Source organism: Brachybacterium sp. P6-10-X1, assembly GCF_001969445.1.
Taxonomy (GTDB): domain Bacteria; phylum Actinomycetota; class Actinomycetes; order Actinomycetales; family Dermabacteraceae; genus Brachybacterium.
Genome location: NZ_CP017297.1, coordinates 2749374 through 2974904, shown reverse-complemented (window position 1 = coordinate 2974904; position 225531 = coordinate 2749374). Strand labels below are relative to the sequence as shown.

The following is a 225531-nucleotide window of genomic DNA, read 5'->3' as shown; positions in this document are numbered from 1 at the left end:
CGGTGTTGCCCAGCTTGGTCTTGGTCTGGCCCTCGAACTGGGGCTCGCCGAGCTTGACGGACACCACGGCGGTCAGGCCCTCGCGGATGTCCTCCCCGGTGAGGTTGGCGTCCTTCTCCTTCAGCAGGCCCTGGGCGCGTCCGTAGCGGTTCACGATCGAGGTCAGCGAGGAGCGGAAGCCCTCCTCGTGGGTGCCGCCCTCGTGGGTGTTGATCGTGTTGGCGTAGGTGTGCACCGACTCCGAGTAGGCGCCGGTCCACTGCATGGCGACCTCGACGGAGATCTCCGCCTCGGTGTCCTCGGACTCGAAGGAGATGATGTCGGGGTGGATGACCTCGGCCCGCTTGGCCGTGTTGATGAACTCGACGAAGTCCTGCAGACCGCGCTCGTAGTGGTAGGAGAAGACGCTCGGACCGTCGTTCTTCTCCATGCCCTCGGCCTCGAGCTCGACGTCGACCAGATCCTCGTCCTCGGTCTCGTCGGACTCCACCCGACGCTCGTCGGTCAGCGTGATACGCAGGCCCTTGTTCAGGAACGCCATCTGCTGGAACCGCTTGCGCAGCGTCTCGACGTCGTAGACGGTCTCGTCGAAGATCTCGTCGTCGGCCCAGAAGGTGATCGTGGTGCCGGTCTCATCGGTCTCCTCGCCGCGGACCAGCTCGGTGGCGGGGACGCCGCGGGTGTAGGTCTGACGCCACACGTGGCCGTCGCGGCGGATCTCCACCTCCATCCGCACCGAGAGCGCGTTGACCACGGAGGACCCGACGCCGTGCAGGCCACCGGAGACCGCGTACCCGCCGCCGCCGAACTTGCCGCCGGCGTGCAGCACCGTGAGCACGAGCTCCACGGCGGGCTTGCCCTCGGTGGGGTGCATGGCGACCGGGATACCGCGGGCGTGGTCGACGCAGCGCACGCCGCCGTCAGCCAGCAGGGTCACCTCGATGGTGTCGCCGTGGCCGGCCATCGCCTCATCCACCGAGTTGTCCACGATCTCCTGCACCATGTGGTGCAGGCCGCGCTCACCGGTGGAGCCGATGTACATGCCGGGGCGCTTGCGGACCGCCTCGAGTCCCTCCAGGACGGTGATGTCCGAGGCGTCGTAGTGCGTCGGGGCGTGGGCCGCGCGCTCCCCGGCGGAGCCGACCTCGGGAGCGGGATCGGGCACCGGGTCCGGCGCGCCCTGGGGCGCGTCCTGGTCGGGCAGGGGTCGGTCGCTGTCGCTCACCTGATGTGGCTCCTCGCAGTCCTGGGGTCCCTCGGCCCGGTGAGCGCCGAGGGTGGTCCGGCCGGCCGCGGGGACGAGCCCTCCGGCTCAGCACGCACGCGGCCCACGGGGGCGCCTCGCGCGCGCACGCGCGATCAGCACCCGTAGGCCGCAGCGATCGAGCCGGCGGCTTCGAAGTCCGCGAGGACGTCGGAAGACGTCGGTCGAACTGCCCATATTCTAGCGGATGGAGCCCGCTGAACCTATTAACCTCCCCGGCTGTGTGGACAACGCGACGCGGATCGGGCACCAGACGGCACGGGACGGCCTCTTCGCGCCCCTGCCGGACCGCCTGCCGGGGGCCCATACGCTTCCCGGGCTGCCATCGCGCCACAGCGCCGTCTGGCGGCCGCGCCGGACCGGCTCGCCGAGCGGGTCAGGACACGGGGATCGAGGACAGCACCTCCACCGTGGTCAAGGCGGCGGCGGCCGCCTCGTACCCCTTGTCCTCCACGGAGCCGGGCAGTCCGGCACGATCCAGAGCCTGCTGCTCATCATCGCAGGTCAGCACTCCGAATCCCAGAGGTGTGCCGTGGTCCAGGGCGACCCTTCCCAGCCCCTCCGTGGCGGCTGCGCACACGTACTCGAAGTGCGGCGTGCCCCCGCGGATCACGACGCCGAGGGCGATCACCGCGTCGTGGGTGCGCGCCAGACGGTCCGCGATCACCGGCAGCTCGAAGGAGCCGGGGGCCCGCACCACCGTCGGGGCGTCGATGCCGGCCGCCGCGCACCCGCGCAGTGCGCCGTCGAGCAGGCCGTTCATGACCTGCTCGTGCCAGGAGGCGGCGACGATCGCGACGCGCGCGTGGGGCAGGTGGGGGATCTGGGAGGTGGGGCTTCCGTGTCCGCTCATGAGGACGCTCCGTTCGGGTCGGTGGTGGGATTCGTGGTGGGCTGCGGGTCGGTGCCCGCGGTCGGGCCGGTCGCGGGCAGGCCGACGAGGTGGTGGCCCAGTCGGTCGCGCTTGGTGGTGAGATAGGCGAGGTTCTCCGCGGTGGCGTGCGTGTCCAGCTGCACGGCGGAGCTCACCTCGACGCCTCCGGCGCGCAGGGCGCCGGTCTTGACGGGGTTGTGGGTCAGCAGCGAGATGGAGCCGACGCCGAGGTGATCGAGGATGCGCGGGACGATCGCGAAGGAGCGGGCGTCCACGGGCAGGCCCAGGTCGAGGTTGGCGTCGACCGTGTCGCGCCCGCTCTCCTGCAGGGCGTAGGCGCGCAGCTTCTCGACCAGTCCGATGCCGCGTCCCTCGTGGCCGCGCAGCAGGATCAGCACGCCGCGGCCGGCGGCATCGATCCGCGCCAGGGACTCCTGCAGCTGGGGGCCGCAGTCGCAGCGCCTCGAGCCGAAGACGTCCCCGGTCACGCATTCGGAATGGATCCGGGTCAGAACCGGCTCGGCGGTGGAGACGTCGCCGCGCACCAGCACCAGGTGCTCGGCGGAGCCGTCGCGGACGGCGAGCGCCCCGAAGGTGCCGTGGTCGGTGGGCAGGGTGACCGGTGCGGTGATGTCCAGCGGCTCGGGATCGTGATGCCGACGGTGCTCGACCAGCTCCTCGATGGAGATCATCGCCAGCGCGTGCTCGTCGGCGAAGGCGCGCAGGGCGTGCCCGCGCATCATGGTGCCGTCGTCGTGGACCAGCTCGACGATCATCCCCACCGCGGACAACCCCGCCAACCGGGTGAGGTCGACGGCGGCCTCGGTATGGCCGCGGCGTTCGAGCACCCCGCCGTCCCGGGCCCGCAGCGGCAGCACGTGCCCGGGGCGGATCAGATCGCTCGGCGTGGACTGCTCGCCGGCGAGGATGCGCAGGGTGCGGGCCCGGTCGGCAGCGCTGATCCCGGTGGTGACGCCCTCGGCGGCGTCCACGCTCACGGTGTAGGCGGTGCGCAGGGGGTCCGCGTTCTCGGCCACCATCAGCGGCAGGTCGAGGGCGTCGGCGCGAGCGGCGGTCATCGGAGCGCACAGCAAGCCGCTGGAGTACCGCACGGCGAAAGCGAGCAGCTCGGGGGTCGCGGCGGAGGCCGCCAGGATCAGGTCTCCCTCGTTCTCGCGGTCCTCGTCGTCGACGACCACCACCGGGCGGCCGGCGGCGATCGCGGAGATCGCCTCGGCGACGGGGTCCAGACGCAGCGCGGTCATCGCCGGACCTCCGCCCCGGGCAGGAGCGAGGCGCTGAGCTTCTCGACGTACTTGGCCAGCACGTCGACCTCGAGGTTCACGACATCGCCGACCTGCTTGGTCCCCAGCGTGGTGCGCTCGAGGGTCTCCGGGATCAGTCCGATGGTGACGACCCCCGCCTCGATCCCGGCGACGGTGAGGCTGATCCCGTCCACGGCGATCGATCCCTTGTCGACGACGTAGCGCTCGAGGCCTGCCGGCAGGTTCAGGCGAAGCAGCGTGGTGCCGTCGCCCTCCTCGCGGCCGGCGATCTCGGCGACCGCGTCGACGTGGCCCTGGACGATGTGGCCGTCCAGGCGTGCGTCGGCCCGCACGCAGCGTTCGAGGTTGACGCGGTCCCCGGCGCTCAGGGTGCCCAGGGTGGTCGCGTCGAGGGTGGTGGTGATGATGTCGGCCGACCAGGTCCGGCCATCCTGGGCGGTGACGGTGAGGCAGCAGCCGCTGACGGCGATCGAGTCACCGAGGGAGATGCCCTCCAGGACCCGCGGCGAGCGCAGGGTCACGCGGGCGGCGCCGCCGTGGTGCTCGAGGGTCTCGACGGTGCCGAGCTCCTCGATGATTCCGGTGAACATGGTGGTCCTTCCAGGTCAGGCGGCACGCGGCCGCAGGGTGAGGCGGAGGTCGGGGGGCAGCGGGGTGACCTCGACGAGATCGAGATCGAGGCGGTCGGCGATGGTGGTGATGCCCAGGTCGCCGAGGCCCGGCGATCCGGCGCCGAGCAGGGTGGGGGCGAGATGGACGATCAGCTCGTCGAGGCACCCGGCGCGCAGGAAGGCGGCGGTCAGGGTGGGACCGCCCTCGAGCAGCACGTGACGTCGGCCGCGGGCGTGAAGATCCTCCAGGGCGACCGACGGGTCGTGGGTGGCCAGGGTGATCGCCTCCCCGGAGCCCTCAGGGGTGGACAGCGCCGGGAAACGCCCGGTGCCCATGACGGCGCGGAGCGGCTGACGGGGATGCAGGCCACCGTCCTCGCGTCGAGCGGTGAGCGTGGGGCGGTCGGCCCGGGCGGTGCCGCTGCCGACCAGGACGACGTCGCTGGTGGCGCGCAGCTCGTGCACCTCGGCGCGGGCGATCTCCCCGGTGATCCACCGGCTGGTGCCGTCGGCCGCGGCGGCGCGGCCGTCGAGGGTGAGGGCGAGCTTCGCGGTGACCAGGGGTCGCTGATGCCGCACCCCGTGCTCCCAGCCGCGGTTCAGGCGCTGCGCCGCGGTGGCGAGCTCCTCCGGCACGTCGAGCTCGACGTCGACCCCGGCGCTTCGCAGGCGGTCGACGCCCCCGGCGGCCACGGGGTTCGGATCACGGCGGGCGATGACCACGCGGGAGACGCCGGCGTCGATCAGCGCCTCGGCGCAGGGTCCGGTGCGGCCGACGTGCGTGCAGGGCTCGAGGGTGACCACGGCGGTGGCGCCGGTGAGGGGAGCGGAGGCGCGGGCCAGGGCGTCGGCCTCGGCATGCGCGGTGCCGGCGCCGCGGTGATGGCCTTCGGCGAGCACCCCACCGCCCGGGGACAGGAGCACACAGCCCACGCGGGGGTTCGGTCCGAGCGGCACGGCGTCGTCGGCCGCGATCTCGAGGGCGCGGCGCAGCGCGCGGCGCTCGATGTCGGTCAGCATGATCTCTCCTCCGGTCCGCGGCTCGCGGTCCGGAGAGAGGAAAGGGTTGCGGTGGTCACGCGCGTGAGGCGCGACCGACGGTCGTCCACAGGACGACGTCCGCGTGCGCTTCCCATCCGGACTCTGACCGTCGGTCCAGGAGTTCCACCTGGTCAGCCGAGGGCCAGAGGCCATCGGGTCGCGGACTGTCACCGCCGGCTCGGAATTTCACCGACCCCAGTGCACGCGAGCTTGTCAGCTCGTCTGCTCTTACGGTAGCACCGGTGGCGGGGGGCGGCGGAGGATCGTGACGGGCGATGAACGGCGTCTCACAGCCGGTCGCCTCGGTGCCGCCGTGCGGTCAGTCGCGGCCCTCACGGGTCCATCGCGCCCTGACCATCGGGAACAGCTGATCGCGGGTGGCTCGGCGATGTTCGCGAAGGGTCGGGAGGCTCGGGTCCGTGGGCAGCCGGGCCGCATCGACGAAGAACCCGAGGATGCCCGCCAGCAGGTCGGTTGCGACCTCGGTCGGGGTACCGTGGCGCGCCATGACCGCGTCGATCCGGGCGGAGACCTCGAGAGTGCCGGAGCGGTCGTCCACCGAGGCGAGCAGCTGGAGCGCATCGGCGAAGCGGGCGCCGCGGGCGGCCCACGCCCAATCGACGATCCTGACCTGTCCGTCGACGGTGACCAGCAGATTATCGGCGCGCAGATCGCTGTGGCACAGGGTGTCACCGGCCAGCGAGACCACCCCGCGCTCCGCCGCCTCGCGCAGCGGACCGAGGCGTTCGCGGAGCCAGGGGTCGAGATCCGGCGGCTGATCCGCTGTCACCCGATCGAAGCCCCTGAGGTCCGGGCCCAGCAGCGTCTCCAGGTCAGGGACCTCGGGCAGCGGGGTCGGGGTCGCGACCTGCGCCAGGGTGTCCAGCGCCTCCAGCACGACGTCGAGTTCGAGGGGCCGCCAGGGCTGCTGCGGAAGCGCCCCCTCGGCGACCTCGATGAGGAGGACGAACCAGTCCTCCTCGCTGAAGGCGTCCAGCAGCCGAGGTGCGGGCACCTCGCGCGGCAGGGCGGCCAGCGTTGCGGCCTCGCGACGGTTCAGCTCCTCGGAGGCCCCGTTGATCCGGGACGTGACGGCTTTGACGAAGGCGCGGTGGCCACCCGCGGTGGTCACAATCTCGGCGGAGCTCGAGGAGAACCCGCCCGTGGCGGAGCGGGTCTCGAGGATCGGTGCGCCGAGCCGGGCCTCCACGCGGGAGCGCACCGGGAGGGGGAGATCCGCCCAGCGGAGGCGATGGGTCATGGCGAGCAGGTTAGCCGTAGGTATCGCGGGGGCCGCGCCAGGTGACGGTGCGCCGTCCCTTCTTCCAGGACCGTTCGGCGGCGGCGGGGCCGGTGACCTTCAGCTCCGAGACGACGTGGGAGCCGACGTGCTCCTCGATCGTGGTGACCAGCTGGCCGGTCAGCATGCGCAGCTGCGCGGCCCAGGCGGACGAGGACGCACTGACCACCAGCACCCCGTCCTCGAGGGAGACGGGACGGCAGTGGGAGCCGACCTTCTCCCCGACGATCTCGTCCCACTCCTCCAGCACGCGTCCGGCGTTCATCCCGGCGTTCCACCCGAGATTGCCCAGCACCTTCCTCAGCACCAGATCGATGCCCTGGGGGTCGCGGGGGGCGGGGCGGGACCCGGAGTACCCGGGCGCCTTCCCGGAGCGGTCCCGCACGTCCCGGGCCTGCGTCTTCGCGGAGATCGGGAACAGCCCGCGGTCGCGCGCGGCCGCCCGGGAGCGGTTCACGGTGCGTCGGGCCAGCTCGAAGGGGTCCGACGGGGAGGGCAGGTCCGGCGGGTCGAAGAACTCCTGCTCCGGTTCGGGGTCCTGATCGGGTCCGGGCTGTGGATCGGGCTCCCGGACCGCGGGTGGATGCGATGCGGCGCCACCTTCCCGCGGAGCTCCCTCGGGGGCAGCGTTCCAGGTCGAGAGGTCATAGGGGTTCGCGAGCCGCGGCCGACGGGGCGACGGGCTCATGACCGGCCGCCGCCCTCGCGCGGCACCGCGGCACCGAGGCTCACGTCGATCACCTGGATCTCACCGTCCAGGGAATCCGGGATGTCGGTGTCGTTGGCCGTGGTGATCAGCACTTGCGAAGCGCCCGTGACGATCCGGCCCAGACGCTCGCGCCGGCGGGTGTCCAGCTCGCTGAACACGTCGTCAAGGATCAGGATCGGTTCGCCGTCCCCGAGGTCGCCCTCTTCCAGGCGCAGCAGGTCGTAGGAGGCCAGTCGCAGGCCGAGGGCCAGGGACCAGGACTCGCCGTGGCTCGCGTAGCCCTTGGCCGGGAAGTCGTGCAGGCGGATCTCGAGGTCGTCGCGATGGGGTCCGGTCAGGGTGACGCCGCGGTCGATCTCCTCGTCGTGACGGCTCGCCAGCATCTCCAGCAGCACATCATGGAGCTCGCCCGTCGAGGGCAGCTGGCCGGGAGCGCTGGCGAGCTCGTCGAGCACGGCGGAGCGGTAGGCGACGTCGGCCGGGGAGGACAGGTTCCCGCGCTGGTCCGGGGGAAGATCCAGGGCCTGTTCGGCGCCCTCGTCGGTCGAGACCCGGAGATAGGAATACCCCAGGTGGGGGCGCAGGCGGTTGACCAGGTGCAGCCGGGCCCGCAGCAGCTCCGCCCCGAAACGGGCCAGCTGCTGGTCCCAGACCTCCAGGGTGGAGGCGGCGGAGTCGGCCGGGTCCAGGCCGCCGACGCTGCGACCGCTGCCCCCACGGCGCATCGATCGCATCTGCTTGAGCAGGTTGGAGCGCTGTTTGAGCACCCGGTCGTAGTCGGCCTTGACCGAGGCGTAGCGGGGGGCGATCTCGAACAGCAGCTCGTCCAGGAAGCGGCGCCGACCCTCGGGATCGGCCTTGACCAGCCCCAGGTCCTCCGGGGCGAAGAGCACGGCCCGCACCTCGCCGAGCAGGTCGCGCAGGCGGCCGACGTTCTGGCCCTGCAGCCGTGCCCGGTTCGACCGGCCCGGAGTGATCTCGAGGTCGACCTGCAGCGCCCGGCCCGCACGGACGAAGCCCGCACGGATGATCGCGGTCGACTCCCCTCGGCGGACCAGCGCCGCATCGTGGGGGACCCGATGACTGGACAGGGTCGCGAGGTACCAGAGCGCCTCGACGATGTTGGTCTTCCCCTGGCCGTTCTGGCCCACCATCACGGTGATGCCCGGGCGCACGGGCAGGGTCAGGCGCGGGTAGGAGCGGTAATCGGTGAGGTCGAGCGAGGTCAGCTGCACGGAGGGGAGCTCGCTCTCCCTCAGATCCGCATCGGCATGATCAGGTACTTGTACGAGGTGTCGGGGGTCCCCTCGAGGGACTCCTGGCCGCTCATGACCGAGGGCTTGATCGAGTCGGTGAAGGTCAGGCGCACGAATTCGGCGCCGAGGGCGCCGAGGCCGTCGAGCAGGAAGCCCGAGTTGAAACCGACCACCAGGTCCTCGCCCTCGAGCTGGGCTTCGAGGACCTCGCTGGCCTGTGCGTCGTCGCCGGCGCCGGCCTCGAGGGCGACCTGGCCCTCGGTGAAGGACAGCCGCACGGGGGTGTTGCGCTCGGCGACCAGGGAGACGCGCTTGACCGCGTCGATCAGCGGTCCGGTCGCGACGACGGCCGTGATCGCCGTGGTGTCGGGGAACAGACGGCGCACGGGCGGGTACTCGCCGTCGACCAGGGTGGAGGTGGTGCGGCGGCCGCCGGACTCGAAACCGATGAGGGTCGCGGAGTCGTCCTCGGACAGGGCGATGTCGACGCTGCCGCCGGTGGCGAGGGAGCGGGCCACCTCGTGCAGGGTGCGGCCGCGCACCAGAGCGGTCTGCTCGGCGCCGGGGCTCGAGGGGTTCCAGGTCAGTTCGCGCAGTGCCAGACGGTAGCGGTCGGTGGCCATGAGCGTCATGGTCTCGCCGGAGATCTCGACCTTCACGCCGGTCAGCAGCGGGAGGGTGTCGTCCTTGGAGGCGGCGACGGTGACCTGGCCGATGGCCTCGGCGAACACATCGGCCGGGACGGAGCCGGCCACCGGCGGCATCGTGGGCAGCTGTGGGTACTCCTCGACCGGGAGGGTGGCCAGGGCGAAACGGGCACTGCCGCAGCGGACCTGGAGCTTGGTGCCCTCCAGGGCGATCGAGACGTCCTTGTTGGGCAGCGCTCGGACGATGTCGGAGAGCATCCGGCCCTGGACCAGCACCTCACCGGGCTGCTCCACCTCGGCGTCGAGCCGGATCTGGGCGCTGACCTCGTAGTCGAATGTCGACAGCTGCAGCTCGCCGCTGGTGTCGGCGATGATCCGCACGCCCTGCAGGATCGGCATCGCCGGCCTGACGGGGAGGGTTCGGGTGGCCCAGGAGACGGCGTCGCCGAGGACGCCGCGGTCGAGGTGGAACTTCACCGTTGCCACTCCTTCGCAGTGGTCGATAGCCAGAACGGGAGACAGCGTATCGGTTCCCACGGCCTTCCGCCGACACACCGGCGGTGATCCTTGACAGCGACCCCTCCTCGTCCGTGCTTCCTCCCGTGCCCCGGCGCCCCCGCATCACACGATCCTCTCCGCCTCCCCCGCACCCCGTCCCGTCCACATCCCCGTCGAGCACAGAACTACAGTCCTCTTCATCACGGCTGTGGACTCCGTGGACAACCAAGATCAGTGCAGGTCAGCATGAATGACGGTGTCGTGGACGGATCGTTGACCGCGAGAGGCCGGACGTGGGTGGGGTGTGCACATCTCGGCGTCGACAGCAGATTCTCGTCATTCGACCGTGCACATCGCGTCCTGCGTGGATGCTCCGCGCTCCACACTATCCACAGAGTTGTCCACAATTGGGGAGAACGGCGCCCTGACCAGGAATGTCATTCCGTCACGGGCGGGAGGAGGCGGAGTTGGAGCTCTTGATGCGAGCGGTGAGCTCCGTGACCTGGTTGAAGATCGCCCGACGCTCCTTCATGAGCTCGCTGATCTTCTTGTTGGCGTGCATCACCGTCGTGTGGTCCCGGCCGCCGAACTCCTCACCGATGCGGATCAGCGGCATGTCCGTCAGCTCCCGGCAGAGGTACATCCCGATCTGGCGGGCCGAGACCAGTCGACGCGAGCGTCCCGTCCCCACGATCTCCTCGACGGAGATCCCGAAGTAGGTCGCGGTCTGGGCGATGATCGTCGAGGCGGTGATCTGGGCACCGTCGTCGTGGGAGAGCAGGTCCTTGAGCACCGACTCCGCGAGCGTGACGTCCATCGGCTGCCGGGAGAGGGAATGCAGCGCCTGCACCCGGATCAGGGCCCCCTCGAGCTCGCGGATGTTGGTGGCGATGTGGGAGGCGATGTACTCCAGCACCTCGTGCGGTACCTCGCCGGTGTTCTCCTGAGCGACCTTCTTGCGCAGGATCGCGATGCGGGTCTCGAGGTCCGGGGGCTGCACATCGGTCATCAGACCCATCTCGAAACGAGAACGCATGCGGTCCTCGAAGCCTCCGAGCTCCTTCGGAGGCAGATCCGAGGTGATCACGATCTGCTTGTCGGTGTTGTACAGCGTGTTGAACGTATGGAAGAACGCCTCCATCGTCTCCGGCGCGCGCTGCAGGAACTGGATGTCGTCGATCAGCAGGATGTCGATGTCCCGGTAGCGGCGCTGGAACTCCTGGGCCTGGCCGAACCGGCCCGACTGCACGGAGTTGATGAAGTCGTTGGTGAACTCCTCGGAGTTCACGTACCGCACCACGACCTCCGGGTACAGGCTCTGGGCGTAGTGGCCCACCGCGTGCAGCAGGTGGGTCTTGCCGAGTCCCGAGCCACCGTAGATGAACAGCGGGTTGTACGCCTTGGCGGGAGTCTCCGAGACGGCGGAGGCCGCGGCCTGGGCGAAGCGGTTCGAGGACCCGATCACGAAGGTGTCGAAGGTGTACTTGGCGTTCAGACGCGAGTCCTCGCCGAGGGTGCGGTCGGCCGCGGGGGCAGGGCGCTGCGGCGCCGGACCCGGGGACGGGGCGGACGTGCCGGTCACCGCCGAGAGCCCGGCGAAGGCACCGGGGTCCTCCGCCGCGGTACCGGTCGAGGGTGCCCCGGCAGACGCGACCGAGGAAGGATCGGGCAGTGCGGCGCGCCCCTGCTGCCCGGCGGGGGGCAGGATCGAGCCTTCGTCGCGGCGGAACGGCGCGGTGTGGACGTCCTGCGCGGGACTGTCCACATCTCTGTCCACAGAATGTGCACTGCCGGTCCCCGACGCGGAGGTCACGGCGTGGTCGTCGGTGTTCTCCTCCAGCAGGAGCGACTCGTCGACCGTCACGGCGAAGCGCATCTCATGGCCGACGGCTTCGCTGAGAGCGGCCTTCAGCGAGCCGGCGACCCGGTGCTCGAACAGCTCCTTCGCGGAGGTCGACGGCGCTGCGACCAGGGCGGTGTCAGCGACGACGGCCATCAGGCGGGACAGCGTCAGCAGGGCGATCACGCGCTGGGACACGGCGTCGTCACGGCGCAGGGTGGCCAGGGTGCGCTCCCAGATCGCGGCGACGTTCGCGTCAGGCATGTGGTCTCTCCGTACAGGGTGGTTCGGCGGTCCGGGTAGTTTTCCACAGTAGCCGCTGTATTGTGGATCGACGCTGTGGACAATCACCCATGAGAGGTTCCTCCACCGCATCAGGAGCGCGTGCCCACCGCTCTCCCGTGGCCCCTGGGCGGCGCGAAACGCCCCTCGGCGCGCCCGGTGATGAGAATCGGGCCACAACCGAGCTGCTGAGGGCTCCGGCCGTTGACCCCTCGCCACCGCGCTCCTAAGATCGTGCAGTCAGCGCTGCGCGCCGTCTTGACACGGTTCCCGGCAGCCGCCCCGCCCCGCGGGTGCGCCCGAACAGTCCGTTCGTGCAGCAGACCACAGACCACCGCGAGGGGTACGCCCGTGCCCATGATCGAGGAGAACCGATGAGCAAGCGCACGTTCCAGCCGAACAACCGTCGTCACGCGAAGAAGCACGGCTTCCGCGCCCGCATGCGCACCCGCGCCGGCCGGGCGATCGTCAACGCCCGTCGCGCCAAGGGCCGCGCCGAGATCACCTCCTGATCTGGTCCCTGACCAGGGGCAGCGCGCCAGACGTCCATGAACTGGTCCAGTCGTCGCCTGCACAGCGGTGACCAGTTCCGCGCCGTCACCCGAGGTGGCACTCGCAGCGCTCGATCCCACGTGGTCGTGCATCTGAACCTGCTGGGGCAGGATTCCGATGCGGCCCGCGTGGGATTCGTCGTGTCCAAGAAGGTCGGCAACGCCGTGGTCCGCAACCGGGTGACCCGTCGGCTCCGGGAGATCGTGCGCCCGCGCCTGGCGGAGCTGCCGCCGGGGTCCGCCGTCGTGGTGCGCTCCCTTCCCGGCATCGACCGGGTGCCCTTCGCGCAGCTCGAGGCCGAGGTCGCCTCCGCCCTGGGCTCGGCCGTGACCAAGCTCGAACGTCGCGCACAGGTCGCGCGATGACCAGAGCGGATCCGGCCGGCAGGAACAGCATTCTCCGCGCGGGCCTGCATCTGCCCCGCCGAGCGCTGTCCCTCCTCGTGCGGGGCTATCAGGTCGGGATCTCGCCCTACACCCCACCCGGCTGCCGGTACGACCCGGTGTGCTCGCAGTACGGCATGGACGCCCTGCGGGTGCACGGTGCGGTCAAAGGCACGATCCTGACCGTCGGACGGATCCTGCGCTGCAATCCGGTGAGTCGAGGAGGCCTCGACCCGGTGCCGGCACCGGGCATGTGGAGGAATCCACGCCGACTGCGGCACCCGGCCCCCTAGGGCCTACCCTTGTCCATGATTACCGACCAGAGCCGGCACCTCGTATGAACGTCATGCGCATCCGTGCGGCAGGAAGACCAGGCCGATGAACCCCCTGTATCCGATCGAATGGGCCGTCGCATGGCTCATGGTGAAGTTCCATGCGCTGCTGTCGACGTTCATGGAGCCGGACTCCGGCCTCACCTGGGTGCTGTCGATCGTGGGCCTCACCGTCGTGGTGCGAACCCTGATCATCCCGCTGTTCGTGCGGCAGATCCGCGCCTCGCGCGCGATGCAGATGGTCTCGCCCGAGCTGCAGGCCGTCCAGAAGAAGTACAAGGGCAAGACCGACCAGGCCTCCCGCCAGAAGATGGCGGAGGAGACCATGTCGATCTACAAGGAGGCCGGGGCCAGCCCGTTCTCCTCGTGTCTGCCGATGCTGCTGCAGATGCCGATCTTCTTCGGCCTGTTCCGGGTGCTGTACAACAAGCTGCCGGAGGCCGCCGACGGCACCCGCTTCGGCCCCCTGACCCCCGAACTCGCCCAGAGCGCCAGTCACTCCACGATCCTCGGCGACGTCACCATCGCCGACAGCTTCCTGAGCTCGGGCGACGGAGGCATCACCACCAAGATCGTCGCCGGCATCATCATCGCCTGCATGTGCGCGGTCACCTTCTTCACTCAGAAGTCGCTGACCATGAAGAACATGCCGAAGGCGGCCCTCGAGGGCCCCATGGCGAACACGCAGAAGATGATGCTGTACATGCTCCCGTTCATCTATGTGATCACGGGGCCGGGCATGCCGATCGGTGTGCTCATCTACTGGCTGACGACCAACGTGTGGACCTTCTGCCAGCAGTACATCGTCATCCGCGCCACCCCGACCCCGGGCTCGGACGCGGCCAAGGAGCGCCACGAGCGCATCAACGCCAAGCGGGAGAGGAAGGGCCTCGAGCCGCTCGACTTCACCCCGCCCAAGAAGGTCTCCGCGGAGCCGGAGCCCGAACCGGAGCAGAACCTCCGGATCCAGCCGTCCGCGAAGAACAAGGGCGGCAAGAAGCTGTCGGACCAGGAGAAGCTCGAGCGTGCCCGTGCCGCCCGGGAGAAGGCCGCCGAGGAGCGCCGCATGGCGCAGGAAGCGGCCGGGGAGTCTCCTGAACCGCCTCCCTCCTCGAGTTCCTCGCCGCTGAACAAGGGCGCGAAGAAGAAGCGCAAGAAGTGACCTCGCACCCCGGGAGCGCCGACGCTCCCGGGGCGCACCTCTCACATCCCGAGCATGTTCCCCGGAGGATTCGAATGAACGAGACCACGTCCGATCGCCCCACGACCGACGAGACCGACGAGCAGCCGACCTCTGCCGTCGCGGAGGGCGCGTCGGCGCCGCAGTCCCCGGACGCCGACGGGTCCGCGGGGACGACCGACGGTTCCGTCGAGACGGATGGAGCTCCGGAGACCGCCGAATCGGCGGAGGACCGCATGCGGCGCCTCGAGGAGGAGGGTGACATCGCCGCCGACTACCTCGAGGAGCTGCTGGACATCGCCGACCTCGACGGCGACATCGACATCGACGTGGACGGCGACCGGGCGTCTGTGGAGATCGCCGGCGCCGACCGTCTCGCACGGCTCAACCGTCCCAAGGGGGAGCTGCTGGATGCGCTGCAGGAGCTCGCACGCCTGGCCGTGCAGACCCGCACCGGCAACCGCTCCCGCCTGATGCTCGATATCGGCGGTTTCCGGGCCGAGCACAAGGAGAGCCTCGAGGATCTCGCCGAGAAGGCGGTGTCCGAGGCCAAGGACGGCAGCGAGCCGGTGCCGCTGCGGCCCATGAATCCCTTCGAGCGCAAGGTCGTCCACGATGTCGCCAAGCGCGAGGGGCTGCGCTCGGAGTCCGACGGGGACGGCAAGAACCGCCACGTCGTCATCTACCCGGCCTCCTGAGGCATCCCGTGCTGCCTCTGCCCGATGCCCTGCGGCCGCCGGCCGAGCGTCTGTTCGCGGATCGCCTCGAGCTGGCCGAGCGCTTCACCACCCTGCTCGCCGAGCAGGGCCCCGAACGCGGTCTGATCGGCCCTCGCGAGGTGGAGCGGCTGTGGGAGCGGCACGTCCTCAACTGCGCCCTGATGGTCGAGGCGATCGACCCGGCCGCGAGAACCCTCGCCGACGTCGGCTCCGGCGCCGGCCTGCCCGGGGTGGTCCTCGCGATCGCACGCCCGGACCTGGAGGTCACGCTCATCGAGACGATGCAGCGACGCGCCACCTGGCTGGAGGAGGTCGACGCCGAGCTCGGCCTGGGCCTCGAGGTGGTGCGCGCCCGCGCCGAGGAGCTGCACGGGCGGCGTACCTTCGATGCGGTGACCGCCCGGGCGGTGGCCGCGTTGGACAAGCTGGCCCGCTGGACCCTTCCACTGGTCGCCGAGGACGGACAGCTGCTGGCGCTGAAAGGCGGCTCCGCGGCGGACGAAGTGGACAAGGCGGGCACAGTGCTGACGAAGCTCGGCGGGAGTGATCCGCGCATCGAGCGGTACGGGGTCGGCGAGGTCGAGGTTCCCACTACAGTGGTCCTCGTGCGTCGCCGAGCACAGGCGACCAGGAAGGGAGTGACACGTGGCTGACCAGCGCGACGACTCCTCCCGGGGGCGCGGGGCGATGGAAGACACCCCGCTGATGCGTGAGCTCACCCGGGACCACGCGCGACGGGAGCAGCTCGAGACGGCGGATTTCCGCCCGCCCGAGGCGACCCGAGTGATCACGGTGGCGAACCAGAAGGGCGGCGTCGGCAAGACGTCCACCGCCGTGAACCTGGCGGCCGCCCTGTCCATGGGTGGTCTGCACGTGCTGGTGCTCGACGCGGATCCGCAGGGGAACACCTCGACCGCGCTGAACATCGAGCATCACGCCGAGGTCCCCAGCATGTACGAGGTCCTGGTCGAGTCGACTCCGCTCGCCGACGTGGTCCAGGACGTCCCGGACATGGACCGCATGTCCTGCGCTCCCGCCACGATCCACCTCTCCGGTGCCGAGATCGAGCTGGTGTCCCTGGTGGCCCGTGAGAACCGCCTGCGGGGTGCTCTCCGGGACTATTTCGAGTTCCGCGAGGAGCAGGGATTGCCGCGTCTGGACTACGTGCTGGTCGACTGCCCGCCCTCCCTCGGCCTGCTGACCGTGAACGCCCTGGTCGCGGCTCGCGAGGTGCTGATTCCCATCCAGGCCGAGTACTACGCGCTGGAGGGCCTGAGCCTGCTGCTGAACAACATCGAGCTGATCCGCCAGCACCTCAACCCGGAGCTGGTGGTCTCCTCGATCATGCTGACCATGTACGACGCCCGAACCAGGCTCGCCGCACAGGTCGCGCAGGACGTCCGGGACCATTTCCCGGATCAGACCCTCACCACGACGATCCCCCGCTCCGTGAGGATCTCCGAAGCACCGAGCTACGGTCAGACGGTCCTGACCTATGATTCCGGTTCCAGCGGCGCCCTGGCCTACCGGGCCGCCGCCCACGAGCTGACTACCCGCCCCGCCCCCTGACACCAGCCCGGAGCACCTCTGCGACGACGCCTCGCGTGCTCCTGGTTTCTCCCCTGGTGGAACACTTTCCGGAAGGACAACGGCCATGACGCAGAAGCGAGGACTCGGACGAGGACTCGGTGCCCTGATCCCGGGCGCGGGGTCGGGCCCCGCTCCCGAGCAGGAGCTGCGCACGCGTGTGCGTCCGGAATCGGCCGACGAGGAATCCACGCCGAGCGACCGCCCCGTCGACATGTTCTTCTCCGGAGAGAGCGCTTCCCGGGACGACGATCGTCCTCAGCGGGAACGCGCCCGACGACCGGACCTCGCCGGGGACATGGCACGCGCGGCCGCGCAGCGCCGAGGTCGGACGGCCTCCGCGCGCAGCGCCTCCTCCCCCTCCCCGGAGTCGGATGACGACCAGGTGGGAGCGACGTCCTCGTCGACCTCGGCACGAACCGCGGCGAAGCGATCGACCACCGGTTCCGCCACCGCGAAGAGATCCGGTGGTCCGAAGACTGATGCCCCCGCGTCCGACACGGCGACGTCCGGCGGTGGGAAGTCGTCCTGGACGTCCACGACGCCGACGAAGACGTCGGCTCCGAGCTCACGGTCGACGGCGGCTGCGGGGAAATCATCGGCGACGAAGAACTCGTCGACGACGAAAAACAGGTCCTCGTCCCCGAGATCCGCGAGGACGGATGCTGCGAGGAGCACCGGGAGCGGGGACGCGCCCCGCACCGGCTCGACGACGAAGCGCTCGGCGACCTCGAAGAGCACCGCGAAGAGTCCGTCCCGCCCCAGCAGCACATCGACGAGCGGGCGCACGGAGGCCCCGGAGGAGACTCCGGACCTCGCGTCACAGACCGTTGAACCCACGGCCGTGCAGGGACCGGCGACGTCGCCCGTCGTCGACGCGAGCACGACGACGTCCGATCGATCGGTGACCGAGAACCCGCCGCAGCGGGGTACGGAGCCGGATCGGGGGGAGGCCACGCAGTCCGACGCCGCACCGGAGGAGTCCGTGGGGTCCATGTCCGACCACGGTGACGACGGTGGACCCGGTGCTGACGGCGGCGTCGATGCCGGGGCGAGCCCGGATGCTGCTGCCGAGCCCGGGAGCGAGCCCGAGCGCAGCCGCAACGGCCTCCTCAGCGTCCCGGGCGCCGAGTTCGCGGAGATTCCGATCCACGAGGTCCGGGAGAACCCGCGCAATCCCCGCACCATGTTCGATGACGACGAACTCGACGAGCTCGCGTTCTCCCTCCGCGAGGTCGGCGTGCTGCAGCCGGTCGTCGTCCGCCCCATCCCCGTCACGGAGGAGGGCGAGTCCTTCGAGCTGGTGATGGGCGAGCGGCGCTGGCGTGCCGCCCGTCGTGCCGAACTCACATCGATCCCCGCGATCATCCGGGAGACCAGCGACGACGACCTCCTGCGGGACGCTCTGCTGGAGAACCTCCATCGCACCCAGCTCAACCCGCTGGAGGAGGCCAACGCCTACCAGCAGCTGCTGGACGATTTCGGGTGCACCCAGGACGAGCTGGGCGACCGGATCGGACGCTCCCGCCCCCAGATCACCAATACGCTCCGTCTGCTGCGCCTGCCCGCGCTCGTTCAGCGCCGGCTCGCCAGCGGCGCCCTGAGCGCCGGACATGCCCGTGCCCTGCTCTCCCTCGACGATCCGACGCTGATGGAGGAACTCGCCCAGCGCATCGTCTCCGAGGGGCTCTCGGTCCGCGCCGTGGAACGCCTCGTGGCCCGCGGCGGTCAGCAGGCGCCTGCCCGAACGGTCCGACGCAGCAGCTACGACCCCCACGTCGTCGACCTCACCAGCAGGCTCTCCAACCGCTTGGAGACCCCGGTCCGCATCGACGTCGGCAAGCGCAAAGGACGCATCACTCTCGAGTTCACGAATCTCGAAGATCTCGACCGCGTGATCGAGTCGATGGGGTTGGATGCTCCCGCCCCGGGTACCGCTCAGGAGTCCGAGGACTGATCCCACCGGGTGAATGATCAGGGGGCCGGCGTTCGCGCCGGCCCCCTTCTCTGTCCGGGGACACCCCCGTCCGGCCGACTCCGGGGAGCCTTACCCGTCCGGGGACGGAGAGTTCCGTGATGGCGACGTCGACGTACCTGTGGGGTCGCACCTGTGGAGGGCCGCACTGGTGGGGGGGGGGGGCCGCACTGGTGGGGGACGGACTGGTAGGGAGGAACTGGACCGTCGCCCACCGGATGTGATGTGGGACACACAGTCTTCCTGTGCGGGGTGCTGACACGAGAGCATACTGCGTCAGCTACGATCCTTGCGGCTGTTCTTCCTCGTGATGACCCCGCGCCATCGTCCATGTTCTCGCGCGCCCCGCGTCCTCGTTGGCCGGCACTGTCATCCACAGCCTGACGACGTCTCGTCGGTGCCGCTGGATGTGTCGATGCTGGTCAGCATCCTGAACGCGACGTTGTCCACCACTGTGTACACCATTGTGGATGATCCACGTGGAACCGCTTCGGTCGTCTCGGCGCGTCCGATGGGAACGGCGCTCCGAGACACAGCGCCGTGCCATCACCCCACGCACGGTGATCCTCGATCGGCATGCCTACGTGGGTATCGCCGCGTCGCTGCCGAGATGCCTCATCCTGGTCGTGAGCAGCGGTCACGGGTCGATCGTTCGACGTGAAACTCTGGTCCACCGAGGGCTGTCGGATCGCGCATGACCTGGGATCAGTGACTCCGTTGAGACTGGTCCTCCACGGCGGACCTCTCGGCGGATCGGTCGGTGATGGGGCGCGAGGCGAGTGCTGGCTGCCTTCCAACTCCTCGCATCCAGCAAGTACGCCCCGCAGGGACCTCCTTTCCTCGTGTGCGGGTACGTTTCTCGTGAAACGTGAGAACTCGGGGCGGAGATCAGTCGGTCACCACATGGCGTCCCTGCCACTCTCGGGCGATCACTGGATGTGATGACGGTTTAGACGACGATGTTCGCGAACGCGTGACTGGCCGCGTTTCTCGTGAAACTCTCGCAGGCGTGGTCGGCTCGTTGTGCTCACCGCGACGCGTTCAGATGCATGATCTCTTCGCTGCCGCTTGGCTGTCGCTCGGTGCGTTGCTCGTTCGGTGGGCTTTGCGCATCTGACGATTGACACCCCGTCTCGGCCGACGGTCGTCGCACCCTTCCGGCAAAGTTTCCCGTGGAACACGGTGCAGAACGGGTATGCGCTGTCGATGAAGCTGTCGATGAAGCTGCCCATTCCTCAGGCGCGGATTCGGCATACGGCCGGCTCGTGCCGTCATAGAGGAGCGGCACCGTGGGGGGTGGAGCACGCCCATGCGAACCTCACCGCGACCTCGGTCGAAGCTCTCGGTGAATGAACGGCACCGAGACTGGGGTGAACCTGATGGGGATCGTGCGCGGCCGGCCATGTTCCACGGGAAACCATGTGCGAGAAGACGTCGTCGATGACGGTGTCGGTGATTGCATGGTCGACCCCATGACTGGTGGGCGAAGTCGGTGGCTTGCGAACTGCCCTGCCCTGTGCTCGATCTGAGCATCGTCCGAACTGAGCCCGCGGTGGATGCGATCTCGGCGGCGGTCGTTCACGCGGCGTGCGGTGCGGTGACGTCATACGCGCAGAGTTTCACGGGAAACCGGGTGGGGGAATCTCCAGAGCTCCGGCCCGGTGTGCCTGATCCTCCTCCACTCGTGGGAGGCAGCAAGCCCGACGGGGAGTCGGTAGACGCGTCGCTCTCTGTTTCACGGGAAACGCCTCAGATGTGAGCCAGGGTGATTCCCTGGCTTCTCGGACACGCTCGAGCTGCCAGAGCTTGGTGGAACACCTTCTCCGGAGCGTTGGTGGTGGAGCTCGCCCGGTTTCACGGGAAACGGCGTGGATGGACCGCCGGGTTCGGATCAGGGCGTGGTGAGCCCCGCGGAGGCAATGGAGTGCGTGGAGAGATGCCCTGCTTCCAGTGCGCTTTCGCGCACGTGCGCTGTTTCCCGTGAAACGTGTTCGAGCGGCGTCACTGGTCGGCGTCAACTCTTCCACGAGACCTCATGCGGGCCGATCGCCCCGTGAGCTCAAGTGCAGAGTAGTCCGGGAGTAGGCGCGGCCCGAATCTTCCAGTGCGAGATCATCCTGGACCGCGGGGTTTCACGCGGAACAATCTCCTCGGATCGGAGGAGTGCCCGTGCTCCCCAGGTTCGTCTCGACCGATGGCACGAGCGGTGCTGATGCCCGCGATATGACGGGACGCCGTGCAGGTGTGGAGTCGCTGTACGTTTCACGGGGAACCGGGCCTGTCGTGAGGGGACACGTGCATGAACGGATCGCGAACAGACGGTGGCCAGCACAAGGTCCCCGACGTCCGAACACCGATATAGGGCACCCCCGTCCGGTTCCACGTGGAGCACGGGGAACCGGACGGGGGCACTGGCGGAGCGCGGTTCGGCGATGCAGCGGAGCGCGTCCACCGACGTCTTGTGCACAGTGTGGGTTACTCTGTGGAAAACGTGACCGGAGACGCGTGCTCGGCCGTCGTGTCAATGTGCTTCTGACAGGAAGCCTATGGGTCGGCGGCCGAACGCTGGAACACTGTTTGTGCAGGTCACGGGCGGATTCTCACGCCTGGAGGAGAGAATCTCGTCCTCCGGTTGTCCACATGAGGATGTGGATGACTCTGTGGATGAACCCCCACCTCGCAGTGGACAACACTGTGGATGACGTTGTGGACAACAGCGTCGGCCCTCGTGACGCGGCACCGTCCCGGACATGTTGACAGGATCACCTGGGCTCGACCCTGTCCTCGCGGTGGGACCCGGTCGATCCTCGGGAGCAAGTCCGGCGAGCCGCGGACGTCAGGGGGCGGAACCCGAGTCCGGACCGAACTGCTCGTCGACGGCGTGCTTCGGCAGAGCGCCGCTGCGGCAGTGGGTGATCGTCCATGCGCCGGTGAGGACGACGGGGTTCCCGTGGAGGTCGGTGGCTCGCAGATCGTGGAACGTCGTCTCGTGGAATGTCGTCACCGAGGAGTTCACCGCGCTCCCCCGGGCAGTGGCCCTCGAGAGACGGATCCAGGTCGGGATCGTCTGGACGCCGAGGAGGTCGAGCATCTCCTCGTCGGCGTCCTCGACGAGGAGGGCGTGAACTCTCGACCCCCAGCGGCGTGCGAGCTCCCGCAGCACGGTGGCCGCGGGCCGGGCCGGCGCCGACCAGGCAGCGGTGACCAGCAGGACGGCGACCTCGGGTCCCGGTGCAGGATCGAGGTCGCCGTCCGGAGCGGTCATCGGTGGGGCGCCAGGAGCGCGTCCGTGCGCGCTCAGCGGCCCGCGGGCGCAGCGGCGACGGCTGCGGCCTTCGCCTGCTCGTCGGCCAGGGCGGCCTGGTCGGTCAGCCACCGCTCGGCGTCCAGCGCGGCCTGGCAGCCTGTGCCTGCGGCGGTGACGGCCTGACGGTACGTGTGGTCCACGACGTCACCGGCGGCGAACACGCCGGGCACGGACGTGTGGGTGGAGCGGCCCTCCACGACGATGTATCCCTGCTCATCGAGCTCGAGCTTGCCCCGCAGCAGATCGGTGCGCGGCAGGTGGCCGATCGCCTCGAACACCGCGGTCGTCGGCATGACGCGCTCCTCGCCGGTGACGGTGTCGCGCAGGGTCACCGATTCGACCTTCTCCTCACCGTTGATGCTCACGATCTCGCTGTTCCACGAGAACTGCAGCTTCGGGTCGGCCTCGGCACGACGGGCCATGATCTTCGAGGCCCGAAGCTCGTCGCGACGATGCACCAGGGTCACGGACTTGCCGAAACGGGTCAGGAAGGTCGCCTCCTCGACGGCGCTGTCGCCACCACCGACGACGATGATGTCCTGGTCCTTGAAGAAGAAGCCGTCGCAGGTCGCGCACCAGCTGACGCCCTTGCCGGAGAGCTGCCTCTCCCCATCGATCCCCAGCTCTCGGTACGCCGAGCCGGTCGAGAGGATCAGCGTCTTCGCGCGGTACACGGTGCCGTCGTCGAGGGTGGCGGTCTTGATGTCCCCCTCGAGCTGGAGGTCGACGGCGTCCTCGAAGATGACCTCGGCGCCGAAGCGCTCGGCCTGCTCCTGCATCTGCGTCATCAGTTCAGGGCCCTGGATGCCCTCGGGGAAGCCCGGGAAGTTCTCGACGTCGGTCGTGGTCATCAGCGCTCCGCCGGCGTCCAGGGCCCCGGCGAGGACGATCGGCTTCATCTCGGCGCGCGCGGTGTAGATCGCCGCGGTGTACCCGGCCGGACCGGAGCCGACGATGACGACCTCGTGGACGGTGTCGTCGGCCGGGGTCGCGGCCGCCGGTGCGGTTGCCGCCGACGGGGTCGAGGGGGCGCCGAGGATGTTCAGGGCCTGGATGGGCTGTGACATGGGGTGATGTCCTTCCGGAGGGTTCGTGGTGGTCTCAGGGGGCCCACGGTGGGGCCCGGTCGGGCACAGGATGCAGGGCGGGTGGTCTCGGGAATCGGGGTGATCTCATAGGGAGCCGATCATGACCTCACCGGCCCACAGTCGGCTCTCGGCCGGGTCGGTGCCGTCCGCCGTGCCGGAGCCGCAGTCCTGGCGGACCACCGAGGCGGAGACCGTGCCACCGTTCGCGCGCAGGGTCTCGCGGTCCATGGGACCGTGCACGAGCAGCCAGGCACGGCTCTCGTCGGCACTCCATGCGACCTCCTCCATGATCAGAACCGAATCCTGGACTCCCAGCGCCCGCAGGCACGCGGTGGCGTCGAAGCTCGTCGGCGGCTGGATCATGCCGGAGTCGACGAGTCTCTGCACCTCGGTGCCCAAGCTCGCCTCCGTCACAACGGGCAGACCCGAGGAATTCTTCCCGGCGCCCGAGTCCTGCTCGACCGACGAGGAGACGCTGTAGGAGCGGTTCCCCGTCGACGCCTCCAGCGTCACCGAGAGCAGCAGACCGAGCAGGGCGGCGAGAACCAGAGCGGTCAGCAGGAGCGGGATCGGGATGCCGAGCACCGCGGATGCGTGCGGACGCGCGGTCGGCCGGCGCCGGGATCCTCCCCGATCGAGCCACCGCGCGGGCAGTCGGCGGAGGCGATGCAGGGCAGGGGTCGCCGTCGGCCGCTCGGGGTCGCGAGGCGCCTCGGGGGTCATTCGACGCTGATCTCCGCGATCCGGGCACGGAACCGCCCCGCCTCATCGCTGTCCGGGGGAAGTTCGGGGATGTACACCATGACCTGGCCGGTCTCGACGGGTTCGTCGGGCTCCAGTCGCACCTCGCTGTCCCCCGCGAACTCCCCGGAGGCGAGGACGTCGCCAGGAGATCCGTCCTCGTTCACGGTGCGCAGCTCCAGGGTGCCGCCGGTGTTGCGGGCGGTCGTGACCGTGACGGCGGACAGCTCCGACTTCTCCGCGAGATCGATCCGGATGCCGACGCCGTCCTTCAGGCCCCCGAAGTCCGGGCTCGCGTAGTGCTGGGTGGACCAGTAGGTGCTGGGATCTCCGTCGGTGAGCCGGTCCTGCTGGTCGGTGTGATCGGGATCCCCGCCGCCGTGGGAGGACAGCTCGACGCCGTCGAGCTCCGGGGACGGCAGCTCGGGCTCCTCCGTGTTCTCGGCGGTCGGCTCGACGGGGGCCTCGCCGGTCTCCGTCTCCGTCGGTGCAGGTGCCGCAGAGGTGTCCAACGGATCGGCCATCCGGTCGCGCAGCCCGGAGGTCGCGGTGGTCACGGCGAAGACGGCGGCGATGATGGTCAACAGCACGGCACCGGCGATGATCCACTGCGACTGGCGGGAGCGCTCCTCGGGCTGCTGCGGCCCCCAGGCATAGCTGTCGGGATCATCGTGGTCGACGGCCACGCTGACCACGTCCCGCAGCAGCGAGCTCCTGGACGCGGCGACCGTGCTCTCCGCGGGGTCGTCGTTCCAGGAGGAGCGTCCGCGTCCGTGGACCACGATCGGGCCGGCAGCGGCGACGGGGGCGACCGGTTCGCCGCGACCGGTCACGTCCGCAGGATCCGCCGCGGAGTCTCCCCGCGGAGTCTGCGACGGGGTCTGCGTCTCCGCCGGGGTGCGGGGACCGGCCGTGGCCGCGGAGGGGCTCGAGGCGGCGGTTCCGGGAGAGGACGGGGCGAGTGGCCACCGGGTTCCCGCGGTGCGGGCGGGGACGTCGGCGGAGTCCGACCCGGAGGAGACGGCGGCGGCTCCCGCCCCGACAGCGGCCGCGCCTCCTGCGGCAGCTGCACCGACGGCTGCTCCGGAGGCGCCGGCTCCGTCGGAGGTGCCCGTCGCCCCGGGAGCCGCCCGGGGCGGTTCATCGCCCGTCGTGCGCGGTGTCGGTTCCGGCGCACTGATGTCGAGGTGGCCGGGGAACGGGCTGGTCGCACGCTTCTCGTCGAGGTGGAGGTCGTGCACGATGGCCTGGGCCTCCGCGGAACGGCGAGCAGACTCCTCCTCCCCGGCCCGTTGCGCGGTGGCATGCTCTGCGTCGTCCTGCTCGGCGCGCTGCCCGGAGCCGTTCGCCGCCTCGGCGGCCCCGACGATCCCCAGGGCTCCGGCGGTACCGGCGGCCCCGACCGCGCCGACCGCAGCGGCGGTCGCCGCCGGTGGTCGCGCGATCGTGTCCTCCTCCGGCAGCTGCTCGGACGGCGCTGCGTCCGCCGACGGTGCCGAGCCCGCCGACGGCGCTGAGCCCGTTGATGGCGCAGGTTCCGCCGCGAGTGCTGCAGCGCCCGCCGTCGTCGCCGCGGAGGACGTTCCGGGAGCGGGGCGACCGGGCGGGATCGGTTGCGGGTAGGCCTCGAGGGTGACCGGGATGGACTGCCAGGGTTCCAGCGCAGCGATCAGCCCGCGGGTGGTCTCGGGGATGTCGTCGGCCGACTCATTGAGCACCAGGTCGCACAGCAGGTCGAGATCCTGCGGGATCTCCGTGTCCACGACGGTGCTCGGCCGCGGCACGACACCGGAGGCATCGTGCTGCGGGCTGCGACCGGTCAGGATCCGGTACAGCAGCGCGACCAGTGCGGCGGTGTCCTGGAACGACGCGGTCTCCCGTGACCGGTCCAGCCCGATGTGGGCAGCCGCCTCGACGCCGACTCCGAGCACCACGACGGCACCGGTGCGGGTGTCGACGAACAGTCGGTTGGAGTCCAGCAGCTGGTGGCGCACGCCGCGCCGACGGGCCACCTCGAGGCCGGTCGCGGCCTCGCCGATGATCGAGCGTGCCGTCTCCGGATGCAGGGGCGCCTTGCTCAGCAGCGCCGCCAGCGGCGGGGCGGGCGGCAGCGGGTATTCCACGATCGTCGTCGGACCGTCCTGGGCGGGCGTGCCCTCGTCGGTCTCGCGCGGGTCGTCGAGCACGACGATCTCGCGGACCGGCAGCAGGTGCGGGTCTTCGACCAGATAGGCGCGCCGGACGGCGTCGGCGGCCTCGAGGGCCGCCTCGCCCCGCACGATGAACAGGATGACGGCCTCCCCGGTGGCCACCGTCCGGGCGCGGTGCCACACGGCACCGTCGGCGATGCCGGACAGGGGGATCTTCCCCTCCAGGGTCCACCGAGAACGCAGTGCGTCCTGTTGCGGGATCGTGTTCACGGACCGTCCTTTACCTCGTCGTGCCCTCCTGCGCCCCTCACGAGCGTCACCATGCTACGAGGTCACTCTGCGACCGCGCCGGGACAGCCGGGTCACGACACGCTGGGCATAACCGAGCAGTTGACGGATCTCGCCCACGTTCAGCGCCGAGCCGATGGCGGCGAACACCGCCGCCATCACCACGGCCACGACCCCGCCCAGCAGCACGGCGGTGGCCCGGTGCCACCAGATCAGGTCCCCGGCCAGGGCCACCAGCCCGGTGCCGACGGCCCAGCTGGCGACGGTCGCCGCGAGCAGCTTGCCCGTCGTGATCGCGCCGGTGCGGATGCTCGGCGGCGTGGTGCCCAGGGTGGCCGCATGGCGACGCAGCTGCCACATGCCGACGATCCAGGCCACGAGATTGCCGAGGCTGGTCGAGCCGGCCGCGGCCATCGTCGCCCACATCGGATCGACGGAGGTCAGGATGACCGGGACCGCTGCGACGCTGATCAGGGCGATCGGGATCTGCGCGAGGAAGGGGGTGCGGGCGTCCTCGTAGGCGTAGAACACCCGTTTGATCAGGTACAGCGCGGCGAAGGGCACCAATCCCAGCACGTAGGCGACCAGCACGGTGCCGTTGGCGCGGGCCGCGATCGGGCCGGTGCCGCCGCCGATCACCCACATGATCGGGCCGGACAGGGCGATGAACACCGCGGTGCTCAACATCATCGGCACCGCGAGCATGCGGTTGGTCTCCGCGTACCGGGCCAGGGCGCCGGCGTGATCGCCGTCGACCGCCCGTCGCGAGATCGCGGGGAAGACCGCCGTGACGACAGCCACCCCGATGACCCCCTGCGGGATCATGAACGCCATGTACGCCCAGTCCATGGTCAGCAGCGCCGGGTATCGCGCGGCCTGCTCCGGCTGGTCGCTCAGCTGCTGGGTCATGCGCACGGCGCCGCCGGTCGCCCAGCGGGAGGCCCAGATGCCCAGCTGCCCCAGTCCCAGCATCCCCAGCGTCCACAGACCGATCCGGCTGAGCTTGCCCAGACCCAGGCCGCGGAAGCCCCACCGGGGCCGCAGCCGCAGGTCGAGCTTCTTGACGTACCAGGACAGGAACACGACCTGCGCGGCCGAGCCGCCGACGTTCATCGCCGCCATCGCGACGATCATCGGCAGCGTCCAGTCCGCCGGGGAACCGACCTTGCCCCAGGCGGCGACGAACATCCCGGCCCCGAGGATGCCCACGAGATTGTTGAGCACCGGGGCCCACTGGTACGGCCCGAAGGAGTCGTGGGCGTTCAGCAGCTGCCCGCACATCACGTACAGCGCGGAGAAGAACACCTGCGGCATCATCCAGTAGCCCAGCTGCACCGCGAGCCCGTAGGTCTCCGGGGGCAGCACACCGCTGGTCACGGTCAGCAGCAGCGGGACCGCGATCATGCACACGAGGGTGATGCCCAGCGAGACCACGGCCACCAGCGTCATCAGGCGCGAGATGTAGTCGCTGCCGCGATCCGGCCGTTTCACGGCCCGCACGATCGCGGGCACCAGGATGGCGTTCAGCGTGCCGCCGCCCACCAGGAGCCAGATCGTGTTGGGCAGGGTGTTGGCGGCGCTGAAGGCGCTGGCGGCCGAGGACGTGGAGCCCGCCAGGATGACGCCGAACATGAAGTTGCGGACGAAGCCCAGCAGGCGCGAGACCATCGAGCCGGCCGCCATCACCACGCTGGCCTGCATCAGCTTCGAGCGGCTGGCGGGGACGCCGTGGCGGCGGTGGCGGGGGACGTGCTGGACGCGTCCGGCGGTGCTCACGGGCGGTCCTCCTCGGGGCGGTCGGCGGTGGTGTCGGCGTGCGGGCTCTCGGGGTCCGGATCGTCGGTGGACGACGGGTCGGCGTCAGCGGGCGGTATCCGCTGCTCCTCCTCGCCGACCGCGTCGTCCGTGTCGCCGGTGGCCTCCGGTGCGGGCGTCGAGCGTCCGGTACGGGCCAGCTCCTCGGGGTCCTCGGGTCCGTGGACCGCCGGGGCGCGGGTGGAGGATCCGGTGCGACGGGCGCGGGCCACGCCCACGACCACGAGCACGCCCATGCCGATGACCAGCACCAGCGTGGTCCAGTTCTCCCAGGCCGGGTTCACCGTCAGCGGCACCTGGACCGGTTCGGTCAGCTCCGTGCCGTCCTCGGTGGTCAGCACCGTGGTCAGGGTGACGGTGCCGTTGGCGACCGCGTCGACCGGGACGGTCGCATCGACCTGGCCCCGGGCCGGGACCTCCACGGCCCCGTGCTCGCCGATCTGGACCAGGGGGCGGTCCGAGGTGACCTCCGTGTGCACCGTGATCGGCGTGTCCAATCCGTTGGAGATGGTGATCGGCACGCCCACGGAGTCGGAAATCAGGTTGTACCCGGAGGCGGGGACCACTTCGATCCTGCCCTCGAGGTCCTCGGCCCGGGCGGCGGCCGCCTCGGCGCGCTGGGCCGGGATCTCGGGATGGCCGCGCCACCGGATGGAGACGGCCCCGAGCATCTCCCGCCGCGCCGGCTCCAGGGAGGAGTCGTCCTCCATCACCGTGGCGAGAGTGCCGAGTCGTCCCCAGCTGTCCTCGAGCGAGGCGAGCACCTCGGGGTCGAGCAGCTCGGGGTCCGCGGCGGACTCGAGGTGCTCCCAGTCGCCGTCCTCCGTGCGGGCCGCAGGCATCACGTCCCGGCTGCCGAGCCGTCCCAGGGTGAAGAGCTCGTCGCCCTCGGCCCGGGGGTCCGTGGTCGTCTCCTGCCCGGCCGCGGCGTCCAGCAGGTCGCCCGTGCGGCCGCGGGAGATCCACGGGGCCTCCCCGAGGGCGTCGAGGGTGGCGCCGGCCGCGGCGGGATCCAGCGCGGCGTCGGGATCCGGGGAGATCAGCAGATGGCGCGGGGCGGTGGCGTACTCGGAGGCGATGGTCGCGGTCTCGGCGAGCAGGCGCTGACGGGTCTGCTCGGTGTCGGAGTCCGCGGTGAGGTGGGAGAACTCGTCCGAGAGCACGGGGTCCGGCGTCAGCAGCGGCAGCTCCTCCCCGGAGCCGTCGGAGGATTCGTACGTGCCCACCGAACTCGGGGTGACGCTCGCGCGCAGGTCCGGCCGCACGGCGGCCGACGGCAGGATCGCGGCGGCCGCCCCGGCATCGATCAGCCCGTCCAGGGTGTCGCCGGAGGCCGTCGGCCCCTCCACGTCCAGCGCCGTGGCCTGCGGGGCGATACCCGATTCCTCAAAGGTCGCCGTCCCCTTCTCGGCCGCCACGGCGGCGATCGTCTCGGCGCCCCCCTCCTGCAGGCTGACCATGTCGGCCCGGCCGTAGGGCATGGCCAGCACGGTGCGGTCCCCGACCCCCTCCGCGAGCGCGGTCGCGAGCTCCTCGGACTGCGGATCGGGCGCGTACTCGCGCGGCACCTGCGCGGACTCCTCGTCCTGAGCGTCCTCACCGCTGCCCTCGTCGGTGTCGACCGGCAGCAGCGGCGGATCCAGCAGGGACGGGTCCAGCCACCAGTCCACGTCGTCGCGCAGAGCGAGCTGCTGCTGATCGGCGAGCCGTCCGGAGGCGAGGGACTCCTGGAGCGCCTGGGGATCGGTGACCGCGGCGGCAGGCTCCGGGGCCGCCACGGGCAGCAGCACGGACTGGGTGATGCTCGCGGTCGCGTCCTCCGGGCGCCACACCACGAAGGAGCGCAGGGACGACAGCGGATCCTCGCCCGAGACGACGGTCAGGGAGATGCGACGGGTCCCCCAGAAGTAGGGAGCCTCGGAGTAGCCGAGCTCCTCGGCCTCCACCGCGATGGTGAAGGTCGCGGACTCCCCGGGAGCGAGCTCGTCGACCTCGTCGGACGCGGCGAGCGCCGCCCCGGAGGTGTCCGGGGAGGTGTCCTCCTGCCAGCTCTCGAGCTGCTCGCGGTCGGTGACGCGAGAGGTGCGGGTGCGCAGCTGGAGGTCCACCGCCGGCAGCGGCTCCGAGGAGGTGTTCGTCACCTCGACCTCGGCCGTCAGGGTGCCGCCCGGAGCCAGCGAGGTGGGGGTGAGGGAGACCAGATCCATACTCACCGGCGCGTCGGAGCCCGTCTCCGGCGGGGCGGCGGGGGATTCCATACCGGGGGTATCGGTGGCCGCAGCGCTCGGGGTCAGGGTCGCCGAGGCGCCCACCAGCACCGATGAGGCCATGAGCAGTGCCGTCAGCAGTGCCGCGAGCACCGGGCGCACGGGTAGCGGGGACGACGGCATGGTGACACTGTAAGCGGCCGCTACCGTAGAGGGCCCCCGGGTGCACGAGACCCTTACATCGCGTCCGTCTCACGCCTGACCGCCCTCGACCCACGACAGGACCCTCCGTGCCCGATCCCCTCGACATCGTCGACCCGTCCGACGAGACCTCCTCCGTCGCCGACCGGCTCGCGCGCGCCCGCCTCCGGGCCGCGTCCATGTTCCGGGCTCTGCCCGAGGAGATCCACGAGCTGGGTCGCCGGTTCGAGGCCGCCGGCTTCGAGCTCGCCCTGGTGGGAGGGCCCGTGCGCGACGCGGTGCTGGGCCGTTCCAGCGCGGACCTCGACTTCACCACCTCCGCGCGCCCGGAGGAGACCGAGGTGATCCTGCGGCAGTGGACGCACGACGGGGCGATCTGGGACATGGGCCGCGAGTTCGGCACCCTGGGCGGGATGCGCGACGGCGTGAAGGTCGAGATCACCACCTACCGCACCGAGTCCTACGACCCCACCAGCCGCAAGCCGCAGGTCCAGTACGGCGACACGCTCGAGGGAGACCTCTCCCGCCGCGATTTCACCGTCAACGCGATGGCCGTGCGGATCCCCTCGCTCGAGCTGGTCGATCCCTTCGACGGGCTCGGCGACCTCGCGCGCACGGTGCTTCGCACCCCCGTCGGCCCCGTTCAGTCCTTCACGGACGACCCGCTGCGCATGATGCGCGCGGTCCGTTTCGTCTCCCAGCTGGGATTCCGCATCGAGGACGCCACGGCCGACGCGATCGAGTCCCTCGCCGAGCGCATCACGATCGTCTCCGCCGAGCGGGTGCGCGAGGAGCTCGTACGGCTCATGCTCGGTGCCCACCCCCGCGGCGGCCTCGAGCTCCTGGTCGAGCTGGGTCTGGCCATCCACGTGCTGCCGGAGCTGCCGGCGCTGAGCCTCGAGATCGACGAGCATCATCACCACAAGGACGTCTACCAGCACACCCTGACCGTGCTGGACCAGGCCATCGATCTCGAGAGCCCGGTCGGCTCCGGAGGGCCCTGCGAGTCCCCGGACCTGGTGCTGCGATTGGCCGCGCTGTTCCACGACATCGGCAAACCCGCCACCCGACGCTTCGAGGCGGGCGGTGTGGTCACCTTCCGCTTCCACGAGACCGTCGGCGCGAAGATGACGAAGAAGCGGATGAAGGCGCTGACCTTCGACAAGGACACCACCAAGAAGGTCGCGCGTCTGGTCGAGCTGCACCTGCGCTTCCACGGGTACGTCGACTCGCCCTGGACCGATTCGGCGGTGCGGCGCTACGTCACGGACGCCGGAGACCTCCTCCAGCACCTGCACCGGCTCACCCGGGCCGATGTCACCACCCGCAATCGGCGCAAGTCCCGCACCCTGGCCCGCGCCTACGACGAGCTCGAGGCCCGGATCGACGAGCTCGCCGAGCAGGAGGAGATCGACCGGATCCGCCCTGACCTCGACGGGAACCGCATCATGGAGGTCCTGCAGATCCCCCCGGGCCGCGAGGTGGGCGAGGCGTACAAGCATCTCCTCGAGCTGCGCATGGAGCACGGCCCGCTCGGCGAGGAGCGAGCCATCGCCGAGCTGAACACCTGGTGGGAGGCTCGTCAGCGCGGCTGACGCGGCGATACCCCATGGCGCGCTCCACGTCCCTGGATGGAATCACAGCGCACGATGCTCTCGCCGAGCCGCCGCTCGTGCCTCCGCCGCCGGGGGTGAACCTCGTGTGACCGTCCGCCCGGACCGTGTGAGCAGGGCCGCACGAGACGTGCACACCCTGTGTGGTTCGACGCGGGACCGTTCCGTCTCAGGGGGAGGCGTGATCATACTGGGAGGCCGTGCGCCGCCCTCCGGCGCGCACTCGTCCGTCCCCTCGAAGGACCAGGAGCAGTCATGAGCGATTCTCGCCGCTCGTCCCGTGGCCCGTCGGGTCGATCCTCACGATCGAAGACCCCGGCGAGCGGTGGCGCACGCCGCGCCGCCGGAGTGCGCCGCGCATCCTCCGGCAAGCCGGCGGGGAAGGGCCCGGAGCCCAAGGGCACCAGCCGCACCGCCAAGAGCTCCGGGACCGGTGCCGCCGCGGCAGGGGGAGCCGCGAAGAGCTCCTCCGCCACGGGCTCGGCCGCGAAGGGATCTTCCGGGAAAGGGGGCGGCAGAACCAGCTCCCCGAAGTCCACCTCCCGGACGGCCGCGCAGGGTGGGGCGGGCGCCTCCGCGGCAGCATCGCCCTCCTCGGCGAATGCCGCCGGGCGCACCTCCGTCAACGCGCGTCACGCGCGTCCGGGGGCGAAGAGCGGCGCTGCGACGACGGCCGCCGCGGGCGGTTCGCGGAGCGCCGGGACCGATGGCGGGCGGACGGGCCGGGGCAAGAAGGCGGCGGCGACCAACTTCCTGAACTATCCCCGGGCCGGGGCCAAGAACCCGTGGCGTTGGATCCCCTCCCTCCGGCTGATCGTCGGCGCGATGGCGCTGCTGGTCCTGGCCGGTCTCGGCTTCGCCGTGTGGCTGTACAACGACACCGAGGTCCCCGAGCCGTCCGATTTCGCCCTGGCACAGACCAGCCGCGTCTACTTCTCCGACGGCGAGACGGAGATGGGCACGTTCAGCGAGATCAACCGCACCGAGCTGTCCTCCGACGAGATCCCGCAGAACATCAAGGACGCGGTCGTGGCCAGCGAGGACGACAGCTTCTACGAGAATCGCGGCGTCTCCCCGCGCGGTATCGCCCGCGCCCTGGTCAACAACCTCTCGGGGGGGTCCCGGCAGGGCGCCTCCACCATCACCCAGCAGTATGTCGAGCGCTACTACACCGGCACCACCACCTCCTACATCGGGAAGGCGAAGGAGGCGGTGATGGCGCTGAAGATCGACCAGGAGCTGAGCAAGGACGAGATCCTCTCGAGATACCTCAACACGATCTACTTCGGGCGCGGTGCCTACGGCGTGCAGGAGGCGTCTCAGGCGTACTTCGGCAAGGATGCCTCCGAGCTCACCGACGAGGAGGCCGCGCTGCTGGTGGCGGTCATCCCCGGACCCTCCGCCTACGATCCGGCGAACAACAAGGAGAAGTCCGTCCAGCTCTGGGACCGTGTCATCTCTCGGCAGGTCAATCTCGGGTACCTCACGGCCGAGGAGGCCGATGCGATGAAGTTCCCCGAGACCATCGAGCCCAGGAACGAGAACTCCCTGGGCGGCACCAACGGCTACTTGCTCATGAAGGTGCGCAGCGAGCTCCTCGAGCAGGGGTTCACCGAGGAGGAGATCAACACCGGTGGCTTCACGATCGTCTCCACGATCGATCCGGCCATCCAGGAGAACACCGTCCAGGCGATCGAGAACCTGCCCGAGGACCGGCCCGAGCAGAACAAGGTCGGCACCGTGACGATCGACCCGTCCACGGGAGCGATCAAGGCCATGTACGGCGGGGCGGACTACGTCACCCAGCCGCGCAACGACGCCACCCAGGCCCGCATGCAGGCCGGGTCGATCTTCAAGACCTTCACCCTGATCGCGGCCCTCGAGGACGGCTACCCGCTGGACTCCCGCTGGGACGGCAATTCGCCGAAGTCCTTCCCGGGGTGGACGGTCAAGAACTTCTCGGACATCGACTACGGCCGCGTGACTCTCCAGGAGGCGACCACACACTCGATCAACACGGCGTACTCCGAGGTCAATCTCGAGATCGGTCCGGGACGCACGAAGGAGACGGCCATCGCGCTGGGTCTGCCGGAGACCACCCCGGGCTTGGACGACGCGGCCTCCAACGTGCTCGGCACCGCATCGCCGACCGTGACCGAGATGGGAGAGGTGTACTCGACCATCGCCGCCGGCGGGGTGCACCACGGCTCGCATATCGTCAAGAACGTGACCCGCCCCGACGGGTCCACGCGCTACGAGTTCGAATCCGAGGAACGGCGGGTTCTGGACGAGGACGTCGCCACCAACGCGACCGTCGCCCTGCAGGGGCCGCCGACGGAGGGCTCCGCCCGAGAGCTCCAGGGCGTGATGAACGGGCGAGAGGTGGCCGGCAAGACCGGCACCTCCGAGAGCTTCCGCTCCGCCTGGTTCGTCGGCTTCACGCCGCAGCTGGTGACCGCGGTGGGGATGTTCCAGCCGTCCGAGGACGGCACCACTGCGGATCAGCTGACGCCCTTCGGCGGGGAGGAGAGCATCACCGGCGGCACGTACCCGACCGCCATCTGGGGCGACATCATGTCCACGTCCCTCGAGGGCCAGGAGATGCTGCAGTTCCCGGAGGAGGTCACCTTGGACAACGAGACCCAGGAGCGCAGCTACACGCCGCCTCCGCCTCCGCCGTCGGAGGAGCCGAGCGAGGAGCCGTCCGAGGAACCCAGTGAGTCGCCCTCGGAGGAACCGAGCGAGTCGCCGAGCGAGGAGCCGAGCGAGGAGCCGTCGGACGAGCCCAGCGAGTCCCCGAGCGAGTCGCCGAGCGAGTCGCCGTCGAACGGCGGCGACGACCAGGACGCGGGCCAGCCCACGGAAGGGACGGAGTCCGAGGGATCCGGCGGCGGGAACGGCCAGGACGACGGCGGTGGGGGCGGCGACCCCGATGCCCTGCCGCCCTCGGAACCGGCGACGGTCGGACGGGGGGACGGCGGCGCCTGAGCCCCGCCCGGCCCGTGCGGTGATCGGGATCACGGCGCGGGCAGGCACCGCGGATGTTCCCAGCGGAATTTGGTGAGGTTAGTCTTGCCTAAGTCGTCGGTCGTTCCGACGACCGTGCCGACCGACGTCCCCAGGAGAACCATGACCGCCACCACCCGCCTGACCCGCCGCGCCTGGCTCGGTGGCGCGCTCGCCGCCCCCCTCGCGCTCGCCGCCTGCAGCGGGGAAGCCGACGGAGGCGGCCCCGGCACCTCCGACGGCGGCGGCGCGGGGGACTTCGCACCGGTGACGATCGAGCACGCCCTGGGCAGCGCAGAGATCACGGCGAAGCCGCAGCGGATCGTGACCCTCGGCCAGGGATCGGCGGAGACCGCCATCGCGCTGGGGATCATCCCCGTCGGCATCGAGGAGTACCCCTGGGGCGCGGACGACACCGGCTACCTGCCGTGGATCCACGAGGCGGTCACCGACGCCGGCGGCGAGCTGCCCCAGCAGTTCACGGGCGGCACCGAGCTCGACGTCGAGGCGGTCCTCGCCCTCGAGCCCGACGTCATCCTCGCGCCCTGGTCCGGCGTGACCCAGGAGCAGTTCGACATCCTCAGCGACATCGCTCCCACCGTCGCCTACGCCGAGCAGCCCTGGGTGATCACCTGGCAGGAGCAGATCACCACGATCGGGAAGGCCCTGGGCGAGGACGAGCCCGCCGCCGACCTGATCGAGGGGATCCACGCGAGATTCGAGGAGTCCGCGCAGCCGCAGTACGCCGACTTCACCTTCTCCTTCATCTACAACTCCGGTCCCGGCACCCTCGGTGTCTTCTACGAGGACGAGCAGCGGGTGGCGATGGTCCGGGCGCTCGGCCTCACCGTCGACCCCGTGAACCAGGAGCTGGGCGAGTTCGACGTGCCCGGGACGGACTCGGCCATGATCGGCCTGGAGAACGCGGACCTGCTGGCCGACTCGGACCTCATCTTCACCTTCTACTCCGACGAGGCCAACCGCGCGGAGATCGAGGGTCAGGAGCTCTACGCCTCGATCCCCGCCATCGAGGCCGGCGCGATCGTGGCGCCCACGGATCAATCCTTCGTCACCGGTTCCTCGATCATCACCCCGCTCACCGTCCCGTGGGCCCTCGAGCGCTACGTCCCGATGATCGACGAGGCCATCGCGCAGGTCCCCACGGCCTGAGGTGAGCAGGACCGCCCTCGCCCCGCACGGCCCGGCCGACGATCTGTCGGACGGGACGTCGGCCGTCGCCTCCGCGGTGCCGTCGGGGCCCCGGCGTCTTCCGCCCTGGCTCGTGCTGGTGCTGGTCATCGTGCTGCTCGTGATCGCTGCGACGGCGAGCCTCGCTCTCGGGGCGCGCGCCGCGAGTCTGACCGAGGTGTGGGACGCCCTGCGCGGTGCCGGGCCCGAGCACCTGCGCCAGGTGGTCGACGCCCGCGAGCCCCGCACCGTGCTCGGCGCCGTCGTCGGCGCCGCGCTGGCCGCCTCCGGGCTCCTCATCCAGGGGGTCACCCGCAATCCGCTCGGCGAACCGGGCCTGCTCGGCGTGACCAGCGGCGCCTCCGCCGCCGTGGTCACCGCGACCGCCTTCTGGGGCTTCTCCGGCGGCGGAGCGACCGTCTGGGTCGCCCTGCCCGGGGCGCTGCTCGCCGTGGTGGTGGTCGTCCTGCTGGGACGCCCCGCCGGCTCCCACTCCGTGGTGCCGCTGATCCTCGCCGGCGCCGTGATCTCCGCCGTGCTGTACGCCTACATCCAGGCCATGATCCTCACCCGCCCGGACGTCTTCGACTCCTACCGCCACTGGGTGGTGGGATCGCTGGCCGGTTCCTCCTACGCCACCCTCGCCGCCATCGCCCCCGCGCTCGTGCTCGGCCTGGTGCTGGCGGCCTGGGTGGCGCCGGGCCTGAACCTGCTGGCCCTGGGCGATGACGTCGCCACCGCCCTCGGCACCCCGGTGGGCCTGCTGCGCGCCGGCGCGATCCTCGCCGCGACCCTGCTGGCCGCCGCCGCCACCGCCGCCGTCGGACCGATCGCCTTCGTCGGCCTCGCCGTCCCGCACCTGGTGCGCGGTCTCGTCGGCGGCGATCACCGCTGGCAGCTGCCGATCTGCCTGCTGCTGGGGGCCGCCCTGCTGCTGGGCTCCGACGTCCTCGCCCGGGTGATCGTCCGTCCCCAGGAGCTGATGGTCGGGGTGGTCACGGCCTTCGTCGGCGCCCCGTTCCTGCTGTGGTCCGTGCGACGCGGGAAGGTGACGACCTGATGGCTCGCGTCCTGAGCTCCCGCCCCCTGGGCATCGGGGCCGTGCTGGTCGCGGCGACCCTCGCCGGGGCCGTGGCCACCCTGGCCTGGGGCGAGCTCGGCGTCGGGCCCGGCGAGCTCGTCTCCGCAGCGCGGGGCGAGGCCGGCACGAAGGTCACCTTCGTGCTGGAACGCCTGCGCGGGCCCCGACTGCTGGTCGGCATCGGCGCGGGCATCGCCCTCGGCCTGGCCGGAGCGCTGTTCCAGACCGTCACCCGCAATCCCCTGGGCAGTCCCGACGTGATCGGGATCGGGGCCGGCGCCGGGGCCGGAGTGGCGCTGACGACCCTGCTGGCACCGGGCCTCGTGCCCGCCCCTGTCGGCGCCCTGCTGGGAGCCGCCGTCGCCATCGGCCTCGTCCACCTCTCCACCGGGCTCGGCTTCGCCTCCCCGGCCCGCGTGATCATCACGGGCATCGGCGTCTCCGCGATGGCGTTGGCCGTGACCCAGTACGTCGTGGCCGTCGCCCTGCGCGACCGCTCCTCCCAGCTCGCCGGCTACCTGGTGGGCACCCTGAACTCCCGCAGCCTCGACCAGGCCGCGCTGATCGGCGTCGCCCTGGTGGTGCTGATCCCCTTGATCGCGCTGGTCTCCCACGACCTGCGGATGATGGATCTGGGAGATGAGCTGGCCGATGCTCTCGGCGGCTCCGCCCTGCGCACCCGCACCGCGGCGATCGGACTGTCCGTGCTGCTGGCCGCGGCAGCGGTCGCGGTCGCCGGCCCCATCGCCTTCGTGGCCCTGGCCGCCCCGCACATCGCCCGCCGCTCGGTCGGCGCCCCCGGCCCGCAGCTGGTGCTGTCCGCCCTCGTGGGGGCGCTGATCATGGTGCTGGCCGACCTCGCCGTCCAGCACGTGACGGCGGTGGAGGACCTCCCCGTCGGGGTCATCACCGCCGGCGTGGGCGGCATCTACCTGGGTTACCTGCTGCTCGCCGAATGGAAGAGGTCCGACGCATGAGCGCACCCGAGACCGCCTCGTCCCTGCGCCTGGCCGGGGCGACCGTCGCCTACGGCGAGAGGCCCGTCCTGGAGGGGCTCGACTTCACGGTGCCGCGCGGCGCGTTCACCGCGGTGATCGGTCCCAACGGCTGCGGCAAGTCCACGATGCTGAAGACCCTCGCCCGCACCCTGCGCCCTCGGGCCGGTGCCGCCCTGCTCGATGAGCGTCCGCTGTCCCGCTGGCGGCCGAAGGCCGTCGCCCGACGCATCGCCCTGCTGCCGCAGGACCCCGTGGTCCCCGACGGCATCACGGTCCGGTCCCTGGTGGGACGGGGCCGCCATCCCTACCACTCGCCGCTGCGGCAGCGGCAGCCCGGGGACGACGACGCGGTCTCCGCCGCCCTCTCCGCCACCGGGGTCCAGCAGATCGCCGAGCGACCGGTGGCCGCGCTCTCCGGCGGGCAGCGCCAGCGGGTGTGGGTCGCGATGATCCTCGCCCAGGACACCGAGTACGTGCTGCTGGACGAGCCCACCTCCTCGCTCGACGTCGCCCACCAGATCGACGTGCTGCATCTGTGCCAGGACATGCGCGAGCAGGGGCGCACCGTCGTCACCGTCCTGCACGACCTCAACCAGGCCGCCCGCTACGCCGACCACCTGGTGGTGATGGACGCCGGGCGGATCGTCGCCTCCGGTGCGCCCGAGGAGGTGCTCCGCGAGCAGCTGGTGGCCGATGTGTTCGGTCTGCGCGCGCAGATCGCGGCCGATCCGCTCAGCGGCTCCCCGATGGTGGTGCCGATGCCTCGCGACAGCTGACCAGCTGATGCGTCCCCGGCGTCGCCGGTGCCCGTTGTGACCCCGGGCGCACGTCGCGTCCACCTCTGGTCCCCGGCGGAGGTGACAGGTAGGCTTGGCCGGTCCGTGGCGTGCGTCGCCGACGCCCGCGCGGACGGCATGAACCCTCCTGCCACGGAGAGACCGTGGCCGTAGAGACCACAGGAGGTGGGTACCAGAACATGCGTCAGTACGAAATGGTCGTGATCCTCGACCCGTCCGTCGACGAGCGGACCGTCACCGAGACCTTCGAGAAGCTCGTGCAGGTCATCCCGAACGAGGGTGGCACCATCGACAACGTCGACATCTGGGGCAAGCGGAAGTTCGCCTACGAGATCGACAAGAAGGTCGAGGGCATCTACATCGTCTTCACCTTCACCGCGAAGGCCGAGACCTCGCAGGAGCTGGACCGCCGGCTCGGGCTCAACGAGTCCGTCATGCGCACCAAGGTCATGCGTCTCGACGCCAAGTGATCCGCGTTCACTGACCCCCGCACCACACCTGAAGCCCCTGGAGCTAAGGAGCACCCATGGCGAATGACACCGTCATCACGGTGATCGGCAACCTCACCGCTGATCCCGAGCTGCGCTTCACGCAGTCCGGCATCGCGGTCGCGTCGTTCACCATCGCGTCCACCCCGCGCATGTTCGACCGTCAGGCGAACGAGTGGAAGGACGGCGAGGCTCTGTTCCTGCGCTGCTCCATCTGGCGCGACGCCGCGGAGAACGTGGCCGAGTCGCTGGAGAAGGGCGCCCGCGTCGTCGCACAGGGTCGCCTGAAGCAGCGCTCCTTCACCGACCGCGAGGGCAACAACCGCACCAGCATCGAGCTCGACGTCGACGAGATCGGCCCCTCGCTGCGCTACGCGACCGCGAAGGCCAACAAGGTCCAGCGCGGCGGCGGCCGCGGCGGTCAGGGCGGCTTCGGCGGCGGTGCGCCGCAGGGCGGCGGCCAGGGTGGCTACGGCGGTCAGGGCGGTTACAACAACGCGCCGCAGGGCGCCCCTGCCGCCGACCCGTGGGCCGGTGGCGGCAACCAGGGCGGGTACGACGACCCTCCCTTCTGATCGTGACCGGGGACGCCCGGCGAGCCTGAGCTCCTCGGGCCGTCCCTGTCGATCGCTGCAGTTCCAGATCCATTCCATCCCGGGTGCATGCCCGGGCTCCCCTCAGAAAGAAGGAGCACCACGATGGCAAAGCCAGTTCTTCGCAAGCCGAAGAAGAAGCTGAACCCGCTGAAGGCCGCCGGTCTCGAGACCGTCGACTACAAGGACGCCGCGCTGCTGCGCAAGTTCGTCTCCGACCGCGGCAAGATCCGTGCCCGTCGGGTCACCGGCGTCACCGTCCAGGAGCAGCGCAAGATCGCGAAGGCCGTCAAGAACGCCCGCGAGATCGCTCTCCTGCCGTACTCGACCTCCGGTCGCTGAGCGAGGAAGGGAAGCATATGACCAGCAAGCTCATCCTCACCCACGAGGTCACGGGGCTCGGCACCGCCGGGGACGTCGTCGACGTCCGCGACGGCTATGCGCGCAACTTCCTGCTGCCCCGCGGTCTCGCCACCCCGTGGACCAAGGGTGGTCAGCGTCAGCTCGACCAGATCCGCGCTGCCCGGGGCAAGCGCGCGATCGCCACCCTCGACGAGGCCCAGGCCCTCAAGGCGACCCTCGAGTCCAAGCCCGTCGTGCTCTCCGAGCGCGCCGGCGACAACGGTCGCCTCTTCGGCGCCGTGGCCTCCAAGGAGGTCGCCCAGGGCGTGAAGGCGATGTTCGACAAGGACATCGACCGTCGCACCGTCGAGTTCCCGGCACCGATCCGCTCGCTCGGCGAGCACAAGGCCACCGTGCGCCTGCACGAGGACGTCTTCGCGACCCTCGCCCTGCAGGTCGTCGCCGCCAAGGGCGCCGCCGCCAAGGCCTGATCGACGTACTGCGAGGTACGAGCGGTAGGAGATGAGGCAGTGCAGTAAGGCCTGATCGACGTACTGCGAGGTACGAGCGGTAGGAGATCAGGCGGTGCGGCAGGGCCTGATCGCCTGCCGTCGCCACCGAGTGCGACCTCGGGAACGCCTCCCCTGACGGGGAAGCGTCTCCGAGGTCGCACTCGCTCGTTCAGCGGGGGGCATCGTCCGCGGTGCTCCACGCGGGCTACCCTCGTGCGGTGACCTCTCGACGCAACGACACCTCCTCCCCGGGCTCCGTGCGCCCCGACGCCGCGACCGGACAGCACGACGGATCCCTGGCCCGCTCCCTCGGCCACGGCCAGATGGCGATGATCGCCATGGGCTCGGCGCTGGGGACCGGGCTCTTCCTCGGCTCCGGTGAAGCGATCGGCATCGCCGGCCCTGCGGTGATCATCTCCTTCGCGCTGGGATCCCTGATCGCCGCCTCCGTGGCCCTGGCGATGGGGGAGATGGCCTCCCGCCATCCCGTGCGCGGCGGCTTCGGCACCCTCGCAGCCCGCTACCTCTCCCCCTTCTGGGGCTACCTCTCGCGGTGGCTGTACTGGATCGTCACCGTCAGTGTGACCGGAGCCGAGCTCGTGGCCTGCGCCGCCTATCTCGCCTACTGGGTGCCCGCGATCCCGCTGTGGGCAGGGATCATCCTGTTCGCCGCGGTGATCCTCGCCATCAACCTCTCCAGCGTCGGATCTTTCGGCGCGGTGGAGTTCGTGCTGTCCTCGATCAAGGTCATCGCGGTGTTCGTCTTCATCCTGATCGGCGCCGTCCTGGTCATCTTCGGGCTGCCGAGCGCTCCGGCTCCCGGATTCGTCGAGCTGACCGCCGACGGGGGCTTCGCCCCGATGGGCTGGGCCCCGGTGTGGATCGCGCTGTCGGTCGTGATGTTCTCCTTCGGCGGCATCGAGCTGCTGTCCATCACCGCCGCCGAGGCGAAGGACCCCGCCCGGTCCATCCGCACCGCCGCGCGCACCACCATCGTGCGCCTGGCCTTCTTCTACGTCTTCTGCATCGGCATCGTGCTGTGCCTGGTGCCGTGGCGGCAGGCCGCCGGGGCCGGCGAGGACGTCGCCACCTCACCGTTCGTCATGGTCTTCGACCGGATCGGGATCCCCGGCGCCGCGGACATCACCAACCTGCTGGTGCTGATCGCGGCGCTCTCGGCTGCCAACGCGAACCTCTACGCCGGCAGCCGCATGATCCATTCCCTGGCCTCGGACGGGCTCGCCCCGCGCTTCGCGGCCACGACCACGGCCCGTCGTGTACCGGTGATCGGCATCGCCCTGAGCTCGATCGGTCTGGTGGGTGCGGCGCTGCTCGCCTTCAGCGGGGTGGGCGGCGTGTTCGGGTACATGATGAGCCTCGTGGTGTTCGCCGTGATCATGGTGTGGGCGCTGATCCTGGTCACCTACATACGGTTCCGCCGCAGCGGCATCACGGGCGCGACCTTCCGGATGCCCGGCGGGATCCTCGCCGCGGCAGCGGGCCTGGTGGGGCTGCTGGCGGTGTTCGCCACCGTCACCGTGCGGCCCAGCATGCAGATCGCCGCCATGGTGGGGATCCCGGCCGTGCTGATCGCGACGGTGCTGTACGTCGTCGTCGCCCGTCGGCGGATCGACCCGGCCGATATCGAGGACGCCTTCGCGGAAGCCGAGAGCATGCGCTGACCCGGGACGGGACCGTGCGCCGACCCGGGGCGGGGCCATGCGCCGACGCGCGCGATCTCCCGGAACGTGGCGTTGATTACGCTCGAGCGAGCCGGTTTTGGCTGAGGGTTCATCGGGGGTAACCTAAGGGAACCTTCGGCCTCGGCGCCTCTGTGACCCGGTGTCGAAGGAATGCGCGAGTGGCGGAATTGGTAGACGCGCACGGTTCAGGTCCGTGTGCTCGAGAGGGCGTGGGGGTTCAAGTCCCCCCTCGCGCACCGCAAGGAATTCCCCGGTTCACCCAGGTGAGCCGGGGATTTTCGCATCCAGGGGAGGGGGCCCGCGGTGCCCGGCGACAGGGCGTCCCGGGAGCGGCAGGGCGCCCCCGGGACTCGCCGGCGGCGCCCGTCCCCGTGGCCGGGCTCAGTCCGCGTGCTCGGCGGCGTACTCGTCCATCGTGCCCTCCTCCAGCGCGGTGCGCAGCTCCTCCATGCCCTCCTCGTCCGAGGCCACGACGCTCGCCCCGCCGGAGGTGGTGTACGGATCCCCGTGCGGCGCCTCCAGGAAGTGCAGGTCCGAGCTGCGCAGGTTCCGGTTCTCCACGCCCAGCTGCACGATCGTCCTGGAGTCCAGGCCTTCGTCCGTCGTGAGGTATGGGGAGAGGGCCGCGATCGTGTCGCGCATCGCCCCGGGGTTGGAGAGCGTGTCCCCGCTGAGCAGCTCTCCGGCGATCGCCTTGAGCAGCTGCTGCTGGTTCTCGTTGCGCGCGAAGTCGCCCTCGTCGAGCTGCTTGCGCTCCCGGGCGAAGACGAGCGCCTCCTCGCCGTCCAGATGCTGGGTGCCCTCGGTGAACTGCATGCCGTCCCGCTCGAAGGACTCGGGCACCTGCACGTCGACCCCGCCCAGGGTGTCGACCAGCCCCGTGATGCCCTCGAAGTCGATCAGCGCGACGTGGTCGATCGGCGTGTCCGTGTAGTCCTCGACCGTGCTCACCGCCAGGGGCAGGCCGCCGTAGGACAGCGCCGCGTTGATGCGGTCCTGTCCGTGCCCGGGGATCTCGACGTAGAGGTCGCGGGGGAAGGAGGTCACGTAGGCCCCCGAGCCGTCGGCGGGCAGGTGCACGAGCATCATCGTGTCGGACCGCTGCCCGCTGACCCCCTGCTCGGCGGCCTCTGCGGTGGTGCGCTGGTCCGAGCCCAGCAGCAGGATGTTCTGCCCGTCGTCCGTCGCCTCTGCGGGCCGCTGGCCGTCCGACGCGCCGCGGTCGAGGCTGACCGTGCTGCGCTTCTCGTAGGCCTCCTCGAGCGAGCCCAGGTAGCGGCTGGTGAGGAGCCCGCCGACGGCGAGGAGGCTGCCGATCACGACCAGCGCGATCAATGCCTTCCGACGGCGGGGCCGACGCGCTCGGCGCGGCTCGTCGTCCGGATCGGTGGTCGACGAAGTGGTGGCGTCCATAAGCCTCTCGCGGGAGTCGAGGACAGAAGATGCCGACCTTACGGGACGGCGGGATCAGTGTGCCTCGATGGCCGGGAAGGCATCATGGCTCTATGAGCACCCTCACCCGTTCCGACGACCTCACCCCCTCCGACCACGTCACCCTCGCCGGCCACGCCGGTGCCCTCGTCGGCCGCATCTGGACCCGTCAGGATCCGCGCTGGATCGCGGTGCTCGCCCATGGATACGGCGAACATGTCGGCCGGTACGCCTGGGTGGCCGACCGCCTGGCCGCTGCCGGCGCCGCGGTCCATGCCGTCGACCACGTCGGCCATGGGCGCAGTGACGGGGAGCGCGTGCTGATCGAGGACTTCGACCAGGTCGTGGCGGACCTCGACCTCGTGGTCCGCGACGCCCGCGACCGGCACCCGGAGCTGCCGATCGTGCTGATCGGCCACTCCTTGGGCGGCATGATCGCCGCGCGCTACACGCAGATCCACCCCGATCGACTGGTCGCGACGGTTCTCTCCGGGCCGGTGCTCGGCTCCTGGGCGATCGTGGACGAGTTGCTCGCGCTCGAGGAGATCCCCTCCACCCCGATCGACCCCGACGTCCTCTCCCGGGATCCCGCCGTCGGCGCCGCCTATGCCGAGGACGAGCTGGTCTGGCACGGCGACTTCAAGCGCCCCACCCTGGAGGCCATCGACCGCTGCCTGGCCATGATCACCGCGGCCGGCCCCGTCGGTGACCATCCGCTGCTGTACCTGCACGGCGAGGACGACCATCTGGTCCCGCTCGCGGCGAGCCGGATCGGCCTGCAGGCCATCGAAGGCAGCGCCACGCGCGTGACGACCTACCCGGGCGCCCGGCACGAGATCCTCAACGAGACCAACCGTGATGAGGTGCTCGAGGACGTGATCGGCTTCGTCGACGGGGTGCTGGCGCGCCGCGGCTGACGCCGCCCGCTCGACCGCCGTCGTTCATGCGACAGCGGTGCGGCGCAGGCGGACGTTGACGAACTCTCCCATGCCCCAGCGGCCGAGCTCACGACCGAAGCCGGAGCGCTTCACGCCGCCGAACGGCAGACCCGGCAGCGTCGTGCCGTGCTCGTTGACGTAGGCCATCCCGACGTCCAGACGGTCGGCCACCTCCTGGGCACGTTCCAGATCGGTGCCCCACACCGAGCCGCTGAGGCCGTAGGGGACGTCGTTGGCCTGCTCCACCGCATCGTCGACCGACTCGACGCCGTGGATCACCGCGACCGGCCCGAAGATCTCCTCGGAGTAGGCGTCCATGGCCGGGGTGACCCCGGTCAGCACGGCCGGCTGCAGGAAGGCGCCCGCGCGGTCGATCGCCGTGCCCCCGGTGTGGAGGGTCGCCCCCTGCCGGACAGCGCGCTCGACCTGTTCGAGGACCCCGTCCCGCGCTCCGACCGAGGAAAGCGGACCGACGTCGACGCTCCCGTCCAGCGGGTCACCGACCCTCGCGCCCTCGAAGACCTCGACGACGGTCGCGACGAACGCGTCCAGATCACCGTGGGGCACGAACATCCGCTTGGGGGAGTTGCACGCCTGCCCGGCATTGGAGAGCCGCGCCGTGGCGACGATCCGGGCGACGCGCTCGATGTCGGCATCCTCGAGCACGATGAGCGGGTCGGATCCGCCGAGCTCGAGCACCGACTTCTTCAGGTGCTCCCCGGCGTTGGCGGCGACAGCTGCCCCGGCCTTCTCGCTGCCCGTGAGCGAGACGCCCCGGATCCGGTCGTCGGCGATCATGTCGGCGAGCTGGCCATGGGAGGCGAAGATGTTGATGTAGGCGTCCCGGGGTACGCCTGCGGTGTGGAGGATCTGCGCCATGACCTCGGAGGAGGCGGCGCAGATCCCGGCGTGCTTGAGCAGGATGGTATTGCCGGCCATCAGGTTCGGAGCCACGAAGCGGGCCACCTGGTAGTAGGGGTAGTTCCACGGCATCACGCCGACGAGCGGACCGATCGGCTCGGTCTGCACCAGCGATTCCTGGGCACCTTGTGGATCCAGCTGCTCGTCGCGCAGCAGATCCGGGCCGTGCTCGGCGTACCAGCGATAGATGGAACCGGCCAGCTCGGCCTCCCCGATCGCCTGCTGCAGCGGTTTGCCCATCTCTGTCGCGATGAGCTCCCCGAGCTCCCGGCCGCGCTCGTCGTAGGCGTCGGCGACCCGCTCCAGGGTCTCCGCGCGCTCCTGCGCCGCGAGGCCGCGCCAGCGCGGGAAGGCCGCAGCGGTCCGGGAGAGCACGTCCTGGATCCCGCCGTCGTCGAGCCCGGTGAATTCCTCGTCGGTCCGCCCCGTGGTCGGGTTGGTCGTCGTGTATCCAGCCATACGGCCACCCTCGACCGTTCCGGAGGACCTGTACAGGTGACCGTCCGATCGGTCGTCCCGCCGGCGGGTGCGTCGGCCGACGGCGACCGGACGGTCCATCTCCGTTGCCGCGCCTCCGGAACAGTGTTAGGCAGGGAGCATGCGAGCCATCGGAGTGACACGGTACGGAGGCCCTGAGGCCCTGCAGGAGATCGACGTCCCGGTCGAGGAGCTCGGGCCCGGCACCCTGCGGATCCGGGTGAGCGCCGCTGCGGTGAGCCCGACGGACACCCTGGTGCGCAGCGGGGCCCGGTCGGAGGCGGAGCAGGCCGACGCGCCCGGGGACGTCCCCGGTATGGATGTCGCGGGGGTCGTCGCGGAGCTCGGACCGGACGGCGGCGACGGACTTGCTGTCGGGGACCGCGTGGTCGGCATCGTCACGCCGACCGGCCCGCACGGCGCCTACCGGGAGGACATCGTGCTGCCGGTGGGATCGGTGGTCCGCGCCCCGACGGGTGCCTCGGATGCGGAGGCCGCGACGCTTCCGATGAATGCGCTGACGGCCCGTCACGCCCTCGACCTGCTCGCGCTCGGGACCGGGCAGACCCTCGCCGTCACCGGCGCCGCGGGCACCCTCGGGGGCTACCTGGTCCAGCTGGCCGTCCACGACGGTCTGCACGTGATCGCCGACGCGGCCGAGAAGGACGAGGAGCTGGTCCGCTCCTTCGGGGCCGACGTCGTCCTGCGCCGCGGCGAGGACATCGCCGAGCGCATCCGGGAGATCGCCCCTGACGGCGTCGACGGCCTGGCCGATGCCTCTCTCCAGTCCGCGCAGGTGCTGCCCGCCGTCGCCGACGGCGGAGCGGTCGCCACCTTCCGCGGCTACCGGGGCGACGGTGCGCGCGGGCTGAGGGTCGAACCGGTCATGGTGCGCGATGTCGCCGAGGAGCGGGGGATGCTCGCCGGACTGCGGGACCTCGCCGAGCAGGGCGTGCTCGAGCTGCGGGTGGCCGATGTGCTGCCCGCGGTCGAGGCCGCCGAGGCGCACCGCCGTCTCGAGGCAGGAGGCGTCCGCGGACGGATCGTCCTGGACCTCTCCACCTGAGGCGCGAGGAGAGGCCCCGACCTCTCAGATGAAATCCAGCGGGTCGAACTCGTCGATGTCGATGATCCGCACCCGCGGCAGACGACTGGTGAACGCGGCGACGTCGTACTCGAGGTCGTGGAACTCGATCCCCGGGATCTCCTGCAGGTCTCCGGCCATGAACTCGCGGAAGCCGATCAGGGCGGTGCGGCGCTCGGGCGTCGCGGCCAGGTCCTGCATCTGCGGGACGAAGTCGCGGTCGTGGCTGACCAGCATGACGTCGGCCGGGCGGGAGGCCAGCGCCTCGGCGGTGCGCTGGATGGCGATGTCGACGACCTTGCCCTCGCCGCGCAGCGGGATGGTCTTGTACCCGAGGGCGATCAGCGCCTGCACGAAGCCGGAGGGGAGGCTGTCACCGACGGCGAGGAAGAACAGGCCCGTGACGGGCTGGTCCCACGTGACCTCGGCGTGGTGGAGCAGTTTGTTCCAACGGGGACGCTCCTCCGGCTGCGGGCGGCGGCCGAGGACGGAGATGCCGAGCGTGGCGTCGATGTTCTCGCCGTCGACCAGGAGGTACGTGGTGCGATCTGTCATGGCTCGACCCTACGCGCTCGCCGGCGCGATCCACGCCGACGAGCACGGGCCCGGCCGCGGCGAGGGTCAGGCGATCAGGACCTCCTGGCCGGACTCGGCGGAGGCATAGATCGCCTCGAGGATCCGCACGATCTCCACGCCGTGCCAGGCCGGCGCGACCGACTCCGCACGGCCCAGGCCGGCGTCGACGAAGTTCTGGATCTCGCGGGCGAATCCGGTGCCGAACTCGAAGGTGCGCGAGGCGATCTGCGGCTCGATGTTCACCACGGAGTCGTGCATCTCGGTGGCGATGTGCAGGGCCGGCTCGAGCTCCGCCCCGCCCTTCTCGCCGTACACCGCCACGTCGATCGAATCCTTCGTGGCATGCAGCGAGAAGGAGCAGTCCAGCAGCAGCGAGGCCCCGTTCTCGAAGCGGATGACCGCATTGGCCAGGTCCTCGACCGAGTTCCGGTCGGGGTCGTAGTCCGCGGCCTTGTAGCGCGGCATGGTGGTGACGTTCGCCCGATTGCCGATCTTGTCGTAGGTGTTCCCGCTGACGGAGACGACCTTCGGGGAGCCCATGAGATACCAGCACAGGTCCAGGACGTGGATGCCGATGTCCAGCAGCGGGCCGCCGCCGGAGATCTCCTTGTCCGCGAACCAGCCACCGGGGTTGCCCACCCGACGCAGGCAGCTGGCCTTGGCGTAGTAGATCTCGCCCAGCTCGTCCGCGTCGATGAAGGACTTCAGCACCTGGCAGTTGGGGGAGTGGCGGCGCACGAACCCGACCTGCACCACCCGGTCGCTGCGCTCGACGGCCTGCTGGATCTCGAGGGCCTCGGCCAGGGTGCGGGCGATCGGCTTCTCGACCAGCACGTGCTTGCCGGCCTCGATCGCGGCGATCGCCCAGGTGGCGTGGGAGTTGTTCCAGGTGCAGATCGACACCCCGTCGATCTCCTCGTCCGCCAGGAGCTCGTGGGGATCCGCGTAGGCGCGCTTCGCGCCGTAGGTCTCGGCCACGGACCGGGCGCGCTCGAGGTTCATGTCGGCGACGGCGATCAGATCGACGTCGGAGTTCTCGGCGTAGGCGGTCAGGTGGGACTGGGCGATGGTTCCGGCGCCGATGACGCCGACTCGGAATGTGCTCATGTGCGGTGCTTCCTTCTGGCCGGGAGGCCGATGGGGGTCGTGGCGACGGGGGTGGGGAGCGGGCTCAGTCGAGATCGAGCAGACGGCGGGCATTGGCCAGGCCGCGCTCGCAGCCCAGCAGGCAGTCCTCCCAGCCCTCGAACTCGATCGAGACGAAGCCGGTGTACCCGGCCTCGCGGATCGAGCGGGCCACCGAGCGCAGGTCGATGTCGCCGTTGCCGACGACGGCGCCGCGCAGGTGCTTGCCGCCGCGGCTGCGGAACCAGCCCGCGCCGGGATCGGCGTCGGCCGGGCGGATGTAGAAGTCCTTGAGGTGGACGACCATCGCGTACGGCAGGTTCTGTGGGACCGAGACGGTGGGGTCCTCGTCGACGCACACGAAGTTGCCCACGTCCAGCGTGGTGGCGAAGTTCGGCTCGTCGACGGCGTGGACGATCCGCCGCACGCGATCGGCGGCCTGCACGAAGAAGCCGTGGTTCTCGAGGCTGGTGGTGATGCCCTTGGTCGCGGCGTACTGCGCGATCTCCTTGCTCGCGGCGACGATCGAGGGCAGCGCCTGCTCGAACTGCGGGGTGTCGTCCCCTTCGTATCCGGCGTGGGCGACCACGTCGTGGCGCATCTGGCGGATCCCGAGCCGCTCGGCGAGGTCCACGTGGGCCTTCACGCGGTCGATCTGCGCGGCGAGCTCCTCGGGGTCGTCGGTGAGGAAGTTCGCCCCGATCGCCAGGGTGGACAGCGCCACTCCGGCATGCTCGGCGTGTGCTCGGATCCGTTCGACGTAGGCGGGGTCGGAGGCGATGTTGGGGATGGGGGCGCCGGGATCGTCGCCGAGGGAGGCGAGCTCGAGGTGCTCGCCGTCGCCGGCGGCGACCCAGTCGATCACCTCGGGCAGGGTCATCCCGCCGGTGGAGAGCTGGGAATGGAAGCTGTAGGAGCTGAAGCCGAGGCGGATGCCGGTGGTCATGAGGTTCCTTCGCGATCGGGGTGCCGTGGTTCTCGGGGGTGGTGGACAGGACTGCTCGAGCGTCAGGTGCGGGAGGACGAGGCCGTCGACGCCGCGGCGTCCGGGGCCGCGGCCGACGGTGCGGTGGCCGACGGAGTGGGTGTTGCGAGGAACCGTGGCCACGGTGCCGGGACGCCGGGCACCCCGGCGACGCGGGCGGAGCCGTGCTCGAAGGCCCGGCCGAGCGCGCCGATCAGCGAGCCGTCCGTGGTGAGTCGGGCGGCCACCACCTCGGGATGCTCCGGGGTCATCAGCAGGTGCTGCAGGCTGCGCCGCAGCGGATCGAGCAGGGTCTCGCCCGCCCGTGAGAGTCCGCCGCCGACGACCACCAGCTCGGGATCCACGGTCAGCGCCACGGTGGCCAGTCGCGGCGCGATCTCCGCGCAGAAATCCTCGACCTCGCGCCGGGCGATCTCCTCCCCGGCCGCCGCCCGCTCCAGCAGCGGCTTCGCCTCGTCCCCGGTGGACCAGGTCAGCCGTCCGCGCTGCGAGGTGCTGGTCCAGCGCATCCCGCGCTGACTGCCGAGCTCGCCGGCCAGGCGGTGGCTGCCCTGCAGGATCACCCCGTCCACGATGAGGGCCACCGAGAGGCGATGGCCGATCTGCAGGTAGGCGATGGAGTTCGCGGGCGGGCCCAGGTGGCGCTCCGCGAGGGCGGCGAGCTTGATGTCGTTCTCGACCACGACCGAGCAGTTCATCTGCTGGGTGACCTCCGCGGCGAGGTCGCGGCCGACGAGGTCGTCCAGGGCGAGGCTCCGGGTGACGCGGCCGTCGGCGGCGAGGATTCCCGGTACGGCGAGGCCGACGACGTCCGGCCGGGACCCGGTGCGTTCGATCGCCCGCCCGATCGCCGCGAGGTGGTCCCCGCTCTCGACCTCCACGGTGCTCCGGGCGAGGACTGTGCCGAGCGCATCGGTGAGCAGGCAGCTCACGGTGCGCTCACCGAGGTCGAGGGCCGCGACGGTCGCCGCGTCGGGGTCCAGGGTGAAGCGGCGTGCGGGGCGTCCGCGGCGGCCGGCGTCGGCGGTGGGGGCCGGGGAGATCGTACCCGCGGCGACGAGGTCCTGCAGCACGCTCTCGACGGTGGGCCGGGACAGGCCCGTGGCGGTGGAGAGCTCGCCGATGGTCAGCGCGCCGGAGGCGGTGCGCAGAGTGAGCACGCAGTCGCGGGCGTTGGCCCGACGCATGGCCGTTCCCGGGCCAGGATCCGGGCGCGCCGCGGGGGAGTCGTCGGCCGTCGTCATCGAGCTCCCTCGCTCTCGTGGTCGCGGCAACCGTCCTGCTGTTCTGAAACCCGGTTGCACAATGCATGCACAGTCTTCGCCCGTCGCCGTGCGGTGTCAAGAGCGGACCCGTCGCGTGCGGCGGTAGCGTGGGGCGCAGGAGGCGATGCCGATGAATGACCCGGTGCTGCAGCAGAGCTATGCGGCCGCGGTCCCGGAGCTGTCCGTCCCCTGGCAGGCGGACGTCCCGCCGGCACCCGAGCTGGTCTGGCTGAACGAGGACCTGGCCGCCGAGCTCGGCTACGACGCGGCGTGGCTGTGCGGCCCGGAGGGCATGGCTCTGCTGACCGGGCAGCTCGATGCCGCCGGGAAACCGCTGATCCCCGGCTCCGACGCGCCCGAGCGCCCCTTCACCACGGCGCAGGCGTACGCCGGCCACCAGTTCGGCAGCGCGAACCCTCAGCTCGGCGATGGCCGCGCCGTGCTGCTGGGCGACCTCGTCGACACTCTCGGGGACCGTCGCGACCTGCACCTCAAAGGGGCCGGTGCGACCCCCTTCGCCCGCGCCGGGGACGGCAAGGCCCCGCTGGGCCCGATGCTGCGCGAGGCGGTCGTCGGCGAATCCCTGCATGCCCTCGGCATCCCCACCACCCGCGCGCTCGCGGTGCTGACCACGGGCGAGCAGATCGCCCCGCGCCAGGGCGTGACCCCGGAACCGGGAGCGCTGCTGGTGCGCGCCGCCGCGAGCCATCTGCGCGTCGGAACCCTCGAGCACGCGGCGTGGCACCACGACCTCGGAGTGCGCCGGGCGCTGCTCGATCATGTGATCGAGCGCCATCATCCGACGGCCGAGGGGGCCGAGAGCCCGCCGCTGGCCCTGCTCGAGGCGGTGATGCGGTCCCAGGCAGAGCTGACGGCGCAGTGGATGCTGGTCGGCTTCGTCCACGGGGTCATGAACACGGACAACATGGCGCTGTCCGGTGAGGGCATCGACTACGGGCCCTGTGCCTTCCTCGACGTCCACCGCCATGGAGCCGTGTTCAGCTCGATCGACCGCGGTGGTCGCTACGCCTACGGCAATCAGCCGGGCATCGCCCTGTGGAACCTCTCGCGCTGCGCCGAGACGCTGCTCGAGCTCGTCGACGAGGAGGATCCGAACGTCGCCGTCGAGCAGGCCACCGCCGTGCTCGAGGGCTACGAGGGCCATGTCCTCGCCGCATACGCGCGGGGCCTGGCCGCCAAGCTCGGCATCCCGGTGGCGACAGGTCCGGCCCGGGGCGGAGGCTCACCGCCCGACGGCGAAGGTGCCGCGGCGACCGGGGCGGGGCCCGGACCTGATCCCCTCCCGAGCATCCGCGAGCTCGGCGCCGACCTCTTCGCCCTCCTCGAGGAGCAGCAGGTCGACCACACCGGCTTCTTCCGCGCACTGACGGACGGGGATCCGTCCGCCCTGTTCCGCGACCCCGCGCCCTTCGAGGTCTGGCACGGGCGGCTGCTCGCTCTGCGGGGGACGGGCCCGTCGGCCGACGCCTCGGAGGAGGCGATGGCGCGCACGAACCCGGTCCACATCCCGCGCAACATGCATCTCGACGCGGCTCTGCGCGCCGCGCACCGGGGCGATCTCGAGCCGGCGCGGACTCTTCTGGAGGCGGTCCGGCGGCCCTTCGAGCATCGGGCGGAGCATGCTCACCTCGAGGGGCCCGGCGACGGCGGCGACCTCTTCATGACCTTCTGCGGGACGTGAGCTCCCCCCCCTGTCCCGGGAGTGCCGGACGCCTTTCTCGCCGGTGCCGGACGACTCTCTCGCCAGCGCCGGACATCCGGCCCGGACCGGGGCGAGGAATTCACCAGGAATCGGACAGGCCGACCGCATCGCAGCACGAGTGTGACGTCCCTCACCTGCGCGTCTGGACCTGAAAAGCCGGATAGTCCATGCTCACTCTGAAGATCCCCTGAAGGATCTGCGGCCGATCTCTCGCCGGTGCTCCTCAGCCGGCCGGCGATCGGTGACCATCCCGACCCCCGAGACAACCGGAGGACATCGTGGGCGCTCTATCCACCATCGACTGGGCAGGACTCGGATTGAAGATCCTGGCCGCCATCGTCATCCTGATCATCACCGCCATCCTGGCCGCCGTGGTCAAGGCCGGGATCGCCAGACTGACGCAGAAGGTTCCGGCATTGCAGCGTCCCGGCGTGGACGGCGCAGGTCTCGGTGCCTCGCTCGGCACCATCGCCTCGATGGTGGTGTGGCTGCTGGGCCTGATCATCATCCTGGGCATCTTCCAGCTCTCCCAGGTGCTCTCGCCGGTGATCGCCATGCTCGAGCAGGGCCTGAGCTTCATCCCCAACATCATCGGCGCCGTGTTCGTGTTCATCATCGGCCTGACGATCGCGAAGATCGTCCGGGCCCTGATCGTGACCGCGCTGAACGCGGTGGACTTCGGCAAGCTGCTGGGCACCGCCCAGTCCGGCTTCGAGAAGGCCACCGGCGGTGTCACCGCCGCTCCGGCGCATGCCGGCCCCCAGGGCGCCCCGGCACAGGCCGGCCAGCCCGGTCAGCCCGGCCACAGCGGTCAGCCCGGCCAGCCGGGTCAGCCCGCGCAGCAGCGTTCGAAGGTGCCCGAGATCCTCGGCTCCGTCGTGTTCGCGCTGATCATGATCGTGGTCTCGATCGCCGCCCTGCAGATCCTCGGGATCGCGTCGATCTCGGATCCGGCCTCCGCGATGCTCTCCGGTGTGTTCACGGCCATCCCGAACATCATCGCCGCGGTGGCACTGGTGGGGATCGGCGTGCTCATCGCCCGTTTCGTCTCCGGCCTGTTCCGCCCGATCCTGGAGAGCTCCGGCATCGACGCGTGGCTGACCAAGCAGGAGATCCTCCCGCAGGGCTCCTCGGCCACGCCGACCGTGCTGCGCATCGTCGAGATCGCCGTGGTGCTGTTCTTCGCCGTGATGGGCGCCCAGGTGCTCGGCTTCGCGCAGATCACCGCGATCCTCAGCGAGATCCTCGCCCTCGGCGGCAACGTGCTGTTCGGCGGCGCGATCATCGCCGCCGGCTTCTTCATCGCCATGATCGTCGGCAAGGTCCTCTCGGGGACCGTCTCGACCGTGGTGCGCTGGGCGATCATCATCCTGTTCACCGCCATGGGCCTGCAGTCCATGGGCGTGGCCGACTCGATCATCGAGATGGCCTTCGGCGCCCTGGTGATCGGTGGTGCCGCGGCCGGCGTGCTGGCCTTCGGCCTCGGCGGTCGCGAGGCCGCCGCCCGTCAGCTCGCGAAGCTCGAGAAGTCCTCGGAATCCGCAGCGGCGAACCCTGCTGGGGGCTCCGGACCTGCCCCGTCGACCGGCACCGCGGTGCCCCCGCCGCCGGACGCCTGATCCCCGCGTCGGGCCGCGCGACCCGACACCGCAGGTGCGAGTGCGAGGCCGCTCTGGATCCGTCCAGGGCGGCCTCGGCCGCCCCGAGGGGCCCCGCTGCCGTGCACCGCTCGGTCGGGACGCGCCCCACCCGCCGGTGCTACGGTCGAAGCCCCGGCGGGACGGGGTCGACGTCACCGCACGCCAGGCCCCGCCGTCGACGCTTCCGACGGACGGAGACTCCATGCCAGGCCCTCTCGCAGATCGCACGATCCTCCTGCTCTCGAGCAACTTCGACACCGAGACCGACGAGATCCAGCGGCCCCTGGAGTCCCTGCGCGAGGCGGGGGCGACCGTCACCGTCGCCGCGAAGCAGCCGGGGACCGTCCAGACCCTCGATGCGCTGACCTGACCCGTCGCCCGGGACCATCCGGCGCATCGCGTGACCAGCCCACCCCGACGCCAGGAGGAACACCATGACCGACGCCTTCGACTCCGAGTCAGCCGCCTGGGAGGCGGATGCCGCTTCTGCGGACGCCGCCCAGGATCCAGCGATCGAGGAGGACACCGAGCTGCTGGCCGAGAGCAGCGAGGACGAGTACACCCGGCCGGGCGAGGAGGAGCCCGGCGAGGTGAGCATCGACGACGCGCTGGAGACCGACCGCGTCGTCGCCGAGGGTGCGGACTCGCGCAACGCCGACGGCTACGGCTTCGACGAGGACCGCGAACGCGGCACCGAGGACGCGGCCGCCGCCGAGCAGGGCAACCGCGATGAGGACCGGATGGAGAGCGACGTCGACGACGAGGAGCTCGACGACCTCGCCGGGTCCGACGGCGACGCCCGCGGCACCGAACGGGATCTCGCCGACCCCGAGGCCTGAGGCGCAGACCGGTCCTGCGCATCTCCGGCGCGGGCCCCGGAGGTGAGGTCAGCGCGCGGCGAGGGCGACGAGGATCTTCTCGTCGACCTCCTGCCGGGAGCGCAGGTGAGCGGTGACGTCATAGGAGAACGAGGAGTAGGTCAGAGTGCCGCCCTCGTCGATCAGCGACTTCGCACCGGGACGGTCGGTGAGCTCCGCGAGCCAGGTCAGCGCGCGATGGTCCGCCATGGCCTGTGCGAACACGCGGTGCCGGATCGACGGCCACGCGGTGCCGTCGGGCCCGGGGTAGACCGCGAAGGCGTCACCGCCGAAGAACGGGCCGCCCGCGCAGGTGTCCTGGAACGGATCGATCTCCTCCAGGGAGAACTGCGAGTACCAGAAGTTGTAGCCCCAGTGCAGGAAACCGGGCGCGTCGAACGCGAACAGCTGGCGGCCCAGGACCCGGTTGCGCACCGAGGGCAGGGCGATGTACCGGTTCGCGACGTCCCGGTTCTGGGAGACGCAGTAGTACACCCACGGCGCCCACCCGGCCTCGAGGAAGGGGCCGACGTGGTCGGTCGCGACGATCGGGGTCTCCACCACGCCGCGGGACGCGAAGTCCAGCGAGCTCAGCGCGTCGACCACGTGCGCGCCGTCGAGCAGGTCCGCGACCTGGCCTTTCGCCGCGCGGTACTCCTCGAGCTGATCCTGGTTCGGCTCATCGCTGATGTGCCAGAGCACCTGGCCGTCCCACTGCTGCGCGAGGTGCTCGTGCAGCGCCGGGACCAGCGCCTCGAGCAACCGGCGGTAGGCGGGGGAGGTCGCCGGCACGTGCCAGCCGAACCGGTTCTCGGGCCCCGCCGCGGTCTCCACGTCGATCGCGGGCGTGAAGCGGGCTCCCCACTGGGTGAACAGATGCGCGATCTCGATCCCGGTGAATCCCAGGTCACGGCAGATCCTCAGCCAGCGGTCCAGGCGGTGGAAGTCGAACTCGTACCGACCCTCGACCTCGTGGATCCCCACCAGCTGCACGACCGGGCGGGTATGTCCTTCGGCGGTGTCCAGCGGCGGCGTCCAGGTCGGGGTGAGCACGGAGTTCACGTCCATCTCGCGCGCCGAGGCGAGGAAGGCCTCGATCAGCTCCCAGTGCCGCTCGGAGAACACCTCGACGTCGTAATGGGTCGCCAGGCAGTCGGCATGCAGCCAGTGCGTGTTGGTCAGGGTCAGCGGCGGCAGACGGTGCGGGTGGACGTGCAGGCGGATCGTGTGCTCGGCCAGCAGATGCTCCCGGTCGGCGCTGGTGAGCGTGATGGCGAGGTCATGGGGGCCGCCATCGGTCGGGTCCTCGGCAGTGACGTCGATCCACAGGGCCTCCCAGACTCCCGGGGTGAGGCGCGCGGTGCGGTCGGTGACCGGCTCGAGCAGGTCCGGGTACTCCCCCGGCTCGGTGGCCAGGTAGTGCTCATCGGCCGCGTCGGGGGCGGGGGAGGAGACGGGGACCCGCCGCACCACGTGCACCTGTGCCCGCTCGGCGAGGCCCCCGGAGAGGTGGATGCGCACCACGGTGGAGGCGTCCTCGAGACCGCGGGGTGCGTGGGCGAACCGGTCCGCGGAGCCGGTGTTCGGCGCGTCGTGCTCCTCGAGCAGCAGCGCGACCTGCATGGACAGCACCTCGCCCAGGAATCCGGACGTGTGTGCACCCCCGATCAGCTCGGCGGGGCGCGGGGCGGTCCCCCCGAGCACCTTCTCCAGGGAATCGGTCAGGACGGACTGCACAGGTGCGCTCCTCAGCAGGGGTGACGTCGACGTCGGGCCGCTGTCCATCCAAGCACGGCGATCGATCCGGGACCAGGGGCTCGGCGGACCCGGAGCCGCCCCGAGCGCATCCGCGAATAATCCGTTGCGCCGCCGACGGGCCGGTCCTACGGTGGAGGGACACAGGAAGGGAGGTGGTCCAAAGAATGATTTCTTATCGGACATGTGAGGTGGCTCGCCGCTGAGGCGACCATCGACCTGACCCGCCGTCGGCGGGCCCCAGATCGACGGACGTGCAGCGAATACCACCGAGCTGCCGGGACCCGCAGGGGTCGGACACCGTCCATCCGACCAGCGCAGATGCGCAACCTGCGGGTCCTTCCCTGTCCGCTGACCCGTCGACCGGGCACCTCGGGCAGGCCGTCCACGTAGCCTCGGTCCATGATGACCACCACGACCTCGCCCCAGCCCCCGTCGGTCGAGCTGATCTCCCCGCGCATCGATGAATCCGCCGTGGTGCGGCTCGACCCGCCCGGCACCGAGGCCGACGGGCCGGAGGGCGGCGCGGCCGACAAGCCGCTGGTCATCCTCCTGCACGGCCTGGGCAGTCACGAGGAGGACCTCACCGGCCTGGTCCCGTTCCTGCCGACCGACTTCACCTACGCCTCCCTGCGCGGCATCTATCGTTACGTGCAGGGCTACGCCTGGATGGACTGGCCGCTGGACGCTGCACGCCCCGAGACCCTCGAGGCCTCGGCCACCGCCGTCGAGACCTGGATCGCCGAGCAGGCGGCACGGGGGACGTCCGCGGCCGGCGCCATCGGCTTCTCCCAAGGAGGATTCCTCGCCCTCCAGCTGCTGCGACGCGACCCCCGCGCCCTAGACTGGGTCGTCCAGCTCTCCGGCGCCCCCTTCCCGGCCCCGATGCCCGGCGACGCCGCGCTCGCCGAGGTCGCCCCGCCCGTGCTGTGGGGCCACGGCGGGCTCGACCCTCACGTCGATCCCGAGACGGAGGAGGCCACGCGCGAGTTCCTGGCCGCGCACACCCGTGTGGAGGAGGAGCGCCGGCCGCACCTCGGACACGCGGTCGACGAGATCGAGCTGCGTGCGGTCGCGAGCTTCCTGCGGCGCCGGGCCGCTGAGCGCCCCGCACGCTGAACCCGGACGTCGCGCCCACGGTCGTCCTGTGAGCAGACTCTTCCCGTCAACCGCCTCCCCGCTCGTACGGCGCCCGTGGATTCGCCGAGCCCGGACTTTCGTCCCAGCGCGGATGGCGCAGGCTGCCCCTGTGCGTCGGACCTCGCATCCACGACCCCTCCCACGCCCAGGGACCGCGCTGTAGCATTTCGTCATCCCGCACCGAGAGCCGGAGCGGATCATGAGGAGCACCAGGAGACCATGAGCGCCGCCAGCGACGCCCCCAGTGACAGTCCCAGGCCTTCGGGCCTGACACGACACGCACTGACCGGGGGGATCCCCCCATGGACCTGATCGGTCCCCTCATATCCCTGGGCATCGGACTTCTGCTCGTCCTCGCCTGCGGCGGCTTCGTCGCCGCCGAGTTCTCCCTGATCACCGCCAACCGCAACGACGTCGAAGCCGCCGTCGACAGGGGCGACAAGCGCGCCGGCGGCGTGTTGGAGGGGATGAAGACCCTCTCCACCCAGCTCTCCGGAGCACAGCTCGGCATCACCGTGACCAATCTGGGCATCGGCTTCCTCGCGGAGCCGGCGATCGCCGCTCTGGTGAGCCCGGCGCTGGTGGACATGGGCCTCGGCACCGTCGCGGCGCGCTCCGTCTCGGTGACGATCGCTCTCGTGCTCGCCACCGGCGCGACCATGATCTTCGGCGAGCTGGTCCCCAAGAACATGGCGATCGCCCAGCCCCTGCGCACCGCGAAGCTGGTGGTCGGCTTCCAGCGGCTCTTCACCACGATCTTCGGTCTGCCGATCCGTCTGTTCAACGGCAACGCGAACGCCGTGGTGCGAGCCCTCGGCGTCGAGCCGCAGGAGGAGCTCGGCTCCGCCCGCAGCGCCGAGGAGCTCTCGGCCCTGGTCAAGCGCTCGGCCGACGAGGGCGCTCTCGCGGAGGAGACCGCCTCGCTGGTCCAGCGGACCCTCGCCTTCGGCGACCGTCGGGCCCACGACGCGATGGTCCCGCGCGGGCGGATGGACTCCCTGGACGAGGACGACACCGTCGCGGACATGCTGGAGCTGGCCCGCACCACCGGTCACTCCCGCTTCCCCGTGCTGACCGACCAGAACCAGATCTCCGGGGTCGCGCACATCCGCCACGGCCTGGCCGTTTCCTTCGAGCAGCGGTCCACCACCCGGGTCGACGGGGTCATGGGCACCGCCACCTTCGTGCCCGACACGGTCCCGCTGGACGACCTCATGGACACCCTGCGCGGCGGCGGCCTGCAGATGGCCGTGGTGGTCGACGAGTTCGGCGACCACGCCGGCCTGATCACGCTCGAGGACCTGGTCGAGGAGATCGTCGGCGAGGTGCGCGACGAGCACGACGAGGAGAGGGACGACACCCCCGAGCCCGACGGCTCCTGGGATCTCGACGCCCGGATGCGCCCCGACGAGGCCACCGAGCGCCTCGGCGTCACCGTGCCCGAGCACGAGGACTACGACACCCTGGCCGGCCTGGTCACCCTCGAGCTCGGACGTCTCGCGGAGGTGGGCGACGAGATCGTCGTCGACACCGATCCGGTCCCCGGCGAGGAGCTCGCGCAGCTGCGCATCGAGGTCACCGAGGTCGACGGCATGCGCATCGAGACCGTCCACGTGAAGGTCGAACCGGCCGCGGACGAGGGCGACGATGCGGAGACGGACCGGACCACGGAGAAGCACCCGGACCGGAACACCGACGAGAAGAGGGTGACGGCCGAGCATGATGCGATGCCCGCGGCCGAGACGAGCGAGGTGAGCCGATGAGCACCGGACTCGGCCTCGGCCTGACCCTGCTGCTGCTGGCGCTGAACGCCTTCTTCGTCGGCGCGGAGTTCTCGCTGATCTCCGCCCGTCGCTCCGTGATCGAGCCCAAGGCCCTCGAGGGCAAGTGGGCGGCGCGGATCACGATCTCGGCGATGGAGCAGGTCTCGCTGATGATGGCGGGCGCGCAGATGGGCATCACCGTGTGCTCGCTGGCGCTCGGCGCGATCAGCGAACCCGCCATCGCCCATCTGCTGGAACCACCGTTCGAGGCGATCGGTGTGCCCGGTGCGCTGGTCCATCCGATCTCCTTCGTGATCGCCCTGACGCTGGTGACCTACCTCCACGTCGTCTTCGGCGAGATGGTGCCCAAGAACATCGCGCTGGCCGGCCCGGAGCGGATGGCACTGATCCTGGCACCTCTGCTGATGGGCATCGTGACGGTGCTGCGCCCGCTGCTGTGGCTGCTCAACTCCATCGGCAATCTGGTGCTGCGGATGCTCGGCGTCACGCCGAAGGACGAAGTGACCAGCGTGTTCACCCGGAACGAGGTGGCTGCGATGGTCAGCGAGTCCCGCGAGGGCGGGCTGCTGGAGGACAACGACGAGGCGCTCCTGCTGGGGGCGCTGCGTTTCGAGGCCCGCAGCGTGGCCAACCTCGTGATCCCGCTGGACCGGATCTCGTTCCTGCCCGAGGGAGTCACTGCCGCCGAGGCCGAGGCGGCCGCCGTCGAGGGCTTCTCCCGCTTCCCGGTGCGGGCGGCCGACGGGCGACTGACCGGCTACGTCCACATCAAGGATCTGCTGGATTCCGTGCAGGAGCACCGGGACGACCCGATCCCGGCCGAGCGATTGCGCGCCCTGCCCGAGATCGGCGCCGACGAGCCATTGCGTCAGGCGCTGACCACCATGCAGGGCACCGGCGCGCACCTCGGTGCCGCCACCGGCGAGGACGGCGCGGTGGTCGGCATCGTCACCCTGGAGGACATGCTCGAGGAGCTCGTGGGCCAGATCCGCGACGACTCCCGCATGGCCGCCTGAGCGGACGGAGCGCGCCGGGCCGGCGGGCGGCTGAGTGGACGGGGCGGGCCGGGCCGGCGGGCGGCTGAGCGGGTGGAGCGGGCCGACGGGCGGCTGAGCGGGCCGGGCCGGCGGGCGGCTGAGCTGGGCCGGGCCGGCGGACGGCTGAGTGGACGGGGCGGGCCGGCTGAGCTGGGTCGGCCACCGCCATGCCGATCCCCGCCCCCTCTGCCCTCTGCCCGCCCCCTGCCAGCCGCCTGCCCGCCTCTCCGCCCCCGAGTTCTGCGCAGTTGTTCCCATGGCAGGCTGTGGCAACGACTGCGCAGAACTCGGAGGCGAGAAGGGCCCCATCTCGTCGGAGGCCTTGTGGGCACCACGACCGTGGGCGGCCGCTGCCGAGACCCGTGCACGGCCGGGTGGGGCACGATGGGACCATGAGCATTCCCTTCGGCGACGCCCGGCCATCATCATCCGACGACCTTCTGGCCGCATCGGGTCAGGGTCAGGGGCCGGCTCAGGGTCAGGGTCAGGGGCAGGGTCCGGGGCGGGAGCCGGGCCCGTCGACCGCCTCGGGCCCCGGCCCGGCCGAGAATCTCTGGGTCGCCGCGGTGCGTCGCAACCCTGAGCACGCCCGGGGCTACGCCGAGCGCTGGCGACGGATCGAGGCCTCCGGCCAGGACATCTACGGCGAGGCCCGGCTGATCGACGCCATGGCCCCGCGCGGCGCCCGGATCCTCGATGCCGGCTGCGGAAACGGACGCCTCGGCGGGCACCTGGCCCGCGCCGGCCACCGCGTCGTCGGGGTCGACCTCGATGCGCACCTGATCGACGTCGCGCGCGAGGACCACCCTGCGGCTCGCTGGGAGGTCGGGAACCTTGCCGAGCTCGACGTGCGGGACGCGGAAGGCCGTCGCGAGCAGTTCGACCTGGCCCTCAGCGCCGGCAACGTCCTCACCTTCCTCGCGGGCAGCGAGCGGCGACCGGCGCTGGCCCGTCTCGGTGAGCACCTCGCGGACGACGGGCGCTTGGTGGTCGGCTTCGGGCTCGATCGGGGGTACGACCTGGACGACTTCGCGGCCGATGCCGAAGCGGCCCGGTTGCGCCTCGCCCAGCGCTTCTCCACCTGGGACCTGCGCCCGGCGAACGAGCAGTTCCTGGTCGGCATCCTCGAGCACGCCTGACTCGAGCCCCTGGCCCGGCCCCTGCCCGTGAGGCCTGGTGGGCCGCTCGCCGGATCTGTCCTTCGAGATCTGCGTTCGCGGTGCCACCGTCGCTCGTGGGACCGAGAACGTAGAGGTCGCCTGGGGTGAGTCGGTTGTGGGGCGGCTGCGCGGATTCCCGGCCCGCGCCCGTGCCCGGTCGTGACCGAACGCGCACCGATCCGCCAGGGTTCGTGCACGTCGCGGCCCCGGACAGGTGAACTGGGACACGGACACGCCGTCGGGCCTGGTCCCCGTGCAAACCGTCGGTACGGTGTGCCCATCCCGGCGACGATGCCAGAGACAGGAGGTGGCCGATGCCTGACCAGCCGTCGATGCCTGACCAGCCGTCGATGCCCGACGAGCCGTCGATGCCTGACAAGCCGTCGGTGCCCGTCTACTTCGTCTCCGACTCGACCGGCATCAGCGCCGAGTCCATGGGCAACGCCCTGCTGCTGCAGTTCCCGTCGATCCCCTTCGAGCGCCACCGGGTCCCGTTCCTGCGCACCCTGGAGGAAGCGGAGAAGGTGCTGGCCATGCTCGATGCCGCCGCCGACGGCCCGGCACCCCCGATCGTGTTCCTCACCGCCGTCGACGAAGCCGTCCGCGGGGTGCTGCTGCGCACCCGCGCCACCGTCGTCGACTTCGTCTCCGGGCCCCTGGCCCAGCTCGAGGCCCAGCTCGGGGTCAGCGGCGACCATGCCCCGGCCCGCCTGCACGGCGTGGGCGACATGGGCCGGTACAACCGCCGCATGCAGGCGGTCGAGTTCACCATCGAGCACGACGACGGCCAGTCCGTGCGGGCGCTGGAGAAGGCCGACGTCATCCTCATCGCCCCCTCCCGCTGCGGCAAGACCCCCACCTCGATGTATCTGGCGCTGCTGCACGGCCTGTTCGTCGCGAACTATCCGCTGGTCGACGAGGACTTCGAGAACGACCGCCTGCCCGGCGCGATCGCCGAGCTCGCCGACCGCTGCTTCGGTCTGGAGACCTCCGCCCGGCGGCTCTCGGAGGTCCGCGGTGAGCGCCGTGCGAACTCCCGCTACGCCTCGCTGGAGCAGACCCGCTGGGAGCTGGAGGGGGCCCGTCGCCTCTATCGCCGCTACGGCGTCCCCTCGATCGACTCCTCGGCGACCTCCGTCGAGGAGATGTCCACCCGCATCCTCCAATCCCTCACCGCTCGTCGGCCCCGCAGCTGACAGTCCTCGACCACCCCCGCCGCGGCAGCGCCGCCGTCTCAAGGAGCCCGACATGACCACCACGATCCGCTGGTACTCCGACCTCGGGATGACCGACCTCGAGCAGGTCGGCGGCAAGAACGCTTCGCTGGGGGAGATGGTCTCGAACCTCGCCCGGCTCGGCGTCCAGGTCCCCGACGGCTTCGCCACCACGGCCGACGCCTATCGCGAGTTCCTCGGCGCCACCGGGCTCGCCGAGAGGATCGAGAAGCAGCTGAGCGAACTCGACACCGAGGACACCGTGGCGCTGGCCGCCGCCGGCCGCGAGATCCGCGAGATGGTGGTCGCCCAGCCCTTCCCCGAACGGCTCGAGGCCGAGATCCGCACCGCCTACGAGCGCCTCGCGGCGGGCAGCGGCGCCGAGGCGTCGTTCGCCGTGCGCTCCTCGGCCACCGCGGAGGACCTGCCCGACGCCTCCTTCGCCGGTCAGCAGGAGACCTTCCTGAACGTGCGCGGCATCGATGCTGTGCTCGGGGCGATCCGTGAGGTCTTCGCCTCGCTGTACAACGACCGGGCGATCGCCTACCGCGTCCACCACAGCTTCGAGCACGCCGCGGTGGCGCTGAGCGCCGGGGTGCAGAAGATGGTCCGCTCGGACCTCGGCTCCAGCGGTGTGCTGTTCACCGTCGACACCGAATCCGGGTTCGACCAGGCCGTGTTCATCACCTCCGCCTTCGGGCTGGGGGAGGGCGTGGTCCAGGGCGCGGTCAACCCCGATGAGTTCTACGTGTACAAGCCTGGCCTGCGGGAGGATCGTCCCGCGATCCTCCAGCGCACCATCGGCGAGAAGGCCACCAAGATGGTCTACACCGACGACCCCGCCGTCGGCCGCACCACCGAGTTCATCGAGGTGGACCCCGCCGAGCGGACGCGGCTGTCCCTGACCGACGAGCAGGTCACGGCGCTCGCCCACCAGGCGCTGATCATCGAGGAGCACTACGGGCGGCCGATGGACGTCGAATGGGGCCTGGACGGAGCCGACGGCGAGCTGTACATCCTCCAGGCCCGCCCCGAGACCGTGCAGTCCCGCGCCGGCGGCACCCTGGAGAAGTACCAGCTCACCGGCCGCGGGGACGTCCGCGTCGAGGGCCGGGCGATCGGCGCGAAGATCGGGGCGGGCCCGGTGCGGGTGATGACGTCGATCGATCGCATGCACGAGTTCGTCCCCGGCGAGGTGCTGGTGGCGGACATGACCGATCCCGACTGGGAGCCGATCATGAAGCGCGCGAGCGCCATCGTCACCAACCGCGGCGGGCGCACCTGCCATGCCGCGATCATCGCCCGCGAGCTGGGGATCCCGGCCGTGGTCGGCACCGGCGGCGCGACCCGCGAGCTGGCCGACGGCGAGGAGGTCACCGTCTCCGCCGCCGAGGGCGACACCGGCTTCGTCTACGACGGGACGCTCGATTTCACCGTCGCCACCAGCGAGGTGGACGCCATGCCCGAGCTGGGCACGAAGATCATGATGAACGTCGGCACCCCGGCGCAGGCCTTCGCCTTCTCCCGCCTGCCGCACGCCGGCGTGGGCCTGGCGCGGCTGGAGTTCATCGTCAACCGCCAGATCGGCATCCATCCCCGCGCCCTGCTGGAGCTGGACCGTCTGCGCACCGAGGAGCCGGACCTCGCGGCCGACGTGAGCGCTCGGGTCGCGGCCTACGCCTCGCCGCGGGAGTTCTTCATCCGGCGCGTGGCGGAGGGGGTGGCCACGATCGCTGCCGCCTTCGCTCCGGAGCCGGTGATCGTGCGGATGAGCGACTTCAAGTCCAACGAGTACGCGAACCTGCTGGGCGGGAGCCTGTTCGAGCCGCACGAGGAGAATCCGATGATCGGGTACCGGGGGGCGAGCCGGTACCTCTCGGAGGACTTCGCGGAGTGCTTCGCGATGGAGTGCGAGGCGCTGCGGTACGTGCGCGAGGAGATGGGGCTGTCCAACGTGAAGCTCATGATCCCCTTCGTACGCACGCCCGCCGAAGGCAAAGGGGTCATCGACCTGCTGGCCGGCCACGGCCTGGTGCGCGGGCAGAACGATCTCGAGGTGATCATGATGTGCGAGATCCCCTCGAACGCCGCGATCCCCGAGCAGTTCCTCGAGCACTTCGACGGCTTCTCCATCGGCTCGAACGACATGACCCAGCTGACCCTGGGCCTGGACCGCGACTCCGGCCTGGTCGCCGACGCCTTCGACGAGCGTGATCCCGCCGTGCTGTTCATGCTCTCCCGCGCCATCGAGGCCTGCCGGACGGCCGGGAAGTACGTGGGCATCTGCGGGCAGGGCCCCTCCGACCACCCCGATCTCGCGCACTGGCTGATGGAGCAGGGCATCACCTCGATGTCCCTGAACCCCGACACGGTGGTGGACACCTGGCTGCGGCTGGCCGGTCAGGGCGACGGGACGGCCTGAGCGACGTTCTGCGAGGAACGAGCGGTAGGAGCTCAGGCGGGTGTGCGGGGCCCGACCGGATTCAGCGGTCGGTGCGGCCGCCGCCGGACTCGTGGTCCATCTCCGCGTGCGCGGTGGCCTGCTCGGTCTCGGTCATCTCCTCCTCGCGCACGGGGAGGAGCTCACCGGTGGTGCTCATGTGCCCGCCGTGGCTCTCCGACCCGGGCACGGAGGTGACCGTGGTCAGCAGGAACACGGAGTCGTCCAGCGCTTCGACGGCGTGACGGTGATGGGTCAGGGCCTCGACGACGCCGGTCTCCAGGACGGCCTCCTCCTCGCCCGTGACCCTCACGGCGCCGCGGATCACCTGGATCGACGCGGCGGGCGGGGAGTTGTGCTCGGCCAGTCGCACGCCTTGCTTCAGGGCGATGACGGTCTGCCGCAGCGGGCCGTCGTTGATCAGCAGTTCGGCGTGGCGTCCGTTCTCGGCTTTGCGGGCGCGGTCGATGGCCTGGGTGATCGTGTCGGACAGGGCAGCCATGGAAACCTCCAGGGAGCGGGGGCGGTCCCTGCCCAGTATCGATCACGGGCGCGGATCCGTCAGCTCCGTGGTGGATTCCTTCGCCAGATCGAGCATCGCGCGTTCGCTGATCCCCAGCACCCGGGCCGCCGCGGCGACGTCCCGGAACTCCGGCTCGCGCCGCACCACGGCACCATCGCGGTCGCGGGCGATCTTCACCGCGACCTTCTGTCCGCGCACCTCGATCTCGGTGAACTCGCGGGTGCGGATCACGCGCTCCACCCGGTGCATCCGCACCCCGAGCGTCCCGGTGCGGTCCATCAGCAGCGCCGCCGTGCTGCCCGCGGACTCTTCCCTGACCAGGGCGTGCACCGTGACGGCCGGACGTCCGTGCTTCATGGTGATCGGGGTCAGCCAGGCGTCCAGCGCCCCGTGGGCGAACAGCTCCTCGAGCACGCCGGGCCACAGGCGCGGGTCGAGATCGTCGACGTTCGCCTCCAGCTGCAGGGCCGACGTCGGGGTGTCATGAGCGTCGGCGGCGGTCCCGCTCGACGCGGCCGCTGCGGCCGGTCCGGTCGGCAGCTCGGACGCCGCCAGCGCCGAGGGGGCGGCCGACGTCGTCCCGACCGGATGCTCGGCCCGGTGCTCAGTGCGATGCTCCGTGGAGTCGCCCTGGTGGGAGCCGGCCAGGTCGGCCTCGCCGTATCCGGGGCGGCCGACGACCACCCGCACCACGTTCGGCCGGCCCGGGGTGTCCTTGGTGCCGGCGCCGATGCCGACCGCCTCGGTCGACAGCATCGGCTGTGGTCCTGCGAAGCCGACCAGGCCCCGCATCAGGGCGACCCCGGTGGGGGTGGCGAGCTCGCCGATGCCGGGGGCGACGCCGGGCGGGACCCGTCGGCCGCCGTGCTCGTGAGGACCGCCGGCGACGTGCTCGGGCACGGCCACGTCCGAGTCCGGGACGGCGAGGTCGCCCGATGCGGGGTCGGTGCCGTGGTGCGGGGCGTGCGTCGCGTCGGGGCCGTGGTCCTCGTGCGGCGGGCGGTCGCCCTCGCCGTGCGGATGGGCGTGGTGGTGAGCCGGGTCGTGACCGCGCGGCGGCAGCAGCTCGCCGGCCACCGTCGGCCATCCCTGCGCGAGCCGCGCCACGGCCGGGACGGGGACCGGGATGTCGCCGTGCGCGGCGCGGATGCGACCGCTGCCCACCGCGATCACGCTGCCCACGCCCGCGGTGATGCCGAGCCGCCGCCAGGCCTCACAGGCCCCGATCACGTCGGCCAGGGAGTCCAGCGCCCCCACCTCGTGGAAGTGGACCTGATCCGGCGGCACCCCGTGGGTGGCGCCCTCCGCCTCGGCCAGTCGGGAGAACACCGCCAGCGCCAGATCGATCGTGCGGGCGGGCACCTCCTCCGAAGCCCGCGCCCGCTCGAGCATCGCGCGGATCGAGGCCCAGGTGCGATGCGGCGGATCCTCGACCAGCACCTCGACGTCCACCTTGGTGGCGCGCTGACCGGCACGGTCCACCCCGCGGCGGACGAAGCGCACCGAGCCCGGGACCAGGGCATCGAGCACCCGCTGGACCCCGTCGAGGTCGGCGCCGGCATCGACCAGCGCCCCCAGCAGCATGTCCCCGGCGACGCCGGCGGTCGCGTCGACGTACGCGAGGCGGCCGAGGGCGTGACCGGGCGGTGCCGTTGCCTCGAGCGAGGTCATGTGCTCGGCGGGCGGGACGGGGATCGGGGTCGGCACCATGGATCGATCGTAGGCCTCGGGGCCCGGACGGTGCCGTCGCGGCCATGCCGTCCTTGCCGTCCTTACCGTCCTTGCCGCCCTTGCCGCCCGTCGGCCGTCGGAGGACGATGAGGTCCATGATCTTCACGGTGCTCGGCGCTCGCGGGACCATCGGCTCGCTCCTGGCCGAGCAGCTCGAGGGGCGGGGCCACGACGTGCGCCGGGCGAGCCGCCGCAGCGGTGTCGACGCCCGTACCGGCGTCGGGCTGCGCGCGGCGCTGCGCGGGGCCGACGTCGTCGTGGACTGTCTGAACATCGAAGCGCTGCGCGCCGCCACCGCCCGCGCCTTCTTCGAGGGCACCGCGCAGCACGTCGTCCGCGCCTCCCGGCAGGAGGGGATCGGACGGATCGCATGCGTCTCGATCGCCGGAGCCGCAGACCCCGCCGTGAACCGCCTGATGGGCTACTACCAGGGCAAGGCCGCGCAGGAGCAGGTGTACACGGACAGCGGCGAGACGGTCACGATCATCCGGTCCGCGCAGTGGTTCGAGCTGATGGACGAGATGGTGCGCCGCGCCTCGATCGGCCCCGTCTCGGTGCTGCCGACCATGACCATGGCGGCGCTGTCCGCCGAGAGGGCCGCCGCCCACATCGCCGACGAGCTCGAGGACTCCGCCGCCGATCCGCACTCGCGCACCCTGACGCTGCGCGGTCCGGAGGTCGCGACCACCCGCGAGGTCGCCCGCGCGATCCTCGGGGCCCGCGGCAGCATCGGCGGGCGCCGGCCCCGTCTCCTGGGGCAGCTGCCCTATCTGGGGCGGGGGATCGCGGGCGGCGGGCTCGTCCCCGCCGACGGCATCGTCGACGAGGTCACCCTCGCGCAGTGGCTCGCCGCCGACGCGGGCTGACCGCGCGGCGGGTGGTGGATCTGCGGGCCGGCGCCCTGGCAGCGCCGTGACGCATTAGCGTTGTTCCTCGTGGAGACGACGACGAATGCGGCCGATGCCGCCGACACCCTGGGGCTGGACGGCCGCTGGTTCGACCCCCTGTGGCGGCTCGAGGTGGAGCTCAGCCCCCTCGAGCGCAGGCTGCTGGACCATGCCCGCGTGCGCCGCCTGGCCCACATCGCCCATGCCGGGGCCGCGGCGCTGACGACCACGCAGACCTACTCGCGGCTCGAGCACTCCCTCGGGCTGCTCGCCCTGGTGGCGCACTTCGCCCCCGATGACCAGGCGTCCCGGGCCGCGGCCCTGCTGCACGACGTGGGCCACCTGCCCTATAGCCACACGCTCGAGGGGATCGAGGGCCTGGACCACCACGACCTCTCCCACCAGCGGATCCTGGAGATGGGCCCGCTGCTCGAGCCGAACGGCATCACGCCCGAGCAGATCATCGCGATCGACGAGGGGGAGTCCCCCTCGCCGCTGGGCAGCCGACCGGGCACCATGAAGCTCGACCACCTCGACTCCTTCCTGCGCAGCGGGCAGGCCCACGGGCGGACCCGCACCATGCCCTCGCAACTCCTGCCCCGTCTGCGCCTGGACGGCGGCACCGTGGACACCGACCTCGAGACCGCCGCCGAGCTCGCCCGCCTGGTCGCCGCCGAGGCCCGCGCCCAGCGCTCCCGCGCGGACGTTCTGCCCGTCGCGGTGCTGCGCGACCTGGTCTCCACCGCCTTGTCCGTGCCGGATCACGCACTGTCGCCCGAGCAGTTGGTCGAGATGACCGACGCCGAGCTGTGGGCGGCCCTCGTGGCATGCCCCGCCACCCGGGACGGAGCCCGACAGCTGCTCGAGGACCCCGGGAGCTGGCGGGTGCGGCGCGACGGCGAGGCCCCGAAGGGTGGCACGCACCTCACGCACCGCATCAGCCGCGGTTACCTCGACCTGCCTACCGTCGACGGCGAACCCCTGCGGAACCAGGAGATCGAGGACCTGACCGCCCAGCTGCCGCTGGAGTTCGTGATCCGACGCGTCGACGGGACAGAGGCATGACGTTCTCCGAGCGCGTCCCCGTCCCGGAGCCCGATCCGCCTCTCGCCCCTTTCGCCCCGGGGACGGGCATCGCGCTGCGCAGCATCCGGAACCGCCCCTCGGCGGCGCCGGCGCCCAGCTTCGCGGTCGCTGGAACGGTCCTGGTCGATTCCGCGTCGTACGCCGTGGTCACCACCCCGGTGGGATCGGGGATGGCCCGCCGCGCAGGGCGGGCGGAGGGGCCGCGAGATCGCTTGGTCGCGCCGCTGGCCTGGGACGGCACGCATGAGGAGAAGACCTGGAAGGGCGCCACGGTGATCCGGGTCCACCCCCACGGGGAGAACTGGTCGATCTGGCGATGGCACGACGGCCGCTCCTGGATCGGGGACTGGTACGGGAACCTCGAATGCCCCTGGCAGCGCTCCCCGATCGGGTTCGACACGCAGGACTGGGTGCTCGACGTCGTCGGCGTCGGGATGCCTGACACCGATTCGTGGGACGTCTCGTTCAAGGACGACGACGAGCTCGAGTATCTGCACCGGATCGGAGCAACCACGTCGGCCGAGGTGGAGCGGATCCGAGAGCAGGGATCCCGCCTGCGAGAGGTGTTCGTCGAGGGCACGTGGCCGTTCGACGCCGACTGGGAGCAGTGGGTGCCCGGGGCGGATGTGCGCCCCACGACGTTGCCGGAGGGCTGGCGCGACCTCGACCCGCGCTCGCTCCGGGGCGGGTGAGGGCAGCTCAGCGGTGAGCCGCTGCCAGTTCCTCGGCGCTCAGCTCCCGGTCGGCGTAGACCAGGCGCACCGCGTCCGGGTCGGGATTTCCGGCATCCGGGCCCCGGTCCACCAGGTGGAGGCCGACCTTGCGGGCCACGGCCGCCGATGCGATGTTGTGCTCGAGCAGGTAGGCGATGACGGCGCGCTCGGGCGACAGGTGCTGCGCGCGGTCGAGCGCATGGCGGCTGAGTTCGGTCGCATATCCGTGCCCTTGCACGTCGGGCGCGAAGCGGTAGCCCAGATTCCAGGCGACGCCGCCGAGGTCCGAGATCCCGCCGTATCCGACGACCTCCTCCGTGTCACGCTCGCGCACCACCCAGGTCCCGATGCCGTCCTTCCGCCACCCGGCGATCCAGGTCTCCACGGACTGCGCCGTCCGTTCCGGAGCCGTGTGGCGGCCGGAGGGCAGATGCGTCCACACTCGGGAGTCCGAGAGGATGGCGAACAGCTCCGGGACGTCTTCGAGGGTGGCCCTGCGCAAGTCCAGGCGCTCGGTCGTCTCGACGATATCCTCGGCGGCGGTCACGGGCTCTCCCTCGGGCGGTGTGGTGATGCGGCGGTGCCACGGGCGGTGTGGACGCCGACATCGTAGGATCTGGCCCCGACAGAGCTCACGCACCCCGCTCACGCCGGGAGAATCTCCGCGCTCTCCCTCACCACGCGAGCGACCATGACAGCGGCGCCGCCGGCCAGTCCCGCCGCGAGGAGGAAGGCAAGAAGAGCGCACCCGGACCCCGCGAGGGCTGCGAAGACACCGTTCAGCAGCGCCGCCGGCGCCAGTTGCACCAGGGCCGTGAGCGATTGGAAGCGGGCCATCTGGCCGGCGGGCGCCCGCCGCAGGAGGGCGGGGGCGACGTGCGTGGTGAACAGGGCGGTCCCGGCACCGAGCACTGCGGCGGTGCTCAGCGCCCACGGCACGTCCAGGGGGAGCGCGACAATGACCAGGGCGATCGCGATGACGAGCGGCCCGCCGACGAGAGCGCGCCGGGGCCGGGCCAGGGTGCCGGTGACGGAGATCAGCAGCGTCACCGAGAGCATCCCTCCGGCCCATGACGACTCCAGGAGACTCGCCTGAGCGGCGCTCCACCCCTGCGCGCGCGCCGAGGACGGCAGTACGACGGCCACCACCGGCATCACCGCGGAGCACACCAGTGCGACGGCCCCGAGCAGCGGACCGACGCGGAGCGCACGTGCCGAGCGGATCCCGTCGACCACGGCGTGCCAGACCCCGCCGTCGCGCCCCCGGGAATCCGCCGGGCTCGCATCCCCTCGCGGGCGCAGCGTCCGGAGCACCACGAGGAAGATGCCTGCGATCAGCAGATTCGCCGCAAGAACGACGTGCAGGGGAACGGCGGCGATGAGGGCGCCTCCCGCGGCGACGCCGAGGATGCGCGCGGCGCTGACGCTCCCCGAGATGCGGGCGAGAGCACGGGCGAGCTGGTCCTCGTAGGCGATCAGCAGCCGAGGGTAGACCAGCGCGGCGGGCTGCTGGAGAGCGGTGATCACCGAGCTGGTGGCCGCGATCGCCGCCAGGAGCAGGACACCGGTGTCACCCTGCGCGATGGCGAGCAGTGCGAGCAGGGTCAGACACTGCGCACTGCTCGTCATCGTGAGCAGGCGCCGCGGGCCGTGACGGTCCCCGAGCACCCCGCCGAGCAGGAGCAGGACGACGGGCGGCAGCACGGACAGGGTGCTGACCAGTGCCACGGCGCCGGCCCCGTGACCGGTCGCCAGCCAGATCACCGCGAAGGACAGCATCGCGCTCCCTGCGGACCCGAGGGTGGAGACGGCCCACCACAGGTGGAAACGAGCCGGTAGGGCAGAGGCGACGTGGAGGCTCACGCGGTGAGCGTGAAGGTTCGAGCGACGTGAAGGTCAAGGCCGCATCGGCATCACCAGTGCGGTGAACGTGTCCTGCACCGGTGAGCTCACTCGGAGGGGGGTGCTGCCGTCGACCACGGACAGCACGACGTCCGGGCCGGGGCAGGCGGCGACCGCCGCGGCGAGGAGGGCTGTCTGCAGCAGGACCTCGGAGCGCTCCGTGTCGTCCGGGCGCCGGGACGCCCACCCGCGGAGGGCCCAGCCCGCCTGCAGGGTCGCGACCTCCCCGTCGATCACCAGCCGCAGCGGGGTCACGCTCTCGCCACGGGCCACGTGGTCGGACAGTTCGGCACGTTCGAAACCCACGGCGAACCGAGCGGCGGGCTGCGAGGAGACCAGCAGACCGAGGTCGGGGACCGACCGCTCGAGAGTGCCGCACCCCGTGAGGTGCCGACCGTCATCGGTGGAGATCGTCAGCTCCCCCTCGGCCAGGTCGATCCGGACGTCGCCCTGGCGCGCACAGACGCGGGCGAGAGCGAGCGACTCCTCCGAGGTGGTGATCGCCCGGGCCTCTCTCCCGTCGGTCGGGGCCGTGATCCGTCGGTGGGCGAGCCAGTAGCGATCGGTCGCCACCAGCTCAAGACCCTGGCGGTCGAAGGTCCATACGAGGCCGGCCACATCGTGTGCGGCGTTCGACGTCGCGGTGACGACCTGCGTGATGGCGTCGGCGAGGGCGGTGCCGGCGACCGTCACCAGGGACGAGCCGGTCGTGGGGGCCGAGAGTCGTGTCCGCAGCGCACGCAGCTCCTCCTCCCGGCGCCGGGACGTGGTGCCGTGCTCCGCGAGCATCTCGGTGAGGAGGGTCGATGCCTCGCGCGACGTCCCGGTCAGCACGCCGCGCATCACGGGAAGCGGGACGTCGGCGGACCGCATCTGCCGCACCAGGATTCCGTCGTCGATCTGCGCGGGCGAGTAATACCGGTAGCCGGTGAAGCGGTTCACCTCAGCCGGCCTGAGGATGTGCTGTGCGGCGTAGTGGCGCAGTGCGCTGGCCGGGATCCCCACCGCCCGGGCGAAGGTGCTGATCGTCAGCAGTTGTTCATCGGCCACCCCTGCATCGTGGCACCCGAGGGAGAGGAACGCGCCGCGATCCTGGGACGGGGAGGTGCGATACGGTCCCGGCCATGAGCGCGACGACACCCCGGATCCGTGCGGCGAGGAGCGAGGACGAGTCGGAACTCTGGCCGCTGGCCTCGGCGCTCGCCACCTCCTACCGACCCACGCGAGATCGCTTCCGCGAGATCCTGCGGGGGATCCTCGCCGCCCCCCCCGCGACCGTCCTGGTCGCGGACGCCGACGGCACGGTGACCGGCTACGTCCACGTGCTCACCCACGAGGCGTTCCACGCCGATGGGGCCATCGGATGGGTGGAGGAGCTGATGGTGCGCCCAGACCGACGAGGCAGCGGCAGCGGCCGCGCCCTGATGTCCGCGGCGGAGCAGTGGGCGCGGGAGCACTCCGACGTCGCATACATGGCGGTCGCAACTCGTCGGGCCGATGGCTTCTACCGGTCGATCGGCTTCGAGGACTCGGCGACCTACTTCAAGAAGTCCTTCCGCTGACCCCGGAGCCTCCCGGACGGCTTCACGCTCCCACCCCGAACACTCGGGCCGCGAAGCGCTCACCGATGAGCCGATGGGTCGCGGTGTCCGGGTGCAGGGCGTCGGGCAGCGGGTGCTCGACGGCGTCGGCCTCGCCGTACAGCGCGAGACCGTCGACGAGGTGCAGGTTCTCGTCGTCCCGTCGGCCGACGACCTCCTCGAGCGCTTCCCGGATCACCGTCAGCGTCAGGCGGCCCAGCTCGGTGTCACCCTCGGTGCCGGAGGCGGCGAAGCGCACCTGGCCGGCTCCGAGCGAGGAGGGGTCGACGGTCCCGGGGCCGGGGGTGTGCTCGTGGATGCCGCAGAACAGCGGCGTGACCAGGTGGACCGGGGTTTCCGGGTGGCCGTCCCGGATGGTGTCGAGGAATCCGTGGACGGCGGGCACGAGGGTGCGCCGCCGGAAGCCGTCGAGGTTCACGATGTTGATGCCGAGCTTCAGCGAGATGACGTCCGCCGGGGTGTCGCGGATGGTGCGGGCCACGAACGGGTCCACCAGTGCGCTGCCGCCCAACCCCAGGTTCCGCAGGCGCAGGCCGGCGGCGCGGGCGGCGATCACAGGCCAGATCTGCGTGGGCGACGCCGCGTTGGACCCCTGGCTGATGGAGCTGCCGTAGTGGACCCAGGCCGGTCGGGCGTCCGTCTCGGGGCGAAGGACGGGCGCGTCGGCGCGGAGCGCCACCAGCTCCACCCCCTCGTTGTGGGGGAGCCAGAACTCGATCTCCGTGCTCGACGTACCGAGGCCGGACAGGACCGTGCGGTGGGCCGGGCCCGGTCGTGGCGTGGTCTCGCCCGTGCTCATGTCGACCTCGAGGGCGTCCCCGCCTGTGAGGGGGTCGCTCAGCACGAGCTCTCCGTCGATCACCACATCGACGCGGCCCCGCGGTCGTTCCGCCCCGAGATAGGAGATCCGGGTGGTGTGCAGCTCGAGCTCGAGATCCGGTGCGCTGGTGCGCACCGCGATGCGGGCGCCCGAAGGTTGCTGCTCCATCGCCAGCAGCTGCGGATCCGGGAGCTGGGCGCGCGTCCAGGCGGGCAGACGGTGGGTGCGCAGCCCGCGGGGCGTCGGTTCGAGCTCGGCGAGGCCGGGCACCAGATCGAGGGTCAGGGGGACGGAGCGCATGCGGGCAATCTACGCCCCTTATGGAGTCGGGGGGGGGGACACGCTCGGTGCCCCGGTCCCACGATCAGGCGTACCGTGACCGAGTACGGCGCGCTCACCAGCGCGCCGGCTCCCCGCCGCCCCGGCTGACCCATGCTTGCGGCCCCTCCCGCCGACCTCGAGGAGCCCCCGTGCCCATCTCTCTGCGCGCGCGCCGCTGGGCGCTGTACGCCCTGTTCCTGCTGCCGGGCCTGAGCATGTCCGCCTGGGTCACGCGCACACCGGCGGTGCGCGACCTGCTCGGGGCCTCCACGGCGCAGATGGGGCTGGTCCTGTTCGGACTCTCGGTCGGCTCGATGATCGGGATCCTCTCGTCCGGGCCGCTGGTCATGAGACGGGGGACCCGACCGGTCGTCGCCGTGGGCTCGGCCCTGATCGTGGTCGCGATGCCGACGGTCGCCCTCGGAGCCGCCGCGGGGATGCCGCTGCTCACCGCCGCCGGCCTGGCGATGTTCGGCGCCGGCATGGGCGGCGGCGAGGTCGCCATGAACGTCGAGGGGGCCGACGTCGAGACGATCGGCGGGCGGCCCTTCCTGCCCGCTCTGCACGGCTGCTTCAGCCTCGGCACGGTGATCGGGGCGGGCCTGGGCATCCTCGCCAACGCCGTGAGCTTCCCGGTCCTCGCCCATCTGACGCTGACCGGCGTGGTCGGAGCGGCGCTGCTGGTCTGGGCGATGCGATCCGTTCCCGCGGGAACGGGGCTGGTCCCGTCCCAGGAGCGCGCCGAGCAGGCCGCGACCCCGCGCCCGGCGATCTGGAAGGACGCCCGCCTGGTGCTGATCGGCTGCATCGTGCTCGCGATGGCGCTGGCCGAGGGCACCGCCAATGACTGGCTGCCGCTGGTCATGGTCGACGGGCACGGCTTCGGCGCGACCATGGGCTCGACCGTCTTCGCGATCTTCGCCGCCTCCATGACCGCCGGTCGCTTCGCCGGCGGGCCGATCGTCGCTCGCGTGGGCCGCTCCCGTGTGCTCATGGTCAGCGCCCTGTTCGCCGCCACCGGGCTCGCGCTGATCTCGTTCGTCGACAGCCGGCCGACGGCCGTGGCCGCCGTGGTGCTGTGGGGGCTCGGCGCCTCGCTCGGCTTCCCGCTGGCGCTGTCGGCGGCCGGCGACTCGGGAGGGAACCCCGCCGCCCGGGTCGCGCTGGCCTCGACGATCGGCTACCTCGCCTTCCTCGTCGGGCCACCCACGTTGGGCTTCCTCGGCGAGGAGATCGGACTGCGCGGCGCCCTCGTGGTACCGCTGGCGGTGGTGCTGCTGGCCGCCGTGATCGCGCCGGCGACCGCGGCCCGACCGGGGGACCACGACGAGCGGACCGACGAGCTCGAGACGGCGCGCTGAGATCATGCGGATCCGTGCCGTCGCCGTCGTGATCGAACAGGGTCATCTCCTGGTGATTCGCCGACGTCGGGATGGTCGCGAATACAGCGTCCTGCCCGGCGGCGGGATCGAACCCGGTGAGACGCCGCAGGATGCCTGCCGGCGCGAGCTCGCGCTCGCCCAGCTCGTCCCGTCTGCGGCGCGGGAGGCCGTGCGGCTGGCCGGGTGACCTCCACACGCAGCCGCACGGCCGCGGAGCTCAGCCCTGCTCGCCCTGGCTGATGTTCACCTGCCACACGATCCCGAAGCGGTCGGTGAAGGCGCCGTAGACGTCGCCCCACATCTGCTTCTCCAGCGGCATGGTGATGGACCCGCCCTCGGAGAGCTTCTCGAAGGCGCTGCGCAGCACGGGCTCGTCGTCGCCCATGAGCGAGAGGGTCACGTTGGTGCCGGGCACGTAGGCGCCCATACCTTCGATGACGTCGGAGACGTACAGGCGGATGAGGTCGGTGACCTCGAGGGAGCCGTGCATGATCTTGTCGGCCGAGGGATCGCCCTCCGGCACGGCCTGGAACTCGCCGAAGGTGGCGAACTGCGGGGTCGCCCCGAGGGCGCGACCGTAGAACTCGAACGCTTCGCGGGCGTTGCCGTCGAAGTTGAGATAGGGGTGCAGGGCTGCGGGCATGGCGTCCTCCTCGACGTCGGCGCCGGCACGATGCCGTGCGCTCGAGGTGAGCGTAAGCCGGAGGGCCGACGAACGGAACCGCTCCGGGGCAGATCCGGGGGCGCTCGATGCCCGCTCCCGGCCCGCCCGCATCGAAAACCGGTGGAGCGCGCAGGCCCCCACATGGTCCGATGGCCCCATGAGCGATCTGCGCATCACCGACGTCGACCCGACCCGCCAGAGCGATCTTCTGGCGTGGAACGCCCTGCTCGGGGAGGGATTCAACGCCGGGCGCGAGGCCGCCTGGTGGGCGAGCGACGAGACCGCGCTGGCCCAGTACGGGGATCCCAAGCCCGGCCGCACCTCCGTGCTGCTGGCCGCCACCCTCGACGGACGGCCGGTCGGCGCCGCCGGGGCCGACGTCGACCCCGGTGAGGCGGCCGACGTGGAGATCTCCGTGCTGCCGCAGCAGCGCCGGCAGGGCATCGGCACCGCGCTGGCCACAGCGGTGCGCGAACGGCTCCGCGGCGCCGCGAAGATCCTGCAGGCCGAGACGTACTCCGAGACCGGGGTCGCTTTCGCCACCTCCCTCGGGCTGCAGGCGGGCCACCAGGAGCACCGGCTCCTGCTCGACCTGCCCGTGGATCTGGAGGCCCTGTGGGCGCATCATGCGCGACCGGAACGTGCCCCGTCGGCCCCGGACGTGCAGGTGCGGTCGTGGACCGGTGCCTGCCCGGAGGACGTGATCGAGGAGTGGGCCCGACTGACCACCCAGATGGAGGAGGACGTGCCGATGGGGGACCTCACCCGCCCGGCCACGCGCAGCGACGTGGACAGCGTGCGTCGCGGGGAGCAGCGGATGGCGGACCAGGGCTGGGTCCTGGTGCGCAGCCTCGCCCGCCTGGACGGGGTGGGGGTCGGGTACACGGAGCTGTTCGTCTCCCGTCACGACCCGGAGATCATCACCCAGGACGACACCCTGGTGGACCGCGGCCACCGGGGCCACGGCGTGGGCCGCGCCCTGAAGCTCGCGAACCTGGAGAACCTCAGCACCGTCGAGGAGGCGCGCGGCGCCCGATGGGTCCAGACGTACACCGCCCCCGACAACACCGCGATGCTCGCGCTGAACAGGGCATTCGGCTTCCGCGTGGCCGATGAGCTGACGATCCTCGAGGGGCCCGTCGGCTGAGGGCGCGCCGGCTGACGGGCCGTCGGCCGGCGAGGCGTCAGCTGCCGAGGGCGTCAGCCGCCGAGGAGAGTGCCGAGGTCCCCGTTCAGGAACGTCAGCCCGACCCCGGTCACGGCGAGGAGGGCGAACGCGATGATCCAGCCGACCATCGCCAGGACGCTCAGGACGATGCCCCATCCCGCGCGGCCGCGGGCGGCCGGTTCGCTGCCGAGCGACATGATGCCGAGGATCAGACCGATCGCGGGGGCGATCAGCACCCATCCGGCCAGGAGGGAGCAGATGCCGAGGATCAGGCTGGCGGTGCCTTTGCCGGTGCCGTGGTGGGTGGTGGTGCCGTAGGTGGTCACGGGGGTTCCTTCGTCTCAGGGATGTCCCGTCCGGTGCGCCGGGCGGATGTCCTCAGCCTAGGAACACCGGCCGGCCCGCCGGATCATCCCGGGGGATGGTGCGGGTCCGACCGCGGGTGGAGATGCCTCGAGTGTCGGAAGGGTCGATCCAGGCCCCGACCAGGGCGACGTGCGACGTCGACGTCACAGCGCGAGCATCGCGGCGGAGATCCTCTCGGTGGCACCGTCCGGGATCGCCGTGGAGGCGTCATCCAGCACGACCAGCCGCGCATCGGGAATCTCCTGTGCGAGGTGCCGACCATTGCCGACGGGGAAGAACGGGTCACGAGCGCCGTGCACCACCAGGACCGGGAGCGCGATGTCAGGCAGCCGTTCGCGCCAGCGCGGAGTGCAGTCGAGCGCGGCGAAGGTCATGCCCATCTGATTGGCCATCTGCACCGCTGGATCCGTGCTCGGCGTGCGGTCCCAGATGCGCTCGGCACGAACCCGAGCACCCTGCGGATCGTCGCCGAGGATCTTCGCGCCGTCGGCGACATAGCCCGCCACGGAGGTGCGGTCGGACCAGTCCGGCATCGGGCGTGCCTGCAGCTGCTCCATCTTCGCCGCGTCGTGGTCGGGGAGGTCCCCGTCGACCGGCCCCGGGGCGACGGGTCGGGTGCCGACGAGGGTGAGGGCCGAGAACGCCTCGGGGTGGTCGAGCACGGCGACCTGGGCGACCATCCCGCCCACGCCGACGCCCGCCAGATGCACCGGCCCTCGATCGAGCGACCGGGCGAGGTGTGCGGCGTCCGCGGCGAGGTCGCGCAGCGTGTAGGCAGGAGCGGCGGGGTCCTGAGTCGTCGATGTGCCGCAGTCGCGCAGGTCGTAGCGCACGACGTGGCGCCCGCCGCGCGCAAGCTCGGCGCAGAGCGCATCGGGCCAGGAGAGCATCGTCGTCCCTCCGACGAGCAGCACCAGCGGTGCTGTCCGGTCGCCGAAGTGCTCGATGCCGAGGGTGATCCCGTCGACCTCGACCGTCGTCGGCCTCCCGCCGCCGGGGAGGACGCTTTCGTCGGCACCCTGGTCGACCGTCCCGTCGTCCGTCATGGCTCTCCTCCTGTCGTCCACGTGGCGCGCCCGAGGATCGAGCTGCCGCGCGACGTGGTCGGGGCCTCGGGTCCTGGCCCTATCGTCGATGACATGCCCTCCGGACGCCACCCCTCGCCCGTGGTGAAGATCCGCCTCCGATACGGTGGAAGGGGAGCGAGGAGGCCCCGATGACGTATCCCGTGCTCAGCTGCACCGCGATCGACGCCCGAGATCCCCGGGCGCTCGCCGACTTCTACAGCGCCCTGCTCGGGCTGCACTGCCGGCCCGGCGATGACATGCCGCCGCCGCCCGAACCCGATGACACCGACTGGATCGTGCTGCTGGATGCCGCGGAGCGCCGCGTCCTCGCCGTCCAGGCCAAGCCCGACCTGCGCCCCTCGACCTGGCCCAGCGAAGAGATCCCCATGCAGCTGCACATGGACTTCCGAGTGCCCGACGAGCAGGAGCTCGAGGTCCAGCGCGAGCGCGCCGAGGACCTCGGTGCCCGCCTGCTGATGGACCGTTCGGGCGCTGCCGAGGAGCCGCTGTACGTCATGGCCGACCCGGAGGGTCATCCGTTCTGCCTGCTCGTGGGGTGAGGCCTGGTGGGGCAGGCAGCCATCGCGCCGAGGGTCCCGATTCCGACGGGCCCGTCGGATCTCCTGGCTCAGGATCTCTCCGGCGTCAGCAGCAGTCTCCGTGCTCCTCGCTCTCGCCGACCAGCGCCGAGACCGGTTGCTTGCAGGCGTCCCCGCGCCAGGCCTCGAGGCCCTCGCGGATCGCGAAGACGGCGATCACGAGGGCCGCGACCGCGTCGGCCCAGGCCCATCCCAGCAGGCTGTTCGCGAGCAGCCCGAGCAGCACGGCGGCGGAGAGGTAGGAGCAGATCAGCGTCTGCTTCGAATCGGAGACGGCGCTGGCCGACCCCAGCTCGAGCCCGGTGCGGCGCTCGAACCAGGAGAACGCGGGCATGATCACGACGCTCACCGCGGCCAGGGCGATCCCCGCCGAGGAGTGGTCTGCCTCACCGGCCCCGAGCAGCGAGCGCAGCGCATCGACGCTCACGAACGCAGCCAGGGCGAAGAACGAGAGCGCGATGACCTTCAGGGCGATCTTCTCCCGGCGGTGCGGATCGGGCCCCGCGAACTGCCAGGCCACCGCGGCCGCAGAGAGGACCTCGACGATCGAATCGAGCCCGAAGCCGATCAGCGCGGCGGAGGACGCCGTCCGCCCTGCGGCCAGGGCGATCACGGCTTCGAGCACGTTGTAGGTGATCGTCGCGGCGACGATCCAGCGGATGCGGCTCCGCAGGACCGATCGGCGCGCACCGCTCGGTACGGCGGGGACCTGGGCTTCCGGCCGGCTCATGCGCAGGCGCAGTCCTCGCCGGAGCAGCAGTCGGGGTCGACGACCAGCACGAGCCTCATCAGATCGCTCAGGGCATCGGCGAGGTGCGGGTCGCTCAGGCGGTACCAGGTGTTCCGGCCCTCCTTCACCCCCTCGACCAGCCCGCATCCGCGGAGGCACGTGAGGTGGTTGGACAGCTTCTGCCGGGAGACGTCGAGTGCGTCGGCGAGGTCGGACGGGAAGGCCGGGGCCTCGCGAAGCGCCAGAAGTACCCGAGTTCTGGTCTCGTCGGACAGCGCATGGCCCAGGCGGGCGAGGGACGCGGTGTGACTGAGGGTGACGGTCTCGTGCATGCCCTGACTGTACAGCCTCTTCTGTACAGTTGGGCAGTGTCGACCTCGGGACGACGCGGCCCCCATCGCCGTACGTCGTCGGGGATCCTCCAGGTCGCGGCCAGGGGCACGTCGCAGACCCATGGCTCGAGGACGTGCTCCGGGGGCGAAGACGGCGGGTCTGTTCCGATGCTCGGGAGCAGGGTGCCCGAGCCGCCACCCGTCGTCAGTCGGTGAGGGTCCGGTCCTCACCGGTCTGCTGGTGAACGGCAGCGGAGGCCTCCAGGGCGAGCGCATCCTGACGCGCCAGGTGGGCGTGCACGGTGGCGGCGAGCTCGGCCACCGGCCGCGGCGGCAGGTAGCCGGAGGCGCCCGCCTCGAGCATGCGGCCGACGGGTCCGGCGTAGTGGACGCCCAGTTCCTCGTCCTCGATCTCGGTGACCAGCAGTCGCGCGTCGGGGAACTGCCCGCGCAGCGCCCCGACCAGCTGCGGGCTGATCGGCGGGACGAGCAGCACGTCGGCACTGGATGGTGCCTCGTGGAGGTCGAGGACGATGTAGCCCGCGCCGAGCTCCTCGGAGATCCGCTGGCGCGACCCTTCCGAGAGCTCCATCGCGGTCGCGACCACGGTGGCCCCCTCGGGCACCGAGCGTGGAACCTCCGTTCGGGGTGTCCCGCGGACCACCCCTTCCAGGGTCGAGGAGCGGACGACGAGGGTGCCGAGCGGAGCGTCGGACCGCGTCAGCGTGACCTCCTCGCCGGCGACGGCGGCGTCGAGGACGGCCGCGAGGTCGGGCGGCAGCTCCTCGAGATCCAGTCGCAGGCGACCGCGGCGTCGTGGGCTCATGTCGACTCCTTGCCTGTCCGGGGGCGGGTCGATGTCCGTGCAGGCCTGTGGCCGACGGGGTGATCCCGCGCCGTACGGCGCTCGGCGCGCCTGGATCCATCCCCCACTATGCGGTTCTGGGGTCGTATGTCGCCACCCTCTTCACCACGTCCCCACGGACGGGTTCCTCCTGACGGAGGTCCCACGGAGGGCACCAGGGCCCGGGAAGTCCATCGGTCACGGCGCCGTCGCGGCACCCAGCACCCGGCACCCAGCAGCCTGCAAGAGATCGTCCCGGGCAGCCTCCTCGAGAGCGGTGGTGAGGATCCCGCGCATCAGAGGCGACCGGCCTCGAGCCGGCCCCCGGTCAGAGGCTTCATCATCCACCGTGTCCGCTCGGCGACGTGGTGCTCCCGATGGTGCTCGTCGATCCACGTATAGCGGTCGAGGTAGTCCGGACCGGTGTCCACGTAGCCGAGCCGCAGGTAGAGCCGCTTCGGCCGCGGATCACCGACCCCGAGCCCGAGGGTGTGATGGCCGCGCTCCCGCGCCTCGTGCTCGAGCAGGCCGAGCATCTGCGTCCCGATCCCGTGGGACTGGAGGTCCGGGGGCCACACCTGGAGCCCGTTGGCCTCGGGGCATCGGGGCACCTCGGTCGCTGCGCATCCGTTCCAGCGGAGCTCACAGGACCCGACGACGGTCCCCGGCTCCTGCCGGCGGACAGCCAGGAAGTAGGTGCTGGTCCCGGCCTCCTGGTGGGCGAACCTCATCGCATGGACCCGGCTGTTGCCGGTGGGCGCCCAGGCCTCCAGCGCGACGAGGTCGTCGGCGGTGCACGGGCGGAGGAGCACATCGCAGAGCTGCATGCCGCTCATCCTGCGAGATCAAAGGGGGACGAGGCCAGGGAATATGCCGCGGACCCGGGGACGGGCTACCCGGTCCGGGGCCGACGCGGGCGGTTCCTGATCCATTACTCGGGAGTAGAGTGCCGGGCGCATCGTCACGAGACGGGAGATCACGGTGAACGGCATGATCAGGATCGAGAACGTCACGGTCTTCGACTCCCGAGCGGGGGAGAACACCGGACCGTACGACGTCGAGGTCGCCGAGGGCACGATCCGTGCGCTCCGGCCCCCGGCCGCTGCACGGCCGACGGACCCCGCCGTGGAGTCCGTGATCGACGGGACGGGAAGGACCCTGATCCCGGGCCTGATCGACGCCCACTGGCATGCCGCCTTCGCGGCGATCGCGCCGAGCGCGGTGCTGTCGGGCGATGCCGGGTACCTGTTCGCCACGGCCGTCGTCGGCGCCCGGCACACGCTCCAGCGCGGATTCACGACGGTCCGCGACCTCGGCGGACCGACGCACGGGCTGAAGCGGGCGATCGATGAGGGCGTCACCCCCGGGCCGCGCATCTTCCCCTCGGGCGCGTTCATCTCCCAGAGCGGCGGTCACGGCGACTTCCGCATGCCGCACGAGGTGCCCCGGGGCGTGGCCGGGCACCTCAGCCACAGCGAGATGGCCGGGGCGGCCGTGATCGCCGACGGCGAGGCGGAGGTGCTGCGCGCCTCCCGGGAGGTGCTCCGGCAGGGAGCCTCGCAGCTGAAGCTCATGGCCGGCGGCGGTGTGGCCTCCCATTACGACCCGCTGGACGTCTCACAGTACACGGTCGCCGAGATGCGGGCGGCGGTCTCGGCCGCGGAGAACTGGGGGACGTACGTGACCGTGCACGCGTACACGCCGCGGGCGATCCGGACGGCGGTGGAGGCCGGAGTGCGATGCATCGAGCACGGTCACCTCATCGACGAGGAGACCGCCGCGCTCCTGGCCGAGCACGACGTGTGGTGGTGCCTGCAGCCCTTCCTGGACGACGAGGACGCGGTGCCGATGACGGGGCCCAACAAGCGCAAGCAGCAGGAGATGGTCGCCGGCACGGACCGTGCCTACCAGCTCGCCATCGACCACGGCATCAAGGTCGCATTCGGCACCGACACCCTCTTCGACGCGAGGCTGGCCACGCGGCAGGGCGCACAGCTGGCCAAGCTCACCCGCTGGTACACCCCGGCGCAGGCCCTCCAGCAGGCGACCTTCCGCAATGCGGAGCTGCTGCGGCTGTGCGGGAGGAGGAACCCGTACCCGGGGGCGCTCGGCGTGGTCGAGGAAGGCGCGCTCGCCGACCTCGTGCTCGTCGACGGCGACCCCCTCGAGGACATCTCGCTCCTCGCCCGCCCCGACGAGGCTTTCGCGATGATCATGAAGGACGGTCGGGTCGTCGATCGCGGGTGACCCCGGGGTCTGCGAGCGCGGTCAGGCGGCGAGAACCCCTCGCCGATGACCCCGACCACGCATTCCTCCACCGGATCATCGACGACCACCGCACGAACCATGTGCACGTCGTCCCCGGGGATTCGGTCACGTTCACCGATTACCTGCTGTTCCGCGACTTCCTGAGGACGGTCCCGGATGGCGTCATGGTCGCGTTCGAGGTCGGTTCTCCCTGCCGATGACGGGTTCGTCGTAGAGCGCGAGCTCGTCGGCCGTCGGTGCCTGGAGCAGCGCCCGGTAGGACCTGATCTGTTCGCGGGTGATCGGAGGGTCCTCGGCGCCCCGGGAGGTGATCCGGCGCAACAGCTCGTCGTCGTCGGCGTCCAGGAACCGCAGTGCGACGCGGGCGCCGAGTGCGCGGGCCTCCACGCGCAGACGCTCGCGCTCCGCGCGTCCCCAGGTGCCCCACTCGACGACGACGCTCATGCCCTGCGCGAGCAGCTCCTGGCCGATCTGCCATTGCCGCTGCTCGATGCGGTCGCGCAGGCCCTCGTCCCACGGGGAGCTGCCGAGGCGGGCCATCCAGTCGTCGGCGCTCAGGCGCGAGGCGCCGGTGGCCTCGATGATCCGGTCCGCTGCGGTGGTCTTCCCGCTGCCGGGCAGGCCGCAGAGGATCGTCAGGGTCGGCTGCACACGGGCTGTGCCCCGATGCGCCATGAGGGCGCGCACCTGCTGCAACCAGCCGATGGCCAGCAGCTCGCCGTCGGGCAGGGTGTCCTCACGGTCCCAGCGCCACGTGGTCGCGAGTGCTCTCGTGAGGATCCGGCAGTCCTCGAGCAGGTCGGGGTCGATCTCCGGGTAGTGGGCCGCGACCGCTGCCGGGGCATGAGCGAGGTCGAACTCGACCGGGCCCGTGCAGCAGGTCTCGAGGTCGATGAACAGCGGGCCCTCCGGGGTGTCGAGCACGTTGCCGGGATGAGGCTCGCCGTGCAGGAGCTGCTGGGGGCCGCGGCGGTCGATCTCCGCGCCGAGGTGGGCCAGAGTGGCGCGCAGGAAGCTGCGGTCCGCACCGGTGAGGCGCGGGGTGCGCTCGGCATCGTCGACGAGCGCGAGCGCCTGGTCGACGCGGGTCGAGACGTGCGGCGCCGCGAGGTCGGCGCGGCGCATCGCGGCGTGCAGGCGCGCGAGGGCGTCTGCATACGCCGCGGGCGGGAGCTCGGGGCGCGATGTCGGGTAGTAGGTCCACAGGGTGATCTCGAAGCCGTCGCGGACGTGCACCTGCGGCGGGATGCGCGGATCGAGAGGGACGAGGGGAGCGTCGACCTCGGCGAGGCGCCGCGCACGATCGACCTCGAGCTGTGCTCCGCCCTGCTCGAGCCGCCCGATGCGGGCGACGAGATCGCAGGGCAGCAGGCGCACGGTGAGCCGGTTGGAGTCGTGCAGGTCGACGACGTCGTCGACCGGAAGGTCGAGTGATCGCGCCAGCTCGGCGCCGGCCCGACGGGCACGGGTGGCCTCTGCGGTGTGCACGTATCGACCGTAGGTCCGGCGCTCCGGACGGGCAATGGAGTTTCGGGGCGGTGACCGCGGTCAGCTGAGCGGCCGGTCGAGGCGGACTTCGATCTGTTCGACCGCTCGTACTGCGGCGCGCACGACGGCCGGATCGTCGTGGCGGAGGGCGGAGAGGACTGCGGGAACCTGCTCGATCTCGCCGACGACGTTGAGGTCGAACTCGCCGGTCAGGATCTCAGCGCAGTGCGCGAGCTCCTGCGTACCCAGCACCTGAGCGGCGTTTCGGGCCCTGTCCTGGGGCGTCGCGCTCGCGGAGTCCTCCGCGTCGGGGGTCATGAGCCTACGCTAGCTGGGGGAACCAATGGACGGTGCGCCATGATGGTCCGGTGCCTCATGGCGACGCCGCCCTCGCCACCCCGATCACAGGAGATCCCATGGTCCACACGCTCGATCCCACCAAGGCCCTGCACACCTGGTCCGTGTTCCGGACGATGGGGCGTTTCGTCGCGCCGGGTTCGGCGCCGTCGGGCGTGCTGACCGAGAACACCTCCGGCGGCGGCCTGGACCTGCTCGAGCTGCCCGGGCGGCTCGCCGAGCACGGCTTCGCCAGCGCGCAGCTGTGCCACTTCTACCTGCCCCGCACCGAGGCCTCCTACCTCGCCGAGGTGCGCGACGCCTTCGACACCGCCGGCGTGGACCTCGAGTGCTTCCTGGTGGACGACGGAGACGTGCTCCATCCCGAGCACGGCGAACAGCAGCAGCGCTGGCTGTCCGGCTGGATCGACGTCGCCGAGCAGCTCGGTGCCCCGCGGGTGCGGGTGCCCGCCGGGGACCAGGCGCCGTCGGAGGAGACGATCGCGCTCAGCGCGCGTCGGCTCCGCGCCCTCGCGGCGGAGCACCAGGGCATCCGGGTGATCACCGAGAACTGGAAGTCGCTGCTGATCGACGCGGACGTCACGCAGTGGCTCCTCGACCAGCTCGAGGGCGAGGTCGGTCTGCTCATCGACACCGGAAACTGGACCGGCGAGGACAAGTACGAGCAGATCGCCGCCGTGGCGGGCACGGCGGAGTGCTCCCAGGTCAAGGCTCGCGAATCCGCCCCGGGCGTGCTCGACGCCGAGGACCTCACCCGTGCGCTCACCGTGCTGCGCGATGTCGGCTACGCGGGCCGGATCTCGTACGTCTACGCCGGCACGGACGACGACGAGTGGGGCCGGCTCGACGAGATGCACGCGATCGCGCGCACCGTCACCGGCTGACGGAAGGCGGGCTCACCACTCCTCGTGCTCGCGCGAGTCCCAGGCCTTCTCCTCGCCGCGGTCCAGGCTCGCCAGGAGACGGCGGTCCTCGTCGTCGAGATGGAGCGCTGCGAGGTCGAGGTTCAGGCGCTGCCGGCCCGGATCGGAGGAGCGGGGGATCACGACGATCTCCCGGTCCACGGCCCAGCGCAGCGCCACCTGCGCGACCGAGACGTCGTGCTTCGCGGCGACCGTGCGCAGCGCGAACTGCTCGGAGAGGCCGTCCCGGGTGCCGAGCGGGCCCCACGCCTCGGTGACGATGCCGTGCTCGCGGTGGAACGCGTCCGGCTCCTGCCGGGGGAGGGCCGGGGAGAGCTGGATCTGGTTGATCTCGGGCCAGTGCCCGGTCTCGTCGTACAGCTCCTGGAGCTGCTCGGGCCGGAAGTTGGAGACTCCGGCGTGGGTGACGAGGCCTTCGGCCCGCAGGTCCAGCAGGCTGCGCCAGGTCTCGACCATCAGCCCGCGCGAGGGGTTCGGCCAATGGATCAGCGCGATCCCCACGCTCTCCATCCCCAGTCGTCGCAGGGACTCCAGGATCCCGGTGCGGGTCGCCTTCCGTCCGTGATCGCCGCCGGCGACCTTGGTGGTCACGAGCACGTCGGCGGGATCCACGCCGCTGCGGCGCACGGCCTCGCCGACAGTTGCCTCGTTCCCGTACTGGGCAGCCGTGTCCAGCAGCCGGTAGCCGGTGCGCAGCGCGGAGACGATCACCTCGACCCCGGCGGGGCCCTGCGCGCCGCCGGTGCCGAAGCCGATCAGCGGGACCGGGGAGCCGTCGGCGAAGGTCGTGGTGGGGACCTCAAGGGATGCGGGGCTGCTCATGGTGGTGACCTCCTGGCCGGTGCAGGGCGGGGAATGCGTTTGCACACACACTACGGGGGCCGGCCACGGCGGCGAGGGTCAGCGGCTGAGGGTGAGATCCGCGGCCGCCGAGGGCTCCTCCGCGGGGACGTCGTCGGCCGCGTCGATCTCGACCGATGCCGCCGATCGGGGCGGGCGGCGCAGTCCGATGCCGACCGTGCTCAGGCAGAGCGCGCAGATCACGGCGACGATCGTGAGCCCGCCGGTGTACGACAGCACCGGGGTGAGGGCGGCGAGGATCGTGGGGAGCAGGAACCCGAGGTAGGACAGCGAGTAGTACACGCCCGTGATCCCGGCCAGATCCCGCGGGGTCGCCAGCGACTGAGCGATGATCAGCCCGGAGACCACGCACACCCCGTAGGACGCGCCGAGGAGGGCGGCCACGGCGGCGGCGACCACGGGGCTGCCCAGGCTGCTCGCGACGGCGGCCAGGATCATCCCGACGGTCATCCCGCTCATGCCCACCAGCAGCGCGCGGCCACGGGTGAGGCGGTTCAGCAGCCCGACGGTGCCCTGCGCGAGGGCGCCGACGCCGAGGGTGAGCACGGTCAGGCCGGTCGCGTAGATCGTCGCCGAGTCCCCGAGGTGCGCCTCGACGGTGCTGGGCAGGATCGCGTAGGCGACGCCCGCGGCGGCGAACACCCAGGGGGCGGCCGGCAGCACGAGGCGCACGAAGATCGGGTGGCCGGCCGACGGGACGCGCAGGTCATCGCGCAGGGAGCCGCGGGCCCTCAGCTCGCGCGGCAGGCTCTCCGGCGCGGTGACCAAGGCGACCGCAGCGAGCAGGCACAGCAGCAGATGAGCGGCGTAGGGCAGCTGCCCCGGCAGCGGCCCCCACTGGGCGAGGGAGCCCGTCACGCCGGCACCGATCGCGAAGCCGAGGGTGAGGGTCAGCGAGGACCGCCGGGCCCCGGCGGTCGCCGTCGCGGCGACGTCGTGCGGAGCGCTCGAGAGCTCCTTGATCCAGCTGGAGCCGACGGACATCCCGACGCCCACCCCGACCCCCGCCAGGACCCGGCCGAAGCACAGCACCAGGAAGCTCTCCATCCCGACCGCCAGCAGCAAGCTCGCGATCGCCGCACTGATCAGTCCCGCGATCGCCAGAGGCCGGCGGCCGTGCCGGTCCGAGAGCGCCGCGGCGAGCAGCATGCCGGGGACGAGCCCGACCACGTACATGCCCAGCAGCAGGTTCGCCTGCCACGGTGCGTAGCCGCCGAGGCTCTCGTACACGTGCAGCAGCGGCGTGAAGTGGTTGCCGCCCCAGGCGAGCACGAATCCGGTCGGGGCCACCCGCAGCCAGGCGGGCACGGGACGGCGGCTCACGGCATGACCTCGTAGTGCTCGTGACCGGAGGTCAGGTGATGCTCGATGAGCTCGCGGAATGCCGCGACGTCCTGTCCGCGCACGGCCTGCGTCAGCTCGACGTGCTCGCGGTGCAGGGCCGTCAGATCGGCCGACGGGGCGGTGACCGCGAGATGGCTGAGCCGGTACAGCCGCGGGGCGAGCGAGGCGATGATCTCGTCGACGACGCTGTTGCCCTGATGGCGGATGATCCGCAGATGGAAGGCGTGGTCGTGCACGGCGAACTCCGCGGGGCGGTCGACGCTGTCGGCCTGCGCGGCCAGGGTCGTCTCCAGCGCCTCGAGCAGGCTCGTGCGCAGCTCCTCGTCATCGACGACGCGGGCCACCGCATGACCCTCCAGCATGGAGCGCACCGACAGCAGCTCACGGCGCTCCCGGGCGGTGGGGCTCGTGACTAGCGCGCCCTTCTTCGGCACCAGGCGCACCAGCCCCCACGTCGAGAGCTTCAGCATCGCCTCGCGGACCGGAGTGCGGCTCGCTCCCTGCTCGGCGGCCACGTCGACCTCGGTGAGCAGCTCGCCGGGATCGATGTCCCCCTCGGCGATGCGGCGGGCGACGGCGGCGGCGATGCGCTCGGCGAGCGGCCGACGGGAGGAGGCGTCGAGCCAGGGCAGGTCCAGGGATTCCACACGGCCACCCTAATGCATGCATCAATGGATGCAACAAAGGAGGAGGGAACAAGGGGTGGGCGGGCGGCGGGAACGGGGAGCGGCAACGGCCCGTCACGCGCGGGGGTGCCGACGGGCATGTGTGGTCCCGCCTGCTGCTGCAGCGACGTCGAGGTCCGGTCGCTGTCGCATCAGAACAGGTGTCTTGACTCGTTCGACGTCAGGTGCTCGTACGGGTCCCACGGCATCACCGCAGGAGCGTCGGGTGGTGGGTCGTCGGCAGTGCCCGCGGCCAGCGAACCCCGCAGGGCCCCCTCCGACCCCGGACAGGCGGCGGAGAGCGCCGCCGCAAGACGCTGGGCGAGGTCCAGCCGCTCGTCGGCGCTCACAAGTGCCTCCATGCGACCACCGTAGGCCACTCCGGCGTCCGTGACGGGAGTCACTGCGGGGCCAGCAGCGCCTCCGCGATCCGACGGGCGCGGTGCAGACGCTCCGCGCTGCTCTCCAGGCCGGCCCGGGAGACGGCACCTTCCAGCAGATACGACAGGTGCTCGGCGAGCACGCGTGCGTCCACCTCGCTCCGCGTCTCGGCGAGCGGCTCGCACAGCAGGTCCTCCACCTGCTCCTTGTGACGGCGCACGGTCTCGCGCCCGAGAGAGCCGACGGGCAGCTCCGCGGCGGCGTTCAGCAGCCCGCAGCCGCGGAAGCCCTCCAGGTGCTCGGACTCGGCATGGTCGATGTAGGCATCGAACACGGCGAGCACGCGCTCGCGAGAGGTCGTGGCCTCCTCCCGTCGGACGCCGAGCCGGGTGAGCCACTGACCGTGACGGTCCTCGAGGTAGGCGGTGACGAGGGCGTCCTTCGAGGCGAAGTTGTTGTACAGGCTCTTGCGGGCGACCCCGGCGCGGGCGGTGATCGCATCGATGCCCGTGGCGGTGACGCCGTGGGCGTAGAACAGCTCGTCCGCGGCCTCCAGCAGCCGGTCCCGGGCCGGGGCGACAGCGCTCATGATTCCTCTCCTGCCGCGTCGACGATGAATTCGGCGAGGGGGGAGAGGGTCGCGGCGAACTCGATCCCGTCGGCCTCCAGGTCGTCCCGGGGGAGCAAGGCGGGCGCTTCCTCCTGCGCGGCGCCGGTGCTGTCCAGGAGTGTTCCTCCGATGTCGAGGGCGACGACAGGTCTGCCAGGTCTGCTGGACATGAGTCCTCCTACGAGGGTTCGGGGATGCGTTCGGTCAGTAGGTAGACTAGTCTACCTACCGCGCCCTCCGTCGCGGAGGCGGCTCGACGCATCTGCCCGTCGTCGACGGCGCGGCCGCTGCCGTCTGCTGCGACGGTCGGGAGCCAGGACGAGATCAGCCGAGCACGAGAGAACGGGAGATCCACCCATGACCATTCCCCGCACGATGACCGCGGTGCGGATCACCGCGCACGGCGGCACCGAGGCGATGGAGATCGCGCAGGTGCCCGTGCCGACGCCGTCGGCCGGCGAAGCACTGGTGCAGGTGCGATCGGTGGCGCTGAACAACACCGACCTGTGGACCCGGGAGGGCTCCTACGGGCTGCCCGGCGACCCGGACGCATCGGCCGGATGGCGAGGTGCGATCGACTTCCCCCGCATCCAGGGAGCCGACGTCGCCGGCGTCGTCGCCGCGGTGGGTCGGGACGGTGATCCGGCGCTGATCGGACGACGCGTCGTGATCGACCCGGCGATCTACGACTCCCTTCGGGCCGACGCGAACCCCGTCGGCCTGATGGGCAGCGAGCGCGACGGCGGCTATGCCCAGTACGTGACAGCCCCGCTCGAGCGTCTCCACGACGTGACCGGCTCCGAGCTGTCCGACGACCAGCTGGCAGCGCTGCCGACGGCCTACGGCACCGCGCTGGGCATGATCGAACGCGGACAGGTGCGAGCCGACGACGTCGTGCTCATCACCGGCGCCTCCGGCGGGGTCGGCCTGGCCGCGGTCCAGCTCGTCCGCGCCCGCGGTGCGAGGGTCCTGGCCGTCAGCAGCGGGTCGAAGCTGGCGGACGTCCGTGAGGCGGGGGCGCACGACGTCATCGACCGCGGGCGGAGCGTCGTCGACCAGGTGCAGGATCTCGCACCGCACGGGATCGACGTGGTCCTGGACGTCGTCGCCGGAGATCTCGTCGGCGAGGGGATCCCCCTGCTGGCCGAGGGCGGCCGATGGGTCATCGCCGGCGCCCTGGGCGGGCACGAGGTCTCGTTCGACGTCCGGCGCCTCTATCTGCACAACATCCAGCTGATCGGCTCCAGCATGCACACGCCCGAGCACTTCGAGCTGCTGATGGACATTGCCCGCCGTTCCGAGGTTCGCCCGGTGATCGCCGACGCCTTCCCGGTGGAGCGTGCTGGAGCTGCTCAGGAGGAACTGAGCAGGAGGAATCACGTCGGCAAGATCGTCCTGCACCCGTAGGAACCAGGGGCCCGCCGAGCACCTGTGCTCGGCGGGCCCCTCGGCAGCTCAGGGCTGCATGTCGAGCTCCTCGAGCGGCCTCACGGTGTTCGCCACGGGAGCCGCCGACGGCGCCGTCGGCCCGCCGTTGCGATACGCCCTCGGGGTGAGCCCGTGCTTGATGGCGTGGCCGGTGTCGATCGCTCGCGCGACCTCGAGCATGCCGCGTCCGATGGTCCTGATCATCCCGCTTCACCTTTCATACGGCCCGGACGACATCCGGGACACCGCAGGCAGACGGCACCGGTGCTTCATGTCTGCACCGAATCACCGCCTGAACAGGCCTGTTGCGGATAATTCTGACCTTCGTGGACCCGGCGCGCAAGAGGGTGTCGGGATCGATCTCCCGGGGCTGTGTCACAGGCCCCCGGCGTCGGCTCGGGCGCCATCGCCGAGCGCGGTTCAGACCTCCGGAAGCAGCTGGAAATCCCAGGCGACGACCGCGGACTGGCCGGCTTTGGCGGCGTTGACGGCGGCCCGCGCCCAGGGGTGAAGCTCCCAGATGTTCGGCGGGCCCGGCGTCAGCGGTCGCGCCTCCTGCTCGGGTGGGACGAAGCAGTCCCCGAGGTGCGTCTCGATGCAGTCGCGGACCACGAAACCCTGCGGCAGGGCCGCGCGGAGGTAGTCGCCGAGTCCGTGGTGATGGCCGGCGATGTGGCCGACCCGGCCGTCCGGAGCCGTCTTGACCAGCGGATACCGGGTCGATCCGAGGAAGTGGCCGCGGGTGTCGAGGACGAGGAGGTGCCCGCCCGGACGCATCACCCGCGCGGCCTCGGCGAAGAACGGCCACAGGTCGCCCAGGTGCGTGAGCGCGAGGCTGCACACCACGTGGTCGACGTCGCCGTCCGGCAGGGGCAGCGCGGTGAGCTCCCCGGTCACGAAGTCCGCCTCCGGGACGGCCTGCCGGGCGCGGGTCATCATGACCTCGGAGAAGTCGACGCCGGTGACGTCGTGCCCGCGATCGACCAGCTGGCGCGCCACAGCGCCGGTGCCGCACGCGGCATCGAGCGCGCGGCCCGTCTCGAGGCGGTCGAGCAGGGGAGCGAGCACGTCATCGCGCATCGGGAAGCAGCCGTTGTCCTCCCCGTCGTAGGTGCTCGCCCAGCCGTCGTAGCCGTCCTCGACGGGCAGGGGCGGGACGTCGACCCCGGGGCCCAGCTCCGCAGCCCGCTCGAGCAGATCGCGTACCTCGGCGATGCGGGCCTCGGTGAAAGCGCGGCCGTGCTCGCCGGCGAAGGCTCGCATCAGGGCGACACCCTCCAGGCCCAGCAGGTACGCCAGGGGATGCTGGTGGATGGTCCGGTCACTCGGGTCCTCGTGCATGCGCTCATCATCCGGTGCGACCACGGGGAGGACAACGGAATAGTCCTGCTCGGGCCGACGGCCCCCGGCGTCCATCCGGCAGCCCGCGGCTATGCGTGCAGGCTCCGTGCCGCCTCCCGCCGGTGGACCTCCGGGCTCTCCATCTGAATGGTGGCGTGTTCGAACGCCACCGGGAAGTGGGTCCGCACGCAGGTCTGCACATCCTCGAGGATGCGCAGGGCGTGCGCCGACTCGAAGCACTCTTCGCTCACCACGACGTGCGCCGAGATGATGGGCAGGCTCGAGCCGATCGCGGAGGCGTGCAGGTCATGGACGTCCTGGACGTGCTTCAGGGCAAGGAGGTGCTCGCGGACCTCGTCGAGGTCGACCCCCTTCGGCGTGTACTCCATGAGGATCCGCAGCGTCTCGCGCAGCAGGCGCACGGCGCGCGGCACGATCAGCGCCGCGATGAACAGCCCCGCCAGGGCGTCGGCCTGTTCGAACCCGGTATAGCGGATCACCAGCGCTGCGACGATCACGCCGAGGGAGCCGAGGGCGTCGTTGACGACCTCGAGGAAGGCCGCGCGAAGGTTCAGGTTCGAGTCCTTCCCGCCGACGAGCACGGCGATCGCGATGATGTTGGCGAGCAGGCCGATCACGCCGAACACGAGCAGTTCCCCGGAGGGGACGGTGGGCGGGTCGGCCAGGCGCGAGATGCCCTCGACGGCCGTGTACGTGCCGACGACGATCAGCAGCGTCGCCTGCGCCAGGGCCGCCAGCACCTCGATCCGGGCGAAGCCCCAGGTGCGAGCGTTGCTGGCGGGCCGCAGCATCATGGTCGCCGCGAGCAGGGCGACCAGCAGCCCGGAGGCGTCCACGAGGGCGTGGGCGGTGTCGGTCAGCAGCGCGAGGCTCCCGGTGACGACGCTGCCCACCGCCTGGGCCAGCACGATGAGCGCCGTGATGGCGAAGGCGATCGCGAGGCGGGTGCGGGCCGTCCCGGTGGCGCCGTGGCTGTGCGAGTGGTCGTGCCCGGCGCCCATCAGAATTCTCCGTCCAGGCCGACGTCGTGGTCGTGGTGGTCCCGCAGGGACAGCGAGGTGCCGGCGGCGTCGAGCAGCGCGTCGGCCGAGGAGAGCACGCCCGAGAGGTGGTCCAGGTCCGTTAAGGAGAACCACGACGCACGGCCCTCGCTGCGCACGGCGACCAGGCCGCAGTCGCGCAGGCAGGCCAGGTGCTTGCTCACCGTGGACTGCGCCAGATGCATGTGGTCGACGAGGTCCCGCACCCGGTGCTCCCCGGTGGAGAGGTGCTGGAGCAGTGCCAGCCGCGTCGGCTCGGCCAGGGCGTGGAACAGCGCGGCCTGCCCGTCGCCGATCTCGAACTGGGGCTCGCGTGTGACATCGATGATCGTCATGCAGCGATCATATCGTCGATCAGCGATGAAAAGAAGGGCGACGGCCATCTCGGGTCGCGACGGCCGACCGACGTGACGGGTTACCCCTCGACGGATACCCATAGGGGGTATATGGTGCCGGCATGATGTCCCACCGCGAATCCCCGCACACGAGTAACGCCGAGCAGGGCGGCCACTCCGTCCGCGAGGCGGACCCTGCTCTCTCGGAGCACGGAGAGCACGGAGAGCACGGCGGCCGCACCGAGCGCGAGAGGCATGCGGGCCCGTCCGAGCACTCCGGCCACGCAGGGCATGATGGCCAGGCGGGTCATTCCGGCCACGCAGGTCATGATGGTCACGCAGGTCATTCTGGCCACAGCGACCACAGCGACCACAGCGACCACAGCGGCCACAGCGGCCACGGCGATCACGTCGCGCAGTTCCGCCGCCTGTTCTGGATCAACCTCCTGATCGCGGTCCCCGTGGTGGTCTTCTCGCCGATGTTCGCGATGCTGCTGGGCTACACGGTCCCCGAGTTCCCCGGCGCGCGGTGGATCGCCCCGGTGCTGGGCACCGTGATGTACATCTGGGGCGGGCGCCCGTTCCTCACCGGCGGCGTCGGGGAGATCCGCTCCCGGCGGCCGGGGATGATGCTGCTGATCGCCCTCGGGATCACCGTCGCCTTCCTGGCCTCCTGGGGGTCCACGCTGGGCCTGCTCGATCCCCAGCTCGAGTTCTGGTGGGAGCTCGCCCTGCTGGTCGTGATCATGCTGCTGGGGCATTGGATCGAGATGCGCTCCCTGGCGCAGACCACGTCCGCGCTGGATTCCCTGGCGGCGCTGCTGCCCGATGAGGCCGAGCGGATCGAGGGCGATGGGTTGGTGACCGTTTCCCCGGCGGAGCTGCAGCGCGGGGACAAGGTGCTGGTGCGGCCCGGGGCGAGCGTCCCGGCCGACGGCGTGATCCTCGAGGGGCGCGCCGACGTCGACGAGTCCATGGTCACCGGTGAGTCCCGACCGGTCACCCGCGCGGCGGGGGACCAGGTCGTGGCCGGCACCGTCGCCACCGACTCCAGCCTGCGCCTCGAGATCACCGCCATCGGGGACGACACCGCGCTCGCCGGGATCCAGAGGCTGGTCCGCGAGGCGCAGAACTCCTCCTCCCGCGCGCAGCGCATCGCGGACAAGGCCGCGGCCTGGCTGTTCTGGTTCGCGCTCGGGGCCGCCGTGCTCACCGCGATCATCTGGTCCCTGGTCGGGCTGCCGGACGAGGCGGTCGTGCGGACCGTGACCGTGCTGGTGATCGCGTGCCCCCACGCCCTGGGGCTCGCGATCCCGCTGGTGGTCTCCATCGCGACCGAGCGCGCCGCCCGTGGCGGCGTGCTGGTCACCGATCGGCTCGCCCTGGAGGGAATGCGCACCGTCGGCGCCGTCCTGTTCGACAAGACCGGCACCCTGACCACGGGTGAGCCCGCCCTCGACGAGATCGCCGGCGAGGACTCCCGGCAGGTCCTGGCCCTGGCCGCTGCGGCCGAAGCCGAGAGCGAGCACCCCCTGGCCCGCGCCATCATCGGCCGGGCGCAGGCCGACGGGGTCGACATCCCCGCCGCGTCGGACCTCTCCTCGACCCCCGCCCTGGGCGTCAGCGCCCGGGTCGAGGGCCGCGAGATCCGTGTCGGTGGACCGCGGCTGCTGGAGGAGGCCGGCCGGGACGAGCACGCCGGCGCCGCCGCCTGGCGCGAGGAAGGGGCGACCGTTCTGCACGTGCTGCGCGACGGCACGGTGATCGGCGCGCTGAAGCTGAGCGACGAGGTGCGTGGCGAGTCCCGCGATGCTGTCGACGCGCTGCACGCCCGCGGCCTCGAGGTCGTCATGATCACCGGCGACGCCGAGTCGGTCGCGCACAGCGTCGCGGCCGAGCTGGGGATCGACCGCGTCTTCGCCGGCGTCCGCCCCGAGGACAAGTCCTCGAAGGTGGCCGAGCTCCAGCAGGAGGGCAAGAAGGTCGCGATGGTCGGCGACGGCGTCAACGACGCTCCCGCTCTGGCCCGGGCCGACGTCGGCATCGCGATCGGCGCCGGCACCGACGTCGCGATCGCCTCGGCCGGCGTGGTCCTGGCGAGCTCCGACCCCCGCGCGGTGCTTTCGGTCATCGAGCTCTCCCGCGCCGCCTATCGCAAGATGCGGCAGAACCTGTGGTGGGCGGCCGGCTACAACCTGCTGTCCGTGCCGCTGGCGGCAGGGGTCCTCGCCCCGATCGGCTTCGTGCTCCCGATGTCCGTCGGCGCTGTCCTCATGTCCCTGTCCACCGTGGTCGTGGCGCTGAACGCCCAGCTGCTGCGCCGGGTGGACCTGCGTCCGGAGGCCGCTGCCGCGGCGGTGGGTCACAGCGACTGACGCAGGACGCCGCAGTGCCTCACGGATCCGCGGCAGCACCGTGACCTACATACCCCCAAAGGGTACATTTGAGAGAGACGGATACCCCTCGAGGGTACGCAACGACGAGGAGACGCCCCATGGCCCAGAACCGCTACGAGTACCGGGTGACCGGCATGACCTGCGGGCACTGCGAGATGTCCGTGCGCGAGGAGGTCGGCGAGATCCCCGGCATCGACCAGATCGAGGTCAGCCATGAGACGGGGGCCCTCTCGTTCACCGCCACCCAGCCTGTCCCGGACGACGCCGTGCTCGCCGCGGTCCAGGAGGCCGGGTACGCCGCGACCCGCGCCTGACGTTCTCCCCGTGCCCGAGCTGCGCACCGCATCGAGCGCAAGCTCAACAAGCTCGACGGGGTCAGCGCGAGCGTCGACGACGCCACCGAGACGGCGAAGGTCACCTCCCCCGCGGAGTACGAGCCGCGGGATCTGGTCACGACCGTCGAGCAGACCGGATACGGCGCGGCGCTGCCCACACCGGCGCAGATCGGCGGCGCTGACCCTGGCACGCCGACCCCCGCCCGCAGCTGAGCTCTGCGTTCGTGGTGCCACACGCGTCTGTGACCACGAGACCGTAGATCTCGACCGTGTGGTGCGCGGAAGGGGGAGCGGTCAGCGCGACAGGAGCAGCGCCTCACCCTGGCCCCCGCCGCCGCAGAGCCCCACGGCGGCGGTGCCGGAGCCCCGGCGCGTCAGCTCATGGGCGACGTGCACCGCGAGCCGGGCACCCGAGGCCCCGATGGGGTGACCGATCGCGATGCCCCCGCCGTGGGGGTTGACGATCTCCTCGGGCAGACCGAGCGCGCGCTGAGAATGGGCGACGACCGCGCCGAAGGCCTCATTGATCTCCACGACGTCGAGGTCCGAGGGCGTGATCCCCTGCTTCGCCAGGGCGCGGGTGATCGCATCCGCAGGCTGAGCCTGCAGGGAGTTGTCCGGCCCGGCGGTCTGGCCCGAAGCACCGATCTCGGCCATGACCTGCCAGCCCTGCTCGTCGGCGCGGGCGCGGGTGGTGAGCACCAGCGCCGCGGCGCCGTCGGAGATCTGCGAGGAGTTGCCCGCCGTGATGCTCCCGCCCGCGGCGAAGGCAGGGCGGAGCGCCGCGAGGGAGGCGGCCGTCGTGTCCGGGCGGATCCCCTCGTCCGCGGCGACGACCAGCGGCTCGCCGCGGCGCTGCGGCACCTCGATCGGGACGATCTCCTCGGCGAGCACCTCGGCGGCCGCGGCCGCACGCCGGTGGGACAGCGCCGCCACCCGGTCCTGGTCCTCACGGGTGACCTCGAAGCGCGGGTTGTGCCGCTCCGTCGACTGCCCCATGCTCTCCCGGTCCTGCGCATCGGTCAGGCCGTCGTGGGCCATGTGGTCCAGCGCCTCGACCGCCCCGTACTTCCACCCGGAGCGGGAGCCCATGAGCAGGTGCGGAGCCTGGGACATCGACTCCATGCCGCCTGCGACGACGACCTCCGCGTCCCCGACCGCGATCATCCGGGCCGCGTCGATGACGGCGGTCAGCCCGGACAGGCACACCTTGTTGACGCTGTGGGCCGGGACGTCCCAGCCGATCCCCGCGCCGAGGGCGGCCTGACGGGCCGGGTTCTGGCCGCTGCCCGCGGGCAGCACCTGCCCCAGGATCACGGCATCCACACCGGACGCGTCCACGCCGGCCCGTGCGAGGGCGCCCTCGATGGCGACGGACCCCAGCTGCGGGGCCGAGAACGGGGCCAGCGCCCCCTGCAGACGCCCCTGCGGAGTGCGGGCCGCGGCGACGATCACGATGTCGTTCATGGTGGGGCCTCCTAGCCCGTCGACAACGGTGTCAGGACTCATCCTGCCGCATCGGCGGCCTCGTGGGCGGACCGGGCGGAGAGCTCCTGGAGGACGCGCAGCGCGTCGTCGGCCGAGCCGGTCGGGACCAGCAGATGGTCGTGCCGCAGTCCCGCGATGACATTGCAGGGCAGTCCGGCCTCTGCCAGCGCTGTGCTGACCGCGGCGGTGAGGCCGACGGCCTCGAGCGAGGAGTGGACGGTCAGCGTGATCCACGTGGTGACGACGTCATAGGGCAGGCCGAGCAGGTCGGCGTCACCGCGGGCGATCACGCCCGAGGGGCCCTCCTCCTCGCGCACGCTCGCCTCGACGCGGACCTCGGCGGGCAGCGCCTCGGCGTCGACGAAGACGTACTCTCCGTCCTGGCGGATCGGCCGCATGGAGCGGAGCAGGTCGGCGAGATCGGTGATCGGCATGGGGGCATCCTGCCATCAGGGGAAGGGTCGCAGCGGTGTTCAGGTGCTGCGCCTCCGCTCGATCCACCACACCAGGAGCACCGCCACGACCTCGGCCAGGAGGAACAGCAGCATGTAGGGGCCCGCGGAGCCGGCGCCACGATCCTGACCGATCCCGCCGCCGTCGGCGAAGAGGGCGCCGATGCCCATCGAGAAGACGTTGTTCATGACGTGGAAGGCGATCGGCGCCTCGAGACCGCGGCCCAGCAGCGCCATGACCGCGGTGCTCGCCCCGAGGCCGAGGTAGTTCACGATCATCCACGGGTCGGCGCTGGTGTGGAGCACGGCGAACAGGGTGCTCGAGCCGATGATGCCGACGACGGCCGCCGGACGAGCCGCCCGAACCCAGGAGGCGTAGGACGCGGTGAGCACGCCGCGGAAGACGACCTCCTCGGCCCCAGCCTGCAGCGGCGTGGTCAGCAGCACCATCACCAGCAGCGCCACCGTGGTGCCGGAGACGGCGAACAGCGACAGCGGCGAGGGGTGGACGAGCTGGAGGGCGAGGTTCACGGCCACCATGAGCACCGCGAACAGGCCGAGATACGCCCCCAGGCGCCGCCACCGGAACTGCCCCGTAGCCCGCAGAGCCGAGCGCCAGGGCACCCGGGCCGCCCGTGCCAGGACCACGAGGGTCAGGGGGGCCAGGAGGATGATCGAGAGGTCCTTGGCCACATACGTCAGCGGCGTCAGCGAGGTGTCGGCGGGATCCTTGCCGAACATGCCGACCTCCACCAGCGCGGCCGCGCCCAGGAGCAGCAGCTGCAGCAGATAGGTGGCCGCGACGACGACGAGCGTCAGCACCACCGGGACCCACCAGCGCATGGACAGATGCGCCCCGAAGGGTCGGGACGGGCGGACGGACGGGGTGGGCGTCGCGGAGTCGTGGGTCAGGGAGCTGGGGGCGGTGCTCATGTGTCTCCTCGTGATCATGGGTGACCCCATCCGAAACGGTGCCCCTGGGGCACGGTCAAGAGTCCGCTTCCCCTGCGTCCTGCGGTCCGCGATGATGGGGGCATGTCCGAGCTGCCGAGGGTCCGCTGATGGCCTGGAGCACGCGCCGGCTCGCCGATCTGGCGGGCACCACGGTGAAGAGCGTGCGGCACTATCACGCGGTGGGGCTGCTCGAGGAGCCCGCGCGGGCGGCGAACGGGTACAAGCAGTACGGCACGCCGCATCTGGTGCGCCTGCTGCAGATCACGCGGTTGCGGGAGCTGGGGATGTCCCTCGCCGAGATCGCGCAGGCCGGGGAGTCCGACGAGAGCTATGCCGAAGCGGTGCGCGGGCTCGACGCCCAGCTCGCCGACTCCATCGCCCGCCAGCAGGCAGTCCGCGCCGAGCTGGTCGATCTGCTGGCCCACCCCGCCGGGCCGGACGTCCCGGCCGGCTTCGAATCCGTCGCCGGCAGCCTCACCGAGGCGGATCGGGCGATGATCACGATCAGCGGCGTGCTCTACGACGACCAGGGCATGCGGGACCTGCGCGGCATCGTCGCCGACCATCAGGAGGCCGACGAGGACTTCAACGACCTGCCGGCGGATGCGGACGAGGGCGCCGTGCGTGCTGTCGCCGCACGGCTCGTCCCGTTGCTGCGCACCATCCATGAGCGGTACCCCGGCACGCGGACCCCGCCCGTCGCGGCCGGCGGCCGGCGGCGCGAGTCGATGCGAGCGTTGAATCAGGCGGTGACCGACCTCTACAACCCGGCGCAGCTCGAGGCTCTGCGCCAGGCGTACCGTCTCGCCCTGGAGGACGACGACGGGGCGGACCGGGCCACCACCCGCGGCGGAGCACCGGTCGGCGCGGACCTCACAGCGCGTACGCGTACTGCGTGATGAAACGCGGCTCCGCGCCGAGAGCGCGCGAGGCGCGGTTGGCCCAGGAGGGGTCCCGGAGCATCTCGCGGCCGACGAGGACGGCATCGGCCGCACCGGAGCCGATCAGCTCCTCCGCCTGCTCGGCGTCCTTCACGCGGCCGACGGCGGCGATCGGGACGGTCGTGTCCTGACGCAGTCGTGCGGCGTAGCGGGTCTGGTAGTCGGCGTCGTGGGGGATGGGGACGATGTCCGTACCGCCCGAGGAGGCGTCGACCAGGTCCACGCCGTGCTGGCCGGCCCAGGTGGTCAGCCGGGCGGACTGCTCGTAGGTCCAGCTGTCCCGGGGGTCCTCGGAGTTCTCCTCGATCCAGTCGGTGGTCGAGATGCGCAGGAAGACGGGGGCATCGTCCGGCCAGACCGCGCGGACCGCGTCGATGACCTCGAGCACGAGCCGAGCCCGGCCGGTCAGGTCGCCGCCGTACTCATCGATGCGCCGGTTCGCGATCGGGGAGAGGAACGAGTGCAGCAGGTACCCGTGCGCTGCGTGGATCTCGGCCACCTGGAACCCCGCCTCGAGAGCGCGCCGGGCGGCCTCGGCGAACGCGGAGACGACGGCCCTGATGTCCTCGCGGCTCATCTCGTGGGGGACCGGGCCGCCGGGGAACGCGACGGGGCTCGCGCCGTACGGCATCCATCCGTACTCCTCGGTGCCCAACCAGTCGCCGCCCTCCCAGGGGCGACCCGTGGAGGCCTTGCGGCCGGCGTGCGCCAGCTGGATGCCGGCGACCGCTCCCTGGGAGCGGACCGCATTCGTGATCCGGGCGAAGTCCGGGATCTGCGCGTCGTCCCACAGGCCCAGGTCGAACGGTGAGATCCGCCCCTCGGGAGCCACGCCCGTGGCCTCGACCATCACCATGCCCGCTCCGCCGGCGGCGCGGGCGGAGTAGTGGCCGAGGTGGAAATCGGTGGGACGACCGGCCGAACCCGGTGAGGCGTCCGCGCTGTAGGTGCACATCGGCGACATCCAGGCCCGGTTGGGGATCTCGAGGTCGCGGATGCGGAAGGGAGTGAACAGAGTCGTCACAGGAGTCGTCTCCAGAGCGTTATCGGTTAGTACGAGGAGCACCGTACTACGAGGGCCCTAGTACTATGGGCCGCAATCCTGAGAGAAAGGGCGCGGCCGTGCGTACTCTCCATCACCCCGACGTCCAGGAGATCGCCCTGGACCAGGTGCTCTCCGCGCTCGCGGACCCGATCCGGCGGGTGATCGTCGGCCAGCTCGCGGGCGGGCACGACGACCAGGCCTGCATCGCTTTCGATCTGCCGGTCACCAAGTCGACCTCGACCCACCACTTCCGGGTGCTGCGGGAGGCAGGCGTCATCACGCAGCGGTACCGCGGCACCGCCATCCTCAACTGCCTGCGCGAGGAGGACCTCGCCCAGCGTTTCCCCGGCCTGCTCGACGCGGTGCTGGCCGCGGAGGCGCGACGCGACTCGGGCTCGGAGCGACGGACGGGGGTCGATCAGGGCGACTGAGGGGTGCACCGTCGGCCGCTGCCCGCGATGGCCTGCGTCCACCCGGTTGTCTTCGCGGTCCCGTGCTGTAAAGCTCTTGGGCATGCCCTCCCTCGTCGAGCCGGCCATCGTTGCGGGATCGCTGTCGGCCTCTGCGCAGCCCGTTCTCGTCGCGGGACCGATCATGCTGCGCCCGTGGGCGGACGACGATGTTCCAGCGGTGGTCTCGGCGTACGCGGAGTCCGAGATCCAGCGCTGGCATGCCCGCTCCATGTCGCCGGATGAGGCCAGCAGGTGGGTCGCGGAGGCCGCGTCGGCGTGGGTGTCGGAGGCGGCGGCCAGTTGGGCCGTCGACATCGAGGGCACGCTGGAGGGTCGCATGACGCTCACGTTCGACCTGACGGACGGATCCGCGGAAGCGGCCTCCTGGACAAGGGCCGCCTCCCGCGGTCGGGGGATCGCCTCCCGAGCACTTCATCGGGCGACCGTGTGGGCCCTCTCCGTCGGAATGCACCGCGTCGAGCTCGAACACTCGACGAGGAATCCCGGGTCATGCCGTGTCGCGACCAGAGCGGGATTCACGGCGGAGGGGACGCGCCGTGACGGCGCTCTGTACGCCGACGGATGGCATGACATGCATGTCCACGCGAAGGTCTCGGCAGGATCGGAACTCGGGGAGATGTCGTCATCCCTGCGGACGGTCGAGTGCTGATCATGGCTTCGTACAGCTGTCGGTCGATGAGGACGTACTCCGACGGCATCGTCACGGCGGGATCGAGAGCTTCGGTCTTCGGTCGGGCCGGCTGCTCACCGATCGCGAGCTGCGGAGCAGACTGGGCTCATGGATGACGTGTCGCAGAACTCCGACGTGGCCCGTGACCGTGCCGAGCAGCTCGCGTCCCGTCGGCGGGACGCTCGGGCTCAGCTGAAGGAGGTCGAGAGCGAGCTCGCGGCGCTGCGGCGGTCCCGTGAGGGCACGGCGGACGATGACGAGCACGACCCCGACGGCGTGCCGCTGTCGGAGCAGTGGTCCCGCCTGGAGGGACTGCGCCTCGCGCGGACCGAGGCTCTCGTCGGGATCGACGAGGCGGCCGAGCGCATGGAGCGCGGGGAGGGCGGTCGCTGCCGGCGCTGCGGGGCCCCGATCGCCTCGGCCCGGCTGGCCGCCCGACCGGAGGCGACCACCTGCATCGACTGTGCGCCCTGAGCCGGTGCCCGGTGCCGGGATCGTCGGGGCCGTGCCTCATCGGGACCGTCGGCACTCCGCTGAGCATCAGCGGTCGCGCGCGTGCCTCCGACGCAGCTCGGCCGCGTACCAGGTGGCGACCCGCAGGTTCTCGACGTTCTCGGGGTCGCCCTGGTGCTGGGCCTCCCAGTAGTAGGAGGCGGCGAACCGTGCGTGGGAGATGTCGAGCGCCAGGCCCGGATCGGCCCCGGAGGCCGAGCAGAACGCGCGGGCGGCATCTGCCCTCGCCGTGATCGGGTTCGAGGATGCGACGATCGAGGTCAGCAGGCTCCGAAGGATCGTGTGGGCCTCGTGCTCGACCGGGCCGGCGAGGAAGTCGGGATCGATGGCGATCCACGGGCCGTCCGAGCGGCGCATGATGTTCTCGACGCTGAGATCGCCGTGGGTCAGCGTGGCGGACCGGGTTCGTCCCAGCCGTTCCACGCCGTCGACGGCAGCAGCGAAGGTCTCTGCGTCCAGGGCGATGCCGACATGACGGGCCGTGTCGTGCTGCGTCTCGAACTGCGCGAGCCAGTGCTCGGCTCCGTCGGCGAGCTGGGGTGCGTCGTGCGGCGCGGGGACGCCTGCGATCCTGCGGGCGACGCTCCCGGCGAAGGATGCCGTCCCGAGAGGGCCCGCGCGGTCGGTCTCCTCCGCGAGGGTCGGGCCGGTCACCTGTTCCAGGAGAAGCGCGCTGTGCTCGAGGTCCGCGTCGTGGACCTCGACGGCGCCGTGGCCGTCCAGGGTGGCCAGCAGTCGATCTCGGAATCCCTCGTCCAGGCCGGGGAGCCAGCGCATCAGCCGTGCTTCGGGGGCGCGGTGGAGAAGGTCTGCTCCACGCCTCCGTCGGCATGGACGCACTCGTCGAACGACGCAGGGATCGCGCGGCGCCAGAACTCCGTGGCGTCTCGGTTCGTCGCGAGCTGGGTGATCGACCACGTGCCGGGGAACATGGCGATCAGGTCGCGAGCGGCCAGGGTTCCCACGCCGCCGCGGCGATACTTCCGGAGCACGAAGAACTCCGCCATGCGCGTCGGCTCGCCGGCGCGGACGAGCGCGAAGCCGGCCGGGTGACCCTCCACGCGGAGGATGAAGGCGTGACGGTCCGCGTCGTGACGGTAGGCGCCGAGCCAGGCGTATCGGTAGGACCCGGCCTCGTCGACGTCGTACCCTGCGTGCTCGGAGACGTCGTGGAGGTACAGCTGCAGGAGCCGTTCCAGCAGCGCGAACTCCTCGCCAGCAGCTGCCGTGACGGTCGGGGCCGGGGGTGAGGCCGACGTGGTCATCCGCTCAGGGTAGATCGGCCGGGAACAGTCGCATACCTGTTTTCAGCGGATGCGAGGCGGATCTGCGCACCTGCCACGATGCGTCGATCCCGGATCCGACCCGGGGTGGTGGCAACAGCGAGCCTTTCCTTGTCGTCCCCGGTCAGGGCGTCCATCATGGAGCCATGAGCGAGCAGACTGCGACGACGCCGACCATCGAGCCGATCCCCGAGGGACTCGCGGAGCGCGCCGCCCTGCTCGGCGGCCCGGACTCGACGCTCACCGACCAGCAGATCCGGGACTTCGTCACCGAGCAGCTCGCCGGCACCGACTACGACGGCAAGTCCGTCTGCCTGATCGTCCCCGACGGCACCCGCTCCGTCCCGCTGCCCAAGGTGCTGCCCGCGATCCACGACGCGCTCGCCGGTCGTGCCGCCTCGGTGACCGTGCTGATCGCGCTGGGCACCCACGCCGCCATGGACGACGGCGCGATCGACACGCTGCTGGGCTCCACCGAGCGCGGCGCGCAGGCCACCTACCCCGAATGGACCGTGGTCAACCACGCCTGGGACGATCCGGACCAGATCGCGGACCTCGGCGAGATCTCCGCCGAGCGCATCGCCGCGCTCACCGGCGGCCTGCTCACCGACGTCCCCATGCGCGTGCAGATCAACCGGCTGTGCGTCGAATCGGACGTGAACCTCATCGTCGGCCCCGTCTTCCCGCACGAGGTGGTCGGCTTCTCCGGTGGGAACAAGTACTTCTTCCCCGGCTGCTCGGTGCACGACGTCATCGACATCTCCCACTGGGTGGGCGCGCTCATCACCGCCAGCCGCATCATCGGCACCCTCGGCATCACCCCGGTGCGCCAGCTCATCGACGCCGCCAGCGAGCTCGTGACCACCGAGAAGTACTGCTTCACCATGGACGTCAAGGAGGGCGGGGCGGATCTCGGCGCCGTCGCCTACGGCGACCCGCAGGCCGCCTGGGCCGCCAGCGCGAAGATCTCCGCGCAGACCCACATCACCTACGTCGACACGCCGTACAAGCGCATCGTGGCGCTGGTCCCGGAGATGTACGACGACATGTGGACCGGCGCCAAGGGCTTCTACAAGTCCGAGCCCGTCTGCGCCGACGGCGGCGACGTGATCATCTACGCCCCGCACATCACCGAGGTCGCCGCCATGCACCCCGGCCTGCGCGACATCGGGTATCACAACATCGAGTACTTCACGAAGCAGTGGGACCGGTTCAAGGACCATCCCTGGGGCGAGCTCGCCCACTCCACGCACGTCACCGGCCTGGGCACCTACGATCCCGCCACCGGCGAGGAGAAGCAACGGGTGAACCGCTACTTCGCCACGTCGATCTCGCAGCAGGAGTGCGAGGAGTACAACGTCCTGTACCAGGATCCCGCCTCCCTGGACATCGAGGCCCTGCGCGAGGATCCCGACACCCTCGTCATCGACCACGCGGGAGAAGTCCTGTTCCGACTCGCCGAGGAGCGCCAGTCCCTGTGACCGCGAACCCCCAGCACACCACCCGCCCGCTGACCGCCCCGGCCGCCGGCGGCGGCGCCGACCCGTCGGCCCCCACCTCGCTGTTCCACCCCGGCCGCACCGGATTCGACGTCGAGGGCATGACGCCCGAGGCGCTCGAGGGCGAGGCTCTCACCCTCGCCGACGAGGTATCCGCCCAGCTCAGCACCGTCCAGCGCCTCGGCGTCGCCTATTCCGGCGGCGTCGACTCCGCGACCCTGCTGGCGCTGGCCGTGCGCGCCCTCGGCGCCGAGAACGTCGTCGCCCTGCTCGGCGTCTCACCGTCGCTCGCACGCCGCGAACGCCGCCTGGCCCACCGGGTCGCCGCCGTGATCGGCATCGACGTCGTCGAGATCCCCACCCACGAGGGCGAGAACCCGGACTACCAGAAGAACGACGCATCGCGCTGCTTCCACTGCAAGGACGAGCTGTTCACCCGCATCGACGACGACATCGTCGGTGCGCACCGGCTCGACGCCGTCGCCTACGGGGAGAACGCCGACGACGCCCGGCGCCGCGACCGTCCCGGCTCCGGCGCCGCCACCCGCCACCGGGTGCTGCGCCCGCTGTCGAGCGCCGGGATGGCCAAGCAGCAGGTCCGTGACGTCGCCCGCGCGCTCTCCCTGCCGGTCGCGGACAAGCCCGCCGCTCCGTGCCTGGCGTCCCGCGTCCCCTTCGGGCAGTCCGTCACCCCCGAGAAGCTGCGCCAGATCGACGACCTCGAGGACGCCGTCTACGAGCAGGGCTTCAGCGACTGCCGGGTGCGCCACCACGGCGAGGTGGGTCGCATCGAGCTGCCCACGGCGGAACTGGCCCGCGCCATGGAGTCGGAGATCCGCACCGCGCTGGTCACCGCCGGCAAGGAGGCGGGATTCGCCCACGTCACGATCGACCTCGACGGCATCCGTTCCGGCCTGTTCTCCCTGCAGATCATCTCGAGCCATCGTGACCGGAGCTGAGCCGGCCCCGCCGGGCGGGCGGCACGTCGAGCCGGACGGTCGGATCGAGGGCGTCCTCGAGCTGGACCTGGACCGCTCGCGCCGCCGCGGCGCCCCCGAGGCCGTGCTGTGCGACGCCAAGAGCGTCGAGCAGGTGGCCACCATCGCCGCCGAGTACGCGCGGCTGGGCGTCGCCGGCCACGACGGCCTCGGCCCCGTGCTGTTCACCCGCGCCGACGAGGCCCGGGCCGCGGCGATCCTCGACGTGCTGCCCGACGCCTTCCACGCGGCCGATGCCCACCTGCTGGTCTGGCCCGCCGCTCCGCCCGCGGCGAGCGGGGGAGAGGTGATCATCGCCTGCGCCGGCACCAGCGACCTGCCTGTGGCCCGTGAGGCCGAGCTCACCGCCCGCTACCTCGGCCGCCCCACCCGCCTGATCGCGGACATCGGCATCGCCGGCCTCCACCGCTTGCTCGCCCGCCTGCCGGAGCTGCGCGAGGCGGCCTGCGTGGTGGTCGCCGCCGGCATGGACGGCGCCCTGCCCACCGTGGTCGCCGGGCAGATCAGCGCCCCCGTGGTCGCCCTGCCCACCTCCGTCGGCTACGGCGTCGCCGAGGGCGGCCGCGCCGCCGTGTTGACGATGCTCTCCGCCTGCGCGCCGGGCATCGGGGTGGTCAACATCGACAACGGCTACGGCGCCGGGCACCTCGCCGCCCAGATCGCCCGCTGGGCGCCGGGGCCGGGAGAGAGCGCCGGCTGACGAATCGCGCCGCCCGGGGCGGGAGCCTCACCGCCAGTCGGAAAGTGCTGCGGCGATCTCCTTGAGGCTCACATCGCCCGTCGCCACGGCGATGACCAGGTCATAGGCCTCGTCATCCGGGGCATCGAGATCGATGTCGTTGAGCCCATAGGACACGACGACAGCTGTGATACCGCAGGGCGTCAGGACCGTGAGTGCGCGCCCCATTGCTTACTTGACCAAGAGGCCAGTAAAGTAGCGAGGGCCCGCCGTCCCGGAGGAGTCCTCATGGCGCCCGATCCCTCGCCCCGACCCGCCCACCGCCCGTCGGCCCGGATGGCGATGCTGGATGCCGCCGAGTCCCATCTCGGCGTCGACGGCACGCTGACCCTCGACTCGGCGGCCCGCGCCGCCGGGGTCACCAAGACCGGGCTGATGTACCACTTCGCCACCAAGGAGGCCCTGCTGCGGGCCGTGCTGGACCACATCGCCGACCGCTACGAGCGCGAGGTGCTCGCCCAGATCGAGGCCGTCCACGGCACCGGCGTCCAGGACCTCGCCGCCGTGCCCGCCCACCGCCGATTCCTCGCCTACCTCGACTGGGCCTGCCACGCGCGGCTCTCCCCGGCGGACCTGGTGATCTTCGCCGATCCGAAGCTCCGCGTGAGCCTCACGGCGCGCTGGCAGGAGCAGTTGGCGGGGTGGCTCTCGATCCCCGCCGGCACTCCCGTCGTCACCCGGCAGCGCCTGCTCGCGGTGCGCCTGATGGCCGACGGGCTCTGGTTCGACCGTGCCACCGGCCAGCTCGAGCTGCCTGCCGAGGATGCTCGCTCCGTCCACGCCCTCGCCCTGGGCCTGCTCGGGGGCGAGGCGTGATCGCCTGGCTGCTGCTGGTCGGGGCGATCCTCAGCGAGGTCACCGCGACCCTCTCCCTGCGCGGGGCGCTCGATCGCCCCCTGCTCTACATCGTGGTCGTGATCGGCTACGCCCTCTCCTTCGGCTGCCTCGCGCTCGTGCTGCGGCGCGGGATGGCGCTCGGCGTCGCGTACGGCATCTGGGCCGCCTGCGGCGTGGTGCTCACCGCCGCGCTCTCGGCGGTGCTGTTCGGCGAGGCCTTCACCGCGATGAAGATCAGCGGCGTCGTGCTGATCGCCGCCGGCGTCGCCGTGGTCGAGATCGGCTCGCACCGGGCCCGACGGCGCGAGGGCGCGGGGTCGACCCCCGATCTCCCGGCTGCGAGAAGGGAGGGGGCGCCATGAGCTGGATCCTGCTGATCGGCGCGGTGGTCAGCGAGGTCGGCGCGACCCTGTCGCTGCGGGTCGCCGCCGACGGTCGGCGCGCCGCCTACCTGCTGGTGGTGCTCGGCTATGTCGTCGCCTTCACCTTCCTGTCCGGCTCGCTCGCCACCGGCATGCCGCTGGGCATCGCCTACGGCGTCTGGGCCGCGGCCGGCATCGTGCTGACCGCCCTGCTCTCCCGCGTCCTGTTCCGCGAGGCGCTGACCCCGACGATGCTCGGGGGCATGGGGCTGATCGTCGCCGGCGTGCTGCTCATCGAGCTGGGCGGCGCGCACTGAGCGGCCGGTCACCCGAGGTTGAGTCGAGCGCATCGATCTGCGTACTATCCACCATAGTTACTATGATGGATAGTCGAACGGTGCCGCGGTGCGCCGTTCCCCCGCGTGATCGGAGAACGGATGCCTGACCCGCAGACGACCGGGACACCGGCCGAGCAGCCCTCCGGCGGGCGCAGCCGCTGGCTGGCTCCGCTGGTGATCCTCGCCGTGGTGGCCGCGCTGATCGCGGCCGCGCTCTGGATGGGCGGCGACGACGACTCCGAGCAGGCGGCCGGCACCGCCGCCCCGGCCGAGGGCACCGAGCAGCCCGGCGCGGTCGAGCACCCCGACCAGGTGGCGCAGCCGGACCTCAGCGAGGAGGAGGCCCGCGATCCCGACGATCTCCTGGCCGAGGGCCCGGTCGACGCCCCGGTGGTGCTGGTGATGTTCTCCGACTTCCAGTGCCCCTACTGCGCCCAGTGGTCGCACGAGACCCTGCCCGTCCTGCGCGAGTACGTCGAGCGCGGGGAGCTGCGCATCGAATACCGCGACGTGAACATCTACGGGGACGAGTCCGAGCGGGCGGCCCGTGCGGTTCTCGCCGCCGCGAAGCAGGACCGCTTCCAGGACTACCACGACGCCCTCTTCGCGGACGGCGAGATCCGCTCCCCGCAGGAGCTCGACGAGGACTCGCTGGTCGAGCTGGCCGGCGACCTCGATCTGGACACCGAGCAGTTCACCGCGGACCTGAACTCCGAGGAGGTCGCGGCGACCATCGACGCCAACGCCCGGCAGGGCATCGAGCTGGGTGCCATGTCCACACCGGCCTTCCTCCTCGACGGCACGCCGATGGCGGGCGCCCAGCCCACCGAGGTCTTCACCGACGCGCTCGACGACGCGCTCGCCGAGGCGGAGGGCTGAGGTGGAGGTCGGGATCCTGACCTCCTTCCTGGGCGGCGCGCTCGCCCTGCTGAGCCCGTGCGGGGCGTTCCTGCTGCCCGGCTTCTTCGCCGCCACCGTCACCAGCCGCGCCCGCCTGCTCCCGCACGCCCTCGCCTTCTACCTCGGCCTGGTGCTCACCCTGGTCCCGCTCGGCATCGGCGCGGGCGCCCTCGGGACGATGTTCGCCCAGCACCGCTCCGCGCTGGTCACCGTCACTTCCGTGATCCTCATCGTGCTCGGGGTGATGCACGCGCTCGGCCTCGGCTTCGACCTCTCGCGGGCGCTGCCCGGCATCGACCGCGCGCAGCAGGCCTCCTCGCGGGGCAGCGGACTGCCGCGCACGATCCTGCTCGGCGCCGTGGGCGGAGTGGCCGGGTTCTGCGCCGGCCCCATCCTGGGCGCCGTGCTCACCCTCGCCATGGGGCAGGGGAGCATGGTCCTGGCCGCGATCCTGCTGGCCGTCTATGGTGCCGGCATGGTGGTGCCCCTGATGGTGCTCGCAGCCGTGTGGGACCGGCTCAGCGTCCGGACCCGCTCGCTGCTGCGGGGCCGGGAGTTCACCGTGCTGGGCCGGACGCTGCACACCACCACCGTCCTCACCGGCGCGGTGATCATCGCCCTGGGCGTCCTGTTCTGGACCACCAACGGCCTGGTCACCCTGCCCTCCCTGATCCCCACCAGCGTGCTGGCGAGCTGGCAGTCCCGCAGCAGCGCGCTCAGCGGGACGGGCGTCCAGATCGCGGTGATCGCCGTCCTCGGGCTGCTCGCCCTGGCCCTGTGGCGGCGCCATGATCGACGGCGCCGCCGACGCGTCGAGGTCGGACCCGTCCTTCCGCGGACGGGTCGCCGATGAGGCGGCGCGCCCTCGTCCTCACCCTGCCGTTGGGGCTGGCCGCCCTCGCCGCCTGCGACCCCGACCAGCCCGCGGGAACCGCGAGCGGGCACGGGACGGGGCCGGACGTCGACGTCGACCCCGCTCCGACCGTGCTGGAGGAGCGCGCCGAGACGGTGGACGTCACCGAGCTGCGCCTGCCGCTGGAGATGACCCCGATGATCGTGGTCGATCCGGGGTGGACCGCGACGCCCCTCGAGCGGGACGGGATCTTCCTGGGGTACTCCGACGACGGCGATCGCCTGCGCTTCCGGGCCGTCGCCGAGGACGGCACCCTGCTGTGGCAGGCGCAGCGACCGCTCAGCTGCACCGGATTCTGCCTCTCCGCTGACGCCGACGGGGCTGCGATCGCGGTGCTCGCGGACACGGCCACGGACGGCGATGCCCCGCTGGCCACGAGCCTGACCGGCTACGACCTGCGCACCGCCGAGGTGCGCTGGGGACCGGTCGAGGTGCCGGGCCCGCAGGCCGCGCAGGGGCTGGTGTACTCCGCGCCGGAGACCTCTCCGATGGGCTCGTCGCAGACGCGCACCGCCCTGGCCGCGGGGACCGGCGAGATCGCGCTGACCGAGGAGGAGCTCGACGGCGGCAGGATCCTGGCCGAGCACGGCGGACTCGTCGTCACGATCGACGGCGGCGAGCTGGTCGCGCTCGCGGCGGACGACGGCGAACAGCGGTGGCGGATCACGCTTCCCGAGGGGCTCGACCCGCAGCGGAGCGCCATCGGCCCCCGCATCGATCCGAACACCGGGTACGCCGTCCTCGGCGACGGCCGCGAGGCCGGGACCGTGATCGACCTCGCCGACGGGGCCGTGATCGCCCGCGACGCCGAGCGGGTGGCCCACGACCACGTCCTGGACGTCACGGTCGTCGCCGCCGGGGCCATGGTCCGAGGACTCGACCCCGACGGCTCGGAGAGCTGGCGGCACGAGGACCCCGAACAGCTGCTCTTCCTCACCGCCGGCGAGCGGCTGGCCTACGCCCAGCGGCAGGAGGAGGGCACCCTGGTGGTGCTGGACACCTCGCAGGGACGCATGGTCCAGCCCTATGACGTCGATCAGGAGGGCGCGCTCGCCGTCCCCGAGATCTTCTCCGGTGAGTCGGCGGCCGCGGTGGACGTCGGCGGGCCCCGATACCTGGTCACCACGACCTTCGACGAGGACTACGGCACCCGCTGACCGGTGCGCGGCGCCGCGGCACGGACTCGTGCCCGATATCCCGGGACCGGCCGGCACGGGGCGTCCCCTCGCTGACCGACGTCGGGTGGTTCGGCACGGACCGATGCCGGGCGGCTCGGCACCGACCGATGCCGGGTGGCTCGGCACGGAGCGATGCCGGGTGGCTCGGTGCGGCGCGACGCCGACCGCCTCACCCGGGGATCGCGCACCCCGCGAGCAGCACCTGCAGGTACGGGCCGTGCACGGCGACGATGACGGCGGTCAGGACGAGCATCAGCCCGGCCAGCAGCGCCGTCGGCAGCAGAGCCGATCCCGCCCCGGCCGGGGCGACCAGATGGCGGATGCGGTCCGGGCCACCCGCGTGCAGCAGACCTGCATGCAGCTGCGGACCCGCCGACGCGGTGGCCGTCGCGGGGGCAGCGGCCGTCGGGGTCGCGGGGCGGACCGGGGCGCCGATCTTCAGCAGAGCACTGGCCAGCGAACGGGTCCCGGAACATCGGCGGGCGCTCTCGTCGGCCGCGATCTCGAGATATCGCGGGACCGCCTCGGCGATCGCCGCCGCGAGCGGGATCCAGCGCAGCGGCTCCGCGAGGGAGCGCGTCGCCGACAGGACCAGATGATGGCGCTGGCGCAGATGAGCGCCCTCGTGGGCGAGAACGGCCCTCAGCTCCGCGTCGCTGAGGGCCCGTCGCAGCCCGGCGGAGACCACGATCCCGCCGAGGCGGGCGGGCAGCGCGAAGGCCGCGGGCTCCTCGTCGGGGACCAGCCACACGTCGTGACCGGCGAGGCGGATGGCGCGGGCGCCGGCCGTGATGTCCCGCGCCGCATCCCGGGCGGCGGAGCGGGCCCGGATCGCGCGCCGCGCCCCGAGGACGAGCACCGTGACGGCGCCGAGGACCGGCAGGGCCACGAGGACCGCGATCGGCAGAGCGGTCTCGACGGTCTGGTCGGGGGTGAAGGGCGTGGAGGCGTCCAGGCACCGCTGACACACCTCGCCGACGGCCCCGGGCAGCAGATCCGGTCCCGTGAGCGTCCAGGCCAGGAGCAGGCTGAGCGATGCGGCCGCGAGCAGCCAGGCGCCCAGGGACGTCAGCAGCACCGCGACGGCGGTGCGGGGGACCCGCATGAGCAGCGGAGACCCTGCCCGCAGCAGCGCCGGGCCCGCCACGGCGCTCGCGACCAGCAGGAGCGCGATGAGCAGGGGGAGGGTCAGCACGCTCATCCGTCGTCCCGCCCCCCGGATGCGGGGTGCTGGTCGAGGTACGAGCGCAGCAGGTCGACCTCGCCGGGGTCCATGGTCTCCACGAAGTGCACGATCGAGGCCCGACGATCCCTGCTGGCCGACAGGGCGTGCTCCATCACCCGCGCGGCATGCTCGGAACGGCTGCGCCGGGCGGCGTAGCGCACGGAGCGGCCCTGGCGCCGCGAGCGGATCATGCCCTTGCGGCCGAGATGGGTCAGCACGGTGGCGATGGTCGTATAGGCATGCACGTCGCCGAGCGCTGTGATCACCTCGCGGACCGTCAGCTCGCCGGAGTCCCAGAGGGCATCCATGACCTGCTGCTCGAGGGCGCCCAGGGGAACCGGCTCGAAACGGTCGGGGGAGGGGTCGGCGGAAGTCACGACGCAGTCACCGCCCGTCGGCCGACGGCCGGCCCCGCGGTGATCGCCACGGACACCTGGCGCGGTCCCCCGGCGCGCAGCGCCGTGCCGGCCGGAGCCAGCGTCTCCCGCGCGCGCCTCATCCACTCCCCGGTACGGTCCATGACACCACTATGCGACATCGACGACTATTGTGCATAGTCGACTGTCGGTGACGCCTCTCGCGGGCGACGTCCGAGCCCACGACCTTCGAGGTTGCCGCAGGTTGCCGCCGCGGCGGGGTAGAGTTCCTCTCCCGGGCCCCGGCGACGACGACCGTTCCCGGCGGAGCATCCGGCGCCGTGCCGGAGCGAGAGCGTATCGCCGCGCAGGCGAGGACGGAGCGACCAGGTGGCGGACAAGCGCGTGACGATCTACGACGTCGCCAAGACCGCCGGGGTCGCGCCGTCGACCGTCTCCCGGGCCTTCTCCCGGCCCGGCCGCGTCAGCGCCGCCACGCACGCCACGGTGATGGCCGCGGCCAAGCAGCTGAACTACCGCACCGCCGCCCCTGACGCTCAGGAGCGCGACGAGCGTCACCACCGCCTCGGCATCGAGATCGCCGACCTCACCAACCCCTACTTCGCCGAGCTCGTCTCCGGCATGCAGGAATCCGCCCACGAGCAGGACTTCCTGATGCTCCTGCTCGACACCGTGGAGGACGAGGTGCGGGAGCGCTCGAGCCTCGAGAGCGCGATCAACGTCGTCGACGGGATCGTGCTGTCCGGCACCCGGCTGTCGGACGCGACGCTGAACCACCTCACCAAGCGGATCCCCGTCGTCGTCCTCAACCGCCGCGTCGCGGGCCTGGACTCCGTGACGCCCGACTACGAGCACGGGATGCAGCAGGCGATGGCGCACCTCGCGGAGAACGGCATCCGCACGGTCACCTACGTCGCCGGCCCGGTGAACTCCTGGTCCGACAGCGAGCGGTGGCGCGCCGCCCGCGCCGCCGCCCGCGCGAACGGCCTGGTCGTCCAGCGTCACGGTCCCTTCGCCCCGACCACCGTCGGCGGGGAGCAGGCTTTCGAGGAGCTGCGCGACTCCCTGCCGCACGCCGTGGTCTGCTACAACGATCTGGTCGCCTTCGGGTTCCTGGTCTCCGCGCTGCGGACCGGGGTCAAGGTGCCCTCCGAGCTGTCGGTCATGGGCCACGACGACATCCTCCTCTCACGATTCATCGGCGGCGGGTTGACCACAGTCGTCACCCCGAAGCGGGCCCAGGGCCGCGCCGCCGTCGAACGTCTCGTGCGACGGATCGAGAATCCCTCGGCCCACCGCACCCCGGTCGAGGGTTCCCTGCCCGTGCGCCTGGTGCCGCGCGGCACCACCGGGCCGCGGGGCACGGGGTGAGCCCGGCAGCGCGACGGCCTGGCGGCACGACGGATGGGCGACGCGACGGATGGGCGACGCGACGGATGGGCGGCGCGACCGATGGGGGGCGACGGATGGGCGGCCCGCACCGTCGTCGGCGGCGCCCGGGCCCGCCTCGTCGGGCCCGTGCGCCGGTACGCTGGGCGCCCATGACCTGGGAAAGCGCTCGGCGCGGCTCTGACCTGGTCGGCAACCGATGACAACCGGGGGACCCGGGCCGGTCCCGCGCGGGAGGATGGATCCATGAGCGACGACGCCTACGTGCCCCACTCTGACCGACTGCTGCCCACGGACCCTGCTGTCCGGGGCATCGCGCGCGACCTCTACGACGGGATGAAGGATCAGCCCATCGTCTCGCCGCACGGCCACGTCGACCCCCGGCTGCTGCTGGACGACGAGCCCTTCCGCGACCCGACCTCGCTGTTCATCACCCCGGACCACTACGTCAACCGGCTGATGCACTCCCGCGGCGTCGACCTCGCCGACCTCGGCGTCGGTCGCGGCCCGCTGGACGAGAAGGACTCCCGCAAGGCCTGGCACCTGCTCGCCGAGCACTGGCACGCCTACGCCGGCACCCCCTCGCGCTACTGGATGGAGCACGAGTTCTACGAGGTCTTCGGCCTGGAGACCGTGCTGAACCCGCGCACCGCCGACGCGATGTACGACGCGCTCGCCGAGAAGCTCGCCCGGCCCGAGTTCCGCCCCCGCGCCCTCTTCGAGCGCTTCGGCATCCAGGTGCTCGCCACCACCGACGACCCCGTCGACGACCTCGCGCCCCACGACGCCCTCGCGGCCGATGCCGGCTTCGGCGGCCGCGTGATCCCCACGTTCCGCCCGGACAAGTACCTCGAGGCCGGTCGTCCCGACTTCCCGGTGCTCACCGACGCCCTCGGCGAGGCCGCCGGCGTCGACGTCGGCACCTACGACGGCTACCACGAGGCGATGCGCGCCCGCCGTCTGTACTTCCGCGACCACGGCGCCGTCTCCTCGGACCACGCCCACATCGATCCGGGCACCGCGCGGCTCGCCGACGAGGACGCCCGCCGCCTGTACGGTGCCGCCCGCGCGGGCACGATCGGCGTCGACGAGGCCGTGGCCCTGCGTCGCCACCTGCTCGCCGACCAGGCTCGCCTGGCGGCCGAGGACGGCCTGGTCATGACCATCCACCCCGCGGTGTACCGCAACCACAGCGAGTCGATGTTCCAGAAGTTCGGGCCCGACGTCGGCTTCGACATCCCCGTCGCCGTCGATTACGTCCACCACATCGCGCCGATGCTGAACGACGTCGGCCACGAGCCGGACTTCCGCACCGTGCTGTTCACGATCGACGAGACCGTCTTCTCCCGCGAGATCGCCCCGCTGGCCGGGGTGTACCCCTCCGTGTACGCGGGCGCCCCGTGGTGGTTCATCGACGCGCCGGACGCGATCCTGCGCTACCGCCGGGCCGTCTCCGAGACCATCGGATACTCCCGCACCAGCGGCTTCATCGACGACACCCGCGCGTTCTGCTCGATCCCGGCGCGCCACGACATGTCGCGCCGCCTCGACGCGACGCACCTCGCAGGCCTGGTCGCCGAGCACCGGATGCGTCTCGAGGACGCCCGCGAGATCGCTGCCACCCTGCCCGATCAGCAGCCCCGCGAGGTCTTCCGCCTCGGCGACGCTGCAGGAGAGAAGAACTGATGAGCACCCCTGCCCCCTCCGACGTGGGCCGCCTGGTCCACCTCGGCATCGGCAACTTCGCCCGCGCCCACACCCTGGTCGCCACCCAGCGCGCGGGCGGCTGGTCCGTCAGCGCCTTCACCGGCCGCACCGCCGCGATGGCCGATGCGCTGAACGCCCAGGGCGGCCGGTACGGCCTGATCGTGCGCGGCGCCGAGGACGACGAGGTCAGCATCGTCGACGTGATCGACGAGGTGCACCCGGCCGACGACGTCGATGCCCTGGTGCGTCTGATCGCCGATCCCTTCACCGCGGTGGTCACCCTGACCATCACGGAGAAGGGCTACGCCGCCGGCGACGACCCCGCGACCTCCGCCCCGGCCCGGCTGGCCCTGGGCCTGAAGGCCCGCCGCGAGGCCGGTGTCGAGGAACCGATCGCCCTGGTCTCCTGCGACAACCTCACGGGCAACGGCGGCGTGCTGCGCGACGCCGTGCTCGCGGCGGCCGACGAAGGGACCCGCGCCTGGTTCGCCGACCACGTCGACGTCATCTCCACCATGGTCGATCGGATCACCCCCTCGGCCGACGAGGACGCCGCCGCGCTGGTCGCCGAGCGCACGGGCCTGGCCGACGCCGTCCCGGTGGTCACCGAGCCGTTCACCGAGTGGGTCGTCGAGGACGGCTTCCGCGGCCGCCGCCCCGAGTGGGAGAAAGCCGGGGTGCAGTTGACCGACGATCTCGGACTCCACGAGCTGCGCAAGCTGCGTCTGCTCAACGGTGCCCACACCCTCATGGCCTACGCCGGTCAGGTCGCCGGCCTCGAGCGCGTCGACGAGGCGATCCGCCACCGCGAGGTGCGCGCCCTGGTCGAGCAGCTGTGGTCCGAGGCCCGTTCCACGCTGGACCTGCCGACCGCCGACCTCGATGCCTACACGGCGGCCCTCGAGGACCGCTTCCGCAACCCGCGCCTGGCGGACAACCTGATCCGCATCGCCGCCGACGGCAGCGCCAAGCTGCCCGTGCGCGCGCTGCCGGTGATCGCCGAGCTCGGTGGGCCCGCGAAGGCCCCTGGCGAAGCCGCCGCCGTCGCCGCCTGGACCGCGTGGGTCACCGACCGCGTGCGCGCCGGGCACGAGGTCAAGGATCCGCAGGCCGAGGCCATCGCCGCCGCTGCGGTGCTGGAGGACACCACCGAACGGATCAGCGCCCTGCTGAACCTGCTCGACGTCCCCGCCGTCGACCCCCTGGTCGATGCGGTCATCGCCGTGGAGAAGCGCCTCCCGCGCCCCTGAGGGCGCGTCCTGGGTGCTCGGGTGGCTGGGTGACCGGTCCGGATGGTCGTTCACTGGTTCTGTGCATGTGGTTCCGTCCATGGAAGCCACATGCACAGAACCCGGGGACGATCATGAACCGCGCACCATGAACCCCGCCGTGAGCCTCGCGGCCTGACACCCCGACTGTCACCTGAGCGTGCATCAGTCCCGCCTTGCGGTCTGACGTGTCGAATAGTGGTCTCCATTCCGACACATCAGACCGCACGGCTGCGTCCGATCGGTGCTGTGCCCGATCCTTCCGCACCGCTGTGCCCGATCCTTCCGTACCGCTGTGCCCGATCCCGCGGCAAGGCCTCGCTCCCCAGCGGCGCCTGTCCCCGTCGCGGCGTCAGAGGTCGCGCATCAGGCGAGGTCGGCGAGCTTCTCGAAGCGCTCGAGGCGCTCGCGGTAGTAGGCGGCGTGCTCTGCGACCGGCTCGATGCGCCGCAGCACGGGCGCCTCGGCGACGGCGGCGTCGGGGGCGGCCCGCTCGAGGGCCATCACGGCGGAGCCGCGCATCGTCGAGCGGGAGACCGCGACGTGGTCGATGGGAGCGCCGAGCGCGTCGGCCAGCAGATGCAGCCAGGAGGGGATCGCCTCGGTCATCCCGCCGGAGAGCACGATCCGCTCCGGATCGCCGCCGGCCTCGCGCATCTGGTCGGCGATGCGCAGGAAAGACAGGGCCACGCCCTCCATCGCGCCGCGCAGCATGTCCTCGGCGGTGGTGGAGGCGCCGACGTTCGCGAACAGGGCCCGGGAGGAGCCGCGCCACTTGGTGCCGCGCTCCCCGGAGAAGAAGGGGATCACCAACGGGGTCGCGCTCGACGGCGGGGCCGAGAACAGGGCCTCGGTATCCGTCTTGGCGATCTCGAACGGAATATCGAGCTCGTTGCGGGCCCAGTCCAGCACACGCCCGCAGTCGCTCATGGCGGAGCCGACCAGGGTGCGGCTCTGGTCCACCCGGTAGGCCCACAGACCGCTGGGCAGGGAGGAGATCTCAGTGTCCAGCAGCTGGCGGATCGCCCCGGAGGTGGCGGTGGAGATGCCCCAAGTCCCCGCCCCGAGTGCCCCGATGCCCAGGTTCGCGGCCAGACCGTCGCCGATCACCGGCAGCCACTGCGCGTCGGCGAGCTGCGGGAACTCCTCGGCCAGCGGGGTGCCGGCCACCGGTAGGGCGTCGTCCGGGTCGAGGGCCTCGCCCATGGTCGACGCCTGGACCCCTACGGCCTCGAGCAGCTCGGGCACGTACTGACCGGTGCGTCGATCGATCATCCCCGACCATGCGGCGGAGGCGGTGCCCAGCGCAGCCGTCCCCAACAGCCGGAAGGCGACGTACTCGCCCAGAGCCATGAAGCGCTCGGTGCGGGCGAAGACCTCCGGATGCTCCTCGCGCAGCCAGGCCAAGCGGGGCGCGGTGTATGAGGAATGCAGGCGGGCGCCGGTGCGCTCGTGCAGCTCGTCGATGTCGAGCCGCGAGGCGAGGTCGGTGACCTGCGCGTGGCAGCGGGTGTCCGCGTAGGTGATGCAGGGGGTGATCGCGTGGCCGTCGGCGTCGACCGCGACCAGCGAGGAGGCGAAGGTGTCGAAGCCGATGCCTCGCACCGTGCCGGGCAGCTCGCCGCCGAGCACGGCCCCGAGCGCGGTGCGGATCTCCTCGACGACCTGGTCGGCATCGATCGTGCTGGTCCCGTCGTCGCCGACGGTGAACTCGTGGGACTCCTTGTGGGTCAGCTTGTCGACCTCGCGCCCGCTGACGTCGTAGACGGCGGCGCGGGTGCCGCCGGAGCCGATGTCGATCCCGACGACCAGCGGCCCGTCGGCGTCGTCGGCGGAAATGTTGAAGCGAGGCATGGCTGTCTCCTGCGGATCGGATGAGTCGCCTGCGCCCCGTCGAGCACCGATGCGTGGACGCGCAGCGTCGTGCCAGCATACGAGGGGCTCGCCGGAGCACCAGAACTGCGCCACCGGTTGCCACGGGCGAGAAGCGATCTGCTCGAGCGTCTCGCCCGGCTGGCAGGAACTCGCCCGGCTGGCAGGAACTCGCCCGGCTGGCAGGAACTCGCCCGGCTGGCAGGAACTCGCCCGGCTGGCAGGAAGGGGACGCCAGGGGCACGCGCTGTCGATATGGCGCAGCGCGTGCCGCTGGCGTCCCGCATGTGCTGACCCGCCCGTGGCGAGCCGTGCCTACGCCAGCACCGCCTGCCCCAGGTACTCGCCCTCGGCGCAGCCCGGCGGTATCGCGAACACCGCCGAGCCGATCGGGGTGGTCCACTGGTTCAGCAGGTCCAGATCCGCCAGACGCTGCTGGATCGGCACGTACTGACCGGTCAGGTCCGCCTGGAAGGCGACGAACAGCTGACCGGACTCCGACAGCGCCGTGGAGTCCGCCGGCGGCGGCACGTCGTAGTTGTACGGCCGACGGTAGATCTCCTGGTGCTCGCCCTCGTCGACGCCGTTCGCCCGACGCATGTGGGCGAACTCCGGGATCACCGCGAAGCCGTTGTCGGAGACCGCCTCGAAGTCGGCCGGCGAGGTCTCGGTGCCGCCGCTCAACGGCGCCCCGTCGTCCAAGGACGTGCCGGTGGACTTCTCGCGGGCGATCCGGTCGACCTCGTCCCAGCCGTCGAGGTCCATCCGGATCCGGCGCAGCACCATCGAGGTGCCGCCGGCGAAGGGCCCGTCGTCGATCCAGACGACCTTCGCGAAATGCTCGCTGCCCGGCTGGGGGTTCGCACTGCCGTCGAGCTGCCCGAACAGGTTCCGCATCGTGGTGCCGGGTGCCAGCGTGCCCTGGGCGCGGCGGAATCCTCGCTGCACCCAGCGCACCCCGGCGAAGGCCCGGACGTCCTTGAGCAGCATCCGGGCAGCATGGGAGACGGTCAGGGGATCCTCGGCGGCGACCTGCAGCAGCAGGTCACCACCGGTGAAGTGATCCTCGAGGGCGTCGATCGAGAAGGCCGGCAGCGGGGCGAGCCAGCGCGGGGCCTCCCGCCCGGCGCACTCCATCAGGCCCGGCCCGAAGCCGGCGGTGACCGTCAGGCGCGACGGCCGTTCGGCGAGCTCCGGCTCGGTGTCCGCCAGCGCCGCCCGCCCCTGGGTGAGGCGCGCGGCGTCGTCGGTCAGCAGCCGCAGCATCCGCACGATGCCCTCGCGATCCACGCCCCGGTGCAGGTCCAGGGCCAGGAACGTCGCCGACGCGGGCGGAGGGGTCTCGATCCCGGCCTGGTGGACGCCGTGGAAAGGGATCGTCTCCTCGCCGTGCAGCGTCGGGCCGGACTGCCCCGCCGGAGTCGCGGAGGCCGCCGGATCCCGCAGGGCCCGGTCCAGGCCGATCGCGGCGACGCCGACGCCGAGCGTGCCGGCACCGACGGTCCCGGCGCGCAGCAGCTGTCGGCGCCCGGGCCGGTGCAGGGCCGACTCGCTCCGGCCTCCCGGCTGCTGAACAGAGCCCGACCCGATGGGAGCGGGGCCCGGCCCGGCGGGATCGGTGCCGGTGGGAGCGGCGCCGACGGGGTCCTCGCCGTCGGGTCGGTCATCGGCGGGGCCGTGCCGCTCCTGCCGCGTCACGAGTCCTCCTCGTGCCCGGCGTGCTCGCTTCCGCCGTCAGAGGCCTCCGATCCCTCCCCGTCGCCGGGGGAGTAGTGCTCCTGGGCACCGGTGAAGTCCTTGACGGTGGCGGTGAACGGGTGCTCCGTGCCCTCGGAGAAGACCAGCGTGAGCTGCACCTGGTCCCCGGGGCGCAGCGGCTCGGTGAGGTCCATGAGCATGAGGTGGTGCCCACCGGGCTCGAGCACGAGCTCCTCGCCGGCGGGAAGTTCGAAGCCGCCCTCCTTCTCCTGCATGCTCATGCCGCCCGAGCCGTCGGGGGAGGTCTCGTGCAGCTGGACCTCGCGCGAGGCCGACGTGGTCGCGCCGGTCAGGACGAGATCGCCGGAGGTGCCGTTGGTGATGGCGCCGAAAGCTGCCGTCATGCCGTCCTCGGCGGCCTTGACCCAGGGATCGGAGACCGCGATCGTGCCGGAGGCGGTGGCCTCGGCCCCGCCGCCGTCGGAGCCTGCGGTGACGTCGTCGGGATCTGCGGTCTCGGCACCACCGGCGCCGCAGGCGGCCAGGGGCAGCACCACCAGGGAGGCGAGCGCGCCTCGTCGGGAGAGGCCGCCGATGGAACCCGTGCGGACGGGCCGAGCGCGATGGAGGGCAGGGGCGGGAAGATTGCGGGACATCAGGGGTCCTTCCAGGAGGCTCCCGAGATCCGCCGGGCGGCAGGGCGCAGGCGGTGGGGAGCGTGAGGGACCGCCCGGGCGTCGGGCCGGGGCGGGATGATCGACCGGGAGGGCGACCTGAGGGACGGCGCGGCGCGCCGCCGCGGCTCAGGCGGCCAGGACCCACGGCGGGCCGCGCCGCAGCTGAGGAGTGCGGACGGCGCGCCGGGCGGGGCGCACGTGGGCGGTCTCGGGGACCACCCGCGCCGGGGCCGGCAGCGGGGATGTCGGGGCCGGGACGAGGGCGTACGGACGGCGCAGGACTCCCAGGAGCTGCCTGGCCAGGGAGAAGGAGTGCCACAGCATGGCCTCGCCGCGATGCAGCAGCAGCGCCGTGACGAGGGCTGCGACGAGGTGCCACAGCAGCATCCACAGATCGGCGTGGGAGCCGTGCAGGGTGTGCTCGGCGGCGGAGGCGACCCCTGAGTGCCCTGCATGGGCGGCAGGGCCGGCGTCGCCGGCACCGGGGCCCGCGAGGTGCGCGCTGTGATCGAGATGCGATCCCGGCGGGGCCACCAGGTGCACGCCGGGGTCCCCGGGGGTGCCGGCCATGAACAGTCCGTGGAACAGGGCCTGGCTCGCCACCACGGCGATGCTCATACGCGCCAGCGAGAAGCGCGACCCGGCCAGCAGGGTGCACGCCGCGACCGAGAGCCACCACGGCAGGGCCACGCCGAGCCATGACGGCATCGCGCCGCCGCCCACCAGGTGGCCGCCCAGGGCGACCGAGGTGGCCAGCGTCGCGGCGACCGTCCCGCGCAGCAGGCGCAGGGGAGAGCGGCTCGAGGACACGTCCTCCATTGTGCCCCTGACTCGTCGTCCCGCGACTCGGCGTGCGCGGTGCATCCCGATCCGCGTCCCGGCCCATGTCGCCGCCCGGGCGCAGGCCGGTCAGCGCGGTCTGCGCTGATCCGTCTCGATGCGGGACGGGTCCAGGTCGGGCACCACCATCACCGGCCCCGCGGCATGATGGAGCACGGAGCGGGAGACCGAGCCCAGCAGGGCGCTGGCGACCCGGCCGTGACCGCGGGTGCCGACCACGACCAGCTGCGCGCGGGCGGAGTGCTCCACCAGCTGCGTCGCCGGGTCCGCCAGCTCGACCTCGCTGGTCACCTCCAGATCCGGGAACTTCTCGCGCAGCGAGTCGGCGTAGCCGGTCAACTCATCGACCAGCTCCTGGCGGTGCTGCTCGATCATCCCGGGATCCGGGACCGACATCCCGTAGCCTCCGCCCCAGTTGTCCGGCGGAGGCATCGCCATGACCAGGTGCAGCGGTGCGTTCCGGCTCTGTGCTGCCTTGGCCGCCAGGAGGACGGCGACGTGGCTGCGTGGGGAGCGATCCGCGCCGGCCACCACGGGGGCGTCGTCCTTCTCCGGGGCGAAGCGCTCCGCCCCCTCGCCGGTCCCGATCTTGTAGTGCCGCGGGACGACGACGGTGGGGCAGTGGGCGTGGGCGGGCAGCGCCGAGGAGACCGAGCCCAGCAGCCGACCGAGGAAGCCGCCCCGGCCGCGCGCGCCGACCACGGCCAGCTGGGCGTCGGCCGAGAGGCGCACGAGGACTCCGGCGGCGTCGCCTTCCTCGATGCCCAGATTGACCGGGTCCGGGTAGCCGCGCAGGTGCGCCCGGGCCTCCTCCAGCACCTCCTCGGCGGCCGCCTTGCGGGCGTCCCCCTCGGTCTCCGGGGGCATGGAGGCGATGTTGGCGTAGACCATCGGCGGCACCGTGTAGGCGGTGATGACGCTGAGACGGGTCTCGAGGCGCTGCGCGGCGCGGGCCGCGTAGTGCAGGGCCAGGACCGCCTGGTCGGACCCGTCGAAGCCGACGAGGACGCCGAGGTCGCGGCCGGCGGTGTCGTCGGGGTCGGACGAGTCCGAGGTGCGGATGTCGTCGTTCATCACAGCCTCCTGCCGGGGGCTCTCGAAGCCCGACGACGGTGCCCCCGTGGTCGGCCGCCGCCGATGTCCCCATCGTAGCGATGGTTCCGGACGCGGGAGCGGCGGAGGTCCCGGGATTCCGCGGAGGTCCCGGATTCCGCAGAGCTCCCGAGAAGATGCGGCATTCGCGGGGGCGCTGGACCCGGGCGGGTCTACGCTCGAGGTCGTGGACCTCCTCTTCACCACCACGACGATCGAGTGGCGCGGCCCCGCGCCGTTCGTGTTCGCCCCCGTGCCCGAGGAGGAGGCCGACGCGATCGGCGCGATCTCCCGCGAGGTCACCTACGGGTGGGGCTGCATCCCGGCGACCGTCCGCATCGGCGGCACCGAGTTCACGACGTCCCTGTTCCCGCGCGAGGGCGGGTACCTGGTGCCGGTCAAGGTCGTCGTCCAGCGCGCCGAAGACGTCGACGTCGGCGACGAGATCGAGGTCCGGCTGCTCATCGGCGAGGCCTGAGACGGGGCCGACGGGGCCGACGGGGCCGACGGCCGACGCGCCGCGCCTTCCGTCGGGTTCAGCGAGTTCCCTCGGCCGCCGGGGTCGTGCTGGGACGTCGCCGCGCGGTCACACCGCCGGCTGATCCGGCAGGTCGAGCTCGTCGGCGTAGCGGGAGCGCAGCTCCTCCCAGCCGTGCTCGAGCGCCTCCCGGCCCACGATCCGGTCCTGGCCGAGACCCTCCAGGCGTGCATCGAGCACGGCCAGGCACACATGCCAGCTCGCCAGATAGGTCGGCGCGTCCTGGGGCGCGGCCACCTTCATCATCAGCGTCAGACGGGCCTCGTCGACCAGCCACTCCAGCACGTCCTCGCCCCAGCGGTGCGAGAGGGCGTGGTCGCCCGCGGTGGCCAGCACGTCCGTGGTCACCGGGTCCGCCTCCGGGGTCTCCCGGGACAGCATGGGGCCGACCTCGGTCATGGGCCGTTCGGGCACGATGGGGGACCAGGTGGCCAGGAGCTCGGGGTCGGTGAGGTGCGCCCAGATCTGCTCGGCGGTGCCGGCGAGGTCGACCTCCAGGATCACGGCGTCCTCCGTGAGGTCCACCGCGACGGGGAGATCCGCGATGCGCTGGTCGATGTCGGATGCGGTCACGGGGGCTCCTTCCGGGCGCCGCGGCAGGCGGCGCGGACGATGTCCGCTCATTGTCCACCCGTCCCGTCGGCCCCGGGCGGGACCTGCGCCGCCCGGGGCCGCGTCATCGGGCGTCGAGGCGGGACATCGGCGAGGCCGGAGGTCAGAGCGCGATGACGCCCGGCAGATGCGCGGCGGGCACGGCGGGCCGTGAGGAGGGAGCGGACTCCGCCGGGTCGGCCGCGGGATGGCGTGCCGAGCCGCCGGCCACGGCGCCGAGATGGACGACGCCAGGGATCTCCTGGGCGCGTCGGTCGGCCGCGGCGTGGAGGCGCTGGACGATGTACTGCGCGGCAGGATTGCGCTCGACGGTGCGGCGCACCTGCACGCGCAGTCGCCGCCGGGGCGCCGGCGGATCGAGCGGGATCGCCACGATGTCCGGGCGCAGGTCCTGCGCGATCACGGAGGGCTGGACGCTGATGTGGTCGCCGGTCGCGACGAATCCCAGCACCGTCGCGAAGTCGTCCGGATTCACGTCGACACAGGGGGAGAAGCCGGCGGCGCGGCAGGCCGCGCCGATCCGGTCGAACCAGAAGGAGTCCAGGGGGTCGTCCGTGACCCAGGACTGCTCGGCGAGGTCCTTCAGCGGCAGGCTCGCACGGTCGGCGAACGGATGCTCCCTCGCGACCAGCGCCACGTAGCCCTCCTCGAGGAAGTCCTGGACGGCCCAGTCCTCGAGAGCGGCGTCGGAGGTGCCCTCACCCACGATGATGTCCATCCCGTCCGCGGCGAGGTCCTCGCAGCTGCAGTCCCGCAGGACCAGCTCGAGCCCGAGATCCGGGTAGCGCCGGCGGAGGTCGCGGGCGAGCTCCGGGATCCAGGTGGAGGCGATGGAGGTGGCGTAGCCGAGGCGCAGAGTTCCGGTACGGCCGGAGCGCAGGTCCGTCGCGGTCCGCTCGAGGGCGGCCAGGGCGTCGAGCGCGGTACCGGCCTCCGCGGCCAGGATCCGGCCGTGCGCGGTGACGGTGATCCCGCGACCGGTGCGCTCGATCAGATCGAGTCCGGTCTCCCGCCGCAGCGCGGACAGGTGCTGGCTGACGGCCGAGGGGGTGTAGCCGAGCGCCTCGGCGCTCGCCCGGATGCTGCCGGTCTCGACGACCGAGCGCAGGACGCGGAGCTTGACGGGATCGAGCATGCCGCGACCCTACCTCTGTTCAGCTGGACTGAACAGAGGGGTGCGAATCATCGCTTGTCCTGAAGGGTCAGGGGATCCAGGATCGAGGCATGTCTTCCGCATTGACCGGCCTCGTCCTCATCCTGCTCATCGCCGTCGTCACCGTCGCCCTCGGGGCGCTCACCCGGCTGCTCGCCTCCCGCGTCGTGGCCCCGCGCGAGCTGCGAGACGTCCCGCTGACGCCCCGCGAGCGCATCGCCCTCGGCCATGAGGCGATCGCCCGCGACCTGCAGCCCGACGACGTCCATCCCATCGCCCGCACCGCCTCGCGGGAGGCAGGGGCGGCACGGGCTCCTCGTCCCGTCGAGCATCAGGACCTGGCGCTGCGCCATCCCGAGATCGCCGCCCACGTCCTCCGCTGAGCGACGGGCGCCGGTCTGTCGGGACGGTCGGCGACCGAGCAGGATGCGCTCAGCCCTTCCGAGGGCCGAAGCGCGGCGCGGGCAGCGGGGGAGCCGTCGCGGCCGGCGTCTGCTCCAGCAGCGCGAGCGCCTCGGTGACGCCGCGCTGGAGCTGCGGGTCCTCGCCTCCCACCCACGCGTTCGGCGGCAGGGGCACCTCGATGTCGGGCTCGACGCCGTAGTTCTCGATGTCCCAGTCCTCGCCCTGGAACCAGCTGGCGTACTTCGGCTGCGTGACGCCGGTGCCGTCGACCAGGTCGTAGCGGCCGTCGATGCCGATCACGCCGCCCCAGGTGCGCATGCCGACGATCGGGCCGATCTCCATCGCCCGCGCGACGGCGTTCACGATGTCGCCGTCGGAGCCGGCCTCCTGATTGGTCACCAGCACCACCGCGCCGCGCGGGGCGAACTGCGGGTAGGTGCCCGGCGTCTCGTGGCGCGGGTAGTCCCAGGACAGCACCCTCCGCGCCAGCCGGTCGGTGACCAGCTGCGAGGTGTGGCCGCCGCTGTTGTAGCGCACGTCGACCACGATGCCCTCCTTGGTGGAGGCCTCCCGCAGATCACGGTGCATCTGTGCCCAGCCGGAGGAGACCATGTCGGGGATGTGCAGGTAGCCGAGGCGGCCGTCCGAGAGCTCATCGACCAGGGCGCGCCGCGAGGCGACCCAGGCCTGGTAGCGCAGCGGGGCGTCGTCGGCGAGCGGGGTGACGGCGACACGGCGCTCGACCCCGTCGCGCTCGAGCACCAGCTCCGTCGGGGTGTCCGCGGAACCGACCAGCTGACCCAGCACGCCCCCGCCGCCGGGGCCGACGTCGCGGCCGTCCACGCGCACGATCGCATCGCCCACCTGCGCGGCCACGCCCGGTGCGAGCAGCGGGGAGCGGGCGTCGGGGTCCGAGGAATCCCCGGGCAGGATGCGGTCGATGATCCAGCGCCCGTCGCGGGGGACGATGTCGGCCCCCAGGTAGGCCGGCAGCATCGGGGGGTCGGCCTGGTAGACGCCGCCCATCACGTAGGCGTGGGAGGTGCCGAGCTCACCCTGGACCTCCCACATCAGGTCCTGGAAGTCGTCCTCGGTGACCACCCGCTCGATCACCGGGTCGTACCAGGAGGTCATCGCGTGCCAGTCCATGCCGTCCATGTCCGCGCGCCAGTACTGCTGCGCCATGATCCGGTAGTTGTCCCAGAGCATCCCGCGACGCTCCTTGACCGGGTCGACGAACAGCCGCAGGCGCCCGGTGTCGATGGTCACCCGGGCGGGGTCCTCGTCCTCGACCTTGCGGGAGGCCGGGACCTGCACCCAGCTCTCGCCCTGCTTGATGACCAGGGACTCCCCGTCGCCGGAGACGGCGAGATCGGTGACGGACTCGGCGAGCACGGTGAGCTTGCGGTCGGCCAGGCCCCAGTGCTCGAGGGTCGGCCTGGGCTCGTCCCCCTCGACGCCCGCGCGGGCGGAGCCCAGCACGCCCTGCTGCGGATGACGCAGCCACACGAAGCCGCCGCTGACCGCACGCAGGTGCGAGTAGGAGCCCGAGAGCACGGGGAAGGGCACCAGGCGCTCCTCGATGGCGTCCAGGTCCACGCGGGTGGCCGGCGGTTTCGTCGCCTCGTCGGCCCCGGAGGGGCTGGTGACGCCGGCCGGGTGATCTGCGGCCGAGCCGGTGCCGGAGGCCGCGGCATGCGCTCCCGTCGCGCCGTGACCGGCGGAGTCCGTGTCGCTGGACTTCTGGGCGGACTTGTCGTCCTCGGCGCTCGCGCCCCAGCCGTCGGCCTGCGGCCCGAAGGGATCGGGCGTCGAGCGCTCGAGCGGGATCAGGAAGGGCCGCTCGGCGTTGACGAAGCCGAGGTCGAAGACCATGTCGTCGTAGACCGTCTCGAAGGTGCGCAGCGACAGCAGCGCCAGGTGCTTGCCGTCGGCGCTGAAGGCCGGCGCGGCGTCCTGGTACTTGCCCGAGGTGAGCGCGCGGCCCATCGGCTCGGCGTCCTCGGTGTCCGAGATCATCAGTCGGCTGACCATCCACGAGTTCGGCTCGGACCACACCAGCCAGCGGCCGTCCGGGGACCAGGCCAGATCCGCGACCTCGCCGCCGGTGGAGCGCCCCACCTCGCGCACGTGGTCGAGACGGGGTGCCTCCGGGGCGCTCTCTCCCTCCTGCTCCCACGGGGAGGAGCCGCTGCTCGACGGGGCCGCGGAGGTCGTCGCCGGATCGGTCAGGCCGCGCAGCGTCACCAGGCGCACCACGTTGTCATGGGTGGAGATCGCGACCTTGGAGCCGTCGGGGGAGGGGATCGCGTGCAGGATCCGGCCGACGTCGCCGAGGGCGAAGCGGATCTCCTCGCCGCCCCCGTCCAGACGGGCCAGGCCCAGCACGTCGGAGCCGACGCCGCCCGTCTCCCGGTCCGCGAGGGCCTCCGCGTCGGTGACGAACAGGGCGAAGGGGGAGCGGCCCAGCGGACGGACCTCGCGCAGCCGCAGGCCGCAGGTGCCCGCGAGCAGCCGCGCCGGGCCGCCCCGGTGGGTGAGGGCATGGGCGCCGCCGCGCCACTCGACGACGCTGGCTCGGGCGTCGTGCACCGGACGCATGGCCAGCAGGTTCGCGCTCGGGGAGGCGGGGCGCGGCAGCCGGGCGGCGCCGACGCCGGAGGCCAGGATCTCGACCTCGCGCGGCTCGGCGCCCAGCGAGCCCATCGCGAACAGCCGGCCGCGGGAGGTGAACACGATGGTGCTGCCGTCGGTGGCGGGCTCGCGCAGGTAGCCCTGCTCGGAGGTCAGCGAGGTGTGGGCCTGCAGGTCGGAGCCGTCCAGTGCCACGGACCACAGGTTCGCGGTGGCGCGGTCGGTGCGGGCTGCGGCGGGGCCGGGGGTGTCGGAGGCGAAGATCAGGCGGTCCCCGTGCCAGGCGATGCGCCGCTTGGAGGCCAGGACGTCGTCGAGCAGGTGCTCCCAGCGACGGGCGGCGTGCGCGGCGAGCGGGGCGTCCAGCGCCATGTCCTCGCGGGAGATCCAGAGCTTCGCGGCGGTGCCGCCCTGGTAGTGCTTCCAGGAAGCCTGGTCCCGGCCCGTCGGGGTGGCGACCACGGTGGTGCCCGACGGATGGATCGCGACCTCGCCGGACCGTCCCAGCGGCAGCAGCTCCGCGTGGCCGGCGAGGTCGATCGCCCACAGCTGCGCATCCCGGGCGACGGGAGCGCGGTAGCTGGTGGAGGCGATGACGCGGCCGTCCGGCAGCCAGCCGACGAGCTTCGTGGACGGCTTGCCCCAGGTGGTCAGCCGGCGCGGGGCGGTGTCGCCCTCGGTGGCGATGACCCATACCTCGGGGCCGCCGGAGGTGCGGGAGGTGTAGGCGACGTGAGTGCCGTCGGGGGAGAACCTGGGATGGGCGACGGGGGCGCCCTCGTCGGTCAGGCGCCAGGCGCGACCGCCGGCGAGCGGAGCGAGCCACACATCGTTGGCCGCGGTGAAGACGACGGTGTCGCCGCGGACGTCGGGGTGACGGAGGTAGGCAGCATGAGCAGGGGTCGATGGCATGGTTCAACCCTATGCGTGAGCACCGACACGTCGAAGGGTTTTCCGGGTGCGATCGTGCGCGGTCCGCCCGCTGTTCAGGACAGCGCGGAAGCGATGACGGCGTCGGCCCGGTGCAGGCAGAGGGCGAGATCGCCGCGGGTGGTGCTCTCCTCGCCGGCTCCCTCGGAACCGGCGGAGAGCCCGGGGGCGATGCCGGCGGCCCCGAGCCACCGTGCCGCCGCGCGCGCACTCCAGGGCTCGACCGGGTGCGGGAGGGTGGCGTCGTCCGGGACGTCCCAGCCGGCGCCGGCCAGGGCGGGGCGCAGCAGCGCGGTGAGCATCGTCGCGGTGCCGTCCCGCGTCGCGGTGCGCTCGGGGTGGACCCGCAGGGAGGCGTCGCCCCAGAGCGCACCGCGACCGTGCAGCCAGAGCAGGGCGGCGGCGCGCTCGGGGTCCTCACCGAGGTCGGTGAGCAGTGCGGGGGTCGTCCCGAGGGGGACGACGGGGGAGCCGGCGAAACGGTGCAGCGCCAGGGCCACGTCCCCGCGGGTGACGGGTTCCTCAGGGGCGTAGCGGGACCCTTCCGGCGCCGGTTGCACGCCGGTCGCGTCGGCCCAGTCCATCGCCGCCCGACCCTCGTCCTCTGCCGCTGCGTCGGAGAGTGCGCTGGTGGCGACGAGGCCCGCCGCGCCGCCGCCGCCGGAGGCCGTCGGCGCGCTGCCGTCGCCGCGACTCGACAGCGCTCCGGAGGAGATGGCGGCGGTCACCGCCGCGGCGGTGCCGGCCAGCAGCAGGACCCGACGGGACGGGGCGCGCGGAGCAGCGGCGGACGCTGCTGCGGGAGCCGGAGCACGGGCTGGCGACGGGGTCGCGGCGGCAGGCCGTCCGGGCCTGTCCTCGCGCAGACGAGGCGGCGAGGGACGCCTCATAGCCATCCCAGCTCCCGCATGCGACGCACGAGCGCCCAGCTCACCGCGAGATTTCCCCAGCCGTTGAGGTGGATGCCGTCCGCAGCGACGAGCAGCGGGGGCACGACGCCGCGCTCCAGCGCGTCCTGCGTGCTTCCCTGCTCCAGCAGCGCCAGGGGAGCGAGCGGGGAGCAGCGCAGCCCCGCCTCGCCGGTCAGCAGCTGCTGGAGGTCCAGGAAGTGCTTCCCGTAGCGGCGGGCCTGCTCGGTGTTGACGTCCCCGACGGCGTCCCCGGTCGGCGAGCCGTCCGGATCGGCCTCGGTGCGCCACTGGCCGAGCACCAGGGTGTCCTCCTCGGGCGTCTGGGCGGCGTCCCACATCCTCTGGGTGTCCGACAGCACGCCGGCGACGTCCAGGATGTTGTTCTTGCCCATCCACAGCACCTGTCGGGAGGCGTCGGCGACCTCGGCGAGGGCGGAGGTGAAGACCCCCTCGACCATGTCGCCGAGCAGTGCGCCGCCCGGGTCCCGCGCCGCGTCGTCGGCCGTGAAGAACCAGCTCCCGCTGCTGCCGTCCAGCACGCCCGCGGCCCCGCTGATCGTGCCCGGGATGCGCAGCGGCCCGGCAGGGGCGAGAGCGGGGTCCAGGGCGACGGGCACCTGCACGATGCCGTCCGCGGCCCGGACGCTCTCGCCGATCGGGGTCACGCGCGGGGTGTCCAGGCCGCGCATGAGCAGGGTGTGCGCGGAGCGGGTGGCACCGACCCCGAAGGAATGGACGCTCGCGGGGGCGGCGGAGAGGGCGAGGTGCTCGTGGATGCGGATCGGCAGCGGGGTGGACTCGTCCCCGCCCTCGGAGCACATCGAGGAGGAGCCCCACAGCGTCAGCGCCCGGGGGTCGGGCTCGGCGCCCAGCAGGCGGCGGGAGGTCTCCGTCCCGGTGGGATCCGAGGAGGGTGCTGCGGGGAGGGGAGCGCCGGGCGCGGCCGGGAGGACGGCGGGCTGCGGCGCGGGCATTCCGGTCCTCCGTCGGCGAGGCGGGACGAGTGCTCCGACCGGCACTCACGAGGGACCACTGTACGGGAGGAGACCCCTGACGGGCAGGGTTTTCGCTGTGATGGGCACCGGCTCGCGGGGCCGGTGGCCCGCGGCGTGCTCGCGTCACCGCCAGTCGTAGTCGACGACCACCGGTGCGTGGTCCGAGAGCCGCTCGCCGCGGAACGCCCGATCGACCTCGGCGCGCACCGCGCTGCGGGCGAGACGGGGCGCGGCGAGGTGGTAGTCGAGGCGCCAGCCCGAGTCCTTCGCGAAGGACTGCCCCAGCCACGACCACCAGGAGTACGGACCGTCCTGGTCGGGGTGGAGCCGCCGCACCACGTCGACGAGGGTGCGCGGGGAGAGCTGCCGGCCGAACCACTCGCGCTCCTCCGGGAGGAACCCGTCATTGCTCTGGTTCCGTCTCCAGGCCGCGAGGTCCTGCCGCGTGTGCGCGATGTTCAGGTCGCCCATCAGCAGGAACTCTCGGCCCTGCGCCGCGGCCGCCCGGCGGGTCCGGGTCAGGTAGCGGGAGAACGCCGCCATGAAGGTCATCTTGCGGGCGTATCGCGCACCGCCGTCGGGTGCCTCGCGCATCCGTTCGGGCCGCTGGAGGTGCGCGGGCAGGCCGCCCTTGGGCAGGTAGAGGCACGCGATCGTCAGCGGTGAATCGGCGAGATCGACCTCGAGGTAGCGCCCCGCCGTGGCGAAAGGGCCGAGGCCGCGGGCGAGCGGGACGTGGTCGGGGGAGGGGACGAGCTCGAGGGCGCCGTCGCCGTCCGTCGGGGTGCCGACCAGCGCCGTCCCGCTCCACGTGCGGACCGCCGCGGGCGCATGCCGCGTGAGCACGGCGACGCCGTTGCGGCCGGGCAGGGAGCCGGTGTCGAGGGCGACGTGGTGGTCGCCGAACGCCCCTGCGGGAAGCTTGTCGACCTGCGCCCGGACCTCCTGGAGGGCCACGACGTCGCAGTCCCGGCCGGCCAGCCAGTCGCCGAACCCTCGCCGGTGCGCGGCGCGGATCCCGTTGATGTTCGCGGTGGCGATGCGGAGCATGGCCCGAGGGTACGTCGTGCTCCGGCGAGCGGCTCCGCGTCTGTCAGGTGATCGGCTCGCCGGCGACCGGGCCCTCCGTGTTGGGTTTCCAGCCCAGCGCCGGGGCGACGTGCTGCGCGAAGCTCTCGAGGATGTGCAGGTTCAGCTCCACCCCGGCCTGCGAGGGGATCGTGAGCAGGAGGGTGTCGGCGGACTGCACCGCGGCATCGGCCTGCAGCTGCTCGACCAGTTGATCCGGCTCGCCGGTGTAGGTCCTGCCGAAGGTGGAGCGGTGCCCGTCGATGATGCCGATCTGGTCGGCGCCGTCGCCCGGGCGCAGCCCGAACAGCATCCGATCCTGCTCGGTGACGATCGGGAACACGCTGCGGGAGACCGACACCCGTGGGGTGTGGTCGTGGCCGGCCTCGCGGAACGCCTCGCGGTAGACGTCGATCTGTTCGGCCTGCAGGTCGCCGAAGGCGGCGCCGGTGGCCTCGGTGAGCAGGGTCGAGCTCATGAGGTTCAGACCCTGGGCACCGGTGCGCTCGGCCGTCTCGCGGGAGCCGGCGCCCCACCAGATCCGGCGGACCAGATCGGGGGAGTGCGGCTCGATGCGCAGACCCTGACCGGGCTGCACCGGGGCGCCGTAGGGGTTCTCCGCGGCGCGCGCCATCGGCTCACCCTGAATAGCCTGGAGGAACGCGGCGAACTTCGCGTGGGCGATGTCCGCGCCGCGCGGATCGGTCGAGCCGGAGTAGCCGAAGGACTCCCAGCCGCGGTCGGCCGGCTCGGGGCTGCCGCGGGAGACGCCGAGGGCGAGCCGGCCGTCGGCGATGAGGTCGAGGGCTGCGGCCTCCTCGGCGAAGTACAGCGGGTTCTCGTAGCGCATGTCGATCACGCCGGTGCCGACCTCGATGCGCTGCGTGCGGGCGGCGATGGCCGAGAGCAGCGGCATCGGAGAGGCGGACTGCTGGGCGAAGTGGTGGACGCGGAAAGAGGCGCCGTTGACGCCGAGCTCCTCGGCGCCGACGGAGATGTCGATCGCGTCGTGCAGCATCTGACGAGCGCTGAGCCCGCCCTGGGCGGGACTGCCGCCGTAGTGGCCGAAGCTGAGGAATCCGAAGGCTCGCATGCGTCGAGTCTACAAGATGGTTGAGCGTTGAACTAGAGCCGTGGGTGGGGTGGTGCAACGGACGGGCCGGATCGCCGGGGTGATCTCCCCGGTGATGGCGTGCCGAGATCTGCTGATCATCGCCCGGCCTCGTCGGCCCCGCCCGTGGAGGCCCTGCTGCCTCGTTCCGCGGGAGCTCGTTCCGCGGGGGCTCGTTCCGCAGGAGTCAGCCTCGCGGGCTCTCGGCCGGGACCACGAGCGCCCACAGGACCCCGAAACGGTCCGTGACCTGCCCGTAATGATCGCCCCAGGGGGCGAGTTCGAAGGGCATGGCGATCTCTGCTCCGGACGAGGTCAGCGTCTCGAGGAGAGCATGCGCCTCGTCGACGCTCTCCAGCCCCACGAGGAACGAGTAGACGTCGGACCCGAGTGGGGGCAGCTCGTCCCCCGGGGCGGCGATGCCGTCGCCGCCGGCCAGCGTCACCAGGCCGCCGTCGAGCTGTGCGTGCGCGGTCGCGCCGGGCGGCGGGGAGAAGGGGAAGCCCTCGGTGGGGAAGTCGTCGTACGACATGAGGTCCAGCTCGCCGCCGAAGACCTCGCGGTAGTACTCGAAGGCCTCGGCGGCATTGCCGGGAAAGCTGATGTAGGGCGTGAACTGCGGAGCAGGCATCGGAGCGTCCCTCGTCGTCGTCATCGGCCGCGGGTCGGCCGTGCGTCACAGTGTGACACGCGTCACTGTCGGCGGAAAGGCTCGGGTCGCCCCGCCGGCCGACCGACGGAGATCGTCGTGCGGGTCAGGTCGCCGGTGGCCGCCCGTGGTGAGCCACCGGCGCCCTGAGCCGGCCGGTCCGTCCCGGTCCGGAGCGATCAGTCCTGATCGGCCTCGGTGGACTCGGCGGGCCGGGCGCCCAGCTCGGCGTCCAGGCGCAGGATGCCCGAACCGTCGTCGCCGATCAGCTGCACACGACCGATGATCTCGGAGACGGTGGCCTCCTCCTCGATCTGCTCGTCGACGAACCAGTTCAGCAGCGGGCGGGAGTCGTAGTCCCCCTCCTTGTCGGCGCTGCGGTACAGCTCGCGGATCGCCTCGGAGACCTTCTGCTCGTGGGCGAGGGAGGCCTCGAAGATCTCCAGCACCGACAGGCCCGGCGTCACGCCCGGCGCCGCGATGGCACCGATCGCCGCATGGTTGTCGCGGTCCGAGACGTGCTGGATGAACTTGTTGGCGTGGACGATCTCCTCGTCCGCCTGGTGGCGCAGCCACGCGGCGATGCCGGGGAGGTCCTGCTCGTCGGCCTCGATGGCCAGCTGGCGGTACGTCATCGAGGCCTCGAACTCGAGGGTGATCTGGTCCTGGAACTTCTTCTCAAGGTCATTGCTCATCTTCATGAGCTCGACGATAGCCCTGGTCGTGGCGCTTGTCAGCCATGGAAAGGCTTGCCTCGCCATCACGCGTGCGGTGCATCGGAGCGCGCGCGGAGGTGGTCACGAGGTGAGCCGGGGGCGATCGACGGGTCGGCCGAGGACCTCGAGTCCGTCCGGCCCGCCATCCTCGAGAAGCGCAATGCCGAGGTCCACTCCCTGCCCTGGATGGTCGCCGTCGTGCCCCTGGGCGGGGAGTCGGCCCCGAGCACTACCGCCCCGAGCGGGAATCGGGGCCGACCCGAGGATCACCCCCAGCAGATGCAGAACGGGTGCCCAGCCGGATCGGCGAAGACGTGGAAGCCGTCAGCGGCCTCCGGGTCGTCCGACCGCTGCAGCAGGCTCGCTCCGAGCCCGGCGACCTCGCGGCACGCGGACTCGACCTCGTCCCGCGCCACATACAGGTCCCAGTGGAGCTGCTGCCGCTGGCGATCGGGCGACGTTCCGGGCCATTGCGGGGGGACGTGATCCGGGGCGAGCTGCACTCCGAGCACGGTCTCGCCGTCGACCTGGATGTCGCGCCAGTCGGGGTAGGCGCTGTTCTCGGTCGAGGCGCGGACGGTCCCGCCCAGCACGGCGGCCCAGAAAGCGGCCTCGGTGTCGATGTCGGAGGCGTCCAGGACGATGAATCGGGTCATGATGCGCACGGGGGGAACTCCTCGTCGTGGTGGAGAGGGTCGTCGCCAGTGTCCCAGTGTCCAGGTGTCCCAGTGTCCAGGTGCCCAAGTCCCCCGGCGCGGCCCCTACTCCACGAGTTTGCCGCGCGGGGAGTCGTCCAGGGGTGCGGCGGCAAGATCCCGCAGCGGCCCCGGCACCTCTGACAGGGGCTCGAACCCGACCTTCCCGCTCAGCGACCACACGAAGTTCCCGCGCAGCTGCGGATCCTGCTCGGGGAAGTCCGTGCGGTTGTGGCAGCCGCGGGTCTCGCGGCGCTCGAGCGCGCACTCGAGGGTGGCACGGGCGGCCAGCAGGGAGCCCTGCAGATCGAAGGCGTGGGCGAGGTCGTCGAACCCGGCGACGTCCGGGTGAGCGGTGACGTGCTCGGCGCGCTCCTCGAGCCGGGAGAGTCTCTCCAGCCCCTCGAGCAGGCCGGCCTCGTTCCGCACCACCCCCGCGTGGGCGGTCATCACGTCCCGGACCTCGCGCTGCAGCCGGCGAGGCACCTCGATCCCGTCCCCGGCCAGCAGCGCCGTCTGCTCGGCGCGCGCCTCGGCGACGACGTCGGGGTCGCGGCGCACGCTGGTGCGTCCCGCGGCGAACTCCGCAGCCGCACGCCCGGTGATCCGCCCGTACACGAGCAGCTCGATGAGGGAGTTCCCGCCGAGACGGTTCGCGCCGTGCAGCCCCGAGGAGGCCTCCCCGATCGCGTACAGCCCGGCGACGCCCGTGCCGTGGTCGTCGGGGTGCACCCAGACCCCGCCCATCGAGTAGTGGGCGGTGGGGGCGACCTCGATCGGCTTCTCGGTGATGTCCAGCATCTGCAGGTCGATCAGCGTGCGGTAGACCCGGGGGAGCGTGGCCAGGATCTGCTCGCGCGGGAGGTGGGAGACGTCCAGCAGCACGCCGCCGCGCTCGGTCCCGCGGCCCTCGAGGATCTCCGTGTGGTTCGCCAGAGCCACCCGGTCGCGGGTCGACAGCTCCATCCGGTCGGGGTCGTAGTGCTCCATGAAGCGCTCGCCGAGGGCGTTGCGCAGCACGCCGCCCTCCCCTCGGGCGGCCTCGGAGACCAGGGTGCCGGCCGCGTCGTCGGGCTCCAGCAGCCCCGAGGGGTGGAACTGGATCAGCTCCGCATCCCGGATCCGGGCCCCGGCGCGGGCGGCGAGCCGGAAGGAGTCGCCGGTGTTCTCGTCGCGGCGCGAGGAGGTGACGCGCCAGATGCGGGTGTGCCCGCCGGCGGCGAGGATCACCGCGTCCGCATGGATCTGCACGCCGTGGCCGGTGACGACGTCGAAGCCGTAGGCACCGAAGATGGTGCCGTCGGCGACCAGCAGGCGGGTGATGTAGACCGTGTCGATCACGGGCACGTCGAGCTCCGCGGCCCGGCGCAGGAGGGTCCGTTGGATCTCCAGGCCCGTGTAGTCGCCGGCGAAGCAGGTGCGGCGGTAGGTGTGGGCGCCGAAGAAGCGCTGGGAGAGTCGGCCGTCGGACTCCCGGGCGAAGGGCATCCCCCAGCGCTCGAGATCTTCGATGCCCTGGACGGCGCCGTGCGCGACGGTCTCGACGATCGCCGGATCGGCCAGGTAGTAGGACTCCCGCAGGGTGTCGGCGGCGTGCTGCTGCCACGAGTCCTCGGGATCCATGGTGCCCATCGCCGCGTTGATGCCCCCGGCGGCGAGGGTGGTGTGGGCGTCGTGGCGTCGTCGCTTCCCCACGGTCAGCACCTCGACCCCGCGTTCGGCGAGTTCTATGGAGGCGCGCAGCCCGGCGCCGCCGGTGCCGATGACGAGGACGGACGTGGTGATCAGACGGTCGGTGGGGGCGTCGGTGCTCATGGCCTCCACGCTAGGGACGCCCCATCTATAGCGCTAATGCAAATGTGGTCAGCAATCCATACCGTTACGCTATGGCGCATGAGAGGGGAGCACCTCAGTGCCTTCGAGGCCGTCGCCCGACTGGGCACCTTCACGCGCGCCGCCGAGGAGCAGTTCGTCGCCCAGCCCTCGCTGTCTCGGCAGATCAGGTCCCTGGAGGCCGAGCTGGGCGCTGCACTGTTCCGACGGGGCCGTCGAGGTGCGGAGCTGACCGACGCCGGACGCGTGCTGCTTCCGATCGCCCGCCGGATGCTGGCTGACGCCGAGGTCGTCCGGAGCGAGCTCGACGAGCTCGCGGGCCTGCGTCGGGGACGGGTACGACTGGGAGCGCCGCCGACGCTGTGCGTCTCCCTCGTCGCCGACGTGCTGGCCGTGTTCCACGACCGCTTCCCGGGCGTCGACCTCGAGGTCAGCGAGGCAGGTTCGCTCTCCGTGGTCGACCAGCTGGTGACGGGGGAGCTCGACCTGGCCGTGATCGTCACGCGCGGCGGATCACCCCGCATCGACGGGGCCGAGCTGATCCCCCTGCTCGAGGAGCGCCTGGTGGTGGCCTCCTCGGCGGCGGCCCCGGCGCCGGGCGGAGCCGAGGGGCCGGCGGCGGGGCTGACGCTGACCGAGCTCGCCGATCTCCCGCAGGTCGCCTTCCACCGCAGCTACGATCTGCGCGCCGCCACCGATGCCGCGTTCGCCTCCGCGGGTCTCACGCCGACGGTGGCGGTCGAGGGCGCGGAGATGGATGCCGTGCTGCGATTCGTCGAGCGGGGCATCGGAGTCGCCGTGGTCCCGGCGATGACCGTGCTGGATCGCCCGGGTCTGCGCAGCATCCCGCTGGTGGAGCCGGTTCTGGAGCGCACCGTGAACCTGGCCCGCCGTCCCGAGGTGCGGCTGTCCACGGCGGCGACGGCGATGCAGCAGCTGGTGTTCGAGAGGGTGGGACGGATGGAGGTGCCCGGCGTGGTCGGTCCCGCCCGGTGAGGTCGGCGCGGCGGGTCGTCGCGAGCCGGGGAGCGGCCAGGGCGCGGGCCGCCTCAGCGGCGCCTCTGCTCCGGCGGTGCGCCGAGCGTCCGACCGGGCAGGAACTGCCCTGCGTGGACCGCATGCCGCACACGCGGCCGGCTCTCCGCAGGCCGATCCTGCCCGTCGGCCGTGCCGGGGCCCGCCCGCGCCCTGGCCAGCAGCTCGTCCATCCGGGCCACGGCCTCCCGGGCCACCTCCGCGACCGGCAGGCGCACGGTGGCCAGGCCGATCAGATCCAGCCCGTCGCCCATGCCGTCGAAGCCCACCGTGCTGACGTCCTCGGGCACTCGCACCCCGCGCTCGGCCGCGGCGCGCAGGAGTTCCAGCGCGACGTAGTCCACGGGGCAGACGATGCAGCTCAGAGGCTCGTCCCGAGCCGCATCGAGAGCCCGACCCACCCCCTGCTCGACCGGCAGCAGCTGCACCTCGCGGGACCGGACCCCGAGCTCGCGGCAGCGCTCGAGAAGACTGCGCATGCGCAGCTCGAACACCCGCGAATAGAGCAGGGGCGCGCTCAGCACCGCGATCCGGCGATGTCCCGCCGCCGCGATCTCCTCGGCGACCCGGCGGCCATGGGCGCGCTCGTCGTAGCTGACGGACTCGATCAGCGGGTGGTCGTTCGGGCGGCCGACGATCATCAGCGGGAGCGTGGTGACCGTCTCGACGAGGTCCTCGGCAGCGGCCACCCCCGTGCCCACGAAGATCCCGGCGACCCGCTGCCCGCGCAAGCGATCCAGCCCCTCGACCTCGGCGGTCCCGTAGTCGTGGCGGAAGGCCGTGACCGAGATCAGAGTGCGCCCAGCGGCCTCGACCGCACGATTCATCTCCGCGTGGAGATGTCCGTACGCGGGGTTCGTGGCATCGCGGATCAGGAGCCCCAGCTGGCGTCCGTGACGCATCGCGAGGCCGCTGGCGACCAGGTTGGGCACATACTCCAGCCGCTTCGCGGCCTCGTGCACCGCGATCACCGCATCAGGGGAGACGCGCTCGCCGCCGCCCTGGAACACGCGGGAGACCGTCGAGCGCGAGACACCGGCGGCGCGCGCCACGTCCTCCATCGTCGGTGGTCGGCTCATGGCCTGCGCTCATCCCCCTGGGTCGACCGGGCGGCGCCCCCTCGGCGGGCACCTCCCCGGGTCCGGGCGGCGATCCGCGTATCCAGCGCAGGGTAGCGCAGCGCGGAATGCCCGCGCGGGCCGACGGGTGGCCGGCGGGTGAAACCTGGGAGCGCGGAGTCGCGAGGGATCGCGCGAGGACGGAACAGTCGGCGACGCGTCGATGAACGCTCGGTGGACGGGGCCCCCGAAAGGCCCCGTCCTGCGGGGCCGGGGCCCCCTCGACCGGGTGTGGGAGCGCTCCCACCTGGGCTGACAGCGGATGTTCACGGTCGGTTCACCACGGCGTCCCTCCTGGTGGTGCCCAGGACGAGGTGGTCCTTACGGTGTGAGCGGTCGACGACGCCGGGCCCGTCCGAACTCCGGATCCGCCCTCCGACCAGGAAGCTGGGAGCGCTCTCATGACACTCGCCGTCCGACCGCACCCCGACCCGGGCCGCTCGGCCCCGCGAGGGGCCGACGGAGGCGCCGGTGCCGCGGGCCCCGGCGCCGAGACACCGGGCACCCGCGGTGCGAGCTCCACCCCCCCCCGGCCCCGGGCCTCCCCGCAGCGCCGCCGGCGTCGGCGCCGGGACGCGATGCTGTTCGGCGCGCTGATCGCCCCGAACCTGATCGCGATCATCGTCTTCTCCTACTACCCGGCCCTCTACAACATCGGCCTCAGCGTCATGGAGTGGGACTTCGTGGCGCCGAGCCCGGAGTTCGTGGGGTTGGAGAACTATGTCGACCTGCTGACCGACCCGAGCTTCGGGCAGGTCCTGCTGAACACGCTCATCTTCACCGGGGTGAGCGTGGTCGGCTCGATCGTCGGCGGTCTGCTGCTGGGAAGCCTGCTGGCCACCAAGGTCCCGCTGACCGGCTTCGCGCAGACCATGGCCTTCGCCCCGCACATGCTCCCCGGAGCGGCCGTCGGCATCCTGTGGCTGTTCATGTTCGACCCGAACTACGGGCTGTCGCGCTGGGCGTTCTCCCTGGTCGGCGCCGCGTCTCCGGATTGGACCACCACCTCGGACTGGTCGCTGTGGGCGATCACCATCGCCTACACCTGGCAGCGCCTCGGCTTCGTGACGGTCATCTGCTACACCGCGATCCTCGATCTGCCGAAGGACCTCTACGAGGCGGCCGCGCTCGACGGGGCCCACGGCGGGAAGCTGCTGCGCCACCTGACCCTGCCGCTGCTGAACCCGATCATCGTCTTCCTCTCGATCACCGGCATCATCTCCGCGGCCCAGGCCTTCGACATCATCTCGATCATGACCAGCGGCGGGCCCGGGGTCTCGTCCAGCACGCTGAGCTGGATGGTCTACGAGGAGGCCTTCCAGAAGTTCGACATCGGCACCGCCTCGGCGGCCGCCACCGTGCTGCTGGCGATCCTGCTGGTGATCACCTACCTGCAGGTCCGCGTCGGCAACAGGAAGGCCAACGACGACTCATGAGCTCCCTGACCCTGAACCCCGACCCCGCCTCCGGGACCCCTGTGAGCTCGGGAGCCTCCGGCACCGATCACGCCGTCGTCGGGCCGCGGGCGAACCGCGGCAGGAGCCGCGGCCCCCGGCGGCCGCGCTGGGTGACCGGCCTGCTCGTCGCCGGGGTGCTCACGACCATCGCGGTGTTCCTCATCCCGCTGTTCTGGCTGTTCTCCTCGTCGCTGAAGCCGCACGGGGAGATCTACTCCTGGCCGCTGCAGTGGATCCCGACCTCGCTGACCCTGGAGAACTTCACCGAGGCGTGGAACTCCGCCCCCTTCGACCGGTTCTTCGTGAACTCGATCGTGACCACCGGGGTCGGCACCTTCTTGGAGATCTCGCTGGCGATCCTGTGCGCCTACGCCTTCGTCTTCGTCGAGTTCCGGTTCAAGAAGATCGCCTTCGCCCTGATCATCGCCTCGCTGATGCTGCCGGGCCACGTCACCCTGATCGTCAACTACATCACCGTGGCGAACCTGGGCTGGCTGAACTCCTACGCCGGGATCATCCTGCCGGGCATCGCCAGCGCCTTCGCGATGTTCCTGCTGTACCAGTACATGCGCACCATCGATCGCGACATCCTGCAGGCCGCGGAGATCGACGGCGCCGGGCACGTCCGTCGCATGCTCACCATCGTGGTACCGCTGTCCAGCCCGATGATCCTCACCGCCACGCTGATCGTGATGGTCGGCAAGTGGAACGAGTACATCTGGCCGCTGATCGTCACCTCCACCGCAGACATGCGCACCCTGCCCATCGGCCTGCTGTTCCTGCGCAGCCAGGAGGGATACAGCAACTGGGGCGTGATCATGGCCGGCGCCGTGTTCGTCTCCCTGCCGATGCTCATCCTGTTCTTCCTGGCCCAGAAGCGCATCATCGGCGGGCTCGCCGCCGGAGCCCTGAAGTGACGGCCCCGCCTCTCGCCGACAGCACGCCGCCCTGCCCCTGACCCGCACCACCACCCCCCCCCCACCTCGAGGAGCGATCCGCATGTCCCGCACCCTGTACACCCCGTCCCGCCGGGGCCTGCTCACCGCGATGGGCCTCGGTGCCGGCGCCGCCGGCCTCGCCGCCTGCGGTTCACCGCTGGGCGGTGGCGACGGCGCCGAGAGCAACATCCGCGACGGCTTCACCCAGGCCGATCTCACGGTCCCGCCCGAGTACGAGGGCCGCACGCCGATCCTGTTCTGGGCGCCCTTCACGGCGGAGAACTTCGAGGTCGTCACGACCCTGTTCACCGAGTTCAACGAGTCCCAGGACGAGATCGTCGCGATCGCGGAGTCCGTGGGCGGGTACGCCGACCTGGTCCAGAAGTTCACCGCCTCCCTGCAGGCGCAGACCGTCCCGGACATCGTCTGCTTCCCCGAGATGCAGTGGCTGCAGTTCCACGCCTCGAATGCGCTCGTGCCGCTGGACGGCTACTTCGACGAGGAATGGAGCACGGACGTGTACATCCCCCACTACGTCCACGAGGGCGTCGTGGCCGGCGAGACGTTCGTGGTGCCCTTCGCCCGCTCCACCCCGCTGTTCTACTTCAACAAGACCCGCTACCAGGAGGCCGGACTGCCCGAGGAAGGGCCCAGCACCTGGGAGGACCTCGCCGAGTTCGCGCCCGAGCTGGCGAAGATCGAGGTCGAGGGTCGCCCGCTGTCGGCGATGGCCTTCTCGGCCGATGCCTGGCACGGCCAGGCGGACATCTGGGGCTTCGGCGGGGCGAACTCGAACGAGGACTTCGAGGTCACCATCCACGACGAGTTCGGGGTCGAGTGGCTGCAGTGGCAGCGGAAGTTCATCCACGACGACGGCTTCGGCTACCTGGCCAAGGACGCCGGGACCGACTTCCAGGCCGGGGTGACCGCCGGCTGGCGCGGTTCGACGGCCTCCCTGACCGGCCAGACCGTGGCGGCGGAGGGGAACTTCGAGGTGGGCGTGGCCTACATGCTCTCGAAGGAGGGCCAGCAGAAGCAGGTCCCGACCGGCGGCTCCGGCCTGTCGATCGTGCGCACCGAATCCCAGGAGCGCCAGGACGCCTGCGCCGAGCTGTTCCGCTTCCTGGCGGGACCCGAGCAGTCCGCCACCTGGCACATCGGCACCGGCTACGTGCCGATCGTCCAGGCCGCCGCGGAGACCCAGGCGGTGAAGGACCTGGTGGCCGAGGACCCCAATTATCTCGTGGCCCTCAACCAGCTCGAGAACGCCCGCACCGCGGACTACACCAACTGGGACGCCGGCCGGGTCGACGAGATCAGTGCCGCCCAGGGGCGTGTCTACGGCGACGGGACGTCGCCCCAGGAGGTCCTGGACACCCTCGCGGCCGGGCTGCAGGAGGGTCTGGACGAGGACCGCGAGGACTACGAGGCCATCGACTTCCAGGGCTGGAAGTGAGCGCCCCCGCCCGCACGACGGGCGTCGCCACGCCCGCACTGGTCGGCCACCGCGGCGCTGCCGCGCTGGCACCGGAGAACACCGTGGCCTCCTTCCGTCGCGGCATCGCCGAGGGCGCCGAGCTGCTCGAGTGCGATGTGCACCTCAGCCGGGACGGGGTCGACGCGATCATCCACGACGCCACCCTCGACCGGACCGCGCAGGAGGAGTCACCGCTGCACACCGGTGCGGTGGCGGATCTGACCCGGGCGCAGCTCGATCGGGTGCTGGTGGGCCACGGCGAGCACATCCCGACCCTGACGGAGGTGCTCGACGTCGCCGTCCGGGAGGACGGCACCCGCGTGACGCTCCTCGTGGAGATCAAGGCGCCGGCCGCCGCCGAGCGCGTCGTCCGGATCCTGTCGGAGTACTTCGACCAGGACTGCTGGGATCAGCCCTCCGCGCCGGCGCAGATCATCTCCTTCCATCCGGACGCCCTGCGGGCGGCGCGGTCGACGGATCCGCGCATCCCGCGGCTGCTGACCACGACGACGACCTCCCCGGAGTTCTTCGAGACCGCGCAGGAGGTGGGCGTCGTCCAGATCGGGGTGCGGATCGCCGATGCGCGGCAGGCGGACGTCGAACGAGCCCGCGAGCTCGGCATCCGGCTCAACCTCTGGACGGCCCGCTCCGAGGAGGAGCTGTCCCGGGCCCTCGAGCTCGGCTGCGACACGCTCACCGTGGATGATCCCGCGTGGGCCCGCGCCCTGATGGAGGGGCCGACGCGGACCTGAGGAGGCCGCTCCGGGGGCGTCCGCCGCGTCGGCGGGCACCCCCGGGAATAGTCAGTCGCACCGGGCACGGTCCGTCGCACCGGGCGAGGTCAGCCGAAGTTCTCGACCTCGACCACCAGGCCGGCGTCGGCCGGGCCGCCGGTGAGCTTCCAGGGATGCTCGACCCCTTCGTCGGCGATCGCGACGCAGTACGCCACGTAGTCGCGGATCGAGGTGTCGATGCCGTCCGCGCAGCGGACGGACAGGGACATCTCCTCGGGCCCGCGGGCTTCCGCTTCCTCCTCGACGACCACGCCGAGCTCCTCGGCGGTCAGCGTCTTGGTGGTGTGGCCGAAGGTCCAGGTGCCGTCGAAGAGGTTCTCGTCCTCCCCGGCTCCCGGGGTCGCGGCGGCCGCGCCGGCCCCCGCGAGCAGTCCCGCCGCGACGGCGAGGCCCGCCAGCGGAGCCACCATGCCTCGACCGGAGCGCCCGTGTGCCGTATCCGCTGCGCGGCGTCGGGGCTCGCGGCGGTCGCGGTGGCCGCTCGTCGTCTTGGTTCTGATCGTGTTCCTGAGCATGGGTTCCCCTTCCCGGGCAGTCCGCCCGATCGGTGCCCGGCCCGTCAGGACGGGCACAGCGCCCTGCGGCAGGACGCAGATCCCCAGTGTGACCCGGACCACTGGGTAGGGTCCAGGGGGTGGGTCCGACCCTCACCGACCGTGCACATCCGCCCAGCCGTCGCCGTGACCAGCGGACCCGTCCCTCGAATCCTCCTCAGGAGCGCCATGACCCAGCAGCCCGACCCGCAGACCGTGTCCCGACGTCCCGCGAGCTCGCCCCCGCGCCCCGCGATCGTCGGGCATCGCGGAGCCGCCGCGCACGCCCCCGAGAACACGCTCGCCTCCTTCCGGCGGGCCCTCGAGGACGGTGCACAGCTGCTGGAGTGCGACGTCCACCTCAGTGCCGACGGCCAGGTGGTGGTCATGCACGACGAGACGATCGACCGCACCGCCGATGCCGCCTCCCCGCTCGCGACCGGCGCGATCGGGGACCTCACCCGCGCCGAACTGGACACGGTGCAGCTCGCGGAGGGGGAGAAGATCCCTTCGCTCGAGGAGCTGTTGGCGGTGACCACCGCGCCGGTGTTCATCGAGGTCAAGGTCGCCGCCGCGGCACGGGCCGTGGCCGAACAGCTCCGCGCCCTGCCGGAGGGATCGCCGGCCGCCGCCTCGACCGTGATCTCCTTCCACGCCGACGCCCTCGCCGAGATCCGCCGCACCACCGACACCCCGGTGTCCTACCTGGTCGAGCAGATCGACGAACGGGCGCTGGAGACCGCCCGTGAGCTGGGGGCGGCCGGTGTCGGCCCGTCGATCCGCGGTCTCTCGCTGCGCGCCGCCGAGGCCGCGCGCACGGCCGGGCTGCAGGTGAACCCATGGACCGTGAACCGCCCTGAGCAGCTCGCCGTCGCGCTCGCCTGCCGCGTCGACACGATCACCACCGACGATCCCGCCTGGGTGCAGCGCGAGCTGGACGTGCGCGAGGGGCCGGGAACGATCGGCTGAAGCATCCGCCCGACCTGCAAGGTCGAGGGCCCTTGACTTCATATGTCAAGCACCCTTGATTGACATGTCAAGGAAGGTTTACTTTCGAGGCATGACCGCGACACCTCGCCCCGTCGTTCCTCCCGACACCGTCAACCCTCTGACCTCCTCGGACGCACTTCGTGACGGTGTCCAGCTCCCGACGCACCGCCCGGGTCCTCCGTGCCCCGACGTCCCCCTGCGGGTGGGGCTCGTCGCCGTGCTGATCGCGCCGCTGACCATCGCTCGCGCGGAGGAGCCCGTCTATCGCGACTATGCCCAGCCCCGGCTCGGCGCCCGGATCGGCGCCGTCGGCGCCCCTGCCGACCGCAGCCGCACCGTTGTCGCCGGATCTTCCCGAAAGGACCTCTCGTGAACGCCACCGCCCGCACCCGCGCCAACCGCGCCTTCGCCCTCCGCTTCACCGCCGGCATCGGCCTGTACGCCGTCGGGCTGGGGCTCGCCGTCGGCGCCGAGTCCATCGGGGGCCCCGGCTGGGTTCCCGCTCTCCTGGTCATCCCCGCCGTCGGCCTCATGGCCTGGGCGAACATCGGTATGTACCGCAGCGGCGACGAGTTCGAGCGCCGCAAGATCGCCGAGGCGATCCTGCTCGCGTTCGTCATCTCCACCCCGCTGATCCTGGCCGTCGGCGTGCTGCAGTTCTACCTGCTGCCCGAGCTGAACTGGATCTTCGCCTTCTCCATCCTGATGCTCTCGTGGGTCATCGGCACCATCGTCTCCGCCGTCCGCTACCGGTGAGAGGAGCCCACCATGCGCAACGACATCAAGGCCCTCCGCACCGACCGGCGCTGGTCCCAGGCCGAGCTCGGCACGGCCCTCGGTGTCTCCCGGCAGACGGTCATCGCCATCGAGAACGACAAGTACGACCCCTCGCTCCCGCTGGCGTTCCGTATCGCCGCCGTCTTCGGCTCCTCGATCGAGACGATCTTCCATCCGGACGACGAGGACCTCTCGGCGTGAACGGCTTAACCTGTTAACCTGACGCTGATTCTGTGGGGCGCGTCACGTCCGTGGCGGCTTCCCTTCCTGCTTCTGCCCACGCCCCGACTCGGACTCCCCGCGCCCGGACACGGGCGCGGCCCGGAAAGGCGCCAGTACCCCGTGCATCGCATGACCTCCTCCTCGTTCCTCCAGCGCACCCCGGCTCCCCGCGCCCCCGGTCTCTCCCGCCGCCACGCCCTCGGCCTCGGGCTCGCGCTCGGCGGCGCACTCGCCCTCCCGCTCCCCGCCGCGCTCGCCGACGGCGGCCCGGGCTCCGGGAGCGTCTCGGATCTGCGCCCGCGTCCACGCTCGGTGCAGGGCAGCGAACACGACGTGGTGCTGCGCGGCCCGGTGACCGTCGTGATCGGTGCGGAGACCGACACCGCCGCCCGGGGCGCCCTCGTCGACGTGCTGGAGAGCGCCGGATCCCGCGTGCGCACCGTCGTCGCGGACTCCGCCGACGACATCGCGTCCGGGCCCCGCATCCACCTCGGCACGCCCGAGGACAACCCCACCCTCACCGCCGAGCTCGACGCCGCCGGGGTCCCCGGTCCGGAGGACCTGGCCGCCGACGGCTACGTCCTGGCGACCGGACGGAACCGGGGGCCGGTCGTCACCCTCGCCGGCCGCGACGCCCGCGGCACCTACTACGCGGTCCAGACCCTGCGCCAGCTGCTCGGCGGCGGGACGCGCGTTCCCGCCGTGCACGTGCGTGACGCTCCCAGGATGGAGATCCGCGGGGCGATCGAGGGCTTCTACGGGATCCCGTGGTCCCACCAGGCCCGCCTGGACCACTTCGCGTTCTACGGCGCGCACAAGCTGAACACGTACATCTACACCCCCAAGGACGACCTCCTGCTGCGCTCCAGGTGGCGCGAGCTGTACGAGGGGGAGGAGCTCGAGAAGCTCGCCGAGCTCGTCGAGACCGCGGGCGCGCACCACGTGAGCTTCACCTACGCGCTCTCGCCCGGCAACGACATCACCTACGGCGGCGACGACGACTTCGACGCCACGGTCACGAAGTTCGACCAGCTGCGCGATCTCGGGGTCACGAGCTTCTACATCGCGCTGGACGACATCCCCGGCGAGCTCGACGACGCCGATGCCGCGCAGTTCGCCTCCCTCGCCGAGGCCCAGGCCCACTACCTCACCCGGGTGCAGGAGGACTACGTCCAGGCCCACGGCCTCGAGCCCCTGCAGACCGTGCCCACCCACTACGCGGGCTCCGAGCCCAGCGACTACAAGACCGCCTTCGGCGAGCAGACCCACCCCGACATCCGGATCCAGTGGACCGGCGAGGGCGTCTTCTCCCCCGAGGTCACCGAGGCCTCCGTGGCGCGGGCGGCCGAGAGCTATCACACCGATCATCTGTTCATCTGGGACAACTTCCCGGTCAACGACGGGCGGCGCGACCGACTGTTCCTGAACCCCCTCGAAGGTCGCGCCCCGACGCTGCACGAGCACGTCGCCGGATTCACCTCGAACCCGATGATCGAGCCCTACGCCTCGCTGATCGCTCTGGCGAACTATGCCGACTACTGCTGGGACCCGATCGTCTACGACGCCGAGGACTCTTGGCAGGCCGTGCTCGACGAGCTCGCCGGCACCGACGAGACGATCCGCCGGGACCTGCGAGTATTCGTCGATCTCAACCTGCACTGGCCCTACCGCGACGGCTCGCCGGCCGCTCCCGCGCTCTCGGCCGACGTCGAGGCCTTCTGGGCGGCGTACGACGCCGGGGCCGACGGCGACCAGGAGCTGAGCGAGCGACTGCGCACCATCATCGGCCTCGAGGACTCTCTGGGGTCGATGGCCTCCCCGGGCTTCTACGGGGACACGCTTCCGTGGATCGTGGCGGCGGGGCACTGGGCCGAGGCGCTGGGCGCCCAGCTCGAGATGCTCCGGGCGATCACCGAGGACCGGCTCGAGGACGCCTCCGCCGCGGCGGCTCGGGTGGGCGAGCACGTCGAGGCCGCCGGGCGGGCGACCGTCCCCGATCAGGGCGCGGACGGCGTCCACCGCGAGGACCAGATCGTCCCCAGAGTCGGCGACGGGGTCTTCGAGACCTTCGTGTCCCGGGCCTGGGAGGAGCTGCGGGCGGTGCTGCCACAGGATCCCTCCCTGCCGTTCCGCGGTCTGCCCGCCACGGCGAGCACGACGCTGGGCACCTACCGCGACCACGTCCCCGAGCGGATGGTCGACGGAGACCTGGCGACCATGTTCTGGTCCGACGCGGCGCCGCAGGTCGACGACGAGATCCGCATCGATCTCGAGGAGACCCACCCGATCACCTTCGCCCGCGTGCAGATGGCGGGCAGCGACACGACCGCCGGGGACCAGATCTACGAGGGCGTCCTCGAGCTGTCGGCCGACGGGGAGAGCTGGACGCAGATCGCCGCCACGGACGGATCGCCCCTGCTCGAGGTGACGCTGCCGGAGGCGCAGGAGGTCGCCTCCGCGCGGGTGCGTGCGACCGGGAAGAACCCCGGCGGGCAGTGGGTGCAGGTGCGAGAGTTCGGTCTGGGGGAGACGGCGCCGGGCTCCTGAGCGTCCCGGGCGGCGTCGGACCCCGTTAGGGCCCGGACGGCGTCGGACCCCGTTAGGGTCTGAGCGTGCCCGTTCCCGCCCGACCCCGACGTCACGATCCGCAGCGCCGTGACCGCATCATCGATGCCTGCCTCGACGTCATCGCCGAGCACGGGGTCGCCGGGGCGTCCCACCGCCGGATCGCGGCCGTGGCGGACGTGCCGCTGGGCTCGATGACGTACCACTTCGCCGGGATGGACGACCTGCTGCGCGAGGCCTTCGCACGCTTCGCCGACCAGATGGCCGTCCGGGTCGAAGAGCGCACCGCGGGTGCGTCGACGCTGGACGAGGCGCTCGCAGCCTTCGGGGCGAACCTCGGCGAGGACGTCTTCGCCACCCAGCGGGAGCTGGTCGTCACCCAGGAGCTCTACACGCTGGCGGCTCGTCGGCCGCAGTACCGTGACCTCACCAGCACCTGGATGGCACGCACCCGCGCGACGCTGGCACCTTTCGTCGACGAGGACACCGCGGTGCTGCTGGACGCCATGAACGAGGGCCTCGCCCTGCACCGGGCGCTGCACACCGCTCCGGCCCGGGCGGATCTGATCGCGGAGGCGCTGCGCCGACTCACCGGGGGGAGCTGATCGACGGGGCGGGCGTCCCCGTGCGCCGGCGCGCCGGCATGCGACGAGTGCTCAGGACACCGGACGCCACGACCACCAGCAGGCCGGCCAGGGGGACCACCAGGAGGCCCACGCGCAGTCCGGCCGCATCGGCGATCAGCCCGACCAGCGGCGGCGAGGCGAGGAAGCCCAGCCGCATCAGCCACGACACGATCGTCAATCCGGTGCCGCGGCGCAGTCCCGGCAGGTCGTCGGCCTCCTGCATGGCCGCGGGCACCAGGGTCGCGCTGCCGAATCCTGCCAGGGCGAAGCCGGCGACCGTTCCCGGCACGGAGGGGACGGCGAGGGCGAGGCCCATGCCGACCGCGATGATCGCCCCACCGGTCCTGGTGACCGAGCGCTGGCCGAACCTGTCCACCATGCCGTCGGCGAGCAGACGCCCGATGAACTGGGCGCCGACCAGGGCGATGAATCCGCCGGCGGCGACGGTGGACGGCGCGCCGAGATCGCGCCCCAGGTAGAGCGAGGCCCAGGAGTTGCCGGAGTCCTCGACCAGGGTGCCGCCCATCGCGATGGCGACGAGGGCGCCGATCAGGAGCATCAGGCGTCCGCGGCTCGCAGCCAGGACTGTTCCGGGCCTGCCGCGATCCGCGTCGCCGCCGGCCGCCTCGACCCCGTCGACCGTCCCGCCCTGCCCCGCCGTCTCCCCCGGGTCCTTGCCGGGCAGGGTGAAGCGCAGCGCGATCACGGAGATCACGGCCAGCAGCACACCGGAGATGCCCAGATGCACCCTGAGCGGGACGTCCAGCGCGATCGCCCCGGCGGCCATGAATCCGCCGATCACCGCTCCGATCGACCACACCGCGTGGAAGGAGTTGATGATCGACCGACCATAGGCGCGCTGGACCCGCAGCCCGTGGGCGTTCTGCGCGACGTCGGCGATCGCGTCGCTCGCGCCGGCGATCAGCAGGGCGAGGGCCAGCAGGGCGGCGGTCGGCGACCAGACGGCCGCGAACAGCCCGAGAGCCGTCAGGATCGTCGCCAGGGTGGCCAGGCGGGCCGATCCGACGACCCGGATCATCGCGCCGGCGCCGAGCCCGGCAAGGATCGCTCCGGTGGGGAAGGCGGCGAGGACCAGCCCGTAGGTGGAGTTGGCGAGCCCCAGCTCCGTCCTGATCTCTGGATAACGGGGGAGGAGGTTTGCCAGCAGCGCCCCGTTCGTCAGGAACAGGACGGCGACCGCTGCGCGGGCGCGGGACGGCGCGCGAGCGGACGGGAGGGAGGGCGGAGCGATCGACATGCGTACGATCGTACCTATGGGTTGGGCGCCCGGCTCCGTGACGCGGGCTACAGTCCGGCCGCCACGTCTCGCAGGACGAATCCCCAGCGCGCAGGGGTAATCGTGTCCGTGCATGTTCACTCATCGAACGGCTCGTGCCCCCGCCGGAAACGGACGCGTACCCTGGGCGGCGCTCCGACCTCCGCCTCGGCGGAGACCCCGTGACCCCGGGACCCCCGGGCCCTGAAAGGACCGCGATGATCGATTCGATGCTCCAGAACACGTACGACCAGGTGCTGCACCGCAACCCCGGGGAACCGGAGTTCCAGCAGGCGGTGCGGGAGGTCTTCGAGTCGCTCGAGGTCATCCAGGGACACCACCCGGAGTACAGCGACCAGGGCATCATCATGCGCCTGTGCGAGCCGGAGCGTCAGATCATCTTCCGCGTCCCCTGGGTCGACGACGAGGGCACCGTGCGGATCAACCGCGGCTTCCGCGTCGAGTACAACTCCGCACTCGGCCCCTACAAGGGCGGCTTGCGGTTCCACCCCTCCGTGAACCTCGGCATCGTGAAGTTCCTCGGCTTCGAGCAGATCTTCAAGAACTCCCTGACCGGCCTGCCCATCGGCGGCGGCAAGGGCGGCTCCGACTTCGACCCGCACGGTCGCAGCGACGGCGAGGTCATGCGCTTCTGCCAGTCGTTCATGACCGAGCTGCACCGCCACATGGGGGAGTACACCGACGTCCCCGCCGGTGACATCGGCGTGGGCGCCCGCGAGATCGGCTACCTCTTCGGACAGTACAAGCGCCTGACCAACCGCTACGAGGCCGGCGTCCTGACCGGGAAGGGCCTGGACTGGGGCGGTTCTCTCGTGCGCAAGGAGGCCACCGGCTACGGTGCCGCGATCTTCGCCGACGAGATGCTCAAGGCTCGCGACTCCTCCTTCGACGGCCGTCGCGTCGGGGTCTCCGGCTCCGGCAACGTCGCGATCTACGCGATCGAGAAGGCGAGGCAGCTCGGCGGGATCCCCGTCACCGCCTCCGACTCCTCCGGCTACGTCGTCGACGAGAACGGCATCGACCTCGAGCTGCTCCAGCAGGTCAAGGAGGTCGAGCGAGGACGCATCAGCGAGTACGCCGATCGTCGGGGCGAGGGCGCCCGATTCGTCCCCGGGGGGAGCGTCTGGGACGTCCCGGTCGACATCGCGCTGCCCAGCGCCACCCAGAACGAGCTCGACGACGACGCCGCCCGCACCCTGGTCAAGAACGGGGTCCTCGCCGTCTCCGAGGGTGCGAACATGCCGTGCACGCCGGAGGCCGTGGGCATCTTCCGCGAGGCCGATGTGGCCTTCGGCCCGGGCAAGGCCGCGAATGCCGGCGGTGTGGCGACCAGCGCTCTGGAGATGCAGCAGAACGCCAGCCGCGATGCCTGGAGCTTCGGACACACCGAGCAGCGGCTGACCGAGATCATGAAGGGCATCCACGCCACCTGCCTGGAGACCGCCGACGAGCTCGGCCGTCCCGGCGACTACGTGGTGGGCGCGAACGTCGCCGGCTTCCGCAAGGTGGCCGACGCGATGATCGCCTTCGGCGTCATCTGAGCCGACCCGCCGCTGCTGCTGCGGGCCGGCGGGCCGCTGAGCCGCGGGCCGCTGAGCTGCGGGCGGCTGCCCGCTCGGCCTGCCCCTGATGATGGGCCGGCGGGTTGCTGCCCGCTCAGCCTGCCCCTGACGCGATCGCGCGCTGTGCTTCCGTTTCTGGAAGCACAGCGCGCGATCGCGTTCGGGATGGGTGGGGCGCCGCGGGTGGTGTGCAACGGGCGGGTGCAGCGGCTCGACCCGGGCCCGGGCGGGGTGCACGCACTCGCCGATGACCCCGGAGGCACGGTGGGTGGGGCGAGCACGTCGGGTCACCCGTCACGGTGATCTCGACCGGCTCGAGGTCGCGAGGGCTTTGCTCGCAGCCCTCGGCGATCCCTCGTGTGATCCGGTGCACAGGTCCGGTGATGAGAACGGTTCGCAACACGTGTTAGCGTGAGCCGCATGATTCATATGAGAACCATTGTCATGAAACGGCGGGCCATCGCCCTGCTCGGCGCCGGGATGCTCGCGCTGTCGGCCTGCGCTGGAGCGGGGGAGGGAGGTGCGGGACGCGAGGGCGGCTCCGACGGCGGGGGGACCGAGCGGGCGCGCGCCTCGGATCGCACCGAGGTCGGGGCCCTGTCGCCGCGCATCGTGCTCGCCCACGACGGCGGCGTCACCACCCTCGATTCGGCCGACGGCAGCACCCTGAACAGCGAGGACGTCGACGGGTACGTGCGGCTGAACCCCGCGGGCGACGGCCGGCACGTCGCGGTCAGCGCTGCGGATTCCATCACCATGTACGACACCGGGCTGCTCGTCCAGGGCCACGGCGACCACTTCCACTTCTACGAGCAGGAACCGGCCCTGACCGATCTCTCGATCGACGCGCCGATGCCCGGGCACGTCGTCCCCCATGGCGAGCGCACCGCGCTGTTCGCCGACGGCACCGGCGACATCACGGTGATCGACCCGAGCGCGCTCGGTGACGGGGACCTCGGCGTGCTCGAGGAGGTCAGCACCGATGACCCCCACCATGGCGTCGCGGTGCCGCTGTCCGACGGCGGCCTGCTCACCACGCAGGGCACCGAGGACGCCCGCAGCACGGTCCAGGTGCTCGACGCCGACGGCAACGTCACCGCCGAGACCGACGACTGCCCCGGAGTGCACGGCGAGGCCGCCGCCCGTCCCACCGAGTCCGGTGACGTCATCAGCCTGGGCTGCGAGAACGGCCCGGTGATCTACCGGGACGGAGAGTTCCACAAGGTCGCCGTCGACGGAGAGTACCAGCGCTCCGGCAACCAGAAGGGTCATGAGGACTCCCCGATCGTGCTCGCCGATCACAAGGTCGAGGCCGACCCTGCTGGAGGCACGGAACACCCCACCGAGATCGCCCTGATCGATACGCGGGACGCCACGATGAGCACCGTCGACCTGGGCTCGCCCTACTGGTTCCGTTCCCTGGACCGCGGCCCGGACGGCGAGGCGCTGGTGCTCACCGCCGACGGGGAGCTGAACATCCTCGATCCCGCCACCGGCGAGATGCTCCACGAGGTGTCGGTGACGCAGGAGTGGACCGAGCCGGAGAACTGGCAGGAGCCCGGCCCGATGCTGGACGTGGCCGACGGCACCGCCTTCGTCGTCGACCCTGCGGCACAGACCCTGACCATGGTCGACGTCGCCAGCGGCGAGATCTACCGCGAGCTGGACCTGCCGGTGGTCCCGCACGAGATCCAGGTGACCACCGGGACCGCCTCCGGCGAGTACGAGGTCACGCCCGGGGCCGACGACGAGGCCGCGGAGGATGCCGCATCAGGCGATGCGGCGAGCGACGGCGGCGGCGAGCACGACGGCCACGAGCACGCGGACCACGGCGGCGGCGAGCACGAGACCGAGGAGCACTGACCTGATCCGCCCTCACGCCGTTGCGCGCTGAGCTTCCGATCCGGGAAGCACAGCGCGCAACGGTGATGGTGACGGCGGCGAGGGCGAGGGCACGACGACGGGTGCGGGCCGCGCAGGCGTCGGTGCCGGTCAGAACCCCAGCTGGTCGGCGCGGGCGATGATCGCCTCGGCCGTGGCGATCGCCTGGTCGACGTAGGCCTCGCCGAACAGGTGCACATGGGCCAGCAGCCCGAAGAACAGGTGGGCGGGCAGATCCTGCTCCCAGTCGCCCGGCATCGGGTGCTCCGCCTCGTACCCCTCGAAGATCTCGTCCAGGAACGGGGCGCCGAACAGCGACAGCATCGCCAGGTCCTCGAGGCGGTGGCCGCCGTGCGCGGCAGGGTCGATGAGGGTCACGCCGTCGGCGGTCCAGAGCAGGTTCCCGGACCACAGATCGCCGTGGACCCGCGAGGCCTCCTCGGTGCCCTGCCCGCTGATCCCGTCGAAGGCGCCGTCGGCGATCACGTCGATCGCCTCGTCGACCGTGTCGTGGCCGTCGGCGCCCAGGGTGCGGGTGACGCGGTCGGCCAGCGGGCGCAGGCGGTCGTCGGCCCAGAAATCGGGGAAGTCCTCGCGCACGTCGGAGGCGACGTCGAAGGGCTTCTCGAGCGGCCCGAACCACGCCTTGTCCCCGGGCGTCCAGCCGAAGCCCGCGGCGCCGGCGTCGTGCAGCCGTGCCAGGCGGCGGCCGAACTCGCGGGCGGCCTCGGCCGTCGGCTCGACGGACTCCAGGCGCTCCAGGCGCAGCTCGTCCTTGCCCGACTCGAGCACGGACACCACGGGCACGGCCTGCGGCTCATCCAGCCAGGCGAGGCCCGCCGCCTCGGCGGCGAAGTATCCCTGGGGCGCGCTCGGACCGGTCTTCACGAAGTCATTCATGGGCCCACAGTACGCAGATGTCCAGGGGTGGGCGCCACCCGGACCGGACGGCTGCTCGGTCACACCCGCGGAGGGGCCGGTCAGGACGCGGTCCCGCCGTGCTCGGCCGTCCCGCTGTGCTCGAGCCTCCGGCTGTGCTCGACCCTCCCGTCGTGCTCGGCCGTGCCGGCTGTCCCGGCGCCCGGGATGCCGGGACGCTCAGACCTCGATGCCCAGCTCGGCGGCCAGAGTTCCGCGCAGCACCGGCAGCACCCGACGGTGCGAGGCCCGGGTCGCCGCGCGCGAGGCGACGTGCACCAGCATCGCGGTGCGCTCGTACGCGGTCCACGCCCGCATCCGCCGCCGCAGCGCATCGACGTCGGCGATCGAGGACGGCACCTCGCCGTGCTCGGCGCGGGCGCGCACATAGGCGTCGACGAACGTCGTCACCTGCTCCTCGGGAAGCGGCACGTACCAGGGTCCTCCGTGCACGGCGCCGCCGATGATCGCCAGGTCACGGGCGGGATCATCACCCTGGGCCCACTCGAAGTCGATGTAGCGCACGACGGGGCCGGGCCGGTCCCGCGCGCCGTCCCCGTCGGCGGCAGGCCCCGCGCCGCCGTGCTCCCACATGATGTTCGTGGTGCACAGGTCGCCGTGGGCGAGGACGAACCCGTCCAGCTCCGCGATCTCCCCCTCGATGCCGGCGACGCGTTCCCGCGCGGCCGCCAGGAACGGCTCCAGGCCGTGCTCGGCGAGCACGATGCCGTGCTGCTCCTCCCAGGAGGCGACCTCCTGCTCCACCTCGTGCAGCAGGGAGGGCGTTCCGGGCGGGACCGCGGCCCAGGGGTCCTCGCCGAGGGTGATCGGTCCGCGCCCCGGAGCGGGGACGGCGTGCAGCTGCGCGAGACGAGCGGCATGGGCGTCCAGATGTCGCTGCGTCCAGGCCTCGGGAGCCGCCGCGGTGCCCGACACGTCGGAGGTCACCACGTACGGATGGCCGAGGGGGCTGGTGCTCGGGTCGTCGTGCACGGCGATCGGGACGGGCCCCACCCAGCGCGGGGACAGGGTCAGCGCCGCGATCTCGTGGACGAGGCCCTGGTGCAGCTCCGACGGGGCGACGTGCGGGATCCGCACGATGACCGGCGCTTTCTTCTGCGGGATCACGCGCCAGGCGGCGAAGCGCTCGCCGACTCCCGCCAGGACCGCGTGCGCGGTGCCGGAGAGCGAGGACCGCTGCACCGACCGATGCAGTCCGGGCAGGGGCAGCGGGGAGACGCCCCCGCGCCGGGGGAGGGCCAGTGTGCCATCGGCCCAGGCCTCGACCAGCCGCCGCCCCATCGCGGGGGACGCGGGATCCAGCAGGGCCGTGGGATGGCCGGGCTGACCGGGAACCATGGCACCTCCTGGGACGGGCCTTCGATCCTACGTGGCCGCCGACTGATCCTCCGCGGCCGCCGGCTGACTCTCCGCGGCCGCCGGCCCGGGGACCGGCGGTGAGCGAGTACCTTGGATGCCGACCTGTTCCGCCGTCCCCCAGGAGTCCGCCCATGGAGCTCGCCCTGCTCGCGATCGGCGTCGGGGTCGGTGTCGGGATCGTGGTCGGGGCGCTCGGTGCGGGCGGCGGGATCCTCGCCGTGCCCGTCCTGGTGTTCCTGCTCGGCATGCCCGCGCACTCCGCGACGGCCTCCAGCCTGATCATCGTGCTGATCACCGCGCTGGTCAGCCTGCCGCACCATGCCCGTCACGGGAACGTCGAATGGCGCAACGGGCTCGTGTTCGCTGGGGTCTCGGTCGTCGGGGCGATCGTCGGCTCCCGCCTGTCCTCGCTGGTGCCGGCGCCCGTTCTGCTCACCCTGTTCGGCGTGATGCTCGTCGGCGTGGCGGTGATGATGCTGCGCCGAGGGCTGCGCAGCCGCGCGGAGGAGCGCGCCGAGGCCGCCGCGCACTCCTGGCGGGCGGAGCACGAGGCCGACGAGCCGGTGACCACCCACGACGATCCCGTGCTGGACCAGCCCGGCCCCGACACCGTCGAGTCGGCCGACGGGATCCAGCGCCATCACGGCGAGCCCGAGCTGCCGACGACGCCGGCCGCTCCCGCCTCCCCGCGCCTCCCGATCGTCCTGGTCACGGCGACCGTCACCGGATTCCTCACCGGTTTCTTCGGCGTGGGCGGCGGCTTCATCGTGGTGCCGATGCTGGTGATCGCGCTGGGCCTGGCGATGCGTCGTGCCTCCGGGACCAGCCTGCTGGTGATGGTGATCGCGACGGCCTCCAGCCTGCTGGCCCGCCTCGGCACCGAGGTGCAGATCGACTGGGCGACCACGCTGATCTTCGCGGCCGGCTCGGCCGTCGGCGGTCTCCTCGGGGGGCCGCTGTCGACCAGGGCACGCCCATCGACGCTGACTCTGCTGTTCTCCGTGCTGCTGGGCGGGGTCGCGGCCGTGACCCTCGCCCAGACGCTGCTGTGAGGCGGGTCGCGCCGCGCTGAGGCGAGGCGCGATCCGTCCCCGGTGCGCTCCCCTCGAGAATTCGCTGGTCGAGCGCCGGCGTCCGTGGAAACCTGATCGCCATGACAGCTCACGATCCCCGCCGCTTCGGACCGATGACCGCTCCCGAGCGGGAGACCCTCGATCACTGGGTCGACTTCTATCGCCAGAGCCTGCTGCTGAAGATCGACGGCCTGGGCCCCGATCAGCTGTGCCGTCGCTCCGTGCCGCCGTCGACCATGAGCCCGATCGGTCTCGTCCGCCACCTCACCGAGGTCGAGGCGTACTGGCTGCGCGAGGTCCTGCTGGACGAGGAGCAGCCTGACCTGTACTGCACGGTGACCAGCCGGGAGGGGGACTTCGACGACGTCGATCCCGCGACCGCCGGGGCCGATGTCGAGCGGTACCGCGCAGAGCTCGTCGCCACCCGTGCCGCGCAGGCGAGCTGGACGGACCTCGACGGGCCCGTGCGCGGGCTGCGCCGCGGCGAGACGGTGAATCTGCGCTGGATCCTCAGCCATCTGATCGAGGAATACGCCCGCCATCTCGGACATCTCGACCTGCTGCGCGAGGCGATCGACGGGCGTACCGGATACTGAGGTGCATGTCCGACGACCCCGTCTGCCACCCCGACGAGCCCGATCCCGTCGTCCCGCACCGCCGCGCAGCAGCCGGCCCAGTGAGCCCTGAGCAGGTCACCCTGCGCACGCTCACCTCCTCCGATGCCCCTGCACTGGTCGATCTCGAGACCCGCAACCGCGATCTTCTGCTGATCGGCGCGCCGGCCCGCTCCGAGGACTGGTTCACCGAAGCAGGTCAGCGCACCGCGATCGCCCACGCGCTCGCCGCCCGCGAAGCCGGGCGCAGCCTGCCTCTGGGGATCTGGCTCGAGGAGCAGGGGGAGGTGTGTCTGGTCGGCCGCCTGACCCTCTCGGGGATCACTCGGGGCGCCTTCGAGTCCGCCTCGCTCGGCTACTGGGTGGACCACCTCGTCACGGGCCGCGGCATCGCCACGCACGCCGTCCGCGCCGCGATCGCCGTGGCCTTCGGGGCGCTGCGCCTGCACCGACTGCAGGCCGAGGTGCAGGTCGGCAACGACATCTCGGTGCATCTGCTTCAGCGCTGCGGCTTCTTCGAGTACGGGCTCGCCCCCTCCTACCTGCGCCTCGGCGGGGACTGGGCCGACTGCCGGCTGTTCCAGCTGGTCGACGCCCGCTGGCGGCCGACGGAGCACGCCCCGGAGGTCGCTGGAGCAGAGCAGACGGTCTGACGCGTCGGATGGAGGAGGCGATAGCGACGCGTCAGACCTCCACTCCGTGAGACCGTCTCAGGCATCGCCGCGGGCGACCTCGCGCACGGCGTCGTCGATGAGGCGGGCGGCCGCACGGGCGGTGCGCCCGTCGGCGTCGAGCGACGGATTCAGCTCCACCACGTCCACCAGGGCGAGCTTCCCACTGCCCGCCGCGGCGCGCACGGCCGCCGCGATCAGCGGCAGCGGGACCCCGTAGGCCGCCGGGGCGGAGACGCCCGGCGCGGTCGCGGCCGGCAGCACGTCCATGTCGATCGTGAGGTAGAGAATGTCCAGCTCAGCGGCGAACTCCTCGACGAACTCCCGGACCCCGTCGGCGCCCGCCTCCAGGCATTGCTGATCGGTCCGCCAGGTGACGCCGAGCTCTCGGGCCCGAGCGAACAGGGTGCCGGTGTTGGAGGGCTCGGCGATCCCGAGCACCGCGTAGCGCAGGTCGCGGCCCGCCTGCTGTTCGGCGCCGGCCATCTGGGCGAAGGGGGTGCCGGAGGTGGCTCGCGGTTCCTCGCGCAGGTCGAAATGGGCATCGAGGTTCATCACCCCCCAGCGCTGTCCCGCCCGCGGTCCGAGACCGGAGCCCATCAGCCCTCGATACGAGGACCAGGCGGTCTCGTGCCCGCCGCCGAGCACCACGCTCAGCCGGGCACCGGGCCGATCCAGCGCCGCGCTGGTCAGCGCCGCCGCACGGGCCTGTCCTCCCTCGAGGTCCTCCCCGGTCGTCTCCGCGTCTCCCAGATCGTGCAGGCCCACCGCACCGTCGGCCAACGGCCCGTGCAGCGCCAGCGGTGCCAGCGCGCGTCGCAGCGCCGCCGGACCGTCGGCAGCCCCGACCCGCCCGCGGTTGCGGCGCACTCCCTCGTCCGAGCGAAAACCCAGCAGGGCGATGTGTGGGGGCTCGGCCGACGAGGACTCGGCCGACGGCGACTCGGCCGAGGTGCCCTCGGCTCCCACCACCTGCACCCGCTGGTGCCAGCGGGCGTGCTCGGGGCCGTCGCCGTCGTGCCGGCCGCTCCAGAGTGAGGTGGTGTCGGGGGAGGTCGTCATCGAGGCTCCTCAGCTCGTGGTCCGGGTGGCATCCTGGACCATCATGGCACCCCCGAAAGTCCCTGCCGCCGACGCGACGGTGCGGATGCTGACCTTCCTCGCCGCGCAGCGCTCGCCGATCGCCGCCGCCCGCATCGCCGACGAGCTCGACCTGCCCCGCTCGCGCACCTACGACCTGCTCGCGACGCTGGTCGAGCACGGGTTCGTCATGCATCTGGACCAGGAGCGGGTGTACGGGCTGGGCCCGGCGGCCCATGAGCTCTCCGGCGCCTTCCTGCGCCAGGAGCCGCTGGCGCGGATCGGTCGCCGCGTGATGGAGGCGATGGTCGACGAGGTCGGGGAGTCCGGGCACCTCGCGGTGCTGCACGGCCGGGACGTCCTCTACGTGATCGAGGAGCGCGCCCGGAACCGGCCCGGTCTGGTGACCGACGTCGGGGTGCGACTGTCCGCGCACCTGACCGCGAGCGGCCGCGCGATCCTGGCCGAGCTCCCCCCGGCGCAGCTGCGCGCCCTCTTCGGCACCCGCGCCGACTTCACGGCCCGGACCGCGGTCAGGGGCCCCGAGGGCCCGCGCGATCTGCGAGAGCTGCTGGCCCGGGTGCGGGCCGACGGGGTCGCCCACGAGACCGGGGAGGTCACCGAGGAGCTCGCCTCGGTGGCGGCGGTGGTCCGCGATCACGCCGGCTGGCCCGCGGCCTCGGTCGCGATCACCTTCGAGGAGGCACGTGTCACCGAGGCCGATCGCGAGCGCTGCACGGCCGCCGTGCGCGCCGCCGCCGCGGAGATCACCCGGAGGCTCGGCGGACCCCTCCCGGAGAGATCGGCGTGACGCGGCGTTCACCGGGTGACAGGGCTGCTGCTGATAGCGTGCCCGACGCAGGAACTCCTGGAGAGGGGCGGCGCCGATGGTCCGACAGCACAAGCGCGACGAGGCCGAGGAACGCCGACGCCTCGGAGCGACCGACGAGCCCGTCGAGGACGCGCTGGTCGAGGAGTTCCGCAACACGGTTGCCGAGGGCGCCAACCGGCTGAACCGCACGTGGCGGGCCCTGATCATCACCGGACTGTTCGGCGGGATCGACGTCGGCCTCGGCCTGATGGCGATGCTCGCCGTGCTGCACGCGACCGATTCGAAGCTGCTCGGCGGGCTCGCCTTCGGCATCGGCCTGTACGCGATGCGGCTCGCACACTCGGAGCTGTTCACCGAGGACTTCCTGCTGCCCCTGAACGCGGTCGTCTCCCATCACGGCACCTGGCTGCAGCTGCTGCGCCTGTGGGCGACGACGCTGGTGACGAACCTGCTGGGCGGATGGGCCTTCGCCTGGATCGTGGTGGCCGCCTTCCCGGTCTTCGAGGACGACCTGATCGAGACGGCCACGAGCTACATGGACAAAGGGCTGACCCTCGAGACCGGCGCCCTCGCCGTGCTGGCGGGCTTCACGATCACGCTCATCACCCGCATGAACCAGGGATCCAGCGAAGGGATCGCGACGCTCGCGAACTCTCTGATCTCCGGGCTGCTGGTGGTGGGCCTGGGGATGCTCCACGGCGCGCTGAGCTCCGCGGTGATCTTCGGGGCGATGCACACCGGGGCCGACATCCCCTACCTCGACTGGCTGGTCTGGCTCTGCTGGGTGATCCCGCTGAACATGATCGGCGGGCTCGTGATCCTCGCCGCCCCCCGCCTGCTGCGCACCTGGGAGCTGGTCACCCAGGAGCGCGCCGCCCAGGACCGGGAGCGGGACGAACCCTCCGTCGTCGTCTGACCTCGATCGCCCCCGGTGGGCCTCCGCCGCGACCGGTCGATCCGGCCGCCATGGGCCGATCGCGGTGACCGTCGTCGACCGAACCGTCCGCCTCCGGGCGCGCCCGTCGACCGCTCCTGCTGTCCGGGATACCGGACACGATCGCTCCCGACCCTCTCGACCCGGTATCGGCCCGGGTGCTGTCCTGGGTCGAACACCGCGACAGACCCCGACCCCCGAACCCAGGAGCCAGAGATGACCCTCCCCGGAGCCCGCCCTGTCCGCGCCCCCCGCGGCACCGATCTCAGCGCGAAGTCCTGGCAGACCGAGGCCCCCCTGCGCATGCTCATGAACAACCTCGACCCCGAGGTCGCCGAGCGCCCCGACGACCTCGTCGTCTACGGCGGGACCGGCCGCGCCGCCCGGTCCTGGGACGCCTACGACGCGATCGTCGAGACCCTGCAGGATCTGGAGGAGGACGAGACGCTGCTGGTCCAGTCCGGCAAGCCCGTCGGTGTGCTGCGCACCCACGAATGGGCGCCCCGCGTGCTGCTGGCCAATTCCAACCTGGTCGGCGACTGGGCCACCTGGCCCGAGTTCCGCACGCTCGAGGCCGAGGGCCTGACCATGTACGGGCAGATGACCGCCGGCTCGTGGATCTACATCGCCACCCAGGGTATCCTCCAGGGCACCTACGAGACCTTCGCCGCGGTGGCCGCCAAGCGTTTCGGCGGAACGCTCGCCGGCACCATCACCCTGACCGGCGGCTGCGGCGGCATGGGCGGGGCCCAGCCCCTGGCGGTGACCCTCAACGACGGCGTGTGCCTGATCGCGGACGTCGACCGCGCCCGCCTCGAGCGCCGCGTCGCCAAGCGCTACTGCCACGAGATCGCGGACGACCTCGAGGACGCCATCACTCGCGCCAACGCCGCCAAGGCGGACAGGCGCGGACTCTCGATCGGCATCGTCGGCAACGCCGCCGAGATCTTCCCCGCCCTGCTCGAACGTCATCGGGCCGGCGATGTCCACATCGACGTCGTCACCGATCAGACCAGCGCCCACGACCCCCTGAGCTACCTCCCCACCGAGGTGAGCGTCGAGGAATGGCACCGTGAGGCCGCGGCCGACGAGGAGGGCTTCACGAAGAAGTCCCGCGAGTCCATGGCCCGGCAGGTCCAGGCCATGGTCGAGTTCCAGGACGCCGGTGCCGAGGTGTTCGACTACGGCAACTCCATCCGGGACGAGGCCCGCCACGCCGGCTATGACCGCGCCTTCGCCTTCCCCGGCTTCGTGCCCGCCTACATCCGCCCCCTGTTCTGCGAGGGCCTCGGCCCCTTCCGCTGGGTGGCGCTGTCCGGCGACCCCGAGGACATCAAGGTCACCGATGCGGCGCTGAAGGAGCTGTTCCCCGAGAACGCGCACCTGCACCGCTGGCTCGACGCGGCCGACGAGTACGTCGAGTTCGAGGGCCTGCCCGCCCGCATCTGCTGGCTCGGCTATGGGGAGCGGCACCGCGCCGGGATGCTCTTCAACGACCTCGTGCGCGACGGCAAGGTCACGGCCCCGATCGTCATCGGCCGCGACCACCTCGACTCCGGGTCCGTCGCCTCCCCGTACCGCGAGACCGAGGCGATGCTCGACGGCTCCGACGCGATTGCCGACTGGCCGCTGCTGAATGCCCTGACCGCCACCTCCTCCGGCGCCACCTGGGTCTCCATCCACCACGGCGGCGGCGTCGGCATCGGCCGGTCGATCCACGCCGGCCAGGTGGGCCTGGCCGACGGCACCGAGCTCGCGGGGCGCAAGCTCGAGCGTCTGCTGACCAACGATCCCGCGATGGGCGTGATCCGCCACGTCGACGCCGGCTACTCGCGCGCCGACCAGGTCGCCCACGAGCGCGGCGTGCGGGTCCCGATGACTCCCCTTCGGCGCGACTGACGCCCTCCCGCGCCGATCCCCGTCCCGGAGCCGTCCCGACCGACCGTTCGGACCAACCCCGGGCATGCGCTCCCCACCCCCACCCGCAGGAGGCCCCGGTATGACGAGCACCCTGATCTCCGGCATCAGCGAGCTGTGGACCCTCGATCCCGCGCTCGACGACCCCGCACACAGCGGGGTGGCCGACGGGCAGGTCCGACGCGACGCGGCACTGGTCATCGAGGACGGCCGCGTCGCGTGGACCGGCCCTGCCGCCGAGGCCCCGTCGGCCGATACGGCCGAGGACCTGGGCGGTCGGGCCGTGCTGCCCGGTTGGGTCGACTCGCACAGTCATCTGATCTTCGACGGCGACCGCGCCGCCGAGTTCGAGGCCCGGATGGCCGGGCAGTCCTACAGCGCCGGCGGCATCTCCGTCACCACCGGCGCCACCCGCTCCGCCACCGACGAGCACCTGAGGGCGCTGGTGCGCGGCCGGATCGCGGAGGCCGTCCGCGGCGGGACGACCTGCCTGGAGACCAAGACCGGCTACGGGCTCACCGTCGCGGAGGAGCTGCGGGCCGCCGAGCTCGCCTCGGCGCTGGTCGCGGCCGGGGAGCTCGACGAGGTGACGTTCCTCGGCGCGCACCTGGTGCCGCGCGAGTACGAGGGCCGTGCCGAGGACTACGTCGACCTGGTCACCGGGGAGATGCTCTCCGTCGTCGCCCCGCACGTGCGCTGGATCGACGTGTTCTGCGAGGAGGGCGCCTTCGACCCCGCGCAGTCCGCATGCGTGCTGCGCGCCGGCGCCGTGGCGGGTCTCGGCCTGCGCGTGCACGGCCATCAGCTGGGCCGCTCCGGCGGCGTGGCGCTGGCCGCCGAGCTCGGGGCGGCGAGCGTGGACCACGTGAACCATCTCGCCCCGGCCGACGTCGAGGCGCTCGCCGCGACGGCCGCACGCCCCACCGCGCCGGGGACCGACCCGGACCGGCTCGCCGTCGACGCCGGGCCGACGGTCGCGACCGTCCTGCCGGCCTGCGACCTCTCCACCCGCGCCCCGCTCGCCCCCGCCCGGGAGCTGCTGGACGCCGGCGCCACGGTCGCGATCGCCTCGAACTGCAACCCCGGCACCAGCTATACGAGCTCCATGAGCTTCTGCGTCACGACCGCCGTGCTGCAGATGCACCTCTCGCTGGCCGAGGCCGTGCGCGCCGCCACCCGCGGCGGGGCGCTCGCCCTGCGCCGCACGGACGTCGGGCACCTCGGGGTCGGAGCCCGCGCCGACCTGCACGTGCTCGACGCCTCCGCCGCCATCCACCTCGCCTACCGGCCCGGGATGCCGCTCACCCACGAGGTGTGGCGCGCCGGCGTCCGCCTCACCTGACCCGCGCATCCGACGCCTCCCCGCCCCTGGCCCGGTCCTGCTCCCGTCCCCTGACCCGAAAGGACGATCTCGACGATGACGACGTCCGACGCCGTGAACGACCCCGGCCGCACCGGGCCCCGCTCGGGGACCGGACGGCAGCCCTTCGAGGACGTCGCCGCCGACCGTGCCCGCTCCGTGCTCGCCGCCGACGGCACGGAGCGCGAGGTCCCGCCCCGCCGCTGGCGATTCTTCGTCTACAGCGCGATCGGCCTGGCGATGTTCTTCGTCTCCGTCGAGATCGGTGGGGAGTCCACGATCCTGGTGGACCACGCGCTGTCCTTCGTGATGTGGGTGCTGGGCCCCGTCGTCCCCTGGGTGGTGGTCGCCCTGGTCGCCCTCGGCACGGTCCGCCCCTTCGTCACCGGATCCTGGCGCCACGGAGCGCTGCGCACCGTGTTCGCGCTCGCGAACATCGTCGGGCTCCTCGTCGCGATCTGCGCGGCGGCCGGCTACTACCCGGGACCGCTGGCGAACCCCGATATCGGCCCCTTCCTGTGGGAGAGCCTCGGGATTCCCGTGGGCCTCATCGTTCCCGTCGGAGCCGTGTTCCTGGCGCTGCTGATCAACTACGGGTTGATGGAGTTCATCGGGGTGCTGGTGCAGCCGATCATGCGCCCGGTGTGGAAGGTGCCCGGACGCGCCGCGGTCGACGCCGTCGCCTCCTTCGTCGGCTCCTACTCCCTCGCGCTGCTGATCACCGACCGCGTCTACCGCGAGGGCCGGTACACCGGCAAGGAGGCCGCGATCATCGCCACCGGCTTCTCCACCGTCTCGGCGACCTTCATGGTGATCGTGGCCAGCACCCTGGACCTCATGGAGCACTGGACGCTCTACTTCTTCCTCACGCTCGCGATCACCTTCGCGGTCACCGCGATCACGGTGCGGATCCCGCCGCTGAGCGGGGTGGCCGACGATCCCTACGAGGGTGCCGATCACCTGCCGGAGCCGGTCTCCCGCGGACACCGCGTCGCTCAGGCCTGGGACGAGGCGATGCGCGCCCTGGCCGTCGCCCCCGGCGTGGTCCGGGGCAGCTGGGCGACCTTCCGGGACGGTGTGCTGATGGCCGCCGCGATCGTCCCCTCGATCCTGTCGATCGGACTGGCCGGCCTGCTGCTGGCCACCTACACCCCGTTGTTCGACCTGATCGGATGGATCTTCGTGCCCGTCGCCCACCTCGTGCAGCTGCCCGACCCGGCACTCGCCGGCAAAGCCGTGGCCGTGGGCATCGCCGAGATGTTCCTGCCGGCCACCGTGGTCGCCGGCCACGAATCGGAGGTGCTGCGCTTCACCGTCGGCGTCACCGCCGTCTCGCAGATCGTGTTCTTCTCCGCCCTGGTGCCCTCGGTGCTGGCCACGAGGATCCCCGTGAACGTGGGACACCTGGTGGTGCTCTGGTTCGTGCGGGTGGTGCTCACCATCCTGATCACCGCGCCGCTGGCGCACCTGCTGCTGTAGACGGGGCGGTCAGCCACTCCCCGTCCTCTCCTACCCCGAAAATACTCCGAAAGGTTCCCCGTGACCCCTCCCGTCGTCCTGTCCACGTCCGGCCTCACCGCCGCCGACGTCCTCGCCGTCGCCCGCCGCCGCGCCCGGGTGGAGCTCGACCCCGCCGCTCGCGAGCAGGTCGCCGCGGTGCGCGCCCACATCGACGCCCTCGCCGCCGGGGACACCCCCGTCTACGGCGTCTCCACCGGCTTCGGCGCGCTCGCCGACACCGCGATCCCGCCGAGCATGCGCCACGCCCTCCAACGCTCCCTGATCCGTTCCCACGCCGCGGGCGCGGGCCCCGAGGTGGAGACCGAGGTGGTCCGGGCCCTGATGCTGCTGCGCGCCCGGACCCTGGCCTCCGGCCGCACCGGCGTGCGCCCCGTCGTGGTCGAGACGATCCTCGCGCTGCTGAACGCCCAGATCACCCCGATCGTCCACGAGTATGGATCGCTGGGCTGCTCCGGGGATCTCGCTCCGCTCAGCCATTGCGCGATCGTGCTCATGGGGGAGGGGCGCGCCCGCGACCGCGACGGGGTCGAGCGCCCCGTGCCCGAGCTGCTCGACGAGGCAGGGATCGAGCCGGTGCTGCTCGAGGAGAAGGAGGGCCTGGCGCTGATCAACGGCACCGACGGCATGCTCGGCATGCTGCTGATGGCGATCGCCGACCTCGACGAGCTGGTGCGCACCGCGGACCTCACCACCGCGCTGACCGTGCAGGGGCTCCGCGGCCGCGACAACGTGTTCGTGCCCGAGCTGCACGCGCCGCTGCGTCCGCACCCCGGCCAAGCGGCGTCGGCCGCGAACATCCACGGTCTGCTCGCGGGGTCCCCGATCATCGCCGACGTCGCCGCCGCGGGATCCCGGGTCCAGGACGCCTACTCGCTGCGCTGCGCCCCGCAGGTCGCCGGCGGCGTGCGCGACACCATCGAGCACGCCCGCACCGTCGCCGAGCGCGAGCTGGCCGCCGCGATCGACAACCCCGTCGTGTTGGAGGACGGCACCGTGACCTCCAACGGCAACTTCCACGGTGCGCCGGTGGCGTACGTGCTGGACTTCCTCGCCGTGGTCGGCGCGGACCTCGCCTCGATCGCCGAGCGCCGCACGGACCGGATGCTGGACAAGTCCCGCTCCCACGGGCTGCCGCCGTTCCTGGCCGATGACCCCGGCGTGGACTCCGGCTTCATGATCGCCCAGTACACCCAGGCCGCCCTGGTCTCGGAGATGAAGCGCCTCGCGGTCCCGGCGAGCGTCGACTCCATCCCCTCCTCGGCCATGCAGGAGGACCACGTCTCGATGGGCTGGCACGCCGCCCGCAAGCTGCGCACCAGCGTGGAGAACCTGCGTCGGGTGCTGGCGATCGAGCTGCTCACCGCCGCCCGCGCGATCGACCTGCGCGCGCCGCTGGCCCCGTCGGAGGCCTCCGCCGCCGCGATCGCCGTGCTGCGCCGCACCGTCGAGGGCCCCGGCCCGGACCGCTTCCTCGCCCCCGACATCGCCGAGGCCGAGGCGCGTCTGCTCGACGGCTCACTGCTGGCCGCGGTCCAGGAGGTCATCGGCGAGCTGCGCTGATCCGCCCGCCGGCCCCCGCCCGCCACCCTGCCCGCCGGCCCGCTCGCCACCCTGCCCGCGGCGCCATCCGGTCTGCCCGCCGGCGCCATCCGGTCGACTTCTGCGAAGACGTTCCTTCTGCGCGTTATGGCAACAGCAGCGCAGAGGTCGATCCTCTTGAGGGGTGAGGGGTGAGGGGTGAGGGGTGAGGGGTGAGGGGTGAGGGGTGAGGGGTCGGCGAGGCCGCCGGGTTCCGCTTGTCGGCGCCCGGGTCCATGCTGGTGCCATGAGCACTCGACGTGACGCCCCTCACCCACCCGCGATCTGCGGGATCATCCCCCCGCACCTGCTCGCGCAGATCGCCGCCGCCGGTGCCGACCCGCAGGCCGAGGCGGCCGCCCGGACCCTGGACATCGGCCGCCGCGTCGCGGGTGGTCGGGAGGTCCGGGCGGAGCGCTCCCGCGGGTCCGGCGCCTCCGGGTCGGCTGCGGGGCTGGTGCCCCCGCATCTGCGCAGACGCCTGGAAGGAGACCGCCGAGGTGCCGAGGGGCCCCGCCCCGGGACGGACGAGGCTCGGGCCGCCGGCGCGAGGGAGCCTGCCGCGGAGGCGGGGGCCACCACGGTGCACCGCAGCATCCACGACGCCCGCGGTGGCACCACCCTGCCGGGCGTCCTGGTGCGTGAGGAGGGTCAGGAGTCCAGCGGCGACGAATCCGTCGACGAGGCCTACGACGGCCTCGGCGCCACCTGGACCCTGTACGACCAGGCCTTCGACCGCAACTCCTTGGACGACGCGGGCATGGAGCTGATCGCCACCGTCCATTACGGCCAGGATTTCGAGAACGCCTTCTGGGACGGCGAGCAGATGATCTTCGGCGACGGCGACGGGGTGTACTTCCGCTCCTTCACCAACGCTGTGGACGTGATCGGCCATGAGCTGACCCACGGCGTCGTCCAGTTCTCCGCCGGGCTCATCTACGTCGGCCAACCCGGGGCGCTCCACGAGTCCGTGGCCGACTGCTTCGGATCGATGGTCAAGCAACAGGTGCTGGACCAGAGCGCCCAGGAGGCCGACTGGCTGATCGGTGAGGGCGTTTTCACCGACGCCGTCCAGGGCGAGGCGCTGCGTTCGATGAAGGCCCCCGGCACCGCCTACGACGATCCCGTGCTCGGCAAGGACCCGCAGACCGCGTCGATGGACGAGTACGCGGACCTCCCGCACGACGCGGAGAACGACAACGGGGGCGTGCACATCAACTCCGGCATCGCCAACCGGGCGTTCTACCTCGCCGCCACCGGGATCGGCGGCACCTCCTGGGAGGGCGCCGGACCTCTCTGGTACGACGCGCTGACCCGCGGCGGGCTCCCCAAGGACGCCGATTTCGACGCGTTCGCCCGCGCTACGCTCGACGCCGCGATCCGGCGCCACGGCGAGGGATCGGCCCAGCACGGGGCCGTGGCCGAGGCGTGGCGGACGGTCGGGGTGCTGGGCGCGAGGGGCTGAGATCCGGAGATCCGCGACGCCCGGGACGCACCCGGGCCTCTGGGGCCCAGAGCACACACTGCGCAACATTCCTTCTGGTCGCCATAGGTAGCGCTTAGACTCGACGAGTCGTCCGGCGCGAATCGCCCGGAGTCGGCCGACGGTACGACGACACCCCCACGACCTGAGGACATGAGATGGCCAGCTCCTTCCGCCCCACCCGCCGCATCGCCCTGACCGTCGGCGGTGTCGGCATCGCCGCTGTCCTTGCCGCCTGCAGTTCCGATGCGGGCGGTTCCGGCGGCGAATCCGACGGCGGCTCCGACGGCGGCTCCGACGGCGAGGACGTCCTCGCCCGCATTCAGGAATCCGGCACGGTCCGCATCGGGCTCGAGGGCACCTACCGTCCCTACGCCTTCCACGACGAGAGCGGCGACCTGGTCGGCTTCGAGAAGGAGATCGCCGACGCCGTCGCCGAGGGCCTGGGGGCGACCCCCGAGTACATCGAGACCGAGTGGGATTCGCTGATCGCCGGGCTGGACGTGGACCGCTACGACCTGGTGATCAACAACGTCGGCATCACTCCCGAACGGCAGGAGGCCTACGCCTTCTCCGAGCCCTATGCACGGTCCATCGGGCGCATCGCGGTGCCGGTCGACTCCGACATCCAGACCCTCGAGGACCTCGACGGGGCCACCGCGGCGCAGACCGCGACGTCCAATTGGGCCCAGCAGGTGGAGGAGCTCGGTGCCGAGGTCGTCCCCGTGCAGGGGTTCGCCGAGGCCATCGCCCTGGTGGTCCAGGGGCGGGCCGACGCCACGGCCAATGACTTCATCGCCTTCCAGACGTACCAGGAGGAGAACCCGGACACGAAGTTCCGGGTCCTGGACGCGGACCTGCCCAGCGACACCACCGTCGGCGTGATCATGCAGAAGGGCCAGGACGCGCTCGTGGCCGAGGTGAACTCGATCCTCGACGGCATGAAGTCCGACGGCTCGCTGACGGCGATCTACCAGGAATGGGTGGGCGAGGACATCACCCCGGAGGCCTGATCCGCTGATGCCGCACTTCCTCGAGCTGTGGATCGACTCGCTGCCACGCATGCTGGCGGCGCTGGTCCAGGTCACGATCCCGCTGTCGCTGATATCTTTCGCGATCGCCCTGGCGATCGCGGTGGTCGTGGCCCTCACGCGCCTGTACGCCCCCGCCCCGCTGAAGCTGGTGGCCTGGGCGTATCTGCAGCTCTTCCGCGGCACACCGCTGGTGGTGCAGCTGTTCATCGTGTTCTTCGGGCTGCCCAACGTCGGCATCGAGCTCGACGCGTTCCCGGCCGCGGTCGTCACCCTGGCGCTGAACACCGGGGCGTACTCCTCCGAGGCCGTGCGGGCCTCGATCCTGTCCATCCCACGGGGTCAGTTCGAAGCCGCCCAGACCCTGAACCTGTCACGGGCGACCACCTTCCGCAAGGTGGTCGCCCCGCAGGCGATGCGCATCGCCATCCCCCCGGTCGCCAATGACTTCATCGACCTGGTCAAGGGCACGAGCCTCGTCTTCGCCATCACCCTGATCGACGTGTTCCAGGTCGGCCGGCAGGTGGCCGCCACCACCTTCGAGCCCCTGATCATGTACAGCCTGGTAGCTCTGATCTACCTGATGGTGGTCTCGCTGCTGAGCGTCCTGCAGAACCTCCTGGAGAAGAAGGTGTCCCGTCATGTCCGCAGCACCTGATCCGACCCCCACGCCGGGAGGCGGGCCGCTGCGCCTGTCCGCACTCCGCAAGAGCTTCGGGGAGCTGGTGGCGCTGGAGGACATCTCCCTCGAGGTGGAGCGCGGCCGCACCACGGTGCTGCTGGGACCATCCGGCTCGGGCAAATCGACCCTGCTGCGCTGCATCAATCTGCTGGAGCTGCCCGATGCCGGGCAGATCGACCTGGGGGAGGGGCCGATCGAGGTGGGCGGGAAGATCTCTGCGCGCACGCTGCGCGCCGTCCGCTCCCGCTCGACCATGGTCTTCCAGCAGTTCAATCTGTTCCCGCACCTGACGGCGCTGGGCAACGTGACCCTGGCGCCGATCGAGGTCCGCGGACTCGGCCGCGGCGAGGCCGAGGAGCGCGGCCGAGCAACCCTCGCGAAGGTCGGGCTGGCAGACAAGGTCGATGCCTACCCCGACCGCCTCTCCGGCGGCCAGCAGCAGCGGGTGGCGATCGCCCGTGCCCTCGCGATGGATCCCGACTTCCTGCTGTTCGACGAGCCCACCTCCGCGCTGGACCCGGAACTGGCGGCCGAGGTCGTGTCCGTGCTGGCGGGCCTCGCCGCCGAGCACCGCACCCTGGTGGTGGTGACCCACTCGCTGGCCTTCGCCCGGGAGGTCGCCGACCGGGTGGTGTTCCTCGAGGACGGGCGGGTCGTCCAGGACGGCACCCCGGCGGAGTTCTTCGAGAGCCAGGACGAGCGGTTGCGCCGCTTCCGGGACGTCATCGGCTCCGTCTGACGTCATCGGCTGCGTGCTCGGCGCGGGCACAGGGGACGGCGGCTTCTGTGACCGTCCCCTCTCTGGCCGTGGCCGGGCTGCCTCGCGAGTACCCTGGAGCGGGGCTGCCCGGATCCAGCCCGCCCCGGCCCTTCGGGACGATCCTCCACGACATCCGAAAGACTTCACATGGGACAGCTTCACCTCGGCTTCGAGATCGCGGCACTGGTCGTGCTCGTGGCCATCCTCCTCACCGACCTCCTGCTGGTCATCAAGCGGCCCCACCTGCCCTCCATGAAGGAGTGCGCCGCGTGGATCGGCTTCTACGTCAGCCTGGCCCTCATCTTCGCGGTGGTGCTGTTCTTCGTAGGAGGTATGGCGCCGGCCTCCGAGTTCGTCACCGGCTGGCTGCTCGAGTACTCGCTGAGCATCGACAACCTGTTCGTCTTCATCGTGATCATGTCGAAGTTCGCCGTGCCGAAGAAGTACCAGCAGGAAGTGCTGATGGTGGGCATCATCATCGCGCTGATCGCGCGTGCCCTGTTCATCGTGGCGGGCGCGGTGATCATCAACAGCTTCGCCGAGGTCTTCTACATCTTCGGGCTGTTCCTGCTGTACACGGCCTGGAAGCAGACCCGTGAGGAGGAGGACGACGGCTCCGACTCCTTCATCATGCGCACGGTGCGACGGGTGCTCCCGGTCTCCGAGGACTACGACGGGAACAACCTGCGCACGGTGGTGAACGGGAAGAAGCTGTTCACCCCGATGCTGCTCGTGTTCATCACCATCGGCCTGACCGACGTGATGTTCGCGCTGGACTCGATCCCGGCGATCTTCGCGGTCACCCAGAACCCGTTCCTGGTCTTCACGGCCAACCTGTTCGCCCTGATGGGGCTGCGCCAGCTGTACTTCCTGCTGGGCGGGCTCATGGAACGCCTGGCCTATCTGCACTACGGCATCGCCGCCATCCTCGGGTTCATCGGCATCAAGCTGCTGATCCACGCCATCCACGAGGCTCCTCTGCACTTCATCCCCGGCTTCTCGGTGCTGGAGAAGATCCCCGAGGTGCCGATCTGGCTCTCGCTGAGCTTCATCCTGGTCGCCATGGGCGGCGCGATCGTGGCATCGCTCCTGTTCGCCCCGAAGACCCCCACGCCGTCCGACGACGAGAGCCCCTCGAACTCGGAGCACTGAGGCCGACTGCGCGAGGACCGACGGGCGCGACGCGGCACGGGCGCGACGCGGGCCGGGCACGACGCGCGACGGGCACGAGGCGGCGGGACGGCCCGCGGCGTAGAGTCGTGAGCACGAGGCCGGGTGGACCGGTCCGCGGATGATCCTGCGCGAGGAGTCAGCGGTGGACGAGGACGTCGACGCGGCCGGCCCCGTCGGCGAGGCGGCGTGCTGGCTCGGTCTGCTGTGCCCGGAGTGCGGTGCCATGCCCGAGGAGGACGGGGCCCGGGACCCGGGCGCTCCCTGTTGGCGCTGCGGGGCCGTGCGCGCGCAGCACACCGAGGCCGACGAGAGCCCCGAGGGCGCTTGAGCGCCGGTTGACCCGAGGGCATTTGAGCGCCGGTTGACCCGAGGGCGTTTGAGCGCCGATTGCCCGGGGCTCCGGCGTCCGCGTCGCCGAGCAGGTGGTGTCGGGTGGCCCGGAGCGTGAGTGTCGGGCCGGCCCCCCGCAGGGGCAGGGGCCACCGCGACGAACCGTCCAGGGGTCGTGACAGCGGGTGCACAGAGGCACATCCTCGAGGTCATGAGATCACCGGAACCCAGCCCCGTCGACCGGGGCGACCGTCGCCGCTGGGCACAGCTGCTGCTCGGTATCGTCCTGTTCATCGTCGCCGAGGCAGTGCTGATCGCTACAGCCTGGTTCGGGACCGCAGCCGCGGGAGGCTCCCCCGCGCAGGGGACCGCCGGCTGGGCGCTCCTGCTCGGGGCCGTGATGGGCGCCGCCGTCGCGATGGGCGGATACCTCCTGATCGTCGGACAGCTCGGCCGCAGTCCCGGCCTCGCCCTGCGGGGCCCGGGGAAGCTCGCCGAGTTGGTGCTGGGCCTGGTGATCGGCGCCGCGCTGATCTCGCTCAGCGTGGGACTCATCGCGCTCCTCGGCGGCTACCGCGTCGCGGGGCTCGCCCCGTCCCCGCAGCTGCTGGCGCCGCTCGCGCTCGGCATCGGCGCCGGAGTCATCGAGGAGATCCTGTTCCGCGGGATCCTGCTGCGCCTGCTCGACGCTTGGCTGGGCAGCTGGGCGGCGCTCGCGATCACCTCGCTCGTGTTCGGGCTGATGCACCTGATGAACGACGGGGCGACCGTCCTGACGGCTCTCGGCCTCGTGATCGAGGCCGGGGTGCTGTTGGGCGCCGCCTACATCCTGACCCGTCGGCTGTGGCTCGTGATCGGGATCCACATCGCCTGGAACGCGGTGCAGGGTGGCGTGTACTCCTCGACCATCTCCGGGACGAGGCAGCAGAGCGGTCTGCTCCTGGTCGAGACGGACGGGCCCACGTGGTTGACCGGCGGGACCATGGGCGTCGAGGGATCCCTGATCAGCGTGCTGATGGGGCTCGCCGCAGGGCTCGTGATGCTCGTCCTCGCAGGTCGCCGCGGACACCTGCTGCCGTCGGTGCGGACGACGAGGAGCGTCGCCGGCGCCGGGGCGGCTGACAACGGTGGGGCGGCTGACGGCGCCGGAGCGGCTGACGGCGCCAGGGCGGTCGACAGCGCCGAGGCGATCCCGCGCGGAGCATGAGACGGTCGCCCGCTGAGCGGGCCCGCTCGGAGCCTCACAGAGCCGGGGTCGCGAAGCCTCCGTTGGAATAGAGCAGCTGGCCCCGGATCCAGGCGCCCCGCTCGGAGATCAGGAAGCGCACGAGGTCGGCGACGGTGTCCGTGGAGCCGAGCTCACCGCCCGGCGTCTGCGCCGCGCCCGCCCGGCGCACCTCCTCGGTCATCCACCCGGTGTCGATCGGACCGGGGTTGATCAGGTTGGTGCGGATCCCGCGGTCGGCGAGTTCGTGGGTGCCGGCCAGCACCAGGCGGTCCAGCGCCCCCTTGGTCGCGCCGTAGGGGAGGTTGTGCACGGTGTGGTCGCTGGTCAGGGCGATCATGGCGCCGCCGGGTGCTTCCGTGCCGGGCTCGACCTGCTCGGCGAAGGCCTTCAGCAGCTGCCAGGTGGCGCGCACGTTCACGGCGTAGTGACGGTCGAAGCTCTCCACGGTGGTGTCCAGGATCGAGGAGTCCACGGATTCGCAGTGGCAGGTCACGAGCGCTCCGAGCGGGCCCAGGGCGTCGTGCGCATCGGCCATGAGCGATGGCGGGACGCGGGGGTCCCCGAGGTCCCCGGGGAGCAGCTCCACGCGGCGTCCCGATTCCCGCAGCTCGTCGGCGAGAAGTTCGACGTCCGAGCTCTCGCCGAGGACCCGACGGTCGTAGGGCTCGAAGTAGTTCAGCGCCAGGTCGTAGCCGTCGGCCGCGAGCCCCCGGGCGATCGCGGCGGCGATGCCGCGACGGCGGCCGACGCCGGTGAGCAGGGCGGTGCGGGGCAGAGGGATGTGCATGCGCAGGACGCTAGCGGCATGGGGTCCGAGGGGCAACGAGATTCTCGGACGGGGTCACGGTGCGCGCCGTCGATCTCCCATCAGCGTCAGCGCTCCGGCCGCGCCAGGAGCTCCTGGCGAGCGTCGGTCAGCAGTCGAGTGGTCAGCCGGATGTACGTCAGGACGGTCCGTGGCGAGGTCAGTCCGTGACGGGGGAATCGTCCGGGAGGTCCCACACCACGCGGCCCGCCGCGTCCCGGCGCGCCCCGGGGCTCACCTCGTGCGGCCGCTGCCGCCCCGAGTGCATGAGGTCGAGAACCTCCACGTCGTGCTCCAGGAGCATCAGGTCGGCGATGAGCCGGCGGTGGCAGCGCCACCACACGGCCTCCGAGCACATCACCGCGGTGCGGGTGCGGCCCACGTCGGCGCGCAGGTCCTCGATCCCGGCCCGGAACTCCTCGCTGCGGGTCCATGCGGCGTAGGCGCGGAACTGGGCGACCCTCCACCAGGTGTCGGGGGAGGTCGCGTCCTCGTCCTTGGTGAGCCGGCGCCGCCCGCCCAGGCGCTCGTCCCACCGGTAGGCGATCCCGGCCGCCGTGCAGATCTGCTCGACGGCGCCCTTCGCCGCGGCGTCGTTCGTGCGCGAGCCCGGGAAGCGGCGCACGTCCACCAGCTGCTCGATCCCGGCACCGTGCAGCAGCTCGGTCAGCTCGGTGCGGTCCAGGCGGCCGTGGCCGAGGGTGAGCAGCGGGGCGGTCACCGCTGCGGGGCGGAGCGCAGGTCCAGGGCGCCGTCGGCGAACTCCACCATCTTCCCGCAGCGGGTGCAGGTCAGCGCGATGGCCTCGGGGCTGAAGGCGGCGAAGCCGAGGAGTTCGGAGGTGCCGGAGTTCAGCAGCACCCGCCGCCAGCGGTCCTGGTCGGCACCGCAGTGCCCGCACAGGACCTGCCGTCCGGCCGCGCCGGCGATCACGATCTCGTCCTTCTCGACCATGTCTGCCCCTTCTGCTCGTCCTCGGGCCATGTCGGCGCCCGCAGCGTCGTCCGTGCCGCCCCGCCTCTCGTGCTGCCCGATGTCCAGCATGTCACGGTGTGGAGCCGAGCACCTCTGTGCTCGAGGTGACGTCGATCTGAGGCGGGAACAGCCCCATGACCTGCACCGCCGCTGCGCCGTCGGCGGCCGTCGAGGCGGCGCAGGCATCCCGGACCACGCTGAGGCGCGCACCGGCGTCGGCTGCGGCCAGGGCCGTCGTGATCACGCAGCAGTCCGTCGAGACGCCGGTGAGCAGCAGGTCCGGGTGGGGGCCGACGATCCCGGCGAGCTGCGGGCCCCACTTGCCGAAGGTGGGCTCGTCGATCGTGGGGTGGACGGTGAGCTCTCGGGCGCCGTCGACCAGGTCGTAGAGCGGATCGGTCGCGGGGACGTCCGCGAAGGGCCAGGCACGGAAGTACTCGCCCCAGGCGGTGGTGCGGTCGGCCGTGGGCAGCCAGCGGGTCACCAGGGTGCGCTCGGGTCCGACGTGCTCGGCGAGCTCCCGGATCCGCGACCAGGCGTCGTCCCAGAAGGGAGAGGCCCAGTCGGAGGCCGGGTCGGCGAAGATCCGCTGCGGGTCGACGACGAGCAGCCAGGAGCGGTCGCTCATGCGTCCCGCTCCTGCCGGCGGATCCGACCCCGTCGGGCGAACCAGGTCACGGCGAAGCCGAGCACCAGCGCCAGCAGCACCCCGATGTTGGAGTACGCCCAGTTGCCGTCCCAGTACGCCCCGGCCGGATCGTCGACATAGGTGCTCAGCCCGAGCGGCTCCAGCAGGTAGCCCTGCCAGTTGTTCCACGGCGCGGCCTCGGTGAAGGAGTTGACGACCAGCCCCCATCCCAGGACCGAGGCGACCACCATGGTCACGATCGAGATCCCGTCGATCGAGCCGTAGCGGCCGCGGGGATCGAACAGGGCACGTTCGTCGTAGTCCGCCCGACGGGTGAGGACGTCGGCGATGAGGATGCCGGCCCAGGCCGCGATCGGGACCCCGAGGGTGATCAGGAAGCTCTGGAACGGACCGATGAAGCTGGTGGCGAAGAACGCGACCCAGATGGTGCCGACGGTCAGGATCACTCCGTCGACCGCGGCGGCCGCCGGACGCGGGATGCGGATCCCCAGACTGATCAGGGTCAGTCCCGAGGAGTAGATGCCCAGCACGGCGCCGGAGACCAGGGTCAGCACGGCCACGATCCAGAAGGGCACCAGGGCCCACAGCGGCAGGATGGAGATCAGCGCGCCGATGGGATCGCCCTCGATGGCGCCCGCCAGCTCCGGATCGGAGCCGGCCAGCAGCAGTCCGACGATCACCAGCACCACGGGGGCGGCCGCCCCGCCGATCGTGTTCCACGCGACGATCGAGGCGTCGGACGCGGAGCGCCTCTGGTAGCGCGACCAGTCCGCGGCGATGTTGATCCAGCCGAGGCCGAAGCCGGTCATCACCATCACCAGCGCCCCGATCATCGCCTGCGGGGGCCCGCTCGGCATCGAGGCCACGCCCGCCCAGTCGATGTGCGGGATCGTGAGGATCATGAACAGAATGGTCATGGCGCCGGTCGCCCAGGTCAGGATCGACTGCAGGCGCATGATCGTGTGGTAGCCGAGCACGCTCGCGGTGACGATCAGCGCGGCGATGAGGATCGCAGCGATCACGGTCACCGCCTGTCCGGACCCCACGCCCAGCACGTCGAACACGGTGGCGGTGGCCAGCACCGCGGAGATCGCCAGCGACGTCTCCCAGCCGATCGAGGTCAACCAGGAGACGATCCCCGGCACCTTCTGCCCGTGCACGCCGAAGGCGGCGCGCGAGAGCACCATCGTCGGCGCGCTGCCGCGCTTGCCGGCGATCGCCACCAGACCGCACAGCAGGAAGCTGATGATGATGCCGAGGATCGCGACGACCGTGGCCTGGACGAAACTGATCCCGAAGCCCAGCAGGTAGGAGCCGTAGCTCATCCCGAACACCGACACGTTCGCGGCGAACCAGGGCCAGATCAGATCGCGGGGCCGCGCGGTCCGCTCGGACTCGGCGATGATCTCGATGCCGGTGGTCTCGATGACGCCGGCACCGCCGACGGGAGCGGCTGGGGCGGGGGAGCGGGTGGGATCGGGGGAGGTCATGTCGGCTCCGGAGCAGGAGGGCCGGCCGCGGCCGGACGACGGGGTGGGACGGGGACGTGACGTGCAGTGTCCCACGGGCGGCGTGACCGGCGCGGTTCGTCGGCCTAAGGTGGAGGGGCCCGTGCTCCGTGCACGCGGCCCCGAGGAGGCCTCGGCCATCTCACCGCCCGTCGGGCGCCGAGTGGTCGCCCGCGTTCAGCGCGCCGTCCCCGTCGACCACCGCCACCAGTGCAGGGACGGTCCGCGGCCCGGTCCGCGCAGGCCGCCCGGAAGGAGACCCGTGCCCGCAGCGTCCACCCGGATCCAGGCCTCGACGAAGCGCCTGCTCAGCCTCGGGCCCAGCCGCGTGGACCACATCCCGGCGTTCCGCATCGCCCTCGGGCTCGCGATCCCGCTGTCCGTGCTCCTGGTGACAGGACACGTCGACTGGGCGATGTACGTCGGCTTCGGGGCCTTCACCGGGATCTACTCCAAGTACGAGCCGACACGCATGCGCTTCCGGCGCCAGTCGATGGCCGGTGCGCTGCTGACCGTGTGCGTCACCATCGGCGCCACCCTCGCGCAGCTCGGGGAGTCGATGGGCACCACGGCGGGGTCCTGGACCGCCCTGGGGGTGGGATCCGTCGTGGCGGGGCTCGCCGCGGCCCTGGTGCTCCGGCTCGGCCTGAAGCCGGGCGGCGCGATCTTCCCGCTGTTCGCGGTCGCCGCCATCGCCTCCGCGCCGCCCGCCGCCCCGATCTGGGCCGCGTTCCTCATCGCGGGCGCCTGCGCCTCCCTGTGCGTCGTGCTGGGCCTGCTCGGCCACTGGGCGGGGGAGCGTCATCCCGGGGCCGACGTCCGGCCCGCCGCGGAGTCCTGGTCCCGGGCGCAGCTGGGCGCCGAGTTCGGCCGGTTCGCGCTCGCCGCCGCGATCGCCGGGGTGCTGGGCCTCGCCTCCGGGCTGCCCTTCCCCTACTGGGCGCAGATCGCGGCGATAGCGCCGCTGTCGGCCCCGGGGCGCACCCTGCAGGTCGAGCGCGGGCTGCACCGCATCATCGGCACCACGCTCGGCATCGTGACCACCGCCTTCCTGCTGTCCTTCCCCGCCGAGCCCTGGCAGCTCGTGGTGTGGGTGGTGGTCCTGCAGTTCCTCGCCGAGATGTACGTGCTGCGCAACTACTCCTTCGCGCTGCTGTTCATCACCCCGCTGGCCCTGCTCATGGTCCAGCTCGCGCATCCGCAGCCGATCGGGACGATGCTCCAGGCCCGTGTGCTGGAGACCGTGATCGGCGCGGTCGTGGGGATCGCGGTGGTGATCACCGCCGCCCTCGGGGACCGGCGCGCGGCCCTCCGGCACCGGGCGACCGACGGTGAGCCGGGTACCGACGGATCGTGAACGTCCCGGCGCCCGAGGCCGGTGTGCCCGATGACGTCCTCCCTCCCGACGAGACCGTGGACGTGTTCCCGCACTGCGCCCAGCAGTCGGTCGCCCCTGCCCGGTGCCACCCGGGCGGCGTAGCGTCGGCCCATGCCAGGTCACGCAGACACCTCGGACCGCGCCCCCGCCTACACCCACGGCTACGGCGCTGCCGTGCTGGACAGCCACCGCGCCCGCACCGCGCAGAACTCCGCCGCCCACCTGCTGCCGCTCCTGCGGCCCGGGCAGCAGCTGCTGGACGTGGGCAGCGGCGCGGGCACGATCACGGCGGATCTCGCCCGGATCGTCGGCCCCCAGAACGTCACCGCGCTGGAGGTCTCCGAACAGTCCGCGGAGATCACCCGCGCCGAGCTCGTGAGGCAGGGGCTCGGCGCCGTCCGGGTGCTGGTCGGTGATGCGCAGGCGCTGCCGCTGGCCGACGACAGCGTCGACGTGGTCCACGCCCACCAGGTGCTCCAGCACCTCCCGCAGCCGGTGGCCGCGATCGCGGAGGCCCGCCGCGTCACCCGGCCCGGCGGAGTCATCGCCCTGCGGGACAGTGACTACGAGGGCTTCCGCTGGTATCCCGAGGTGCCCGCGATCGATCGCTGGCTCGCCCTGTACCTGCGAGCCGCCCGCGCCAACGGCGGCACCCCGGATGCCGGGCGGCGACTGCTCGCCTGGGCCCACGAGGCCGGGGTGGAGGACGTCGCATCCGGCTCCTCGACCTGGCTGTACGCGACCCCGGAGACGCGCGCGGCCTGGGCGGAGACCCTCGCCGGGAGGCTCACCGCCGGGCCGTTCGCCCAGCAGCTCGAGCGCGAGCAGTGGGCCGACGCCGCGGAGCGGGAGGCGATCGCTGCGGAGGTGCTGGCCTGGGCCGAGGATCCCGACGGCTGGTTCAGCCTGCTGCACGGCGAGGTCCTCGCACGGGTCTGAGCACGGGAGGGGCCGTGACGCGGCGCCGTCGGATCGATGACAGCCGTCATGCGCTCGGCCCGGCGGGCCCCGAGCGATCACACCGCGATGAGCACGATCCCGGCCAGCACGATCGCCGCTCCCAGCATACGTCGCAGCGGGTCCGGCTCCATGAACAGCCACCAGGCCAGCAGCGAGCCCACCACGATGCTGGACTCCCGGACGGGGGCGACCAGGGAGACCGGTGCGGTGCGCATCGCCTCCAGGACCAGCACATAGGCCAGCGGGGACAGGGCCGCGACCAGCAGCACCTCCCGCCCATGGGAGCGGACGACGGGCACGACGTCCTCGCGGTGCCGCCGCAGCAGGGTCGGCGTCATCAGCAGCACCTGCCACAGGCAGGTGGTCACGAAGTAGCCCACCGGCGGCAGTCCCAGCGTCGTCACCGAATAGCTGTCCCACAGCGTGTACGCGGCGATCGCGATCCCGGTCGCCGTGCCCCAGACGACCCCGGCGCGGATCCCGTGACGTCCCGCGACCGATCTCCCGGTGGCCACCACCACGATCCCGCCGATCACCACCAGCGCGCCGACCGCGGCGACCCATCCCGGCCGCTCGTCGAGCACGAGGATCGCGATCGCCATGGACAGCACGGGGCCGACCCCGCGCGCCACCGGATAGACGACGCCGAGGTCGGCGCGTGCGTACCCCGTCTGCAGCGTGAGCTGATAGGCGACATGGATCAGTCCCGAGACCAGCGGAGCGAGGACGACGGCGGGCGAGAACCCGACATCGGCTCGCGCCAGGGTGACCAGCGCCAGGGGAGCCCACAGCACCACCGAGCCCACGTCGTAGCACCACACGAAGGCGAAGCCACCGACGGTCACCCGCTTCGCGGCGAGGTTCCACACCGCGTGGCAGAGCGCCGCCACCAGGACCAGGGTCAGGGCGAGGGTGCTCATCGATGCTCGGGCCGCGGGTGCGGCGAGAGGGCGTGGGTGGCCATCGCCTCAGTATCCCGCGCTCCGCCGGCCGCGCGCGGGAGCATCCTCAGCGGATCTCCGCGCGGGCTCGACATCGGAGCGCGATCCCCTTATAGTTGAAAGCGAAACCGGTTCGAGACAGGAGTCCCCATGAGCCTCAGCACCGCCGTCCTCCGCGCCATCCCCGGCGCCTTCATCCTCAATTCCGGCATCGGCAAGCTCAACCTGCCCGCCGAGATGGCCGAGAGCCTGCAGGGCATGGGCGCCAAGGGCGTCCCCCCGCTGGCGAAGATGACCCCCGAGCAGTTCGGGAAGTTCCTCAGCTACGGCGAGATCGCCGTCGGCGCCTCGCTGCTGCTGCCCTTCGTGCCCACCAAGGTCGCGGGCGCGAGCTTGGCAGCCTTCTCGGGGGCGATGATGGCGATGTACCTGCGCACCCCGGAGATGACCGAGTCCGACGGTGTGCGCCCCAGCCAGGCCGGTACCGCCCTGGCCAAGGACAGCTGGCTGCTCGCCATCGGCGCCGCCCTCATCCTCGCCCAGGGCAGGAAGTCGACCAAGAGCTGAGCCTCTCGGCCCGGGGACCCGGGCCCGACAGTCCCCCGAGTCCGTCCGGGGCGGGGGACACTGGAGTCGTGATCATCCCGTCGGCCGACCTCGAGGGGCGCGGCCGTGCGCTCCGCCGCGCAGTCCCGTCAGCCCTCGGCGTGCTCGGAACGATCCTGCTGGCCGCGGCGCTGGGAGGGCTGATCCGGGTCGTGCCGGTCGTGGGGGCGCTCGACGAGCGCCTCGTCGCCGCCGCCGGCACGAGCCTCACCACGCCGGGTCAGATGCTCGCGCTCGGTCTCGACGCGATCTTCGATCCGCTGTTCGCGGCGCTCCTGACCGTCGCGGTCGTGCTGGTCGTCGCGCTCGCACGGCGCAGCCCCCGCGCGGGTGCGCGCACGGGGATCCTGATCCTCGTGCCCTGGGCGGCGACCGGAGCTCTGAAGGTCATCGTCCGCCGTCCCCGCCCCGAGGTGGAGCTGCTGGGTGACCGGCTCGTGCCGTTGCCCGAGACCTTCAGCTTCCCCAGCGGGCACACCACGGTCGCCGCCGCCCTCTGTCTGGCGATCCTGCTCGCCCTCCGGGCCGGGTGGGGCCGATGGATCGGCGGCGTGCTCGCCGTGGTCGTGGTCGCGGCGACCGCGTGGTCGCGCGTGGCGCTCGGCCTGCACCACCCCACCGACGTGCTGACCTCCGCGCTGCTGGCACCTGTGCTGGTGGTGCTGCTGGCACGGGGGATCGACGCCGGCGTCCAGCGGGTCGAGGCAGGAGGGCGGTCACCGTCACGGGGATGGTGCCCTCGATCTCGTCGCCCGGGACCATGCGGAACGCGGTGATGTCAGTGATGGGGTTCGCGGCATTGGTCGTCACGTCCTGCCAGGTGGCGTCGTCCCGGACGTGTTTCGTCGACGCCGGGTCCCGCGGTCGGGTCCGGGATGTCACGACGATCACAGCCAGGGCGCGATATTTCGCAAGTCAGAAGTGGCAAAAAGGAGCGAGGTGAGGCTAACCTCAGTATCGGACCGGGGGCACCCTGGTCCTCCTGCTCCCCACGGAAGGCTTCCTCCACCATGACCGTGTCCTCCCGGTTCTCCCGTCGCCACTTCGGCGCCGCCTCCGCCGTCGGCGCCCTCGGCCTCGCCCTGACCGCCTGCGGCACGTCCACGGGAGCCGCCGATGACGCCGGGGCGAAGGATGCCGGCGCGGCGGGCACCGTCGAGGTCGAGGACAACAACGGCCCCCATACGGTCGAGGTGCCCCCGACGTCCGTGGTCGCGACCGACAACCGAACCTTCGAGACGCTCGAGGCCTGGGGCGTCACCCTGAGCGCCGCCGCGCGGGCCCTCATGCCGTCGACCAACTCCTACCGGGACGACGAGTCGATCATCGACCTCGGCAACCACCGCGAGCCCGACCTCGAGGCCGTGGTCGCCGCCGAGCCCACGCTGATCATCAACGGCCAGCGCTTCGCGCAGTACCACGACGACTTCGCGAAGTACGCCCCGGACGCGACCATCCTCGAGCTCGATCCCCGGGAGGGGGAGCCCTTCGCCGCCGAGCTCAAGCGCCAGGTCTCCACCCTCGGCACGATCTTCGAGAAGGAGGCCGAGGCGAAGGAGCTGGCCACCGGCCTCGACGCCGCCATGGAGCGCGTCGCCGCCGCCTACGACGGCTCCTCCACCGTCATGGCCGTCACGGTCTCCGGCGGCGAGATCGGCTTCATCGCCCCCGGTCAGGGCCGCACGCTGGGCTGGACCTTCGACGCCTTCGATCTCGTCCCCGCGCTCGAGGTCGAGGGCGCCAGCGAGGACCACCAGGGCGACGACATCTCCGTCGAGGCCATCGCGAGCTCGGACCCGGACTGGATCCTGGTGATGGATCGCGACGCGGCCATCTCCGCCGACGACCCCTCCTACCAGCCGGCCGCCGAGGTCCTCGAGGGCTCCGAGGCCCTGGCCGGGGTCACCGCGATCGCCGAGGGCAATCTCGTCTACATGCCGGCGGACACCTACACCAACGAGTCCATCCAGACCTACACCGAGTACTTCGAGTCCCTGGCCGACGCCTTCGAGGGTGCGGCCTGATCACGCCGCTCCGGCCCGCCGACGGCGCGGCGGACGACCTCGCGAGGCACCCGCCCTCCGTGCCGTCCGTCGGCCGCCCGACGTCGACCTCTCCCACCTGGTGACCTGATGCCCTCTCCTGCTCTCGTCGGTGCCGCGCCGCCCGCTCGGCACCGTGGCCGCGAGCGTCTGCTCGACGTCAAGCTCGTGATCGGCATCGTGGTCGTGGTGCTGCTGCTGGTGGCCTCGCTGCTGACCGGCGTCTACGACGTCCTCGGGGCCGAGGGCGGCGGCGAGATGTTCGCCATCACCCGCGTGCCCCGCACCATCGCGCTGGTCCTGGCCGGTGCCGCGATGGCCATGTCCGGGCTGATCATGCAGCTGATGACGCAGAACCGCTTCGTGGAGCCGTCCACGACGGGCACGACGGAGTGGGCGGGACTCGGGCTCATCCTGGTCATGGTCATCAGCCCGCAGGCGGATCTGCTGACCCGGATGACCGTCGCGATCGCCTTCTCCTTCGTCGGCACCATGGTGTTCTTCGCAGTCCTGCGCAAGGTCACCCTGCGCAGCTCGCTGATCGTGCCGATCATCGGCATCATGCTGGGTGCCGTCGTCGGCTCCGTCTCCACCTTCGTGGCGCTGCAGTTCGACGCCCTGCAGAACCTCGGGGTCTGGTTCGCCGGCTCCTTCACCTCGGTGCTGCGCGGCCAGTACGAAGTGCTGTGGATCGTGCTCCTGGTGGGCATCGCCGTCTTCGTCGTCGCCGACCGGCTGACCGTGGCCGGGCTCGGCGAGGACATCGCCACCAACGTCGGCGTGAACTACCAGCGGGTGCTGCTGCTGGGCACCGGCCTGGTCGCGATCGCCACCGGCGTGGTCACCGTGGTGGTCGGCAACCTGCCCTTCCTCGGACTCATCGTCCCCAATGTGGTCTCGATGATCCGCGGCGACGACCTGCGATCCAACCTGCCCTGGGTCTGCCTGCTCGGCATCGCCATCGTCACCGTCTGCGACCTCGTCGGACGCACCGTCATCATGCCGTTCGAGGTGCCGGTCTCCCTGATCCTGGGCATCCTCGGCGCAGCCGTGTTCATCACCCTCCTGCTCAGGCAGCGACGCCATGGCTGAACGTCTCGCACGGACCCTGCCCACCGGGCGCCGCCTCGGCCCCACCACCGACGACGACCGTCCCGACGTCTCCACCGCGCCCACCGATACCGTGGCGGACATCGCGCCGCTCGCCGTCCCCCGTCGGCCCCACGGCGGCTCCGGTGCCTTCCCCGACCGACGGTCCCGCCGGCGCTATCGGATCGTGCTGGGCACGCTGGTGGTGCTCGCCGTCGGCTTCGCGCTGGGCCTGCTCGCGATCGGGAATCCCATGCCGATCGGCAGCCGCGGATTCTGGCTGATCGCCGAGCTGCGCGCCACCTCCCTGGTGGTGATGGGTGTGGCCGCGTTCTGCCAGGCCACCGCCACCATCGCTTTCCAGACGGTCACCAGCAACCGCATCATCACCCCGTCGATCATGGGCTTCGAATCGCTGTACACGGCGATCCAGACCACCGCCGTGTACGTCCTCGGCGTGGCCGGGGTGGTCGCCCTGCAGGGCACCGGGCAGTTCCTGATCCAGGTCGCCCTGATGGTAGCTCTGTCCGTGCTGCTGTACGGCTGGCTGCTGCGCGGTCGGTTCGCGAACATCCAGGTGATGCTGCTGATCGGGGTCGTGCTCGGCGGGGGTCTCGGCGCGGTCTCGAGCTTCATGCAGCGCCTGCTGACCCCCAGCGAGTTCGACGTGCTCACCGCGCGGCTGTTCGGCTCGGTGAGCAATGCGAGCGTGGAGTATCTGCCGTACGCGATCCCGCTGTGCCTGGTGGCCGGGGTGCTGATCTGGCTGAACGCCCGCACGCTGAACGTGATCTCCCTGGGGCGCGACGTGTGCATCAACGTCGGCATCGACCACGGGCGCCAGACGATCTGGACCCTGGTGCTGGTCTCGATCCTGATGGCGGTCTCCACCGCTCTGATCGGGCCGATGACCTTCTTCGGGTTCCTGGTCGCGACGCTGGCCTACCAGGCCGCCGGCACCCACGACCACCGACGACTGCTGCCGGTGGGCGTGCTGGTCGGCTTCGTCATCCTCGCCGGCGCCTACTTCCTCATGGAGCACGTGTTCTATGCCCAGGGCGTCGTGTCCATCATCATCGAGCTCGTCGGCGGGAGCGTCTTCCTCGCCGTCATCCTCCGGAAGGGGCGCCTGTGATCTCCATCGATGCCGTGCGCAAGACGTACGCCTCGGCCTCCGGGACCGTCGAGATCGGGCCGGTCACCCTCGAGATCCCCTCCGGCGGCGTCACCGCCCTGGTGGGGCCGAACGGGGCCGGCAAGTCGACGCTGCTGACGATGGCGGGACGGCTGCTCGGGATCGACGAGGGCGCGATCGAGGTGGCCGGGTACGACGTGGGCTCCACCGCCTCGAAGGACCTCGCCAAGATCCTCTCGGTGCTGCGCCAGGAGAACCACTTCATCACCCGCCTCACCGTGCGTCAGCTGGTGGGCTTCGGCCGCTTCCCCTACTCCAAGGGGCGCCTGACCCCGCTGGACGAGCAGAAGATCTCCGAGGCCATCGACTTCCTGCACCTCGACGAGCTCGAGGACCGCTACCTCGATGAGCTCTCCGGGGGCCAGCGCCAGCGCGCCTACGTGGCGATGGTGCTGGCCCAGGACACCGAGTACGTCCTGCTGGACGAGCCGCTGAACAACCTCGACATGCGCCACAGCGTGCAGATGATGGGGCGCCTGCGCGACGCCGCCCGCGAGCTGCGGCGCACCATCGTCGTCGTGCTGCACGACATCAACTTCGCCGCCCACTACGCCGACCACATCATCGCCATGAAGGATGGGGCAGTGGTCGAGTCCGGTCCGGTCGCCGAGATCATGGACGGCGCGGTGCTCTCGCGCGTGTTCGACACCCCCGTGCAGGTCATCGACGGGCCGACGGGACCGCTCGCGGTCTATTTCTGAGCGCGTCGCCGTCTGACGCCCCTGGCTCAGGCGGTCTTGGTCGCCGGGTCCGCTCCGCCGCGGCCGTCGGGGCGGTCGAGGGCGTCGATCGCCGCGACCTCCTCGGGGGTCAGCGTGAGGCGGGCAGCGGCGAGGTTCTCCACGATCCGCGAGGGCGTGACCGACTTGGGGATCGTGATGATGCCTTTCGTGAGGTGCCAGGCCAGCACCACCTGGGCGGGGGTGGCCTCGTGCGCGGCCGCGACCGACGTGATCGTCTCGTTCCGCAGCAGGTCGGACTTGCCCTGCCCCAGCGGCCCCCAGGCCTCGGTGGCGATGGAGTGCTCGGCGTGCAGCGCCCGCAGCTCGCGCTGCTGGAAGTAGGGGTGCAGCTCGATCTGGTGGACCGCGGGAGCCACGCCCGTCGCCTCGATCGCCTCGGTCAGCTGCAGGACCGGGTAGTTCGAGACGCCGATCGAGCGCACCAGGCCGCGCTGCTTCAGGTCGATCAGCGCTCTCCAGGCCTCGACGTAGGTGCCCTGCGCGCGGACCGCCCAATGGACCAGGTAGAGGTCGATGTACTCCAGACCCAGTCGCTCGAGCGAGGCTTCGCACGCCGCGATCGCGTCGTCGAAGCGCTGGGCGTCGTTCCACAGCTTGGTGGTCACGAACAGCTCCTCGCGCGGGATGCCCGCGGCGCGGATCGCCCGTCCGACGCCCTCCTCGTTCCCGTAGACCTTCGCCGTGTCGAGGTGGCGGTACCCGGCCTCGAGGGCCTGCGCGGTGACGTCGGCGGCCACCTCGTTCTCGACCTTGAAGACGCCGTAGCCGAGCTGGGGGATCGAGCGGCCGTCGTGCAGCGCCAGGGCGGGAATCGTGGGGGATGGGGCGGTCATGGAGGGGCTCCTCTGGTCGGGGACCCCCAGCCTAGAACGTGTCACCGCGTCTCCCCGTCCCCCTCGGGCCTGATGGCCGTCGCGGTCCCTGGGAGCCGGCGTCGCCCGCCCCTCTACGATGGGCGCATGAGGTCGTGGAGCCCGGGCAGCACCCGATGACACCGGCACGCGAGGCGCGCAGGAGGCCCCTCGAGCGGCCGGCCCCGACCGGGGAACCCGCCTACGACCACGCGCGCGGCCACGATCCCGAGGGTCGCCGTGTCGAGCTGTACGGCCTGCTGGACACCCTGTTCATCGTCGCCGGCGTCGTGGTCTCGATCTGGCTGGCCCTGCTGTACCTGGTCGAGGGGTTCTCCCTGACCCCGGTGCGGCTGCTGTACCTGGTCGGCTTCTGGATCCTGCTGACCTACATCACGCTGCCGCGTCTGCACCAGCTGATGACCTGGATCTACCTGCCGGACTACTTCTTCGGGCGCACCCGCACCACCGAGGGGGTGCTCTCGGATCCCATCAACCTCGCCTTCGACGGTCCCGAGGCCGACCTGCACGTGGCGATGCGCCGCGCGGGCTGGGTGCTCTCGGAGGAGCGCACGCTGTCGTCGGCCTGGCAGATGGTCCGCTCCACGCTGCTGCGCCGCTCCTTCCCGGCCGCCCCGGTCTCCGATCTGTACCTGATGGGCCGACGCCACGACTTCACCTATCAGCAGGAGGTCGGCGGCACCACCGCCAAGCGCCACCACGTGCGCTTCTGGAGGCTCCCCCCGGGCCTCAGCCTGCCGGGCGGATTCCGGGCCGACTGGGTGGCCGCCGGCACCTACGACCGCGCCGTCGGCTTCTCCTTCTTCACCCTCCAGATCACCCACCGCATCGACGAGAACATCGACGTCGAGCGCGACTTCCTCATCGACACCGTGCGCTATGCGGATCCGGAGATCCCCGTCGAGGTGATCGAGGAGTTCGCCACCGCGTACCACGACCGCAACGGGCAGGGCGATCGCTTCCGCACCGACGGGCACCTGCCCGTGCTCGACATCGCCGGCGCCGCCTCCCGCTCCGACGGGGCCAGCGCCCTGATGCTGCCGCGGCACCGGCCGACGGGGAACACCGTCATGAAGGCCCGCGCCCGCGCCACCGCGCAATCGGCCCTGGCCGCGGCCCGGCTGCGGGGCGGGGACCGGGCGGAGCTGGGGGACGAGCTGTCCGCGCAGTGGCACGGCACGGTCGACGACGTCCACGAGATCATCTCGCGCGCGACGGATCACCACCTGCCGCCGCCGACGCTCGTGTTCACCGGGGCGCTGGTGCTGATCCAGGCCGGCCTGGTCATCGCCCAGTGGGCCTCCCAGCTGCTGGGAGTGGACGTCACGGCCTGGTACGCCGATGCCTCGCTGATCCTGCCCGAGGGCAACAGCGTCTACCTGGCCTCCGGCTTCGCGCTCGTGCTGGTGGGGCTGCTGGTCGGGGTGCTGCGCCGCAGCCGTTGGGCCCGGATCGCGCTGATGGCCCTGTTCACGGTCGACGCGGTCGCGCGGCTCGTGGTGGCGACCTCGATGACCGGTGACGTCGCGCACTCGCTGCTGGTGGGGGCGGGGGCCTCGGCTCTCGGCGTGCTCGCGATCAGCTCGGACGCCTCGCGGCAGTGGGTGCAGACGCTGCGGCTCACCAGCCGTGAGCTCGAGGCGGACCCGGGGGCCGACGGATCGACGCATGACCGGCCGGAGGCCTCGGGCCCGACGGAGGCCCCGGACCCCGAGCCCGTCCGCGCAGGTCGTGAGGTGTGAACCGCCGCACGACGCGGTAGGGTGCCCGGTAACCGCTCACGGGTCCCCAGAGCAACGACGCTCACCGAGCTCGACGCCGCCCGGAACGGTGCGCACGTATCCCCGTCCCGGGAGGATCCCATGAGCGAGTCGCACGAGGCCGCCCCCACCGCACCCGACGGCACCGGCCCGCCGGACCAGCCGACGCTGAAGAAGGCGATCACGCCCAAGCTCCTGCTGCTGTTCATCGTCGGCGACATCCTCGGCACGGGCGTCTACGCCCTGACCGGCAAGGTCGCGGGCCAGGTGGGCGGTGCGGGATGGATCCCGATCATCGTCGCCTTCGCCGTCGCGATGGTCTCCGCTCTGTCCTACGTCGAGATGGTCACCAAGTACCCGCAGGCCGCCGGTGCCGCCCTGTACGTGCACAAGGCCTTCGGGGTCCACTTCCTGACCTTCATGGTCACCTTCGCGGTGCTGTCCTCGGGCATCACCTCCGCCTCGACCAGCTCGATCTTCCTCGCGGAGAACTTCCTCAAGGCCTTCCAGCTGGAGGACGCGCTGGGCGATGCCTCCGCCGGGACCGCCACCGCGATCGCGCTGATCTTCCTGGGCCTGGTCGCCGTGATCAACATGTACGGCGTCTCCGAATCGGTGAAGGCCAATGTGGTGCTCACCCTCATCGAGCTCACCGGTCTCACGCTCGTCGTGCTCGTCGGATTCTTCGCGATGGCCGAGGGCAAGGCGGACTTCTCCCGCGTGGTCCTGTTCGAGACGCCGGGGGACAAGGGCTTCCTGATGGCGGTCGTCGCCGCCACCGCCCTCGCGTTCTTCTCGATGGTCGGCTTCGAGGACTCGGTGAACATGGCCGAGGAGACCGTGGACCCGGTCAAGAACTTCCCGCGCGCGCTCATCGGCGGCCTGTCGATCACCGGTGTGGTCTACGTGCTGATCTCCGTGGTCGCCGTGGCGGTGGTCCCGATCGGTCAGCTCACCGAAGCCTCCACCCCGCTGCTGACGGTCGTCAAGGTCGGCGCCCCCGGCGTCCCGGTCGACACGATCTTCGCGTTCATCTCGATCTTCGCGGTCGCCAACACCGTGCTGATCAACATGATGATGGCCTCCCGCCTGCTGTACGGCATGGCCAAGCAGGGCGTGCTGCCCGGCTTCCTCAAGGGAGTGCTCCGCACCCGCCGCACCCCCTGGGCCGGCATCCTGTTCTCCACCGCCCTCGGGGTCGTCCTGGTGCTGACCGTGCGCTACGTGCTGGCCGAGAAGACGATCTCCGCGCTCGGCGGCACCACCGCCCTGCTGCTGCTGACCGTGTTCGGCCTGGTGAACATCGCGGTGCTGGTGCTGCGCAGGGACACGGTCGACGTCAGGCACTTCCGGACCCCGACGGTGCTGCCCGTGATCGGCGCGATCACCTCCTTCGCCCTGGTGACCCCGCTCGCGCAGCCGGCCCAGAACTACGTCATCGCGGGCGGCCTGCTCGCCATCGGTCTGGTGCTGTACCTGATCACCTGGTTCTACAACAGCGCCGTGAAGGCGCGTCGCACCCGGTTCCGTCACCCCGACGACCTCGGCAAGTCCTGAGCGGCCCGCCCCGCGCCCCGTTCCGACCCGCCGCGATCCCCGCGAAGCATCCGCGTCCCGACCCCATCGATCGACCTCCCAGGGAGATGCCATGACCACGATCCTGCTGGCCTACGTCCCGAGCGCCACCAGCGAGGCCGCCTTCGCCTTCGCCGTCGAGGAGGCGAAGCGGCGTGACGCCCGCCTGCTCGTGCTCGCCTCCGAGCGGGCCCCCGATCCGCGCAAGGCCCGTGGTGTGACCGATCAGCGCTCCCTCGAGGAGCGCCTGGCCGAGACCGGTCTGGAGCACGAGCTGCGCACGGTCCCGCGCCGCGACGACCCGGCCGATGACATCCTCGACGCCATCGAGCACGACGCGGTCGACCTGGTGGTGATCGGCATCCGTCGGCGCACTCCGATCGGGAAGATCCTGCTGGGCTCGACCTCGCAGCGGGTGGCGATCGAGTCGCCGGTGCCGGTGGTGCTGGTCAAGCCCGACACCTTCGTGGCGCCCTCGCGGTTCTGAGGGCACTGCGGATGTCCGTTCCGCGCGGATCCCGCCTCGTTGCCGTCGGGAGTTCACGGTCCCGTCGCCTGCGGGTGAACGAGGGGTCATCGCGCTGACGCATCGTCGGGACCTCGTGCCCGCCCTCGCGGGCGCGAGGACGCGCGACAGCAAAGGACCCCGCCCCATGACCCTGATCGACCTCCCGCTGCTGATGAAGGATGCGGTGCGTGGCAAGCGCTCCGCGGTGACCTGCGCGCTCAAATGCGCCAACCAGTGCGCCGCGGGACCGTGCAACCACTCGGACAACTCCACGTTCCGCGACATCGCCTCCGCCGCGCTGACCCGCCGCACCGTCCTGGGCGGGACCAGCGGAGCGGTCGCCATCGCGCTGGCCGGCACGCTGGGCGCCTGCTCGAACCCCGCCGGGGAGGGCGCCGGCCCTGCGGGCGGCGGCTCCTCGGGATCCGGAGCGAGCGACGGCGGGGGAGGGGGCGCTGCGCCGAACGGGTCCGCCCTGACCTTCGAGGCGATCGCCCCGGTCGACGCCGAGACCGACGAGTTCACCGTCCCGGAGGGCTTCGCCTGGCATCCGATCATCCGCTGGGGCGATCCGCTGTTCGAGGACGCCCCGGAGTTCGACTGGAACGCCCAGAGCGCCGAGGCCCAGGAGCGCCAGTTCGGCTACAACAACGACTACACGGAGATCCAGGAGATCCCGGACAGCGACGGCACCCGCGCGGTCATGTTCGTCAATCACGAGTACACGAACGAGAACATCATGCTCCCGCCGGAGACCGACGAGGGCGACGCCGTCGACATCGGCATGGCCGCCCACGGCCTCACCGTCGTCGAGCTGGAGCGCCCGAGCGCCCAGGAGCCGTACACCTACGTCCGCGGCGGAGAGCTGAACCGGCGCATCCTGCTGACCGACGAGTTCGCGCTCACCGGCCCCGCCGCCGGCAGCGAGCTGACCCGGACGGCCGAGGACCCCGAGGGCCGCACCGTCCTGGGCACCCTGGGAAACTGCGCCGGGGGCCTCACCCCCTGGGGCACCCTGCTCTCGGGGGAGGAGAACTTCCACGGCTACTTCCGGGCCGCGGGCACCTCCGAGGCCGAGAAGCGCTACGGGCTGGCCGACGAGGCCACGGCCCGGAACTGGGAGGCGAAGCACGAGCGCTTCGACGCCCGCAGCGAGGGCCACGAGAACGAGCCGAACCGCTTCGGGTGGATCGTCGAGGTCGACCCCTTCGACCCGGACTCGACGCCCCGCAAGCACACCGCGCTGGGTCGCTTCAAGCACGAGGGCGCCAACGTCATCCTCGCCGAGGACGGCCGCGCGGTCGCCTACTCCGGTGACGACGAGGTCTTCGACTACCTGTACAAGTTCGTCTCCCGGCAGGCGTACGTCGAGGGCGACACCGAGCACAACATGACGCTGCTGGAGGACGGCGACCTGTACGTCGCGAAGTTCACCGGCAACTCCCCGGAGGACGAGATCGACGGCTCCGGCGAGGTGCCCGCCGACGGCGCCTTCGACGGCAGCGGCGAGTGGCTGCCGCTCGTGCTCGACGGCGCCTCGCAGGTCGAGGGCTTCAGCGTCGAGGAGGTGCTGGTGCACACCCGCCTCGCGGCCGACGCCGTGGGCCCGACGAAGATGGACCGCTGCGAGGACGTCGAGCCCTCGCTGGCCACCGGCCGGGTGTACGTCGCCTGCACGAACAACGACGAACGCGGGACCGAGGGCAAGGCCGCCGCTGACGAGATGAACCCCCGGGCGGAGAACCGCGACGGCCACGTCGTGGAGATCGACGAACAGGGCGACCAGGCCTCGACCACCTTCGCCTGGAACCTGCTGCTGGTCTGCGGCGATCCCGCCCAGGGGGATCAGACCTACTTCTCCGGCTTCGCCGCGGAGGAGGTCTCCCCGATCTCCTGCCCCGACAACCTGGCCTTCGACTCGGTGGGCAATCTCTGGATCTCCACGGACGGCGCCCCGGACGGGATCGGCTACAACGACGGCCTGTTCCGGGTGACCCTCGAGGGGGACGCCCGCGGCCGGGTCGAGCAGTTCCTCGCCGTCCCGCGCGAAGGGGAGACCTGCGGGCCGATCGTCCGCGACGAGGACCGCTGCGCCTTCGTCTCCGTGCAGCACCCGGGCGAGGACGGCGAGTGGGGCGCGCCCACCTCGCACTTCCCGGACTACGAGGGCACCGGCCCTCGCCCGGCCGTGGTCCAGGTGCTGCCGGTCCGGGACGGGAACGGCTGAGCCGCAGGACGGGCCGGTCCCGCCCCGGGCGGGCCGGTCCCGCCCCGGGCGGGCCGGGCCCGAGAGGGACGGCCGCCCCGCCCGGACGGGTCAGCCGTCCGCGCCCCAGTCCGCCCCGCGGTCGTACTCGTCGGGCCGCGAGCCGGAGGCCTCCTGCCGGCGCCGGTACATCGCATTGCGGGGGACGAGGATCAGGGCGGCGACCGCGGCGGCGAGGACCGACGCGGTCAGCACGCCGACCTTCGCCCAGTCGTACATCGGCTCGCCGGCGGTGAAGCTCAGCTCCGAGACGAGCAGGGAGACGGTGAAGCCGATCCCGGCCACTGCCGCCATCCCGAACAGATCCGGCCACTTCAAGCTCGGATCCAGGCGGGCGCTGGTCAGCCTCGTCATCAGGAAGGCGGTGCCGACGATGCCGACGATCTTGCCGAGAACCAGGCCGACGATGATGCCGAGAGCCACGGTGGACTGCCAGGCGTCCAGCAGACCGGAGATTCCGCCGACGGCGACGCCCGCGCTGAAGAACGCGAAGACCGGCACGGCGATCGCGCTGGAGAACGGGCGCAGCCGGTGCTCGAGGGTGTGGGACAGCGAATGCTGCTTCCCGTAGCGGGAGATGCCGCGGGTGGGCACCAGGAATGCCAGCACCACGCCGGCGATGGTGGCGTGCACGCCGGAGTTCAGGAACAGCACCCAGGTGATCAGGGCCAGCGGCAGCAGCAGCACCCACGCGGTCCAGTAGTGCTTCTTGAACAGGGCCTCGGCCTTGTTCGTCAGCAGCCAGAACACGGCCAGGGGAACGATCGCGAGGGCGAGGAAGCCCAGGCGCAGATCGCTGGTGTAGAAGATCGCGATGATGGTGATCGCGATGAGATCGTCGACGATCGCGAGGGTCAGCAGGAAGGTGCGCAGCGCCGTCGGCAGGCTCGAGCCGAGCAGGGCGAGGATCGCGATCGCGAAGGCGATGTCGGTCGCCGCCGGGATCGCCCAGCCCCCGCCGGCGCCGTCCGGTCCGCCGAGGTTGATCACGGTGTACAGGATCGCGGGCAGGGCGACGCCGCCGAAGGCCGCGGCGACGGGGACCGCGGCCTGGGCGGGGGAGCGCAGGTCACCGATCACGAACTCCTGCTTCAGCTCCAGCCCGGCGAGGAAGAAGAAGACGGCGAGGAGCCCGTCGGCCGCCCAGTGTCCGATCGACAGGTCGAGGTCGAGCGGGCCCAGGGTTCCGCCGAGATGCGCATCGCGCACGGAGAAGTACAGCTCGGACAGCGGGGTGTTCGCGGCCAGCAGCGAGAGGATCGTCGCGATCAGCAGCAATGCCCCGGCGGGGATCGCGCGGGTGACGAACACCTCCAGGCGGGAGTGCTCGCGGTACGTCCCGTGCTCGAGGACGGCGGACGAAGTTGTGCTCATGGATGGGGCTCCTGGGTCGGGGTGCGATGGGCGAAGGGCCGGGCGACGCCCGTGGCCCCGACCGTCAGGTCTGCGGCGGGGCCTCGGTCTCCGGGTCGGTGTGATCGGGACGGGGCTGATCGGACGTGGCCTGCTCGGGCTCGGCACGGCGGCGCTCGCCGCGGGCGAGCACCTGCGGGGGAGGCATGGTGGCGTTGCGTGCTGCCCGTACCAGGATCAGGACGACGACCACGACGCCGAGCGCCTTCGCCCACCAGGGGTCGGCGATGAACAGCAGCAGCATCGCCAGCAGCACCGGTGCGAGGTACACGAACGCGGAGCGGACGTAGCCCAGGAAGGTCGGCATCTTCACGCCGCCGTCGTCGGCGACGGACTTCACCATGAAGTTCGGACCGTTGCCGATGTAGGTCATCGCGCCGCACAGCACCGCACCCAGCGAGATCGAGACCAGCAGCGCCTCCGGCACGTCGCCCACGCGGGGCTCCCCGGGCAGCTGGGTGGCCATCTCGAAGAAGGTCACGTAGGTGGGGGCGTTGTCCAGGACGGAGGAGAGCCCGCCGGTGAACAGGAACAGGGTGATCTCGTTCAGCGGCAGGTTCGGGGCCGCGGCGCGCAGCACCTGCAGGGCCGGGACCATGGTCACGAAGATGCCGATGAACAGGGCGCCGACCTCCTGGATCGGGGCCCAGGTGAACTCGTTCTCCTGGAAGCGGATCGTCGTCGAGCCGGTCAGGAACGAGCAGGCGGCGGCCGCGAGCATCACCAGCTCGCGCCAGGGCACCCAGTTCAGCCCCTCGATATGGCCGTGGGCGACGGCATCGATGTCCAGCGAGGGCACCAGGGCCACCGCGAAGATGATCACCGCGAACCAGATCAGATTGGTCGCCCCGCCCAGGCGCAGCGGCCGACGGTTCTCCGTGTCCATCGCGAGGGCCTCGGGCGTCTCGCGGGCGTGGAAGCGACGATCCAGCGCCCAGTAGGTGATCAGCAGCAGCGCGTTGACGAACAGCCACACCGGGAACAGCGAGAAGGTCCAGGTGAAGGGAACCCCGCGGAGCATCCCCAGGAACAGCGGCGGGTCGCCGAGCGGGGTCAGCAGGCCGCCGCAGTTGGCGACGACGAAGATCGTGAACACGACCGTGTGCACCCGGTAGCGGCGCTCGGCGTTGGTGGCCAGGATCGGCCGGATCAGCAGCATCGCCGCCCCGGTGGTGCCGACGAAGCTCGCCAGCACGCCGCCGACGGCCAGGAAGATGGTGTTGGTGCGCGGGGTGGCCGGCAGGTCCCCACGCAGCACGATGCCGCCGGCGACCGTGAACAGCGCCAGCAGCAGCACGATGAACTGCACGTACTCGATCAGGGCATGGGCGAGCAGCGCCGGTTGGGAGATCAGCAGCAATCCGATGCCGACCGGCACACCCAGGACGAGGGCGTAGATCAGCTGGTTGCGGGGCCGGTCCCAGAGACGCTCGAGCGCAGGGATCAGCGGGAAGATCGCGATGCCGAGCAGCATCAGCACGAACGGGATCAGGGTCCATACGGGGAAGGACATCGCGGATCACGTCACCTTCGAGGCCAGGCCGGAGAGGATCAGTCGCGCTCCGGCTCCGAGGCCGCGAGGAGGAGGGGCCGACCCACGTGCCGGCGCGCGGGATGTGGGGCAGGAGAGCCATGGCGGGTCCTTGACGGCATCGACGACGTGAGTACGGGAGCGGACTCCCGTGCCGACCAGACTTCCCGGCTCTCCGGCGTCAGTCTCTCACGACCCTCCTGAACAGGGGTCGCAGCGTCCGTCGTTCCCTGGCGCCCGCGGACGGGAGCCCCCTGCGTTCACCGACCCGAATCCCGCCGTCCTCATCTACCAACTGGTCATGACTGGGCAGTTCCCCAGCGTGACCAGCATGGATGGATGAGCGGCACCGAGGTCAAGTGGTCTGTACTACGTTGTCTGCGTACCGTGATGCTGTTTTTCGGCGGAGCACGCTGTCAGGTCGGGAGGCCCAGCAGGTCGGAAGGCCCAGCAGGTCCCGAGACCCGGGTGGCGTGCGCTGTCGCGAGTCCGGTGGCTTCCTGCCGCCGGCCGCTCCTGGAGTGTCGGGCGACTTCCCCACGCCCCCGGGAGTGCCGCCACAGCGTGTCGAGGCACGCTTGCGATGACGGGAAGTTCCGACCGTGACGACACCCTCCATCTCCTCCTCCGAAACTCCGACCACCACCACCGGAGGCACCCCGTTCGCGGACCTCCCTCCTCGTCGGACGATCCGCCAAGCGGTCGCCGCCTCGGCGATGGGCAACGCCACCGAGTGGTACGACTACGGTGCGTACGCGGTGGTGGCCACCTATATCGCCGCCCACTTCTTCCCGGAGGGGTCCGAGGGCCTCTTCTGGACCTATGCCTTCCTGGCGATCTCCTTCGTGGCCCGCCCCTTCGGCGGGTTCATCTGGGGCCCGCTCGGCGATCGCCTGGGGCGCAAGCACGTGCTGGCTCTGACGATCATCCTGATGTCGGCCGCGACCTTCCTCATCGGCGTGCTGCCGACCTACGAGCAGGTGGGCATCCTCGCCCCGATCCTGCTGGCGATCCTGCGCATGGTCCAGGGCTTCTCCACCGGCGGCGAGTACGGCGGCGCCGCGACGTTCATGGCCGAGTACGCCCCGGACAAGAGGCGCGGCCTCTACGGCAGCTTCCTCGAGTTCGGCACCCTGGGCGGCTTCGCCCTCGGCACGGTCGTGGTGCTGATCCTCCAGCTGATCCTGGGCGAGGACACGATGGCGGCCTGGGGCTGGAGGATCCCGTTCTTCGTGGCCGCTCCGCTCGGCCTGATCGGCCTGTACCTGCGGTCCCGCCTCGATGAGACCCCGGTGTTCCAGGACCTCGAGGACGCCGGCGAGTCGGAGCAGAGCGCGACCCACGGTCTGCGCGACCTGATCGTGGAGTACTGGAAGCCGATCCTGGTGATGGCGGGCCTCGTGATCCCTCTGAACATCGCGAACTACACGCTGCTGACCTACATGCCCGGCTATCTCGAGACCAAGATCCACCTCACGCCCAACGAGTCGCTGATGGTGATCCTGGTCGGCGAGGTCGCGATGATGGCGGTGATCCCGTTCTGCGGATCCCTGTCGGACCGAATAGGCCGCAAGAAGATGTGGTGGTTCTCGATGGTGGGCCTGTTCGTCATGGCCCTGCCGATGTATGCCCTGATGGGGCAGAGCTTCGGCCTGGCGATCCTGGGCTTCGCGGTCCTCGGCCTGCTCTACATCCCCCAGCTGTCGACGATCTCGGCCACCTTCCCGGCGATGTTCCCGGCGCATGTGCGCTTCGCGGGCTTCGCCGTCACCTACAACGTGTTCACCTCGATCTTCGGCGGCACGGCCGCGCCGCTGAACGAGGCGGTCGTCGAATCCACCGGGTTCCTGGAGTTCCCGGCCGTCTACGTGATGATCGGCTGCGTGGTCGGCATGATCGCGCTGCTCTTCCTCAAGGAGACCGCCGGCGCGAACCTCAGCGGCACCGACATCCCGGAGTCGGAACCGGAGGACTACGGACTCGACGTGATGAGGGCAGAGGACAAGGCGATGGACGAGTGCGGCCGATGATGGTCTGATCCGCAGTGCTGCCGTGCGAAGGGCGCGGTGGGAGCATGGTGCCATGCCTCCCGCCGCGCCCTTCGCTCGTCGTTTCGCCCAGCTCGACGTGTTCGCCGGCCGTCCCCAGCGCGGGAACCCGCTGGCCGTCGTGCTCGATGCCGAGGGGCTGACCGAGGAGGAGATGCAGCGCGTCGCCGCCTGGACGAACCTCTCCGAGACGACCTTCCTGCTGCCGCCCACCTCGGCCGAGGCCGACTACCGGGTACGGATCTTCACCCCGTCCGGCGAACTGCCCTTCGCCGGGCATCCCACGCTCGGGTCCGCGCGGGCCTGGCTCGAGGCCGGGGGTGTGCCGGCACGGGAGCGGATCGTCCAGGAATGCGCGGCGGGGCTGATCACGGTGCGCCGCGACGCGGACCGTCTCGCCTTCGCGGCCCCGCCGCTCCTGCGCAGCGGGCCCCTGGACGACGCCGACGTGGACCAGCTCGTGTCGGCATTGGGGGTGCCGCGCTCCTCGGTGCTCGGGCACACCTGGGCCGACAACGGGCCGGGTTGGCGGGTGCTCGAGCTGGAGTCCGCCGAACAGATCCTCTCGCTGTCCCCGGATCTCGCCGGGATGAGGGACGCGAAGCTCGGCGTGATGGGGCGCTTCGGCCCCGCCGACGCCGCGGCCCGTCCGGTCGGCGGGGCCGACGGTCCGCTCTACGAAGTCCGCGCCTTCACGCTCGGCGGCGTCGAGGATCCGGTCACCGGCAGCCTCAACGCGGGCATCGCCCAGTGGCTGGCCGGCCGCGAGCCGATGCCCGCGCGGTGGACCGCCGCGCAGGGCACGGTGCTGGACCGCGAGGGCCGCATCGACGTGCAGGTCGAGGACGACGGCACGGTCTGGATCGGCGGCGCCACCGTGCTCACCGTGGAGGGGTCGATCCTGGTGTGAGCCGTCAGCGGCCTGAGGGCGGGGACAGCTCCTCCATCGCCCGGCAGATGGTCGCGCGGACGTCGCTCTCGCCCTCCTGCGCCGCGGCCTCGGGATCCCACTCCGTCTCCGGGGCGTCCGGGTCCTTCGGCCCGAAGAGCCACCACAGGTTGTGCCACGGGTCCTGGAACCGCGCGATCGTCGAGCCGTAGAACGAGGAGACCTCCGTGATGACGTCCGCCTCCTGCGCGCGGGCCCGGCGCAGCACCTCGTGGGGATCCTCGACGTTGACCTGGAGGAGCGCCGGGGTGAAGGGCCAGCCGGGCTTGGAGTCGACGACCATGAGGCATGAGTCGGCGATCCGTGCCTCGGCGTGGATCAGGAGGCCGTCGGTGTCCACGGCGAGCGTCCGCTGTCCACATTCCGAAGGCCCCGAAGCGCTCCCGTGCTTACCCTGTCCTCATGGTGACGACACTGCCGTACGGCTCCTGGCCCTCGCCCATCACTGCCGAGCTGCTCGCCACGGGCGGCACCCGGCTCAGCGCCCCGCGCCTGGTCGGCGATCAGGTGTGGTGGACCGAGGGCATCGCGACGGAGGGCGGTCGGCAGGCGGTCGTGCGCACCGGGGGGCCGGTGGCGGTTCCCGGGACGATCGGTGGTGACGAGGCGGCCGAGCACGCCCCGGCTGCCCCGATCACCGTGCTGCCCGCACCCTTCAACGCCCGGTCGCGCGTGCACGAGTACGGCGGCGCGAGCTGGACCGTGGTGCCGGCCGATGCGGCCCCCTCCCCGTCGGCCGACCAGGATCGGCGCCCTCCGCTCGTGGTCTTCGTGAACTTCGCCGACCAGCGGGTCCACTCCCTGCGCGAGGGCGAGCAGCCGCGCCCGCTCACACCGGTCGGCCCCGAGGTCGACACCGCCCACGGCCCCTCGCTGCGCTGGGCCGATCCCACCCCGATCACCCTCGCCGACGGCACGACCGAGGTCTGGTGGGTCTGCGAGGACCACACCGGCGGCGAGCACGGCCCGCGCCTCGACGAGGACGGCGCCCCGCACATCGAGCGATACATCGCGGCCGTGCCGCTGGACGGCTCGGCGGCCGAGGACCCGTCGGCCCTGCGCCGCGTCACCCCCGCCGCCCGCTTCGTCGCCCACCCGCGCGTGAGCCCCGATGGCACCCGCGTGGCCTGGCTGAGCTGGGAGCATCCGCAGATGCCGTGGGACGGCACGGAGCTCCACGTCGCCCCGCTGCTCGCGGGCAGCGCAGGAGAGGGCGACATCGTCGCCGGGGACACCGCGACCTCCGTGATGCAGCCCGAATGGCTCGACGACCATCGCCTGATGTTCCTCTCGGACACCTCCGGCTGGTGGAACCCCTGGGTGTTCTCGGCCGACGACGGGGTCCGCCAGGTGCTCGAGCTCGACCAGGAGTTCGCCGGCCCGCTGTGGTCTCTCGGGACCACCTGGTACCAGGTGCTCGGCCCCGACCTGGCCCTGGTCCAGTACGGCCGCGCCGCGACCGACCTCGGCCTGCTGCGGATCCGCGACGGGCACCTGACGGAGCTCGAGTGCCCGCTCACGCACCTCATCGCCGCCGAGCTGCGCGAGGACGGGCTGCTGCTGCTCGCCGGCTCCTCCCCCACGCGCTTCGGAGCGATCCACGCCGCGCGCCTGACGCTGCCTGCCGGGGGCAGGGACACCGCCGGCTCCGGCCCCGCCCTGTCCCCGCTCACCCTCCTGCGTTCCTCGCGCGATGACGCGCCGGACCCCTCGGTGCTGCCCCGCGGGGAGAGCATCGAGGTGCCGCTGCCGGGCGGCGGCGTCGCCCACGCGATCGTCCACCGGCCCCACCAGGACGGACTGGCCGGCCGCGAGGGCGAGCTGCCGCCCTTCATCGCCCGCGTCCACGGCGGCCCCACCGCCCACGTCCCGCCGGTGCTGTCTCTGCCCACCGCGTACTACACGTCCCGCGGGCTCGGCGTCGTCGACGTCAACTACGGCGGATCGACCGGCTACGGCCGCGCCTACCGCGACCGGCTGCGCGGCCAGTGGGGCGTGGTCGACGTGACCGATACCGTCGCCGTGATGGACCACCTCGTGCGGGAGGGGATCGCCGACGGGGCGCGGCTGGCGATCGAGGGCGGCAGCGCCGGTGGGTGGACCACGCTGGCCTGCCTGACCCGCACCGACGCCTTCGCCGCGGGCGCCTCGAGCTTCGGGGTCGCCGAGCTCGAGGCATTCCGCCTGGACACCCACGACTTCGAGTCCCGCTACATCGACGGCCTCGTCGGCCCCTATCCCGAACGACGCGACCTGTACGTCGAGCGGGCCCCTCTCAACCACGTCGACGAGCTCGCGGTGCCGGTGCTGCTGCTGCAGGGGGACGAGGACCGGATCGTCCCGCCCAGCCAGTCCGAGCTGTTCCGCGACGCCCTCGCCGCCAAGGGCATCCCGCACGCCTACCTCCTGTTCGAGGGGGAGCAGCACGGGTTCCGGCGGGCCGAGTCGATCATCCGCGCCACCGAGGCGACGCTGTCGTTCTACGGCCAGGTGCTGGGCTTCAGCCCTCCGTGCGTCCCGGTGCTCGAGCTGGAACGGGACTGAGATGACGACTGCTGATCCGCCCATCGGCCCGTCCGCTCGTTCCCCCGACGGCCCGTCTGCGGGCCGAGATCGGCGACCTGCGGCAGCGGCGGTCCCCCTGGTGCTGGCCGGCGCGCGGCGCTCGGATGCTTGTCCGACGTCACGGGCGTCGATACGTTGGACGCTCTGATGCGAAGGAGCCTCATGGACCCCCAGATCACCCGTCGGACGGGCATGACCGCCGCTGCCCTGGCCTCCGCGACCACCGCCGTCGGCCTCCCCGCAGCCGCCTTCGCCGCAGGCGACCCGGCGCCGCACAAGGACACTCCCGCGCGACGGTCCGCCCGCTCCGCCCCGAGCTGGAGCCGCGGCGAGCCGCACCGCCATCCCTGGGACCGCGGGGGCCCCGGTCGCAGCCTGCGCGCGGTGTCGCCGCAGTCCGTCGGCCTCGACGCCGCGGAGCTGGAGGAGCTTCCCGGGGTCGTCCGGGCGGGCCTGGAGTTCGATCCACCCCGCTTCTCCGGGGCGTCCGTGCTGGTCGCCTCCCAGGCGGGGATCGCCTACGAGCACGCCGACGGGTATGCGCTGCGCTGGAAGAAGGCCGGCGAGCAGCTGCCCGAACAGCAGTGGATCCCGGCCCGCACCGACACGATCTACGACCTCGCCTCGATCTCGAAGATCTTCACGGCGACCTCGGTGCTGCAGCTCGTCGAGCAGGGGGCGCTGGCGCTCGACGACACCGTCGCCTCCCACCTGCCGACCTTCGCCGCGGGTGGTAAGGAGCAGGTCACCGTCCAGCACCTGATCACCCACACCGGCGGGCTGCCCGCCTTCATCAACCTCTACTCCGCCTACCCCGATGTGCCCTCGCGGATCGAGGCCGCCCTCACGGTACCGCCCGACGCGCCGCCCGGCACGGCCTACGTCTACAGCGACCTGGGTCTGATCGCCCTGGGGCTGGTCGTCGAGAAGCTCTCGGGACAGGGGCTGGACGAGTACGTCCACGAGCACATCACCGCCCCGCTCGGGATGACCGACACCATGTACAACCCGCCGGCCTCGCTGCGTGCGCGCATCGCCGCGACCGAGTACGAGGCGTACTACGAGGAGCTCGTGCACGGCAGGGTCCACGACGAGAACGCCTACTCCCTCGGCGGCGTCGCCGGACACGCCGGCGTGTTCTCCACGGCGCGGGACCTGGCGGTGTTCGCGCAGATGTTCCTGGGCGGCGGACGCTACGGGAACGCCCGGATCCTCCAGAGGCAGACCGTCCAGGAGATGTACACCGACCGGATCGCGGAGATCACCGGGGTCGGAGGGGCGCGTCGCGGGCTCGGCCCCGAACTGGAGGCCTGGTACTACCACGCGGGCCTGACCAGCCCCTACAGCGGCACCCACACCGGGTTCACGGGGACATCGCTGGTCATCGACCCGCTCACCGACACCATCGTCATCATGCTGGCGAACTCCGTGCATCCCACGCGCGAGTGGTCCTCCACCTCGGTCACCCGCCGCGAGGTCTCCACCTGCGTGGCGCACGCTCTCGGTGTGGTGCCCGCGGCGCTGCGCGGAGGCTGGCACGCCGGGGACGAGGATGCGATCACCGCGACGCTGAGCGCTGGGGCGGAGCTGCCGGCCGCAGGAGCAGAGGGCGGCACGGGCGGCGGATCCGGGGGTGGCGCGTCCGGTTCCGGCTCGGGACATGAGGGCACCGGGCCTCACCTGCGGCTTGACCTCTTCGCGCATCTCGAGACCGCGTACGACGTGCTGACGGTCGAGGCCTCCGCGGATCAGGGCGCCACCTGGGTACCGCTGGCCGGGACGCTCGAGGCCCGGCACCAGGAGCCGATCGAGGTGACGGAGGGGGAGATCACCGGCTGGGGCCGACGCCGGCGCTGGGACGGCACGTTCGCGCTGGTGGACGGCGAGGAGCCGATGGGTGGAGAGGTTGAGATCCGCCTGACGCTGAGGACCGACCGCTCCACCCGTGGCCTCGGGGCCTGGGTGGGCCGGATCCGGATCAGCGACGGATCCGAGGACGTGCTGGACACGGATCGGCCCGGGGACCGCGAGCAGGTCGTGGCCGACGGATGGACGCGGGAGGGCTGAGCGCCCGGCGCCCAGCACGCTGGACCGAGCGCGGCACCACCCTCGCGTCGGGCGCCGCGCGCGCGGTTCGGCACGACACCCGTCGGCTGCCGCGCCGCGTCGGACGACCTGGGGTCACGCCGCCCGGGCCAGCTCCTTCTCGATGTCCGCCGCGAGGTCGGCGGGCTCGACGTCCGAGGCGTAGCGTCCTCGCACCCGTCCGTCGCGCCCGATGAGGAACTTGGTGAAGTTCCAGCCGATCGGCTCGGCCGGGATGTCCCCGTGCGCACCGGTGAGCCACTGGTACAGCGGATGCGCACCCTCGCCGTTCACCTCGACCTTCGCGAACATGGGGAACTCGACGCCGAAGTTGATCGAGCAGAACTCGGCGATCTCCGCGTCGCTGCCCGGCTCCTGGTGCATGAACTGGTCGCAGGGGAACCCGAGGACGGTGAGGCCCTTCTCGTGGAAGCGCGCGTAGAGGTCCTGCAGTCCCGCGTACTGCGGGGTGAAGCCGCACTTGCTGGCGGTGTTGACCACCAGCACGACGGAGCCCACGTCGTCGGCGAGGTCCTTGTCCTTCCCGGTGATCGTGGTCGCGGTGAAGTCGGCGAGAGTCGTCATGGGTCCATTGTGGCGCTCCGGGCCTTCCGCGTGGGCGCGCGAAGTCCGCGGACCGGGCGCCTGCGGTGTGGAGCAGCGAACTCTCCGTGGTCGAGGTAGTCGAGGTAGTCGAGAGGCGGTGCTCGTCGTAGCGGTCCACGATGACTCCGAAGTCGCTGATCAACCGGCTGTGGAATGGCCTCCCGCCGGTGCGCGAGGGGGTCTGGCTCGCGGGAGACTCTCTGCTGCTGCGGGCGTGCGACGTGTGGGTGTGTCGATCTGCCGCGGATGGACGCACCCCGCTCGCCCACGACGGGCCCTGGAGGGGCTTCTCCACGACGGGCCCTGGAGGGGCTTCGCGTGTCAGACCCTCGCAGTATGTTTGTGAGCGGCCGGATATTGCGTTCAGAGAGTCATTGTTCCTCCACCGTGGAGTGTTATCCACAATGCGTGAAATGGGGCGTGATGAGGCTCCGCGTCAACGCGGATTGAACGGGGCGAAAGAGCTGGTCAGGCGCGCGCAGCGGATGTCGACGGTGGGTGGTTCCGATCTGCTGGTCCTCGGATATCCACATTCACGCAAAGGCGTTGTGTGACGTGATGGAACGCGCGATGATGACGGCATGTCGATCACGAAGGACGCCCCGGATGCCGCAGAGGAGTTCCCCAGCTCCTCGTGGTCGCCGGAGGGTGTGCGCGCGGGCGGCGTCGAGGGCCTGGCGCAACTGCTGGGGGACGTCGGGCACCTCCTCGAGGAGCTCGCGAAGGATCCCGGCGACCTGTTCGAGACGCGGGGGATGACTCGCAGCAGCGTGGTGCACTTGATGCACTCCGAGCAGGTGATCCGTGGGGCGCAGGACGCGCTGGAAGCGCGCACGGTGGTCGCGCTCGACGCCGTCACGCGTCGCGACCGGACGGATGCCGCCCACGACGAGGCCGCCCACGAGGGCTCCGCCGTCCCCTCCTCGAAGGTTCTGGGCGAGCAGGCGCATGGGATCGCACGCCGGGACCATTCGCTCATCACCCGCTGCTCCCCGTCCGCGGCGGGCAGCTCGCTGGCCTCGGCGCGGCGGCTGGTGGCGTCGATGCCGACGATGTTCACGGCGCTGGCGACCCGGAAGGTCTCCGCACAGGTCGCGTACGCGGTCTCCGGGGCGACCTCGGTGCTCGACGACGACCAGCGCCGCGAGGTCGACGCGATCCTGGGTGAGCGGCTGCCGTTCCTCGATGCCGCCGGGGTGAGGCAGTGGCGGGCGGAGGTGGCCACGGCGATCACCGAGCTGGATCCCGAGGGCGCCGCCGTGCGACACCAGCAGGCGCGGAAGGAGCGGAGCCTGACGCTCACTCCGGGACAGCACGGGATGGCGAACCTGACCGCGCACGTCCCGGCCATCGATGCCGCCCTGATGCACAAGCGGATCTCCCTGGAGGCCGAGCGCCGCCGTGCCGAGGGCGCCGACGAGGGTCATGGCGCCCTTGCTGCGGATGCCCTGGTCGACACCGTGCTGGGGCGCGACGGCGCGATGGAATCCGTAGAGCTCGACGTCGGCGTGATCATCACCGACCGCGCTCTGTTCCGCCCCGATGCCGGGGACGCGGCCCAGATCACGGGCTATGGCCCGGTGCCGGCCGAGGCCGTACGGGCTCAGCTGCGTGCGGCCACCGCGCCGCCGAAGGACGCCGACCAGGACCCCCTGGGGGCCGAAGGTCCTGAGGCGCGGGCGGTGATCCGCCGCCTGTACACGCATCCCACGACGGGGGAGCTGGTGGCCGTGGAATCCCGCGCGCGAGCGTTCCCGCCGGCGATGGCCCGCTTCCTGACCTGGCGCGACACCTCGTGCCGGGGCCCGTTCTGCAACGCTCAGAGCCGTCAGAGCGACCACATCACCCCGTACGCCCGAGGCGGACCCACCACCGCGGACAACGGGCAGGACACCTGCGGTCACTGCAATCAGAAGGAGGAGAACACCCTCCGCGTCGAGCGAGTCGACGATCCCGAGCAGCCCGGGCACCGCGTGGCCTGGACAGGCCACTCGGGCGTCACCCGGATGACCTCACCGCGGCCGCTCGTACGGCCGGCGCGACCGGTCGGCACGAGGCCCGATGGCGTGGGCCCTGATGGCGTGAGCCCCGATGGCGAGGGCTCCGATGGCGTGGGAGCCTTTGACGTGATTCCCGATGGCGACACCGTCATCGACGGCGTAGACGGGCCGGGCCCCGCCGGCATCACGAGCGGAGCCGACGGGACGGTGAGCCCCGACGACCGGGCGGACCGCGACAGCTTCCCCGGCCTCACCCATCGTCCTTCTCGGTCGTCGCGCAGGACGAGAGCTGATCGCGAGCGCGCCCGTCGACTCCTGACGGACCGTGCCCCGCGTCGGAGAATCTCCCGCGACGGGAAGAGCACGAGCGACTCGACCGCCCTGGCCACCGAGGCACAGCGGCGTGCCGGGTACTCCGGCCCCCGGACGCGGGGCACGAGGGCACGGCGACGGGGGCCGACCCGCCGGGATGCTGACGACGACGCGCCTTGATGCTCTGCCTGGTCGCGCCGCGCCATGGCTCCGGGTGACGGCCGGCCCATTGCGCCGTCCTGCGACTCCTTCATCGAGTTCCGCTCGTCGTGTTCGGTTCGTGGAGCTCCGCCACGCCGACGCATCACTCCACGCCGTCGGCCTCCAATCGCAGCGCCGCCTGCGCTGCACCGTCCATGACGCCTGACTCCTGCACGCACCGCGCGAACAGCCAGCGTCGAGCCCGCGCAGGGTCCAGCCCGGTCAGCCCCGCCATCCGGTCAGCGAACTCGCCCGGCCGGGCCACCAGACGATCAGGGTCGTTGAGCATGTGCTGCAGCAGGTCGTAGTGGGGATCGCCGACGTACGGCTTCGGATCGATCACCACCCAATCCTGCGCCTCGCCCCTGCCACGGGCCAGCACATTGGACGGGTGGAAGTCGGTCGCCAGCAGCACCTGCTCCCCGTCCCACTCCCGAGGAAGCGAGCGGAACAGCGCCAGGCCGTGGTCGACGAGCTCGGTCGGGAGCAGGGGGTCATGTCGAGGGGGCCCGTGCTCCGGCCGGGAATCGGCGTGCGCCCGAGTCTCGTCGAGTCGCGCCCGCGCCTGTTCGGCCTGCGCCCGTTCGGTCTGAGCCTGTTCGGCCCGCGCCCGATCGGCCCGACCCTGCGCTTCGTCGGCCCACCAGGCGCACATCTGAGACAGGGGGCGCAGGCCCGCCGCCTCGGACACCGGGAGCAGTTCGCTCGGCGGGACCCACATCCGCCGCAGCAGACCGGTCACCACCTCGTCCCGCTCCGGCCAGGTCAACAGCTGGGCGAGCGGCGTCCCCGGCCGCACCTGCTCCATGAGCAGCACCGACGTGTGCCCTCGCAGTTCGCTGTGCAGCACCTCGGCCGCGCCGCGTCCCTGCCACGCCGCCATCCCGAGCGCCTCGTCCCGCGACTCCTCATGGGCCCAGGCGACCTTGAGCACCAGATCCCGACCGTCACCATCACGATGCACCGGCGCGACCCATGCGGCCGAACCACGGGGGGAGAAGGGCTCCGCGACCGACAGCGACCACTCTGCGAGGAGATCCTCGACGATCCCTGGAAGCCCCGCCCGCCAGGCGACGACACCGGGATCCCGGGCCTCGGCCAGCAGCGGCGGCAGGAGGAACCCCGCCACCCGTGCCGCCGCCCCGCCCGAACCGGCCCCATCTGATCTGGCCCCACCTGATCCGGCCCCACCTGATCCGGCCCCGCCTGATCCGGCCCCACCTGATCCGGCCCCGGCCCCGGCCGATCCGTCCCCGACCGACTCGACGTCGTCCGATCCGGTGTCGCCCGAACCTGCAGCGTCCTTCGTGCTCATGGCGCCGTCACCCGCTGCGGCATCGCGAAGTCCGCGCTGGGCGTCTGCACCTGACCGGTCCGCACCAGCGCCGTGCATCGCGGCGTCCCGCCCTCGTCGGGCGCAGCGAGTCGGGCCAGCACGGGCTCGGCCCAGGAGTCGTATCCCGGATCACCCCAGGTGGCGAGCTCCACCGCCTCCGCTCCGGGCACGATCGGATCGGCGCGCACTCGGCCCACCGTCAGCTCGAGGGCGCTCGAGGCCGGATCGGCCGCGGCGTCGTCGAGCGCGTACAACCGTCCGCCGAGCACCGCCAGCCGAGTCCGCCCCCATAGCGAGTCGTAGGTGCCGGCCACGATCCCGGCGACCTCAGCCGCGGTCAGTGCCGAGGCCACCCCGGACACCTCCACCGAGGGCTGCCGGCTCAGCGGTGCAGGGCGCGGCCTGCCGTCGGAGCCGCCGCCCTGGGCGCCCGGCTGCTCCCAGGTCTCCGCCTGCGGCGCCGGTCGGCCGGCCGACAGCGCCAACAGCCCCAGGATCCCCACGGCCAGCTCCGAGCTCGGGGCATCCACCGCCGTGCCGATCACGCTGACGACCAGGCGTTCCGCAGGTGCCACCCAGGTGCGCGAGAGGCCCGTCGGGAACCCGCCGGAATGCCCCACCACCGTGAAGCCGTGCAGGCGCCCCTCCTGCAGTCCCAGCCCGTAGTGCCGGCCGTCCTGCAGGGTCCACACCCGCCGGCGCATCTCCCGCACCGACGTCGACGACAGCAGATCGCCCCCGGCCAGGGTCCGTCCCGCAAAGGTGGCGATCGCCCCGGCGTTCGCCCAGAATCCGGTGGCGGCGGCCAGCGCCCGCGTCGGAACCTGGTCCACCGGGCGCCGTGGGCCGTGCAGCAGCGAGGTGTGCCCGGCGGCGAATCCGTCGGCCGCCTCCGGGCCCGCCGCATCGACCGGCAGGTCGGGGCCGATCCCTTCGACGCCGACGGGCGCCAGCACCAGCTCGTCGACCGCCTCGGCGAAGGACGATCCCGTGATCGCCTCGATGACCAGTCCCAGCAGCCCGTAGCCGATGTTCGAGTACTGCAGGTGCGCCCCCGCCTCGGCCTTCACCGCGCTCGTGCGGGCGATCTCGAGCAGCTGCGCACGATCCGGGAACCGGGTCCCGAGCCGCCACCAGCGCGCGTCGTCCGAGTCACGGGTCAGACCCGCGGCATGGGAGAGCAGGTCACGCAGCGTGCGGTCCGCGACCGAGGAGCCGACGAGCTCGCCGACGTGATCGCCGAGGGCGTCGTCCAGCCGCAGGTGCCCCAGCTCCCGCAGCCGCATGATCGTCATCGCCGTGGCCATCTTCGAGTGCGAGGCGATCCGCAGCCGATGCGTCGGACGCAGCGCGATCCCCGCTCCCAGGTCTGCCTCCCCGACGGCGACCTCCGCCACCAGCTCCCCGTCGTGCCAGATCGCTGCCTGCATTCCGGACTGCTGTCGCAGGTGGCGCGCGGTCTCGAGCCACTGCGGCAGGCAGGCGGCGACGTCGAGGACGGCCCCGCGCGAGATCGCGGCATCGGTGGGTGCGGTGGTCATGGGCGTCTCCTTCGACGGGGGCATGCGGGTCGGACGGGGCCGGCAGGTCGGTCGGATACCGCGCGGTGCGCGAGGTCGACGGGCCCGACGGGCGGAGGGCCCGACCCGTCGCGGCCCGCTACCATTCTCGCGTGAAACCGTTCGTGCAGATCGCCTCCCGCCCCGAGGACGACGTCGCCCTCACGGAACGAGCGTCCGTGCTGTCCTTCTCCGGCCTGGACGAGGACGAGCTGATCTGGGCGCGGCTGGACCGCGATCCCTTTCCCGACCTGCACGCGGAGGACATCTCCGGGATCATCCTGTGCGGCAGCCCCTTCACGGTCTCCGACCCCGCCGGGTCCAAGTCCGCAGCGGAGAAGCGGGCCGAGGCCGAGGTCTTCCGGATCCTGGACCGCATCATCGCGGAGGACATCCCGTTCCTCGGTGCCTGCTACGGCATCGGGACCCTGGGGACCCATCAGGGCGCCGTCATCGATCGCCTCCACGGGGAGCCGCTGGGCGCCATCGAGGTCTCCCTCACCGCTGCCGGACGGGAGGACCCGCTGGTGCTCGAGGCGGGGCTGAGCGGCACCTTCACGGGCCTCGTCGGACACAAGGAGGCCGTGCGCACCCTGCCCGAGCACGCGACCGCGCTCGCCACCGGGGGCACCGCACCGGTGCAGATGTTCCGTGTCGGCACCCGGCAGTACGCCACCCAGTTCCATCCCGAGCTCGACATCCCCTCGATCATCGAGCGGGCCCGTGTCTACCGCGACCACGGGTACTTCTCGCCCGACGAGATGGAGGACATCTTCCTCGCCCTGCGCAGCCGCACCGCCGATGAGCCGCCGCGGCTGCTGCGCGCCTTCGCCCAGCTGTTCGCTCGCTGAGGTCGACGCGCTCGGCCTTCCGAGGCCGACGGGTCCCGCCGGGTACCGCTGGGGTCGACGGATCCGCACACCCTGGGAACGCGCTGTCCCCGGTCGTCCGACGCGCCGTGACGCTCCCACCTCCGTCGCGGCCCCTCCGGTAGCCTCCCGCGTGTGCCCCGATTCACTCCTGAGCAGGTCCGGCGCCGACAGATCGTCGCCGGCGCCCTGGCAGTGATCCTGATCGTGGTCCTCGGCGGCTGCACCGCCGTCGTCATCGGTGCCGTTCGCGGCGGGGGAGAGGAGCCCGTCCCGCAGCGCGCGCCCTTCGAGGCCGACGACGCCGCGATGGAGGTCGCCACCACCGGCTCCGACGCCCGCGCCGTGGAGAATCTCCCCGGCGGCATCACGCTCGGCGAGGACGAGGTGATGGGCATCGACGTCTCCTCCCACCAGGACGAGATCGACTGGGAGAAGGTCGCCTCCGACGGGTTCGCCTTCGCGTACATCAAGGCCACCGAGGGGGCCGGGTACACCGATCCGTCCTTCGCGGCGAACTGGGACGGAGCCAGCGCCGCCGGCATCACCCCCGGCGCCTATCACTACTTCACCCTGTGCTCCTCGGGCGAGGAGCAGGCCGAGGACTTCCTCGCCGCCGCGCCCCCGGACGACTCCGCGCTCCCGCCCGCGCTCGACCTCGAGTTCGACGGCGCCTGCGAGGAGCGTCCCGGCGGGGTCGACGCACAGGCCGAGATCGACGCGTTCACCGCGAAGGTCGAGGAGGCCTGGGGCCGGCGCCTGCTCATCTACTCCTCGAGCGAATGGCGCAGTCACTACGGCCTCCCGGTCACAGAACCGCGGCCCGACTGGCTGTTCTCCGCAGGCGGCCGCCCGCCGCAGGCCGACTGGGCCGTGTGGCAGCTGCGCTTCGACGGGGCGGTCTCGGGGATCGAGGGCGGCGTCGACATCGACGTGGCCCGGATCGAGCAGCTGCGTGAGGGCTCGGAGATCCCGGAGGGCGGGGGCGCGATCGCCCACGAGGTCGGCGAGCAGTAGAAGAGCAGTAGAGAGGCGTGGAGAAGCACTGCGCACGAGCAGCCGCCCTAGCTGCGAAGGGCCGCGAGCACCTCGGTCCAGTGATCGAGCAGCCGCTGCCGCTCGGCGGCATCCCGCAACCGCTCCTGGTGGAGCAGGATCACGGTGTCGCCGGTGTCCTCGAGCAGCGTGACCTCGAACATCGTCTCGTGATCGAGGTGCGGCGGGATCCAGTCCAGCCGTACCCGTCGGCCGATATGGCAGCCGACCACCCGCCCGCGCACCCGGTCCGAGATCCGCAGCGGCGCGCCCACCATCTGCGGGACCGAATCCACCTCCAACCACTGCGGCAGCCAGTCGTCCAGCAGCCGCCGCCACAGCTCCGGGGCGCTCGCGGGCACGGTGCGTCGAACATCCAGCTCCCACCCTGCGTAGCGGGTGAGGCCGACGGGCGAGTGCCTGCTCTCGGTGCGCATACCGCCACCGTAGAGCCGCGTTCGGCTCCGCCTGCCGGCGATCGCCGAGAGTTCGTCACGATGCCGCCGGGGCGTCACCCGGCGGCGATGGCCTCGTCGATCGCGGACCGCAGGGCATCGGGTTCCGCGAGATCCCCGGTGAACTGCTCGCCGTCGATCAGCACCGCCGGGGTGCCCTGGGTGGTCTCGAGCGCCTCGGGCTCGACGACGCCCTGGATCCACGGCAGGTAGGTGCCCTCGGCGATGCACGAGGAGACATCGAGCCCGGTCCCCTCGCTGATCACGGTGGCGAGCTCGTCGTCGGTGAGGCCCTCCTCGCCGGGCTGGTTCTCGAACAGCGCGGCCTCGGCGTCGAACCACTGCTCCGGGTCCTCCGCGTACGCGCAGACGGCGGCGTTCGCGGCGCGCCCGGAGTAGCCGGGCGGCGTCGAGTTCGCGTCGAGCATGGGGCGCGGGTGCATGCGCAGGGTGATCTCACCGTCGCGCGCCAGCTGGGTGAGGTCCTCGCCGTGCATCTCGTGGAAGGTGGCGCAGTGCGGGCAGAGGAAGTCGACGTAGACGTCCACCACCGGTCCGTCGGCCGAGCTGCTGACCTCGAGGTACGGCTGGTCCTCGGCGACGCCCGGGGGCAGTGACAGCTCCTGGGAGGAGCCCGAGGAGGATCCGCCCCGGTCGTCTCCGTCCTCGCCGCCGGAGGCGACCAGGAACCCGCCGAGGACGAGCGCGAGCACGATGATGAGCACGAGGCCCAGGCATGCGACGGCGGCGATGATCGCGACGATGAGCGGGGTGCGGGAACGGTCCGGGGCCATGAGGGGAGCCTATCGACTCCCGATGAGGCAGGCTGGTCCCCTCGCACCGAGGAGGAGGACGACATGACGCGCTGGAGAACCCGGCCCGAACGCCCCGACGACGCGCCGGCGATCCGTGCCGTGACCACCGCGGCCTTCCCCACCCCGGAGGAGGCGGATCTGGTCGAGGCGCTGCGAGCGGACCCGGCGGCATGGATCCCGGAGCTGTCCACGGTGGCCTGCGACGAGGACGGCCGCGTCGTCGCCCACGCGCTGCTGACCCGCGCGAGCGTCGGGGGAGAGCCGGCGCTGGCTCTCGCCCCGTGCGCCGTGCTGCCCGCCCTCCAGCGGCGCGGAGCGGGATCCGCCGCGATCCGAGCGGGCCTCGAGGCCGCGCGGGCGCAGGGCGAGAACCTGGTCGTGGTGCTCGGCCACCCGGCGTACTACCCCCGCTTCGGATTCACCCCGGCCTCCGGCGTCGGCATCACCGCTCCTTTCCAGGCGCCGGACGAGGCGTTCCTGGCCCTCGCCCTGGACCCGGCGCGACCAGCACCGTCCGGTGCGATCGTCTACCCGGCCGCCTTCGGGGTGTGAGCGTGCCCCTCCCGCCTCTCCTCCCGCTGCGCTCGGTGCACATGCACACGCTCGCCCCCGCCGATCTCACGACCTGGCCCGCGACCCTGCCGCCGGTGCGCCAGCTGCTCCTGGACGGCGTGGAGCTCGGCCCGGCCACGGTGCTCACCGGCGACAACGGCGCCGGGAAGTCCACGATCATCGAGGCGATCGCCGGGGCGTACGGGCTGAACGCCGAAGGCGGCGGCACCGGCGCCATGCACACCACGCGTGTCACCGAGTCGCCGCTGGCGGAGCACCTCCAGCTCGTGCGCGGCGCAGGTGCGTCGAAGACGGGATTCTTCCTGCGCGCCGAGACCATGCACTCGCTGTTCACGTATTACGAGGAGATCGGGATCGGCGGGGTGATGCACGAGCGCAGCCACGGGGAATCGTTCCTCGAGATCGTCTCCGAGCGCTCGCGCATCGGCGGCCTGTGGCTGCTGGACGAGCCGGAGTCGGCCCTGTCGATCAGCGGCTGTCTCGCGCTGCTCGGACTGCTGGGCGAGCTGGTCGGCTCGGGTGCCCAGGTCATCCTGTCCACCCACTCCCCGGTCCTCGCGGCGATGCCCGGCGCCGACCTGTACGAGGTCGGCCAGTGGGGGCTGCGCCCCACGGCGTACGACGACCTCGAGCTGGTGCGCACCTGGCGCAGCTTCCTCGACGCCCCGGCGCGGTTCCTGCGCCACCTCGACTGAGCTCGAGGGAGCCGACTCAGGGCTGCAGGCGGTGCCGCTGCCAGGTGCCGTCGGAAGCGAGCTCGTAGGCGATCCGATCATGGAAGCGGTTCTCGCGCCCCTGCCAGAACTCCATCCGGTCCGGCACCAGGCGCAGACCACCCCAGGAGGAGGGTCGCGGTACCTCGACGCCCTCGAACCGGGCCGCGACCTCCTCGTACTGCGCATCGAGCGCGGCACGGGAGTCGACCGGATCCGACTGGTGGGAGGCCCACGCCCCCAGCTGCGAGCCGCGCGGACGCTGGGCCCAGTAGGCATCGGACTCCGCCGCAGGCAGGTGCTCGACGCTCCCCTCGATCCGCACCTGGCGCTGCAGCGCGTACCAGGGCAGCAGCATCGCCGCCTGCGGGGTGGCCTGCAGCTCCGCGGCCTTGGGGGAGGCGAGATTCGTGTAGACGACGAAGCCGCTCGCGTCATGGCCCTTCAGCAGCACGGTGCGCGAACGGGGGCGCGGGGCCCCGTCGGACCCGAACGCCACGGTGGACAGCACCACGGCCGACGGGTCCGTGAGATCGCCGCGCTCGGTGCGCCGCGCGAAGGCGTCGTCCATCCAGACGTCGAACAGGGCCAGCGGGTCCGCGGGGGCGTCGTCGGCCAGGGAATCGGTGAGAAAGTCGCGGTGCTCCCGGGCGAGATGGTCGGTCATGGTGGAGATCCTAGGTCTCCTCGGGCGGGACTGCTCGGGAGTGCTCGGGACTGCACGGGATCGCTCAGCCGAGGCTCGAGGGCTCGCCGTCGGCGATGGCGCGCAGCGCGGCCAGGTGCGCCTCGACGGCGGCGCGCCCGTCGGGAGTGAGGGCGACCCAGGTGAGGCGGCGGGCGTCGGAGCGCTCGGGAGAAGTCTCCTTGCGCAGTCGCACCAGATCGGCCTCGGCCAGCACCGTGAGGTTCTTGGAGAGGTGGGCGTCGCGCAGCGAGAGCGTGTCGCGGACGACGGAGAACTCGACCTCGTCCACCTGTCGCAGCAGGCCGCAGATGCGCAGCCGCACCGGGGCATGGATGACCTCATGGAAGGCGGGTTCCGGGGAGTGGTTCACGGCCGAGCCGACGGGGGGCGGGCCAGCTCGGTGCGCAGGGCGTCGTCGTAGCGTCGGCCCAGGACGAGGGTCGCGAGGGCGACGACGACGGCGGGGAGCAGTGCCCAGGTGGGGGAGGAGCCCGTGAGCTTGAGAGCGGTGCTGCTGACCAGGCCCAGCATCATGAGGCAGACCAGCACGACCAGGAGGCGCCGGCTGCGCGGGCCGACGGGCCGTGTGGCGGAGACGCCGGCGTGACGGGTGTAGGTCACCACGAGCAGGGTCAGGCCGAGCAGAGCCAGGGGCAGGACGATGAGACCTCCGTTGCCCGGCAGCGCTTGCGAGCCGATGATGACGGCCACGATCAGCGCGAGGATCGGGTGGTACCACCAGGGAGTGATGACGCTTTGTGCCAGCAGTGCGCCGTCCGCGTCGAGAGCGTCCAGGGCGGTGCGCGCCTCGGCCGTGCTCGGGGCGTCGCGGTCGGCGGGCTCGGGGGACCGGGCTGCGGCGGCATCACTTTCCATGGAGGAAAGTCTACACATCGGTTGCCGATGTGGAAAAGGATGAGTGGCGGCGCCGGCTCAGGCGACGGCGAGGCGGCGGAGCCCGTGGCCCCGACGCCGGTGCGCGCCGCGCCGGCGACGGGAGGACTCGCGGGCGGGTCGAGGCGTCTCGGGCGTGCCCGTGATCTCCACGGTGGTCGGGTCCAGGCCGCGCTCGGCGGCGCCGGCCCGGGCGGCGCGCACGGCGTGCAATGCCTCGACGTCACCCCAGGCGGCGGGGAGCGGGCGGTAGTCGATCAGGTCGTCGGTGGTGGCTCGGGTGCGGCTGGTGGCGATGGTCGCGTTCTTCATGTCTTCACGATCGCGCCGGGGAGGGGGCCGGCGCGTCCGACGGGGAGCGCGGGCCCGTCATCCCGCGGGTGGATTCCGGGGGTGGAGGCCGCGACCGGGGGTGGAGCCGGTCGGTTCGCAGGAGACGAGGTCTGGCATCCTGGCACCATGGCCGAGACCTGGAGGTCCACGTCGTCCGAGGCCGCGCTCCCGATCGAGGCGGTCGTCGTCGACCTTGACGACACGCTGTTCGACCACCGCAGGTCTGCGCGTCTCGGGCTGTTCGCCTTCCTCGAGCGGCGGGGAGCGCCTCCCCTCGAGCGCCTCGCCGACGAGTGGGAGAACACGGCCGCCGAGCTCATGCGACGTCGTCTGGCCGGCGAGTTCGGGAGGACCGAATACCGCCGGCGAAGGATCCTGCACCTGCTGGAGCAGGTGCAGGAGACGAGCGGCCGGGGGTCGATGCCGCAGGACGAGGCGGCCCTCGATGCGCTCTACACCGAGTACGTCGACGTCTACGAGGCCTCCTGGGTGGGATTCCCGGACGCGGTGCCGTTCCTCTGTGGACTGCGCAGCGCGAACGTCCCTGTCGCCGTGCTGACGAACGGGCCCGACGATCGGCAGCAGCGGAAAATGCGTGCTCTCGGCTGTGAGGAACTCGTGGTGGGGACGTTCTCCAGTGACACGATCGGGTGCCGCAAGCCCGATCCGCGGGCATACCTGACGGTGTGTGAGGCGCTCGGAACGGCGCCGCCGCGGGTCCTGCACGTGGGGGACGATCCCGAGCTCGACATGCACGGCGCCGTCGCCGCGGGACTGCAGGCCGTGCACCTGGACCGTGGGGGAGCGACGGGGACGGACCCGCATCGCGTCGAGGGGCTCGAGATGCTCGTGCCGCTCGTGCTGTCGGCGGGCAGCGGATCATGAGCGACCGATCGACGGCGGGCGGAAACCTGCTCGAGTCCGAGCGCCTCCTGCTGCGGTCCTGGCGCGTCGAGGAGGCCGCGATCCACCGTGAGCTGTGGATCGAGCGCGACCCCCGCGTCCCGGCGCACCGGCGGATCGACGCCGACGGTCGCCCCTCCGTCGCCGATCTCGAGGACCGGATCCGACGGACCGACGCGACGGCCGGGCTCGGCCTGCCCGCCCTCGAGCGCAAGACCGAGGGGGACGTGATCGGCTACTGCGGCCTGGTCGAGGGCGGCCCCGGCGCGTACGCGCTGGATCCTGACCATCCCGGCCCGAGATCGCCTTCGAGCTGCTGCGTCGGGCGCAGGGGCAGGGGTACGCGACCGAGGCCGCCCGCGCTGTCGAGCAGTGGGCACGGGAGACCGGGATCGAGCGCCTGCACGCGACCGTCTGGGCCTGGAACTCGACCTCGCTCCGCGTGCTGGGAAAGCTGGGTTTCGTCACCACGCGCACGCTCGCCCCCGAGGGTGGGCACGGCGACCTGCTGGTCACCACGAAGGTGCTCCGAGACCTCCCCGCGACGGGGCGCTGACCCGGCGCGCGGTCAGCGCACCATGCGCAGTTCCCGGATCCCGCCGAGGTGCTCCTCGACCTGGGTGGCGCCGTCGGCCGCGAAACCGAGCTTCTCGTAGAAGCGCCTGGCCCGCGGGTTCTCCTCGGCGACCCAGACGCTCGCCGGGCCCTCCTCGAGGATCGCCTCGGCGAGGGCGCGACCGAGCCCGGTGCCGAACCAGGCCTCGTCGATGTACAGCGCCCAGAGCTCACGGGGCCGCGGCGCCTCGTCGTCACGAGACTGTCCGGCCCAGGCGAAGCCGATCGGAGTGCCGTCCGCGTCACGGCCGATCTGCAGTCGATGCTCGGGCGACTGCTGCGAGAGGATCCCGGTCCACTGCGCGGTGCGTCGCTCGACCGCCTCCTGCCCGAACCACCGCTCGCCCTCGATCAGATGCGCGTAGGCGACCTCCCAGCCGCGCACGTGGATCCGGGCGAGGGCCTCGGCGTCCTCGGGGCGCGGGGTGTCGAGCGTGAAGTCGGGGGAGGGGTCGGTGCTCATGCCCCCGATTCTGCCGGGCGATGCAACGGGTCACAGGCACCCGGGGGTCCTCGCGCAGCGGGGGATGCATGGTCGCTCGGGAAGGCCTTATGCTCGCCATAAGTTCCGCTTCGGGTGTGAGATCCCGGAGCACCCGACGAAAGGTGCGACATGTCGATGTTCCTGCTCGAGATCGAGCCCGCCTCCGCCACCCGCGACGGCAGCCAGGCCGTCCTCGACGCCCTGCTCCGTGTTTCCGGGAACTCCACTGACTCCACTGACTCCACTGACTCCGGAGACTCCGGGAACAGCGCCGTGGGCGAGCTCATCGAATCCCAGGTCGCCGCCGACCACTCCCGGCTGTTCACCATCGTGGAGGCCGAGTCCGCCCAGGCCGCCGGGACGCTCTCCGCGGCACTCGGTGACGTGGCCGCCGCCGTCGAGGGGCCCGATGAGGTGCGCCTGGTCGGTGCGGAGCTCGAGGACATCAAGGCGCTGCGTCGCGGAGCCGGATATCTCGTCGAGTGGGACATCCCCGCCGAGATCACGATGGAGAAGTACCTGGCGCGCAAGAAGGCGAACGCCCCCAAGTACGCGCAGGTGCCCGAGACGTCGTTCCTGCGCACCTACGTGCGCGAGGACACCGCCAAGTGCCTGTGCTTCTACGACGCGCCCGACGAGGACGCCGTGGTCCGCGCCCGCGAGGCCGTCGAGACCCCGATCGACCGCATCTGGGCCCTCGGCGCGATCGACCTCGGGGCGAAGAGCTCGTGACCGCCGCGGCGCTCGCGGTCGCCGAGCGCACCGGCCTGGGACTGGCGGAGCTCCCCGCGGCAGCACTGCCGGTGCTCGACGAGGCGGGCGAGCGCGCCCGCGCCGTCGACCGCGAGGCCGCTGACCCCTGGGACACCCTGCGTGCGCTCGGGCAGCACGGCCTGCTCTCCTCGCCCCTGCCGCTCCAGGTCGAGGTGGTCCACGCCCTCGCGCGCCGCTGCACCGCGACGGCGTTCTCCCTGTGGGGCCACCGCTCCGCCCTCGAATACCACGCCGTCACCGGGACGGCGGCTCCCGACGGCGCCGAGGCCGGCACCCTCGCGCTCGCCTCCGGCATGGCCCCCGCCTACAAGGAGGAGGCCGGACTCGGCGAGATCCCCCTGGTCGCCACGGATCGGGCCGGCGGCGCGGTCTCCGTCAGCGGCGTCCTGCCCTGGTGCTCGAACCTGCGGCCCGGCTCCTGGATCGTGCTGCCCGTGCGGTTCGAGGACGGCCGACGCGCGATCGTGCGCGTCGCGCGGGGCGCCGCGGGCGTCACCGTCAAGCCCCTGGTCGGGCTCGCGGCGCTCGACGGCACGTCCTCCGGCGTGCTCCGTCTGGAGCAGGTCGCCGTGGCGCCGCACGACGTGCTCACCGAGGACGTCCCCGCGTTCCGCGACCGTGCCCGCGCCGCCTTCCTGCTGCTCCAGAGCGGGATGTGCCTGGGCCTCGCAGGAGCGGCGCTCGATGCCGCCGAGACCGCCGCGGACCCCGTCGCCCGGCGGGTCCTCGCCGGGGAGCTCGACGCCGGTCGCGAGGACTGGGAGGCCCTGCGCGAGGACCTCGTGCGCGCTGTCGAGGGAGCGGAGGGCGCGACGGACCCGGCCGGTGCGGGAGGCGCGGCAGATGCCGCGGGTGCCGCGGGTGCCGCGGACGCCCCCGGGGCCCAGCTGGTCGCGGTGAGGCTGGAGACCGCCCTGCTCGCCGGGCGCGCTACCCGGCTCGAGCAGAAGACGGTCGGCGGTCGCGGCTACGCGCTGGGCTCGGACACCTCTCGACGCGCCCGCGAGGCGGCCTTCCTGCCCGTGCAGTCCCCGACCGAGATCCACCTGCGCCATCTCCTCGCCGGGACGGGCGAGGAACCCCGGAGCGGGACATGACCCACCTCGCCCTGCGCCAGGTGACGCGATGGCACCCGGGGGCATCGGGGCCCGTGCTGCAGGGCCTCGACCTCGAGGTCGACGAGCACGAGACGCTCTGCGTGCTCGGCGCCTCCGGGGCCGGCAAGTCGACCCTGGTGCGCCTGCTCGCCGGGCTCGAGGAGCCCCAGGACGGCGTCGTCGACCGCGGCGTCGACGCCCGTCGTCCCGCCCTCGTTCCGCAGTCCCCGGACCTGTTCCCCTGGCTGACCGTCGCCGAGAACGTCGGGCTCGGAGGCCGCTACGCCGCGAACGCGGGGCGAGCCGGGCCCGGGCAGGTGGCCGAGCTGCTGACCTCGCTCGGTATCGCGGAGCTCGCTGCGTCCCTGCCCGCCGAGCTCTCCGGCGGGCAGGCCCAGCGCGTCGCCCTCGGTCGCGCGCTCGCCGTGGACCCGGGGGTGATCCTGCTCGACGAGC

General features: G+C 71.8%; 217 protein-coding genes, 1 tRNA gene, 1 pseudogene and 1 riboswitch (2 of these 220 running past the window's edge). Of the genes and pseudogenes, 119 read left to right on the top strand and 100 right to left on the bottom strand.

Translation table 11 applies throughout. The features are described from left to right. The 10 genes from gyrB to dnaA all read right to left on the bottom strand — a co-directional run. Nucleotides 1-1225: the 5' portion of a DNA topoisomerase (ATP-hydrolyzing) subunit B gene (gene gyrB / locus BH708_RS13425; protein WP_076809407.1), read on the bottom strand. It extends 893 nt beyond the left edge of the window; only the first 1225 of its 2118 coding nucleotides appear in the window; it begins with the start codon at nt 1223-1225; the stop codon falls past the left edge of the window. 415 nt (nt 1226-1640) lie between these two features. Continuing rightward, nucleotides 1641-2117, bottom strand: coding sequence for a 6,7-dimethyl-8-ribityllumazine synthase (gene ribH, locus BH708_RS13420; RefSeq protein WP_076809404.1), 477 nt, complete (start codon nt 2115-2117; stop codon nt 1641-1643). Then, the gene (locus BH708_RS13415) at nt 2114-3403 is read right to left on the bottom strand and encodes a bifunctional 3,4-dihydroxy-2-butanone-4-phosphate synthase/GTP cyclohydrolase II (RefSeq protein WP_076809402.1); all 1290 of its coding nucleotides are present in this window, start codon (nt 3401-3403) and stop codon (nt 2114-2116) included. The genes ribH and BH708_RS13415 overlap by 4 nt, the downstream gene beginning before the upstream one ends. Beyond that, nucleotides 3400-4014, bottom strand: a complete 615-nt coding sequence (locus BH708_RS13410) for a riboflavin synthase (protein WP_076809400.1) — start codon at nt 4012-4014, stop codon at nt 3400-3402. Before BH708_RS13410 ends, BH708_RS13415 begins: the two co-directional genes overlap by 4 nt. A 15-nt stretch (nt 4015-4029) precedes the next feature. Further along, nucleotides 4030-5055: a bifunctional diaminohydroxyphosphoribosylaminopyrimidine deaminase/5-amino-6-(5-phosphoribosylamino)uracil reductase RibD gene (ribD, locus tag BH708_RS13405; protein ID WP_076809398.1), complete on the bottom strand. Its 1026-nt coding sequence runs from the start codon at nt 5053-5055 to the stop codon at nt 4030-4032. A gap of 99 nt (nt 5056-5154) precedes the next feature. Continuing rightward, nucleotides 5155-5284, bottom strand: a riboswitch (FMN riboswitch). 111 nt (nt 5285-5395) lie between these two features. After that, nucleotides 5396-6337 carry a phosphotransferase gene (locus tag BH708_RS13400; RefSeq protein ID WP_076809396.1) on the bottom strand — a complete coding sequence of 314 codons (942 nt, stop codon included), beginning with the start codon at nt 6335-6337 and terminating at the stop codon, nt 5396-5398. Between the two features lie 10 nt (nt 6338-6347). Then, on the bottom strand, nt 6348-7064 hold the full coding sequence (locus BH708_RS13395) for a DUF721 domain-containing protein (RefSeq protein ID WP_083713587.1): 717 nt from the start codon (nt 7062-7064) through the stop codon (nt 6348-6350). Continuing rightward, nucleotides 7061-8320 (bottom strand): DNA replication/repair protein RecF, encoded by a 1260-nt coding sequence (gene recF / locus BH708_RS13390; protein ID WP_076809394.1) that lies wholly within the window; start codon nt 8318-8320, stop codon nt 7061-7063. Before recF ends, BH708_RS13395 begins: the two co-directional genes overlap by 4 nt. 20 nt (nt 8321-8340) lie before the next feature. After that, entirely contained in the window at nt 8341-9465 is a 1125-nt protein-coding gene (dnaN, locus tag BH708_RS13385; protein WP_076809393.1) for a DNA polymerase III subunit beta, read from the bottom strand. A 466-nt stretch (nt 9466-9931) separates the two neighbouring features. Next, complete coding sequence (gene dnaA / locus BH708_RS13380; RefSeq protein WP_076809391.1) at nt 9932-11590, bottom strand: chromosomal replication initiator protein DnaA; 1659 nt, start codon at nt 11588-11590, stop codon at nt 9932-9934. 392 nt (nt 11591-11982) lie between these two features. Between dnaA and rpmH the strand changes: the two genes are divergently transcribed. The 7 genes from rpmH to BH708_RS13345 all read left to right on the top strand — a co-directional run bounded on the left by rpmH (nt 11983) and on the right by BH708_RS13345 (nt 16343). Then, entirely contained in the window at nt 11983-12120 is a 138-nt protein-coding gene (gene rpmH / locus BH708_RS13375; RefSeq protein WP_076809390.1) for a 50S ribosomal protein L34, read from the top strand. A 36-nt stretch (nt 12121-12156) separates the two neighbouring features. Next, nucleotides 12157-12525 carry a ribonuclease P protein component gene (gene rnpA, locus BH708_RS13370; protein WP_076809389.1) on the top strand — a complete coding sequence of 123 codons (369 nt, stop codon included), beginning with the start codon at nt 12157-12159 and terminating at the stop codon, nt 12523-12525. Continuing rightward, a complete protein-coding gene (gene yidD / locus BH708_RS13365; protein WP_076809388.1) occupies nt 12522-12836 on the top strand; it encodes a membrane protein insertion efficiency factor YidD in 315 nt (104 codons plus the stop codon). Before rnpA ends, yidD begins: the two co-directional genes overlap by 4 nt. 85 nt (nt 12837-12921) lie before the next feature. Continuing rightward, entirely contained in the window at nt 12922-14037 is a 1116-nt protein-coding gene (gene yidC / locus BH708_RS13360; protein WP_076809386.1) for a membrane protein insertase YidC, read from the top strand. A gap of 74 nt (nt 14038-14111) precedes the next feature. Continuing rightward, a complete protein-coding gene (locus BH708_RS13355) occupies nt 14112-14753 on the top strand; it encodes a R3H domain-containing nucleic acid-binding protein (protein ID WP_076809384.1) in 642 nt (213 codons plus the stop codon). An 8-nt stretch (nt 14754-14761) separates the two neighbouring features. Next, complete coding sequence (gene rsmG, locus BH708_RS13350; protein WP_076809383.1) at nt 14762-15427, top strand: 16S rRNA (guanine(527)-N(7))-methyltransferase RsmG; 666 nt, start codon at nt 14762-14764, stop codon at nt 15425-15427. A 34-nt stretch (nt 15428-15461) separates the two neighbouring features. Beyond that, a complete protein-coding gene (locus BH708_RS13345; protein ID WP_076811293.1) occupies nt 15462-16343 on the top strand; it encodes a ParA family protein in 882 nt (293 codons plus the stop codon). A gap of 276 nt (nt 16344-16619) precedes the next feature. Here BH708_RS13345 and BH708_RS20390 read toward each other — a convergent pair whose 3' ends face one another. Further along, complete coding sequence (locus BH708_RS20390; protein WP_253705327.1) at nt 16620-17150, bottom strand: hypothetical protein; 531 nt, start codon at nt 17148-17150, stop codon at nt 16620-16622. A gap of 115 nt (nt 17151-17265) precedes the next feature. On the opposite strand from BH708_RS20390, the gene BH708_RS20385 reads away from it, so the two are divergent. After that, a complete protein-coding gene (locus tag BH708_RS20385; RefSeq protein WP_253705326.1) occupies nt 17266-18318 on the top strand; it encodes a ParB/RepB/Spo0J family partition protein in 1053 nt (350 codons plus the stop codon). A 2854-nt stretch (nt 18319-21172) separates the two neighbouring features. Here BH708_RS20385 and BH708_RS13335 read toward each other — a convergent pair. The 6 genes from BH708_RS13335 to BH708_RS13310 all read right to left on the bottom strand — a co-directional run bounded on the left by BH708_RS13335 (nt 21173) and on the right by BH708_RS13310 (nt 30115). Then, nucleotides 21173-21601, bottom strand: coding sequence for a hypothetical protein (locus tag BH708_RS13335; RefSeq protein ID WP_076809379.1), 429 nt, complete (start codon nt 21599-21601; stop codon nt 21173-21175). Nucleotides 21602-21633: 32 nt separating this feature from the next. Then, nucleotides 21634-22710, bottom strand: a complete 1077-nt coding sequence (gene trxB, locus BH708_RS13330; RefSeq protein ID WP_076809377.1) for a thioredoxin-disulfide reductase — start codon at nt 22708-22710, stop codon at nt 21634-21636. 105 nt (nt 22711-22815) lie between these two features. Next, on the bottom strand, nt 22816-23316 hold the full coding sequence (locus tag BH708_RS13325; RefSeq protein WP_253705325.1) for a hypothetical protein: 501 nt from the start codon (nt 23314-23316) through the stop codon (nt 22816-22818). 134 nt (nt 23317-23450) lie between these two features. Then, nucleotides 23451-25892 (bottom strand): hypothetical protein, encoded by a 2442-nt coding sequence (locus BH708_RS20510; protein ID WP_076809374.1) that lies wholly within the window; start codon nt 25890-25892, stop codon nt 23451-23453. A 54-nt stretch (nt 25893-25946) separates the two neighbouring features. Continuing rightward, entirely contained in the window at nt 25947-27686 is a 1740-nt protein-coding gene (gene murJ / locus BH708_RS13315; RefSeq protein WP_076809372.1) for a murein biosynthesis integral membrane protein MurJ, read from the bottom strand. Then, nucleotides 27683-30115: a DUF6049 family protein gene (locus tag BH708_RS13310; RefSeq protein ID WP_157235954.1), complete on the bottom strand. Its 2433-nt coding sequence runs from the start codon at nt 30113-30115 to the stop codon at nt 27683-27685. The genes murJ and BH708_RS13310 overlap by 4 nt, the downstream gene beginning before the upstream one ends. A 197-nt stretch (nt 30116-30312) precedes the next feature. Between BH708_RS13310 and BH708_RS13300 the strand changes: the two genes are divergently transcribed. The 12 genes from BH708_RS13300 to BH708_RS13245 all read left to right on the top strand — a co-directional run bounded on the left by BH708_RS13300 (nt 30313) and on the right by BH708_RS13245 (nt 42690). Continuing rightward, nucleotides 30313-31728: a CCA tRNA nucleotidyltransferase gene (locus BH708_RS13300; RefSeq protein ID WP_253705575.1), complete on the top strand. Its 1416-nt coding sequence runs from the start codon at nt 30313-30315 to the stop codon at nt 31726-31728. Nucleotides 31729-32001: 273 nt separating this feature from the next. Next, nucleotides 32002-34734, top strand: a complete 2733-nt coding sequence (locus BH708_RS13295; protein ID WP_083713586.1) for a transglycosylase domain-containing protein — start codon at nt 32002-32004, stop codon at nt 34732-34734. Between the two features lie 141 nt (nt 34735-34875). Then, on the top strand, nt 34876-35922 hold the full coding sequence (locus BH708_RS13290) for an iron-siderophore ABC transporter substrate-binding protein (protein ID WP_076809364.1): 1047 nt from the start codon (nt 34876-34878) through the stop codon (nt 35920-35922). Nucleotide 35923: 1 nt separating this feature from the next. Further along, on the top strand, nt 35924-37000 hold the full coding sequence (locus BH708_RS13285; RefSeq protein ID WP_253705324.1) for an iron ABC transporter permease: 1077 nt from the start codon (nt 35924-35926) through the stop codon (nt 36998-37000). Further along, entirely contained in the window at nt 37000-37998 is a 999-nt protein-coding gene (locus tag BH708_RS13280; protein WP_076809362.1) for an iron chelate uptake ABC transporter family permease subunit, read from the top strand. Before BH708_RS13285 ends, BH708_RS13280 begins: the two co-directional genes overlap by 1 nt. Then, nucleotides 37995-38795, top strand: coding sequence for an ABC transporter ATP-binding protein (locus BH708_RS13275; RefSeq protein ID WP_076809360.1), 801 nt, complete (start codon nt 37995-37997; stop codon nt 38793-38795). Before BH708_RS13280 ends, BH708_RS13275 begins: the two co-directional genes overlap by 4 nt. Before the next feature lie 200 nt (nt 38796-38995). Continuing rightward, nucleotides 38996-39286: a 30S ribosomal protein S6 gene (rpsF, locus tag BH708_RS13270; RefSeq protein WP_076809358.1), complete on the top strand. Its 291-nt coding sequence runs from the start codon at nt 38996-38998 to the stop codon at nt 39284-39286. A 56-nt stretch (nt 39287-39342) separates the two neighbouring features. Continuing rightward, entirely contained in the window at nt 39343-39879 is a 537-nt protein-coding gene (locus BH708_RS13265) for a single-stranded DNA-binding protein (RefSeq protein WP_076809356.1), read from the top strand. Nucleotides 39880-40002: 123 nt separating this feature from the next. After that, nucleotides 40003-40239, top strand: a complete 237-nt coding sequence (rpsR, locus tag BH708_RS13260) for a 30S ribosomal protein S18 (RefSeq protein ID WP_076809354.1) — start codon at nt 40003-40005, stop codon at nt 40237-40239. A gap of 17 nt (nt 40240-40256) precedes the next feature. After that, complete coding sequence (gene rplI / locus BH708_RS13255; protein WP_076809352.1) at nt 40257-40730, top strand: 50S ribosomal protein L9; 474 nt, start codon at nt 40257-40259, stop codon at nt 40728-40730. Between the two features lie 344 nt (nt 40731-41074). Beyond that, a complete protein-coding gene (locus tag BH708_RS13250) occupies nt 41075-42433 on the top strand; it encodes an amino acid permease (RefSeq protein ID WP_157236144.1) in 1359 nt (452 codons plus the stop codon). Nucleotides 42434-42606: 173 nt separating this feature from the next. After that, nucleotides 42607-42690 (top strand) — tRNA-Leu (locus BH708_RS13245). A 145-nt stretch (nt 42691-42835) separates the two neighbouring features. On the opposite strand, the gene BH708_RS13240 is transcribed toward BH708_RS13245, so the two are convergent. Continuing rightward, entirely contained in the window at nt 42836-43867 is a 1032-nt protein-coding gene (locus BH708_RS13240; RefSeq protein ID WP_076809350.1) for an LCP family protein, read from the bottom strand. 92 nt (nt 43868-43959) lie between these two features. Here BH708_RS13240 and BH708_RS13235 point away from each other — a divergent pair, with 92 nt between their 5' ends. Further along, nucleotides 43960-44802: an alpha/beta fold hydrolase gene (locus BH708_RS13235; protein ID WP_076809348.1), complete on the top strand. Its 843-nt coding sequence runs from the start codon at nt 43960-43962 to the stop codon at nt 44800-44802. Nucleotides 44803-44826: 24 nt separating this feature from the next. On the opposite strand, the gene BH708_RS13230 is transcribed toward BH708_RS13235, so the two are convergent. Continuing rightward, nucleotides 44827-46203, bottom strand: coding sequence for an NAD-dependent succinate-semialdehyde dehydrogenase (locus tag BH708_RS13230; RefSeq protein ID WP_076811283.1), 1377 nt, complete (start codon nt 46201-46203; stop codon nt 44827-44829). A gap of 139 nt (nt 46204-46342) precedes the next feature. Between BH708_RS13230 and BH708_RS13225 the strand changes: the two genes are divergently transcribed. Next, nucleotides 46343-47287 (top strand): NADP-dependent oxidoreductase, encoded by a 945-nt coding sequence (locus BH708_RS13225; RefSeq protein WP_076809346.1) that lies wholly within the window; start codon nt 46343-46345, stop codon nt 47285-47287. A gap of 24 nt (nt 47288-47311) precedes the next feature. Here the strand turns inward: BH708_RS13225 and BH708_RS13220 are convergent, their stop codons facing one another. From BH708_RS13220 to BH708_RS13205, 4 genes are all read right to left on the bottom strand, one after another. Beyond that, complete coding sequence (locus tag BH708_RS13220) at nt 47312-47860, bottom strand: NYN domain-containing protein (protein WP_076809344.1); 549 nt, start codon at nt 47858-47860, stop codon at nt 47312-47314. Between the two features lie 66 nt (nt 47861-47926). Beyond that, nucleotides 47927-48988, bottom strand: coding sequence for a Gfo/Idh/MocA family protein (locus BH708_RS13215; protein ID WP_076809342.1), 1062 nt, complete (start codon nt 48986-48988; stop codon nt 47927-47929). Nucleotides 48989-49052: 64 nt separating this feature from the next. After that, nucleotides 49053-49952, bottom strand: a complete 900-nt coding sequence (locus tag BH708_RS13210; protein WP_076809340.1) for a sugar phosphate isomerase/epimerase — start codon at nt 49950-49952, stop codon at nt 49053-49055. A 62-nt stretch (nt 49953-50014) separates the two neighbouring features. Continuing rightward, nucleotides 50015-51235 carry an ROK family protein gene (locus BH708_RS13205; protein WP_076809338.1) on the bottom strand — a complete coding sequence of 407 codons (1221 nt, stop codon included), beginning with the start codon at nt 51233-51235 and terminating at the stop codon, nt 50015-50017. Between the two features lie 145 nt (nt 51236-51380). Between BH708_RS13205 and BH708_RS13200 the strand changes: the two genes are divergently transcribed. The 4 genes from BH708_RS13200 to BH708_RS13190 all read left to right on the top strand — a co-directional run bounded on the left by BH708_RS13200 (nt 51381) and on the right by BH708_RS13190 (nt 55458). Then, nucleotides 51381-52958 (top strand): YdiU family protein, encoded by a 1578-nt coding sequence (locus tag BH708_RS13200; RefSeq protein WP_076809336.1) that lies wholly within the window; start codon nt 51381-51383, stop codon nt 52956-52958. 299 nt (nt 52959-53257) lie between these two features. Continuing rightward, nucleotides 53258-54598 carry a mechanosensitive ion channel gene (locus tag BH708_RS13195; RefSeq protein ID WP_076809334.1) on the top strand — a complete coding sequence of 447 codons (1341 nt, stop codon included), beginning with the start codon at nt 53258-53260 and terminating at the stop codon, nt 54596-54598. Between the two features lie 223 nt (nt 54599-54821). Then, nucleotides 54822-54989, top strand: a complete 168-nt coding sequence (locus BH708_RS19860) for a hypothetical protein (protein ID WP_216639471.1) — start codon at nt 54822-54824, stop codon at nt 54987-54989. A gap of 64 nt (nt 54990-55053) precedes the next feature. Beyond that, a complete protein-coding gene (locus tag BH708_RS13190) occupies nt 55054-55458 on the top strand; it encodes a hypothetical protein (protein WP_076809332.1) in 405 nt (134 codons plus the stop codon). Between the two features lie 48 nt (nt 55459-55506). Here the strand turns inward: BH708_RS13190 and BH708_RS13185 are convergent, their stop codons facing one another. Beyond that, nucleotides 55507-57213: a DUF4091 domain-containing protein gene (locus tag BH708_RS13185; protein WP_083713584.1), complete on the bottom strand. Its 1707-nt coding sequence runs from the start codon at nt 57211-57213 to the stop codon at nt 55507-55509. Between the two features lie 420 nt (nt 57214-57633). On the opposite strand from BH708_RS13185, the gene BH708_RS13180 reads away from it, so the two are divergent. The 6 genes from BH708_RS13180 (at nt 57634) to ppsA (ending at nt 65988) form a co-directional block, all read left to right on the top strand. Then, on the top strand, nt 57634-58350 hold the full coding sequence (locus tag BH708_RS13180; protein ID WP_253705323.1) for an alpha/beta hydrolase: 717 nt from the start codon (nt 57634-57636) through the stop codon (nt 58348-58350). Nucleotides 58351-58673: 323 nt separating this feature from the next. Then, nucleotides 58674-60134, top strand: a complete 1461-nt coding sequence (locus tag BH708_RS13175; RefSeq protein WP_083713583.1) for a hemolysin family protein — start codon at nt 58674-58676, stop codon at nt 60132-60134. Continuing rightward, nucleotides 60131-61171 (top strand): hemolysin family protein, encoded by a 1041-nt coding sequence (locus tag BH708_RS13170; RefSeq protein ID WP_076809328.1) that lies wholly within the window; start codon nt 60131-60133, stop codon nt 61169-61171. Before BH708_RS13175 ends, BH708_RS13170 begins: the two co-directional genes overlap by 4 nt. 413 nt (nt 61172-61584) lie before the next feature. Next, complete coding sequence (locus tag BH708_RS13165) at nt 61585-62331, top strand: class I SAM-dependent methyltransferase (protein ID WP_083713581.1); 747 nt, start codon at nt 61585-61587, stop codon at nt 62329-62331. Between the two features lie 335 nt (nt 62332-62666). Then, the gene (locus tag BH708_RS13160) at nt 62667-63548 is read left to right on the top strand and encodes a pyruvate, water dikinase regulatory protein (RefSeq protein WP_371329818.1); all 882 of its coding nucleotides are present in this window, start codon (nt 62667-62669) and stop codon (nt 63546-63548) included. Nucleotides 63549-63600: 52 nt separating this feature from the next. Beyond that, the gene (gene ppsA, locus BH708_RS13155) at nt 63601-65988 is read left to right on the top strand and encodes a phosphoenolpyruvate synthase (RefSeq protein ID WP_076809326.1); all 2388 of its coding nucleotides are present in this window, start codon (nt 63601-63603) and stop codon (nt 65986-65988) included. A 61-nt stretch (nt 65989-66049) separates the two neighbouring features. Here the strand turns inward: ppsA and BH708_RS13150 are convergent, their stop codons facing one another. Together BH708_RS13150 and BH708_RS13145 are read right to left on the bottom strand one after the other, a co-directional pair. Then, nucleotides 66050-66508 carry a hypothetical protein gene (locus BH708_RS13150; RefSeq protein ID WP_076809324.1) on the bottom strand — a complete coding sequence of 153 codons (459 nt, stop codon included), beginning with the start codon at nt 66506-66508 and terminating at the stop codon, nt 66050-66052. 42 nt (nt 66509-66550) lie between these two features. After that, nucleotides 66551-68239: a LarC family nickel insertion protein gene (locus BH708_RS13145; RefSeq protein WP_256386286.1), complete on the bottom strand. Its 1689-nt coding sequence runs from the start codon at nt 68237-68239 to the stop codon at nt 66551-66553. Nucleotides 68240-68355: 116 nt separating this feature from the next. Here BH708_RS13145 and BH708_RS13140 point away from each other — a divergent pair, with 116 nt between their 5' ends. The 3 genes from BH708_RS13140 to BH708_RS13130 all read left to right on the top strand — a co-directional run bounded on the left by BH708_RS13140 (nt 68356) and on the right by BH708_RS13130 (nt 70925). Further along, entirely contained in the window at nt 68356-69126 is a 771-nt protein-coding gene (locus BH708_RS13140) for an SDR family oxidoreductase (protein WP_076809322.1), read from the top strand. A gap of 69 nt (nt 69127-69195) precedes the next feature. Continuing rightward, the gene (locus BH708_RS13135) at nt 69196-70212 is read left to right on the top strand and encodes an HD domain-containing protein (RefSeq protein ID WP_216639470.1); all 1017 of its coding nucleotides are present in this window, start codon (nt 69196-69198) and stop codon (nt 70210-70212) included. Beyond that, nucleotides 70209-70925 (top strand): DUF402 domain-containing protein, encoded by a 717-nt coding sequence (locus BH708_RS13130; protein ID WP_076809320.1) that lies wholly within the window; start codon nt 70209-70211, stop codon nt 70923-70925. The genes BH708_RS13135 and BH708_RS13130 overlap by 4 nt, the downstream gene beginning before the upstream one ends. Nucleotides 70926-70932: 7 nt before the next feature. Here BH708_RS13130 and BH708_RS13125 read toward each other — a convergent pair whose 3' ends face one another. The 3 genes from BH708_RS13125 to BH708_RS13115 all read right to left on the bottom strand — a co-directional run bounded on the left by BH708_RS13125 (nt 70933) and on the right by BH708_RS13115 (nt 73898). Next, entirely contained in the window at nt 70933-71493 is a 561-nt protein-coding gene (locus BH708_RS13125; RefSeq protein WP_083713578.1) for a GNAT family N-acetyltransferase, read from the bottom strand. A 98-nt stretch (nt 71494-71591) separates the two neighbouring features. Next, entirely contained in the window at nt 71592-72809 is a 1218-nt protein-coding gene (locus tag BH708_RS13120) for an MFS transporter (RefSeq protein WP_157235951.1), read from the bottom strand. 33 nt (nt 72810-72842) lie between these two features. Beyond that, entirely contained in the window at nt 72843-73898 is a 1056-nt protein-coding gene (locus BH708_RS13115; protein WP_076809315.1) for a MerR family transcriptional regulator, read from the bottom strand. Nucleotides 73899-73972: 74 nt separating this feature from the next. Here BH708_RS13115 and BH708_RS13110 point away from each other — a divergent pair, with 74 nt between their 5' ends. After that, nucleotides 73973-74410: a GNAT family N-acetyltransferase gene (locus BH708_RS13110; protein WP_076809313.1), complete on the top strand. Its 438-nt coding sequence runs from the start codon at nt 73973-73975 to the stop codon at nt 74408-74410. A 22-nt stretch (nt 74411-74432) separates the two neighbouring features. On the opposite strand, the gene BH708_RS13105 is transcribed toward BH708_RS13110, so the two are convergent. Continuing rightward, nucleotides 74433-75569 (bottom strand): SGNH/GDSL hydrolase family protein, encoded by a 1137-nt coding sequence (locus BH708_RS13105; RefSeq protein WP_076809311.1) that lies wholly within the window; start codon nt 75567-75569, stop codon nt 74433-74435. Between the two features lie 170 nt (nt 75570-75739). Between BH708_RS13105 and BH708_RS13100 the strand changes: the two genes are divergently transcribed. Both BH708_RS13100 and BH708_RS13095 read left to right on the top strand, forming a co-directional pair. After that, complete coding sequence (locus tag BH708_RS13100; protein WP_076809309.1) at nt 75740-76951, top strand: MFS transporter; 1212 nt, start codon at nt 75740-75742, stop codon at nt 76949-76951. A 4-nt stretch (nt 76952-76955) separates the two neighbouring features. Beyond that, on the top strand, nt 76956-77159 hold the full coding sequence (locus BH708_RS13095; protein WP_076809307.1) for an NUDIX domain-containing protein: 204 nt from the start codon (nt 76956-76958) through the stop codon (nt 77157-77159). A gap of 30 nt (nt 77160-77189) precedes the next feature. On the opposite strand, the gene BH708_RS13090 is transcribed toward BH708_RS13095, so the two are convergent. Further along, a complete protein-coding gene (locus tag BH708_RS13090) occupies nt 77190-77615 on the bottom strand; it encodes a VOC family protein (protein WP_076809306.1) in 426 nt (141 codons plus the stop codon). A gap of 178 nt (nt 77616-77793) precedes the next feature. Here BH708_RS13090 and BH708_RS13085 point away from each other — a divergent pair, with 178 nt between their 5' ends. Continuing rightward, a complete protein-coding gene (locus BH708_RS13085; RefSeq protein ID WP_076809305.1) occupies nt 77794-78783 on the top strand; it encodes a GNAT family N-acetyltransferase in 990 nt (329 codons plus the stop codon). Nucleotides 78784-78836: 53 nt separating this feature from the next. Here the strand turns inward: BH708_RS13085 and BH708_RS13080 are convergent, their stop codons facing one another. Continuing rightward, on the bottom strand, nt 78837-79130 hold the full coding sequence (locus tag BH708_RS13080) for a hypothetical protein (RefSeq protein ID WP_076809303.1): 294 nt from the start codon (nt 79128-79130) through the stop codon (nt 78837-78839). A gap of 183 nt (nt 79131-79313) precedes the next feature. Next, nucleotides 79314-80216 (bottom strand): alpha/beta fold hydrolase, encoded by a 903-nt coding sequence (locus tag BH708_RS13075; protein ID WP_083713574.1) that lies wholly within the window; start codon nt 80214-80216, stop codon nt 79314-79316. Between the two features lie 170 nt (nt 80217-80386). On the opposite strand from BH708_RS13075, the gene BH708_RS13070 reads away from it, so the two are divergent. After that, nucleotides 80387-80797 carry a VOC family protein gene (locus BH708_RS13070; RefSeq protein ID WP_076809301.1) on the top strand — a complete coding sequence of 137 codons (411 nt, stop codon included), beginning with the start codon at nt 80387-80389 and terminating at the stop codon, nt 80795-80797. 85 nt (nt 80798-80882) lie between these two features. On the opposite strand, the gene BH708_RS13065 is transcribed toward BH708_RS13070, so the two are convergent. The 4 genes from BH708_RS13065 to BH708_RS13050 form a co-directional block, all read right to left on the bottom strand. After that, on the bottom strand, nt 80883-81566 hold the full coding sequence (locus BH708_RS13065; protein ID WP_076809298.1) for a cation transporter: 684 nt from the start codon (nt 81564-81566) through the stop codon (nt 80883-80885). Then, nucleotides 81563-81898 carry a helix-turn-helix transcriptional regulator gene (locus BH708_RS13060; RefSeq protein WP_076809296.1) on the bottom strand — a complete coding sequence of 112 codons (336 nt, stop codon included), beginning with the start codon at nt 81896-81898 and terminating at the stop codon, nt 81563-81565. Before BH708_RS13060 ends, BH708_RS13065 begins: the two co-directional genes overlap by 4 nt. A 205-nt stretch (nt 81899-82103) precedes the next feature. After that, a complete protein-coding gene (locus BH708_RS13055) occupies nt 82104-82724 on the bottom strand; it encodes a hypothetical protein (RefSeq protein WP_076809294.1) in 621 nt (206 codons plus the stop codon). A gap of 314 nt (nt 82725-83038) precedes the next feature. Continuing rightward, entirely contained in the window at nt 83039-83569 is a 531-nt protein-coding gene (locus tag BH708_RS13050) for a GNAT family N-acetyltransferase (RefSeq protein WP_172805760.1), read from the bottom strand. 163 nt (nt 83570-83732) lie between these two features. Here BH708_RS13050 and BH708_RS13045 point away from each other — a divergent pair, with 163 nt between their 5' ends. Beyond that, nucleotides 83733-84989: an amidohydrolase family protein gene (locus BH708_RS13045; protein WP_076811264.1), complete on the top strand. Its 1257-nt coding sequence runs from the start codon at nt 83733-83735 to the stop codon at nt 84987-84989. Nucleotides 84990-85172: 183 nt separating this feature from the next. Here BH708_RS13045 and BH708_RS20150 read toward each other — a convergent pair whose 3' ends face one another. Next, a complete protein-coding gene (locus BH708_RS20150) occupies nt 85173-86498 on the bottom strand; it encodes an AAA family ATPase (protein WP_076809290.1) in 1326 nt (441 codons plus the stop codon). A gap of 60 nt (nt 86499-86558) precedes the next feature. After that, complete coding sequence (locus tag BH708_RS13030; RefSeq protein WP_076809287.1) at nt 86559-86816, bottom strand: hypothetical protein; 258 nt, start codon at nt 86814-86816, stop codon at nt 86559-86561. A 98-nt stretch (nt 86817-86914) separates the two neighbouring features. Here BH708_RS13030 and BH708_RS13025 point away from each other — a divergent pair, with 98 nt between their 5' ends. Further along, nucleotides 86915-87739: a sugar phosphate isomerase/epimerase gene (locus tag BH708_RS13025; protein ID WP_076809285.1), complete on the top strand. Its 825-nt coding sequence runs from the start codon at nt 86915-86917 to the stop codon at nt 87737-87739. Between the two features lie 12 nt (nt 87740-87751). On the opposite strand, the gene BH708_RS13020 is transcribed toward BH708_RS13025, so the two are convergent. The 6 genes from BH708_RS13020 to BH708_RS12995 all read right to left on the bottom strand — a co-directional run bounded on the left by BH708_RS13020 (nt 87752) and on the right by BH708_RS12995 (nt 91809). Continuing rightward, nucleotides 87752-88600: an aldo/keto reductase gene (locus BH708_RS13020; RefSeq protein ID WP_076809282.1), complete on the bottom strand. Its 849-nt coding sequence runs from the start codon at nt 88598-88600 to the stop codon at nt 87752-87754. A gap of 78 nt (nt 88601-88678) precedes the next feature. Continuing rightward, nucleotides 88679-89962: an MFS transporter gene (locus BH708_RS13015; protein ID WP_076809280.1), complete on the bottom strand. Its 1284-nt coding sequence runs from the start codon at nt 89960-89962 to the stop codon at nt 88679-88681. Continuing rightward, nucleotides 89959-90630, bottom strand: coding sequence for a GntR family transcriptional regulator (locus BH708_RS13010; RefSeq protein WP_076809278.1), 672 nt, complete (start codon nt 90628-90630; stop codon nt 89959-89961). The genes BH708_RS13015 and BH708_RS13010 overlap by 4 nt, the downstream gene beginning before the upstream one ends. A 170-nt stretch (nt 90631-90800) precedes the next feature. Next, nucleotides 90801-90998: a hypothetical protein gene (locus BH708_RS13005; RefSeq protein WP_076809276.1), complete on the bottom strand. Its 198-nt coding sequence runs from the start codon at nt 90996-90998 to the stop codon at nt 90801-90803. 50 nt (nt 90999-91048) lie between these two features. After that, nucleotides 91049-91618 carry a TetR/AcrR family transcriptional regulator gene (locus BH708_RS13000; RefSeq protein WP_076809274.1) on the bottom strand — a complete coding sequence of 190 codons (570 nt, stop codon included), beginning with the start codon at nt 91616-91618 and terminating at the stop codon, nt 91049-91051. Next, a complete protein-coding gene (locus BH708_RS12995; protein WP_076809272.1) occupies nt 91615-91809 on the bottom strand; it encodes a hypothetical protein in 195 nt (64 codons plus the stop codon). Before BH708_RS12995 ends, BH708_RS13000 begins: the two co-directional genes overlap by 4 nt. 187 nt (nt 91810-91996) lie before the next feature. Between BH708_RS12995 and BH708_RS12990 the strand changes: the two genes are divergently transcribed. After that, a complete protein-coding gene (locus tag BH708_RS12990) occupies nt 91997-93046 on the top strand; it encodes a zinc-binding dehydrogenase (protein WP_076809270.1) in 1050 nt (349 codons plus the stop codon). 48 nt (nt 93047-93094) lie between these two features. On the opposite strand, the gene BH708_RS19855 is transcribed toward BH708_RS12990, so the two are convergent. From BH708_RS19855 to BH708_RS12975, 4 genes are all read right to left on the bottom strand, one after another. Further along, a complete protein-coding gene (locus BH708_RS19855) occupies nt 93095-93271 on the bottom strand; it encodes a hypothetical protein (RefSeq protein ID WP_157235949.1) in 177 nt (58 codons plus the stop codon). Nucleotides 93272-93487: 216 nt separating this feature from the next. Next, complete coding sequence (locus BH708_RS12985; RefSeq protein WP_076811261.1) at nt 93488-94408, bottom strand: class I SAM-dependent methyltransferase; 921 nt, start codon at nt 94406-94408, stop codon at nt 93488-93490. Nucleotides 94409-94497: 89 nt separating this feature from the next. Beyond that, nucleotides 94498-95430, bottom strand: coding sequence for a cation diffusion facilitator family transporter (locus BH708_RS12980; RefSeq protein ID WP_076809268.1), 933 nt, complete (start codon nt 95428-95430; stop codon nt 94498-94500). Next, on the bottom strand, nt 95430-95804 hold the full coding sequence (locus BH708_RS12975; RefSeq protein ID WP_076809266.1) for a helix-turn-helix transcriptional regulator: 375 nt from the start codon (nt 95802-95804) through the stop codon (nt 95430-95432). The genes BH708_RS12980 and BH708_RS12975 overlap by 1 nt, the downstream gene beginning before the upstream one ends. Nucleotides 95805-95929: 125 nt before the next feature. Between BH708_RS12975 and BH708_RS12965 the strand changes: the two genes are divergently transcribed. The 3 genes from BH708_RS12965 (at nt 95930) to BH708_RS19595 (ending at nt 98748) form a co-directional block, all read left to right on the top strand. Further along, a complete protein-coding gene (locus tag BH708_RS12965) occupies nt 95930-98179 on the top strand; it encodes a heavy metal translocating P-type ATPase (protein WP_083713947.1) in 2250 nt (749 codons plus the stop codon). Nucleotides 98180-98298: 119 nt separating this feature from the next. Further along, the gene (locus BH708_RS12960) at nt 98299-98514 is read left to right on the top strand and encodes a heavy-metal-associated domain-containing protein (RefSeq protein WP_076809262.1); all 216 of its coding nucleotides are present in this window, start codon (nt 98299-98301) and stop codon (nt 98512-98514) included. A gap of 30 nt (nt 98515-98544) precedes the next feature. Next, the gene (locus BH708_RS19595; RefSeq protein ID WP_083713945.1) at nt 98545-98748 is read left to right on the top strand and encodes a heavy metal-associated domain-containing protein; all 204 of its coding nucleotides are present in this window, start codon (nt 98545-98547) and stop codon (nt 98746-98748) included. Nucleotides 98749-98829: 81 nt separating this feature from the next. Here the strand turns inward: BH708_RS19595 and BH708_RS12950 are convergent, their stop codons facing one another. Genes BH708_RS12950 through BH708_RS12940 form a run of 3 tightly spaced genes read right to left on the bottom strand, consistent with a single transcriptional unit; the run spans nt 98830 to nt 101408 of the window. Beyond that, nucleotides 98830-100002 carry an acetyl-CoA C-acyltransferase gene (locus tag BH708_RS12950; RefSeq protein ID WP_076809260.1) on the bottom strand — a complete coding sequence of 391 codons (1173 nt, stop codon included), beginning with the start codon at nt 100000-100002 and terminating at the stop codon, nt 98830-98832. Nucleotides 100003-100040: 38 nt separating this feature from the next. Further along, nucleotides 100041-100457: an ACT domain-containing protein gene (locus tag BH708_RS12945; protein ID WP_076809257.1), complete on the bottom strand. Its 417-nt coding sequence runs from the start codon at nt 100455-100457 to the stop codon at nt 100041-100043. A gap of 39 nt (nt 100458-100496) precedes the next feature. Beyond that, nucleotides 100497-101408 carry a CPBP family intramembrane glutamic endopeptidase gene (locus BH708_RS12940; RefSeq protein WP_172805759.1) on the bottom strand — a complete coding sequence of 304 codons (912 nt, stop codon included), beginning with the start codon at nt 101406-101408 and terminating at the stop codon, nt 100497-100499. Between the two features lie 128 nt (nt 101409-101536). Between BH708_RS12940 and BH708_RS12935 the strand changes: the two genes are divergently transcribed. Continuing rightward, a complete protein-coding gene (locus BH708_RS12935; RefSeq protein WP_076809255.1) occupies nt 101537-102328 on the top strand; it encodes a MerR family transcriptional regulator in 792 nt (263 codons plus the stop codon). Here the strand turns inward: BH708_RS12935 and BH708_RS12930 are convergent. Continuing rightward, nucleotides 102303-103394 (bottom strand): NADH:flavin oxidoreductase/NADH oxidase, encoded by a 1092-nt coding sequence (locus BH708_RS12930; protein WP_076809253.1) that lies wholly within the window; start codon nt 103392-103394, stop codon nt 102303-102305. The two genes, BH708_RS12935 and BH708_RS12930, sit on opposite strands and share 26 nt — an antisense overlap. 98 nt (nt 103395-103492) lie before the next feature. Between BH708_RS12930 and BH708_RS12925 the strand changes: the two genes are divergently transcribed. The 3 genes from BH708_RS12925 to BH708_RS12915 all read left to right on the top strand — a co-directional run bounded on the left by BH708_RS12925 (nt 103493) and on the right by BH708_RS12915 (nt 105032). After that, nucleotides 103493-103846 (top strand): helix-turn-helix transcriptional regulator, encoded by a 354-nt coding sequence (locus BH708_RS12925; RefSeq protein ID WP_076811255.1) that lies wholly within the window; start codon nt 103493-103495, stop codon nt 103844-103846. Between the two features lie 82 nt (nt 103847-103928). Further along, on the top strand, nt 103929-104537 hold the full coding sequence (locus tag BH708_RS12920; RefSeq protein ID WP_076809250.1) for a GNAT family N-acetyltransferase: 609 nt from the start codon (nt 103929-103931) through the stop codon (nt 104535-104537). A 129-nt stretch (nt 104538-104666) separates the two neighbouring features. After that, entirely contained in the window at nt 104667-105032 is a 366-nt protein-coding gene (locus tag BH708_RS12915; protein ID WP_076809248.1) for a TraR/DksA C4-type zinc finger protein, read from the top strand. 66 nt (nt 105033-105098) lie between these two features. On the opposite strand, the gene BH708_RS12910 is transcribed toward BH708_RS12915, so the two are convergent. Continuing rightward, entirely contained in the window at nt 105099-105848 is a 750-nt protein-coding gene (locus BH708_RS12910; RefSeq protein WP_076809245.1) for an aminoglycoside phosphotransferase family protein, read from the bottom strand. Next, complete coding sequence (locus BH708_RS12905) at nt 105848-106336, bottom strand: GNAT family N-acetyltransferase (RefSeq protein WP_076809243.1); 489 nt, start codon at nt 106334-106336, stop codon at nt 105848-105850. Before BH708_RS12905 ends, BH708_RS12910 begins: the two co-directional genes overlap by 1 nt. A gap of 164 nt (nt 106337-106500) precedes the next feature. On the opposite strand from BH708_RS12905, the gene BH708_RS12900 reads away from it, so the two are divergent. Genes BH708_RS12900 through larB form a run of 3 tightly spaced genes read left to right on the top strand, consistent with a single transcriptional unit; the run spans nt 106501 to nt 109551 of the window. Next, entirely contained in the window at nt 106501-107835 is a 1335-nt protein-coding gene (locus BH708_RS12900; protein ID WP_076809241.1) for a lactate racemase domain-containing protein, read from the top strand. Continuing rightward, complete coding sequence (gene larE, locus BH708_RS12895; protein WP_371329814.1) at nt 107832-108812, top strand: ATP-dependent sacrificial sulfur transferase LarE; 981 nt, start codon at nt 107832-107834, stop codon at nt 108810-108812. The genes BH708_RS12900 and larE overlap by 4 nt, the downstream gene beginning before the upstream one ends. Next, nucleotides 108799-109551, top strand: a complete 753-nt coding sequence (larB, locus tag BH708_RS12890) for a nickel pincer cofactor biosynthesis protein LarB (protein ID WP_083713570.1) — start codon at nt 108799-108801, stop codon at nt 109549-109551. The genes larE and larB overlap by 14 nt, the downstream gene beginning before the upstream one ends. Nucleotides 109552-109578: 27 nt before the next feature. Here larB and BH708_RS20505 read toward each other — a convergent pair whose 3' ends face one another. Then, entirely contained in the window at nt 109579-109707 is a 129-nt protein-coding gene (locus BH708_RS20505) for a hypothetical protein (RefSeq protein ID WP_256386283.1), read from the bottom strand. Between the two features lie 111 nt (nt 109708-109818). Here BH708_RS20505 and BH708_RS12880 point away from each other — a divergent pair, with 111 nt between their 5' ends. From BH708_RS12880 to BH708_RS12855, 6 genes are all read left to right on the top strand, one after another. Further along, on the top strand, nt 109819-110406 hold the full coding sequence (locus BH708_RS12880) for a TetR/AcrR family transcriptional regulator (RefSeq protein ID WP_076809239.1): 588 nt from the start codon (nt 109819-109821) through the stop codon (nt 110404-110406). Beyond that, nucleotides 110403-110789, top strand: a complete 387-nt coding sequence (locus BH708_RS12875; RefSeq protein ID WP_083713569.1) for a multidrug efflux SMR transporter — start codon at nt 110403-110405, stop codon at nt 110787-110789. Before BH708_RS12880 ends, BH708_RS12875 begins: the two co-directional genes overlap by 4 nt. Beyond that, nucleotides 110786-111106, top strand: coding sequence for a multidrug efflux SMR transporter (locus BH708_RS12870; protein ID WP_076809237.1), 321 nt, complete (start codon nt 110786-110788; stop codon nt 111104-111106). The genes BH708_RS12875 and BH708_RS12870 overlap by 4 nt, the downstream gene beginning before the upstream one ends. A gap of 120 nt (nt 111107-111226) precedes the next feature. Then, a complete protein-coding gene (locus BH708_RS12865) occupies nt 111227-112006 on the top strand; it encodes a thioredoxin domain-containing protein (RefSeq protein WP_076811250.1) in 780 nt (259 codons plus the stop codon). A 1-nt stretch (nt 112007) separates the two neighbouring features. Continuing rightward, complete coding sequence (locus BH708_RS12860) at nt 112008-112880, top strand: cytochrome c biogenesis CcdA family protein (RefSeq protein WP_076809235.1); 873 nt, start codon at nt 112008-112010, stop codon at nt 112878-112880. Further along, the gene (locus BH708_RS12855) at nt 112877-114097 is read left to right on the top strand and encodes a PQQ-binding-like beta-propeller repeat protein (protein WP_076809233.1); all 1221 of its coding nucleotides are present in this window, start codon (nt 112877-112879) and stop codon (nt 114095-114097) included. Before BH708_RS12860 ends, BH708_RS12855 begins: the two co-directional genes overlap by 4 nt. Before the next feature lie 190 nt (nt 114098-114287). Here the strand turns inward: BH708_RS12855 and BH708_RS12850 are convergent, their stop codons facing one another. Then, nucleotides 114288-115319 carry a M56 family metallopeptidase gene (locus tag BH708_RS12850; protein WP_076809230.1) on the bottom strand — a complete coding sequence of 344 codons (1032 nt, stop codon included), beginning with the start codon at nt 115317-115319 and terminating at the stop codon, nt 114288-114290. Beyond that, a complete protein-coding gene (locus BH708_RS12845) occupies nt 115316-115720 on the bottom strand; it encodes a BlaI/MecI/CopY family transcriptional regulator (RefSeq protein ID WP_076809228.1) in 405 nt (134 codons plus the stop codon). Before BH708_RS12845 ends, BH708_RS12850 begins: the two co-directional genes overlap by 4 nt. Nucleotides 115721-116089: 369 nt before the next feature. On the opposite strand from BH708_RS12845, the gene BH708_RS12840 reads away from it, so the two are divergent. The 3 genes from BH708_RS12840 to BH708_RS12830 all read left to right on the top strand — a co-directional run bounded on the left by BH708_RS12840 (nt 116090) and on the right by BH708_RS12830 (nt 120066). Continuing rightward, nucleotides 116090-117091, top strand: coding sequence for a LacI family DNA-binding transcriptional regulator (locus BH708_RS12840; RefSeq protein ID WP_076809226.1), 1002 nt, complete (start codon nt 116090-116092; stop codon nt 117089-117091). Between the two features lie 264 nt (nt 117092-117355). Then, entirely contained in the window at nt 117356-118795 is a 1440-nt protein-coding gene (gene uxaC, locus BH708_RS12835; protein WP_076809224.1) for a glucuronate isomerase, read from the top strand. Continuing rightward, complete coding sequence (locus BH708_RS12830; RefSeq protein WP_076809222.1) at nt 118795-120066, top strand: mannitol dehydrogenase family protein; 1272 nt, start codon at nt 118795-118797, stop codon at nt 120064-120066. Before uxaC ends, BH708_RS12830 begins: the two co-directional genes overlap by 1 nt. 384 nt (nt 120067-120450) lie before the next feature. Here BH708_RS12830 and BH708_RS12825 read toward each other — a convergent pair whose 3' ends face one another. The 5 genes from BH708_RS12825 to BH708_RS12805 form a co-directional block, all read right to left on the bottom strand. Further along, complete coding sequence (locus tag BH708_RS12825; protein WP_076809220.1) at nt 120451-121938, bottom strand: gluconokinase; 1488 nt, start codon at nt 121936-121938, stop codon at nt 120451-120453. 333 nt (nt 121939-122271) lie between these two features. Then, nucleotides 122272-123498 carry a Dyp-type peroxidase gene (locus BH708_RS12820; RefSeq protein WP_076811248.1) on the bottom strand — a complete coding sequence of 409 codons (1227 nt, stop codon included), beginning with the start codon at nt 123496-123498 and terminating at the stop codon, nt 122272-122274. Nucleotides 123499-123650: 152 nt separating this feature from the next. Then, on the bottom strand, nt 123651-124310 hold the full coding sequence (locus BH708_RS12815) for a copper chaperone PCu(A)C (protein ID WP_083713567.1): 660 nt from the start codon (nt 124308-124310) through the stop codon (nt 123651-123653). Between the two features lie 147 nt (nt 124311-124457). Then, nucleotides 124458-125150 (bottom strand): hypothetical protein, encoded by a 693-nt coding sequence (locus BH708_RS12810; RefSeq protein WP_253705321.1) that lies wholly within the window; start codon nt 125148-125150, stop codon nt 124458-124460. 90 nt (nt 125151-125240) lie between these two features. Then, nucleotides 125241-126245 carry a universal stress protein gene (locus BH708_RS12805; RefSeq protein WP_076809218.1) on the bottom strand — a complete coding sequence of 335 codons (1005 nt, stop codon included), beginning with the start codon at nt 126243-126245 and terminating at the stop codon, nt 125241-125243. Nucleotides 126246-126450: 205 nt separating this feature from the next. On the opposite strand from BH708_RS12805, the gene BH708_RS20375 reads away from it, so the two are divergent. Then, a complete protein-coding gene (locus BH708_RS20375) occupies nt 126451-126741 on the top strand; it encodes a DUF1905 domain-containing protein (protein WP_076809216.1) in 291 nt (96 codons plus the stop codon). A 108-nt stretch (nt 126742-126849) separates the two neighbouring features. On the opposite strand, the gene BH708_RS12795 is transcribed toward BH708_RS20375, so the two are convergent. Together BH708_RS12795 and BH708_RS12790 are read right to left on the bottom strand one after the other, a co-directional pair. Continuing rightward, nucleotides 126850-127374, bottom strand: coding sequence for a hypothetical protein (locus tag BH708_RS12795; RefSeq protein ID WP_157235940.1), 525 nt, complete (start codon nt 127372-127374; stop codon nt 126850-126852). A gap of 142 nt (nt 127375-127516) precedes the next feature. After that, a complete protein-coding gene (locus tag BH708_RS12790; protein ID WP_076809212.1) occupies nt 127517-128548 on the bottom strand; it encodes a LysR family transcriptional regulator in 1032 nt (343 codons plus the stop codon). Nucleotides 128549-128637: 89 nt separating this feature from the next. Between BH708_RS12790 and BH708_RS12785 the strand changes: the two genes are divergently transcribed. Next, a complete protein-coding gene (locus BH708_RS12785) occupies nt 128638-128949 on the top strand; it encodes a hypothetical protein (RefSeq protein WP_076809210.1) in 312 nt (103 codons plus the stop codon). 49 nt (nt 128950-128998) lie between these two features. Here BH708_RS12785 and BH708_RS12780 read toward each other — a convergent pair whose 3' ends face one another. The 9 genes from BH708_RS12780 to BH708_RS12740 form a co-directional block, all read right to left on the bottom strand. Next, the gene (locus BH708_RS12780; protein ID WP_076809208.1) at nt 128999-132517 is read right to left on the bottom strand and encodes a S41 family peptidase; all 3519 of its coding nucleotides are present in this window, start codon (nt 132515-132517) and stop codon (nt 128999-129001) included. 74 nt (nt 132518-132591) lie between these two features. Then, a complete protein-coding gene (locus BH708_RS12775; RefSeq protein ID WP_076809206.1) occupies nt 132592-133263 on the bottom strand; it encodes a hypothetical protein in 672 nt (223 codons plus the stop codon). Between the two features lie 158 nt (nt 133264-133421). Continuing rightward, nucleotides 133422-134420, bottom strand: a complete 999-nt coding sequence (locus BH708_RS12770) for a hypothetical protein (protein ID WP_076809204.1) — start codon at nt 134418-134420, stop codon at nt 133422-133424. 144 nt (nt 134421-134564) lie between these two features. Further along, nucleotides 134565-135491, bottom strand: a complete 927-nt coding sequence (locus BH708_RS12765) for an exodeoxyribonuclease III (protein ID WP_076809202.1) — start codon at nt 135489-135491, stop codon at nt 134565-134567. A gap of 43 nt (nt 135492-135534) precedes the next feature. Further along, the gene (locus tag BH708_RS12760) at nt 135535-136602 is read right to left on the bottom strand and encodes an LLM class flavin-dependent oxidoreductase (RefSeq protein ID WP_076809201.1); all 1068 of its coding nucleotides are present in this window, start codon (nt 136600-136602) and stop codon (nt 135535-135537) included. A 205-nt stretch (nt 136603-136807) separates the two neighbouring features. After that, complete coding sequence (locus tag BH708_RS12755; RefSeq protein WP_076809200.1) at nt 136808-137251, bottom strand: VOC family protein; 444 nt, start codon at nt 137249-137251, stop codon at nt 136808-136810. A gap of 197 nt (nt 137252-137448) precedes the next feature. Beyond that, nucleotides 137449-137970, bottom strand: a complete 522-nt coding sequence (locus BH708_RS12750) for a ferritin (RefSeq protein ID WP_076809199.1) — start codon at nt 137968-137970, stop codon at nt 137449-137451. A 281-nt stretch (nt 137971-138251) separates the two neighbouring features. After that, nucleotides 138252-138641: a VOC family protein gene (locus BH708_RS12745; protein ID WP_371330009.1), complete on the bottom strand. Its 390-nt coding sequence runs from the start codon at nt 138639-138641 to the stop codon at nt 138252-138254. A 105-nt stretch (nt 138642-138746) separates the two neighbouring features. Beyond that, nucleotides 138747-140495 (bottom strand): FAD-binding protein, encoded by a 1749-nt coding sequence (locus tag BH708_RS12740; RefSeq protein WP_076809197.1) that lies wholly within the window; start codon nt 140493-140495, stop codon nt 138747-138749. A 78-nt stretch (nt 140496-140573) separates the two neighbouring features. On the opposite strand from BH708_RS12740, the gene BH708_RS12735 reads away from it, so the two are divergent. After that, on the top strand, nt 140574-141509 hold the full coding sequence (locus tag BH708_RS12735) for a LysR family transcriptional regulator (protein ID WP_076809196.1): 936 nt from the start codon (nt 140574-140576) through the stop codon (nt 141507-141509). Nucleotides 141510-141562: 53 nt separating this feature from the next. Here the strand turns inward: BH708_RS12735 and BH708_RS12730 are convergent, their stop codons facing one another. Beyond that, nucleotides 141563-142627, bottom strand: a complete 1065-nt coding sequence (locus tag BH708_RS12730; RefSeq protein ID WP_076809195.1) for a LacI family DNA-binding transcriptional regulator — start codon at nt 142625-142627, stop codon at nt 141563-141565. A gap of 440 nt (nt 142628-143067) precedes the next feature. Between BH708_RS12730 and BH708_RS12725 the strand changes: the two genes are divergently transcribed. From BH708_RS12725 to BH708_RS12710, 4 genes are all read left to right on the top strand, one after another. Continuing rightward, nucleotides 143068-144102, top strand: a complete 1035-nt coding sequence (locus tag BH708_RS12725) for a carbohydrate ABC transporter permease (protein WP_076809194.1) — start codon at nt 143068-143070, stop codon at nt 144100-144102. Then, complete coding sequence (locus tag BH708_RS12720; RefSeq protein WP_076809193.1) at nt 144099-145040, top strand: carbohydrate ABC transporter permease; 942 nt, start codon at nt 144099-144101, stop codon at nt 145038-145040. The genes BH708_RS12725 and BH708_RS12720 overlap by 4 nt, the downstream gene beginning before the upstream one ends. Before the next feature lie 82 nt (nt 145041-145122). Next, a complete protein-coding gene (locus BH708_RS12715; RefSeq protein ID WP_076809192.1) occupies nt 145123-146517 on the top strand; it encodes an ABC transporter substrate-binding protein in 1395 nt (464 codons plus the stop codon). Next, nucleotides 146514-147290 (top strand): glycerophosphodiester phosphodiesterase, encoded by a 777-nt coding sequence (locus tag BH708_RS12710; RefSeq protein WP_076809191.1) that lies wholly within the window; start codon nt 146514-146516, stop codon nt 147288-147290. Before BH708_RS12715 ends, BH708_RS12710 begins: the two co-directional genes overlap by 4 nt. An 89-nt stretch (nt 147291-147379) precedes the next feature. On the opposite strand, the gene BH708_RS12705 is transcribed toward BH708_RS12710, so the two are convergent. Further along, a complete protein-coding gene (locus tag BH708_RS12705) occupies nt 147380-147742 on the bottom strand; it encodes a hypothetical protein (protein WP_076809189.1) in 363 nt (120 codons plus the stop codon). A 312-nt stretch (nt 147743-148054) separates the two neighbouring features. Between BH708_RS12705 and BH708_RS12700 the strand changes: the two genes are divergently transcribed. The 6 genes from BH708_RS12700 to BH708_RS12675 all read left to right on the top strand — a co-directional run bounded on the left by BH708_RS12700 (nt 148055) and on the right by BH708_RS12675 (nt 153024). Continuing rightward, nucleotides 148055-148834, top strand: coding sequence for a glycerophosphodiester phosphodiesterase family protein (locus tag BH708_RS12700; protein ID WP_083713566.1), 780 nt, complete (start codon nt 148055-148057; stop codon nt 148832-148834). Between the two features lie 91 nt (nt 148835-148925). Next, a complete protein-coding gene (locus BH708_RS12695) occupies nt 148926-149228 on the top strand; it encodes a hypothetical protein (protein ID WP_076809187.1) in 303 nt (100 codons plus the stop codon). Continuing rightward, on the top strand, nt 149225-149611 hold the full coding sequence (locus BH708_RS12690; protein WP_076809185.1) for a hypothetical protein: 387 nt from the start codon (nt 149225-149227) through the stop codon (nt 149609-149611). Before BH708_RS12695 ends, BH708_RS12690 begins: the two co-directional genes overlap by 4 nt. Nucleotides 149612-149623: 12 nt before the next feature. Next, complete coding sequence (locus BH708_RS12685) at nt 149624-149833, top strand: helix-turn-helix transcriptional regulator (protein WP_076809183.1); 210 nt, start codon at nt 149624-149626, stop codon at nt 149831-149833. Nucleotides 149834-149983: 150 nt separating this feature from the next. Beyond that, entirely contained in the window at nt 149984-152401 is a 2418-nt protein-coding gene (locus BH708_RS12680) for a beta-N-acetylglucosaminidase domain-containing protein (protein ID WP_076809181.1), read from the top strand. Nucleotides 152402-152466: 65 nt separating this feature from the next. Continuing rightward, nucleotides 152467-153024, top strand: coding sequence for a TetR/AcrR family transcriptional regulator (locus tag BH708_RS12675; protein WP_371329809.1), 558 nt, complete (start codon nt 152467-152469; stop codon nt 153022-153024). On the opposite strand, the gene BH708_RS12670 is transcribed toward BH708_RS12675, so the two are convergent. After that, on the bottom strand, nt 153008-154303 hold the full coding sequence (locus BH708_RS12670; RefSeq protein ID WP_076809178.1) for an MFS transporter: 1296 nt from the start codon (nt 154301-154303) through the stop codon (nt 153008-153010). The two genes, BH708_RS12675 and BH708_RS12670, sit on opposite strands and share 17 nt — an antisense overlap. A 236-nt stretch (nt 154304-154539) precedes the next feature. On the opposite strand from BH708_RS12670, the gene gdhA reads away from it, so the two are divergent. Next, nucleotides 154540-155883 (top strand): NADP-specific glutamate dehydrogenase, encoded by a 1344-nt coding sequence (gdhA, locus tag BH708_RS12665; protein WP_076809176.1) that lies wholly within the window; start codon nt 154540-154542, stop codon nt 155881-155883. 441 nt (nt 155884-156324) lie between these two features. Then, nucleotides 156325-157767 carry a hypothetical protein gene (locus tag BH708_RS12660; RefSeq protein ID WP_253705320.1) on the top strand — a complete coding sequence of 481 codons (1443 nt, stop codon included), beginning with the start codon at nt 156325-156327 and terminating at the stop codon, nt 157765-157767. A gap of 129 nt (nt 157768-157896) precedes the next feature. Here BH708_RS12660 and BH708_RS12655 read toward each other — a convergent pair whose 3' ends face one another. Together BH708_RS12655 and BH708_RS12650 are read right to left on the bottom strand one after the other, a co-directional pair. After that, nucleotides 157897-158685: a fructosamine kinase family protein gene (locus BH708_RS12655; protein WP_076809172.1), complete on the bottom strand. Its 789-nt coding sequence runs from the start codon at nt 158683-158685 to the stop codon at nt 157897-157899. 198 nt (nt 158686-158883) lie between these two features. Further along, entirely contained in the window at nt 158884-160062 is a 1179-nt protein-coding gene (locus BH708_RS12650; protein ID WP_076809170.1) for a phosphotransferase family protein, read from the bottom strand. A gap of 152 nt (nt 160063-160214) precedes the next feature. Between BH708_RS12650 and BH708_RS12645 the strand changes: the two genes are divergently transcribed. The 3 genes from BH708_RS12645 (at nt 160215) to BH708_RS12635 (ending at nt 162423) form a co-directional block, all read left to right on the top strand. Further along, the gene (locus BH708_RS12645; protein WP_076809167.1) at nt 160215-161135 is read left to right on the top strand and encodes a sulfite exporter TauE/SafE family protein; all 921 of its coding nucleotides are present in this window, start codon (nt 160215-160217) and stop codon (nt 161133-161135) included. 101 nt (nt 161136-161236) lie between these two features. Further along, on the top strand, nt 161237-161752 hold the full coding sequence (locus BH708_RS12640; RefSeq protein ID WP_076809165.1) for a DinB family protein: 516 nt from the start codon (nt 161237-161239) through the stop codon (nt 161750-161752). Between the two features lie 5 nt (nt 161753-161757). Then, nucleotides 161758-162423 (top strand): GNAT family N-acetyltransferase, encoded by a 666-nt coding sequence (locus tag BH708_RS12635; RefSeq protein WP_083713564.1) that lies wholly within the window; start codon nt 161758-161760, stop codon nt 162421-162423. A 57-nt stretch (nt 162424-162480) separates the two neighbouring features. Here BH708_RS12635 and hutG read toward each other — a convergent pair whose 3' ends face one another. Further along, complete coding sequence (gene hutG, locus BH708_RS12630) at nt 162481-163503, bottom strand: formimidoylglutamase (RefSeq protein ID WP_076809163.1); 1023 nt, start codon at nt 163501-163503, stop codon at nt 162481-162483. Between the two features lie 43 nt (nt 163504-163546). Between hutG and BH708_RS12625 the strand changes: the two genes are divergently transcribed. The 13 genes from BH708_RS12625 (at nt 163547) to BH708_RS12565 (ending at nt 178329) form a co-directional block, all read left to right on the top strand. Further along, nucleotides 163547-164332: an IclR family transcriptional regulator gene (locus BH708_RS12625; RefSeq protein WP_076811237.1), complete on the top strand. Its 786-nt coding sequence runs from the start codon at nt 163547-163549 to the stop codon at nt 164330-164332. 76 nt (nt 164333-164408) lie between these two features. Beyond that, on the top strand, nt 164409-165269 hold the full coding sequence (locus tag BH708_RS12620; protein ID WP_076809160.1) for a formate/nitrite transporter family protein: 861 nt from the start codon (nt 164409-164411) through the stop codon (nt 165267-165269). 234 nt (nt 165270-165503) lie between these two features. Then, on the top strand, nt 165504-167186 hold the full coding sequence (gene hutU / locus BH708_RS12615) for a urocanate hydratase (protein WP_076809158.1): 1683 nt from the start codon (nt 165504-165506) through the stop codon (nt 167184-167186). A gap of 100 nt (nt 167187-167286) precedes the next feature. After that, nucleotides 167287-168546 carry an imidazolonepropionase gene (hutI, locus tag BH708_RS12610; protein ID WP_076809156.1) on the top strand — a complete coding sequence of 420 codons (1260 nt, stop codon included), beginning with the start codon at nt 167287-167289 and terminating at the stop codon, nt 168544-168546. 75 nt (nt 168547-168621) lie between these two features. After that, nucleotides 168622-170043 (top strand): YjiH family protein, encoded by a 1422-nt coding sequence (locus BH708_RS12605; RefSeq protein WP_083713562.1) that lies wholly within the window; start codon nt 168622-168624, stop codon nt 170041-170043. Nucleotides 170044-170103: 60 nt separating this feature from the next. Then, complete coding sequence (gene hutH, locus BH708_RS12600; protein ID WP_076809154.1) at nt 170104-171645, top strand: histidine ammonia-lyase; 1542 nt, start codon at nt 170104-170106, stop codon at nt 171643-171645. A gap of 265 nt (nt 171646-171910) precedes the next feature. Then, a complete protein-coding gene (locus BH708_RS12595) occupies nt 171911-173128 on the top strand; it encodes a M4 family metallopeptidase (protein ID WP_076809153.1) in 1218 nt (405 codons plus the stop codon). A gap of 176 nt (nt 173129-173304) precedes the next feature. Then, nucleotides 173305-174159, top strand: coding sequence for a transporter substrate-binding domain-containing protein (locus BH708_RS12590; protein ID WP_076809152.1), 855 nt, complete (start codon nt 173305-173307; stop codon nt 174157-174159). Between the two features lie 7 nt (nt 174160-174166). Next, complete coding sequence (locus BH708_RS12585) at nt 174167-174835, top strand: amino acid ABC transporter permease (protein ID WP_076809151.1); 669 nt, start codon at nt 174167-174169, stop codon at nt 174833-174835. After that, on the top strand, nt 174819-175598 hold the full coding sequence (locus tag BH708_RS12580; protein ID WP_076809149.1) for an amino acid ABC transporter ATP-binding protein: 780 nt from the start codon (nt 174819-174821) through the stop codon (nt 175596-175598). The genes BH708_RS12585 and BH708_RS12580 overlap by 17 nt, the downstream gene beginning before the upstream one ends. 168 nt (nt 175599-175766) lie before the next feature. After that, the gene (locus tag BH708_RS12575) at nt 175767-176771 is read left to right on the top strand and encodes a TerC family protein (protein WP_076809147.1); all 1005 of its coding nucleotides are present in this window, start codon (nt 175767-175769) and stop codon (nt 176769-176771) included. Nucleotides 176772-176934: 163 nt separating this feature from the next. Continuing rightward, the gene (locus BH708_RS12570) at nt 176935-177120 is read left to right on the top strand and encodes a hypothetical protein (RefSeq protein ID WP_216639469.1); all 186 of its coding nucleotides are present in this window, start codon (nt 176935-176937) and stop codon (nt 177118-177120) included. A 213-nt stretch (nt 177121-177333) separates the two neighbouring features. Continuing rightward, nucleotides 177334-178329, top strand: a complete 996-nt coding sequence (locus BH708_RS12565; RefSeq protein WP_076809142.1) for a CPBP family intramembrane glutamic endopeptidase — start codon at nt 177334-177336, stop codon at nt 178327-178329. Between the two features lie 34 nt (nt 178330-178363). Here BH708_RS12565 and BH708_RS12560 read toward each other — a convergent pair whose 3' ends face one another. From BH708_RS12560 to BH708_RS12540, 5 genes are all read right to left on the bottom strand, one after another. After that, complete coding sequence (locus BH708_RS12560) at nt 178364-179137, bottom strand: SDR family oxidoreductase (protein ID WP_076809140.1); 774 nt, start codon at nt 179135-179137, stop codon at nt 178364-178366. A 178-nt stretch (nt 179138-179315) separates the two neighbouring features. Then, nucleotides 179316-179876 carry a DUF488 family protein gene (locus BH708_RS12555; RefSeq protein WP_076809138.1) on the bottom strand — a complete coding sequence of 187 codons (561 nt, stop codon included), beginning with the start codon at nt 179874-179876 and terminating at the stop codon, nt 179316-179318. Next, entirely contained in the window at nt 179873-180109 is a 237-nt protein-coding gene (locus BH708_RS12550) for a hypothetical protein (protein WP_157235937.1), read from the bottom strand. Before BH708_RS12550 ends, BH708_RS12555 begins: the two co-directional genes overlap by 4 nt. A gap of 91 nt (nt 180110-180200) precedes the next feature. Beyond that, nucleotides 180201-180758, bottom strand: a complete 558-nt coding sequence (locus BH708_RS12545; protein ID WP_076809133.1) for a cysteine hydrolase family protein — start codon at nt 180756-180758, stop codon at nt 180201-180203. After that, entirely contained in the window at nt 180755-182269 is a 1515-nt protein-coding gene (locus BH708_RS12540; protein WP_076809131.1) for a cytosine permease, read from the bottom strand. Before BH708_RS12540 ends, BH708_RS12545 begins: the two co-directional genes overlap by 4 nt. A 280-nt stretch (nt 182270-182549) precedes the next feature. Between BH708_RS12540 and BH708_RS12535 the strand changes: the two genes are divergently transcribed. Together BH708_RS12535 and BH708_RS12530 are read left to right on the top strand one after the other, a co-directional pair. Next, nucleotides 182550-183644, top strand: coding sequence for an FUSC family protein (locus tag BH708_RS12535; RefSeq protein ID WP_076809129.1), 1095 nt, complete (start codon nt 182550-182552; stop codon nt 183642-183644). 132 nt (nt 183645-183776) lie between these two features. Next, nucleotides 183777-184604, top strand: coding sequence for a methyltransferase domain-containing protein (locus BH708_RS12530; protein WP_076809127.1), 828 nt, complete (start codon nt 183777-183779; stop codon nt 184602-184604). Between the two features lie 77 nt (nt 184605-184681). Here the strand turns inward: BH708_RS12530 and BH708_RS12525 are convergent, their stop codons facing one another. Beyond that, the gene (locus tag BH708_RS12525) at nt 184682-185545 is read right to left on the bottom strand and encodes a DMT family transporter (RefSeq protein ID WP_076809125.1); all 864 of its coding nucleotides are present in this window, start codon (nt 185543-185545) and stop codon (nt 184682-184684) included. Between the two features lie 171 nt (nt 185546-185716). Here BH708_RS12525 and BH708_RS12520 point away from each other — a divergent pair, with 171 nt between their 5' ends. The 6 genes from BH708_RS12520 to BH708_RS12495 all read left to right on the top strand — a co-directional run bounded on the left by BH708_RS12520 (nt 185717) and on the right by BH708_RS12495 (nt 191199). Beyond that, nucleotides 185717-186133, top strand: a complete 417-nt coding sequence (locus BH708_RS12520; protein WP_076809122.1) for a hypothetical protein — start codon at nt 185717-185719, stop codon at nt 186131-186133. A gap of 68 nt (nt 186134-186201) precedes the next feature. Next, on the top strand, nt 186202-186948 hold the full coding sequence (locus BH708_RS12515; RefSeq protein WP_076809120.1) for a phosphatase PAP2 family protein: 747 nt from the start codon (nt 186202-186204) through the stop codon (nt 186946-186948). A gap of 234 nt (nt 186949-187182) precedes the next feature. After that, nucleotides 187183-188196, top strand: coding sequence for a siderophore ABC transporter substrate-binding protein (locus BH708_RS12510; protein ID WP_076809118.1), 1014 nt, complete (start codon nt 187183-187185; stop codon nt 188194-188196). Between the two features lie 108 nt (nt 188197-188304). Continuing rightward, nucleotides 188305-189306: an ABC transporter permease gene (locus BH708_RS12505; protein WP_076809116.1), complete on the top strand. Its 1002-nt coding sequence runs from the start codon at nt 188305-188307 to the stop codon at nt 189304-189306. Beyond that, on the top strand, nt 189299-190438 hold the full coding sequence (locus BH708_RS12500) for an iron chelate uptake ABC transporter family permease subunit (protein ID WP_083713561.1): 1140 nt from the start codon (nt 189299-189301) through the stop codon (nt 190436-190438). The genes BH708_RS12505 and BH708_RS12500 overlap by 8 nt, the downstream gene beginning before the upstream one ends. Further along, the gene (locus BH708_RS12495; protein WP_076809114.1) at nt 190435-191199 is read left to right on the top strand and encodes an ABC transporter ATP-binding protein; all 765 of its coding nucleotides are present in this window, start codon (nt 190435-190437) and stop codon (nt 191197-191199) included. Before BH708_RS12500 ends, BH708_RS12495 begins: the two co-directional genes overlap by 4 nt. Before the next feature lie 26 nt (nt 191200-191225). Here BH708_RS12495 and BH708_RS12490 read toward each other — a convergent pair whose 3' ends face one another. Next, nucleotides 191226-192074, bottom strand: a complete 849-nt coding sequence (locus tag BH708_RS12490; protein WP_076809112.1) for an aldo/keto reductase — start codon at nt 192072-192074, stop codon at nt 191226-191228. Nucleotides 192075-192229: 155 nt separating this feature from the next. Here BH708_RS12490 and BH708_RS12485 point away from each other — a divergent pair, with 155 nt between their 5' ends. The 4 genes from BH708_RS12485 (at nt 192230) to BH708_RS12470 (ending at nt 198183) form a co-directional block, all read left to right on the top strand. Further along, a complete protein-coding gene (locus BH708_RS12485) occupies nt 192230-193855 on the top strand; it encodes an LssY C-terminal domain-containing protein (RefSeq protein WP_083713939.1) in 1626 nt (541 codons plus the stop codon). A gap of 120 nt (nt 193856-193975) precedes the next feature. Further along, nucleotides 193976-195430, top strand: coding sequence for an APC family permease (locus BH708_RS12480; RefSeq protein ID WP_076809110.1), 1455 nt, complete (start codon nt 193976-193978; stop codon nt 195428-195430). Nucleotides 195431-195521: 91 nt separating this feature from the next. Further along, on the top strand, nt 195522-195935 hold the full coding sequence (locus BH708_RS12475) for a universal stress protein (protein ID WP_076809109.1): 414 nt from the start codon (nt 195522-195524) through the stop codon (nt 195933-195935). A 166-nt stretch (nt 195936-196101) separates the two neighbouring features. Continuing rightward, nucleotides 196102-198183 carry a PhoX family phosphatase gene (locus BH708_RS12470; protein ID WP_076809108.1) on the top strand — a complete coding sequence of 694 codons (2082 nt, stop codon included), beginning with the start codon at nt 196102-196104 and terminating at the stop codon, nt 198181-198183. Nucleotides 198184-198273: 90 nt separating this feature from the next. On the opposite strand, the gene nhaA is transcribed toward BH708_RS12470, so the two are convergent. Together nhaA and BH708_RS12460 are read right to left on the bottom strand one after the other, a co-directional pair. Continuing rightward, nucleotides 198274-199596, bottom strand: coding sequence for a Na+/H+ antiporter NhaA (gene nhaA / locus BH708_RS12465; RefSeq protein ID WP_076809106.1), 1323 nt, complete (start codon nt 199594-199596; stop codon nt 198274-198276). A 64-nt stretch (nt 199597-199660) separates the two neighbouring features. After that, entirely contained in the window at nt 199661-201148 is a 1488-nt protein-coding gene (locus tag BH708_RS12460) for a sodium:proton antiporter (RefSeq protein WP_083713559.1), read from the bottom strand. Nucleotides 201149-201768: 620 nt separating this feature from the next. Between BH708_RS12460 and BH708_RS12455 the strand changes: the two genes are divergently transcribed. Both BH708_RS12455 and BH708_RS12450 read left to right on the top strand, forming a co-directional pair. Next, nucleotides 201769-203196 carry an MFS transporter gene (locus tag BH708_RS12455; protein WP_253705319.1) on the top strand — a complete coding sequence of 476 codons (1428 nt, stop codon included), beginning with the start codon at nt 201769-201771 and terminating at the stop codon, nt 203194-203196. 52 nt (nt 203197-203248) lie between these two features. Then, the gene (locus tag BH708_RS12450; protein WP_076809104.1) at nt 203249-204124 is read left to right on the top strand and encodes a PhzF family phenazine biosynthesis protein; all 876 of its coding nucleotides are present in this window, start codon (nt 203249-203251) and stop codon (nt 204122-204124) included. 4 nt (nt 204125-204128) lie between these two features. On the opposite strand, the gene BH708_RS12445 is transcribed toward BH708_RS12450, so the two are convergent. Next, nucleotides 204129-204503, bottom strand: coding sequence for a glyoxalase/bleomycin resistance/extradiol dioxygenase family protein (locus BH708_RS12445; RefSeq protein ID WP_076809103.1), 375 nt, complete (start codon nt 204501-204503; stop codon nt 204129-204131). A 62-nt stretch (nt 204504-204565) separates the two neighbouring features. Between BH708_RS12445 and BH708_RS12440 the strand changes: the two genes are divergently transcribed. After that, complete coding sequence (locus BH708_RS12440; protein WP_076809101.1) at nt 204566-206707, top strand: prolyl oligopeptidase family serine peptidase; 2142 nt, start codon at nt 204566-204568, stop codon at nt 206705-206707. Between the two features lie 183 nt (nt 206708-206890). After that, complete coding sequence (locus tag BH708_RS12435; RefSeq protein ID WP_253705318.1) at nt 206891-208795, top strand: serine hydrolase; 1905 nt, start codon at nt 206891-206893, stop codon at nt 208793-208795. A 114-nt stretch (nt 208796-208909) separates the two neighbouring features. Here BH708_RS12435 and BH708_RS12430 read toward each other — a convergent pair whose 3' ends face one another. After that, nucleotides 208910-209398 carry a glutathione peroxidase gene (locus tag BH708_RS12430; RefSeq protein WP_076809099.1) on the bottom strand — a complete coding sequence of 163 codons (489 nt, stop codon included), beginning with the start codon at nt 209396-209398 and terminating at the stop codon, nt 208910-208912. A gap of 602 nt (nt 209399-210000) precedes the next feature. Here BH708_RS12430 and BH708_RS12425 point away from each other — a divergent pair. Beyond that, nucleotides 210001-211911: an HNH endonuclease gene (locus BH708_RS12425; protein WP_076809098.1), complete on the top strand. Its 1911-nt coding sequence runs from the start codon at nt 210001-210003 to the stop codon at nt 211909-211911. 124 nt (nt 211912-212035) lie between these two features. Here BH708_RS12425 and BH708_RS12420 read toward each other — a convergent pair whose 3' ends face one another. Beyond that, nucleotides 212036-213061 (bottom strand): aminoglycoside phosphotransferase family protein, encoded by a 1026-nt coding sequence (locus tag BH708_RS12420; protein ID WP_076809096.1) that lies wholly within the window; start codon nt 213059-213061, stop codon nt 212036-212038. Nucleotides 213062-213243: 182 nt separating this feature from the next. Next, entirely contained in the window at nt 213244-214809 is a 1566-nt protein-coding gene (locus tag BH708_RS12415; protein WP_253705317.1) for a serine hydrolase, read from the bottom strand. A gap of 131 nt (nt 214810-214940) precedes the next feature. On the opposite strand from BH708_RS12415, the gene BH708_RS12410 reads away from it, so the two are divergent. Together BH708_RS12410 and BH708_RS12405 are read left to right on the top strand one after the other, a co-directional pair. Further along, on the top strand, nt 214941-215678 hold the full coding sequence (locus BH708_RS12410; RefSeq protein ID WP_076811230.1) for a glutamine amidotransferase: 738 nt from the start codon (nt 214941-214943) through the stop codon (nt 215676-215678). Between the two features lie 153 nt (nt 215679-215831). After that, nucleotides 215832-216713 carry a glycoside hydrolase family 25 protein gene (locus tag BH708_RS12405; protein WP_076809092.1) on the top strand — a complete coding sequence of 294 codons (882 nt, stop codon included), beginning with the start codon at nt 215832-215834 and terminating at the stop codon, nt 216711-216713. Nucleotides 216714-216760: 47 nt separating this feature from the next. Here BH708_RS12405 and BH708_RS12400 read toward each other — a convergent pair whose 3' ends face one another. Further along, on the bottom strand, nt 216761-217168 hold the full coding sequence (locus BH708_RS12400) for a hypothetical protein (RefSeq protein WP_076809090.1): 408 nt from the start codon (nt 217166-217168) through the stop codon (nt 216761-216763). Nucleotides 217169-217242: 74 nt separating this feature from the next. Next, nucleotides 217243-217980 carry a thioredoxin domain-containing protein gene (locus BH708_RS12395; RefSeq protein ID WP_076809088.1) on the bottom strand — a complete coding sequence of 246 codons (738 nt, stop codon included), beginning with the start codon at nt 217978-217980 and terminating at the stop codon, nt 217243-217245. Between the two features lie 63 nt (nt 217981-218043). On the opposite strand from BH708_RS12395, the gene BH708_RS12390 reads away from it, so the two are divergent. Next, nucleotides 218044-218553, top strand: coding sequence for a GNAT family N-acetyltransferase (locus BH708_RS12390; protein ID WP_076809086.1), 510 nt, complete (start codon nt 218044-218046; stop codon nt 218551-218553). 2 nt (nt 218554-218555) lie between these two features. Further along, complete coding sequence (locus tag BH708_RS12385; RefSeq protein ID WP_371329802.1) at nt 218556-219269, top strand: AAA family ATPase; 714 nt, start codon at nt 218556-218558, stop codon at nt 219267-219269. Nucleotides 219270-219285: 16 nt separating this feature from the next. Here BH708_RS12385 and pdxH read toward each other — a convergent pair whose 3' ends face one another. The 4 genes from pdxH to BH708_RS20020 all read right to left on the bottom strand — a co-directional run bounded on the left by pdxH (nt 219286) and on the right by BH708_RS20020 (nt 221181). Continuing rightward, nucleotides 219286-219954, bottom strand: coding sequence for a pyridoxamine 5'-phosphate oxidase (gene pdxH / locus BH708_RS12380; protein WP_076809084.1), 669 nt, complete (start codon nt 219952-219954; stop codon nt 219286-219288). A gap of 64 nt (nt 219955-220018) precedes the next feature. Then, complete coding sequence (locus tag BH708_RS12375; RefSeq protein WP_076809082.1) at nt 220019-220345, bottom strand: transcriptional regulator; 327 nt, start codon at nt 220343-220345, stop codon at nt 220019-220021. Continuing rightward, the gene (locus BH708_RS12370) at nt 220342-220851 is read right to left on the bottom strand and encodes a hypothetical protein (protein ID WP_076809080.1); all 510 of its coding nucleotides are present in this window, start codon (nt 220849-220851) and stop codon (nt 220342-220344) included. The genes BH708_RS12375 and BH708_RS12370 overlap by 4 nt, the downstream gene beginning before the upstream one ends. 57 nt (nt 220852-220908) lie before the next feature. Next, nucleotides 220909-221181 (bottom strand): hypothetical protein, encoded by a 273-nt coding sequence (locus BH708_RS20020; protein ID WP_076809078.1) that lies wholly within the window; start codon nt 221179-221181, stop codon nt 220909-220911. Between the two features lie 147 nt (nt 221182-221328). On the opposite strand from BH708_RS20020, the gene BH708_RS20015 reads away from it, so the two are divergent. Next, the gene (locus tag BH708_RS20015; RefSeq protein WP_076809076.1) at nt 221329-222087 is read left to right on the top strand and encodes an HAD family hydrolase; all 759 of its coding nucleotides are present in this window, start codon (nt 221329-221331) and stop codon (nt 222085-222087) included. A 319-nt stretch (nt 222088-222406) separates the two neighbouring features. Continuing rightward, a pseudogene (locus tag BH708_RS20370) lies at nt 222407-222511 on the top strand (GNAT family N-acetyltransferase); the annotation flags it as partial. A gap of 162 nt (nt 222512-222673) precedes the next feature. Here BH708_RS20370 and BH708_RS12350 read toward each other — a convergent pair. Beyond that, nucleotides 222674-223183 carry a GNAT family N-acetyltransferase gene (locus BH708_RS12350; protein ID WP_076809074.1) on the bottom strand — a complete coding sequence of 170 codons (510 nt, stop codon included), beginning with the start codon at nt 223181-223183 and terminating at the stop codon, nt 222674-222676. A gap of 150 nt (nt 223184-223333) precedes the next feature. Between BH708_RS12350 and BH708_RS12345 the strand changes: the two genes are divergently transcribed. The 3 genes in view from BH708_RS12345 to BH708_RS12335 are tightly spaced (each overlapping or abutting the next) and all read left to right on the top strand, a layout consistent with a single transcriptional unit that may run on beyond the window. After that, nucleotides 223334-223936, top strand: a complete 603-nt coding sequence (locus BH708_RS12345) for a DUF4242 domain-containing protein (protein ID WP_076809073.1) — start codon at nt 223334-223336, stop codon at nt 223934-223936. Beyond that, complete coding sequence (locus BH708_RS12340; protein ID WP_076809070.1) at nt 223933-225075, top strand: acyl-CoA dehydrogenase family protein; 1143 nt, start codon at nt 223933-223935, stop codon at nt 225073-225075. The genes BH708_RS12345 and BH708_RS12340 overlap by 4 nt, the downstream gene beginning before the upstream one ends. Next, on the top strand, nt 225072-225531 hold the 5' portion of the coding sequence (locus BH708_RS12335; protein WP_076809068.1) for an ABC transporter ATP-binding protein. It continues 251 nt past the right edge of the window; 460 of the gene's 711 nt are visible here — the first part of the coding sequence; the start codon lies at nt 225072-225074; its stop codon lies off the right edge, out of view. Before BH708_RS12340 ends, BH708_RS12335 begins: the two co-directional genes overlap by 4 nt.

Excerpts from the sequence above, each read along its gene's own strand:
- BH708_RS13265 (WP_076809356.1), top strand. The coding sequence starts at position 39,343 with ATGGCGAATGACACCGTCATCACGGTGATCGGCAACCTCACCGCTGAT.
- BH708_RS12370 (WP_076809080.1), bottom strand. The coding sequence starts at position 220,851 with ATGGAAAGTGATGCCGCCGCAGCCCGGTCCCCCGAGCCCGCCGACCGC.
- nhaA (WP_076809106.1), bottom strand. The coding sequence starts at position 199,596 with ATGAGCACAACTTCGTCCGCCGTCCTCGAGCACGGGACGTACCGCGAG.
- BH708_RS12550 (WP_157235937.1), bottom strand. The coding sequence starts at position 180,109 with ATGGTCGAGAAGGACGAGATCGTGATCGCCGGCGCGGCCGGACGGCAG.
- BH708_RS12725 (WP_076809194.1), top strand. The coding sequence starts at position 143,068 with ATGACACTCGCCGTCCGACCGCACCCCGACCCGGGCCGCTCGGCCCCG.
- BH708_RS12565 (WP_076809142.1), top strand. The coding sequence starts at position 177,334 with ATGAGATCACCGGAACCCAGCCCCGTCGACCGGGGCGACCGTCGCCGC.
- BH708_RS12995 (WP_076809272.1), bottom strand. The coding sequence starts at position 91,809 with ATGTCCAGCAGACCTGGCAGACCTGTCGTCGCCCTCGACATCGGAGGA.
- BH708_RS12740 (WP_076809197.1), bottom strand. The coding sequence starts at position 140,495 with ATGAGCACCGACGCCCCCACCGACCGTCTGATCACCACGTCCGTCCTC.
- BH708_RS12685 (WP_076809183.1), top strand. The coding sequence starts at position 149,624 with ATGCGCAACGACATCAAGGCCCTCCGCACCGACCGGCGCTGGTCCCAG.
- BH708_RS12695 (WP_076809187.1), top strand. The coding sequence starts at position 148,926 with ATGACCGCGACACCTCGCCCCGTCGTTCCTCCCGACACCGTCAACCCT.
- BH708_RS12440 (WP_076809101.1), top strand. The coding sequence starts at position 204,566 with ATGGTGACGACACTGCCGTACGGCTCCTGGCCCTCGCCCATCACTGCC.
- BH708_RS13230 (WP_076811283.1), bottom strand. The coding sequence starts at position 46,203 with ATGGCTGGATACACGACGACCAACCCGACCACGGGGCGGACCGACGAG.
- BH708_RS13215 (WP_076809342.1), bottom strand. The coding sequence starts at position 48,988 with ATGAGCACATTCCGAGTCGGCGTCATCGGCGCCGGAACCATCGCCCAG.
- BH708_RS12635 (WP_083713564.1), top strand. The coding sequence starts at position 161,758 with ATGTCCGACGACCCCGTCTGCCACCCCGACGAGCCCGATCCCGTCGTC.
- rpsR (WP_076809354.1), top strand. The coding sequence starts at position 40,003 with ATGGCAAAGCCAGTTCTTCGCAAGCCGAAGAAGAAGCTGAACCCGCTG.
- BH708_RS13415 (WP_076809402.1), bottom strand. The coding sequence starts at position 3,403 with ATGACCGCGCTGCGTCTGGACCCCGTCGCCGAGGCGATCTCCGCGATC.
- BH708_RS13200 (WP_076809336.1), top strand. The coding sequence starts at position 51,381 with ATGCCGATGAATGACCCGGTGCTGCAGCAGAGCTATGCGGCCGCGGTC.
- BH708_RS12960 (WP_076809262.1), top strand. The coding sequence starts at position 98,299 with ATGGCCCAGAACCGCTACGAGTACCGGGTGACCGGCATGACCTGCGGG.
- BH708_RS12790 (WP_076809212.1), bottom strand. The coding sequence starts at position 128,548 with ATGCTCGATCCCGTCAAGCTCCGCGTCCTGCGCTCGGTCGTCGAGACC.
- BH708_RS12625 (WP_076811237.1), top strand. The coding sequence starts at position 163,547 with ATGGCACCCCCGAAAGTCCCTGCCGCCGACGCGACGGTGCGGATGCTG.
- BH708_RS13300 (WP_253705575.1), top strand. The coding sequence starts at position 30,313 with ATGTTCCGGGCTCTGCCCGAGGAGATCCACGAGCTGGGTCGCCGGTTC.
- BH708_RS13140 (WP_076809322.1), top strand. The coding sequence starts at position 68,356 with ATGATCTTCACGGTGCTCGGCGCTCGCGGGACCATCGGCTCGCTCCTG.
- BH708_RS20015 (WP_076809076.1), top strand. The coding sequence starts at position 221,329 with ATGGCCGAGACCTGGAGGTCCACGTCGTCCGAGGCCGCGCTCCCGATC.
- BH708_RS13150 (WP_076809324.1), bottom strand. The coding sequence starts at position 66,508 with ATGGCTGCCCTGTCCGACACGATCACCCAGGCCATCGACCGCGCCCGC.
- yidD (WP_076809388.1), top strand. The coding sequence starts at position 12,522 with ATGACCAGAGCGGATCCGGCCGGCAGGAACAGCATTCTCCGCGCGGGC.
- BH708_RS12700 (WP_083713566.1), top strand. The coding sequence starts at position 148,055 with ATGACCCAGCAGCCCGACCCGCAGACCGTGTCCCGACGTCCCGCGAGC.
- BH708_RS12945 (WP_076809257.1), bottom strand. The coding sequence starts at position 100,457 with ATGCCGATCACCGATCTCGCCGACCTGCTCCGCTCCATGCGGCCGATC.
- BH708_RS12485 (WP_083713939.1), top strand. The coding sequence starts at position 192,230 with ATGACACCGGCACGCGAGGCGCGCAGGAGGCCCCTCGAGCGGCCGGCC.
- BH708_RS12480 (WP_076809110.1), top strand. The coding sequence starts at position 193,976 with ATGAGCGAGTCGCACGAGGCCGCCCCCACCGCACCCGACGGCACCGGC.
- BH708_RS13295 (WP_083713586.1), top strand. The coding sequence starts at position 32,002 with ATGAGCGATTCTCGCCGCTCGTCCCGTGGCCCGTCGGGTCGATCCTCA.
- BH708_RS12395 (WP_076809088.1), bottom strand. The coding sequence starts at position 217,980 with ATGGCCCCGGACCGTTCCCGCACCCCGCTCATCGTCGCGATCATCGCC.
- BH708_RS12490 (WP_076809112.1), bottom strand. The coding sequence starts at position 192,074 with ATGACCGCCCCATCCCCCACGATTCCCGCCCTGGCGCTGCACGACGGC.
- BH708_RS13090 (WP_076809306.1), bottom strand. The coding sequence starts at position 77,615 with ATGCCCGCAGCCCTGCACCCCTATCTCAACTTCGACGGCAACGCCCGC.
- BH708_RS12900 (WP_076809241.1), top strand. The coding sequence starts at position 106,501 with ATGAGCGAGCAGACTGCGACGACGCCGACCATCGAGCCGATCCCCGAG.
- BH708_RS12650 (WP_076809170.1), bottom strand. The coding sequence starts at position 160,062 with ATGGTTCCCGGTCAGCCCGGCCATCCCACGGCCCTGCTGGATCCCGCG.
- BH708_RS12915 (WP_076809248.1), top strand. The coding sequence starts at position 104,667 with ATGGATGACGTGTCGCAGAACTCCGACGTGGCCCGTGACCGTGCCGAG.
- BH708_RS13355 (WP_076809384.1), top strand. The coding sequence starts at position 14,112 with ATGAACGAGACCACGTCCGATCGCCCCACGACCGACGAGACCGACGAG.
- BH708_RS13220 (WP_076809344.1), bottom strand. The coding sequence starts at position 47,860 with ATGACAGATCGCACCACGTACCTCCTGGTCGACGGCGAGAACATCGAC.
- ribH (WP_076809404.1), bottom strand. The coding sequence starts at position 2,117 with ATGAGCGGACACGGAAGCCCCACCTCCCAGATCCCCCACCTGCCCCAC.
- BH708_RS12935 (WP_076809255.1), top strand. The coding sequence starts at position 101,537 with ATGGCCTGGAGCACGCGCCGGCTCGCCGATCTGGCGGGCACCACGGTG.
- ppsA (WP_076809326.1), top strand. The coding sequence starts at position 63,601 with ATGACCACCACGATCCGCTGGTACTCCGACCTCGGGATGACCGACCTC.
- BH708_RS13085 (WP_076809305.1), top strand. The coding sequence starts at position 77,794 with ATGAGCGATCTGCGCATCACCGACGTCGACCCGACCCGCCAGAGCGAT.
- BH708_RS12750 (WP_076809199.1), bottom strand. The coding sequence starts at position 137,970 with ATGAAGATGAGCAATGACCTTGAGAAGAAGTTCCAGGACCAGATCACC.
- BH708_RS13275 (WP_076809360.1), top strand. The coding sequence starts at position 37,995 with ATGAGCGCACCCGAGACCGCCTCGTCCCTGCGCCTGGCCGGGGCGACC.
- BH708_RS12770 (WP_076809204.1), bottom strand. The coding sequence starts at position 134,420 with ATGCCCGCGCCGCAGCCCGCCGTCCTCCCGGCCGCGCCCGGCGCTCCC.
- BH708_RS12905 (WP_076809243.1), bottom strand. The coding sequence starts at position 106,336 with ATGACCACGTCGGCCTCACCCCCGGCCCCGACCGTCACGGCAGCTGCT.
- BH708_RS13045 (WP_076811264.1), top strand. The coding sequence starts at position 83,733 with ATGATCAGGATCGAGAACGTCACGGTCTTCGACTCCCGAGCGGGGGAG.
- BH708_RS13105 (WP_076809311.1), bottom strand. The coding sequence starts at position 75,569 with ATGCGCTCCGTCCCCCTGACCCTCGATCTGGTGCCCGGCCTCGCCGAG.
- BH708_RS12345 (WP_076809073.1), top strand. The coding sequence starts at position 223,334 with ATGTCGATGTTCCTGCTCGAGATCGAGCCCGCCTCCGCCACCCGCGAC.
- BH708_RS13130 (WP_076809320.1), top strand. The coding sequence starts at position 70,209 with ATGACGTTCTCCGAGCGCGTCCCCGTCCCGGAGCCCGATCCGCCTCTC.
- BH708_RS13170 (WP_076809328.1), top strand. The coding sequence starts at position 60,131 with ATGAGCACCGGACTCGGCCTCGGCCTGACCCTGCTGCTGCTGGCGCTG.
- BH708_RS13190 (WP_076809332.1), top strand. The coding sequence starts at position 55,054 with ATGACCGACGCCTTCGACTCCGAGTCAGCCGCCTGGGAGGCGGATGCC.
- BH708_RS13175 (WP_083713583.1), top strand. The coding sequence starts at position 58,674 with ATGGACCTGATCGGTCCCCTCATATCCCTGGGCATCGGACTTCTGCTC.
- BH708_RS12830 (WP_076809222.1), top strand. The coding sequence starts at position 118,795 with ATGAGCACCCCTGCCCCCTCCGACGTGGGCCGCCTGGTCCACCTCGGC.
- BH708_RS12575 (WP_076809147.1), top strand. The coding sequence starts at position 175,767 with ATGGGACAGCTTCACCTCGGCTTCGAGATCGCGGCACTGGTCGTGCTC.
- trxB (WP_076809377.1), bottom strand. The coding sequence starts at position 22,710 with ATGTCACAGCCCATCCAGGCCCTGAACATCCTCGGCGCCCCCTCGACC.
- BH708_RS13210 (WP_076809340.1), bottom strand. The coding sequence starts at position 49,952 with ATGACCACCGGCATCCGCCTCGGCTTCAGCTCCTACAGCTTCCATTCC.
- BH708_RS13180 (WP_253705323.1), top strand. The coding sequence starts at position 57,634 with ATGATGACCACCACGACCTCGCCCCAGCCCCCGTCGGTCGAGCTGATC.
- BH708_RS12460 (WP_083713559.1), bottom strand. The coding sequence starts at position 201,148 with ATGTCCTTCCCCGTATGGACCCTGATCCCGTTCGTGCTGATGCTGCTC.
- BH708_RS12950 (WP_076809260.1), bottom strand. The coding sequence starts at position 100,002 with ATGAACGACATCGTGATCGTCGCCGCGGCCCGCACTCCGCAGGGGCGT.
- BH708_RS12470 (WP_076809108.1), top strand. The coding sequence starts at position 196,102 with ATGACCCTGATCGACCTCCCGCTGCTGATGAAGGATGCGGTGCGTGGC.
- BH708_RS12660 (WP_253705320.1), top strand. The coding sequence starts at position 156,325 with ATGATTCATATGAGAACCATTGTCATGAAACGGCGGGCCATCGCCCTG.
- BH708_RS12530 (WP_076809127.1), top strand. The coding sequence starts at position 183,777 with ATGCCAGGTCACGCAGACACCTCGGACCGCGCCCCCGCCTACACCCAC.
- BH708_RS12640 (WP_076809165.1), top strand. The coding sequence starts at position 161,237 with ATGACAGCTCACGATCCCCGCCGCTTCGGACCGATGACCGCTCCCGAG.
- BH708_RS13025 (WP_076809285.1), top strand. The coding sequence starts at position 86,915 with ATGGTCCACACGCTCGATCCCACCAAGGCCCTGCACACCTGGTCCGTG.
- BH708_RS12430 (WP_076809099.1), bottom strand. The coding sequence starts at position 209,398 with ATGACGACTCTCGCCGACTTCACCGCGACCACGATCACCGGGAAGGAC.
- BH708_RS13165 (WP_083713581.1), top strand. The coding sequence starts at position 61,585 with ATGAGCATTCCCTTCGGCGACGCCCGGCCATCATCATCCGACGACCTT.
- BH708_RS13145 (WP_256386286.1), bottom strand. The coding sequence starts at position 68,239 with ATGGTGCCGACCCCGATCCCCGTCCCGCCCGCCGAGCACATGACCTCG.
- BH708_RS12500 (WP_083713561.1), top strand. The coding sequence starts at position 189,299 with ATGGCTGAACGTCTCGCACGGACCCTGCCCACCGGGCGCCGCCTCGGC.
- BH708_RS12510 (WP_076809118.1), top strand. The coding sequence starts at position 187,183 with ATGACCGTGTCCTCCCGGTTCTCCCGTCGCCACTTCGGCGCCGCCTCC.
- BH708_RS13055 (WP_076809294.1), bottom strand. The coding sequence starts at position 82,724 with ATGAGCCCACGACGCCGCGGTCGCCTGCGACTGGATCTCGAGGAGCTG.
- uxaC (WP_076809224.1), top strand. The coding sequence starts at position 117,356 with ATGAGCGACGACGCCTACGTGCCCCACTCTGACCGACTGCTGCCCACG.
- BH708_RS20020 (WP_076809078.1), bottom strand. The coding sequence starts at position 221,181 with ATGAAGAACGCGACCATCGCCACCAGCCGCACCCGAGCCACCACCGAC.
- BH708_RS13290 (WP_076809364.1), top strand. The coding sequence starts at position 34,876 with ATGACCGCCACCACCCGCCTGACCCGCCGCGCCTGGCTCGGTGGCGCG.
- BH708_RS12855 (WP_076809233.1), top strand. The coding sequence starts at position 112,877 with ATGAGGCGGCGCGCCCTCGTCCTCACCCTGCCGTTGGGGCTGGCCGCC.
- BH708_RS12965 (WP_083713947.1), top strand. The coding sequence starts at position 95,930 with ATGTCCCACCGCGAATCCCCGCACACGAGTAACGCCGAGCAGGGCGGC.
- BH708_RS12390 (WP_076809086.1), top strand. The coding sequence starts at position 218,044 with ATGACGCGCTGGAGAACCCGGCCCGAACGCCCCGACGACGCGCCGGCG.
- BH708_RS13400 (WP_076809396.1), bottom strand. The coding sequence starts at position 6,337 with ATGACCCATCGCCTCCGCTGGGCGGATCTCCCCCTCCCGGTGCGCTCC.
- BH708_RS13060 (WP_076809296.1), bottom strand. The coding sequence starts at position 81,898 with ATGCACGAGACCGTCACCCTCAGTCACACCGCGTCCCTCGCCCGCCTG.
- BH708_RS12590 (WP_076809152.1), top strand. The coding sequence starts at position 173,305 with ATGGCCAGCTCCTTCCGCCCCACCCGCCGCATCGCCCTGACCGTCGGC.
- BH708_RS12850 (WP_076809230.1), bottom strand. The coding sequence starts at position 115,319 with ATGAGCGTGCTGACCCTCCCCCTGCTCATCGCGCTCCTGCTGGTCGCG.
- BH708_RS12705 (WP_076809189.1), bottom strand. The coding sequence starts at position 147,742 with ATGGTGGCTCCGCTGGCGGGCCTCGCCGTCGCGGCGGGACTGCTCGCG.
- BH708_RS13250 (WP_157236144.1), top strand. The coding sequence starts at position 41,075 with ATGGCGATGATCGCCATGGGCTCGGCGCTGGGGACCGGGCTCTTCCTC.
- BH708_RS12350 (WP_076809074.1), bottom strand. The coding sequence starts at position 223,183 with ATGAGCACCGACCCCTCCCCCGACTTCACGCTCGACACCCCGCGCCCC.
- BH708_RS12990 (WP_076809270.1), top strand. The coding sequence starts at position 91,997 with ATGACCATTCCCCGCACGATGACCGCGGTGCGGATCACCGCGCACGGC.
- BH708_RS12765 (WP_076809202.1), bottom strand. The coding sequence starts at position 135,491 with ATGCTCCGCATCGCCACCGCGAACATCAACGGGATCCGCGCCGCGCAC.
- BH708_RS12475 (WP_076809109.1), top strand. The coding sequence starts at position 195,522 with ATGACCACGATCCTGCTGGCCTACGTCCCGAGCGCCACCAGCGAGGCC.
- BH708_RS12450 (WP_076809104.1), top strand. The coding sequence starts at position 203,249 with ATGCCTCCCGCCGCGCCCTTCGCTCGTCGTTTCGCCCAGCTCGACGTG.
- dnaA (WP_076809391.1), bottom strand. The coding sequence starts at position 11,590 with ATGCCTGACGCGAACGTCGCCGCGATCTGGGAGCGCACCCTGGCCACC.
- BH708_RS12560 (WP_076809140.1), bottom strand. The coding sequence starts at position 179,137 with ATGCACATCCCTCTGCCCCGCACCGCCCTGCTCACCGGCGTCGGCCGC.
- BH708_RS13110 (WP_076809313.1), top strand. The coding sequence starts at position 73,973 with ATGAGCGCGACGACACCCCGGATCCGTGCGGCGAGGAGCGAGGACGAG.
- BH708_RS13235 (WP_076809348.1), top strand. The coding sequence starts at position 43,960 with ATGAGCACCCTCACCCGTTCCGACGACCTCACCCCCTCCGACCACGTC.
- BH708_RS12645 (WP_076809167.1), top strand. The coding sequence starts at position 160,215 with ATGGAGCTCGCCCTGCTCGCGATCGGCGTCGGGGTCGGTGTCGGGATC.
- BH708_RS13310 (WP_157235954.1), bottom strand. The coding sequence starts at position 30,115 with ATGCCGTCGTCCCCGCTACCCGTGCGCCCGGTGCTCGCGGCACTGCTG.
- BH708_RS13030 (WP_076809287.1), bottom strand. The coding sequence starts at position 86,816 with ATGACCCCCGACGCGGAGGACTCCGCGAGCGCGACGCCCCAGGACAGG.
- BH708_RS12545 (WP_076809133.1), bottom strand. The coding sequence starts at position 180,758 with ATGAGCGACCGCTCCTGGCTGCTCGTCGTCGACCCGCAGCGGATCTTC.
- BH708_RS12730 (WP_076809195.1), bottom strand. The coding sequence starts at position 142,627 with ATGAGCCGACCACCGACGATGGAGGACGTGGCGCGCGCCGCCGGTGTC.
- ribD (WP_076809398.1), bottom strand. The coding sequence starts at position 5,055 with ATGCTGACCGACATCGAGCGCCGCGCGCTGCGCCGCGCCCTCGAGATC.
- BH708_RS12585 (WP_076809151.1), top strand. The coding sequence starts at position 174,167 with ATGCCGCACTTCCTCGAGCTGTGGATCGACTCGCTGCCACGCATGCTG.
- BH708_RS13020 (WP_076809282.1), bottom strand. The coding sequence starts at position 88,600 with ATGAGCAGCCCCGCATCCCTTGAGGTCCCCACCACGACCTTCGCCGAC.
- hutG (WP_076809163.1), bottom strand. The coding sequence starts at position 163,503 with ATGACGACCTCCCCCGACACCACCTCACTCTGGAGCGGCCGGCACGAC.
- rnpA (WP_076809389.1), top strand. The coding sequence starts at position 12,157 with ATGAACTGGTCCAGTCGTCGCCTGCACAGCGGTGACCAGTTCCGCGCC.
- rpsF (WP_076809358.1), top strand. The coding sequence starts at position 38,996 with ATGCGTCAGTACGAAATGGTCGTGATCCTCGACCCGTCCGTCGACGAG.
- BH708_RS13050 (WP_172805760.1), bottom strand. The coding sequence starts at position 83,569 with ATGCAGCTCTGCGATGTGCTCCTCCGCCCGTGCACCGCCGACGACCTC.
- BH708_RS13000 (WP_076809274.1), bottom strand. The coding sequence starts at position 91,618 with ATGAGCGCTGTCGCCCCGGCCCGGGACCGGCTGCTGGAGGCCGCGGAC.
- BH708_RS12785 (WP_076809210.1), top strand. The coding sequence starts at position 128,638 with ATGTCTTCCGCATTGACCGGCCTCGTCCTCATCCTGCTCATCGCCGTC.
- BH708_RS13395 (WP_083713587.1), bottom strand. The coding sequence starts at position 7,064 with ATGAGCCCGTCGCCCCGTCGGCCGCGGCTCGCGAACCCCTATGACCTC.
- BH708_RS12525 (WP_076809125.1), bottom strand. The coding sequence starts at position 185,545 with ATGAGCACCCTCGCCCTGACCCTGGTCCTGGTGGCGGCGCTCTGCCAC.
- BH708_RS12745 (WP_371330009.1), bottom strand. The coding sequence starts at position 138,641 with ATGACCCGATTCATCGTCCTGGACGCCTCCGACATCGACACCGAGGCC.
- BH708_RS12505 (WP_076809116.1), top strand. The coding sequence starts at position 188,305 with ATGCCCTCTCCTGCTCTCGTCGGTGCCGCGCCGCCCGCTCGGCACCGT.
- BH708_RS12880 (WP_076809239.1), top strand. The coding sequence starts at position 109,819 with ATGGCGCCCGATCCCTCGCCCCGACCCGCCCACCGCCCGTCGGCCCGG.
- BH708_RS13280 (WP_076809362.1), top strand. The coding sequence starts at position 37,000 with ATGGCTCGCGTCCTGAGCTCCCGCCCCCTGGGCATCGGGGCCGTGCTG.
- BH708_RS13410 (WP_076809400.1), bottom strand. The coding sequence starts at position 4,014 with ATGTTCACCGGAATCATCGAGGAGCTCGGCACCGTCGAGACCCTCGAG.
- BH708_RS12540 (WP_076809131.1), bottom strand. The coding sequence starts at position 182,269 with ATGACCTCCCCCGATCCCACCCGCTCCCCCGCCCCAGCCGCTCCCGTC.
- BH708_RS12620 (WP_076809160.1), top strand. The coding sequence starts at position 164,409 with ATGGTCCGACAGCACAAGCGCGACGAGGCCGAGGAACGCCGACGCCTC.
- BH708_RS12865 (WP_076811250.1), top strand. The coding sequence starts at position 111,227 with ATGCCTGACCCGCAGACGACCGGGACACCGGCCGAGCAGCCCTCCGGC.
- gdhA (WP_076809176.1), top strand. The coding sequence starts at position 154,540 with ATGATCGATTCGATGCTCCAGAACACGTACGACCAGGTGCTGCACCGC.
- BH708_RS12735 (WP_076809196.1), top strand. The coding sequence starts at position 140,574 with ATGAGAGGGGAGCACCTCAGTGCCTTCGAGGCCGTCGCCCGACTGGGC.
- BH708_RS13070 (WP_076809301.1), top strand. The coding sequence starts at position 80,387 with ATGACGTATCCCGTGCTCAGCTGCACCGCGATCGACGCCCGAGATCCC.
- BH708_RS12400 (WP_076809090.1), bottom strand. The coding sequence starts at position 217,168 with ATGCGCACCGAGAGCAGGCACTCGCCCGTCGGCCTCACCCGCTACGCA.
- BH708_RS13075 (WP_083713574.1), bottom strand. The coding sequence starts at position 80,216 with ATGACGGACGACGGGACGGTCGACCAGGGTGCCGACGAAAGCGTCCTC.
- BH708_RS12760 (WP_076809201.1), bottom strand. The coding sequence starts at position 136,602 with ATGCGAGCCTTCGGATTCCTCAGCTTCGGCCACTACGGCGGCAGTCCC.
- BH708_RS12435 (WP_253705318.1), top strand. The coding sequence starts at position 206,891 with ATGGACCCCCAGATCACCCGTCGGACGGGCATGACCGCCGCTGCCCTG.
- BH708_RS12680 (WP_076809181.1), top strand. The coding sequence starts at position 149,984 with ATGACCTCCTCCTCGTTCCTCCAGCGCACCCCGGCTCCCCGCGCCCCC.
- BH708_RS12720 (WP_076809193.1), top strand. The coding sequence starts at position 144,099 with ATGAGCTCCCTGACCCTGAACCCCGACCCCGCCTCCGGGACCCCTGTG.
- rplI (WP_076809352.1), top strand. The coding sequence starts at position 40,257 with ATGACCAGCAAGCTCATCCTCACCCACGAGGTCACGGGGCTCGGCACC.
- BH708_RS12810 (WP_253705321.1), bottom strand. The coding sequence starts at position 125,150 with ATGGAGGACGTGTCCTCGAGCCGCTCTCCCCTGCGCCTGCTGCGCGGG.
- BH708_RS12670 (WP_076809178.1), bottom strand. The coding sequence starts at position 154,303 with ATGTCGATCGCTCCGCCCTCCCTCCCGTCCGCTCGCGCGCCGTCCCGC.
- BH708_RS13335 (WP_076809379.1), bottom strand. The coding sequence starts at position 21,601 with ATGACCGCTCCGGACGGCGACCTCGATCCTGCACCGGGACCCGAGGTC.
- BH708_RS13065 (WP_076809298.1), bottom strand. The coding sequence starts at position 81,566 with ATGAGCCGGCCGGAAGCCCAGGTCCCCGCCGTACCGAGCGGTGCGCGC.
- BH708_RS12805 (WP_076809218.1), bottom strand. The coding sequence starts at position 126,245 with ATGAACGACGACATCCGCACCTCGGACTCGTCCGACCCCGACGACACC.
- BH708_RS12980 (WP_076809268.1), bottom strand. The coding sequence starts at position 95,430 with ATGGGCGCCGGGCACGACCACTCGCACAGCCACGGCGCCACCGGGACG.
- BH708_RS12520 (WP_076809122.1), top strand. The coding sequence starts at position 185,717 with ATGAGCCTCAGCACCGCCGTCCTCCGCGCCATCCCCGGCGCCTTCATC.
- BH708_RS13345 (WP_076811293.1), top strand. The coding sequence starts at position 15,462 with ATGGAAGACACCCCGCTGATGCGTGAGCTCACCCGGGACCACGCGCGA.
- BH708_RS12755 (WP_076809200.1), bottom strand. The coding sequence starts at position 137,251 with ATGCCTGCTCCGCAGTTCACGCCCTACATCAGCTTTCCCGGCAATGCC.
- hutI (WP_076809156.1), top strand. The coding sequence starts at position 167,287 with ATGACGAGCACCCTGATCTCCGGCATCAGCGAGCTGTGGACCCTCGAT.
- rpmH (WP_076809390.1), top strand. The coding sequence starts at position 11,983 with ATGAGCAAGCGCACGTTCCAGCCGAACAACCGTCGTCACGCGAAGAAG.
- BH708_RS19855 (WP_157235949.1), bottom strand. The coding sequence starts at position 93,271 with ATGATCAGGACCATCGGACGCGGCATGCTCGAGGTCGCGCGAGCGATC.
- BH708_RS12595 (WP_076809153.1), top strand. The coding sequence starts at position 171,911 with ATGAGCACTCGACGTGACGCCCCTCACCCACCCGCGATCTGCGGGATC.
- BH708_RS12780 (WP_076809208.1), bottom strand. The coding sequence starts at position 132,517 with ATGCCATCGACCCCTGCTCATGCTGCCTACCTCCGTCACCCCGACGTC.
- yidC (WP_076809386.1), top strand. The coding sequence starts at position 12,922 with ATGAACCCCCTGTATCCGATCGAATGGGCCGTCGCATGGCTCATGGTG.
- BH708_RS12985 (WP_076811261.1), bottom strand. The coding sequence starts at position 94,408 with ATGCACGAGGACCCGAGTGACCGGACCATCCACCAGCATCCCCTGGCG.
- BH708_RS12920 (WP_076809250.1), top strand. The coding sequence starts at position 103,929 with ATGCCCTCCCTCGTCGAGCCGGCCATCGTTGCGGGATCGCTGTCGGCC.
- BH708_RS12910 (WP_076809245.1), bottom strand. The coding sequence starts at position 105,848 with ATGCGCTGGCTCCCCGGCCTGGACGAGGGATTCCGAGATCGACTGCTG.
- BH708_RS12655 (WP_076809172.1), bottom strand. The coding sequence starts at position 158,685 with ATGAATGACTTCGTGAAGACCGGTCCGAGCGCGCCCCAGGGATACTTC.
- BH708_RS13205 (WP_076809338.1), bottom strand. The coding sequence starts at position 51,235 with ATGACGACGGCCGACGACTCCCCCGCGGCGCGCCCGGATCCTGGCCCG.
- BH708_RS12940 (WP_172805759.1), bottom strand. The coding sequence starts at position 101,408 with ATGAGCACCGCCCCCAGCTCCCTGACCCACGACTCCGCGACGCCCACC.
- hutU (WP_076809158.1), top strand. The coding sequence starts at position 165,504 with ATGACCCTCCCCGGAGCCCGCCCTGTCCGCGCCCCCCGCGGCACCGAT.
- BH708_RS19860 (WP_216639471.1), top strand. The coding sequence starts at position 54,822 with ATGCCAGGCCCTCTCGCAGATCGCACGATCCTCCTGCTCTCGAGCAAC.
- BH708_RS12715 (WP_076809192.1), top strand. The coding sequence starts at position 145,123 with ATGTCCCGCACCCTGTACACCCCGTCCCGCCGGGGCCTGCTCACCGCG.
- BH708_RS12605 (WP_083713562.1), top strand. The coding sequence starts at position 168,622 with ATGACGACGTCCGACGCCGTGAACGACCCCGGCCGCACCGGGCCCCGC.
- BH708_RS13225 (WP_076809346.1), top strand. The coding sequence starts at position 46,343 with ATGCGAGCCATCGGAGTGACACGGTACGGAGGCCCTGAGGCCCTGCAG.
- BH708_RS12815 (WP_083713567.1), bottom strand. The coding sequence starts at position 124,310 with ATGTCCCGCAATCTTCCCGCCCCTGCCCTCCATCGCGCTCGGCCCGTC.
- BH708_RS12870 (WP_076809237.1), top strand. The coding sequence starts at position 110,786 with ATGAGCTGGATCCTGCTGATCGGCGCGGTGGTCAGCGAGGTCGGCGCG.
- BH708_RS12415 (WP_253705317.1), bottom strand. The coding sequence starts at position 214,809 with ATGACCACCGCACCCACCGATGCCGCGATCTCGCGCGGGGCCGTCCTC.
- BH708_RS13160 (WP_371329818.1), top strand. The coding sequence starts at position 62,667 with ATGCCTGACCAGCCGTCGATGCCTGACCAGCCGTCGATGCCCGACGAG.
- BH708_RS12580 (WP_076809149.1), top strand. The coding sequence starts at position 174,819 with ATGTCCGCAGCACCTGATCCGACCCCCACGCCGGGAGGCGGGCCGCTG.
- BH708_RS12825 (WP_076809220.1), bottom strand. The coding sequence starts at position 121,938 with ATGCCTCGCTTCAACATTTCCGCCGACGACGCCGACGGGCCGCTGGTC.
- BH708_RS12425 (WP_076809098.1), top strand. The coding sequence starts at position 210,001 with ATGTCGATCACGAAGGACGCCCCGGATGCCGCAGAGGAGTTCCCCAGC.
- BH708_RS13095 (WP_076809307.1), top strand. The coding sequence starts at position 76,956 with ATGCGGATCCGTGCCGTCGCCGTCGTGATCGAACAGGGTCATCTCCTG.
- BH708_RS12975 (WP_076809266.1), bottom strand. The coding sequence starts at position 95,804 with ATGACGATCATCGATGTCACACGCGAGCCCCAGTTCGAGATCGGCGAC.
- pdxH (WP_076809084.1), bottom strand. The coding sequence starts at position 219,954 with ATGACCGACCATCTCGCCCGGGAGCACCGCGACTTTCTCACCGATTCC.
- BH708_RS13240 (WP_076809350.1), bottom strand. The coding sequence starts at position 43,867 with ATGGACGCCACCACTTCGTCGACCACCGATCCGGACGACGAGCCGCGC.